We start from the raw sequence: 228997 nt of genomic DNA, 5'->3' as shown, positions 1-228997 counted from the left end.
CCGGGTTGTTGTAGGTCAGGTCGGGGCTGATCCGTTCCCAGGTCTCGCCCCTGTTCATGGACCGGAAGAGGTACTGGAAGCCGTGGTAGACGACCAGCGGGTTGTGGGGCGAGAGCATGGTCGCCGCCAGCCACTGGCCGCGGTAGGCGGGCTCGCCCTCGGCCGGCTTGGGGAAGATCTCCCGGCTCGTCCATTCGCCGTCCTTGAGGACGGAGCGCTCGAGGCGGCCGTAGAAGGGCGAGGAATAGACCGTGGCCGGGTCCTCCGGATCGACGGCGATGAGCGTGCCCTCGCCGCCCGGGGCGGTTTCCCACCTGGGCTCGGCCCGGAAGAACCTCGGCCGGCCGGGCGCGCCGCCGGCCCCGGGCCGGCGCACCGGGATCAGGCCGCGGTAGGTGCCCTGGTCCTGGACCGAGCCATAGGCCCAGAACGGCGTCGAGGCGTCGAGGGTGACATTGTAGAACTGGACGGAGGGGATGCCGTCGTGGAAATCCCGCCAGGTCTTGCCGCCGTCATAGGAGATGTTGACGCCGCCGTCGTTGTTGTTGATCAGGTGGTCGCTGTCATGGGGATCGATCCAGAGGCCGTGGTGGTCGCCGTGAAGCCCGGCATAGCCGAGGTTCCTGTAGGTCTTGCCGCCGTCGGTCGATTTCGACAGGCCCAGGCCCATGATGTAAACGGTCTCCGGCGAGTTGGGGTCGACCCGGATCTGGCCGAAGACCCAGCCGTAGGTGCCGCCGAAGCGGTCCATGCCCGGCGGGCTGACCTTGCGCCAGCTCGCGCCGGCGTCGTCCGAGCGGTAGACCTCGGCCCCGACGATGCCCCGCCCGAGCGGCCGGCCGTAGGCGTCGCGGGCGCCGGCCGGCGGCTCGGTCCCGGGGGTGTGGTTGTCGACGTAGGCGTAGAGCGTCGAGGGCCTGGTCCGGCAGAGGTCGATGCCGATGCGCCCGGTGAAGGCCGTGTCGGGCAGGCCGTTGTTGATCGGCTTCCAGGTCCGGCCGCCGTCGGTCGTCTTGAACAGGCCGTCCCCGCCGCCGGGCACGGGGTCGCTCCAGCGCCGGCGGACGCGGTTCCAGGTCGCGGCGTAGAGCGTATCGGGCGCCTGGGGGTCCATGACCAGGTCGTTGGCCCCGATCTCGTCGCTGACGAAAAGGACCTTCGTCCAGGTGGCCCCGCCGTCGCTCGTCTTGAAAACGCCCCGGTCGGGATTGGCCGTCCACTCGTGGCCGGTGGCCGCGACGTAGACGATGTCGGGGTTGGCCGGATGGATGACGACGCGGGCGATGGTGTAGGTCCCCTCGAGGCCCATGCGCCTCCAGGTCTTGCCGGCGTCCGCCGACTTGAAGACGCCGAGCCCGGCTTCGGAGGCGCGGAAGATGTTGGCTTCGCCCGTGCCGGCCCAGACGATGTCCGGGTTGGACTCGGCCACGGCCAGGTCGCCGATGGACATCGTCGGCTGGTCGTCGAAGATGGGCTCCCAGGTCGTGCCGGCGTTCACCGTCTTGAAAACGCCTCCGCTGGCGGCGGCGGCGTAGAAGACCGTCCGGCTGCCGGACGGAACGGCGACGTCGGTGCACCGCCCGCCGAGATCGAAGGGGCCGATGAAGCGCCAGCGGACGTCCTTGAAGGGCGAGGCCTGCTTCATCGCCAGGTGCTGCTCGAAGGCCTTGACCCTCAGGGCCGGGTCCGTGTTCTCGACTTTCTTGTTAAGCCCCTTGGCGGCCGGCTTGCCCTGCGGAAGGGCGGCCAGCGCGCCGGCGACGAGGATAACCAGGACGAGACCGAGGAAGGAGTGGGACAGATGACGCAACGGGCACCTCCCGATCGTGATCATGCCGTGAGCAGTATACGACAAAAAATGGGGGACATGATACCCGTTTCCCATTTTTCTACCTGGAAAAAAGTTGTGCCATGATGCCCTTGTCGGGAATTCGCGGGACACGATCCCTTTTCCGGAGAATAGAGTCATGTCCCGGCGCTCCCGAAGATGGTCAGGTCCCGGGATTCCCCAAACGGGGCAAGGGCAAGATCGGAAACGGGTGTCGCGTCCCCGCTCTACGAGAGGACCTTGAGGAGGTGATAGTCGTGTTCGATATCGGTGACCTTGACCTCGCCGGCCGCGCCGAACGGCAGGAATTCGACCGTTTCGTCGACCAGGTGGACGAGACCTCCCGTGCGGCCACCGGCCAGGGCCTCGACGGCGGCGTGCCCGAGCCTGGCGGCCATGATACGGTCGGTGGCCGTGGGACGCCCGCCCCTCTGGACGTGGCCGAGGACGGCGATGCGCGTTTCGAGTCCCGTTCCCGCCGTCACGGCTTCGGCCACGGCCGCGGCCGTGGAGCGTCCCTCGGCGACGACGATGATCCAGCTGGCCTTGCCCAGGGCGCGGCCGACCATGATCTCGTCGCAGAGGGCGTCGACGGACACGTCCTTCTCGGGGAGCAGCACTTCCTCGCAGCCGCCCGACAGGGCGACCTGCATGGCCAGCCAGCCGCATTTGCGGCCCATGACCTCGACGACGAAGATGCGCTCGAGCGACGTGGCCGTGTCCCGGATCTTGTCCAGGGCGTCGAGGGCGACGTTGAGGGCGGTATCCGTGCCGATGGCGTAGCGGACCCCCGGCACGTCGTTGTCGATCGTGGCCGGGATGCCGACGACCGGGAAGCCGTGGCGCTCGGCCAGGACCCGGGCGCCCGTGAGCGAGCCGTTCCCGCCGATGACGATGAGCCCGTCGATGCGGCGCTCGCGGAGATGGGCCAGGCCCGCCCTCTGCCCCTCCTCCCCGCAGAAGCCCTCGGCCCGGGCCGTCTTGAGGATGGTCCCGCCCAGGCCGATGATATTGGAGACCGAGCGGCGGTCGAGCGGGACGAAATCGCCGTTCATGAGGCCGTCGTAGCCGCGCACGACGCCCTCGACCTCCAGGCCGGCGGCCACGGCCGTGCGCACAACGGCCCTGATCGCGGCGTTGACGCCGCCGCAGTCCCTGGTCAGAAGGGCGATCTTTTTCATGGGCCGATTATATCAGAAAAACCGGCCCTCCCGCCGCTTCGTATGATAGAATATCGCTGACACAAGGAGAGTGACCGCAATGGGCATCAAAAAACCTATCGCCTTCGGTTGTCTCGTCATCGTCCTCCTGGTCGTCCTGGTGGGCGTCTTCTACGTCACCGGCGTGTACAACGCGCTCGTCGGCCTCGACCAGAAAGTCCAGTCGCAGTGGGCCCAGGTCGAGAACACCTACCAGCGCCGGTCCGACCTCATCCCCAACCTGGTCGAAACCGTCAAGGGCGCGGCCGCCTTCGAGAAGGACACCTACACGGCCGTGACCGAGGCCAGGGCCAAGGTCGGCCAGGTCCAGGTCAACCCCGGCCAGCTGACCCCCGACGCGTTCGCCAAGTTCCAGGCGGCCCAGGACGGCCTCTCGTCGGCCCTGTCGCGGCTCCTCGTCGTCGTCGAGAAGTACCCCGACCTCAAGGCCACCGAGAACTTCCGGGAGCTCCAGGCCCAGCTCGAGGGCACCGAGAACCGGATCACCGTCGAGCGCCAGCGCTTCAACGAGGCGGCCCAGGCCTTCAACACCCGGCGCAACCGCTTCCCCGCGGTGCTGGTGGCCAGCCTCTTCGGCGCCAAGTTCGCCGAGAAGCCCTACTTCAAGGCCCAGGCGGGCGCCGAGAAGGCCCCCCAGGTCAAGTTCTAGGCGACCCGGCCCGACCCAAACGATCCGATCGTGAGAACCCGACGGCTTCGGCTCCCGCTCGTCATCCTGGCCCTGGCGCTGGCCTTCGCCCTGGCCGGGACGCTTGGGCCGGCGCGCGCCGCGGCGGTGGCCGGCCAGAACCGGGGCGGCATCCCGCCGGCCCCCGGCCGTTGGGCCACCGACGAGGCCGCGTTCCTGTCGCCGCAGGCCGTCGAGGCCCTGGACGCGCGCCTGGAAAATTACGAGCGCCAGACCGGCCATCAGCTGCTCGTCTGGATCGGCCGGACCATCGGGCCAAACGAGGTCCTCGAGGACTGGGCGGTCCGGACGTTCGCTGCCTGGAAGGTCGGCCGCAAGGGCCTCGATGACGGGCTCGTCCTGTTCATCCTGGCCGGCGACCGCAAGATCCGCATCGAGGTCGGCTACGGCCTCGAGGACAAGGTCCCCGACGTCTACGCCTACCGGGTCATCAACAACATCCTCGCGCCGGGCATCCGGGCCGGCCGGCCCGACGAGGCCGTGGACGCGGCCGTCACCGCGCTGATCGGCTACATCGGCGGCGACGAGAACGCCGCGGGCGGGGAGCCGCGCAGCCGCATAGAATCGAAGGCCAAGACCGTCTTCGGCCTCATCATCTTCATCATCGTCGCCATCATATTCATCACCAACCCGTCGCTCGCGTTCTGGCTGCTCCTCAGCTTCTTGGGCGGGGGAGGCCGGGGCGGCCGCGGCGGCGGGGGCTGGGGCGGAGGCGGGGGAGGCGGCTTCGGCGGCGGCGGCGGACGGTCGGGCGGCGGCGGCGCCTCGGGCGGCTGGTAGCCGGAAAGCGGGAGGAGAACTCGCGATGACCGTGAACAGCCGGCGCAAGCTCATGAAAACGATCGATGCCGAACGGATCAAGGCGGCCATCGCCGCGGCCGAGCGCCAGACCTCTGGCGAGATCCGGGTCTCCGTGGCCTGGTTCTTCTGGGGCTCCGTCCGGCACGCGGCCGAGCAGGCCTTCGCCCGCCTGGGCATGACCGCCACCAAGGACCGCAACGGCGTCATGTTCTTCATCGTCCCGGCCCGGAAGAAGTTCGTCGTCCTCGGCGACGAGGGCATCCACGCCAAGGCCGGCCAGGACTTCTGGGACAGCCTGGCCGGGGTGATGTCGGCCCGCTTCCGCAAGGGCGAGTTCACCGAGGGCCTGGTCGAGGCCATCGGCGAGGCGGGCCGGCTGTTGGCCTCGCATTTTCCCTACGAAGGCGCCGCTGACGTCAACGAGCTCCCCGACGACGTCGATTTCGGCAAGAGCTGACGTCCATAAAATGGGGGACACGATACCTATTTCCTATTTTCCCGCCTGTAGAAAAAGCGGGACATGAGGAATTCGCGGGACACGATCCCTTTTCAAGAGAAAAGGGTCATGTCCCGGAATTCCCGAGCGCTTTTTCCCCGTGCCGGAGGCGATAGCCCGGGCTCAGCCGAAGCACGGGGCCTCCCGGAAACCCTTTATATTCCCGGCCCCGATATGGTATAAGCGGACGTGTAATCTCCGGGGAGGGAAAATGAAAAAAGCCATGCTGATGCTAATCATGTTCGCCATGATCCTGGCCTTCGCGGCGTGTCAGAAAGAAGCGTCCAGGCTGACCTACCCGGCCACGAGGAAGGTCGACCAGGTCGACGATTACTTCGGGACCAAGGTGGCCGACCCCTACCGCTGGCTCGAGGATGACAACGCCGAGGAGGTCAAGGCCTGGGTCCAGGACCAGAACGCGGTGACCTTCGGCTACCTCGACGGCATCCCCTACCGGCCCAAGATCAAGGCCAGGCTGACCGAGATCTTCAACTACCCGCGCTACTCGTCGCCGTTCCGGGTCGGCGATTACTACTTCTACACCAAGAACGACGGGCTGCAGAACCAGTCGGTCTATTACATCCAGAAGGGCCTGGACGGCGCGCCCGAGGTCTTCATCGACCCCAACGCGCTCTCGCCCGACGGCACGGTCCGCGTCGGCATCCTCGGGCCCTCGATGAACGACAAGTACGTCGCCATCAGCCGGGGCGAGGCCGGCTCCGACTGGTCCGAGATCCGGGTCATGGAGGTCGCCACCAGGCGGGAGCTGCCCGACCGGATCCTGTGGAACAAGTTCTCGGGCGCCGCCTGGCAGGGCGACGGCTTCTACTACAGCGGGTACGACAAGCCCGCCCCGGGCCAGGAGCTGGTGGCCAAGAACGAGTTCCAGAAGGTCTTCTACCACAAGCTCGGCGACCCGCAGGAGAAGGACGTCCTCGTCTGGGAGGACAAGGAACATCCCCTGCGCTACGTCGGCGCCGGGACGACCGAGGACGAGAAGTGGCTGTTCCTGTCGCTTTCGGAGGGCACGAGCGGCTCCGAGATCTGGGTCCGCGACCTGGCCGGGAAGAACGCGCCGTTCACGCTGCTGGTCAAGGGCTTCGCCTACGACAGCGCGCCCATCGAGGTCGTCGACGGCCGGATCCTGGTCTACACCAACGAGGACGCGCCGAACTTCCGCGTCGTGTCCATCGATCCGGCCCGCCCGGCCAAGGAGGACTGGCGGACGGTCATCCCCGAGAAGCCCGAGGTCCTGAGCGGGGCCGGGACGGCCGGCGGCTACATGTTCTGCGACTACCTCAAGGACGCCAACACCAGGATCTTCCAGCACAAGCTCGACGGGACGCTCGTCCGCGAGATCGCGCTCCCGGCCCTGGGCACGGCGGGCGGCTTCGGCGGCAAGCGCGACGAGAAGGTCCTGTTCTACGCCTTCACCTCGTTCACCTATCCGCCCGCGATCTACAGGTTCGACCCGGCCACGGGCGCCTCGGAGGTCTTCCGCACGAGCGAGGTCAAGTTCGACCCGGCGGCCTACGAGACCAAGCAGGTCTTCTACCCCAGCAAGGACGGGACGAAGGTGCCCATGTTCATCGTCCACAAGAAGGGCCTGAAGCTCGACGGCCGGAACCCGACCTTTCTCTACGCCTACGGCGGGTTCAACATCAGCCTGACGCCGACCTTCAGCGCCGGCAACATCATCCTGCTCGAGAACGGCGGCGTCTACGCCATGGCCAACCTGCGCGGCGGCGGCGAATACGGCGAGGCCTGGCACAAGGCCGGCATGTTCGGCAAGAAGCAGAACGTCTTCGACGACTTCATCGCCGCGGCCGAGTACCTGGTCAAGGAGAAGTACACGAGCAGGGACCGGCTGGCCATCGCCGGCGGCTCGAACGGCGGGCTGCTCGTCGGGGCCGTCATGGCCCAGCGGCCGGATCTCTTCGGGGTCGCCTTCCCGGCCGTCGGGGTCATGGACATGCTCCGCTACCACAAGTTCACGGTCGGCTGGGGCTGGGCCGTCGAGTACGGCTCGAGCGACAACGCCGGGGACTTCCCCTATCTCTACGCCTACTCGCCGCTCCACAACCTCAAGCCCGGCGCCTGCTACCCGGCCACCATGGTGACGACGGCCGACCACGACGACCGGGTCGTGCCGGCGCACTCGTTCAAGTTCGCGGCCACGCTGCAGGCGGACCAGTCCTGCGCCAAGCCGGTGGTGATCCGCATCGAGACGCGCTCCGGCCACGGTTCGAGCAACCTGAGCAAGGCCATCGACGACCTGACCGACCAGTGGTCCTTCATGTTCTACAACATGGGCCTCACACCGGATTATCAATAATTTATAAAATGGGGACGTTTCTGGTTTTTTAAATGATCATTTTTTAAAAAATAGAAACGTCCCCGTTTTTCCGGCCTCGAGCGGACGGCCGCGATCCGGCGGGTTGACCCTGTCCGGCCCTATTTCGCGAAAGCCTTTTCCAGCAGGACGCGGTACCGGTCCATCAGTTCCTTGTTGAGGTCGTTGGGCGGGACGGCGTCGGCCGGCAGGAACGGCTTGTAGGGATGCGTCCTGGCGTAGTCCTCGAACTCTTTCCGCAGCTTGGCCAGCTCGTCCGGCTCGGTCAACAGATCGACGGCCGAGGCGGCGATGGCCTTGGCCCCGGCGTTCAGGCCCTTCCAGGCCGTCGAGCCGTGCCAGCCGGCGACGTTGGACCAATGGTGGCCGATGGCCCCCGGCACCCCGCCGGGGAAGGCAACGGTGGCCGTTGGCGCGATGAGCGTGACGTCGCCGACGTCGGACGAGCCGCCGCCGACGAACTCGCGGCCTGTCACTGGGGCCTCCAGCTTGTCCACCTTGACCGGCAGGCCCGCCTGCTTGGCCCCGATCTCCTTCTGCAGGGCCTTGGCGAAGGCCTGCTCCTCGTCGCTCCAGACCGGCATGCCGACGAGCTCGATGTTCTTCTGGAAGAGCTCGGCCGCGGCCTTGTTGGCGTGGCGCTGGTGGACGGCACTGACGACCCGCATCGAGTCGATCTCGGTGCCGCTGGCCAGGGCCCCGGCCTTGGCGCAGTCGACGACCCGCTTGTACATGTCCTCGAGCCGCTCGTCGGTGTTGCGGACGTAGTACCAGACGCTGGCCCGGTCGGGGACGACGTTCGGCGCCTGGCCGCCCTCCAGGATGACGTAGTGCAGGCGCTCGGTCAGCGGCAGGTGCTCGCGGAGGTAGTTCGCGGCGACGTTCATGATCTCGACGGCGTCCAGGGCGCTGCGCCCGACCCAGGGGGCGCCGGCGGCGTGGGCCGTCTTGCCCTTGAAACTGAAGATGGTCGAGAACAGGGCGTTGCCGTCGACGCCGTACCCGGTGCCGAAGCCGCTCGAGCTGTGGTTGTCGATGACGGCGTCGACGCCCTCGAACAGCCCGGCCCGGATCATGTACGGCCGGCTGGCTACGATCTCCTCGGCCGGCGAGCCGAAGACCTTGATCGTGCCCTTGAGCCCGTAAGCGGCCATGACCTCCCTGACGGCGATGGCCGCCGCGGCCGCCGCCGTGCCCATGGCGTTGTGGCCGCAGCCGTGGCCGGGCGCGCCCTCGACGACCGGGGCCTTGTTCGGGACGCGGGCCTGCTGCGAGAGCCCCGGCAGGGCGTCGAACTCGCCGAGAAGGCCGATGACCGGATGGCCCGAGCCGTACGTGGCCACGAAGCAGGTCGGCATCCCGGCCAGGCCGCGCTCGACCGTGAAGCCGGCCGCCTCGAGCGTGTCGGCCAGGAGCTTGGCCGAGTCGAACTCCTGCAGGCCGAGCTCGGCGTACCGCCAGATGGCGTCCGAGATGCGGCCGAACTTCTCGACCGCCTCGGGCCGGGCCAGCCAGTCGAGGACGGCCTGCTTCTCCCTGGCGATCCTGGGTTTGGCGGGCGCGCCGGGGGCCGGGCCGGCGGCCAGGCCCAGGATGACGAGCGCCGCCAGGAATGACGCCGTGCGCCGGTTTCTCATGGCTGCCCCCTATCTCCTGAACTTGTCCAGAAGCTCCGTGTAGCGGTTGGAGAGATCGACCTCCCGGCCGTCGATGTAGACCTTTCGGACGTTGGTCCGCATCTCCAGGATGTCGTCGTCGGCCAGGACGATGTTGGCCGCCTTGCCTTTCTCCAGGCTGCCCATCGTGTCCGCGACGCCCAGGATCTCGGCTGTGTTGATGGTCACGGCCCTCAGGGCCTCGGCCCGGTCCAGGCCGAAGGCGGCCGCCTTGGCGGCGTGGTAGGGCAGGTCCTTGGCCAGGCTGGCGCTCGACGACGAAAAGGCGATCTTGACCCCGGCCGCGGCCAGGATCCCGGGATTGCGGTACAGGGCGTCGTAGCCGTCCTCCCAGACGGGCGGCAGGTCGTAGAGCGAGCCCAGGATGACCGGGATCCCGGCCTTGGCGATCTCGCGGGCGACCTTGAAGCCCTGTTCGGCGCCGTAGAAGACGGCCCTGATGTTCTCGTCGCGGACGAAGGCGATGGCCGCCCGGATGTCCCGCTCGCCGTGGACGGCGATCATGGCCGGCATCCGGCCCTTGAGCAGGGGCAGGAGGGCCTCGCAGGTCTCGTTGAACTCGGGCAGGGCCAGCAGCCCGTTTCCGGCCGCCGCGTCCCGGCGCTTCTCGTAGGCCCGGGCCTCCCCGAAGAGCCGCCGGAGCTCCTTCAGGAGCGCGGGGCCGTCGGCCGGAGGCTGGCCGCCCCGCCGCCCGGCGAACGCGCCGCGGGCGGCGCGCAGCTCCGGCAGCTCGATCTGCATGGCCGCGGCCGGCTCGACGGCCATCTGGCGATGGGTCCAGCCGTCCAGCCGCAGCAGGCAGCTCACGCCGGCGATGAGCCCGCCCGAGGGGGCCACGACGGCGGCCGTGATGCCGTTGGACCGGGCGATGGGGATGTGCATCGAGTCGTAGCGGACGGCCTCGAGCGCCCGGACCTGCGGGTTGATCCGGCCGGTCTCCCGGTTGTCCACCGTGGCCGCGACGCCGCTGATCTCGACCAGCCCGAGGGACGAACAGCCGTCGATCATCCCGGGGTAGGCCCGCAGGCCCGCCGCGTCGACGACCTCGGCCCCGGCGGGCACGGCGGCTTCGGCACCGACCGCCTCGATGCGCCCGTTCCGGACGACGATCGCGCCTTTCGGGATCTCGGGCCCGACGACGGGCACGATCCGGGCGTTGACGATGGCCAGGACCTTGTCGGGCGCGGCCTGCGCCCGGGCCGGCCCCGGTTCCCGGGCCGCGAGGAGCGGCCCGGCCATGGCGACGATGACGGCGGCGACGATAGCCCGGCGGGTCATTGGAGGCCTCCCGCTTCACGGGGCGCCGCGGTCGGCGGGGCCGCCGCTTCCCGCTCCCGGACCAGGGCTTCCCGGTCGAAATAGACCCGGCCCTCGATGATGGTCATGTCGCAGCGGGCGTAGGCGCTCAGCGGGTGCCCGGAGAAGACCGCGACGTCGCCCTGCTTGCCGACCTCGAGGCTGCCGACGATCCGGTCGACGCCGAGCTGGACGGCCGGGTTGATGGTCACCAGCTTCAAGGCCTCGTCCTCGGACAGGCCGCCGTACTTCATGGTCTTGGCGGCGTCGTTGAAGAGCCGGCGGATGCGCTCGCCACTGTCGGAGTTGATCGAGACGAGGACGCCCTTTTTGGCGCAGTAGCCGGCCATCTCGGCGATGCCCTCGGCGGCCTCCATCTTGTAGGCCCAGCTGTCGGCGAAGCCCGAAATGCCGATCCCGGCGGCCGCGATCTCGCCGGCGATCTTGTAGCCCTCCCAGCAGTGCTCGAAGCACTGGATCTTGAACCCGAATTCCCGGGCCAGCCCCATGAACTCGAGCGTCTCGGTGGCCTGGTAGCTGTGGCAGCGGGCCACCCGCTCGCCGCGGAGCAGCTCGGCCAGGACCTCCAGGCGCAGGTCCTTTTTCGGCGGGACGAGCGTCCGCGGCGGGTTCTTGGCCGCCGCAGCCTTTTTGTACCGGTCCCACCGGGCCATGTAGTTCCGGGCCTTCTCGAGCTCGCGCCGGATGACGGCGTTGGCGCCCATGCGGGTGGCCGGATAGCGCCGCTCCTGGCCCGCCGCGACGGCGCGGTTGGCCTGCTTGACGTTCTCGCCCAGGGCGAATTTGAGCGTCGGCAGCGCCTCCGCGACCACGAGCTCCTCGGACGGACGCCCCCATTTCATCTTTAGGACGACGTTCGGCCCGCCGATGGGGTTGGCGCTGCCGTGCATCGTGTGGACCATGGTGACGCCGCCGCTCAGGGCCGTCAGGATGGACGCGTCGTCGGCGTTGACGACCGCGCCGACGTCGGCCTCGGGGGTGATGGCCTCGGACCCTTCGTTCGTGCCGGCCACGGCGATGTGGGTGTGCGAGTCGATCAGGCCGGGGACGACGAACCGTCCGGCCGCGTCGACGATGCGGACGCCGGGCGGGGCGGCCAGGTCCGCGCCGATCGCCTTGATGACGCCGCCGACGACGAGGATGTCGCCCCTGGCGATGGCGCCCTTGGTCACGGTCAGGATGGTGCCGTTCTTGATCAGAATGTCGCCGCCGTCGGCCGCGGCCGGACGGGGCCCGAGGGCGACGACGAACCCGGCCAGGGACAGGAGCGCGGCGATGCGGGGGAGGGTGAGGGCGAGGTTCTTCACTTGGAGGCCTCCTCGGTTTCGTACTCGAACCGGACGCCGTCCACGAAGACCCGAACGACGCGCGCCTTCTCGTCGAAGAGGCCGCCCCGGACCAGGACGACATTGGCGATCTTGCCCGGCTCGAGCGTGCCCAGGGCCTGGTCGAGGCCGAGGAAGCGGGCCGGCTGGACCGTCAGAGCCCGCAGGGCGGCGTCCTCCGCGAGGCCCGCCCCGATCGCGGCGCGGACGGCCTTGAGGACGGCCGCCCCGTCGGGGTTCGCGCCAGAGACGAGGGCGAAGAGGAGGCCGGCCTTGGCCAGCTCGGCGGCGTTGGCGGGGTAGATCCCGGACTCGGCTTTTTTCCGCAGCTCCTCGCCCTGGGTCGCGTACCGGCTCGTCGCCGGCGGCCGGAAATCGAGCCCGACGAGGAGCGGAACGGGACACTTCCTAAGGACGTCGGCGGCGCGCCAGGCCTCGTTGGCCCCGGCCAGCAGGGCGTTGAGCTTGAACTCGGCGATGATCTTCAGGGCTCGCTTGATGTCCTCGACGTTGTTGCACTGGAAGACGACGGGCCGGCGGTCGCGGACGAAGGGGACCAGGGCCTCGAGCCTGGGGTCGTAGGCCGGTCTTTTGAGCCCAGCGGCGCCCTTGGCATACTGGGCCTGCCGGGCGGCGTAATACTCGGCGTCGATGAAGCTCTGGCGGATGTGGGCGATCGTGCCCATGAGGCTCGACGGGTAGCCGCCCCGCTCGGTCGTGAAGTTGATGTGCAGGGCCGCCCCGTTGCGGATGACCATCGGCGGGAGCGCCTCGCCGTTGAGGTCGAGGATGACGCTCTGGCCCTCGAAGATGCCCCGTTCCGGGGCGACGAGGGCGGTCGTGAAGCCGGCCCGGTGGAAACTCTCGACGGCGGCCCTGGCCGGCTTGAGCTGGTCGAGGACGAAGAGCCCCGGACCCGGCGGGAACCCGTCCTCCCGGGTCCCCTGTGGGCCCGCCGGGGGCGCGCCCTCGACGGGGATCTCCGGGTCTGAGCTCCGGGCCGGGCGCTCCAGGAACAGGCTCGAGAAGGCCGAGATCAGGCCCGGATAGGCCTTGAGCCCTTCGGCCTCGATGATCTCGGCGTCATCCGGGATGCGGACCTTCCCGGCGGGGCCGAGCGATTCGATCAGGCCGTCGCGGATGACGATCACGCCCTTGTCGATCGTCGGACCGGCGACCGGAACGATCTGGCAGCCGCGGATGGCGTAGGTCGGTCCGACGTCGGCTGCCGGCGCGGGCGCGGCGGTGAGGGCCAGCGCGGCGAGAACGACGATGACGGCGGGGGACATTCGCGGGACGGGCCGGGCGACGATCCTGATCCTCATGGGAGCCACCTCCGAAGGAAGGGGTATACATCAATTCCGCCGAGGCGGTCAACAGCCGGGGGCGGGGGCGGCTTGCCGGTCCACCCCCTATGTGCTATAAAATACGCATGGTTAGAGTACGCTTTGCCCCCAGCCCGACGGGCTTCCTCCACATCGGCAGCGCCCGGACGGCCCTCTTCAACTGGCTCTACGCCCGCCACACCGGCGGCCAGTTCCTCCTGCGCATCGAGGACACCGACCTCAAGCGCTCCGAGGCCCGCTTCCTCGACGAGATCCTCGAGGACCTGCGCTGGCTCGGCCTCGACTGGGACGAGAAGCCCCTCTTCCAGAGCCAGCGCTTCGACGTCTACCGGGCCAAGGCCGAGGAGCTCGTCGCCGCCGGAAAAGCTTACCGGGACGGCGAGGCCGTCCTCTTCAAGGTCGTCCCCGGCCGGACCATCGCCTACGACGACCTCATCCACGGCCGCATCTCCGTCGAGTCGGAGACGATCAAGGACCAGGTCATCATCAAGTCCGACGGCTCGCCGACCTACAACTTCTGCTGCGTCATCGACGACGCCCACCTGGGCATCACCCACATCCTGCGCGGCGACGACCACATCAGCAACACGCCCAAGCAGATCATCTTCTACGAGGCCTTCGGCCTGACCCCGCCCCGCTTCGGCCACATGCCGCTCATCCTCGGCACCGACGGGGCCAAGCTCTCCAAGCGCCACGGCGGCGTCTCGGTCGAGGAGTACAAGCGCGAGGGCTTCCTGCCCGAGGCCCTGGCCAACTACCTCATCTTCCTCGGCTGGACGCCCCCGGACGGCCGCGAGATCATGCCCCCGGCCGAGGCCGTCAAGCTCTTCGAGATCTCGGCCATGAACGATGTCCAGGCCAAGTTCGACATCCAGAAGCTGCGCTGGCTCAACGCCGAGTACATAATGAAGTCCCCGGACGAGCGCCTCCTCCCGCTGGTCAAGCCCTGCCTCGAGGCCGCCGGCATCCCGTCCGCCGGCGTCTCCGACGCTTACCTGGCCAAGGTCCTCGGCCTCTACAAGGTCCGCCTGAAGACCCTGAGCGAGTTCCCGGCCCAGACCGACTGCTTCTTCCGCGAGGACTTCGCCGTCGACGAGGAGGGCCGCAAGCACCTGGCCTCGCCCGAGAGCCGCGAGTACCTGACGACCCTGGCCGACCGCCTGGCCGGCCTGACCGATTTTTCCCACGCCGCGATCGAGGAGGTCTTCCGCCGCTTCGCCGAGGAGCGCGGCATCAAGGCCGGCCAGGTCATCCACCCGGCCCGCATGGCCGTCAGCGGCAAGACCAAGGGCGCCGGCCTGTTCGAGATGATGGAAGTCCTCGGCCGAGAGCGCGTCGTCGCCCGCATGAGGAGAGCCGCGAATGCCTGAAGAAACCCCGAACCCGAACCCGAAGCTGGAACCGGCCCCGGCCGCGAATCCCGCCCCCAGGCCCAAGTCCAACTTCGTCCGGGACATCATCGACAGCCAGCTGCGCTCCGGCCGCTTCGCCACGGTCCACACTCGCTTCCCGCCGGAGCCCAACGGCTACCTCCACATCGGCCATGCCAAGTCCATCCACCTGAACTTCGGCCTGGCCCGCGACTACAAGGGCCTCTGCAACCTGCGCATGGACGACACCAACCCCGAGACCGAGGACATGGAGTACGTCAACTCCATCAAGGACGACGTCCGCTGGCTCGGCTTCGACTGGCAGGACCGCGAATACTACGCCTCCGGCTACTATGAGCAGCTCTACCAGTGGGCCGTCGAGCTCATAAAGAAGGGCGTCGCCTACGTCTGCGACCTGACCGTCGAACAGGTCCGCGAGTACCGCGGCACGGTCAACCGCCCCGGCAGGCCGTCGCCCTGCCGCGACCGCGGCGTCGCCGAGAACCTCGACCTCTTCGCCCGGATGCGGGCCGGCGAGTTCCCCGACGGCTCGCGCACCCTCAGGGCCAAGATCGACATGGCCTCGCCGAACATGCTCCTGCGCGACCCGCTCATGTACCGCATCCGCCGCGAGCACCATTACCGCACCGGCGACAACTGGTGCATCTACCCGACCTACGACTGGGCCCACGGCCAGAGCGACTCGATCGAGGGCATCACCCACTCCATCTGCACCCTCGAATTCGAGGTCCACCGGCCGCTCTACGACTGGTTCCTCGACCAGCTCGGCGTCCACCATCCCCAGCAGATCGAGTTCGCCCGGCTGAACCTCAGCCACACCGTCCTGAGCAAGCGCCGCCTGCTCGAGCTCGTCGAGTCGCGCCTCGTCAGCGGCTGGGACGACCCGCGCATGCCGACCATCTCCGGCTTCCGCCGCCGCGGCTTCTCGCCCGAGGCCATCGCCGCCTTCTGCGAGACGATCGGCGTGGCCAAGGACAACAGCATCGTCGACCTGCCTCTCCTCGAGATGTGCGTCCGCGAGCACCTGAACAAGACCGTCCCCCGGGCCATGGCCGTCCTCCGGCCCCTCAAGGTCGTCATCACCAACTACCCCGAGGACCAGGTCGAGGAGTTCGAGGCCGTCAACAACCCCGAGGACCCGGCCGCCGGCGCGCGCCAGGTCCCGTTCTGCCGGGAGCTCTGGATCGAGCGGGACGACTTCATGGAGAACCCGCCCTCCAAGTTCTTCCGCCTCTCGCCCGGCAAGGAGGTCCGCCTCCGCTACGCCTACTTCGTCAGGTGCCAGGAGGCGGTCAAGGACGCCGCCGGCAACGTGGTCGAGCTCCGCTGCACCTACGACCCGGCCACCCGCGGCGGCGACAATCCCCCCGACGGCCGCAAGGTCAAGGCCACGCTCCACTGGGTCTCGGCCCGCCACGCCGTCGACGCCGAAGTCCGCCTCTACGACACGCTGTTCACGGTCCGCGACCCGGCCTCGGTCCCCGAGGGGGTCGACTGGAAGTCCACGCTCAACCCCGCGTCGCTCGAGGTCCTCAAGGAGGCCAAGCTCGAGCCCGGCCTGGCCGCGGCTGGGCCCGAGAGCCGCTGGCAGTTCGAGCGCCTGGGCTACTTCTGCGCCGACCGGCGCGACTCCAGGCCCGGCGCCCCGGTCTTCAACCGGACGGTGACCCTGCGCGACGAGTGGGCCAAGATCGTCAAGGCGGGCAGGGAAGGCGCCTGAGCCCGCGGCGTCCCGTGAGCGCGAGCGCCCCGCGGAGGAACGAGTGAGCGGAGAGGCGAACATGGACATCGTCCACGGCCCGTCGCTTCTCACCGACGCCGACATCTATCTCTTCAAGGAAGGCAACCACTTCAAGCTCTACGACAAGCTCGGCGCCCACACCCTGGTCGTCGACGGCCGCGAAGGCACGCTCTTTTCCGTCTGGGCCCCCAACGCCGGCGGCGTCTCGGTCATCGGCGACTTCAACGGCTGGGACCCGGCCAGCCACCCGCTCGCCGGCCGCTGGGACGGCTCCGGCATCTGGGAGGGCTTCATCCCCGGCCTCGGCCGCGGCTCACTCTACAAGTACGCCATCACCTCCAAGGCCGGCGGCGCCCGGGCCGAAAAGGCCGACCCCCTGGGCTTCTTCTCCGAGGCCCCGCCGCGCTCGGCCTCGATCGTCTGGGACCTCGATTACCTCTGGTCCGACCAGGACTGGATGGCCAGCCGGGCCAAGGCTGACGCTCTGGACGCCCCGGTCTCGATCTACGAGGTCCATCTCGGCTCGTGGCGGCGCGTCCCGGAGGAGGGCAACCGCTTCCTGACCTACCGGGAGCTGGCCCCGCTCCTGGCCGACTACGTCCGGGAGATGGGCTTCACCCACGTCGAGATCATGCCGATCATGGAGCACCCCTTCTACGGCTCGTGGGGCTACCAGACGATCGGCTACTTCGCGCCGACCAGCCGCTACGGCACGCCGCAGGACTTCATGTTCCTCGTCGATACGCTCCACGGCCGCGGCATCGGCGTCATCCTCGACTGGGTGCCCTCGCACTTCGCCATCGACGGGCACGGCCTGGCCCGCTTCGACGGCACCTGCCTCTACGAGCACCAGGACCCGCGCCGGGGCTTCCATCCCGACTGGAAGAGCGCCATCTTCAACTACGGCCGCAACGAGGTCCGCGACTTCCTCATCAGCTCGGCCCTCTTCTGGCTCGACCGCTACCACGCCGACGGGCTGCGCATCGACGCCGTGGCTTCGATGCTCTACCTCGACTACTCGCGGAAGCCGGGGGAGTGGGTCCCCAACCGCTACGGCGGCCGGGAGAACCTCGAGGCCGTGAGCTTCATCAAGCGCCTCAACGAGGCCGCCTACGGCGCCTTCCCCGGCATCCAGACGACCGCCGAGGAATCGACGGCCTGGCCCATGGTCACCAAGCCGGTCGGCCTCGGCGGCCTGGGCTTCGGCCTCAAGTGGAAGATGGGCTGGATGCACGACATGCTTGGTTACTTCTCCCAGGACCCGCTCTTCCGCAAGTACAACCACAAGGACCTGACCTTCAGCATGTGGTACGCCTACACGGAGAACTTCGTCCTGCCCCTGTCGCACGACGAGGTCGTCCACGGCAAGGGCTCGCTCGTCGGCAAGATGCCCGGCCTGGAGATGGAGAGGTACGACAACCTCCGGGCCCTCTTCGGCTACATGTACACCCACCCCGGCAAGAAGCTCCTGTTCATGGGCGGCGAGTTCGCCCAGTGGCGGGAATGGACGCATGACGGCAGCCTGGAGTGGAACGCCCTCGACTTCGAGACGCACCGCCACGTCCAGCGCTGGGTCAGGGACCTCAACGAGGCCTACCGCCGCGAGCCGGCCCTGCACGAGCTCGACGTCGATCCGGCCGGGTTCGAGTGGGTCGATTTCAACGACGTCGCCCACAGCGTCGTCAGCTACCTGCGCAAGGGCCGGACGACCTCCGACGTCATCCTGGTCGTCTGCAACTTCACGCCCGTGGCCCGCGGCGGCTACCGCGTCGGCGTCCCCTCCGGCGGCACGTGGCGGGAGATCCTGAACAGCGACGCCAGGGATTACGGCGGGACGGGCCTGGGCAACCTCGGCGCCGTCGAGGCCGAGCCCAAGCCGGCCCACGGCCGGCCCTATTCCCTGCGCCTGACCCTGCCGCCGCTCGGCGTGATCCTGTTCAAGAAGGCCGGGCCATGAACCGCTTCATCTGCATCCACGGGCACTTCTACCAGCCGCCGCGGGAGAACGCCTGGCTCGAGGAGATCGAGGTCCAGGACTCGGCGGCGCCCTACCACGATTGGAACGAGCGGGTGGCGGCCGAGTGCTACGCCCCGAACACGGCCTCGCGCATCCTCGACGACAAGGACCGCATCGTCGACATCGTCAACAACTTCGCCTCGATCAGCTTCGACGCCGGCCCGACCCTGCTGGCCTGGCTGGAGCGCTCGGCGCCCGACGTCTACGGGGCCATCCTCGAGGCCGACCGGCAGGCCGCGGCCCGCTTCCGCGGCCACGGCACGGCCCTGGCCCAGGCCTACAACCACCTGATCATGCCCCTGGCCTCGAGCCGCGACAAGCGGACCCAGGTCCTCTGGGGCATCCGGGACTTCGAGTCCCGCTTCGGCCGCCGGCCCGAGGGGATGTGGCTGCCCGAGACGGCGGTGGACCTCGAGTCGCTCGACATCATGGCCGGGGAGGGCATCCTGTTCACGATCCTGGCGCCGCGCCAGGCCGCCGCGGTCCGGCCCCTCGCGCCCGGGCCGGCGCCGGCCCAGGCCGGCGGCGGCTGGATCGACGTCCGGGGCGACCGCGTCGACACGAAGAAGCCCTACCTCTGCCGCCTGCCCTCGGGGCGGACGATCGCCCTGTTCTTCTACGACGGGCCGATCTCCCACGACCTGGCCTTCGGCGACCTGCTCCGCAACGGCGAGAGCTTCGCCCGGCGCCTGGCCGGCGGCTTCTCGGCCCCCGGCCCCGAGCGCCCCGAGCTCGTCCACATCGCCACCGACGGCGAGAGCTACGGCCACCACCACCGCTTCGGCGACATGGCCCTGGCCTACGCCCTGAGGTCCATCGAGCGGAACAAGCTGGCCGAGATCACCGTTTACGGGGACTACCTGGAGCGCTTCCCGCCGGCCGACGAGGTCAAGATCGCCGAGAACACGTCCTGGAGCTGCGCCCATGGCGTCGAGCGCTGGCGGAGCGACTGCGGCTGCAGCACCGGCGCCCATCCCGCCTGGAACCAGAAGTGGCGGAGGCCGCTCCGCGAGGCCATGGACTGGCTCGGGGGCAAGGCCGCGGCGGCCTTCGGCCCCGGCCTGGGCGCCTACGCCGCGGACCCCTGGGCCGTCCGGGACGACTATATCGAAGTCGTCCTCGACCGGTCGCCCGCGTCCGTCGAATCCTTCCTGGCCCGCCACATCGCCCGCCCCCTATCCGCCGAGGACAAGGTCCGGGTCCTCAAGCTCCTGGAGATGGAACGGGGGGCCATGCTCATCTTCACCAGCGACGCCTGGTTCTTCGACGACATCTCCAACGTCGAGACCGTCCAGGTGGTCCAGTACGCCGCCCGGACGCTCCAGCTCCTGCGCGACGTCACCGGCGAGGACGTCGAGCCGGAGTTCCTGGCCGTCCTGACCGAGGCCAAGAGCAACGTGCCGCGGCTCCGGAACGGCGCGACCGTTTACGAGAAGCTCGTCCGGCCGGCCATCGTCGATTTCCTGCGCCTGGCCGCGCACCTGGCCATGTCCGCGGTCTTCGAGACCGACCCCGGCCGCGTCGACGTCGGCCTGTACGCCGCGGTCACCGAGGACCACGAGAGGAAGGACGCCGGGGAGAAGGCCCTGGCCGTCGGCCGCTTCCGGCTGCGCTCCCATGTCACCTGGGAGGAGCGGGTCATCGAGTACGCCGTTTTCCATTTCGGCGACCAGAACATCACGGCCGGCGTCCGCGACCACGCCGGCGACGCCGCCTACCGGACCATGTGCCGGGCGGTCGAGGCGGCCTTCGCCAGGAGCGACATGGCCGCCGTCGTCCGCCTGATCGACCAGGACTTCGGACCTAACATCTACTCGCTCTGGCACCTGTTCACGGAGCAGAAGCGGAAGATCCTGGCCCGCATCCTGCAGGGCAAGCTCCATGACCTCGAGGCCGACTTCCGGCACATCTTCGAGAGCAACTACACGGTCATGAAAGCCATGCGGGAGATGTCGATCCCGCTGCCGGAGGCCCTGCGGACCCCGGCCGAGTTCGTTCTCAACACCGACCTCGGCCGCCTGATGGGGGAGGGGCCGGACCTCGACCTCGACGAGCTGCGGCGGCTGCAGGAGGAATACGAGTCCTGGGACTTCAAGCCGGACGGCGAGGCCCTGAGCTATGCCATCAGCCGGAAGGCCCGGGCGATGATGTCGGCCTGGGCCGGGAAGCCGGACGACGCCGAGGGCCTCCGGAAGATCGCGGACGCCCTGGTCCTGATGAAGAAGCTGGCCATCGGCCTGGACCTCTGGGAAAGCCAGAACATCTATTTTTCTACCGGCCGGCTGATCTGCCCCCTGACCTCAGAGCGGGCGGGCAAGGGCGACCCGGCCGCGGCAGCGTGGATCAAGGCCTTCGACGCGGTCGGGGAACTGCTGCGGGTCGACCCCACGGTGTTCTGCCCGATGGCCTGAGCTGGCCGACGGCCTGAGGCCCGGCGGCGGCGCGGGGCGCGCCCGCGTCGCGCGCCGCCCGGATTACAGGATCTCCAGCGCGCCCGACGCCTGCGGCCGGAACGAGCCGGCCAGCTTGACGCGGGTCCAGACCTTGATGCCGCCGCCCTTCTGGACGTCGGGATTCATGTCGGGGCGCATGCCGCCCATCCCGCCGGGGCCGGCGCCGCCCGGCATCCCGCCCATGCCCCCGGGAATGCCGCCGCCAGCGCCGGGCATCCCCCCGCCTCCGCCGGGCCCGCCTTCAGGCGGCCCGTTCCGCCGCTCGCCCCGCGAGGGCCCGGTCGAGATGAACCCGATCCCGACGGCGGCGTCCGGCTCCGCTCCGACCGCGTAGGGATGGCCGGCGTCGGCCCGCAGGGGGATGCCGATCTCGACGGCGAACGAGCCGGACGAGAGGCCGGTCTTGACCTCCAGGCCCGCGGCGGCCGCCTCCTCGGCGGACAGCTTCTGGAGGGTCCGGCCGTTCGGGCCGAGGATCTCGATCGCGCCGCCAGGCGGCATCGCCGGCTTGTCCTGGCCGGGACCCTGTTCGGCGTTCTCGTCGCCGGTCTTCCGGCCGGGCCGGCCCTCCGGCCTCCGGCCGCCCTGTCCGGGCCCGCCTTCGGGTACTTCGCCGGCGGGGGGGCCTCCGGCCTGGGCCAGCCGGATGCCGAGGGTCTTCTGGTCGCCGCCCTTGGGGTCGATCCAGACGGTCAGGCCGCCGATCGGCGCGCCGGCTCCCCGTCCCTCGGCCTCCTCCTGGGTCAGACAGATATAGAGGGTGTCGCGGTCGTTGACGAAGCCGACGAAGAGATGGCTCTTCTCGACGTAGGACAGCGCGCCGTTCCAGTCCCCCGTCTCGCCGTCGATCGTGATCGTGTGCGGCGGGCCGAGGCTGGACACGACATAGACGCGGCCGCCGCACGCCGCCGAGGCGAGGACGACCGCCAGGAGAGGGAAAAAGATCAGGCCGGGTTTCCCCGGCCCGATCACAGGAGAAAGAAAGGAAAGGGGCCTCATCTAGAAGTCACCTCAATAGACACCGGGAAAGCGATCGGCATTCCCGGGCCCGTGTTTTTTCTCGTCGGGCTTGGCCGGCGGGGGAGGAGGCGTCTGGCCGGGTCCGCCGGCTGGTCCGCCGGGCCCGTCCGGGCCCATCCGGCCGGGTTCTCCGGGTCCGCCGGGACCCATCTCGCCCGGATTGCCGGGTCCGCCTGGTCCGCCCGGTCCTCTGCGGTCGGGCCCGATCCCGCCGGGCCCGATCCTGCCGGGTCCCATGCCGGGCGGCGGGGGCGGGAACCGGGGCATGTCCTCCTTGAGCTTGGCCAGCACGTCGGCCGGCACGACCGCGGCGATATCCTTCCAGAGCGCTTCGAAATCGGCGTCGATCTCCTGGCGGGTGCGGTCGTGGATGGCGGCCAGGTTCTTGCCGTGGGCCCGGAAGATCTTCTCGAGCTCAGCCCGCTTCTCGCCGGAGACCTGGTCGAGCACGGGCCGGCGCCAGGGCACGAGCAGCCCTTCGTCCCTCTGGCTGATGATGTGCCGGATGCGCCCCTGGACGATGGCGTGATCGCAGAGGGCGCCGGCGGCCACGCCGGCGACGAAGATGCCTATGAAAACGAAAATGGCTTTGGTCTTGGTGTTCATGTGCGCTTCCTAGAAGATCGTCAGGTCGAGGATCCGGTCGAGCGACAGGCTGGAGACGTAATAGACCGAGTCCCGGGGGATGAGGTCGCCGCTGATCAGGAGATACGAGGCCGCGGCGATGACCATGATGAGCCCCACGACGGCCAACCGCCGGGCCAGGCCGGCGAACACCGGAAGCAGGCCAGGTTCGGCGCAGCCGATCAGCCCTTCCGAGCGGGCCCGGGCCAGGGTCCGCTCCGCGAACCCGGGCCGGAACGCGCCGGTCCGGGCGGCGGCGGCGTCCCGCCGGAGGGCCAGCAGCTCCTCCCGGGTCCGCCGCAGCTCCGGGTCGGCGGCCAAGCTCCGTTCCAGCCGCTCGCGGGCCTTCCGCCCTAGCGGCGCGTCGAACGACCGGTACAACAGCTTCAAGATCTTCTTGCGCATGACCCCTGCTCCAACGTCATAAAGTGCTCAGGCCGGGCCCTTGCCCTCCAGGAGGGCCTTGAGCCTGCCCTGGCCCCGGGCCAGCCGAGACAGGACCGTGCCCTGCGGCAGGCCCAGGATCTTGGCCGTTTCCCTGGTCGAGAAGCCTTCGACGAGCCGCAGGACGATGACCGCCCTGTACCTCGGCTCCAGCTTCTCCAATCCCTGCCGGACGTCGAACCGGGCTTCCTCCGCGCCGGACCGGTCGGGCGCCGGGAGGACGTCGGCTTCGCCTTGGTCCGGTTCGACCCTTTGGAAGCGGTCGAATTTCCGCCGCCTCCGGAGCTCGTTCAGGGAGAGGTTGATGGCGATGCGGGTCAGGTAGGTCCGGATCGTCGACTCGCCCCGGAAGCGGGGCAGAGACCTGAAGAACTGGATGAAGGTCTCCTGGCCGATATCGTCGATGTCCGGCCCTCGTCCCAGGATGCCCGTCACCGTCGCCGCCACTTGGCCCTCGTATCTCCGGATGAGCTCGCGGCAGGCGGCCTCGTCCCCGTCCCTGAGGCGGGCGAGCAGGCCGCTTTCTTCCGCGGCGTCTTGGGCCAGGGCCGGCCGGGGAACGGCGATTTCCATTGTCCTTCGACTTTCGGAGTCGGCCTCGTGTCGGATCGGCCTTTTTCCCCGGCCTGCCCCGACACTCATTAGATGCGCCACCCCTGCCTTCTATTCCCGTTGGAGGCCATTATTCCACATTTCATCCCGGAAAGGTAAACCCGGCGCGGCGAGGGGCCGTTGCGCGCGGCGTGCGGTTTGCGTTTTCGGCCGGTTTCGGCTATAACTGAGAGGCTTTTTTCCGGCCTGCGTGCCTGTAGCTCAGCTGGATAGAGCGTTGGACTCCGGATCCAAAGGTCGGAGGTTCGAATCCTCTCAGGCACGCCACATTCCTTTTTCCTCGGATTTCTTCATCCAGCCGAGCATCATGTCCTCGGTCACGGCCTCATCTGCCAACCGGCCAAGTTCCCGGATGGACTTGCCCTCAAAGAGCCAGTCAAACGGTTCATTCCACTCGATGTCCAGAGGATATTCGCCGAGAAGCAATGCTCGCTTCGGGTCGGCCAGAAGCTCCTTCCTTGACTGCTTCAACGGGTGGACGGCGACCTTCCTAAATAGAAGAACGTGCATTCGCCGCCTTTTTTCAGGGTCTGCGCTAAGATATTGATTCTTAAAGTCCTTGAGGATTCCTAATGTATCCAGCGAGTTTTGAATGATCATGTCCTCGCCGGCGTCAAGCTCCTTCAGGCGAGCCTCAATCCTGGCCTTCCTGTCGGTTAGGCGGTTGATCTCCTCCCGGACAAGGCCCTCGTCGGTAGTGATGCCCTTCGTGAAGGCCTGGAGAGCCCTGGACCGTTCTTCCTCTATGGAATCCTTTTCGGCAGTGAGGCGCTTCTTCTCGACGGCCTCCGTCTCCCGGTTCAGCCGGTATGTCTCCTCGACCTCGCCCTTGAGCCATTCGTAGACGCTCTGCTCAAAGTCGATCATGCCAATGGCCGTCTCCAAGAGCAGATCGAGTTCAGAGCCTTTGAGCCGAGGCGAGCCGAGCTTGTTACACGCCTGCCTCTGGTAAGTGCACCGGAAGTAGTGGCGCTCGTGGTCCTCCTCTATGTAGGGAGAGCCGCAGAGTCCGCAGGTTATCAGTCCTTTGAGAGGATAGTCATGACCGCCCCGGCATCTCGGGCGGCTCTTGGCTTCAAAGACGGCCTGGACTTCATTGAATAGCGCCGTGCTGATCAAGGGCGGGCAGTCGTCATGCCACTCCTGAGCCTCACCGCCCTTCCACCGGAACTGTTGGCCGGTGTATTTTACGTCCTTCAGGTACTTCTCGATCTGTGAGACGGCGATGATGTTCCCTTTCCTGGACCGCAGGCCCAGGTCCCTTATCTTCGCCGCGATTGTCTTCCTGGTGTAGGTGCCCGTGGCAAAGAGCCGGAACATCTGCTGAATCAGCGGTCCTCGGACCGGGTCAATGACGATTCGCTTCACCAGCTTGCCATTGACGTATTTCCAGTCAGGGTCATAGCCAAGAGGGACGGCATGCGGGAACTTGCCCTTCTCCACGATCTTGGCATAGCCGTCGCGGACGCCCTTGCTGATCTGATGAGATCGTTTCTTGGAATCCACCTGATCATACTCGAAGGCGGCAATCTGCTCGAAGTCGTCAGGGTTATTAGGGGAGAAGGAGATGCCTGTGTTGGCGTTATGTAACTTGACGTTGGTCGCCTTCAGCTTGACGTAATCCTCTGTATTGCGCGAGAGCCTGTCGGGGTAGGCATAGATCAGATTCGGAATCTTCTCCTGCTCTATGAACTCCAACATCTTGTAGAACTCGACTCGGGCGTTGGCCTTCCAGCCCGAACGGGCTTCCTCAAACGGCTTAACGATCTTGAGATTGACCTCAAGACGATCAGCATAGGCCCGACACTTGTCCTTTTGGACCTCAGGGGAATACTGATCCTGGGGCTTGGTCGAAACGCGGATATACGCGACTGCCCGCCTGTCCTCAGCCATCTTGTTCATAGGCCTGAGTACTCCTCATGATCATTATAAGGCATAACCAGTCCTAAAGGCAAAGAGTATTATTAGGAACCCAATCTTTACAAATAAGCGTGATTTCCGCTCCCGCAGGTGCCATGAGCTTGCACTCGCGCTGGCAATCGGCGCAGGCCGGCAGGATCAGCCTGGCGTTGTGGCGCAGGAACTCCTGAGCCTTTCTATGGACCTCCGCAACCGGCTCGTGGGGCGTGACGGGAGGTAGTTCAACCTCGGAATAAATCTCGTTATCAAGGCCTTTCTCAAGCTCACGCAAAAGCTCCGAAGCCGAGAAACCATCCTCTAGCCCATGGACAGGGAGTTCTCCCCCTGAGCGCCCGTTGCTGGGCGTTTTCCTCCCATGTGCTCGGCGTCCTGGTTGAGGCTTTCTCATTACTGCCACCACTTCCTGGGAATGCCCTGGCCGACTCGGGTCGCGTGGCCGTCCTGGTGCATGAAGTCGTCCATCTCGTCTTCACAGTTCCTCTGGACCTCCTCCCGCCTGCGGGCATCTTTGATCGGCTTGCTGAGGTAGCGATCGGCCTGATGATGCCCAATGACGGGCAGAGCCGGGACCCGGACGACTTCCAATGACGCCGTAACCACAGCGCCGCAGATCGCGTTCACGAGGTCCACATGACTGCCGGGCACCTTCTGCACCACGTCAACACCGCCCGGTCCAGGTCTCCTGTCCAAGCACATGAATTGTGACAAGACCCTTTCCGAGAACACCAGGGCCACCTTTCCACTCCTGATCAACTGGGCCGCGTTCAGGAAGATGTTTGAGGCGGGCATCAGGCTCTTGATCAAGGGAACACCGGCTCGACGGAACGGTTCACTCGCCCATTCCGCGCCGAACGCATCCGCAGAGATCTCTCGGACACCGAAAACCTTTGCCAATTTGCTGAACTCCGTTACAACGGCATCCACAGTGCCACGTCCCGGCTCGATCTCTAGGAACGTGTCCAACACGACCAGGTCCTTTTCCTTGTGGCAAATCGCTAAGGCATGACTGTCCGATTTGTTGCCGCTGAGGTCCAGGAACGCGGTATAGCGCAAACCAGGCACCGGGGGCATCTCCTCCTTCATCATACAGGCCCGCACGAGCGACGATTCGATGAGCGTCTGCAGGTCCTCGCGCCATTGTGAATAGTATTCCGACAGGGCGTTGGCTCGATCTTCCTCCATCTCCTCGTCGATCTTGGCTTGATTAAAGGTTGGGTTCATGTCCGGCGTTGTGGCCAGCCAGACCAACGTCTTGCTGTCTCGGCCCCAGTTCTTCTTCCACGCCGCATAAAGTGGGCCTCGGGCGGCATAAACGGTGCTGATCGCCAGCAACTTTCCGTGCTTCACAATCGCCGGGCGAATCGCTCGCAATAATTCCTCAGCGGGATTCGCGGTCCATCGCTCCTCATCTGAGCGGAGGAATGCCAGCTCGTCTACGAGACAGCCCAGGACAGTCGCGCCACGGACACCACGCCAAGTGCCAGCGGTCACTTTGATCGCCGTCCCGTTGGCGAACCAGACCTCATCGGCGTTCTCTTTTATGATGTCCTTCTTGAACTTCTGCGCGAGCGCCTTAACATAGCCGAAGATGGCCTGCGCTTGTTCTTTCTTTCCAGCGATGATCAGGACCCAGCCCGTCTCACCCGGTGACAGTTTTTCGTGGAGGCCAGAGAAGAGGGCCAAGTAGACAGCCACAACGCTGGCAATCCTCGACTTCCCTGATCTTCTGCCGGAAATGACGTAGGCGGTATCGAACGGAGAGCCCGGCTCATACTTGGTCCGCCCGGTGAATTTCTGATAGGCCTCCAACTGGGCAGGGGTCAGGTCCTGGCCCTCAAACACGTCGAGAAAGGCCATCCAGTTGACCCAGGTCTCCGGCTCCGGGAAGTAAGAGCCGAACAGGTCCTGGTCCAGCATCACCTCAACGATGGACACGACTAGGCTCCGAGCAGGTCTTGTTCGAGCTTCTTCGTCAGGGCCTCACGCTCCTCTTCCATCTTCTCCTGGCGCTCCTTCAGAGCATCGACCTCTAGTCGCTGGCGCTCTTTCAGGACGTTCTTCAGGTCCGACTTATCTCTCGGGACGCATTCTTTGATCGGGCGATCCTCAGTTCGGACGTAGTTGGTGCCCGTGATGCGGATTTTGACAGGAGCTATCTTCCAAATGATCTTCTTGTACCGGATCAATTCGTCCCAGATGTTCAGCGGGATGATGCGGGGCACATCAAGCAGGACATCGACATAGTCAGCCGCTGAGGTGCGGATGGGCGTTGGCTGATAGACCCGGATGGATTCCACAGGTGCCCCGGCCCAGTTCTCCAGTTCCAAGCAGTAATGCTGGTTCAGCCAAGGATTCGTCCAAGCCGGGTTTTCGGTCAACGTCAACCTCAGGTCCTTTCCACGGACGACTTTGGACCACCTGGCCCAGTTGGTCGTCGGCTTCCAGGATTCCAAACGAGCGATCTTGCCCGGCTGGACCTGGAACAACGCGTCGCCGTCCTCGCAAATCTGCCATGGCAGTTCGCTATTGTTCTCAAACGTGGTCATGAACAATACCGGACTGTTTTCGTCAAAATGTTCATTCATCTTCTTTCTCCCTTTGATCAAGCCCCTTGTCCGTCGTATAAAGGCGGCCCGGACTTTACCTTTGACCCGCATCGCGGGCCTCCTCTACGACTAACCTTCGGCCCATGTAAAGCCGCTTGTTCAGGTCGTCAATGGCGCGGGCGGCGTCCACCTCATCTTCGTAGGTGCAAAACGCAATACCACGCGTCGGCACTAGATTGAACCGGACGATGGGGCCGATCTCACGGCAGAGCTTCCGCAGATCGTCCTCATTGGCTTCGTAAGACACATTGCCGATGAATAGTTTTCTTACCTTGTTTCTCCTTCCAAGCGCCGGTGTCCTTGTCATGTCAAACTCCTATCCTGAGTTCCATGTTCAGGAGCTTGAAGAACGCTTTCTTCTCGGCGTCTTCGTCAAAGCTGGCCGGGAACGTCTCACCGGGACCGACCCAACCCACGACGTCATACTCGTCGCCGTTCTCATCGTTCCAAATAAAGAAGCGCCACTCTCCCATCGGCATCTCAGCCGTTTCAAGATCGTCCAGAACCTCACCGCAGGCGCGGGGGTCCTCCGGTCCGCTCCAAGCATATTGAAGCATGATTACTTCTTAATGAGGGTGGTGCTGGCCTGCAAATTGCCCAGGCTCATCTCGCCAGCAGCTTTGATCTGCTCGATCACCTTGGTGCTCAGCTCGGCGGCTTTCTCGGGAGTGCCTTCGCCATTGACTTTAATAATGAGTTCGTAATGTTGTTCCATCTTAGTTTCCTTTCTTCTCAAAGAGTTTCCGGTACGACTCAAAGTCGCCCCGGAAGCCAGCCACCAACGCGCCCAAATAACGGTTGGCGAGTTGTTCCTTAGTAAGCATCAGCTCCTCAGGCATGGGGCCGTCTTCCTCAAGCTCGCGGGACTCGAACATCAGGGCTTCCTTGCCGACGTGAAAGTTGAACGAGGGGTCGGTCACGAAATCGAGGCCGAGCAATTTGTAGCCCGGCTTAACATTGCCTGACTCATCCACATCGCCGGCGCCCCGGGCGCTGACGCCCAGCGAGCCACCACCTCGGATGATCGCCGACAGGTTCTTGCCCCGGGCAGTGTTGAAGATTCTGATGACCGCCGAGGCCAGGCCTTTCTCATCGAGTTCAACGTCTTCGATGATGTGACTGACCTGATCAATCTCAAGGTTCTTCTCATGGCGGGTGGAACCGTAAGCAATCCGCTTCTGGAGTTTTGATCGGAGTTCTTCGACGGCGGCCTTAACGACGGCGAGTGGATATCGGCGCTTGTTGGAATTGAAGATGTCTGACTGAAGGACAGGCACCTTCATGCGGAAGGAATCGCCGTCAGCAGTCAATGAGGTCTGACGGATCTCAGATTTTTCAGTTAAGAGCATCTTATTGTCCTATCTAAAGAGCGAACCGTCCCGGCCTTGATCGGTGGGACAGTAGATTCTCGCCCAGGCGGGGCCGACCGACGCGGGCCTGCACCCGCCCGGACGAAGGACGCAAGGACGCGCCCTGATACCACAGAAAGGAAGAGGAGGGGCGAGACGGCTTCCAGAGGCCTTGTCCGGATTCCGCCTCGGCCGATGCTGGCACCGGGACAGCATGTCAAGATTCCCGGCCCCCTCACTCATCGGTCGCTCGATTCAGCGCACTGACGGCGGCCCGTTCGAGCGTGGCCTTAGCCTCCAGCGCCTCTAGTTCGCGCTGGATGGCTTCGAGTTCCTCAATGGGCCGCGAGGAGCATCGTTCCTCAAAGTCCCAGCGGACCATCACGAGGCCGTCATGCTGTTCCGAGGCAAAGCGCTTCATGACCGGGACACCAAGCTCGACGCGATTGAACATGATGTATTGATCATCCAGAGACAGGTCCACTGTCACCGGGACGCCACGCATGAGAGTCAGGGGTCCCAAGCGCTCGACCCAGCCGCGGCCCTTGGTGAGAAGAAAGAGACAGGGCCTCTTCCGATGCGGTGGCTGGAAGTCGGGACGGGGAGTGCAGTTGGCATAAGGCGCTTCATCCAGAAATCTCACTTCGGAGAACGGGGCAAGCACAGCATACGGGTCCTCTGTCGCAACTTCATCACGCCCGCCCGGTCCCAGGGTCACAATGGGAGTGGAGTCCGCTTCGCGGACCAGCACGTCGTCTCGCCGTCGGTCATTGATCAGCTTTGTAATGAGCATAGTTCAACTCCTTCAATAAATGGGTGTAGTTTTAGAAAATCGGGAGAGGGACTAAAACCGGGCCAGCCGTCGGGCCTTGGCCGAGGCCCGGAGTGCACGATTCAGGGAGGCGATTAAGGCTCGTTCCAATGCCTCATCGTCTCGACGGAGCGCCCGTTGGCGGCTGACGATCTGGGACACTCTACCCGGGGACTTGAGCCCGTGTTGGGCGGCCAGGTCCTCGACCTTAGCGCCCCGGTTACGGGACTCTACGATCTCTCGGTCCCTGGCGAAGTCGCCCAGGGCCTTATCGGACGGGAACGAGATCGTCTCCCCGGCGAACTCAGCGACCAGGGCCTCGAACGTGTCAGGGTCAAGCACAACAAATAAGGCCAGCAACGCCTGATGCTTCTCGGGGTCGCTGAGTATCATCTGATAGAGCGGTGAGGAGCACTTCTCGGCCCTATCGAAGAGCAGACGGCGGGTCTCAAGGAAGTCATGCACCGTGGCCTTGGCTACTTCCTCATCTATGGCCTCAAGGTCCGGCTCGTGGTAAGGCGCTTGATCATAGCGACCGCCCAGGGCCTCGTCGAGGCCAACGGCGTCCAGGGGCTCATCCTTCGCGTTCTCGATGGAGAACAATGCAAACTGAGTGAAATGATCCCACCAGTCATCCTTCGGATGATCGGCCAGCCAGGCCGGGAGCAGGCGCTCGCGCATATCTCTAACCTTTTCCTCGGTCCGTTGGGGCTTGAGTTCGAGCCGATGGCAGTATTGCCGGGTAAACGTCTCGGCGGCCTTGATCAAGCCGGGCAGGTCCGTGCCTGTCCTGATGTAGGCCTCAAGCTCGCCTTTCAGGAATCGTCCGCGTGTGTTTATCCATTCAGCGTCGTTAGTCATTCGTCGGCTCCTTCGATCCGTTCCAGTGAGGCCAGGTCCATCTTCAATCGGGCAGGGCCAGCCATGGTCACGTAATGTTCACTGGACAATACGCTAACATGACCCAAGGCCTCTTTTATTGCGAAGGCTGACGCGCCTTCGCGGGCAAGCCTGATTGCCGCCGTGTGCCTGAACTGGTGCGGGTAGAGCCCTTCAATCCCGGCCTTCGCGCCATAGCGGGCCGTGATGTGATAGATGTAATTCGCGGTGATCGGCTCGCCGTGGATGGTTATGAAGAGAGGCCCGTCCTTGGCCTTTGTGAACTTGCGTCGGACCGAGAGCCATGCCTTCAGGCGCTCGACGTTTCGGCGGGTGAGGGGATACCAGTGCCCTCGACGGTCTTTCTTTATGTAGCGCTTCTCGCCGGTCTTGGGATCGGTGCGCCAGTGCTTCTCCTTCACTCGCGTGACCCAGAGTCGCGGCGGATCGGAGGCAAGGTCAACGTCGTGCGGGATGGTGAGGATCTCCGCTTCTTTACAGCGCAAGCCATACGACAACATCAAGCGGAAAAGGGCCGTGTCCCGGACCCGCAGGGCAGGGTCCGTGTTGGCCTCTACCGCCTTAAAGAAAGCGTCGACTTGATCATCGATCAGGTAGCGGACATGCTGGCCGGTATCACCTTGCCAGCCTTCGGGATTAGTCATGTTCGATTCCTTTACGCTTTAGCACTTATATGCTGGACTCGTTCACTAGAATGTTGCGCTTCGCACACTCGATAATGAACGGGAGATCCGTGTCCCCGTTCGGTTCGCCCCGTTGCCAGAGGAGTCCATGAAGAAGCTCATGTCGGACGATCTGCTCCAATTGCTCATCCGACGCCTGAAGGAACCACTCCCGCCCACCTAATGTGTTGAACTCAATCGCTCCTTCGATGCGCCAGAACGCAAGATAGTCGGAGTCAGGGGTTGTGATGCCGGGCGGTGCACCGGTGATGATCGGAGTTGGCCCCATTTCCTCGAACTCGGCTTTGGCGATTCGGTCAACTATCGCCTTAAGGCGCTGGGGGAGGCCCCTCAGATTCTTCCTTCTCGTGTTATCCATTCTGTTCACCTTCACCATCAATTATAAAATCCAAAAATCTCAGTGTCAATACTCTATAAAGACTATTGACTGTCTTAACTAGACCTTAAATCGCATCAGGAGAAGCAGGCCCCGCTCAGCAAGATTCCGAGACAGGCGCTCAATAGTTATTGCCTGGATTCAGGGCTTGATCAGGCCCCCGACCGGGCACCCGATAGATCACTAAGGGGCCATTTTGAGCTTAGACCCCGCGCTGGTGCGCTTGTCGTGGTGGGGGGCAGGAGTTTGTAGCCCTGCCCGCTGGGCAACCGGCCCACTCGGCCTACGATTCTTGCTATAGCCCACACATCCCAGGTGTTATAAACTTGCTGGCCCAGGATTCCCACGACAGGCCGCAAGAGCATCAACATAATTCATTGATGCTCTTGATGCTCTTGAAGATGTTCTATATAAATCAACTATTTAGACAGGCCCACCATTACCCCTAAATGATTATCATATATATTAATCAATAATTTATATTTGACGTTCTTATAAGGCCTGCAAGGCCTTCAAGATGGTCAAGAGCATCAAGAAGGTCAAGAGCATCAAGAAAGTCATGGTAGGGAGTTGATGCTCTTGGTCTGCTAGATCCCATCATGAGGAAGTTGGATAATGACTGTCACCGGCTGGCTCGGCAGGGGGCGCTCCTGACGCAGAAGTCCGATCAATGTCACGAGCAGCGCCAAGATAGAAATGAACAGCGTCCAGAACGCATACCGCTCTGCCCGCGTCCGCTGTCGCTGGTATCTCTTTTTCACGGCTCAGAGGGTAACTCCTTTTGGGGGACAACGAATCACCCCTAGAGGTGATACCGACGGCCAATTCTCGCGTTTTTAGGCTAGCTGATTTTACGGGGGGGGGTGAAAGACCTAAGTCGTTTGAAAGAGGATTAGGGGACTCGGAGCACCAGCGAGAGATTGGGTCACCGTGCTTTGTCAGGAAATTGCTGAACCCACAAATGGACTTGGTGCTCCGGCTTGTTCAGCAAGTCAGTGATCCATGCCTTATTTCCAGAGGCAAAGGCGAAGCGTAACGCGTTGAACGCCGTCCTCCTGTTCAACTCCCTTATCTGCTGGGGACACGCTTCACGATACCGGAGGTTGCTCCCCTTCCTCCAGGTAGCCAGAAGGGCTACCTCTTTCGTTACCGGGAATGACATGTCCGAGTGTGGCTTGCCTATGCCGATCGCGTGAATGAAAACTGGATTGTCACTGGTTATAAAGATGTCCGGGTACGTGCAAGTGTAGAAAACCCACGTCATCTTGCTCATCACTTCCGGCATCTGCTCATTACTATATTGGATGGACTTGCCCCAAATCTGCTTCGTTGGGTTCTGCGCTAGATCGTTATATATCCTCTGCCCGTCCTTTCTGATCTCCTCACAACGCTCGGCTTTGTCGGGATTTTGTTTCTCAAGCTCACGAAGGCAGGCTTCTAGCTTCTGCATCTCGTCATGGGCGACCTTCGGGCTCTTTTCTTTGAATCTCTCGAATGCGGCCTCAACGCGTTTCCAAAATACGAATACGTACCTGCTGAAGGCCAGTTTCTCGGAGTCTGAGATCGCTTCGCGATTCTCGATCTTCTTTAATATGGCGTTCGCAGGTCCCTCGATTTCCTGAGCGAGGTAGGCTTCGACCTTGCCATAGAGTTGCTTCCGTTGGGCGGCGCTTTTGATTTGGAGGGAGAGGGGATTGGGCTTCCCCTTCTCATACCTCCAGATTGCTTTCGTCCCCGTCGGCGCAAAGCCACGCAGATAGTACTGTGGCAGACTATGTTGCCCCATTCTTTAGAGAAAGAATAGCACGGCCGAGGCAAGCATTCAATTGTGAGAATCCTCCCCGCTTCCGAGCGTCTTTATATAACGAGGCGCGATATTCGCCCTAACCGGCGTCCTCTTTGATCATTGGGGCTATGCCGATCACTTGGCCTCTGGCCCCTCGGCGCCTCATTTCTTTGACGCGTCTCGGATCTTCTCGCAGTGCTCAAGGCCCCGTGGCAGGATGGAAACATACTCACCCATGTAGGTCTTAGTGAAGTCCACAAATTTAAGTTGATGTAATTTGTTCAGTACTATATTAAAGTCAAGATCATTCTTTCCCTTAAGTTTTTCCATAAATAGTTTCCGCAGACTATCCCTCATAATATTCCGATCCTTATTAAGTGATAATGCAACGATTACAAAACATTCATCTTCGTTGAGGCTTATCTCGGGTTCCTTAGGTTTCTTGACAGTTCCGACTTTGGGACTATGAGCAACGAAGTACGCGGTGAAACCCACCACTGCCAAAGTAAAGGCAAGGATTACAAGGATTATCCAATCAGGAATCACCCACGTTGCTACTTTAAGTTTTACTCCCCATTGAAATACGCCAAGGATAACCAGCATTCCAGCAAGCGTTTTCCATAAGAATTTTCCTAGCGACTTCCAATAATTCACGGAGCTTATCCTCCTACCAGCATCTCATTCGAGCCAGAGCCAGAATACGCCCTTGAACCACGTCAGTATCCGGCGGGGTGTAAGTCCCTCAAGCGGAGTGGAGCCGGTATCGATCACATTGAGGTTCCCCATGTGGAAGTTGAAGACCACAACCGGAAATGGCATTGTGTCCTCCGCCGTCTTCCATCGGTTTTCGGCACCTACGCTGAATACGCAACCATCTCCGTTTGGCGCGGTAAACCTAATCTTATGCCTCTCGGGCTCCTTGACCCACTCAGGTTTCAGGTTCTTGTCAAGGAGGTATTCGTTGATAAGTTCGAAGGACGGGATGATCAGGTCGGTCATGGTCTTAGCATTGAGGCCCTTGTCAATCTCTCTCATCATGTTCTTTCTTTCACCCTTTTATTCATTAGTATGCCAGCATCGCCCGCCAGCTTGTCAAGTCTGACCTTCGACGTTGCTTGTTTGGCCCACTTGTTACATAATCTGAGTAATGAAGATTACCGGGCGCTACGACATTCTTGCTAAGGGTCCATTCCCCCGATCAGCGGAATGGCGACGGGCCTGCGCCGACGTCGAAAAGGCCATCCGCAAGACCGATTGGCCCCACGGCTCCGGCAAGTTCACCATCTATCCCGAAAGCGGGAAGAAGAGGAATCAGGGTAACGGCGTCTGCCCGATCAAAAAGCCCTGCCTGGGCAAGTTAAGAGAGCTTGGCTGGAAGACGGAGAAACTGCCAAAGATCGAGGGTGGTGTCCTGAGAACCGGTGATCTAGACGCCCTGTATCAGTTTGATCGGTGCTATATTGGCTTCGAGTGGGAGACAGGGAACATCTCCTCGAGTCACCGCGCCATCAACAAGCTCCTCCTCACCCTGCAGTTGGGCGGCATCAAAGGCGGCATCCTCGTCGTTCCTAGTGACAAGCTTGGAGAGTTCTTGACTGATCGGATTGGGAATGTTAGCGAGCTTCAGCCCTATTTCCCTCTCTGGGGCACCACACACGTCAAGGATGGAGTTCTAAGGATCTATGAAGTCGAGTACGATGCTACCAGCTTCGACGTGCCCAAGATTCCGAAAGGGAAGGACGGACGGGCGCTAGGCTAAGGGGTCAGGCTCCACGTAGTCGTGATTCGGATGGTGGTAAAGGTCCTTATTCTCTAACCGCTCGACGATCACGTCACAGTTCTCCAATTCGATACCTATCCAATGCCGACCTTCATGTTCGCATACGTCATAGGTCGTGCCACTCCCGCCGAAGGGGTCAAGCACTACGTCCCCCCTATTCGTCGACATATTAACAACTCGGGACAGGAGCTTCGTCGAAAGCTGGTTGGCCTTGCGGCGCTTGCTCTTAAATTTCCAATGCCTGACCGGAGGAATGTCATTCCAGACATCTGTCAGATTGACCCCGAGCGGATTCATGGCGTCCCTGTGCCCGCCGTAGTCCTTGATCTCTTCCCCACAGTGTCGGCACAGCTCGATAGGAGTTCGGATTCTGCGGAAGACGTTGGCCTTGCCCTTCGTGAAATAGAGGAGCCCATAGTGGGACGGATAGAGCCGCCCCGGAATCGGAAGGCCCGCCTTGATGTTGATGGCTATCCAATGCCTGAACGTCAATCCCAGTTCGAGTAGATAGGCCCCGACGACGATATTCCACCGGGGCAGGTTGTAGACGAAAATCGCCCCGCCGTCTTTAAGGACTCTGACCGACTCCTTGAGCCATTTCTTAGTGAACTCGATGTATTCTTGATCAGGCAGATTGTCGTTGACCTTCTTGCCATAGACCTTGCCCAGATTGAACGGCGGGTCGGCGAAGATCATGTCCACCGATTGGTCCTTTATCTTCGGGAAGATGTCTAGGCAGTCGCCCTCGAACAGAATCCCGAGAGGCGTCTTGAGGGCGCTTTTAGGAACGCGGGAGAAGAGCCGGTTCGGGTTCCAGGACTTTTCGAGTGGCATCCGTTTTTGAATCATGATCGGGCAAAATTATATAGTAATGACCACTAAGAGACAAACCTTGCTTTGCTTATGGAGCCTAGCCCTGCCAGCCCGGTTCCAGCCTGGGATTAAACGGCTCGAAGATGATGAGGTAATCGCCATCCGTCCATCTGCGCCAGCTATAAACGACATGGCTCTTCTGCAGATGATCAAGGAGACGATGAAGCTCGTCGACCGTGGCGACGTTGAAGAATTCCAGCATTTCGGAATCTGAAGTCTCGTCGATCATATTATTCTCAAATCTCATGTCCATGCTCCTTTCCCCGCCCACCAGGGCGGAAAACCTATCTTTGATCAGCCCCGAGGGCCGATCGGCCCTTATACGCGTTTCTAGGGACTTTTTTCGGGTTCATTTTGGGGCCTCTGTCGGCCTAATTCTCGAGCGCCGGCCTCGGCAGGACCCAGGCCCAGGGCGACGATCCGCCGGGCATCTTTTCAGACTTAACCCCGAGTTTCTTCTTGGCCCTGTCGATGGTGGACCTGGAAATGCCTTCGGCAGAAGCCAAGTCGATGATCTCTGCCTGGGCCTTGGGCTGACCGTCCTCAAGGAGGTCATGGAGCCAGCGCATGGCTTCGTCCAGCTTCGAGGCCCGCTCCGGCTGACGCGGCCCCAACTGTTCTTGGACAGGGGGCGGCTGGATGCCGGGGTCAAAGAATTCGAGGCCTCCTCCGTCCTGGACCCGCCATACGAGGCCTTCCTTAACGGGGGAAAGGTTTGCCTTGACCGGCGAGAAATACCGGAGCGTCCTGTCTTCGCCCTCGCGGTCCTCTTGTGTCATTAGCCAGACCGAACGCGCCTGAGCAACAAAGGCCATCGAACCGGAGACCCGATAGATAGCGCCGAGGTCTTGGCTCTTATTCAGATGCATGACCCCGATGATCGTCACGTCGAAATCCTTTGCCAGCTTGACGACCGGCGAAAGGATGCCCCTTACGTCCGTGTCCTTGTGCGAGTTGACCTTGTTGCCGGTCCCTATATAGGCCGAGATCGGGTCAATTATGATCAGCCGAACGCCGCCTTTGGCTTGGAGGTAGGAACGCAACCGGTCCAGGTCCTCGGCCAAGTTAAACATCTTGCCCTGCTTCGTGCCTTGGATAAGGTGGGCCATGGACTTGTCGCCGCCGCAGTCCTCCAACCGGGGCACGATGGTATCCTCGGGGTCATCCTCAGCCGATAGGATTACCACCCGGCCCTTTTCCGTTTGATGGGCCGAATGGGGGAGGGATGCCCCTGTCGTAACGCACGCGGCCAGGAACATCGTGAACCAGGACTTGCCCGTCGCCGGATCGCCGACGATCAACGAGAGCTTGGCCCTAGGGATCTTATGGTGCCAGAACCATTCGATCTCTTTGCGCTCGACATCGGCCAGGTCGACGATATCCAACCCGCCTTCTTGTGGACTAAAGGAAGCCGCCTCCTTCCATTCTTTCAAGATGCCGTCGTAATCCTCTTTCTTCAGAAGATCGACCGACTTGATGATGGCCTCTCTCATCCCTCTTTGCCGGGCGAATTCGATTGCCCGGTCACGCACATATTCGAAGTCGGGCGACAATCCCTCGTCAATGATCGCCCACAGGTGATCCTTAATGATCTTGCGAATATCACCCTCTAAATTCGCGTCCGGATGGTCTGGCGGTCTCCGGATATTGGTCAGTGCATAATCAAGAAATGTATCCAACTCCTGAAACAGCGTCTCAATCTCTGGGGGCTTTTTATACCTTTCGTAGAACTCTAGTAGGATTTGAACCAGGTCCTGGTAGGCCTTGAGATCAAAGTATTCAGGTTTGACGATGCTCACAATTTCGGGCCAAGCTTCCGGAAAGAAGATCATCCAAGCGATTACCTGTCGCTCCATATTCTCGGGCAAACCATAGGTTGCTTTCTTAGATTTTGTCTCGGTTGTCGCTTCCATGATATTCCTCCATTTTGTCGACACGTTTCAGCTTCATGCCCGCAAAGTTCTCTTCTCGAAAAACCTGCGTGGCAACATCGGTGACGTAGAACTGCCTGATGCAGAGGAACGTCTCACCGTCGTCCGTGTAAAGGACGCACTTGAGTTTCAGGGGTTTCATGTCTTTCTCCTTATATGATTAGCAGGCCCCCGCCTGTAGACAGACTTCTCCCCGATACCGGTCAATGAAGGTTCGGGCCTCTGGGCGGGAGCAGAAATTCCTAATATCGACTAACCAAGCACGCCACGTTTTCCCCCCATATGGCCAGCGAAATCATCGGTTAATGTCCGATTCGGGCCGGAGCCGAAATTGCCTGCGCTTGTCCGGGACGGCGTGGATATCCCCCCAGAAAATTCTTGACAAGCCATTGTTTTTAACACGATATGTAAAGATATCTTGCAGGTTAGCCTGTCCGACCTGGGGCGAACATGGCCTGAAAGTTGCTGCAAACTAACTATAAAGGATGAGACGGCGCATATCCATTCTATTAGAAGGGGAGGCTTCCCATGAAGAGATCATGCTTGGTATTCTGTTCGTTCCTCATTCTGTCAGCCTGGGCCCAGTCGCCGGAAAAGCTTACAGGTCCCTATCTTGGCCAGAAGCTTCCGGGAACGACCCCTGAGCTTTTCGCGCCGGGGATCGTCGCATCCAAGCATGCATCGGTGACGATCTCCCGGGCCGGCGATGAGATCTACTGGTCCGACGATCACATCTACGTGACGATCTGTAAGAACGGCGTCTGGACGAAGCCCGATGCGCTGCCCTTTACTCGGGAGGAGGGCGGGGATGGTCCGAAACTGTCTCCCGATGACCGGAAGCTCTACTTCAACTCTGATCGTCCGCGTTGGCCCGGCGACCCGAGACGAGAACGGGTCTGGTGCGCCGAGCGGACGGCTGTCGGGTGGGGAGAACCCGTCCCGCTCGGCTCCGAGATCAATGACGAGCACCTCCACTGGCAGGTGTCTGTCGACGCCGAGGGGATCCTGTATTTCGGCTCCGAGCGGCGCGGCTCAAAGGGCCGGGACGATGTGTTTGCGGCCGAACCCCGGGACGGAGGGGGGTTCGCGAAGCCGTTGAGTATCGATGCGGCGGTCAACTCCGAGGCCCATGAGGGCAGCCCCTTCGTCGCTCCGGACGGCCGATACCTGATCTTCCTGCGCGATTCCGACTTGTGGGTTAGTTTCCGGGGTAAGGACGGCCGCTGGGAGTCTGCTAGGCGCTTGGAGACTCCGGCCAGCGCGGTTTGCCCTTACGTTTCCCCGGACGAAAGATTCTTCTTCTTCCTGAAGCTCGAAAGGGACACCGTCGGGCTTTATTGGATGGACGCATCCGGGCTGGGATTAAAGGGGGACTCGAAAAAATGACCCCCCTGCTCATGGATTATCCTCGACCTCGGGCTCTCGGATGAGCCCGGCCTTGACCTTCTCCCTGAGGCGACCGGCATTCGGGTGGGGAGGGGCTTGACAAGCTTGTTAAATTAGCCTGGTATGTCGATAAATAGACGACATACCGGGGTGAAAAGTGAATGTCGTAGCTATCCGCGGCCGTATTCGAGGGGAGATCTTTGATTATCAAACCCTGACCGGGGTTATGACGGGGCTGATGTATGGTGATGTTCGCAACCTGGCATAGGAGGTAGGCCATCGTAAACTCTCTTCGAATGCGTATTCCGACGATTCCGGCCACCCAGTCCTTGGCGCTGGAAAGGGTCAAGATAGGCATAAACGCGACCCGCTTTAATGATTGTCTGCTAGCATTCGCAACTCGGTCAGCAGTATGGAAACCCGCTCCTTCGGCCGGGGTATCCAAAGATCTAGAACTGCGCCCCGGTCCGGAGTTCTAAAAGGGGCTTGACAACCCTGCTGAATAAGCATAGTATGTTGACAAATAGTCAACTTACTATGCAGGAATGACAGGAAAACTCCATGCCCGTCGATGTCCGCGATCAAATTCAGGTTGAGGTCTTCGACTATCAGACCCTGATCGACGCTTTGAAGGGGTTGGCCTACCCCAGGAACAGGATCAACGACCTGCTGCGCCAGGGCGTCATCGTGAGGGTGAAGAAGGGGCTTTACGTTTTCGGCAATCGTTATCGCAGGCGTCCCTTCTCGAAGGAGCTCTTGGCCAATCTCATCTACGGCCCTTCCTATGTCTCGCTGGATTACGCGCTCGCCTATCACGGGCTGATCCCCGAAAGGGCCGAAGCCCTGACGTCGGTCACGCCGAACCGCTCGCGCCGGTTCGCCACCCCCGTGGGCCTTTTCGTTTACCGGCAGGTCCCGGCGCGCGCCTACGAGGTGGGCGTGGTCCGGGTGGAGGCGGAGAACCGACAGGCGTTCCTGATCGCCTCGCCCGAGAAGGCGTTAGCCGACAAGGTCGTCTCGGTGCGGGGCGGACGCATCGCGTCGATCGCGGAGATGGGCCGGTTCCTCGAGGCAGACCTGAGGGTCGACGCCGGCGCCCTCCGGTCGTTGTCCGCCGAGAGGATCGACGATTTCGCCACACGCTACCGTTCGTTGAAGCTAAGGCACCTCAGCGGGCTCGTGAGGCGAATCCAGAGATCTGAAAAGGGGGAGAGCCAATGAACGAGGCCGTCCGTCAGATACTGGCGACTTACGAGATCCGCTCGGTGCGGGACTCGCTGTGGGCCTTGAGGGAGGTCATGCAGGAGATCGCGCTTCTCGGCCTCTGGAGAAGCAAGTTCTTCGAAAATGCCGCCTTCTATGGCGGCACAGCGCTCCGGGTGCTTTACGGGCTCGACCGTTTCTCTGAGGATTTGGACTTTTCACTCCTCGAGAAGCGCAAGAACTTCGACCTGGGCGACTACAGCGAAGCCCTGAAGAGAGAGCTTGCGTCCTTCGGGTTCGTTGTCGAGATCGAGAGCCGGGCCAAGCCGGCCTCTGCGGCCATCCAGTCCGCTTTCCTCAAGGCCGACACTCGGACCCAGATGATCACGGTTGAGTTTGACAAGGGTCTCGTCCAGCAGGTCCCCCGGAACCAGGTGCTGAAGATCAAGCTCGAGGTCGACACCGACCCGCCCCCGGGCTTCTCGACCGAAGTCCGCTATCTCCTGCGGCCAGTCCCGTTCGCGGTCAGGACGTTCAGCCTGCCCGATCTCTTCGCCGGCAAGATGCACGCCGTTCTCTGCCGTGAGTGGAAGAGCCGGGTCAAGGGTCGTGACTGGTACGATCTTGTTTGGTTCACGGCCTATCATCCCGAGCTGCATCTTGCCCACCTCGAGCAGAGGATGCGGCAGACCGGGCATTGGCAGGGCGTGGCGCCGTTGACGGCAGGGGACCTGCGCGACTTATTAGCGAAGAGGATCGACAAGGTCGACATCGACCAGATCCGTCGCGAGGTCGAGCCTTTCGTGAGGGACGCGACCGCTTTGGCGATCTGGTCGAAGGAGTTCTTCCTGGACGTCGCCTCCCGGATCAAGATCGTCTAAAAAGCCCAAAGGTCGGGAAACCGATGGCTCAAATGTGGCACAGGCCCACTATTTTGGGGCCGTATTAGCCTTTATACCAACTACATAAATCGGGACTCGCTCGTTCTCCGGATCCAAAGGCCGGAGGTTCGAATCCTCTCAGGCACGCCATATCTAATTCACTGATAACTATGAAGTTGCGGACTCTCCCCGGTCCCTTGCCGGGCTCGACGGCCGCGCAGGCCATGGGGGAAGCCGGTCCCAGTAGATGGTATGAACCGGATCGAGAAACCTCCAGCACGGCTAAGCGCGCTGGGGTGTTCGGCTTGACATCAGCGGGTTTCGGGTCGATAGTGGAGGTAGAAAGGGGAAAGCCATGACAGCGCTATTCAAAAAGATGTTTGGATCTCAAGAAGATTTCCAAAACAAAATGCGCAGCCATGCGCTTCGCGCGGAGGGTATGGCCTGCGGCAAGAAGGGGGATTACACCGACGGACCGGCTTCTTCCCTCACGCTAGCGAGCCTCGAAAACCCCGATCTCGTGATGTTTCCAAGCGCTGAGTTCATGAAGGAGAGGTTCATGAAAACTGCCTCTCCCCACGAACTTGAGCTTGCCAACAGGAAAGGGATCAACATGTATTTCCCTCAAGATGAGAGGGAACAAGTGAGGGACCTTTTCTACTATGCGAGGTGGTGGAACCAAAAGGTTTGGAACTGGAAGACCGAGGAGTGGGATGAGGTTTGAGGATGATGGCGCCGCATAGAGATAGACGCTGGGTTCTCGCTATGGGGGTGAAGGGTTAGATTGGCAGGAGCTCATCCCTGAGAATCAGCATCAGGAAAACTTAACCCGTAATATTATACAGGGAGGCCCTGCAGTTTCTGCAAGGAGAAATAATGGTCACTTATCCAATCATCGTCGTCGGGCTAATCGTCCTTTATATCCTGAGTTCGATCAAGATCCTCAGGGAATATGAGCGGGGGGTCATTTTCCGGCTCGGCCGCGTTCTCGCCAAGCCCAAGGGGCCTGGCATCATCCTGGTCTTTTCGCCTATCGACAGGATCGTGAGGATCAGCCTGCGGCTCATCACGATGAACATCCCGCCGCAGGACGTCATCACCAAGGACAACGTCACGGTCAAGGTCAACGCCGTCCTGTACTTCAGGGTCATCGACCCGCTCAAGTGCGTGATCGAAGTCCAGGATTATGTCAACGCTACCTCCCAGCTGGCCCAGACGACCCTGCGAAGTCTTCTCGGCCAAGTGCCGCTCGACGACCTTCTTTCTGAGCGGGACAAGCTCAACGCGCGCCTCCAGGAGATCATCGAACAGCACACCAATCCCTGGGGCATCAAGGTTCAGCTCGTCGAGATGAAACAGGTCGACCTGCCGGAGAACATGATCCGGGCCATCGCCAGGCAGGCCGAGGCCGAACGGGAACGGCGGGCCAAGGTCATCCACGCCGAAGGCGAATTCCAGGCCGCCGACAAGCTCACCCAGGCCGCCGACATCATTTCCCGAAACCCCCAGGCCCTCCAGCTCCGCTTCCTCAGTACCCTGGCCGAAATCGCCACAGAGAAGAACTCCACGATCGTCTTCCCGCTGCCCATCGAGCTCCTCAAGGCCTTCTCTTACGAAAAACCGCAGGAGAAAAGATAGCATCGAGGATAACGACAGTCTTCACCCCCACCTGCATTTCCTGGTGACCGACGGATGAGTTGAGGGCGGGGGCGGGTCATATCTCCAATAAGTACTTGTTCGGGGATATGGGTATATCTTTGTCTTTGGGCATGTGGCCGCCCCCACGCCTCAATCACTACGGCGGCGAACTAAGCGCTTAATCGAACGAAAACCTTTTTTCTAAGGCTTTCTAAGAACTCATCTATCATCTTTATCCGGGGCCTCGGGCCCAATAAGCTCCGTGGCTTTGCCCTGGCTTAGACTCTCGGGGTCCTTCGCCCCTGGGGTTACTTTATTGCGCTTTTTCGATTCCAGGCGTCTCTTCGTCGCTAATTTCGCCGTCTTCTGCCATTTTTCCTCTCTCGCGATCTCCGCCCTCCCCTTCGCCACCCTGTATACTGAGGCCTTTAAGCTTATCTTCGCCATGATTCGGATATCTCCTTCCTGGAGATCATAATGCCCTTGCCGCCTTTGTTTCAATCCCTTTCTCTGCTCCGGCTGGGAGGGAGGTGACAACGAACTTCATCCGGGAACTGAGAGGTTGGTCAAGCCTCGACCCCTATTCCCAAGGCAAGATTGGTATAATGGCCGGCATGAAGAAGGATGTGGTTATCATCGGTGCGGGCGCGGCGGGCCTTTTTTGCGCCGTCGAGTGCGGAAAGCGGGGTCGGTCGGTCGTCCTCCTCGAACACACCGGGGCCATCGGGAACAAGATCCGGATCTCTGGGGGCGGCGCCTGCAATTTTACGAACCGTTTTTTGGACGAGACTCATTTTCTCTCGTCAAACCCGCACTTCGCGAGATCCGCTCTTTCCCGTTTTACACCGCAGGACATGATGGCGCTCCTCGAGCGCCACAAGATCCGGACCGTTGAAAGGAAATGGGGCCAGCTCTTCACCCGTGATGGGGCAGCCTGGATCGTGAAGATGTTTCAGGACGAATGCGTCCGGGCGAACGTCGCGATCGAGCTCCATTGCCGGATCGTGGCGGCGTCAAAAAGAGAGTTGTTTGAAGTTGTTACCAGCCGGGGCCATTTTGAGTCCGAATCGCTCGTGATCGCGACCGGAGGCCTCGCGATGCCGAAGATCGGGGCCACCCCCTTGGGTTACCAGATCGTTCGGCAATTCGGGATTAATGTGATCGAACCTGTCCCCGCTCTGGTCCCGCTTTTGTGGAACAAAAACGATCTCAAGAATTTCAAGGACTTGTCGGGACTGGCCCTCGATACGGTCGTGAAATGCGGAAGCCATCGTTTCCGGGAAAATATCCTTTTCACGCACCGAGGCTTGAGCGGACCTGCCGTTCTGCAGATTTCTTCGCATTGGAAAGACGGCCAGGCGATCTCGATCGACCTGTTTCCCGAAAAAGATATTTTTCAGGAAATGATGATTCATCGGAAAGACAAAACGGAGATGAGTACTTTTCTCTCCTCGTTTATGCCGAAACGGTTCGCTAAAAGATGGTGCGGGCTCTATTCCCCTTCCAAACCCTTGAACCGGACCTCTGAAAAAGAATTCAGATCGGTCGCGGAACGATTGCACGATTGGCAAGTGACGCCCCAAAAAAGAGACGGTTACGACGCCGCCGAAGTGACGGGCGGAGGCGTGGATACGGCCGAGATCTCTTCCAAAACAATGGAATCCAAAAAGATACCCGGCTTGTTTGTCGCCGGGGAAGTGTTGGACGTGACGGGCGAGCTGGGAGGATACAATTTGCAGTGGGCGTGGTCTTCGGGCTGGGCCGCCGGCCAATTTGCCTGATTTCATTTGTTATTTCGAATCCTCTCGGGCCGTCGCCTTCGACTGTAGCGGCAACGTGATAACTTCCGCTTTTAGCAACGTGAAAACTTCCGGTTCTTGAGGGCCGGAGGTAAGGTTCTCCTGTTGTTAAGGAGGACCGGATGGCAGAGGAGACGGTCACGTTGACGAAGCGGAACGCGGAACGGCTGAGGGTTCTTCACCAGGTCATGGACGGACTGATCACCCAGGTGTACGCTAGCCAGCTTCTGAGCATATCGGACCGCCAGGTCCGGACCTTGCTGGGTCGGGTCAGGGAGGAAGGGGTCAAGGGCTTGATCCATCGGGGTCGCGGCCGCCCGTCGCCGCGGAAGATGTCGGAGGCGATGGCGGACCGGATCGCCGCGATCATCCGGACGAGGTATCCGGACTTCAGTCCGCTGCTGGCCTCGGAGAAGCTACGGGAACGTCATCGGATCGAGGTCAGCCGGGAGAAGCTCCGGCAGGTGATGATGGCCAAGGGGCTGTGGAAGCGCCGCCGGTTCCGTAAGGCGGCCCACTTCTGGCGGGAGCGGCGGCACCGGTTGGGCGAGATGGTCCAGATGGATGGGTCCCATCACGACTGGCTGGAGGGCCGGGGCCCGCGGCTGGTGCTGATGGGTTATGTGGACGATGCGACAGGGCGCTTCTACGGGCGTTTTTATGACCACGAGGGCGTCTATCCGGCCATGGACAGCCTGAGGTGCTATATCGAGCTCTACGGGCTTCCCCTGGCCATATATCTAGACAAGCACAGCACCTATAAGACGACGCGCCAGGCCGACATGGACGAGCTGCTGAAGGACAAGCAGCAGGCCGAGACGCAGTTCGAGCGAGCCCTGGGGGAGTTGGGGATCCAGACGATCCACGCCCACTCGCCCCAGGCCAAGGGCCGGGTCGAACGGGTCTTCCGCACGCTCCAGGACCGGCTGGTCAAGGAGATGAGGCTAGCGGGCATCAAGACCCTGGATGGGGCCAACCGATTCCTCCAGCGATACTGTGACGTCCACAACCGGCGCCGCACGACGGAGGCCCGGGAGCCGGGAGATCTCCATCGCCCCTTGCCGAAGTCGGTCGTTTTGAACGACGTTCTCTGTATCAAGGGCTTCCGGACGGTCAACGAGGGGTATTTGGTGAAGTGGCGAGGCCGAACGTTCGTCCTGGACAAGCCCTCGTTGACCCTGCGGCAGCAGAAGCTCGTGGTCCTCGAGCGGTTCGATGGCAGGCTCGCGCTGCGGCACAAGGGCCGGGATCTGGCTTACCGAGAGGTCTGGGAGCCCAAACGGCCGGCTCCGAAGCCGGTCGTGGTGAAGATCAGACCCAAGCCGCCCAAGTACAACCCCCCGGCAGCTCATCCGTGGCGGCATCAGCTCTTCGGGAACGGACAGCCCCTATGAGACCGGAAGTTTTCACTTTGCTAAGAACCGGAAGTTTTTACTTTGCCTTTACAGCCGTCGCCTTCGACTTGACAGCGTGGCCCCATAACTGGTAGACTAAGCGACAAATAACTGCCTTGCGCGGATAAGAACCCCGTCACTGTAATCCTCGAATACACTTGGTTTCTTCCCCCCGATCGCAGAATAAGAAAAATTAGGAGACTTTATGGAATTCAGTAATTTTGGTCTTCACGCCAATGTCGCGGCCGGGGTCAAGGCCGTCGGTTATCTCGAGCCGACGCCCATCCAAGAGCGGGCGATCCCGCCGGTCCTCGAGGGACACGACGTCATGGGGCTGGCCCAGACGGGAACCGGGAAGACGGCGGCCTTTGCCCTGCCGATCCTCGACCGTCTGATGCGGGGACCTCGCGGTCATGTCCGCGCCCTCATCGTCGCGCCCACGCGGGAGCTGGCGGAGCAGATCCACGAGGTGATCGTCAGCTTGGGCAAGCTGACGCGCCTTCGGAGCGTGGCGATCTACGGCGGAGTGGGCGCAAGCCCGCAGGTCCGGAGCCTTCGCAACGGCGTCGAGATCGTGGTCGCGTGTCCGGGGCGTTTGCTCGACCATATCAAGCAGCGTACGATCGACCTGTCGCACGTGGAAGTGCTCGTCCTCGACGAGGCGGACCGGATGTTCGACATGGGCTTCCTGCCCGATGTCAGGAGGATCATCAAACACCTGCCCGCGCAACGTCAGACGCTCCTGTTCGCGGCGACCATGCCCGGGGACGTCCGCAAGCTGGCGCAGGAGATCCTCCGCGCCCCGGTGACGGTTCAGGTCAATTACGCGGCGCCCGTCAGCACGGTCGCGCACGCGCTCTATCCTATCGAACAGCATCTGAAAACCGCGCTCCTCCTGGAGCTGCTGCGTCATACCGATACGGAATCGGTCCTGATATTCACGCGCACGAAGCACCGCGCCAAGCGCTTGGGAGAACAATTGGAAAAAGCCGGCTACCGGGCCGCATCCCTGCAGGGCAACCTCTCGCAGAAAAGACGGCAATCGGCGCTGGACGGCTTCCGTGCCGGCTCTTATCAGATACTCGTCGCCACAGACATCGCCGCCCGCGGCATCGATGTCTCGAGCATATCCCACGTCATCAACTACGACATGCCTGACACCGCCGATGCGTACACGCACCGGATAGGGCGCACCGGACGTGCCGCCAAGACCGGCGACGCCTTCACCTTCACGACTCGAGAAGACGGGGAGATGGTCCGCAATATCGAGCGCGTCCTCGGCAATCGGGTGGAGCGCCGCACGCTGGACGGTTTTGATTATACGAAGCCCATGCCGGGCCGCGATCTCGAATTCGCCCGTCTTCCGCGCAAACCTCAGGAACGAAGGGAACAGAAGACCGCGAAACCGTCCGGGAACCAGCGCGCGACAGCCGCCCCGCAGAATAATTACCGAGGCGGAAGAGAGGACAGGCGAACGGCCGGAGGAGGAAAGGCGCGGCGGTCCCAAGCCCGTTCGGCCTTTCGCCGGGGCAACTTTTCTCATTCCTCATGAACGCTGCCGGCCAGGAACAGGGGATTTGAATCCGGATCCAACGGTCGGAGGGCCGGATCCTCTCGGGCACGCCACGCTAGGGGATGGGCTCGCCACCAGATCTTTCCTCATTATACCCGGATAGATTATCAAGGGGCAGGTCATCCGCTCTTCGCCTGTTCGAGTCGGCCAGGGGGCACTTCACTAGATTCCCTTGACTCGGTCGGCACCGGCGACTAATATGGAAAATAGATCTGAGTTTGGCCTGATTAGGGGGGGTAGAAAATGAACCGTTATAGGACTCTGGGCGCGTTTCTATTATGTGGATTCGTTGTGTTCTTGGCGCTGCCGACCGCGGCGCAGCAAGGCCCGACACAGGCCGAGCTTGACGCCGCTGCAGGGCAGGGGGCGAACTGGCTCCACGCCACACACGATTATACCGGCCAGCGATTCGTCAACCTAGATCAGATCACCACGAAAAATGTTCGCGGACTTCGTGCCGTGGCCATCTTCCAGACAAGGGAATGCGGCCCGTCACAGACCAATCCGCTTGTCTACAACGGCGTCATGTACATCACGACGACGCACACGACCGTGGCCCTGGATGCCGCGACGGGCCGGAGGCTCTGGGAATACGTTTGGAAGCCCAAAGACAAGGAGAATTACTTCACCAGCCGCGGGGCGGCGATCAAGGATGGCTTGGTCGTCCGCGGCATGCCCGACGGCTACCTGGTCGCCCTGGACGCGGCGACGGGGGCGCTGCGATGGGAACGTCCGATCGCTTCCCCGAAGGACGGCGAATTCCTCAGCGCTCCCCCTCTCATCGCCGGAAACCGTATCATCATGGGGCCGGCCGGATCGGATTGGGGGGCCAAGGGCTGGGTCGGAGCTTTTAGCCTCTCCGACGGAACGCCGCTTTGGAAGTTCAACACCGTTCCCGATCCCGGCGAACCCGGCGCGGAGACATGGGGCAAGGACCCGGACGTTCTGGCCCACGGCGGCGGTAACGTCTGGACCCCTCTCTCCCTTGACAGCGCCAGGGGATTGGTTTACGTGCCGATCGGCAATCCGGCGCCGGACCTCTATGACAACTTGCGCCCGGGGGACAACCTTTACACATGTTCCATGGTCGCCCTGGACGTGAACACCGGCAAGCTGAGCTGGTACTACCAGGCCGTCCCGCACGATACCCACGATTGGGACCTCACCCAGGTGAGCCCTCTCTTTACGACCAAGGTCCGGGGCGTCCAGCGGGAGCTCGTCGCGGTCGCCGGCAAGGACGGACTGCTTCGCGTCATCGACCGCGTCAGCCACGCCCTGCTCTATTCGGTCCCGTTTACCCGGCGCGAGAACGTCGACGTCCCCGTCACCGCCAATCCCGTGCATGTCTTTCCCGGCGCGGTGGGCGGCGAGGAATGGAGCGGCCCCGCGTATAACCATATCACGGACATGCTCTACGTCCCCTCGGTGGAGTACGGTTGTACTTACGTAAAGGCCCAGGACGCCCCCGTTCTTGGAGGCCAGAATCCCTTCTATCTAGGGGGGACGTTCACCCTTGACCCTTGGGAACAATCCCGCGGCTCACTCACGGCCTTTGACGCCGCAACCGGAAAGGAGCGCTGGACCTATCATTCCGGCGCGCCCATGCTGGCCGGGGTCTGCACGACCTCGGGCGGGCTGGTCTTCACGGGCGAGCACGGGCAGGATTTCATGGCACTCGACGCGCGCACGGGCGAAGTCCTTTTCCGGTTCAACACGGGCGGCCCGGTCGGCGGCGGCGTCGTCAGCTATTCGGTCAAGGGCAAACAGTATGTGGCCGCGATCTCCGGTTTTGTCTCGGGGAATTTCGGGAACCTTGGGGGCGGCACGACGACGGTGATCATCTTCACCCTTTGACCGTGACGCCCAATGCCCAGGCCGTCGTTTGTCTTCTGGCTGAGCTTGTCTGCGTATCCTTGGGGTTCGCCGGTCCGGCCGCTCAAGATCAGGGATGGCGCGTAGAGGGGATCGTCCTCGACGCCGACGGCGCGGCGATTCCCGGCGCTGAGATCACGGTGCGGACCGAAGACTGGTCTGCCGAGAGCGTGAGCGATCTCAAGGGGAAGTTCCGCTTCGAGGGAGTCCCGCGGAATAAGGGGACAGTTTCGGTCCGGGCGGCCGGATTCGACGATTTTGGGCAAAGCTGGATCGCCGGTCGGAACGGCCGGGCGCACATCGAGGTCGTCCTGACCGTCAAGGCCGTCAGGCGTGAGGTCACGGTGACGGCCACCCGGACCGAGGTCCGAGTGGGCGACACGCCGGCGAGCGTCGTGGTGTTGACGACGGAGGAATTGTCCACGACGGCGGCGTTCGGCATCGATGACGTCCTCCGCCAGGTCCCCGGGTTCAGCTTATTCCGCCGTTCGGGAAGCCGCACCGCGAACCCGAGCTCCCAGGGAGCATCCTTGCGAGGCATCGGGGCCAGCGGGCCGAGTCGGGCCGTCGTTCTGAGGGACGGGATCCCGCTGAACGATCCATTCGGCGGCTGGGTCTACTGGGACCGTGTCCCGCGCGCCTCCATCAACTCCATCGAGGTGTTGCGCGGCGGCTCATCCCACCTGTACGGAACGGGGGCTCTCAGCGGCGTGATCAACATCCTCACCCGCCCCACGGCCTATTCGGGAGCTTGGATCGAGCCGGCCTTCGGGAACGAACTAACGCCCAGCGTTTCCCTGACGTCGGGCCTGATCTCGGGGAAATGGGCCGTGACCGCCTCCGGGGAAGCTTTCGGTACGGCCGGATATGTCCTCACTGCCCCTGAAGACCGAGGTTCTGTGGACACGAGGGCGTCCTCCCGGCACCAGGCCCTGGATCTCACCGTTCGAAGATCGTTTTCGCCGGAGGCGGGCCTCTTCGCCCGGGTCTCGCTCTTTGGCGAATCGCGGAAGAACGGCACTCCGCAGCAGAACAATGATACCGGGATCGGAGAGCTCGCCCTGGGCGGAGATTGGCCGACACCTGGCGGAGGAAAGATGTCCTGGCGGCTCTTCGGGGGCCGGCAGGTCTTCAACCAGACGTTTTCGGCGGTAGCGGCGGATCGGAATAGCGAGGAATTGACGCGCCGTGATCGTATCCCCTCCCGGCAGGCCGGCGCCAGCGGACAATGGACGCGTCCTGTAGGAACCACACAGACCCTCGTGCTTGGCATCGAAACCCGGCTGATCAATGGCCGCAGCGATCAAACCGGGTTCTCCGCGGGTTCTCCCGTCGATGTCGTCGACGTAGGAGGAAGCCAGTGGACGGTCGGTCTTTACGCGGAACATCTCCTTCTCCTCGGCTCCCGATGGATCCTTACGACAGGGTTGCGCGCGGACGAGTGGAGGAACTACCGGGGATCTTCGACAGAGCGCTCCCTGGCCCTCATCGAGGAGTCTACCCTCACGCTTTTCGGCAGCCGATCGGAGAAGGCTCTGAGTCCCCGTGTGGCCCTGCAGTTCAAGGCGGGGGAAAACCTGAGGATCAACGCCTCCGCTTACGCCGCGTTCCGGGCCCCGACGCTCTACGAACTGTACCGCTCGTTCCGGGTCGGGAATATCGTCACCCTTCCCAACAGCGAGTTGAGGGCGGAGCGGCTGGCGGGAGGCGAGCTCGGGACGAACCTGACCGGGTTTCGGGGCCGGGCCGCGTTGCGGGCAACCCTTTTCTGGAGCGAGATCTCGCGCCCGATCGCCAATATCACCCTGACCGTCGCACCCGATCTGATCACCCGAAAGCGGATGAACTTGGGGATGACGCGCTCCCGGGGGGTGGAACTGGAAGGAGAGGCGCGGCTGTCAAGAACCCTCGATCTTTCCGTTGGCTTGCAGCTGGTCGACGCCCGGGTTGTCAGCTTTTCCGCCAACCCGCTCCTGGAAGGCTTGCGCGTCCCGCAGGTCCCCCGGCGACAGCTCACCTTTCAGGCTCGCTATACGACTCAGGGAGGATGGATCGTCAGTGCGCAGGGACGCGCGATCGGCGCTCAGTTTGAAGACGATCGAAACCTGCTTCCTCTGGCCGGATTCTTGACCCTGGACCTTTATTTTGCGAGAAGGGTCCAGGCCGGGCTGGAGTTCTTCGCTTCGGCCGAGAACCTGTTCAACCGGAGGTATGAGGTAGCCCTGACCCCCTTTCGTGTTCTGGGCCCGCCGCTCCTCTGGCGCGTCGGGGCCAAGCTGGGTTTAGGGCGGCCGCTTTAGCGACCTGGTCATCGGAAGATCCGATTATGCCTACAAGGGGCGCCTGATATTGCCCGGAAGCGGCGAGCCAATGCGAGATATCTTCCGCCGTCAGGGGCCTACTGGGCAATCCGGATAACGACTACTGACCACGGGGCATCGCCCGCCGCGAAAGGCGAGCCCGTTGCCGCCGTCAACGCGCCCGTCGCGGCATTGACGGCAAAGACCGAAACATCGTCCGAACCGTAATTCGCCACGTAAATGAACTTGCCCGAAGGGTCGCAGGCGACGGCTATGGACCCGCTCCCGGCGTTGAACGGCGAGCCGGCCACTTCGGTCAGCGCTCCCGAGGTAGCATTGATGCTGAAAGCGGCGACGCCTGAGCTGACGGGCAAGATCGATTCCGTCACGTAGGCGAATTTCCCGGAAGGATCGACCGTGATAGAGCTCGGCGGCCCGCCCACGGCAAAGGGCGAGCCGGGCACAGCGGTCAGTCCGCCCGTGCCCGTGTCGATCGAAAAGGCGGATATGCTCCCCGACAATCCATTATCCGCGATGTAGAGGAACTTGCCGGAGGGGTCGACCGCGATGGAGATAGGCACATTTCCCGCGGCAAAGGGCGAGCCGCTGATCTCCGTCAGCGCGCCGGTATTCGTATCGACGGCTGAAGCCGAGATATTCCCCCCGCTGAGTACGTAAGCGAACGTTCCGGAGGGGAGGATAGCGATAGAGCCCCCTCCGACGCCAAAGGGCGAGCCGCTGATTTCCGTCAATGCGCCGGTACCCGCCTGGATCGCGAAGGCGGTAACGTTGTTGGAATAGACATTGCCCACATAGACGAACTTGCCGGAGGGAGCGACCGCCACGGAGCGAGGGCTGGTGCCTGCGGCAAAAGGCGAGCCGGCCACAGCGGTCAGGCCGCCCGTGGCGGCATCGATGGCGAAGGCCGAGACGTTGTTGGGATAATCATTCGCGACAAAAGCGAACTTGCCGGCGGGGTCGATCCCGATCGAACGCGGCACGGGCCCCACGGCAAACGGAGAACCGGCCACCTCCGTCAACGCGCCCGTGCCCGTGTTGACCGCAAAGGCGGTGACATTGTTCGACCAACTATTCGACACATAGGCGTAATACTTGTAGACCGTTGCCGGAGGGGGTTCCTCGTCGTTCCCTGCCGATCCGCAGGCCGCGAAGGAGCACGCCAGCAATCCCAGGCCAAGAGCGCAGATCAGCGGATATTTCATGGATTTTCTCCCCCTCAAACCATCATGGGCAAGATCTTGGGCATTATCAGGAAGTCCTCCGGCCCAGATCTCTCCCCTCCGGCCCGGACCCTGAAGCAGATCATCCGGCCGGTCAGGCTGCCAGGACGATGCGTTCGATGCAGACGCTGTCGCCCTTCATCATGTTCTTCAGGAAGGACGAGGACATCCTGGGATCGAAGGCTTTGACCATGGGGTCGGAGGAAGAGCATTCGAGGGCATAGCCGATATCCGCCTCGCTCATTTCCCGAAGGAGCTTGGCCGGCAGGCAGACCGTATACTTCGTCTCGCACACCGTGTCCGTGAGCTCGGTGACCTCGTAGGCAAAGGCCTTCCGATAGATGGGCACGGCGGCCATCATCGCGTCCATCATCTTCACGAACGACTTCAGGTCGCGGCTCGGGTAGCCCTTGGCCATGGCGGTGACCATCCGAGAATAGCGCTCGGCCGCCCCCTTTTTCAGGAGCTCCAGGAGTTTTTCCCTCCCGACGTCTTTCCCCATGGACTCCAGGACGGGCACGAGGTACTCGTAAGAGAACCTGAATACGGCCTCCGCGGTCATGCCGGAGTCCTCCAAGTACCCGGGCTTCTGGACAGCCGCCGTGAGGCCCCTGCAGCCCAGGCAGAACAACGCCCCCGCCGGCAGCGCCTCGGTCAGAAAACGCCGCCGGCCGTCACCGGGATTGGCATGCGACATGCGACCCCCCTTTCTCGATCTTATCTTCGAAGCGCGAATGCTTGCCGACCCGGAAACCCCTCTCTCTCAATATCGGTCGAGAGGGCCGAATGTCAAGTCATAGGGGAGGGCTTGATGAGCCTCCAGGTCCAAGCTTATTGGCCAAACTGGGGGGCATAGCGCCGAGGATTGCCTGGGCACCCGGGCGGCGTATAATTGTGGCCGGATGACCGAACACGGCAAAGGGGGAGTGCGATGAACATGCGTCGATACGGACCGGTTCTTCTCTTGTTCCTGGGGCTGGCGGCCCCGGCCGCGGTTCTACCCTTCTCCTCCATTGCCTTTCCCAACAGGGGGTCGGTCTTTTTCGGCACGAATTACGACAACCGGTTCGCGCCGGGCCAGCTGTTCGTCAACAAGCGGGGCGTCCGCAAATCCGGCTGGGAGGCGGGGACGACGGGCCGGACGGCTCAATGGGTCTCCCGCTACGGCAGCGTGACCATCACCTGCGTCGGCTACCAGCTCGCCTGGGGTGGGATGAACGAGGCCGGGCTCGTTTTCAGCATGATGCAGCTGGACGGGACCAGGCCGCCGGTCCCGGACGAACGGCCGGCCCTGGCCGGCGCCCTCTGGTGGCAGTACATGCTCGACACTTGCGCCACGATCGACGAGGTCCGCGAAGCGGCGAAAGGCCTCCGCATCAGCGACACCGGGGACCACTATCTGGCCTGCGACCGGACCGGCGCCGTGGCCGTTGTCGAATGCCTGGGCGGCCGGCTGACCATCCGGAGCGGAAGCGCGCTGCCCGTCCATGCGCTGGCCAACGCCCCGTACCGGGAATGCCTCGACCACTGGACCAAAAAGACGCCCGGACCGGCCGATCCCTACGATTCCCTCAACAGGTTCGCCCGGCTGGCCGCGGGCCTGGCCCGGTTCAGGGAGGGGAGCGCGACGCAAGCCGTCGATCACGCCTTCGGGCTTCTGGCCGGCGTCGCTTCTTCGAACACCCGCTGGAGCCTCGTCTGCGACACGGGCAACGGGATCTTCTATCTCAAGTCCTATTTGAATCCCAGGCTCAGGTTCATCGACCTGAAGAAGATCGATTTCGACTGCGGCCGGCCGGCCCTCATGATGGACGCTCACGCGCCTTTGGCGGGCGATATCGCCTCGGCCTTTCACCCTTACTCCCATGACGAGGCCTTGGAGCAGGTCGTCAAAAGCCTGGCCTACTTCCGGCCCGGGATGTCGGCGGACAGGGTCCGTCAGGTCCTGGCCCTCTTCGAAGGCTTCCCCTGCGAAACGCAGAAGCGCTGAGCGCCGCCGCGATCGTTGACTTGGGCCGCCGGCGGCAATAACATGAGGGTGCCGTGTGAGGGTGATGCCGGGTTAATGGAAGGGCAGCGAAAAGAGGTCACATGATGAAACGAGCATGGCCGGCGCTGACGGCTCTGGCCACGGTGTCCGTCCTCTTCCTCTTTCGGCCGGCCTGGCCGGGCGCGTCCCCGGCCGACGACGGCAAGCCGCGGATCATCTGCATCGGCGCCCACCCCGACGACGCCGAATCCGGGGCGGCCGGGACCGCGGCCCTCTGGATCGCCAGGGGCTGTCACGTCAAGTTCGTGTCCGTGACCAACGGCGACATCGGCCACTGGCGGGACTCGGGCCCGGAGCTGGCCCGGCGCCGCAAAGCCGAGGTCGAGCACGGCGCCAAGATCGTCGGCTACGAGTTCGAGGTCCTCGACAACCACGACGGCGAGCTGCAGCCGACGCTCGAGAACCGCAGGGCGATCACCCGGCTGATCCGGGAGTGGAGGGCCGACGTCGTCATCACCCACCGGCCGAACGACTATCACCCCGACCACCGCTACACCAGCGTCCTCGTCCAGGACTCGGCCTACATGGTGACCGTGCCCAAGTTCTGCCCCGAGGTCCCGGCCCTGAAGACCAACCCCGTCTTTCTCTATTTCTCGGACGACTTCCGGAAGCCCTACTCGTTCCAGGCCGACATCGCGGTCGGCATCGACGCGGTCATGGACAAGAAGCTGGAGGTCATGCTCGGCATGGTCTCGCAGTTCTACGAGGGGGGCGTCAGCGGCTCGCCCGAGCTCCTGACGAACGATCCCGCGAAGCAGAAGGAGCGCTGGCAGGCCCTCCGCAAGCACTTCATCGACGGGGACATGGAGGTCGCTGACAGGTTCCGGCGCAGCCTCGAGGCCTGGTACGGCCGCGAACAGGCGGCCAAGATCCGCTGCGCGGAGGCCTTCGAGATCTCCGAGTACGGCCGCACGCCCGACAAGGCCGAGATCATGCGGCTCTTCCCGTTCTATTGACGGCCGGGGCTCGCCTCCGCGCCTCGGCGTCAGCGGTCGTGCAATATTGGCCCCCCGGGGTCATTGAAAAATTGCCCTTGGGCCTGAAGCGGGTATAGACTTGCCCTAAGCCCCGTCCTCCAGAAAGACGATAGGAGATAGACATGAAGCGGAAGGACTTTCTCAAGACCTGCGCCGTCGGCGCCTGCGGGTGCGGCATCCTGGGACTCCTGTCCCGAGCCGAAGCCCGGACCGAACTCCCGGCCGGCCAAACGCCGGCCGACGCGGACGAAACGGCCCAACTGAGATTCCAGCTGAGCGGCGCCCGAGAACGCTTCGCCCTGCTGTGCGGAGTCTTGGGGGAGGAGCTCGACGAAGCCGCCCGCGACCGGATCTTGCGGAAGCTGGGCGCGGCCTGCTCCCATAAGCTAGCCCCGCTCCTCGACAAGCACAAGGGCGATCTCAAGGGATTCCTGGCCCTGGCCCAGACCACCTGGCTGGAGAAGGCGGAGCTCGACGAGAAGGCGGGGACCCTGCGCGTCATCGGCAAACCCGCCCCCTGCGCCTGCCCTTTGGTCAAGCCGGGCCGGACCCCGGCCTCGTTCTGCCGCTGTACGCTCGGCTGGCAGGAGGCCGTTTTTGCGACCCTTATGGGCAAGCCCGTCACGGCGGAGATCGAGGAGACGGTCCTCGGCGGAGGGTCCCGCTGCAGCTTCCGGATCCGCTTCTGACGGATCCGCTCCGGCCGCGGCCCACCCCCGCGCGCTTCAGAGCCAGGGGAGCTTCACGGTCCTGCGGTGCTTGTCCCGCGCCGAGCCGAAGGTCTTCGATGGGAATGGCTGTGGCAATCCCGCTTCTGCCGGGTTATAATCCGAAACTCATGCTGAGTCTGACCGAAAATTCCCTCCCGAGGTGAGGCCCATGACCGACAAGCTCTTTTCCGTCGAAGACATCCCCCGGCGCAGGTTCCTGGAGCTCGGCCTGAAGGGCGGCATCGCCCTGGCCGCGGCGCCGTCGCTGCTGCGCGGCGCCCTGGCCGGGCAGGCGCCGTCGCGCCCGCAGTTCGCGTTCGAGGACCTGAACCGGGTCATCCGGCGCGCCCTGGCCAAGGGCGGCGAGTTCGGCGAGATCTACATCGAGAACCGCGTCTCGCGCTCGATCCTCCTCGAGGAGGGCAAGTTCAAGAGCGCCGTCTTCGGCATCAGCCAGGGCGCGGGCGTCCGGGTCATATCCGGGGACAAGACGGGCTACGCCTACACCGACGACCTGACCCTGGACGCCTTCCTGCGCGCGGCCGACGTCGCCTCGTACGTCGCCCGCGGGGCCAAGGCCGTCAAGCCGGTCGACGTCAGGGAAGGCAAGCGGCCGTCGTACATCACGGTCAAGGTCCCGCTCCAGGCGGTGGCCGACGAGAAGCGCCTCGAGATCATGAAGCGGGCCCACGACGCGGCCCTGGCCTACGACCCCCGGATCAAGATGGCCTCGATCGACTACTACGACGAGGTCCGCGGCCGGACGATCGCCAACAGCGAAGGCCTCTACTTGAGGGACGAGCTGCCGCTCCTGTTCTTCATCGTCCAGGCCCTGGCCGCGGGCGACGGCACGTCCCACATGGGGCGCGAGCGCCTGAGCCGGCACGCCGGGATCGAGATGTTCGACGAGCTCCGGCCCGAGGACGCGGCCCGGAACTGCGCCCGCGAGTCCATCGTCATGCTCGGGGCCAAGGACGCGCCGGCGGGCAAGATGGACGTCGTCATGCAGAACGGCTGGGGCGGGGTCCTTGCCCACGAGGCCGTCGGGCACCCGCTCGAGGGCGACAACATCGCCCGCGAGACCGGCGTCTTCGTCGGCAAGCTCGGACAGCAGGTGGCCGGCCCGAAATTCACGATGGTGGACGACGGCACCCTGCCCTGCTTCCGCGGCACGACCAACTGGGACGACGAGGGCACGCCCATGAAGCGCAATGTCCTCATCCAGGACGGCAAGCTGGTCAAGTACATGACCGACATCCTCTCGGCCAAGCAGATCAGGGCGGAGCGCACCGGCAACGGCCGGCGCGAGTCGTTCCGCTACATGCCGATCGTCCGCATGACCAACACCTTCATCGAGAAGGGGACGGACAAGCCGGCCGACATCCTGGCCTCGACGAAGAGCGGCATCTACGTCCAGAGCCTGAGCGGCGGCAGCGTCAACCCCACGGACGGCGTCTTCAACTTCACCTGCCGCGAGGCCTACCTGATCGAGAACGGGAAGAAGACGACCCCGGTCAAGGGGGCGACGCTCATCGGCAGCTGCCTCGACGTCATCCGGGGCGTGGACGCGGTCGGTGACGACCTGGACTTCGGGCCGGGCATCTGCGGCAAGGGACAGGCGGCCGAGGTCACGGCCGGGCAGCCCACGGTCAGGATCCGGGGCATCAACGTCGGCGGCTCGCGGGCCAGATAAGCGCGGGACGAAGAAAGGACAAGGACGATGGACATCAAGGGAACAGCCGAACAGCTGGTCAAGCGGTGCCTGAAGAAAGGCGCCGACGCGGCCGAGGTCTATATCGAAACGGGCCGGAACCTGAGCCTCGACGTGCGCAAGGGCGACATCGAGACCGTCCAGGAGGCGGTTGCCGCCGGGGCCGGCATCCGGGTCTTCGTCAAGGGCCGGATGGCCTTCGCCTGCTCCAACGACCTCGGGGAGAAAGCGCTCGAGGACGCCGCCGGCCGGGCCGTCGAGTTCGCCCGGATCACGACGGCGGACCCGAACAACGTCCTGCCCGACGACAAAGGCGAGACGGCGGTGGCCGGGCTCTACGACCCGCGCATCGCCCAGGCGCCGATGGAGGAGAAGATCGAGCTGGCCAAGCGCCTGGAGAAGCTGGCCATGAAGGACCCCCGGGTCACCAAGAGCGACGGCGCCGGCTACCGCGAGTCGGAGGGCGAGGTGGCCATCGCCAACTCTAACGGGCTCCTCAAGGGCTACAGGTTCTCGGGCTGCGGCTTCGGCGTCTCGGTCGTGGCCGAGAAGGGCGAACAGAAGTCGTCGGGGTCGGATTCCTGCAGCCGGCGGTTCTACGGCGACCTCAAGCCGGCCGAGGACGTCGCCGCCAAGGCGGCCCGGACGGCCTGCGAGGCGCTCGATCCGCGGCCGGTCAAGACGCAGAAGGCCGCCGTCATCTTCCACGCCGACGTCGCCGGCGCGCTGCTGGGCGGCATCCTCGGGGCGGTCAACGGCGAGCGCGTCCTGCAGGGCGCGAGCTTCCTGGCCGGGAAGATGGACCAGAGGATCGGCTCGGAGCTCCTGACGCTCGTCGACGACGGCACCCGCGAGAAGGGCATGGCCAGCGCGCCGTTCGACGGCGAGGGCGTGCCGACCCGGAAGCGGGTCATCGTCGACAAGGGCGTGCTCAAGGGGTTTATGTACAACACCGCCGTGGCCAGGCGGGCCGGGGTCCGGAGCACGGGCAACGCCTCGCGCGGCGGCTTCGACGGCCTGCCCGGGATCGGGCCGCACAACTTCTTCATGCTGGCCGGAACGGCCAAGTACGACGACGTCATCGCGGCGACCGAGACCGGGCTCCTGGTCAAGGAGGTCACCGGCTACGGCATCAACCCGGTCAACGGCAACTTCAGCGGCGGCGCGTCCGGCTTCTGGATCGAGAACGGGCGGATCGCCTTCCCGGTGCGGGGCCTGACCATCGCCGGGACGGCCGACGAGATCCTCAACGGCATCGACCTGGTCGCCGGCGACCTCGACCAGAACGAAACCGTCGCCGCTCCGACCGTGCGGATCAAGCTGCTGCAGATCGGCGGCGAATGAAGGTGCGGCAACGGCGGCCCCCGACGGGGTCAAACCTACACCCGCGCGCTTTTTGGCTGGACCCCGTCTTTATGCCCGGGCCAGGGCGCGGGCCAGGTCGGCGATGAGGTCCTTGGGGGTGGTCCGTCGTGTCGCAGAGCCGAGTCGGCGGTCAGCGCTCGAGCGTGTCAAAGAGCGGCGCCGCCGGACGGACCATCGGGCCTTCATCCGAGACTGTGACGGCCAGGACCCGGATCCGCTCGTCGCTCGGCAGCGTCAGCGTCGCCGCCCCGCCCGGCGCGTCGATGGCGTAGGCGAACAGGTAGGCGTAGGCGTAGGGGTCGTTCGTGCCGTCCTGAAGGTGCCGGTGCGAGGCGAACCAGGCCACCGGCGCCGGCTTGACGAAGCCGGGGACGAGGGCCGCGTACTCCTCGATCGTCCGCAAGCGCGGCGCGCCCGCCGGCGCGCCGGGCCTGGCCGGGGCGATCTCCTGCCGGGTGGTCCAGACGCGGTTGTCCCATTGGCCGATGTAGCCGCCCCAATCCTGGATCGTGAGCTCGACCGGCTCGCCGCCGATCCTGAACACGGCCTTCTGGTCGCCGGCCGCCGAGGCGGCCAGGATGTAGATCCGGCCCTTCGTCCCGGCCGGGAGGGTCAGGACTTGGCCGCGGGCCGTCATGGCGTTGCGCCGGCCGGAAGGCCCGAGCGCGAACTCGACGCCGCCGCAGCTGATCCGGGCCGGCAGCATCTCGGCCGGAAGCGACCGGCCCTCGCCGTCGAAGCCGCCGACCGGGATCTCGCCGTCACGGGTCGAGGCGTAGACGTCATGGTCGAGGGGAACGGTCTCGAACTTCGGCGCGGCCAGGCGCGCCGGGGCCGGCCCCAGCTTGACGGCGAAGGAGCGGACAGCGAAAGGCCCGAAGTCGGCGACGAGCGCGCCGCCGGCGAGCTTGGCCGGGCCGGCCTCGTCCTCGACGCCGTTGACCTCCCGGGCGGCCAGCAGTGGAGCCGCGAACGAAACCTTGACGCCCTTGGCCGGCCGGCCGCTCATCTCGACCAGGCGGACGACGACTTCGTCGCTCCGCTCGGCCTTCTTCAGGGCCAAAGCCCGGACGCGGCCGTTCGAGATCGACATCAGGGACAGCGACCTGCCCAGCGCCCCGGCGTGGGCCGGGGCCAGGAACGCGGCCTGCGGCTGGTCGAGCCGCAGTGCCTGCCAGTCGGCGCCGCCCTTGCGGAAGTCGCCGGCGTGGCCGGCGATCCCGTAGACGAACTCGTGCCGGCCCCAGTCCTGCGAGGTCTGGTCGGTGTAGCCGCGGTTGCCTTCGATGCCCGGCGTGCGGATCAGGGTCAGGCGCAGGGTGTGGTCGTCCGGCTTGTCCGAGCCGAACTTGGCCCCGGTCAGGATGGCGGCCCCGAACGCGCCCGAGGCGTCGGTCAGGTCGACCCACTGGTGCGAGGGCATCTCGAACTGCTTCTCGCTGTTCGTCGGCCGCTCGATCGTGCCGATGTCCCAGTTGTAGGTCGCGACCTTGTTCTTCGCGGCGAGCGGGAAGACGGCCTTGAGGTGCGCGGCCGGGGTCTTCCAGTCCACGACCGTGGCGAACTCGACCCGGTCGGCCGCGCCGCCGGCCGCCAGGCGCACGGTCTGGACGAAGACCGAGCCCTCGGCCTCGCGGCGGACCTCGACGGCCACGCGGGCCGGCCCGTTCTCGACGACCCGGACCTTGGCCGGGCCGCCGACGTAGGCCCGGGGCGCGCGGCTCTGGTCGGCCCAGTCCATGTTCCAGGCCGGCCACTGGGCCGGCCGGTCGGTCTTGATCTCCAGGCGCGCCGGCGCGGCCAGGAGCTCCCGGCCGACGGACTTGTCGAAGATGGACGAGACGTCGCCGGCGGCGTTCAGGGCGACGCGGTAGCGGGCGTTCTCGAGGGACGAGGGCGAGACCTTGAGGGCCGAGGCCGCCGGCGTCTCGGCCGGCCGGACGTCGTAAACGGCGAACCCGACCGACGGCGACTTGGCCGCGAAGACGGCCCGGCCGTTCTCGAGCTGAGCCGGCGTCTCCCGGCCGTCGGGCCCGAAGACGCGCACGGCCTTGGGCGTCCCGCCCGGGAACTCCACGGCCGCCTCGACGATGTCCTCGCGCGGGACGGACAGGCCGTTGGTGACGACGACGGCCGCGCCCCGGACCCGCGTGTCGAGGGCCGCGGCGACCGATCCGACGGCGCTCGTGAGCACGCCGCCGAACTGGTTGAGGGCCAGGACTTCGTCGTTCCAGGAATATTCGTAAGCCTTGGGGATGCTTGTCCCGGGGATGATGTCGTGGAACTGGCCGCCCATGACCAGCGTCCAGGCGTCGTTGAGCCGGCGCCGCGGATAGGCGCGGCCGCCGAGCCATTCGGCGGCGACCGAGGCCCGCTCGGCGTCGTCGGCCAGGACCTCGTTGCGGCGGTTCCAGCGCTTCATGTAGGCCTGGGAGGTGATGGAGCCGGCCGAGTGGTTGGTCAGCTCCAGGTCGCCCTTGTAGCGGGGGAGCCTCGACTTAACGTCGGGGCCGATGTCGCGGAAAAGCTGGTCGGAGGCGGCCGAGAGGACGCGGACCGGGCCGTCGCCCACCTTGGCCGCGGCGGCGCCGGGCTCGAGGACGGCCTCGCCCCGGGTGACGATAGCCTCCATGAGCTTGACCGAGCGCTCGTTGGGCGAGCCGCCGGTGTCGCCGGTGCCGTAGTAGAGGTAATCGGCGAAGAGCCCGGAGGCGGCTCCGTCAAGGGCGATCCGGGCGGGCCAGTCGGCCAGGGCCCGGCCCGGCTGGCGGCCGTCCTTGGCCGGGGCCGGCGGAGGCGGGGTCTTGGTCAGGTCATAGGTCACCGATCCCGTGTAATCGCCGGCGTTGAGGGCGGCGACGACGCTCCGGCCGTCCAGGCCCTCCCAGACGCCGACGTTGAAGGGAATGCCGGCCGGCGTCTTTTCGGGCGAATCCGGGCCGCCGACCGGGGCGAACGAGCCCCAGGACAGCTTCTGGGTCGAGAAGCCGAGGATGCCGCAGTGGGCCAGGATGCTGGGCAGCGAGGCCGGGAAGCCGAAGCAGTCGGGCAGCATGTATTCGGCGCTGGTCTTGCCGAACTCGGCCCGGAACCACTGCGTGCCGTAGAGGATCTGGCGGATGGTCGATTCGGCCGAGGGCGAGTTGACGTCGTTCTCTTCCATCGAGGAGCCGGCCGGATGCCAGCGGCCGGCGGCGACGTACTTGCGGACCTTCTCGAACGCCTCCGGGTAGTACTCCTTCATCATCCGGTAGCGGTTGGCGCCGCTGAAATTGAAGACGTAGTGCGGGTACTTCTCGAAGAGATCGAAGTTGGTCCGCATGGTCTTGGGCAGGTACTCGCGGATGGTCGTCGGGTAGTCCCAGCGCCATTGGGTGTCCAGGTGGGCGTAGCCGACGACGTAGAGCGTCGGCGTCTTTGGATCGAGCTTTGCCGGCTGATCGGATCTCGCGGACTGGCCGGCGGCCGGAGCGGAGAGGGCGGCCAGGACGGCCAGGGCGACGGAGGCGGCGTGAAGGGATCGGCGGAACGAGCTGAGCATATTGACCTCGCATTCCTGTCCCGACGGCGGGACATCAGCAGTCTAGGATAATCCAACCCGGGTCAAAAAGGAACCCGCGCCGGCATTGAGATCGCCGGTCCGGAGGTGTATAGAGAGGGGACAGGAGGTCCGACATGAAACGGGAGATCATCTTCGCCGCGGCCGCGCTGACCCTCGCGCCGACGGCCCCGGGCCGGGGAGCGGCGGTCGCGCCGGTCAAGGAACCCGTCGACTACGTCAATACGGCCATCGGGACGATCAGCCACATGCTGGTGCCGACCTTCCCGACGATCCACCTCCCGAACGGCATGCTTCGGGTGACCGCGCCTAACGAGAGCTTCACGGCCGACCGCATCGACGGCTTCGGCCTGGCCGTCCCGTCGCACCGCTGGGCCCCGGCCTTCCGGATGATGCCCGCGAGCGGCCCGGCCTCGGAGCTCCGTCCCGGCTGGAGCTCCCGCTACGACCAGGCGAAGGCCCGGCCCTATCGCTATTCCGTCTTCCTCGACGATCCCGAGGCCGCGGTGGAGATGGCGCCGGCCGGCAAGGCCGCCGTTTTCGCGGTGACCTTCGAGGGCGGGGCCGGCCAGCCGCGCTTCATCATGCTCCGGCCGAACGGGACGGGCTCGCTTGCGATCGAAGGGTCGACGATCAGCGGCTTCGAGGACATCAAGGGCTTCAAGGTCTATGTCCACCTCGAGTTCGACACGCCTCCGGCGAGGGTCGGCGCCTTCGCGGCGGGGGACACGGTCGGCTTCGGCCGCGCCGCGACCGCGGGCTCCGGCAAGCCGGTCGTGGCCGAGTTCGCCCCGTCGACGAAGACCGTGCGCCTGCGCTACGGCATCTCTTTTATCAGCGCCGAACAGGCCGCGAAGAACCTGCGCGCCGAGATCCGGGACTTCGACCTCGACCGGCTGGCGGACCGGGCCCGGGCGGCCTGGAACGAGGTCCTCGGCCGGATCGCGGTGGAGGGCGGGACGGAGGACGAGAAGACGGTCTTCTACACGGCGCTCTACCGCTCGCACGAGCGCATGGTCCCGATCTCGGAGGACGGCCGCTATTTCAGCGCCTGGGACGGCCGGGTCCACGAGGACCAGGGCGTGCCCTTCTGGACCGACGACTGGACCTGGGACACCTACCGGGCCCTGCACCCGCTGATGACCCTGCTCCATCCGGCGGCCGAGGGGGAAAAGCTCGCGTCTTATATCCGCATGGCCGGGCAGTCGGGCTGGCTGCCGACCTTCCCGACGGTCTTCGGCGACGACCACTGCATGAACGGCCAGCACGCCGTGGCCCTCTTCCTCGATGCCTGGCGCAAGGGCGTCCGCGGCTTCGACCTGGCCAAGGCCTTCGACTTCGCCGTCAAGACCCTCCGGGAAGAGAGCCTGATCCCCTGGTACCGCGGCCCGGCCACCGAGCTCGACCGCTTCCTGCGGGACAAGGGCTATTTCCCCGCCCTCAGGCCGGGCGAGGCCGAGACGGTCCGGGAGGTCAGCCGGGGCGAGAAGCGGCAGGCCGTGGCCGTGACCCTGGCGGCCTCCTACGACGCCTGGTGCCTGTCGCAGATCGCGGCCGAGCTCGGCCGCCGCGAGGAGGCCGCCTATTTCCGGGGCCGGTCCCTCGATTACCGGAACCTCTGGAAGGCGGACACGGGCTTCTTCCATCCGAAGGACGCCCGCGGCGACTGGATCCTGCCCTTCGACTACAAGTCCTCGGGCGGCCAGGGCGGGCGCGACTATTACGACGAGAACAACGCCTGGACCTACCTCTGGGACGTGCCCCACAACGTCGCCGACCTCGTCGCCCTCCTGGGCGGCCGCCGGGCCTTCGTCGACAAGCTCGACCGGATGTTCGCGGAAGGCTATGACCGGCCGCGCTGGGAGTTCATGAGCCAGTTCCCCGACTCGACCGGCAACGTCGGCATGTTCGTGATGGGCAACGAGCCGAGCTTCCACATCCCCTATCTCTACGATTACGCCGGCGAGCCCTGGAAGGCGCAGAAGCGAGTCCGCATGCTGCTCGAGGCCTGGTTCCGCAACGACCTCATGGGCGTTCCCGGCGACGAGGACGGCGGCGGCATGTCGGCCTTCGTCGTGTTCTCGGCGATGGGCTTCTATCCGGCCACGGCCGGGCTGCCGGTTTACGCGTTCGGGAGCCCGGTGTTCACCAGGGTGGCCATCCGTCTCGAGAACGGCCGGACGTTCGTCCTTTCGGCGCCCCGGGCCGGCCGCGAGAACAAGTACATCCGGTCGGTCAGGATCAACGGCCGGCCATGGGACAAGGCCTGGCTCGGCCATGACGTCGTGGCCGGCGGCGGGACGGTCGAGATCGAGATGGGCGACCGTCCGAACAAGAGCTGGGGCGCGGCCGAAGGCTCCGCCCCGCCGAACGGCTACTGAATGATCCGGACCGGCGTCCAGCGGTCCGTGGTCGTGCCGTCGCCCAGCTGATAATCGGCGTTGTGGCCCCAGGCCCAGACCGACCCGTCGCCCAGGATCGCGATCGTGTCGTCGACGCCGCCATCCGCGGCGACGACGGCGGAGACGCCCGGAACGGCGACCGCGGTCGAGGAGTTGGAGTTCGTTCCGTCGCCCAGCTGCCCGTAGAGGTTCCAGCCGAAGGCGCGGAGGGTCCGGTCGGCGAGGATGACGGCGGTGTGACCGACGCCCGCCCCGGCCGCCGCGCCGGTCGTCAGCCCCGTCGCCAGGACCGGCGTCGTCTGGGACATCGGCTGGGCGCCGTTCCCGAGCTCGCCATAGGAACCCGAGCCCCAGCACCAGACGGTCCCGTCGCCCTTGACCGCGGCGGCGTGATAGCCGCTCGCGGCGATGGCCGTCACGCCCGCGAGGCCCGGCACCTGCACGGGGACGAGGCGCGGGTTGGTCGTGCCGTCGCCGAGCTGGCCGTAGAGGTTGTTGCCCCAGGCCCAGACCGTGCCGTCGGACTTGAGGGCCAGGCCGAAGATGTTCCCGGCCGCGATGGCCGTCACCGACGTCAATCCCTGGACCCGGACCGGCAGATAGCGGTTGTTGGTCGTGCCGTCGCCGAGCTGGCCGTCGCCGTTGCCGCCCCAGGCCCAGACCGTGCCGTCGCTCTTCAGCGCGTAGGTGCTGTTCTCGCCGCCGGCGGCGGCCGTGACGCCGGTGATGGCCGTGATCTCGACCGGCGACAGCCGTTCGGTCGTCGAATTGTCGCCGATCTGGCCGTACTGGTTCCGCCCCCAGGCCCAGACCGCGCCGTCGCTGGTCAACGCGACCGAGTGATAGAACCCGGCGGCCACGGCGACGATGTTCGAGAGGCCCTCGACCCGGGCCGGCGCGGGCCGGGGCGTGGTCGTCCCGTCGCCGATCTGTCCCTCGTAGTTCCCGCCCCATGTCCAGCAGGTCCCGTCGCTCTTGGCCAGCATGGTGTGGAACCGGCCGGCCGCGATGCCGGCCCGCTTGTATTCGCCCGTGGCCACGGAGGAGGTCGTCCAGCCGGAGCGGTAGGCCACGGCCTTGAGCGTCAGCGTCCGGGCGACGTGGACCGGCGCCGTATAGAGGGTCCCGGCTGCTTCCGTAGGCGTCGAGCCGTCCGTCGTGTAGCGGATGGAGGCGCCCGCGGTCGTCGTCGTGATGGCGACGTCCCTGGCCGTCGCGTAGTAGCCGGGCGTGACGCCGAACTGGGGCGCCGCGACGGTCTCGCCGATCACGTAGTCGCCGGACGTGACCGGCGAGGTCGCCCAGCCGGTCCGGTAGGCGACGGCCCTGAGGGTCGCCGACGCGGACAGGCGCACGGGGGCCGTGTACAGGGCGCCGGCGGCTTCGGTCGGCGTCGAGCCGTCGGTCGTATAGCGGATCGCCGCGTTGGCCGTCGTGGTCGAGATGGCGACGTCCTGGGCTTCCTGATAGGTGCCGGGGGCCGGGCTGAAGGCCGGGGCGACGACGTTGAAGCCGATCACGTAGGCCCCGGACGTGACCGCCGAGGCCCGGTAGCCCGTCCCGAAGGCGACGGCCTTGAGCGTCAGCGATGCGGCGACAGGCACAGGGCCCGTGTACAGCGTGCCGGACGCTTCGGTCGGCGTCGAGCCGTCGGTCGTGTAGCGGATGGACGCGCCCGAGCTCGCTGTCGTGATCGTGACGTCCTGGGCGTCGGCGTATTCCCCGGCCGGCGGGCTGAAGACCGGGGCCTCGGCCGGCGGGCCGATCAGGTACTCGCCGGACCTGACCGGAGAGGTCGTCCAGCCGGACTGATAGGCGACGGCCTTGAGGGTCAGGCTGTGGGAGACCGCCACCGGGCCCGCGTACGGGGCGCCGTTCGTCTCGGTCGGCGTCGAGCCGTCGGTCGTGTAGCGGATGGAGGCGCCGACCGTCGCCGTCGTGATCGTGACGTCCTGGGCGGCCAGGTATTCGCCCGGCGCCGGGTTGAAGGCCGGCGTCGAGACCAGGGGGGCGATCGTGTAATCCCCCGAGGTCAGCTGCGAGGTCGTCCAGCCCGAGCGGTAAGCGACGGCCTTGAGCGTCAGCGAAGCGGCGATGTGAACGGGGGCCGTGTAGACCGTGCCGTTCGTCTCGGCCGGCGTCGAGCCGTCGGTCGTGTAGCGGATGGTCGCGCCCGACGTGGCCGTCGAGATCGCGACATCGATCTCCGCCGAGTAGGTCGCGGCCTGGGGACTGAACGCCGGCGCCGCGACCGTGGTCGGCTCGGGCTCTTCCTTCTTGACGGTGCAGGCCGCGGCGATAAGGACCAGGGCGAGGGCGGCGGCCGCGACAGCCCGGATTCCGTTCTTCATGAGACCCCCGGACGATCAAGGATCGCTAGAATGGTTCGGCACCATCATAACGTCCCGTCCGGAGGCCTGTCAACGCGAGAAAACGATCTACTTTTTGACCCTCTTGGCCGTCCACTCCATCTCGCCCATGTCGCCCATGGCGATGGTGCCCTTCATCGTGTCGCCGTCGACCTTGCCCTTGTGGACGATGGCCATGTCGCCCATGGGGCCGCCGGTCATGGTGAAGGTGAACTCGATGTCGTTGCCGACGATCTTGCCTGTGCCCTTGACCTCGCCGCCTTCGGGGCCGGGGCCTCCCTGCATCGAGACCTCGAGGGCCTCGCCGTTCTGGACGAAGGTGATGATCATCGCGGGACGGTCGCCGCCGCCGGGAGGCTCGCCGCCCGGCCCTTCCGGGCCGCCGACCATGGCCATCTCCCAGGATCCGCCGACGTTCGCGGGCTTCGACTGGGCCGCGGCCCCGAGCGCAAGGCAGCCGATGGCCAGGATGATGAGTGCCGGTTTGGGGGACATCAGAACTCCTTTTTAAGCATGAGATCGGGCCGCGGAACGAACCGCCGCCTAGCGTATTAGACACGCCGGCGGGCCGGATCATTCCACTTGAAATAATATTTAAAGCATTGTATATTATCGACTTGCGAGCAGGAAGAAAACCTCTGTGGCCACGTCATAAGTTCCGATTAAGAGCACGGTCATGAAGAAAAATGCTTGGCTGATCATCCTCTTGTCCGGGCTGGCGCTGGCCTCGTGCGCCGTCGGGCCGAAGTACCGGGCCCGGACGCCCGAACAGATGAACGTCCCGGCGGCCTGGCACGCCGCCCTGCCCGAGGGGGCGCACGCCGGCGAGCTGGCGGCCTGGTGGACGACGCTCGACGATCCGGTCCTGACCGGGCTTGTCGACGAGGCCGTCAAGAACAGCCCGACCATGGATCTGGCCCGGGCCCGGCTGCGCGAATCGCGGGCCCAGCGCAAGGTGGCCGCGGCCGCCCTCTACCCGACGGTCAGCGGCCGGGGAAGCGCGACGACCTCCAGGACGGGGGACGCGGGGGCGAACACGATGTACCAGGCCGGCTTCGACGCCAGCTGGGAGCCGGACGTCTTCGGCGCGACGCGGCGCTCCCTCCAGGCCTCGACCGCCGAGCTCCAGGCCGCCTCCGCCAACCTGCACGATACCCAGGTCTCGCTGGCCGCCGAGGTGGCGACCAATTATATCCAGGTCAGATCGCTGCAGTCCCGGATCGCGAACGCCACGGAGAATCTGGCCCTCCAGGCGGAAACCCGCGAGATCGCCGGCTGGCGCTACCAGGCCGGACTCGTCAGCGAGCAGGATTACGAGCAGGCCAAGTCGTCGGAAGCCCAGACGCGGGCCCAGATCCCGTCGCTCGAGACGAGCCTGGCCGAAGCCCGGAACCGGATCGCCGTCCTGCTCGGCCGGCCGCCCGGCGCGGCCGACGAGCGCCTGGCCGCCCCGGCCCCCGTTCCGGCCCTCCCCGAGGCCGTCATCGTCGGCATCCCGGCCGACGTCCTGCGGCAGCGGCCCGATGTCCGGGCCGCCGAGCGCACGCTGGCCGCCCAGACGGCCCGGCTCGGCGCGGCCGTGGCGGCGCAGTTCCCCAGCTTCAGCCTCAGCGGCTCGCTGGGGATCGAAGGCGTGACCCTGGCCGCCCTGACCGGCGGCGCCCCCCTGATCCGCTCGCTGGCCGCCTCGGTCGCCCAGACGATCTTCGCCGGCGGCCGCATCCGCCAGCAGATCAAGGTCCAGAGTGCGGTCCAGGAGCAGGCCCTGGCCAGCTACGAGTCGACCGTGCTCACCGCCCTCGAGGACGTGGAGAACGCCCTCGTTTCCCTGGCCCGCAACCGCGAGCGGTACGGGCACCTGAAGACGGCCGACGAGGCCGCCCGCAGCGCGGCTCTCTACGCGCGGCAGCGCTACCAGGCCGGCCTCGTCGACTATACCAGCGTCGTCAGCACGCTGCAGAACCTGATATCCGCCTCCGACAGCCTGAAGACCTGCGAGGCCGACATCACGACGTCGCTCGTTCAGCTCTACAAGGCGTTCGGCGGCGGCTGGACATCCGACGAAGGAAAGACCCGATGAGCAATGCCAAGACGAATTCCGACGAATTGATGGCCAAGGTCCTGGGGACGGACGAACAGTCCGGCCGCGTCCGCCGGCTGAAACGCTGGCTTATCCCCGCGGCCGTGATCGTTATCCTGGCGCTGGCCGTGCTGGTCGCCGGCTGGCTTCGCCGCAGCGGCGCCAAGGTCGAATACGTCACCGCCGACGTCGTCCGGGGCAACCTGACGGTCACGGTCCAGGCGACGGGCAACCTGGCCCCGACCAAGGAGATCACGGTCGGCAGCGAGGTCTCCGGGCAGATCATCGAGGTCAACGTCGACGACAACGACAAGGTCACCAAGGGCCAGGTCCTGGCCCAGATCGACCTGTCGAAGCTCAACGACGAAGTGGCCCGGTCGAAGGCCAGCCTGACCTCGGCCGAGGCGACGCTGACCCAGACCCGGGCGACCGTGGCCGAGGCCAAGGCCACCCTCGACCGGATGAAGGATGTCCAGACCCTGTCCGGCGGCAAGGTGCCGGCCAAGACGGAGATGGACTCGGCCGAGGCGAGCTACCAGCGGGCCGTGGCCGACGAGGCCAGCGCCCGGGCCAACGTCGAGAACGCCCGGGCCACGCTGAACTACAACCAGACGAACGTCAAGAAGGCGACCATCACCTCGCCCGTGGACGGCGTCGTCCTGGAGCGCAAGGTCGAGCCCGGCCAGACGGTCCAGGCCTCGTTCTCGGCCCCGGAGCTATTCACCATCGCCGAGAACCTGGCCCAGATGAAGCTCGAGGTCGATGTCGACGAAGCCGACGTGGGCGACGTCCGGGCCGGCCAGACCGCGACCTTCAAGGTAGACACCTACCCGAATCGGACCTACCAGGCGGTCGTCCAGCGGGTCCGCCTGGGCTCGACGACGACGTCGGGCATCGTCTCCTACGAGGCCGTCCTGACCTTCAGCAACGACGACCTGAGCCTCCGTCCCGGCATGACCGCCAATGCCGAGATCGTCACCCTCAACCGTGAGAACGTCGTCCTGGCGCCGGCCGCGGCCTTCCGCTGGTCCCCGCCGGCGGCCGCCGCCGGGGCGCCGGCCCGCAAGAACGGCGGCCTGGTCGGCAGCCTGATGCCGGGCCCTCCCGACCGGGACCGCCAGCAGAAGGTCGCCGGCGCGGTCACCTCGACGGACAAGGAGCAGACGCTCTGGGCCCTCAAGGACGGCCGGCCGGAAGCGGTCCGCGTCACGGTCGGCGCCTCCAACGGCCGCCTGACCGAGATCACCTCGGGCGGCATAGAGCCGGGCGCCAAGGTCATCACCGAAACGGCCGTGGCCGTGAAGTAACGGGGCCCCCGATGGCGAACAACGGCACGCCGCTGATCGAGCTCGCGGGACTGACCAAGTCCTACGGCGAGGGCGCGGCCCAGATCATGGCCCTCAACGGGGTCGACCTGCGGGTCGAAGAGGGCGACTTCGTGGCCATCATGGGACCGAGCGGCTCGGGCAAGTCGACGGTCATGAACATCCTGGGCTGCCTCGACACGCCGACCGGCGGGGCCTACCTCTTCCGCGGCGTCCATGTCGAACGGATGACAGGCCGCCAGCGGACGCTGCTCCGGCGCTATTTCCTGGGCTTCGTCTTTCAGGGGTTCAACCTCCTGGCGCGGACGTCGGCCATCGAGAACGTCGAGCTGCCCCTGCTCTACCGGGGCGTGCCCAAGGCCGAGCGTCATCGGGCCGCCTCGGCCGCCCTGGCCCAGGTCGGCCTGACGGGCTGGGAAAAGCACACGCCGGCGGAGCTCTCGGGCGGTCAGCAGCAGCGCGTGGCCATCGCCCGGGCCCTGGTGACGGACCCGGAGATCCTGCTGGCCGACGAGCCCACCGGCAATCTCGATTCCAAGCGCGGCCGCGAGATCATGGACCTGCTGGTGTCGCTCAACAAGGACCGCGGCCTGACCATCCTGATGGTCACGCACGACCATGACATGGCCCGCTACGCGCACCGCGTCATCCGCTTCGTCGACGGGGTCGTCGAACGCGACGATACCAACGGGAGGGCCCTCTGATGCTTCTAAAATCCATCCTGCTGGCCCTCCAGTCGATCAAGCGCAACGTCATGCGGTCCTTCCTGACGATGCTCGGCATCGTCATCGGCGTCGCCGCGGTCATCACCATGGTCACGCTGGGCAATGGCGCGACCAAGGCCATCTCCAACCAGATCGCCAGCCTGGGCAGCAACCTGCTCATGGTCATGCCCCGGATGGAGTTCCGCCCCGGCTCGAGCGCGACGGCCCAGCCGTTCGAGAACCGCGACGTCGAGGCCATCCGGGAGCAGATCAGCTCGCTCAAGGCCGTGGCGCCCATGGTCGAGAGCAGCGCCACCGTCGTCTACGGCGCCAACAACTGGTCCACGTCGGCCACAGGCACGACCAACGACTATTTCACGGCCTCGAACTGGACGTTCGCCGCCGGCCGGCCGTTCAGCGAGGCCGAGATCCAGAGCGGCAAGGCCGTCTGCGTCATCGGCGAGACCATCCGCAAGGAGCTCTTCGCCGGCAAGGACCCGGTCGGCGCCTCGCTGCGGGTCAAGGGCTTCGGCGCCGAGGTCATCGGCGTGCTGAAGAGCAAGGGCCAGGGCGGCATGGGCCGCGACCAGGACGACATGATCGTCATGCCGCTGCGCACGGTCCAGCGGCGGATCGCCGGCAACCAGAAGATCAACATGATGATGCTCTCGGTCAAGGACGGCGTCCTGTCCGACGACGTCGTCAATCAGCTCAAGCTCCTGCTGCGGGAGCGGCGCCGGATCACGGCCGGCGAGGAGGACGACTTCGAGGTCATGGACACCAAGGAGATCGCCCAGACCCTGTCAGGCACGACCAAGACGCTGACCGGGCTCCTCGGCGCCGTGGCGGCGGTCAGCCTGCTCGTCGGCGGCATCGGCATCATGAACATCATGCTGGTCTCGGTCACCGAGCGGACCCGCGAGATCGGCATCCGCCTGGCCGTCGGGGCCCTGGAGAACGAGGTCCTGCTCCAGTTCATGGTCGAGGCCATCACCCTGGCCTGCGTCGGCGGGCTGGTCGGGATCGCCGGGGCGACCGGCACATCCATGATCCTGGCCCATGCCATGGACGTGCCCTACGTCTTCAACCCCGGCATCAACATCCTGTCGTTCTTCTTCTCGGCCGCGATCGGGATCCTCTTCGGGTTCATGCCGGCCCGGCGCGCGGCCAAGCTCAATCCCATCGTCGCCCTGCGCCACGAGTGAGGCCCGGCCGGCCTCCGGCCCGCGGCGCCGCCGCCGGCCGCGTCAGTTCGGCCGGGGCTTGATCCCGAGGCAATAGGCCAGGTTGGCGTTCGGATCGATCTTGACCCTGATCCGGCCGGGCATCGCGCTGAGGATGGGGTTGACGCCGGGGCCGTGCCCGGCCATGGCGCTGAAGCCGTGGATGATCGTGCCGATGGTCACCGCGCCCGCGTACCGGCCGGGTGAGTAGACGTCCGAGTGGTCCCGGATGGCCACGACGTCCCCGATCCGGAGCTTCTTCAGGCCGAACTGCTCGACGACCTCCGGGCAGGTCGTCTGGATGTCGTAATCGACCATCTCGACCGGCTGGGCGCCGAACCCGGAGCCCATGATGTATCCGGGCACCTCCATGACCACGGGCACGACGATCTCGCCGTTCTCGACGGTCAGGCCGAGCTTCTCGAAAACCTCGGGGCAGAGCTTGTTGACCTTGACGTCCTCGAAGCCCTCGATCCTGAGGCCGACGCCCTTGGCCTTGACCCGGACGCGGTCGTTCAGGGCCAGCTTCTCGACGGCTTCCCTGGGGAACCAGACCTTGTCGTCGGCGCCGGCGTGACGGCCGATGTAGATCCCCTTCGCGCCGCGCGCCTCGCCGCTCAGGACCTCGGCCTCGTTGCCGATGCAGGCCAGCAGGGCCAGGGCGCACTCGCTCGGCGACGGCCGGTCCCGGCCCTGGATCGTGACGTCGGGCTCGACGTGGTCGCCCTGGGCCCAGCCATAGACCGAGTCGCCGATGGAGACCCGGTAGTTGATCGAAGCCATGCCGATGAGGAGCGACGGCTGGCCGTCGTAGGTCACGGTGTAGTCGCGCGACGAGGCGGGCTGGACCACGCCTTCTACCGCGGTGACGATCAGGCTGTCCTTGTTGATCCTCAGGCTCGTGACCGGCTTGCGGGCCGCGGCCCTGGCCGGGGCTGGGGCCGGCGGCGCGGCCGACCCGCCGTTCGAGAGCGGCAGGCCGAGGAACTTCCCGATGTTGGCCTCCGGGTCGAGCCGGCCGGCGAGCTTGCCGAACCGGCTGGACAGGATGGCCGTCACGCCTATCCCCAGCCCCGACTGGTCGCTGGGCCCGGCGCAGACGACGCCGACCGTGGCGCCGCCCTTGTAGTAACCCCGGCCGTAGTCCGACTGGGTGTCCTCGAGAAGGACCAAGTCGCCGAAGCGCAGCTCGTCGAGGCCGTACTTCCTGATGTCTGGCGGGAAGCAGGTCTGGATGTGCCAGTTGCCGGACAGGGCCAGGGAGCCCGAGCCCTGGCCGACGATCTCGGCCGGGATCTTCTTGACGACCGGGGCCTCGATCCTGTCGCCGACGATGCGCAGGCCAAGCTTGTCCAGCAGATCGGGCGACAGGCCGTGGATGAAGACGTCCTTGAAGCCCTCGATCTCCAGGCCCATCGAGTCGGCCTTGACCTGGAGGCGATCGCCGACAGCCAGGCGGTCCAGGACGTCCTCGGGGAATTGGGTCAGGACGTAGCTCCCGAACTTGCCGACGACGACGCCCTTGCCGCCGCGGGCCTCCCCGCCGACGACGCGGACCTCGTTGCCGATGCCGGCGTGGGACAGCCAGGCGTCCGAGCCCGAACGGTTCTCGCCGACGCTTTCGGCCGCGACGCCCACGGTCGCCCGGTCGCCTCCGGCCCAGCCGAAGACGCGGTCGCCGAGCCGCAGGTTGTAGTTGATGCCGCCCGTGCCGACGGCCATCTTGGGCTTGCCGTCCCAGGTCGCCAAATACCCGCGCGAGGGCTGGGCCGGCGCGACCTGGCCCTGGACGGCCACGGCCAGGACCCTGTCCCGGTTCGTGGCGACCGTCCGGGCCGCCGGGTCCGGGCCCGCGGCCAGGGCCGCGGCCGCGATGATGCCGACGAGGAATGCGGCGATGCCGAGCGTCCGCTTCGTTCTCATGATGCCTCCCGAGCAATTTCTTCGAGCCATGGGCGGCATTATAGCCGATTCCGCGCCCGTTCCGCGACCGGCGGCCCGAGGCGGGCCCATTGACAGGACAAAAAGACCGGCCGTATAGTTAGACCGCAGCAAAAGCCCCGGAAAAGGACAGGGGGACCACTCTTTCTTTCAAAGGAGGAACCATGAAGGTCACTCTCAGCGTCATCAAGGCGGACATCGGCGGCTGGGTCGGCCATTCGGCCATGCACCCGGCCCTCGAGGAATCGGCCCGCCGCAGCCTCGAAACGGCCCGGTCCCAGGGCCAGATCCTCGATTTCTTCGTGACCTCGTGCGGCGACGACCTGCAGCTGATCATGACCCACACCAGGGGCGTGGATTCCGAACCCATCCACCATCTGGCCTGGGACACCTTCATGACGGGGACCGAGGTGGCCCGGAAGCTCAAGCTCTACGGCGCGGGCCAGGACCTCCTGGCCGACGCCTTCTCGGGCAACGTCAAGGGCCAGGGGCCGGGGGTCGCGGAGATGGAGTTCGAGGAGAGGACGTCGGAGCCGGTCCTCATCTTCATGGCCGACAAGACGTCCGCGGGGTCCTGGAACCTGCCGCTCTACAAGATCTTCGTCGATCCCTTCAACACGGCCGGCCTGGTCATCGCGCCGCCGCTACATGCCGGCTTCCGCTTCGAGATCCATGACATCCGCGAGCACCGGAAGATCTTCTTCGACACGCCCGAGGAGATCTACGACCTCCTGATGTTCATCGGCACGCCGAGCAGGTTCACGATCAAGCACGTCTTTTCCCGCCACGACGGGACGATCGCCGCGGTCTCCTCGACCGAGCGGCTGTCGCTCATCGCCGGCAAGTACGTCGGCAAGGACGACCCGGTGATGATCGTCCGCTCCCAGCACTACTTCCCGGCCGTCGGCGAGGTCCTGGAGCCTTTCCGCTATCCCTGGATCATCGAGGGCTGGATGAGGGGCTCGCATTACGGCCCCCTCATGGCCGTCGCCCAGAAGCAGGCGACTCCGGCCCGTTTCGACGGCCCGCCTCGGGTCATCTGCCTGGGCTTCCAGGTCTCGGACGCCCGGCTGGTCGGCCCGCGCGACATGTTCGACGATCCGTCCTGGGACGAGGCGCGCCGCGAGGCCAACCTGCTGGCCGATCATCTCCGCCGGCACGGGCCGTTCGAGCCGCACCGGCTGCCGCTCGAGGAGATGGAATACACGACCCTGCCACAGACGATGGACAAGCTCAAGGGCCGCTGGCAGCCGCTCTAGCCGGTCCCGGCAGGCCCCGCGGCCGGCCGCTACTTCCGCGGGAAGACGTACTCCCCGGACGGGTCCCTCTGCTTGAGCGCCTTGACCACGCCGTCCTCGACCACGAACTCGAAAACGACGTCGGCGAAGAGCTTGATCCGGAACTGCAGACCCTTGTAGGGGATGAGCGGCTCGGGCGTCTGGCCCGGAACGTTCAGGACGAGGGTTCCGTTCTCCCCGGCGACGACCTGGAGCTTCACCCCGGTCGGCAGCTCGTAGGCTCCGGCCAGCTTGGCCAGGAGCTCGGGGGCCGGGGTCGCGGGCTTGCGGGTGAAGACGACCTCGGCCTCGTCGAGCGAGATAACGGCCTTGTCGACGTCGCCCTGGGGATTGGTCTGGAAGTTGATGGACGTCCGGCCGTAGGTCTCGTCGTCGGGCGTGACGAAGCGGTCGTAGTGGAAATGGCTAAGCGGCAGCCGGATCTTGTGGAAGTCCATGGCCAGGGCGCCGTCCTTCATTCCGACCTCGAGGACGCCGTAGGCCGGGTGCTCGAATTCGCCGGCGTAGTCGGCCAGGGCGTGGGACGGCCGGGTGTTCGGCACGCGGTCCGCTCCGGCATTGGCCCGGGCCTCGGTTCCGGCCTTCTTGCTCTTGAGCCGGCTGTCGAGCAGGCGCTCGCTCCACGGCGTCTGGTCCAGGCCCAGCAGCCGCTCGTAGACGTTGTAGCTCACGGTGTTGTAGAGGCTGGCGCAGTGGTCGCCGATGACCAGGACGATGACGCCCAGCTTCTCGCGGGGCATGAACGAGATCTGGGAATGGAAGCCGGGCAGGTCGCCGCCGTGGAAGGTCAGGAGGCGGCCGCGGTAGGACACGGTCTCGCGGCCCATGCCGTAGGCGGCGTTGAGGGCCTCCCAGAAGCCCCGCGCCTCGGCCGCCGTGTTAGGCAGGGCGATGGCCGGCTCCAGGGTCGCCTTGAGCACGTCCGGGGGCAGGACCTGTTTGCCGGCGTACCGGCCGTCGTTCATCAGGGCGATGAGCCAGTGCGAGAGGTCCTGGACGTTGGAGATGATCGCGCCGCAGGGGGCGACGCCGCCGATGTCCTCGTAGTAGGGGATCTGGTAGAGCTCGAAGGAGTCGCGCTTCTCGGTGAAGGGCACCCCGTATTCGGGCGCCTTGGTCATGTCGGCGATGGAATAGACCGTCGCGGCCATGTCCAGCGGCCTGAGGATGCGCTCGCGGACGAACTCCTCCCACGGCTTCCCCGACTGGAGCTCGATGATGTAGCCGGCGGCGGCGTACATGAGGTTGTTGTAGAGGAAGGTCTGGCGCAGCGGCTCCTGCGGCTCGAGGTAACGGAGCTTGTCGAAGAGCTGCTTGCGGCTGTCGTCGGACTGGTACCAGATCGTGTCGTGGCGGGTGACGCCGGTTCGGTGGGCCAGCATGTCGCGGAGCGTGACCGTGTTGTCGAGCTCGTTGTCGTAGAAGCGGATGGAGGGGACCGATCCCTTGACCGGCTTGTCCCAGGTCAGCCTGCCTTCGTCGACGAGCAGGCCCGAAGCGACGGCCGTGAACAGCTTGGTGTTGGAGGCGATCTGGCACAGGGTCGCGGGCGTGAAAGGCAGCTTCTTCCCGTAGTCGCGGTAGCCGTAGCCCTTGGCGAAGACGAGCTTGTCGCCGGCTACGACGCCGACGCCGACGCCCGGCGCGTTCCAGTCCTTGAGGACCTTGGCCATGTAGGCGTCGACGCCGCGGAGCTTCTTGGCCGCGTCCTGGTCGGGCGTCTGGGCCCCGAGCCGCGGCAGGGCGGTCAACGCCAACAGGGCGGCCAGGGCGGGGGCCAGGGATCGGAAGGACCGGGCGGATGTCTTGCGGGAATGCATGTCGGAACCTCCTTGCCGCGGGCGGCGGCGTCGTTTCGCGTCGAGGCGATAGTAGGCGCATCCGGGAGCCCCTGTCAAGGCGATGCGGGCCGGCCGCGCCGGCCGGGGAGGGGTTGCCAAAAGGCCCGGAAAAACGTAACATCCGGGCCCGATGGACAAGCCCACGCCCTCGGGCCGGCCGCTCCGGGAGATCTTCGGCGAGATCGCCGGGAGCTACGAGCGGGTGAACCGCGTCCTGACGCTCGGCCTGGACCGCGGCTGGCGGAGCCGGGCGGCCCGGCTGGCGGCCGGCGGCGGCGGGACGCGCTGGCTCGATGTCTGCTCGGGAACGGGGGAGATGGCCCAGGACCTGGCCCGCCGGGCGCCGGAGGGGACGGAGCTCGTGGCCGTCGACTTCTCCCTGCCGATGCTGGCCCGGGCCCGGGCCAAGCCGGGGCTGGAGCGGGCCGGCTTCGTCCTGGCCGACGTCAAGCGGCTGCCGTTCCCCGACGCGGCGTTCGACCTGGTCACGATCTCGTTCGCGACGAGGAACATCAACCTGTCGCGGGAGATCCTGGAATCGACGTTCCGCGAGTTCCGGCGCGTGCTCAGGCCGGGCGGCCGGTTCGTCAACCTGGAGACGAGCCAGCCGGCGGTCCGGGTCATCCGGGCCCTCTTCCGCGGGTACGTCGGGCTCGTCGTCCGGCGCGTCGGCCTGCGGATGTCCGGGGCCCAGGCCGGCTACGCTTATCTGGCCTCGTCGATCCGCGGCTTCTACGGGGCCGGGGAGCTTGCGGACATCCTTCGCGCAGCGGGATTCTACGATGTTTCTTTCGAGCGCCTCATGTTCGGCGCCGCGGCGGTCCACGTTTCGAAAAAGGCCTGAGCGGGCCTGTCGCCAACCCGGTTGCCCGCGGCGGGTTCCCTTCGAGAACCGGCGGCGGAGAGGCGCGTCAATGCGGCACGGCGCTGTCCTCCGGATGGGACATTCCCCCCGTCGCCGGCCTGTCCTGGGGCCCATTGGGGAGATCGGATCCGGAGCTTCGGCGCAGCCTATATCATAAAGATAGCAAATCGAATACAGGATGGATCTCGGCGCCCGCCGCCCCCTTGGCACGCTTCTCGCACTTTAAGCGCGCGGAAAGGAAAGGAGAAGAGCGATGAACGCGAAAAAGATCTCGGTCCTGGTCCTGGCCCTGCTCGCGACCGGGACGATCTCCTGCTACCGCCCCTACGGCTACCGGCTCTATCCCGACCGGCCCCGCTTCCAGCCGACCGACCCGGCCCGGGTCGATCTGCTCCGGCGCGAGCCGCGGCGCGATCATATCCAGCTGGGCGAGGTCTGGATCCGGCCGACCTGGCGCATGGACCGCTTCTATGTCGAGGGCATCCTCCGCGAAAAGGCGGCCGCGATGGGCGCGGACGCCCTGGTCATCGTGGCCGACCGCTTCTTCCGTGAAGGCGTCGTCTTCAGCTACTGGCACGGCCCGCGGGCCGTCTACGAGCGGCAGATCGTCGGCATCGCCATCAGCTACCGGCGTTGAGCCCGCCGGTGCGGCCGCCCGCGCCGCCTTAACATCCGAGGCTCCCGGGACGTAGAATGGTCATCATGAAAAAGACCGCCCCGGTCCTCCTCCTGGCCCTGGCCCTGTCCGCCCAAACCCGGTCCGGCCGCGTCTTGGCCTTGGGCATCATCGGCGCCCGCGGCAATAACGGCGTCGGCGTCGCCGGGATCAACTGGGACGTGTCGCTGATGCTGCTCAAGATCGGCGCCCGGGGGATCGGCCGGAACGAGAAAGAGGCGCTTCGGCCCGGACGGGCGGCCCGGGCCATCCGCTACGCCGCCGACAACAGCGCCCGGGTCATCAACTGGAGCGGCTTCGTCAGCGGCGCGACGCCCGAGGACCTGGCCGAGCTGCGGATCGCCATCGCCTGTGCCGGGTCCAAGGAAGCCCCGGGCGTGGCCGCCCTGGCGCTTTCCGTCGAGCCTCGGCTGGGCGCCGCGGCCCTCGAGAAGATCCCGATGGATACGGCCCGCCGCCTTCCCGGACTCGAGGCCCGGGTGGGTTGCGGCGGGATCGTCGACGCCTGCCGCGCCGTGCTCGCGGCGCGGTCCGGCCGCTGAGGGCCGGGAACTTCAGCGCGAGATCTGCACGGCGGCCGTCGCGGCCCGCGACGGGTCGCTTTCAGATACGGCCCGCAGGCTGACCGTCGCCGTCTTCGAGGCGCCCGCTTCGCCGGAGACGTAAACGGTCACATCCTGCGAGGCGCCGGCCCTCACCGCGGCCAGGGCATTGAGCAGCCGCGCGCTCCAGCCCGCGCCTTCGACGGAGACGGCGAGCCGGTAGACGTCGGCATCGAAGGCCTGGCCGGCTCCCGCGGACGAGGGAGCGCCCGTATTGGCCAGCTTGAACGTCACGGGGGTCGCATCCTCTTTTGCCTTCAGACGGCCCGCCGCCGGCTCGAGGGAAGCGCCGCGCGCCTGCGGCCCGGAGCCGTCGAGCGAGCGGACGGCCAGCTTGTAGACGAGGATGCCGTCCGCGTCGCGCCGCAGGTCGACGACATAGAAGTGAAGGCGGTTGGGCTCGTCGACCCACTCGCACTGGCTGCCGGAGTCGAGGCCGGCGTGGAAGAGGGCGTCGTTGAGCTGGCGGAAATCGGCGATCGTCCGCATCACCTTCTCGCCGCCGGGCTTGACGTAGTCGACCATGCCGATGTCTTCGGGGTGGGCGTCGATGACCCAGATGTAGCTGTTGAAGGCGTTGGGGCCGCCGTTCATGCCGCGCAGGGTGGCCTTGTTCTTGGCGATGAGGACGCCGTTGTCGGGCGTGAAGGAATCGTAGCCGACGCGCTGGACGACCTCGACCGTGTAGTAGGCGTAGTTAGGCTTCCCCGGGGAGAGGGGATCCAGGGCCGGGTCGTCGGGCGGCGTCAGGTCACCGGGCCGGGCCCCGTCGAACTTGACGACGAGGCCTGTGTAGGTCCCGGGCAGGGGATCGACGGCCCGGGCCGTGACCTCGGCCACGGCCAGGCCCGCCCGGGCCAGGACGTCCCGGCCGAGCGTCAGGAGCGAGGCCTGGTCGATGAACTTGTTCTCGAGGCGGTTGCGGACCATCAGGCCGGCCGGCATGAAGGCTCCCTGCGCCGGAGGCACCACCCAGCGCTTGTGCGGGCCGCCCGGCCCGTTGAAGCAGCCGCGGTCCATCATGTCCCAGGGCCCGGCGGCGACCCGGCGGTAGGGCTTGACGTAGGGATTGTTGTTGAGGTCGGGAAGATCGAAGGCGAAGTGCCCCAGCTCGTGGGTGATAGTGCCCGAGTTCTCGCCCTGGCGCATGGAGGACAGGCCCCACTGCTGGGAGCCGGCCAGCCAGCTAGTCCACGGGACGTAGCGGGTCGGGACCCAGCGGGGCCTGGCCGGGTTCGGATTGCCCCAGGCGGCCGGGATGTCGTCTTTCGAGGCGAACTTCATCTCTCCGAATTCCTGCCAGACGCCCGTCTCGTCGTAGCTGGCGTAGAGGCGGAGGACGGCGTCGAAGTCCTTGCGCATGTCCTTGCCGACGGCGGCCGTCCAGAGCGCGTCGCAGTCCTTCTCCATCCAGCCGTTGGCCCGGCTGCCGTCAGGCGTCTGGTCGTTCTGGCCGTACTCATTGAGGCCGTAGTGCCAGATGGGGCTGGGCATGAGGTACGGCCCGTAGACCGCGACCTCGGTGATGCCGAAGCGGCCGCGCGACTGCTCCATCCAGTAGCCGTTGATGGTCTGGCCGTGATTGTATCCGCTCGGCTTCATCCAGAAATCGGCGAAGAACTGCGGGACCCGGTCGCGAGGGACGGGGTCGATCTGGGGGTTGCCGAAGGGATCCGAGCCCTTGGGCAGGGTCATGACGAAGGGCTGGCCCGGGAAATCGATGCCGACGACGGCCAGCTTGAAGCCACGGGCGGGCCTGAGGGACGGGTCGGCCCAGTCGCGGCCGGGGATCGGACGATAATCGGCCCAGGTCATCGTGTCCTGGTCCTGGACCCGCTGGGGGTCGATGGGGCCGGGCCGGCCGCCGGCGGTCTTGGCGGCCTGGGGCGCGGTCGCGCCCGGCAGCAGGAGGAGTGACAGGCCGGCGACGCAGAAGCCCGCCGCGGCCGCAAGACGAGATTTTCCGTGCGTGCGCATGATCCCTCCGATCGTCCGGCGCCGAGTTTCCCGGAACGGGCGCCGGATCAGACTTTAAGCTCTTCGATCGCCAGCTTGTCGATATCCATCCGGCCGAGGCCCCATTCGACCGACTTGGCGATCATCAGGACGTCGGCGGCCTTCAGGTTGACCAGGGGGGCGCCATAGGCGTCCACGGCCACGGGGTCGGCGCCGAGGATGACCTTGTCGAGGCGGCGCAGCTCGCCCGGGCCGGCCGGGCCGTTCGTCAACAGGAACTCGGTGGCGTCGGCGAGGCACAGGTTGGGCTTGCGCAGGGTGTTGAGATCGGCGATGCACTGGGACAGGAAGGGGATATCGTCGTATTCGCCCTTGGCCCCCGAACCGGCGTGGAAGAACTGGTTCGAGGCGCCGGAGTTGGCGCCCATCATGTTCTTGAGGCAGCCCGACATGCCGACGCCGACATGGTGCTTGATGATCGGCAGGTTGACGAGGACGTCGCAGTCGAGGAATTCCTTGATCACGCTGGTCTTCTTGACGGTTTTGTTCCGGGCGACGGGCGTCTCGACGTAGTTGCCGGACGACTTCTTGACCGAGCCGATCTCGGCCCCGTACTTGGGGGCGAGCGCGGCACGATCGAAGTAGCCCGGCAGGGGATCGACGAGGTAGCGGATCTCCCGGGCCCCGGCTTCGAGCGAGGCCAGGATGACGGCCAGGGTGAGGTCGGGGTGGGTATGGCTGCCGGGCCTCTTCCACCAGGCCGGCGCGTTGATGAGCAGTCCGACCGACGAGCCCTTGGGAACGAAGTTGCTCATGCCGCCGAGGGCGGCCAGGCCCGCGTTCACGGCGGCGACGCGGTCGGCTCCCGTGACGACGGCCAGGTCGGGCCTGGCCCGCCTCGGCGGGGCGCCGGCGGAGGGCTTGGCCTGGCCCCGGAGGCCTCCGGCCAGCGCGGCGGCGCCGGCGACCGCGCCGACCCGGATGAAGTCCCGTCTCTTGATCATCCTGCTCATGATTTCCTCCTTGTCTGCTGCCTGCCAACAATGGGATTATTACACCAGATCGCCGCGGGAGGAAAGAAAAAACTGGGGCGTTTAAATAATGGGGAAGTCCCTGTTCATCACGGTTCCGCCAGCCGGACGACGGTCGCGCCCCAGCCGCCGGCTCCCATGTCCGCGTCCTCGAAGCCGGCGACGCGCGGGTCCTTCTTAAGGATCGAATGAACGGTCGCCTTGAGCGTGCCGGTGCCCTTGCCGTGGATGATGCGGATCTCGACTATGCCGCGCCGCAGGCATTCGCCGATGTATTCGGGGACCAGGTCTTTGACGTCCTTGGGGCTGAAGGTGTGGAGATCGAGGACGCCGTCGATGGGCAGCTCGAAGGGATCATGGCCGGCCGTCGGGGCTCTGTCGACGCAAGAGGCCTCGCCGGGAGCATCCTGCGGGCGGTCCTTCCGCTTCCCGGCCATGATGCGATTCTAGCCCAAACCGGCCCCGAAAAACACAGTTTCCCGTTTGACAAGCGAGCCCGACTTCACTAAACTAGAGGCGTTTTTTTGGCCCGCTAGTCCAATTCTGGCATATCTGATAAGCTTTCCTAAGTGTCGTTTTACCCATAAGATATCGTCTGCTCACGTTGACCATATTATATCCTGCGAGGGAATTGTTGGGCAAGATTTGGTCAAGATGAAGCGGGCCGTTCTGTTGTCTTTTTCCCGAGCACCCGCATCGCCTTTTTCATGCGTTCAAGGTCGGCGTGCTGGTATCGGAGTGTCGTCTGGACCTGGGAATGGCCGAGGATCCTCATGATGTCCGCCAGGCCGACTCCCTTTCCCAGGGCCTCAGAGACCATGATCGTCGAGGCGGTGTGGCGCAGGCCGTGGAGGATGAAGTCCGAGATCCCCGTCTTCTCTCGGATCGCCCGGATGAGACCGTAGGCATATGCCGGCTCCATGATTCCCCTGCGCCGGCGAAGAGGGAGCACGTAATCGTCCTTCCGCTCGAGTCCGTCCAGGATCGTACGTATCGCCGGAGTGACGGGGATCGTCTTCTCCCGGCGTTGCTTGGTCTCGGTCCGCTCGAGGACGATCCTGTCGCCGCGGATCGCGGACCACTTGAGGTTCAGGAGCTCGCCGGCGCGCATGCCCGTCAGGAGCAGCAGCCGGACAATTCGTTCGGCGTGCCGCATGATCCCGTCCTGGGGCCTGGCCCCGGCCTCGATCGCGCGGGCGGCCGCCAGGATGCGCTCGACCTCCTCGGCCGAATAGGCCCGGCGCCGCTGGTCGATGACGTAAGGCCGGACCGCCCGGGCAGGGTTCGGCCCCGGGTGATAGCCCTTGTCGATGGCCCATGTGAAGAAGCTCTTGAGAAGCTTCATGTAGTGGTTCACTGTCCCGGGCTCGCGGCCATCCTTCCGGAGCGACGCATCGAGCGCCGCAAAGTCCTTGTCGCCGATCGTCCCGAGGCGGCGGGCCGGGCCGAAGATTCCGGACGCGACGCCCAGCCGCATTTCAATCGTTCCCCAGCCCTTGACCCTGCGGACGTCGCGCTCGTACCGGACGTATTCTTCGGCGGCCTTCTCGAAGTCCGGGAGCTCCCCTGGCCGGCGGTTAGGGCGGGCCCCGTAATACTCGGCCCAAAGCCTCTTGTATTCCCGCTCAAAAAGGATGACTGCGCGGGCGCGATCTCGCGTGTGGAGGGAAAAACGAACTCGTTGGCGGTTCGGCGGGAACCCTATTCGCAGGCTCAGAAAATAGTAGCCCGTCTGTTTATTGAGAACAGGGCCTTCAGAGCGGCGGGGCACGGTTCAGACTCAGGTCAGCACACGGAGTCGGCGGCCGTGCCGGGCATCTGGCTCCACGTCTGACTGTTCCTTGGTATCTTTCATTCCTAAGCCTGAATCAGCCTTCTTTGTGGGAGCTAGAACCAGGATGAGCTCCTTGGCAGTCTGCCTGGATTGACGTCCGCCATTCTTATCCGGTTCGGCAGAGTTCCCGCCCAGCGTACTGAATCTGGTTTTCACTGATTTTCGATGAACCTCGAAGAATGGCGCCGCGGCCCTCCTGATAATTCCCCCGGATAGGCCATTTGAACAGACATGATCGGGAAAGGTCAGTATTACAGTTGCTTCGTGATTTGCCAATATCTTGAGCAGCTCCTTTATTGCGCCGCGTGATTGCGTTTTATTACTATATTTCGATTGGGGACGTTCATCTCGAGCTGGGTACCTGCCTGTCCCGAAGACGTCGCTCGAAGTTCCTCTCGCGATAGTCTCAAGGACATGGTAAAAGCGGCTATATTGGACGCCAGAATAGGGCGGATCGACAAAAACAAGATCGCCTTTCTCTATTGACTGTGCGGCGTCGTTCGCGTTCGCAATTTGCGCCGATCCCTTTGCGTTGGCATGCTGGGAGGCAATGCTAATCAGGGCTCGTTTTAGGTAGTTCGTAATATCCTTTTCCCATGCTTCCTGAAGAAAGCGTTTTGCCGTCTGAGTCGGCTGGAATGGCTGAGCTGTATGCCCCGGCGCAGCAGCGCACCGGCTCGCAGCATCGATTAGGGCGGCAAGAGCTACGCTACTCTCGGGGTCAGTCTTGGGGAGGGCCTTTCGAAAGGAATCAATCCAGATAGCCTGCAAGGGGCTATAATAATACCCCCCGTATGCCTTGGTTATCGGTTGACCCTGTCGGGCTGCACTCCAAGCCCGACACTTTGCTACTTCCGAGCGGGTCAGTTTTTCTGCTCTGGGGATTCTATGCTCTTTTCGAAACCTTTGGGCCGAATCGAACCAGTCCGCCCATATTTGATTCGCGTCGCACGCCTTGTCGCGGCCGATCACAGCCTCAGCTAGGACAACCGCAAATCCCTGTAGGTCATAGGCTTTCACCGGCAAAGAAGTCCGCTGAGCTGCAAAACAGGCTACAGCTCCCGATCCGGTAAAAAGATCGATGAAACGCGTTGCACTCTTCGCTTGTGCGCAAATAAGATCACCAAGTCCATTCTTCAGCATCCAGCGCTTGGACCCCATATATTTCATGGGAGATGTTCTCTATATGAGGATACGAAACTGGGCTCTACTACCTGGAAATCAAGATATTTATGGCTCCAACTCGGATTTCTATATATTTCCCAAAACCGATTCCCAGCTACCCGATTATCTAAGTAGCTCCTAAAACCGACCATTCTATGATAGGCAATGAGCTGAACATTTGCGATATCGGGGTATGAGTCTACTCTGGGAATGGGAGGATCTGAATAGTGCATATTCGCGATCCTCTGGACCCTTTGAATTAGAGCTGCCTCGTCAAGAACGGCAAAGACCGGAAACTTGTCGATATGATCCAGATAATTAGCCCTACATCTGTGTCCCGAATCCGATCCGTTTCCCTGATCCTCGTCATTTCTGTTATAGAGCGGATCGCTATCGAACGGACTGTGTTCCTTTACAGATCTCCAATAGAACTTATGTTCGGCATCTCCCGACTTCTTTGGCCGCATATGGCAGAGGAATTGCCTCCCGTCCACTTCAACGCGAAGAGCCATCTTTCTTGTCTTAGCCAACAAGAAGTAGCCGAGCAGATGTGCAAAAGCCCGGACGGAATAGTGACTGGAATAGTATCCAGCCACGGACGCCCAAATAGGACTTGCGTCAGTTAGGGAAGCAGATATTAAAAAACTATGAACTGCGCGGAGCCACATCTCGACCGAGGCGGTAGCAAAAAGGCCGAGTACGTCCGAACCGACCGCTGCGGAATCTCCCGTTGTTATATCAGCGAGATTGGCCAGCTTTTCAGACAAAGCTCCTGCGGCGGGGAGAGAACCTGAAGCATTCCTCTTCTGAAGAATGCTGAACATCGCGGCGATTTGAAGGTCTGAACTACTTGGTGGCATCAGTCGGCTGCGTGTGAAGTTCGGACATTATGAGTGCTCGGTTCTTCTCGGCAATTTTGGCGATCCGTTCAGACTTGGTAACAGCCGTAATCCTGTGTGTTCCTTCGACGGCCGCCCACAGGGTATTCCGAAAGCGCCCTATGCCTCCACTTCCATAATAACCACGGGCCTTGAACTTCTTCTTCCCTATAAACATGCCATCTTCGATTAGGCCCGCGCGCTTGGTGACATTTCTTAGCCACTTTATCAGGACGTCCAGAGCGCTATCGGAGACCAAGTGCGGAACGCTTGCCTTCTTGAGTCTCCAGATCATTGCGGGAACTAAGGCAAGCACCGACACCAATATGCGGCCTTGATATGCCACATTTTCCGGAGTGAGCTCGGTGCCACATGCTCCCTGCTTGCTTTCGAATCTTCCTGACGCCTCAAGCCACGCGGTGAGGCACTGTGCAAGAAATTCGGTCTGGCCGTCCAAGCTATGAATTCCCTGTGCATCTAGCTCCGGGAGGACATCCCGAATGGCGCTATTCAGCGTGGCCAGCGTAATTACATCCTTAACTCCATAACGAATGCCAGGGATTTGAATCATTCCGACGAGTGGGCCGGTCTCGAGCATTAGTCTGCGGCCGATGTCTTGCGCGCGCTCTATCCGAAACAAATCATCGTCTTTCCTTTCGCCTTCAAGCGGTATCCGGGCTGTCGGGAATAGATCTGCCACAAGCGAGCGGTCGACCTTCTTCTGATAGAAATTCACGTCAATGAAAATCTGCGCTTGAATACGTGGGGCGCTTCCTGGAGGATCTAAGTCCAAAAACACCTCTGCGGGAATCTCCCAACTAGCGGCGGGATCCATTTCTCGTCTTATGTTTACTGCAAAATAAGCGCCATTAATGCGATGCTGACCATCTATTACGGTGAAGTTCAGGTTCTTGTCCTTCTCATTGAAGACCAGATTTGCGGCTTTTGGTTCGTTAGGATTGCTGTCTATCTTGGCCCCGGTGACGTGAAGCAATACATTTGAGAAAGTAGGAAAGGAACTGCGCTGATATCCAATCACTGAACTAATTCTCGGAGGCCATTGTCTTCCCGGTTCATTTTCCTTCGGCTGATAAATCTTCTTGAAATACTTGTTGATTCGATTTTGAGCGTCGGTGATTTCCTGTTGCAGCAAATATGCAGCTATCTCTGCAACACGCTTCCAATCTAGCGATCTCTGGATAGCCCTGACCTTATCGGCTTTACGGTGAGGTGAGTGCGGTTCTCCGGGCCACCACCGCATCAGATCGATGACGTCCAGAGCACATAAGCATTGGGATTTGCCTTGCAGGTTTGGTGGTGCAAAGGGATTCTTGGGAACGATTACCGAAATTTTTGTAATCCCTGCAACTGAACTGAGTTTGTCCGTTACTGTTTCGTCTGGAGACATTCTCGCCACATCGTTCCTTTCGCCGAGGACCGAAACACTCAGCTTAGCTCATTATATCGTCATCTGAGGCATATTCAATCAGGAATTTGAATATAGCATTGGGCCCGTTAGACGGCCCTTCTCTACTTATCAGCTTAATCCCATTTTCTCTCTGAAATTTCAAAGTCCCCAGGGCTCCACAGACGGCCGGCATGCGGCCGACAAGGCGCATCTTCTCATGAAGATCTCCGGCCCGGATAGTCACCTCCTTTCTAGAGCGGGCCCGGGCTGGCTCGATAAACTCTCTGCAGGCTATCGCCCTGATCAGATCAGATAACTCCGCATCTCCCATATGGCCTCCCAAAATGAGAAAAAACAGTGCTTACCCACGTCTCTCATAATGAGGCGCGAAATCGCTTCCCATCGAGGAGCGCAATTCCCTTTCTCCTAAATCCCATCCCAGGTTTCACTCATCACCTTCGTTCTGTTTAGGCCAACAACCGACCCTGATATTGACCTCGAGTTCTGGCGGCACAAGAAGCATCCCTACCTTCTTCCCGCCGAGCAATAGGTCGACGGACTTGAATCCCTGGCCCGGAAGTTGCTTATTCTTCTCCGGCATGGATTCCTCGCCTTCGGCCACAAGGGACGTCACCGGGACCTCGAGGAGCTTGGCGATCCTTTTCAGCAGGGAGAGAGTGATGACGATCTCGTTCTTCATGAATGAATAGCCCCACGGCCGTGTGTAACCCAGGGCCTTGGCGAATGAGGATGGGTTGAACCGCTTTTCGTGAGCAAGGCGTTCGATCAGATCAATAGTCTCCTGCGGGTTCCTAGCCTCTTTCTCTCTCATCCCCTCTTCCCTTCCCCCCTGAGTAATGTGTCCTCGCTTACCTCGAGGGCCCGAGCGAACTCGGATACGTCATCGACCCTGAGCTTAATCCGGCCGGCCATGATCTTGCTTACCCAGGCCCCTTTTTTCCCCATCCGGGCCGCGAGGTCGATTTGCTTCCAGTTCTTGATAGCCATCTGGACGCGGATGTGCCGGAGGATGCGGCCGGATAGACTTTCGGCTGCCATGCCCCCTCACCTAATCAGAACGGCCAGGATCCCTCCGACCAGGCCCGCGGAGATCCGGTCCTTGATCTCGGGCGAGAACTTATTGTCCGGGTTGAGGATGTTCCTAACGAAGCGGTAGAGGCTGAGCAGCAGAACGCCGAAGAGGATCCCGGCGACGGCGAAGACGCCGAGGGCGTATCCGATTCCCGAAAGGAGATTGCCCTGCCTCCACGTTGCTACGCCGATTAGGCCGAGCATGAGGGCTACGTTAAGTCCGCTAAATACGCGCTTCATCTTACCACCCGACTTTTCCGGTGCTCGTGAGCTCGACCGGGAAGGCCATCCTCATGATACAGGTATTGTCCCTCATGACGATGCCCTTACACCCCGGGCCGATCCGGATCCCGCTGCCGGTCTCCCCGATGTTGGCTCGGTAGTACCGCTCGACCAAGGGCCTGAGAATCCCATAGCCGAGGATGCCGTTGAGCTCCTCCGGGTAGGAAACCTCGAGCGGGTCTTGGCTGAAATCCGCCCCCGGCGTCAGCTTGACGTCGGAGAAGAGTCCGGCGAGAGTCCCCGTAGGGGTTTCGAGGTCGTAGAACACACGGGAGACGAGGTGGTCGTCGTCCGTCCCGAGATCCTGGGAGTTCTGAAAGACCTTGACGAAGACGAGAGTGCCTTTGGCCATGCTGCCCTCCTTTGAGAAAAAATGGCGGGACCGCCCGTCTTTATCAATGAGGCGCAAAATTCGCTTCCCGTCGAGGAGCGGCTATCTGAAACAAGGCCCTGGGCTTCGGCCCTGGCCCTGGCGCCTCAACTACCCCTTCGGCGGGTACGGATCGTCCCCGTACGTGTGTTCTGTCTGGATAACTCCGTCCTTCCGGTGGATGATCAGTTGGCCTTTATCCTGCTTCCCAGCGATGTCCCGGCCGAAGTCGACGGCATCATCCTTGTTGTCGAAAGTTCTGGCCGGACGATCAGCGCCTTCTCGTTTGACGTTCCAGTGGTCATCCTGGTGAGTGATGTGATACTTGGTTCTTCCTGACATAGTGCGCCTCCCTTTCTTACTATTTAGTCAGCCGGCCGTCCTTATCGTTGAAGGAAAGGGTGTTGGATTCATCAGTTCATAAAAAGCTTCCACTCGCCCCCCCGCCAGTTGTAGGTCCTCCCGGTTATCCGGCTGGTTTTGATCAGTCCCTCCCCGCCATAATGCCATTGGCTCATCCACAGGAAGAGGAATAGCCATACAACGAGGACACTTACGATAAACTTCCAGAACAAATCCCTTTTCATATGTCAGTTTCTCCTCTGAGAAAATCCGCCTCTGCCATGCGTCTCCTCTTATGAGGCGCGATTCCGCTTCCCATCGTGGAGCGTCCTTATCATCTGGGGGCCCGCGGCCGCCGGCCCGGGCCCAGGCGCCTCACTCCCGTATGTTGCCAATTCTAAAATCCAGGGATAGCAATGACGTGCTATGAACCTCCTCAAAAAAGATGGGCATCTTCTCAACTCGCCCAAAATCCTCGATGATGGCTGCGGGATCGAAGATTAAGTAGAACTGCTTTCCCACGATTTCCGTGAAGAGGAATGGTAGAGCATTGAGCAATTGTAGACGGCCGGATCCTCCCCTTGCTCCCCCCAGAAGCGAGGCCTTCTGAATCTCGTAAATCGTACAGACAGCATTTCCGTCAATAATCTCATCACCGTAGGCGAGTTTACAGATCCGAGTGGCGGTCATTGGCATTCTCTCCTCTTAAAGAAAAGTCGTTTCGGACCTCCCATGTTCCGTTACGGGCAGAAGTTAGTCGCGCTGCGGCCACCGGCCCGGACCCAGTCGCCTCATTTCTAAAAGGGAATATCGTTGTCTGCCGGAGGTTCATCTTGTTTTGGACGAGATTCGATCCAGCGCTTAATGATGAAAAGATTAATTACGCCAGCGAGATGCACTGCGAATTCCGCAAGGCTGCGGTCCACGCTAGTAGGCTCGGCCCCCTGGCCGTGCGCCCGAGCTGGTTGATTTCGTTCCTTGACAGCGCCCAAGGCGAGCTTTTCAAAATGAATTAAAAAATCTTGGTAATATTCTGGAATAATGCCCGACTTTATAAGGTGCGTGAGCAGCGTCCCGAATTTTGCCCTCTCAATCCCTAAGCATTTCTTCATAACGCTTTCAACAGACTTGTGAGCGTTGATAATCGCTTCTTTTGGCTGGCCGCCTGTTAGGCAGGAAATTGCCTCTCCGAACTCCTCCAGCGCCCCGGAAGCCGAAGCTTCCTTTAGAAGATAGTGTGTCTTGGCGATTATCTCCTCTCGCACATATTGCGAATCAAGGAGAATCATCGTTTTATTCAGGAGTCTCCACGGTGAACCGTGGATATCTAAAATCGAATTGAGTTCGTGTTCGAACGATGCTGCTCTCGGCTCATCCACACTATCGCACCAGGCTTCGATGAAGTCGAAGACATGTTCAGGTAGCCCGCTCAAGATAACATCATGAATAGGAGACGAAACGAGTAGACCCTTATTGTCGAAAGCAACAAGGTAATCTCTCCCGTAATATTTCTTAAGTTTGTCTTCGGCCTTTATAAAGGACCAGTTATCTGAGCAATCAGGGGGGCCATCATAATCCGAAAAATCGCGCAGCACACGGAGGATGGCATTACGAAGAGGGATGTGTATGCTAGGTGTGAGCCTTTTATCCTTCAATGCGGCGGCTTGCCGCTTAGTGAAGTAGTATCGCATTCGATAGTCCCATAGACTACGCTGCTGAGTGGTCGGCGTAGTAAAGAATATTATCCATGATCAGCTCGGCTTGGGCTTCCCGGAACCCTCTACCTCAGGCCCCGGCACTCCGCCGTCCTTGGCTTCATCCGGCTTCTCTGGGTCCACGATCGGCGGGACATGGCCGTCGTCTGTGTAGATGAACGAGGTGATCCGGTCAGAACCCTTTTTCTTCCCGTCGATGATGGCAACGAACTTCAAGGGTGTTTCGTCTCCGGCGGCAAGACAAAGATCGCCACGGCCTTCCCTTTTCTGTCTGCTCCGCCGACGCCCAGGAATGCCGCCGCCACTTTCGCGCCGGCGCCCGGCTCGGACATAGCGTCGAGGATGATAGCGTTGGCCCCCATCTTCCCAGCCCGTTTCTTCATCGAATTCCACATCGCGGCCTCATTCGTCCAGAGGGCGTCTCCCGTCGAAACCAGCATGGCAACTTCCTCGTACTTGCCCGGCACCTGGTCTGCCGTCCTATAGACCGCGACTTGGGTCCACGGCACGGCTGCCCGACGCGGGGCTGTCCCGATCTGGACGGCATTCGTAGATACACAAGAGACACACAGCACAAGGAGCGCAAAGATCGCGAGTTGGCGTTTCACTAAAACCTCCTCCTGCCATTAATACAATCAATTCGCGTTATCAATTTTTACGGAAACAGCTTTTTGCTTGCCCTCTTGCGCACTCAATCGGTATCTTCACCGTTCCCTCGAAGCCCGGTTTGATGGGTGCATATTCGTGCGCGAAAAGAGACCGGGTATTCGTGTCCACCATCCTTTTTTGGGAATCATAGACGCTTGCCCGTATCGTGACATTCTTAGTGAATGTCCTTGGGTCGTATTTCTGTAGGTTACGATCGTATAGGAGCATGTGTAGTCGCCCACCGTTTTCTCCCAGAATCGTTCGATCTTGAAAGATCCGGCTTCCGTCTTCGTCCACTCCGCGTCTTGCCCCATCGCCAGGCCGCACACCACCAGCGTGACCGCAGCCGCTACGAGACGTTTCACCACTATTGCTCTGGCTCATTTTCCGGTTTCGTCTCTTCTCCGGGAGCTGCTAGGCCTGCTGTTTCTTTTGGCCTTCTGGGACCCCTCTTTACTTTTCGTTTCTTCCTGAGCTTGAGGTCAGCCAGTTCAGCGAGAATACTTTTATCCAGCACGTTCTTCAGTTCTCGCTCAATTTCCTGGATCCCGACCCGAACCTTCGCTCCCCTGTTTAATTCCCTAGCTATGGTCCTGCAAACGGACTCGGTGAATATGGCCTGAAGAAGGGACTGGGGAGTTAAGAGATTCAGCTTTTGCCAGTATTCATCAAGGGCGCCTTTGGCGTAGTTTTTCCGATGAAGGAGTGCGAACTTGGAAACGACTTCATCCGGGTTTTCCCCGAACTCGGCAACCAGGTCGGCCTGGAAGGCGACCGAGCTCTCTATCCCATCATCGGTCAACTGCATGTGGTAAAGGCGCCATTCACAGCCATTAGTGAGGATCGCCCATTCTGTGCCATTCCTCATAGCGTAGTTCTCAGCTTGTTCTATATGCTTGTCCGAAAGCTTAATCCCAGGCTGTTTTACCTCGATAAGGAATTCGACCTTCCCGTCGAGCTTTACGGCTATGTCGCAGTACTTGTCCTTGATTTGGTACTCTTTGCTGATTTCCTTGAAGACATCGTACTTAAGTGCGTCCTTGAGGAACTCCACGATATACATAACGATGTCTGCTTCCTTTTTCCCGAGCGTCTGGGCCTCCCTGAATATCCCAGCATAGGTAGACAACTTCTTCTTAAGTTCCTTTTCCACCGCGACCTCCTTAGCCTTTTTAGAGTTATTCAGGCAGGAAGATCCTCAATTGTGGCACTTGGCGCATATTGCATAACGGCTGCGATCCCGTTATCGCGTCCCTGCGGAGTGACATAAGCCTCGCTGGTTCCGATGATCTCATTGTTGCGGGCGCGAAGACGAAAACGATACATCCCCGCAGCATCCGTAAAGGACTCGTATTTATCCCGGGCTGGTGCGTTCGCTTTGACAGAAGCAATCCCATTCAGGCAACCCTGTTTTTGAACGTATCCTTCGCTGTGCAGAATCTTCTCATGGTTCGGTGCGCGTAAGTTGAACCTGAATTCGCCAGCACTGTCCTTGAAGATCTGGAAATAAGCTCCCATCTAGACCTCCTCGATCGGGTGATATGCTCAGCCCCTTGGTCCCTTGGGGCGTTGCTAGTCGAGTTTATTCCAGGTCCAGACAACCCTTCCGCAAATCGGGTTGTAGTTCAGTTCCTTTAGGCACAGAGCTCGCGGATATCCCGGGAAATCCCGGTTGTCCGCAAATAGGAGCAGATGGTCGTTATGCTGGAGAATCCGCTTGATCGTGACCCCTTCGTCGGGGATCTCGATCGCGTAGATCCTTTTGTTCCGGATCTCGACCTTGTCCTCGACGTCGATCGCGACGAGGCTCTTATCTTGAATGGTAGGGGACATGGAGTCGCCCGTCGCGAAGAGGCAGACGATTTTCTCGGCCGTCCTCTTCTGCTTGAGAGCCTTCCGCGGAAGGGCGCTGCGGTAGATCAGGGCGTAGCCGCCGGTGCGTTCCTGGGAGACGATCGCGCCGTGTCCGAGCGATGCGGCGTCCGCCAGGATCCGGATCGGAAGGAAATCGTCACGGCTGCTGAACTTAGCGAACTCGGATTGAGTCTCCTGGTCGGGGAAGATCTCGACGATTGCCGGCTCTTTATCAGCCTGGGATTTCGGGACGACGGGCTCGTCGATGAAGAGCTGGTAGATTGGAATGCCCAGGGCTTTTGCGATCTTGTTGAGCAGGTCTTCGTTGTACCGACGCTTCCCGTTTAGGAGCTGGTTCAGGTAGACGGTGGAAAGCCCTTTTTCCCGACAGAACTTGGTCAGATTTGTCCCATAGCCAAGTCTGGCGATTTCATTCCGGATGTTCTCTCGAATCCCCATATTCAGAGACATCCTAAATTAACAAATCGTTAAAAAACAAGGGGGATAGAAAAAAAATAGCAAATTGTATATGTTTTGCTTGACAGGACAATAGCAAATTGTTAATATCATGCCGGAGCACGAAAATGCGAATAGCTAACCTGGCTGAGTACAAAGAGAAGCGCGGACTCTCTGGGGCAGACCTGGCCAAGGAGTTCGGCATAACAACCGCCCATCTTTCGATGCTGATGTCGGGCAAGAGATCGCCTTCCAAGAAACTGGCGCAGCGCATCAGCGAGAAGACGGGCATCCCGGTCCTCAACCTGCTTTATCCCCAGGAGACGCACGATGGACGCCAGCAAGTCTGACCGCCTCACGATTCGCGAAGCGGCGGCCGAGCTCCGCCTCTCGAGGGATGTCGTCTATTCGATGGCGGCGGCTGGGGAGATCGATCACTACCGCATCCGCGGCAGGATCTTCATCTCGCGCGAGGGGATTGCCAAGCTTCTGAAGGCCAACTTTTACCCGGCGCATCGGAGCTTCTTTCACCGCAAGTCTGCCCTCCGCACTCAGACTAGCGCGAGAGTGTCATGAACCTCAACCTAAATTCCTCTCCGATTTCAGGATTCTCGGCCCTTCTCTACGTCAATTTCATCATCAAGAAGAAGTACCGTGTCGACGCCGTGGCTAAGGACATGCAAATCGCCACGGACACGCTCTACCGCTACGTCCGCGGCGAGAACGTCATCCCGCCGGACCGTGTCGTCGACCTGGTCAAAGCGACGGGGGATGTGGAGCTCCTCGAGTTCTTCTGTGAGCCCTGCGGCTTCATTCCCGTCCAGGCCGTCAACGGCAAGCCCTCCGTGGCGGAACGCGAGAAGGACCAGATCCGGTTGTCCATCCTGACCGGCGAGGCGCTCAAGGAAATCGAGGAAGCGTACGCGGACGGAAAGGTCGACAAGTCGGAGCTCCGCCGGATGGAGCGGGCCCTGGCCCGCCTTCAGCAGAAGTCGGCTGAGCTCCGCGAGAAGATCAAGAAAGAGGTCGGCAGATGACCTCTCAGCATTCATCAAGGGGAGGCCTCGAATGATCAACGTCTCGGTTCTGGCGAAGCTCATCGCCTTCAAGTTTGGTTACAGCCTCAGCGTAGCTCGGGCCGTGGCTGAGGACATGATTCACGACGACTTCCCGAAGAACGGGATCACCACGGCCGGCGGGGTGATCGTCTACCTCGACTACGTGAAGAGCCTTCTCCGGCCGAAGGAGGCTTGAAATGGTCCGCGCCGGCGATAGGGTAAGGGTCCGCGAACACGATGTAACGGGGACCATTGTTCGAGTGTATTCCGCCGTCAAGAGCGTTGTCCTTGACGATCCAGCCATCGTTGTCAGGTTCGATCGTCGCCTCCCAAACGGCGATGGTTACGACGTCGTCACGATGGCAGATATCGAGCCTGTGACTTCGATGGCGTCGATACGAGCCGACCGATGAGCCGCCAACTGCGCTTCGACGAGGACTTCATCGAGGACTGCCGAATGGCCGAGATCCCGGACGACATCCTGGAACTAGGCCGATGCTGCGGTTGCGGCCACCTGGCCGAGTTGAACGGAGGCTACTGCGCGGACTGCGCGGAGCCCATCAAGGAGGACGATGACGAAGATACGACTGTGATGGCAAAGGTTCCCCGCTTCGCGAGAGCGGGGAAGGAAAAAACTCATGACCGGCCTGAAGCCGGCTGACGGTCCAACCGTAGCGCGGACCGCGGTCGCTGTCAAGGCCTGAAAGGAAATCGAATGGCAGACTCCAAGCGCAAGAAAGTGGGAGTCGGGTGGGCCCGAACCTCCCAGGACGGGACGAAGAAGTACGTCTCGATCGTCATCAACGGAGGCCTCTCTCCGGACATCAACCTCGTGATGTTCCAGAACGGCTTCAAGGAGAAGGACGGTCAGCCGGACTTCATCCTCTACCTCAACGCGCCGAAGGAAGCCTCGGCCGAGGGCGCCACCGCAAAGGCCGGCCCGGCTGAGTTCCCCGGCGAAGAAGGGGCTGGGCCCGGGCCCGACGACGACATCCCGTTCTAGGTCCATGAGAAAGGAGCACTAACCATGACCTTTAAAAAGGCAGAACGCACTCAGGCCACGCTGAAGATCGCCCTGACCGGGCCCTCGGGCTCCGGCAAGACCTTCAGCGGGCTCATCCTCGCGGCCGCGCTCGGAAAGAAGATCGCGGTCGTGGACACCGAGAACAAGTCCGCCTCCCTCTATGCCGACATGGACAAGGGCCCGCTGGCCGGCATCGTCTTCGATGTCCTGGACCTCGAGCCGCCCTACACGATCGTCAAGTACGCCGAGGCGATCGAGGCCGCCGAGAAGGCCGGCTATGACGTCCTCCTGATCGATTCAATCTCCCACGCCTGGGCGGGGGAGGGCGGGCTGCTCGACAAGAAAGCGGCCCTCGACCAGCGGGGAGGCAACTCCTACACGAACTGGGCAACGATCACGCCCGAGCAGGAGCGCTTCAAGGCCCGGATCCTCCAGGCGGGCATCCACGTCATCTGCACGATGCGGAGCAAACAGGATTACGTCCTCGAGCAGAACGACAAGGGCAAATCCGTCCCGAAGAAAGTCGGCCTCGCGCCGATCCAGCGCGACGGCATGGAGTACGAGTTCACGACGGTATTCGACATCGCGATGGATCACAACGCCGCCGCCTCCAAGGACCGGACTTCGCTCTTCGACGGCCAGATCTTCAAAATCTCGAAGGATACAGGAGCGAAGCTCATGAAGTGGCTGAAGGGCGCGAAGGCCCCGGCGCCGAAGCCGGCCGCCGCTCTGAAGCCGCAGCCCCAGGCGCCCGCGCCGGCCGAGGAGTTCCCCGAGGCCGCGACGACGTCGCCGCAGCCCGGGCCGCAGATGATCACCGCGACGCAGCGGGAGAAGGTCCTGCGCGGCATCAAGGCCCTCCACGACCTCGGCCGCAAGGACGAGACGATCTGGCAGGGCATCACGGCCCACGTCATGAAAGCCAAGAACCGCGAGGTCACCGAGCTTGACGATCTGACCTCGGACGAGGCCGACCTGGTCGTCTCCTACCTCGATGCTTGGGCCGAACATCTGAAGGCCAAGCCCGCCCAGGATGCCGGCAACGGGAGGGCCTCGTGAGCACGCCTGCCTCCAACATGATATTCCCCGAGGAGTCCCCGGCGCCCGCGGCCGGGGCTCCTTTCCCGGCGAAGCCCGAGCCTAAGGCGATCACGGCGATCGTCGCCCGCTCGAGCTCGGCGCTCGATAAGGCCCGGGCCCTGGTCATCAAGACCCAGGAGGATCTGACGGCGGCCGACCTGTTCCGGCAGGACATTATGGGCCTCCTGAAGTCGATCGACGAAACGTTCGACCCTCAGATCTCCCGGGCCCACGCACTCCACAAGTCGCTCCTCGAGGAGAAGAAGAAGTTCGCCGATCTGCCGAACCAGGCCCTCGACATCATCAAGCCGAAGATCGCGGACTACCTCCAGGAGCAGGACCGGCTCAGATTCCAGGCCGAACGCGAGGCCGAGCTCAAGCGGCAGGAGGCGAAGCGGCTCACGGAGAAGGCGGTGGACAAGGCCTGGGAACTCGTCGACCAGGATAAGGCCGGCGAGGCCGAAGACATCGTCCAGAAGGCCGGCAAGGAGGCCGAGGCGATCCAGGCCACGGCGCCGGCCATCCCGGAGAAGCCGATGGCCAACGTCTCACTCCGGGAGCTCTGGGACTTCGAGATCGTGGACGTGGACAAGATCCCGCGGAAATACATGGTTCCGGATCTCGTCACGATCGGCAAGGTCGTCCGGGCAATGAAGCACCAGACTGACATCCCCGGGATCCGGGCCATCAAGAAGACCGCGATCGCGGACAAGGGATCGAGGAAGTAAGCATGAACGGCCAGGCCGGGGAGTCCATGATGCGGCGCGGTTCTCCTTTGCCGCGCGACTCCTTTCGCCGTATTCGAGGCGACTCTCGCATCGGGTCGGCGGGCTGGTCACCTGCGGACCCCGCCCCGGCCTGTCATCTATCCCAGGAGTTCATATGGCACGAGGCAGATTGATCGACAAGCGGATATCGAAGTCGGATAAGCTCGCGTCGCTGAAGCGGGACCGATCCCGCGTTCTCTATTTCATGATCTACCCGCACACCGATGTCGCCGGCAGGTACTCTGCCGATCCGCGCGACATCAAAGAGGACTGCTGCCCTCGGCTGAAGTATTCGGTCGCCCAGGTCGAGGAGTCGCTACGGGATCTCAATGAAGCTGGCCTGCTTATCCTCTACGAAGTCGAAGGCCAGAGATATCTGGAGATCACCAGGTTCGAGGACTTTCAGACCGGAATCCGCGCCGACAGGGAGGCTGAATCAAAAATCCCGGCGTACTCCGGACCTACTCCGGAGCACTCCGGGAGTACTCCCTCTTTAAGTTTAAGTCTAAGTTCAAGTCTAAGTTTAAAGAACAAGGGGCACTCTCCTGCCCAAATCCCGCCCCAAGTCGCCGAAGAGCTGACCGAAATCTGGAAGCGGGTTAAGAAGGGCGAGTCGCCGCCGGCGAGGCCCGTCGAGATCATCGCCGGTATCTGGAACGTGTTCGCTAAAGGACACAAGCTCTCGACGATCGAAAAGATTGAACCAGGGAGCGCCAGGGAAAAATCCCTCATCGCGCGATTGTGCACGCCTGACTTCGATATCGAAAACGTTCTGCGGGCCATCCACGAACAACCCTTTTTGTGCGGCGACAATGACCGGGGATGGTTGGTGACATTCGATTGGATTCTCAGCCCGAAGAACCTCACCAAGATCATGGAGCGGGCGTACGTCAAAAACCGGATCGGGGACGCTGCCCGACGGGCCCCCGAGGATCCGTACGTCGGGGGAAGGAGGGGTTGATGAGAAGGAGCAAGCGGGAGCCTGCCCTGGTCCTCGTCGGACTGGGCATCATCCTGGTCTTCGCCCTGGGCCTGGTCCTCGGGGCGAAGGTCGAGCGTGCGGCCGCGAATCTCAACGCGCGCCAGATCGCCGGGGAAAGGATCGTGCGATGAAGAACTACACGAGCCAGGTTCCCGTATCGCTGACGGTCAGCCGGATTGAGCAGATCCTGGCCAAGGCCGGGATCCGGAATATCCTCAAGGACTACAGCGATGGGGAAGTGGCTGCTCTCTATTTCACGCTCCCTCATCCGACGCTCCAAGGCTCATCCATCCCGGTCCGGCTGCCGGCCAATATCGGCGCCGTCATGCGGGTCCTATCGTCGGGCGTGAAGAGGAATTCCGCAGAACGGAACAAGCGTCTCTGGGAGCAATCTCGCCGGACGGCGTGGAAGTTAATGCAGGACTGGGTAGAAGTCCAACTGAGCCTCATCGAGCTTCAGCAGGTCGAAGCCCTGCAAGTCTTCCTGCCCTACGTTTGGACGGGGCAGGAAACCCTCTATGCCCGCATGAAGAGCAACGGCTTCAAGGCCCTCCCGGTCCACGAGATTCAGGTCCTCGGGACTGGCGCCGGCCAAAAGGAGAAACCATGAAAAAGTGCAGAGCGAACTACAGCTTTGAATACGCCGGCCCGGCCCGGGTCGTAATCCGCGACATCGGGCCCTGGGACGAACATCCGAGCGTGACCAATGACGTCGAGGCCGTCGTCCAGGAACTCGTCGCCGAGGGCCATCTGCGTGAGGGGCAGCAGCTCTACTACTTCGACTCGGACGGTCAGCTCGACGAGATCCTGGTCAAGGACGGGCGGTTCCTAGGCTTCGCGCCAGGGCCGGCCGATGGGAGGTTCGAACGATGAACGCTGACCTTCTCCGCACGCGCTTCATGGAGATCATGCAGCGGCACCGCGGCCGGGCCAATGCGATCGACCGCAAGCGGCTCCTCTACGAGCTCCAGTGCTACGAGCCTACGCTCGATGATCGCCGTTTCCGGGACCTCTACGCGAACCTCCCAGTCTGCACGTGCCAGGGCGGGATGTTCCTTCCGAGGACGCCGGCTGAGGTCCAGGAGTTCCGGGAATACATCACCAGGGGATGGGGCCACGAGCTCGCGCACAAGAGGGTGAAGATCGTGCTGGCGTATTACCCGCATCTGACCCCGGCAAGCATGACGCAGCAGAACCTCTTCGAGAGGCGGAAGGAGGAATCAGCGGCCGCGATAGGGGGAGGAGACAGATGAGCCCGATGCTTCCGTTCTCCGATGTCATCATCAGCCGGGATGCCGACCCAGAGCTCCGCCCATTGGCCGATCGCCACTATTCGCGCAAGACGCCGGGAGCCCCGAAGTTCTCAGGCCCCGGCAAGATCATCGTTCTCCGGAATCCTGAGGGAACATGGCTCTTCGTCTGGCGCAATGCTAAGTACAGGCTCGACGGACAGGAGGGCTGGGAGTGTTCGATCTTCAGAAACGAGTCGGTCGAACTTTCATCGAAAATCATCCTCCGTTGCGAGGGGTTCGTGACGGGCCGGAAATTTACCTATGTAGACGCAAAGAAGATCCGCTCGACGAATCCGGGCTGCTGCTTTCTTCAGGCCGGCTGGGAGCGGGCCGGTAAGAGCAGGGACCGAGGCCTAGTGCTTCTAGTGAAGGACAGCGAATGAGCAGCCACTACCGCCGCGGCGCCGACTTCGAGCGGGCCGTCTGCGCCTACCTCGCCGGCAAGGGCGCGCTCTGCATCCGGTCCGCCGGCTCTCACGGCATCGTGGACATCATCGCGCTCTGGCCGGCCGGCCGGGCCTGGCTGGTCCAGGCTAAATCGAACGGGCGCATGGATCCGGCAGAGCGCCGGGCCCTGGCTGCGGCCGCGCACAGATACAGCAGCGTCCCCATCAAAGCATCCAGGCCGAAGCGCGGGGTCATTCTTTGCGAGAGGTATTACCCGACGAGCGGGATCTTCGGGGAGATCGAACTATGAAGACGCTCATCCTCATCACGCTCGTCGTCATGCTCATCGTCGCGCTCGGCCGCTACTGCCTGTGGCAGATCCGGCGGACACAGCGGAACAAGATGTACGTGAGCGAGGCTTATAGACGATGGCTTATCGAGCACGAGGAGCCGTGCTTTCCGGATATCGAAAGCAGTCTGGAATCTGAGCACCCGGATCGACGGGCCGCCGTGAGCCCTGACGCGGCGATCGACGGAGCGGAGGGCGGCGGTACAGGATCCAAGCAGCTCGCCGACGAACTCGTGACGGCCGAGGCCCAGGCGAAGCGGACGGCCAACGAAGTCTGGGCCCGGAAGCCCTGGCCGGTGCGCCTGTTTGTAAAAAAGCCGTTCCCGGACGTCGTATGAGGGAGGATTAATGAGCGACGCGGCACTCAAGAGGAGGCTGGCCCGGGCCGTGAAACGCGCAGCCGATGTCCTCATCAATAGCAATTACAGGATCACGCTGCTCCAAGGCGAGGTCTTCAACCTTGAAGCTCTCCGTGAACGAGAGATCCGGAAGATCCGCGTGGTCATAGATGCCGTCAAGCCAGAAGATGAGCAGAAGGTCCGTGTTTGCCGTCTGCCCGGAATCTGCACGAAGGAGATTTGGTGTAAGCGGCCGAATGAATCTGGGTTCAGAATTACTGAGGTCAGATAATCTATGCACGATGAATTGGGAAACGAATTCCTGAATTATGATCCCGTAAACAGGTCCTCAAGGCGTAGCATCGTCACTATAGAAAAACCTTGACAACACACCTTAGAATTCCTAATTTATTCCTATAAGGGGAAACAATATCACTGTTGGTACTGTTTTCCTTGGGGGGAGGAAAAATATGAAAGCTGATGATGAGATCGTTGTCGACATAGAGGAGTTGAACGCTGTAGAGCGAAATCTCAAGTTTGTTCTTCCAGCGAGCCATCCTTTTGCGACGGGCCTTTCGGGACTATTGGGCGGGAAGAAGGGAATTCCGCAAGATCTCAAAGATGACTTCTGGACCCTTTATGAAAAACACAAGTCTGTAATCTTATACAAGCCTAAGATTCTTTTTATTACGGTGAAGGTCTACGTTCATACGCTAAGACCATTATTTGTACTGATCTTCGGCAAACCGAAATAGAAACGCAAGCATCCCTGATATGTAATTAGCCCCCCTATCTAGATTTCTGTCAATAGCGCAATTTGCCCAGGTTTCCTGTCCCGTTAGGACAGGTTTCTTGTCCATTTTGGACAGGTTTCCTGGTTCGGCCAAAATCCTACCCCTTATCCTCCTAGGTGACATGTCGCCAGTCTATAGGAGGTCTCCATGAAAAAGTTCTTCGCCGCCCTGGCGGTCGTCTTCATCGCGGCCGCACTCGTTTTCTTCATGCCTCTGGCCGCCCTGGCCCAGGAGACGACCACCGTCTCTATCTTCGGCGTCGAAATCGATGTCTCGGTCGTCGATGCCGTCGTCTCGATCCTGGCCGGTGGAATCGTCACCCTGATCGTGCAGTTCCTGAAGAAGAAGATCAAGTTCATCGGCGAGGGAGTCGGTGCCTTCTTCTTCACGATCTTCACGACCGGTGCAGTGACCGCAATCTACTTCCTCCTACTCCACCCGATGCATCCTTGGGAGTGGCTGAAGTACGCCGTCTACGCCGGCGCGATCCTCGGCGAGTCGACCGGCTGGTTCCACCTCTACAAGAAGGCCACGGGGACGCCCAGCACGCCGGCGGTCTAGCCGCCGGCTCATGACAGCGATAGAGGCGCGCCAGTGACGCCCGCTAGCCTGGGGATGGCCCCGCTTATCAATCCCCGCCGGATCATCATCCATCATACCGGCTCAACGGACGGACCCGACTGCTCTGTCCCCGGGATTCGGCACTGGCACATGGGGACGCCGCCCAACGGGCCGGCCGACGGGCCCTATGCGGACATCGCCTATCACCTCCTTGTCGAGCGACTGGGCGATTCCTGCGAGCTCGTCCTCGGCCGGCCGTGGATCTTCCAGGGCGCGCACTGCAAGGGCCATAACCAGGATTCGCTCGGCTTCGCCTTCGTCGGTGACTTCAACCAGGGCGAGCCGCCTCTGAGCCAGCTAATCATCGGGGCCCGCGGCGTCGCGATGCTCGCGGACATCTTCCGGATCCCGCTCGAGAGCATCTGCCCGCACCGGAAATTCAACGATACCGATTGCCCGGGCAAGCTTTTCCCGTGGGAGAAGTTCCTCCAGGCCGTGAGAGTGGCGCTATGAAAAAGGTCCTGGCCTTCCTCATCACCCTGGCCGTCGGAATCCTCGCCGGCTACTTCCTGGCCAGGAAGACATCCGAGCCAGACCCGGCCTTCTGGGTCGCCAAGGCCGAATATGACAAGCTGGCCGCGGCCACCGAGGCGAGTCATGCCCAGGATCAGGCCGCGATGGCCATGCAGAACGAGGTGATCGCCGCGCAGACGGCCGAGATCTCCGGGCTCCTCGCTGCGGCCGGCAAGCCCAGCCCCGCCGAGCTCGAGAAGGACAAGCAGATCGCCACCCTCGAGGATCATCTCGCCGCCTATGAGGCTCAGGGCGATCTCGCAAGCGCGTTAACCGCGGCCAAAACGGAGAATTCAGCCTGGGCCGAGAAGTTCAGCCTCGCCGAGGATCGGCACAAAGCAGCCATCGCAGAGCTCGATAGCTCATGGCAGGTGAAGTTCGACGCCCAGGTTGACATATCCGAATCCTGGCAGCGGCAGTATGAGAACGAACGCGTCCTTCGGATCGCCGCCGAGGGCCTGGCCGAGGATGCCCTCCGGGTCGTCAGGGCCGCAAAGTTCGAACGCACCGCCCATGACGTCGAAGGTCTCGGCGTTGGCGTCTGGTCAGCCGTCAAGCACAAGGACCCCCTGCCGCTGGCCCTCTATGCGGCCGAGAAGCTGGCGGGGAAGGTCAAATCCCTATTCCACAGGTAGGAGACGCGGGCATGACGAACGGCAACTCCAAGTTCAACGTCGAGGCCCTAAAGACAATCGGCCTCATCGTCGCGCTGCTCACGATCATCGCCCAGGGCCTGTTCAGCGGCGGGGCGGGGAAGTCGAAGCTCGAGGAGAAGATCAACGCCCAGGGTGAGAAGATCGCCCGCCTTGAGGAGTGCGTCCTGTCGCTCAGGCCGTTGCCGGCCCAGGTCGCAGGGATCGAGGCCACGGTCAAGGCCATCGAACGGACCATTAATGCCCGCCAGGGAGAGAAGTAAGCAGGACATGGATATCCGCAAAGTCCCGATCTCCAAGGTCGTCCCCTGGGACAAGAATCCCCGGGGCATCAAGACCTTGGACTTTGAGCGCTTGAAACGCCAGATTCTGAAGCTCGGCGTCTACAAGCCGCTGGTCTGTTTCCGCGAGAAGGACAATTACATCGTCCTAGGCGGCAACATACGGATCCGGGCGCTCCAGGAGCTCGGGGTCAAAGAGGTCGAGATCTCGATCGTCCGGCCAAGGGACGAGGCGGAGAGGATCGAATTCGCCCTCTCCGACAACGATCGGGCCGGCTACTACGAGGACGAGAAACTCGCCGAGCTCCTGCAGCCCTATATGGCCAAGATCGAGCTCGGGGACTTCCGGGTCGATCTCGGGCCGGCCTTGGACCTGACTTCCCTCCTCGAGCGCTTCGGGCCTGATCTCGACGCGAAGGCCGACGCGGTTCCTCCTGTCGACGACTCGCCGGCGAAGTCCCGCCGCGGCCAGATCTTCCAGCTCGGCCGACATCGGCTCATGTGCGGTGATAGCCTTAATCCTGACGACGTCGCCCGGCTCATGGACGGGAAGAAGGCCGATCTCGTTTTCACGGATCCGCCCTACAACGTCGACTACGGAGCCTCGAAGAACCATCCGACCTGGAAGGTCCGCTCCATCGCCAACGATAGCATGGATGACGCCAGCTGGGCGAAGTTCAACCAGGCCCTGATCGAGGCCATCAAGGCTTACCTCCGGGGTGGCGACGTCTACATCTGGGGCGCCTCCGGGCCTGCCGGCATGCGGCAGCGTCTGGCCCTCGTCGAGGCCGGTCTCCACTGGTCCGCGACGATCATCTGGAAGAAGCAGCAACTTGTCCTCTCTCCGGCCCGCTATCAGCGGATCTATGAGCCTTGCTTCTATGGCTGGCTCAAGAAGAGCAGCTTCCGGGGCGATCGCAAGCAGACCGAGATCTGGGAGGTCAACCGGCCCACGGCCTCCGATCAGCACCCGACGATGAAGCCGGTCGAGCTCTGCGCCAAGGGCATCGTCAACTCGAGTAAACCCGGCCAGGTCGTCCTCGACCTCTTCCTCGGCTCTGGCTCCACCCTCATCGCAGCGGAGATCTCCGACCGCGCCTGCTACGGGATGGAGCTCGATCCCAAGTACTGCGACGTCATCATCCAGCGCTTCGCCAAGTACACCGGCGTCTCCGAGCGCGAGATCCGGAGGAGCGCGAAGTGAAGGTCCCCCTCGCAAAGCTCGGCCGGCCCACAAAGGCCGACCACGTGAGCCTCGACCAGGTCGAGGTTATCGCCAGCATGGGCCTCACCGACGAGGAGATAGCCGTCATCCTGGGGATTTCCGAGCGGACCCTCAATTACTGGAAGAAAACGAGCCCCGACTTTTTGCAGTCCCTAAAAAGGGGAAAGCTCAAAGCCGACTTCCAAGTCACGCAGAGCCTCTATAAGCGGGCCCTTGCCGGAAGCGACGCGGCAGCCATCTTCTGGCTCAAGAATCGCCGCCCGGATCTCTGGCGAGACCGGCAGCAGATAGACGGCAGTTTGACCCTCACAGGCAAGCTCTCGCTCGAAGCTATGAAGAAGTCCATGAAAGAAGCCGAGGATGCAGGCGCAGACGCTTGACCCGGAGACCCGCCAGGTGATGGCCGCCCTGCTGGTCAATTATCGGCGGGACCCGGTCTTCTTCGTCGAGCATGCCCTGGGGCACCTGACCTGGTCAAAGCAGCGCGCGATCCTGCACTCGGTCGCCGTGCACGAGAGGACGGCCGTCCGGGCCTCCCATAGCGTCTCGAAGACCTACACGGCCGCCGAGGTCGCGGTCTGGTTCCTGAACTGCTTCCCGAACTCCAGAGTCGTCACGACGGCCCCGACGTGGACGCAGATGGCCAAGCTCCTGTGGGCCGAGATCCGGTCCATCTATGTCCGCAGCCGGCTTACCCTCGAGGGCGAGTGCCTGATCACCGAGATCAAGACCGACGACCCGGACCACTACGCGATCGGCTTCTCGACAGACAGGCCGACCAGGGCCGAGGGCTGGCACGCGCCGGCCATCCTGTTCATCCTGGACGAGGCCAAGGGGATCCCGCAGTGGCTCTGGGACTCGGTCCGCGGCTCGATGACGGGCGGCTTCTGCCGCGAGCTCGTGATCTCGACGACGGACGGGGTCCAGGTCGGCGAGCAGTACTGGAAGATCTTTCAGTCCGAGCAGAAGCAGTGGAACAGGATCCACATCTCAGCCTTCGACTCGCCCTACGTGACGGGGGAGAAGTTCCGCGGGCTCGCCATGCCGGACCCTGCGCGGCCGGACCGCTTCAGCCGGCACCTGGTCGACCCGAAGGACCTCCAGGTCCAGATGGCCGGGCCGGCCTGGATCGCTGAGTGCCGGGACGAGTGGGGCGAGGAGTCGCCTCTCTTCCAGACCAAGGTCAAGGGCGAGATCGTGGACGCCGGCGCCGACTCGATCATCAAGCTCTCCCAGGTCGAGCAGATGGTCAAGAACGCCGCGGACGAGGCCTTCAATGCCGAGGGCCAGGAGGAGGGCGGCATCGACGTGGCCAGGGGCGGGACTGACGACACAGTCATGTACCGCCGCAAGGGCCTCAAGTTCCTTGAGGAGAAGGTCCTGGCCTCGCCCCAGCTGCCCGAGAAGGCGAAGCTCGTCTTCATCGCCACCGAGGTTGAGCGGTTCTTTGCCTTCAACAAGAAGACCCGGATCAAGGTCGACGACACGGGCGTCGGCGGCGGCCTGACCGACATCCTCCAGGCCCGCGGCTACAACATCGTCCCCGTTTGCTTCGGCGGCGAACCCTCGGAGCCGGACAAGTATCCGAGCGTCGCGGCCGAGATGTGGTTCGGGGCCGGGAAGATCCTCCACGAGGTCGCCTGGCCGGCGGACGATCGGCTCAAGGCCGAGCTCGTCAATCGGAAGTCCAAGTCTCTCGATAAGAAGGGGAGGCGGTGCGTCGAGTCCAAGGACGACTACAAGGCCCGCGGCTTCAGAAGCCCGGACAAGGCCGACGCTTTCCTGCTCACGCTTTACAACCCGAAAGAGAACGGTCCGAACATAAGGAGCCTCAAGTCGTGAACCTTATCGCCAGACTCAGGAAGGCGGTCTCGGGTATCGACAACCCTCTCGCCCGGATCATCCTCTTCGGCCTCGGGAAGACCGCGCTCTGGACCCCCGCGGATTACACTGCTCTCAGCAAAGCTGGGTACGAGAACTGCGTCACCCTCTATGCCTGCGTGAACTACATCTGCCGGGCTGCGGCCGGGATCGAGTGGACGGCCACCGTCGGCAAGAAGGACGCCCCGGATCACGCCATCCTCAAGCTCCTGGGCCGTCCGAACGACGCCGAGGGCCGGCGGGCCTTCATCTTCAGGAGCTTCGCCTCCCTCCTCATCAGCGGGAACCGCTACATCCTGGCCGGCCGGATCGGCAAGCAGCCGCCCCTGGCCCTGTGGTGCCCCAGGCCGGACCTCATGACGATCGTCCCGGGCGGGGGCCGCGGGCAGATCGTCGACCATTATGAGTTCGGGAAGACGAGCGACCCTCTGAAGATCGACCCGTCGCTCGTCCTGCACTCGAAGCTCTTCCATCCGACGGAGAACTTCTATGGCCTGTCGCCCCTGAGCGTCGCGAGCCACGCGGTCGACATCTCGAACATGGCGAACGAGTGGAATATGCGCCTCCTCCAGAACGACATGAGGCCGCCGGGGGCGCTGTCCACGGACGGCAAGCTGGACGACGCGCAGTTCATCCGCCTCAAGGACATGATGAAGTCGGAGTGGCAGGGTTACGAGAACGCCGGCCAGCCTATGCTCCTCGAGGGCGGGCTCAAGTGGGTCAACTTCATGCTGACCGCCAAGGAGATGGACTGGCTCAACACCACGAAGGTCACGAAGCGGGACATCTGCACTGTCTACAACCTGGACCCCTGCCTCGTCGGCGACTCGGAATACGCGACCTACTCGAACAAGATCGAGGCCCGGAAGGGCGCCTATGAGGACGTCATCATCCCTCTCATGGAAGAGTTCTGTGACGACCTCAATGCCTGGCTTGCGCCGATGTACTCGGACGGCCTGGTCCTCGGCATCAACAAGGACAAGATCGCGGCCCTCCAGGAAAGCCGGGAGAAGTTGTTCTCGTACCTCAACGGCGCCTGGTGGTTGAGGGTCGACGAGCTGCGCAAGCTCACCGGCCAGGATCCCGTCGGCGGGGTGGAGGGCGAGACGATCTTCGTCCCCCTCGGCAAGATCCCGCTCGAGCAGGCCGCGGCCGAGCCCGAGCCGGATCCCGAGCCGGCCCCTGCGGCCGAGCCGCCCGCGGACGACCCTAACGCCCAGGGCGATCCAGACGAGGATCCCGAGGACGTCGACGAGCCGGAAGCCGGCGACGAGGGCAAGGATTCCAAGGTCGGCGCCGGCAAGGCGGCCCCCCAGGTCAAGTCCTTCTGGGCGGCCCCGGAGCGCAAGGAGCGGCTCTGGAAGTCGTTCGAGGGCCGGGTCAAGACGAGGGAGAAGAGCTTCGAGCAGATCGCCAAGGCCTACATCAAGGCCCAGGCCGAGGCCGTGAGCCAGCGGGCCGGCCGCCTGGGGTCCCTTTCCGGGCTCTACGGTACGGACATCTTCAGCGTCAAGGACGAGGCCAAGCGGTACTCGAAGGCCTTCTCCGCCTGGTACGTCGACCACTTCATCCGGGCCGGGAACGCCGGCATGCGGGCATCGAAGGGCGAACTCTTCGACGACGCCGAGTTCAAGGCGCTCGCGTGGAAGGACGATCCCAAGAAGCCGACGTCTTGGGTCTTCACCATGACCCCTGAGCAGGACGCCGAGCTCAAGGACATGATCTTCAACTCGGGGACGAAGGTCGGGGAGACCACCCTCGAGGTCATCAACAAGCTCATCCGGAAGGCGAACGTCGAGAACTGGAGCGTCGGCAAGTTCGCCCAGGAGATCGGCGACAAGGTCGCGGACTTCGCGCCCTGGCGCTCCCGCCTGTGGGCCCGGACCGAGAGCGCGAAGGTCGACAACTACGGCCAGACCGAGGGTTACAAGCAGACCGAGTTCGTCGAGAAGAAGGCCTGGATGTGCTCGTTCGTCCCGGACAGCCGGGAGACCCACAAGGAAGCCGACGGCCAGGAGGTCGCGCTCGACGAGGACTTCATCGTCGGCGGCGAGGCGCTGGCCTATCCCGGGGATCCGAAGGGGTCGCCGGAGAACGTCTGCAACGAGCTCTGCACGACCTATCCCGTCGTGCCGGAGAGCTAAAGGAGACCGAACATGGCCGACAAGAAAGAGATCCCGATGGAGCATAAGCAGATCGAGTTCAAGTTCACGATGGCCGAAGGCGACGCGGAGCCCGGGTCGTTCACCGGTTACGGGTCGGTCTTCGATGCCATCGACTCCTACGGCGACGCCGTTCAGAAGGGGGCGTTCAAGAAGACCCTCCGGGAGAAGAAGAAGTTCCCGCTGCTGTGGTCGCACGATTCCTTCCTCGTCCCGATCGGCATCATCACGGGGGAGGAAGACGACCACGGCCTGAAGATCGCGGGGAGCCTGAACCTCGACATCGAGCTGGCGCGGGACGTCCGCTCGGCCATGAAGCAGGGCAGCGTCAACGGCCTGTCGATCGGCTACAACGTCGTCAAGGAGCTCATCGACCGCGAGACGGGGATCCGCACGCTCAAGGAGATCAACCTCTGGGAGATCTCGGCATGCGTCTTCCAGGCCTGCCCTGGGGCCGTCGTCGCTGAGATCAAGAGCAGACAGCCGGGCACGGAGCCGGGCGGAGAGCCCACTCCCGAGATCAAGCCGGAGCACATCCACTTGGTCGACGAATCGATCGCCCGGATCAAGTCATATCTCGATTCATAAGGAGACACACACATGGAAGAGAAGCTCAAAGCGCTTAACGAGCAGATCAACGGGCTCGTCGCGCAGCTCCAGCAGAAGGACCGGGAGGTCAAGGAGAACCTGATCTCCAAGGCGGCCTTCGAGGAGTACAAGACGAACCTCGAGGCGAAGTACGCGGAGCTGTCCGCGGAAGTCGTCAAGCTCAAGGCCCCCGGCCCCGGCGTCCCCGCCGAACCGGACAAGAAGGCCGCCTTCCACAAGAAAGCCTTCGAGAACTTCGTTCGCAAGGGCGCGGGCGCCCTCACGGCGGACGAGGTCAAGGTGATGACGATCTCCGATCTGACCACGGGCGGCTACCTGGCCACCCCCAACGAGATGGTCCGGGAGATCCTGGCCAACGTCACCGAGTACTCGCCGATCCGGTCCCTCGCCCGGGTCATCCCCACGGGCGCCCCCGGCCTCGATTGGCCGAAGAAGACCGGGACGTTCGCGGCCTACCGCACGTCCGAGATCGGCACGCGGACCGAGACCACGGGCCTGGCCTTCGGGCTCGAGAAGATCCCGGCGGACGAGATGTACGCCCTGGTCAAGGTCTCGAAGCAGAACATCGAGGACTCCGCGTTCCCGCTCGAGTCGTTCATCGTTTCCGAGGCGGCCGAGCAGTTCGGCGTCAAGGAAGGCACCGAAGGTATTTCGGGCACCGGCGCGGCCGGCCAGATGGAGGGCATCCTCATGAACAGCTCCATCACCGGCTTCACCGGCGTGACCACGAGCGGCAAGATCCTGGCCGACGACCTCAAGCAGCTCTTCTACTCGCTCAAGGACTTCTACGCCAAGAACGCCTCGTGGATCTGGCGGCGTTCCTCGACCCTGGCCATCTCCCTTCTCAAGAACACGACCACGACCGAGTACCTGTGGCAGCCCGGCCTCAAGGACGGATCCGCCGCGACGGTGCTGGGCCGCCCCTACACCGAGTGCCCGGACATGCCGGCCGAGGCCGCGAGCGCCAAGGCTGTCGCGTTCGGCGACTTCAAGAAGGGCTACGTCATCGTCGACCGCCTGGGCATGGAGACGCAGCGGCTCATCGAGAAGTACGCCGAGGTCGGCCAGGTGGGGCTGCTCTTCCGGCGCCGGGTCGGCGGCCAGGTGGTTTTGGCCGAAGCTATCAAGGTCCTCACGCTGAAGGCGTAGAGGCGAGTCTCTGAACTGAAAGGAAAGCGAGAGACACCATGAAAGATCTTTACCACGACCTCAAGGCCGAGTACTCCATCTACCCGGCCGCCCTCGGCGCGGCCGCCAAGACCGGGGACGCCATCATCGACCTCAAGGGTTTCGACGGCGCTCTCATCGTCTGCGGCTCAGGGGCCCTCACCGTGGACATGCCCTTCCAGCTCATGGAGGGGGACACGGCCAACCTGGCGGACGCCGCGGCGGTCGCCGACGCCGACCTCATCGGGACGGAGCCCACGCTCCTCCAGGCCACGGACAACGAGATCAAGACCTTCGGGTACAAGGGCTCCAAGCGGTACCTCCGGGTCGACACCACGGGCGGCACGGGCATCGGCTGGGCCGCCGTCATCAAGGGCGCTCCCCGGCACGCGCCGGCCGTCTAGCGCAGAGGGCAGGCAGCGGCATGAACGATTGGAGGGGGCTCGGAACCCGGGCCCCCTCCTCTTTTCAGTGAAACATGAGAAAGACAGCGCCGGCCGAAAAGGACTTCGATCCGTTCGACGGGAAGCCGCTGACGGTCCCCACGAGGGTCCGCCGCACGACCCTGGACGGGAGGGAGATCCCGGCCGAGCCGCAGGAGGAGACCATGAAGGTCAAGCTCAACATTGATTACACGGTCTGCCGGGACGGCATCCATCCGGAGTCGTTCAAGGCAAAGGAAACCGTGGAGCTGCCCGCCCACATCGCCACGGTCCTGGTCAAGGACAAGAGGGCCGTCCCCGTGGCCGAGGGAAAGATGGAGGGCGGAGCTCCGGCCAACAAGATGGACCCGGGCGCCCCCGAGAACAAAGGCGCCAAGGGCCAGGGGAAGTAGCATGTCCGTTGCCGCGTCCTCCCTGATCACAGCCGCCCAGTTCAAGACGTACCTGGGGCCGGAGTATTCCGGCACCGGGAACGACAGCCTCTTCGAGCTGCTCATCGATTCCGTCTCGGAGATGTTCAACAGCCGCATCGGGCGGACGCTGGCGAAGACGACCTACACGGACCAGTACTTCGACGGGAACGGGAAGACGGATCTCTTCCTACCGAATTACCCGGTCATCTCGATCACCTCGATCTACGAGGACGGGGTCCTGCTCACCGAGGGCGCGGCGGCCGACTACGTCGTCGACCACGCCTCGGGGATCGTCCACCGGGTCGGAGGGGTCTGGCTCCGCGGCAGGCAGACCGTCAAGATCACCTACGCGGCCGGCTACGTCGTCCAGGGCGCGAGCCCGGGGACGGGGGAGACGGCCCTGCCGGCCGACCTGAAGCTCGGCTGCATGATCCAGGTCGCCCGCGAGTGGAAGAAGTCCCAGGGCAGCGAGTGGGGCGAGACATCGCGCAGCTTCCCGGACGGGTCGACGAGCCACGTCGAGCGAGGCCTCCTCAAGGAGGTCGAAGAGATCCTCCAGAAGTACCGGAGGTACCGCGTATGACCCAGATCACCGCGGACTTCTCCGGGGCCATCCGGCAGACGGCGACCCTTCTCAAGCTCAACCGGGCTCACAAGTTCGTCGCGACGGAGTGGGCGTCCGACACCGTCCGGATCCTGAAGATGCGGGCCCGGGCGATGCAGAAGTCCATCAGCCCCTGGAAGAAGAAGACCGGCCAGCTCGCCCGGAACATCGACAAGCTCGTCGGTGCCGAGGAGGACCGCTGGACCGTCGTCGTCGGCACAGGGATCGGGGGGACGCAGAGCGTCCGGTACGCGAAGATCCAGGACGAGGGCGGGACGACGCACCCCCGGGTCACCAAGCGCATGAGGCGTTGGGCCTGGTTCATGTTCAAGGAGACCGGGAACGAGATGTACAGGGGGATCGCCCTGACCTCGAAGAAGAAGCTCGACGTCAAGATCCCGGAGACGAAGTGGTTTTCCGGGGTGCTCGAGTACCGGGAGCGGGACCTGAGCGAGATGATGGACCCGGACCACGTCCTCAAGGTGGCCCAGGGAATGGCCGGGGTGAAGTGACATGGCGCCCGTGAAGCCGCTCCGCCTCCAGGTCATCGACCGCATCATCGTCGTCCTCCAGGCGATCGTCGAAGGCGACTCGTTCTGGAAGACGACCGGCCAGGTCGCGAGGCGATGGATCGCCCCGAATGAGGCCATCGCCTTCCCGGTCTACGGCGTCCACGCGAGCGACGGCCAGGCCCCCGAAGAGGACGCCGGCGAGTACCGGGAAGAGTTCGCCGTGGTCGTCGAGGGCGTCGTCAAGTCCGCGACCGACACCGTGACGGAGATGGAGCATGCCCTGGCGGACGTCCGCAGGGCCGTCGACACGGACTCGAGGGACGGGGCCACGGCCGGCGCGCTCGGGACCCTGACCGTCTACGTGCGCGTCGGGCGCAGCTGGACGGACGAGGGCGAGAACGTTGCGAGCGGGCTCGGCTACTTCTGGCAGGAGTTCCTGGTCCAGATCGCCGGCGACCCCTTCGGAGCATAAAGGACAGGAGGCAACATGGTCATCAAGTGGAAGGGCCCGGCACAGCACCTGGACCGGGTTCTCGCGAAGCCGGGAGACGTGATCGACACGGCCGAGCTCGGGATTCCCGACGAAGCCGCGAAGGTCTGGGTCCGCGACGGCGACGCCGCGGAAGTCAAGCAGAAGAAGGCCGCGCACAGCGGCGAGGAGGTCTGACATGGGCGATATCGAAGCCAGGCTGAACAAGACAGCCATCAAGAAGGGCGTGACCTGGGACACCGAGGTCGACGTCAACGCCGCCGGCAACGGTATCTATGTCCTGAACCCGGGCGCCCCTAAGCTCGGGGTGGCCATGCTCGAGGACGAGTCGGCCACGGCGCACGCGAAGAACCTGGATGTCGGCAACATCAACCCCTCAGACTTTCAGCTCGACTTCGACGATCGCTATGACGGCCTGGAGAATGTCCTCCTCGCGCTTCTCATGGGGACCACCGCGGCCCCGGCGCAGCAGGCCGCGACGTCGGCCTATCTCCACGCGCTGTCCCTGAAGGACTCGGTCGCCGGCCTGTTCGCGACCTACGCGACGGAGAAGGGGACGAAGATCCACGTCGTGCCGTCGATCAAGGTCATGAAGGCCGCCTTCTCGTTCAACAACGGACTCATCCGGTCGAGCTATTCGGTCCGGGGCTCGCGGGTCATCGACAACTCCTCCGTGATCACGTCCATGTCCTCGGTCACGGTCCCGGCCAACGCCCACCATCGGGCGAAGGCCTACCAGGCCGTCTTTCGCATGAATGCCCAGGCGGGCGCCGGCCTCGCGACGCCGACTGACGTGCTCAAACCCAAGGCGTTCAATCTGGAGATCGAGCGCTCCTTCGACGGGGAGCATGTTGCCGGGAGCCAGGCCATCATCGAATCCCTCGAGAACGCGAAGCCGAAGGTGAAGCTCATGCTAGAGTTCGCCCGGATGGACGCGGTCAACGCCGCGTGGTTCGCCGCCTGGACCGCCGCGAGCGAGTACAAGGCCGACGTGGTCATCACCGGTCCCCTGATCGCCTCGACCTATTACTACTACAAGAAGTTCCAGCTGCCGCGGCTCGTCATCGAGGACGTCGAATTCGCCGACTCGAAGATCATTCCGGCCAAGGTCATCCTCCGCGGTCTCGAGGCGGACGCCGCTCCCACGGGCATGACCGGCCTGACGCTCCCCGTCTATGCCGACCTGATGAACACCCGGGCGACGTCCCTGCTGGCGTAAGGAGGAGCCGTGGAACTGAAAGAGATCAAACCCACGGCGGAGGTCACGTTCGAGACCGACGACGGGGAACTCCGGTTTGAGGTCGAGTACGTGGCCAAGGACCGGATCGCCCTCGACCACCGCTGGATGAAGCTGAGCGACAAGGTCCGTGTCTTTCTGGCCGAAGCGATCGTAGCCTGGAACCTTGCCCATGACGACGGGACGCCCTGGGAGTGCGACGCCGCGACGAAGGGCAAGCTCCTGCCGCAGCTCGTCGCACTCCCGATCAAGGCGAAGCGCGATGCGGCCGGCAAGGAGATTATCCCGGACGGCGTCTTGCTCGGGATCGCGCTCTTCGAGTTCGTCCAGAACGAGGGGAACTTCCTAAAAAACTGATCCGCTACCTCGAGCTCTACGAGGGATCCTGGCCGCGGCTCCTCCGGCCGGAGGATCACCGGCACGAGGTAGGGGAGGACACAGGGGGATGCGATAACTGCCGGATGGAGGCGGCTGGGGAGAAGATGAGCGCGTTCGAGATCGCATGCTGGAACTGGTACCAGGAGAACGTCAACGGCTTCACCCTGGCCGCCGGCGCGCTCGGCCCGTTCCTCCTCGAGGAAGGGCTGAAGGGGGCGGCCCGGGCGTTCTTTGTCCGGGCCGCGGGGCTCATCTATGAGACGTTCGAGCGCGTAGGCCTGGAGAAGGCCAAGGCAGCAAAGGGATCGTGACATGGCGGATATCAAGTATGTCATCACCGTCGACAGCGCCGGCGCGGTCAAGAACGTCGAGAACTTTGACAAGGCGGTCGAGGCCCTGGGGAAGCAGACGGAGGGCGCGCGGGGCAAGGGCCAGTCCTTCGGCCAGGAACTCTCCGGGCATCTGATTCCGTCCTTCACCGCGGCGAGCCTAGCTGCCGACGCCATCAAGAAGAGCCTCGCGTTCGTCAAGGATCAGATCGTCAGCGTGGCCGAGGCCGGGATGGAGGCCGAACGGGTTGACAGCGCGCTCAACTCCGCGCTCGCGATCACGGGCCGGACCGTCCCGGGCTTGGCCGAAGATCTCTCTGCCTATGCCTCGGAGCTTCAGCGGAAGACCATATACGACGACGAGGCAATCAAGAAGACTGAGACGCTCCTGGCGCAGATGACCGACCTCGATGAGGAGGGCATTAAAAAGGCGACCCGGAGCACGGTCGGGCTTGCCTCGGCCCTGGGGATCGATCTCGACTCCGCGGCGATGATGGTCACGAAAGCGATGGAGGGGAACTTCCAGGCCCTTCAGCGCTATGGCATCAAGGTCGATGAGACCCTGCCGCTCGAGGAGAAGCGGGCCGCGTTGATGGAGAAGCTCGAAGGGCTCTTCCAACGGGCCACGGCCCAGACCAATACGGCCGAGGGAAGCCTGGCCCAGATGAGGAACACGATCTCTGATGCCAAGGAGAAGCTCGGGAATGCCTTCCTTCCGGCGATCTCGGCCGGGGCACAGGCCGTCGGCAATCTGGTCGCCAAACTGGCCGGTCTCAACCAGCAGCTTGAGGACGTCGACGGACGGGCTGCCCGAAACGCGAAGACAAATGAAGTCTACGCGGACACTTTCTTCCTAATCACGGCCCGGGCCGGCCGGACACAGGAGTACGTCCGGAACCTGGCGACCCTCTACAACTACAACTACGAGACGCTCATTAAGCTTATCGGGGAGGGTGCCTACGGCAAGGAGCTCGAGGCGGAATGGAACAAGGAGCGGGCGGGGACCATCGCGAAACTGAAGGCCCTTAAGGATGGCTGGGCGGCGGCCGAGAAAGGGACACGATCGCACACGGAGGCAACCAAGGATCTGAACGCCAAGCTCTCCGAGTCAGACGAGGCCCTCGAGCGGGAGATCCGCTGGCTCCGGATGCTCGGCTCTGTGTCGATATCTGCCCCCGTCAACGACAACCTGGGCTCCCTCGGCGACATGATCGGCGGGATGACCGGCCAGGTCGTGAACTTCACCGAGAAGGTCCCGGGCCTCTTTGAAGGTATCAAGACTGGGACGGCCGACGCGAAGACCGAGGCAGAGGGGATGGCCTCGGTCTGGGACGCGGCCATGCAATCGATGACGGCCGGCCTTGTTTCTTTCGGGGACGCCAATGCGACGGTCGTGGACAACGTCGGTAAGGTCTTCTCCAACTTCGTTAAATCGGCCATCAGCGGGATCGAGGCGATGGTCCTCAAGTACATATGGGAATCGAAGGTCGTCAAGACAGCCAAGCAGGGCGAGGCCCAGTCGGGCGCCTTGGCTAGCATCTTCGGCTCGATGCCCTGGTTCGTAGCTTTGCCCGTCGCGGCTGGATCGTTCGCCATCATCAACGCCCTGTTCTCGAAGATCCTGAAGTTCGAGCAGGGCGGCGTCTTCACCAAGCCTACGATTGCCGAGATCGGCCACGGGACCGAGTATGTGCTGCCGGAGAAGAAGCTTATTCAGATCGTACAGATGGCCCAGCTGACGGCGCCGGCCGCGGCTAGGGAAGGCGTGGCGGCCAGGAGCGCGGAGGCGGCAACCCTCCCGGCCATCATCAACCTTTATATGGACGGCAAGCAGGTCGGCCGGGCCCTGCTCCCGAGCATCAACAAGCTCTCGAGCCGCGGCCGCGGCGGGATGAACGTCCGGACGCTCGTGAGGAGTGAGGCATGATCCGCTTCTGCTACACCAACCATTCGGATGCCGGCATTGTTTCGGCCTCCTCGGCGGTCGCGACCCTGCCGGCCGCGAACGTCCAGAGTGCCTGGCGCTCAAAGCCCTGGCGCGCGACTGGCTGCACGTCGGAGTGGCTGAAGTTCGACCTGGGCTCGGCCAAGGCGATCCTGGCTGTCATCATCACCGGCCACAACCTGACGTCGGGCGCGACGGTCCATGTCCAGGCCAATGCGACCGACGTCTGGACGGCGCCGAGCGTAGATGTCACGATGACCTGGAACGCCAGGGATATCCTCTATCTCTGGGCCGCGAACCAGTCCTACCGCTGGTGGAGGTTCACGTTTGCTGACCCCGCGAACCCGGACGGCTATGTCTCAATCGGCCGGGTCTACATCGGCACCGCCCCGTCTCCGGAACGGAACTTCTCCTCCCACACCCGACGCCTCGTCGACCCGACCGTCATCTCGGAATCGACAGACGGCGCCGAAGCCTTCGAGGATAAGTCCTCCTATCACATCTACACGTTCGGTTGGTCGAACGTACTCCCAGACGAGATCGAGAATTTGGTCAAGGCCGTGGGCCTCAAGGAATTCTTCTGGGTTATCGCAGACTACGGCAACGAGATCGAGACGGATGGCGCGCACGACCTCACCGCGTATGTCCGGCTCGAGGAGCTCCCCGAGTATGGCTATATCTACATGAAGCGGCGGAGTGCGGCCCTCACCATGAGGGAGGTCCTGTAGATGCCCGGGCCGAACCTTCTTGTCGACGGCGGCTTCGAAGTCTGGTCGTCGGCGACGAATCCTACCAACTGGACCAAGCTTCTTACCGGCGCGTCGTCCCTTAACCGCGAGGCGACCGTTGTCCATTCCGGGGTATATTGCATTCGCGGCGACGTCGACGCGTCGAATGGGTGGGCCGAGTTCTATCAGACCCGGGTCGTGAAGCCCTCGACCTGGTACCGGGCTACGATGTGGTATCGGACGGCCGCCGGCAAGACCGTCGCCGGCTTCGCGAGGATCATGATCGGCGGGTACAACAAGTACCTGCAGGACGATGGGACCTGGCAGCCAAACGGCGGCTCCTATGACTACGACTACTCGGGCGGCCTGGATAGCGCCGGGGCCTGGGCCCGGCACTCCTTCATCTTCAAGACGCCGGCCGCTCCCGACAATCTCAACATGCTCTGGGGCGCCTTCAATAGGGCAGCCGCCTCCTCGTCGTTCTATGTCGATGACGTCTACCTGGAGGAACTCGGCCCGGCGACGTATGAGGACCTGGTCGCCTCGCCGGCGTGCCAGCGCGACCTCCTCCTCCGGATTACCCCGAAAGAGCAGCTGCGGGGCTGGACGAAGACCTCGGGCCTCGTCTACACCTACGAAATCGACTGGAATGATCTGCCCTTGATGGGCTCCTATGGGGCGACCTACCGGGCGCTCACGGCCGTCGAGCACAACGGGACGGCGCTCACCCTCAAGACCTCGAGCGCGGCCGTCGACGGGGCGGCCGGCAGTTACTATTACGACGCGACGTCCAAGAAGCTCTACGTCCGCTGTACAGACGACCTCGCGGCCGACCGGGAGTCGGTCTACATTGTGGCCTTCTTCAGGCTTCACTTCGCCTCGGGCCTTGGGAAGAATGCCAAGGGGAAGATCTTCGACAACATCTACTACGAGCCGCTCCTGAACGCCTCCGCGCTCGGAGCCATCGAATCGGAGGAATCGGACTTCCTCACCGGCGGGGGGCTTGCCTGCGGAGACCTCGCGCTCGAGATCCTGAACTCAAAGAGGTTCTTCGATTACATCTGGACGACCTGGTCGTGGAAGAACGCAGCCGTCGAGATCCTCCACGGTGGAGAGGATCTGCCGCTCACGGAGTACGCCACGATCTACTCCGGCTATGTCAAGGACGAGAAATGGGCCGCATCCGCGGTCCGGTTCGACACCGTCAACTGGCTCGAGCTCCTGTCACGCCAGGTCCCGGTCAATCCCTGCTTCGGGGACGGGGTCTCTGAGAACGCGCGGGGGAAGCCGCTGCCGCTTCTCTTCGGCCGCGTGACGGGGATCCGGCCGCTTTGCACGAACACGGCGCCGGCCGACGGCACCGAGTGGACGATCGCCGATGCAGACTATCAGACGCTCAAGGCCGTGGAGGCCGTCTACGACGCCGGGATCCTGGTGAGTCCGTCGAGCTACATCGTGGACCTGGCTAACTGCAAGTTCACATTCGTATCCTATACGCCGACGGGCGAGATCTCCTGCACGGCCCAGGGTGCGGTTCTCTCCGATATTACTGGCGAGACATCGACCGACCTCATGACCAATGCCTCGGATATCATCCGGTTCCTTCTCCTCGAGGTCCTGGGCCTCGCCGCGACGCAGATCAACACAACGGCCTTCGCGGCGGCCAAGGCCTCGCTTGGAGAGTACGTCCTCGGCAAGTACATCCGGAACAGGAAGAACCTCTCGATCTACATCAACGAGATCGAGCGGTCGGTCCTCGGCATCGTCTATCAGGAGCTCGACGGGCGGATCTCGTTTGACGCGTTCTCTCCGCTCTACACCGAGGATGCCGTGATCGAGACGCAGGAGATCGCGGAGTTCGAGCAGAGGGCGCCGGCCGAGAAGCTTTTCGCCGGCGTCCAGGTCTACTTCAATCCCACGCCGGCGACGGCCGACCAGCAGGGCCTTGATACCGTAGGGGATGACGATGCCTTCGAGGTCGTCGAGGGCACGAATTCCCGGGCCCGCTATGTAGATGGCGAGGAAACCGCCTATAAGCGGCTCTATACGTGGCTGACTGACGAGGCCTCGGCGACCTACCTCAAGCAGCGCATCTTGTATCTTACGAATATCCCGATGGTCGAGCTGGGCCTGACAGTGAACGGGCTCAAGCTATTCGACCGGAAGCCCTCGGACATCCTCAAGATCAGCAAGGCCATCGCACCCGGCGCTGCGGGCTCAATCGTCGACCAGTTCTTCCAGATTATATCGATCTCGAAGGAGCTCGGGGCGGCCCGCTGTGCGATCGTCGTCGACAACTTCAAGGGCGGGGCGGCACAGGTTGGGATTTGGTGCTCTGACACGGCGGCGGCCTGGGCCTCCGCGACGGACGCGGAGAAGGGATCCCAGGGCTTCTGGTGCGATGACGACGGCCTGGTCGTCGCCGGCGACTGGACGACCGCGAATCGAAGCGTGTGGTGGTAGGAGAATATCATGGCGAAACCCGATGTCACGATCGGCAACGCGACCAAGCGATCCGATTTCCTTAACCTGGTCAAGTACGTCTCCCAGGGCGACTATCTCGATGGCTCGGCGGCCGACACGACGCTCACGACGGCGGACTTCGGCCGGACCGTCATCATCAACTCGGCGTCGGCCCGAACCGTCTACCTGCCGTCTGTCGATACCCCGCAGATCGGCGGCTGGTTCCGGATCGTAAAGCTCGGCGCCGGCAACGTCACGATCGACGCCGCCGACTCCGACACGATCAACGGCGGGGCGGCCGGCGGCACTCTCGTCAACAACGTGGCGGGGGAGACCTTCGCCTATGTCACCATGAGGCTCGTCAGCGCGACGGCCTGGATCATCGAGAGCGGCGTGGGGACCTGGGCGACATCCGCCAGGACGCACTTCCTGAGCCTCGAGTCCGACCGGACGAACCTCGTCCTGGCCGGCCAGGAGCTCACCGGGGCCTTGACGCTCCCAGAGATCGCGACGCCGGCGACCCCCGCGAGCGGCAAGGGGAAGGTCTATTTCAAGTCCGACAACCGCCTCTACGCACTCAACGACAACGGCCAGGAAGGGCGGCTCGTTCAGCTGATGGAGGTCCTCCCGGTCATGGCCGATAGGAGGTGGGCGGCGGCCCGGGCCACGGGTTCGGCCCTGCTCCAGACGCTCATTGATCTCCTGGCGTCGGGAACGGGCTCTATGACCTTCTCCTCGACCATCCCGCATTATGCCCGCTTGGTCACGAACACCACGGCCGGCAACACCGAGCAGCTTCTTTCCCAGAACTCCTCGCTCCTCGTGACCCCGGCGCAGCTCTTCGACATCACCTGCCGGATTCAGTTCGAGACGCTGACTAACGTCCGGACGTGGATCGGCCTCACCGACGCCGCGTTCACGACCGATACCGAGGATCCCGCGAGCCGGCACTTGGCCATGTTCCGTCATTCCTCGGCCGTAGGGTCGAACATCTATGCCCTGGTCAAGGATGGAACGACGCTCTCGGCATCCGACACCGGGATCGCCGCGGCGGCCTCCTGGTTCACCCTTCGGATCGTCGCCGTCTCGAGCGGCCAGGTCGACTTCTACATCAACGGGACGAAGGTCGTCTCGAAGACGGCGAACCTGCCGACGTCGAACCTCCTGCTGATGATCATGGTCATGACAACGTTGGATATGGTGGCTTATCTCCGGGTCGGATCGATCTCGGCTGCCTTCAACGGATAGCCGGCCCAGGCGATGGCTGATCAGGGAAACGAAGATTGACATCTTTTTCGTGCCCGGCTATAATGCCTCCAATCCTCCGGCCCGGTGGGCGCGGAGGAGAGAGCCTCTGGTCAAGATTTGGACAATGGTACCTGAGGCGATTAGCGTAAGCTACAGATAGAAAATCTGATAGCCGAACAGATACATGGCCCGCTAGCTCAATTGGTAGAGCAGCAGACTCTTAATCTGCGGGTTGTAGGTTCGAGTCCTACGCGGGTCATTTTTCATGCCTTGGCTAACGCAAACCCATCATACTAAAAGCAATGGATCTGATTTCGTGTTCCCGGCAAACTGAAGCATCGCCCTTTTTGCCGCCAATTTCTGCGATCTTAGCTTTGCGCTTTTCCCCCGCGAAAACCGCCGATTATAGCCCTTTTTAATCCCTTTTATTCTATCAATTTGTTTGTTATCATTCAATTGCGTTAGCCAAGGCGCAACGACAACGAGGAGAATCTCATGAGCCCAGAGCAGGTCCGCCGGCGGGAATTCCTCAAGAAGATGGCCGCCGCGGCGGCGGCCGGGACGGCGGCCACGACATTGATAGGGGCGGTTCCGTCCGGTGATACTCCCGTTCCTGACCCCCGAGGGACGACCCGCTCCGGAGCCGGTCCTGCTGCCGCCGGCTTCGATCCGAAAGGCCTGCCGACCGTGGCGCTCGGCAAGAGCGGGGCCCTCGTGCCGCGCATCGGCATCGGGCTCGGCAGCCGCTTCTGCGCCGTCCTCGACGAGGACAAGGCCGCCGGGATCCTCGAGGCGGCGCTCGACCACGGCTTCTATTACTGGGACACGGCCGGCGACTACACGAACAAGGCGATCGTCAGCGAGGAGCGGATCGGCCGGGTCCTGGAGCGCCGCCGCAAAGAGGTCTTCCTGGCCACCAAGTTCGAGGAGCGCTCCTACGACGGCGTCATGCGCCAGCTCGAGACGAGCCTGAAGCGCCTGCGGACCGACCACATCGACCTCTACCAGGTCCACCTGATCGAATCCATGGCCGACCTGGACACGCTCGGCCTCGCCGGCGGCGCCCTCGACGCCCTGTGCAAGATCAGGGACCAGAAGATCGCCCGGTTCATCGGCTTCAGCGGCCACGTCGACGCCGCGGCCATGGCCGAGGCGGCCCGCCGCCACGACTTCGACACCATGCTCATCGCCCTCAATCACTACGAGGAGCGGCACGGCGACTTCGAGAGCGGGGCCATCCCGGCCGCGGCCGCCCGGAAGATGGGCATCATGATCATAAAGTCCGTCCGGCCCCGCGAAACGGTCCCGGGGCTGGCCGCCACGGACCTCATCCGCTACGCGCTGACCCTGCCGCACGTGCACGCGGCGGTCATCGGCACGGACAGCGTTGACGTCGTCCGCAAGAACGCCGCGCTTCTGCGCGACTTCCAGCCCCTGTCGCCCGAGGAGATGAGCCGCCTGACGGTCAAGCTCGAGCCGTTCTTCGCCGGCGCGGCCCTGCCCTGGATGAAGCCGGGCTACCGAGACGGGGAGGCCTGTTGAACGGCCGGGCGGTCCCGGTCCTGGAGGCCGCGGCGGCCCTGGCGCTGCTCGCGGCCGTCGCGGTCGTCGCGGCCGGCTGCCGCGCGGCCGGAACGGGGCCGCGGCCCGTAGCCTCGAGCGACTTCGAGGACGGCCGCGCCGACGGCTGGGCCCCGAACGACCCCTCGCATTGGCGCGTCGCGGACGAAAAAGGCTCAAAGGTCTACGAGCTGACCGCCCCGGGAAGCCCGGGTCTGATCCGGGCGCCGACCTCGGTTTCCGTGCTCTCGGGACACGACGCCGGGTCCTTCGAGTTCAGCGGCCGGCTGCGCTGCTCGACAGACCCCGCCGTCGCCGTCCGCGACATGGACGTCATCTTTCACTACCAGGATCTGGCCCATTTCTATTATGTCCATTTCGCCGGGACGAGCGACGCCGTCCACAACATCATCGGCCTGGTCAACGGCGCCGACCGGATCAAGATCAACCTCGAACCGGCGGGGAAGTCGGTCTTCCGGCTGACCGACCTGGCCTGGCACGCCTTCAAGGTGGTTTGCGACGCGCGGACCGGGGAGATCCGGGCCTATCTCGACGATATGACGGCTCCCATCCTGACCGCCCGAGACCGGACCCTGACCCACGGCCTCGTCGGCGTCGGCTCGTTCGACGACACCGGCGCCTTCGACGACCTGATGCTGTTCACGCCTGCCTTGGCTAACGCAACCATCTCATATTAAATCAATTAGCGAAGATATCTGGTTTCCGCCAAACTGATGCCTCGCCCTTTTTGCCGCCAATATCGGCGATCCGGGTTATGAGCTTTTCCCTGGAAAAAATCGCCTGAAAGAGCCCTTTTGGACCCCGTGATTGACTTAAATATTTTTATATCAGATATATACGTTAGCCAAGGCACAAGACGCCAAGACGCGATGGTGGGTTTTACCGATCCGGCCGTTCCTGATAAGATGGAGGCCGGAGCCGCCCGGATGATCTCGCCTCGAACGGAGCCCGACCCATGTCCATCCGCAACATCTTGAAAAAGCCGGACGACCATCCTCGGCCGGCCGCCGCGGAAGACGCCTGCGTCTTGCTCGAGAGCCCCGAGGATTTCGACGCCGCCGTCGCCTCCCGCGACCGGCTCATGATCATGCTCTACGCCTCCTGGTGCCCGTTCTCGCAGGAGTTCCTGCCGATCTACCTGGCCCACGCGGCCACCGGCGACCCCTGTTACGCGCGGATCATCGTCGACGACGACGACCCGCTCGTCGAGAGATACGGCGTCTCCGTCTTTCCAACCCTCCTTTTCTTCGAGAAGGGACAGCTCGTCCGCCGCCTGGACGGGACCTATCACCGCGGCCTGACCCACGGCCAGCTCCGGGATTTCGCCCGCCGCTGCGCCGTCCGCTGAGCCCGGCCCCGGCGCTCTCCCGCCCGGGCCGGGGAGCCAGCCGCGGATCCGGCCGGGACGGTCTCCCGGGTGGGGGCCGCCCGCGGCGCCGCCAGCCTCCGGATTGACAGGCAACGCGGATTCTGTAATTGTAGTTCGGTATCCCGGAAGCGACAAAAGGCTGAAAGGCTGGACCCATGAAGAACCATCCCGCCCTGACCGTCCTCCTGGCCGCGGCGATCGCCTTGGCCCTCAACGGCTGCTCCGCGAACGACGACGGCGGAGGCGACGACAACGTCCAGACCTACAAGCAGATCCTGAAGCTTGCGGCCAGCAATATCGCCGACAGCGACAGCTTCGGCTACTCGGTGGCCATGGACAGCAACTTCGCCATCGTCGGCGCTCCGGGCGCCAACGGGAACGGCACGGACCGCGGCAAGGCCTATATCTTCTCCAAGTCCTCCGACGCCTGGACCGAGGTCAAGATCCTCTCCGCCTCGGACGACAGCGACTACGATTATTTCGGCGTCTCGGTCGACATCTCCGGCGATTACGCCGTTGTCGGCGCCGGCGGCGAGAACGGTACCGGGACCGACATGGGCGCCGCCTACGTCTTTTACCGCAACCAGGGCGGCACGGATAACTGGGGCCAGGTCAAGAAGCTGACCGCCAGCGACCGGGCGGACGACGACAACTTCGGGTACGGCGTGGCCATCAGCGGGGACACCGTCCTCGTCGGCGCCGACGCCGAGGACGGGGCCGGCACCGACCGGGGCGCGGCCTACGTCTTCCTCAAGGACGAGGGCGGGGCGGACAACTGGGGCCAGGCCAACAAGATCACGGCCAGCGACGGCGTGGACGTCGATCAATTCGGCTACTCCGTCGCCCTCGACGGGGACCTGGCCTTCGTCGGCGCGCCCCGGGTGAACGGTGACGGCACGGCCCGCGGCGCCGTCTACATCTTCTCCCGCGACCTCGGCGGCGCCGGGGTATGGGGCCAGGTCAGGAAGCTCACGCCGGCGAGCCCCACCGACAACTCCTGGTTCGGCAACTCCGTGTCCATCCGGGGGGCCCTGGCGGTCGTCGGCGAAGCTTGGTACGACGGCGACGGCACCAACCGTGGCGCGGCCTACGTCTTCGGCAAGGACAGCGGCGGGACGGATAACTGGGGCCAGATCAAGAAGCTGACGGCGAAAGACAAGCACGACAACGACTTTTTCGGCTACAGCGTCGCCGTGAACGGCACGAACGTCGCCATCGGCGCGCCCTGGGCCCCGGGCGGCGGCACGGAGCGCGGCCAGGTCTATGTCTTTTCCGAGGACGAAGGCGGCACCGACAACTGGGGCCAGGTCCAGTATCTGAGGTCGAGCGACGCCTCCAACCAGGATTGGCTCGGATTCTCGGTCGACATCTACGGCCTGTATATCCTGAGCGGCTCCGTCGGCGAGGACGGGGCCGGCACCGACCGGGGCGCGGCCTACGTCTTCAAGAAATCCTAGTCCCGCCCGCGTCCGGGCCGGCCGGGGCCGAGACCGAAAGCGATGCCGATGCCGAGATACGATCTGGCCGTCGCCTACGATTGGGAATACGACGCGGACTTCGTCCGTCTCGTCGCCTCGGCGGCCCGCAACCGCGGACTGAGCGTCCTTATCGTCCGGCCGGCCGAGGCCGGCCGGGCCCTCGCGGACTTCCGTTCCGGGGCCCTGGACTTCAGCCTCCTGGTCGACCGCGCTTCCGGGTCCTCGCCGGAGTTCATCGAGCTGCAAGCCCTGGCCCTGGCCCGCGGCCGGGACGTCCTGGAGGGGTTGGACAAGCTGCGCTGGGCCTCGGACAAGGCGACCATGCACCTGGAGTTCCTTTCGGCGGGCATCCCGGCGCCCTATACGGTCATCCTGCCGTCGTACGCCGCCCGGCCCCATATCGCCCTGGCGCCCGGCGACCTTGCGCCTCTCGGCCTGCCGTTCGTAATCAAGCCGGCCAACACGACCGGCGGCAGCCTCGGCGTCGTCATCGACGCTTCCGGCCCGGCCGAGGTCCTGGCGGCGCGCCGGACCTACCCGGCCGACAAGTACCTGCTCCAGGAACGGATCGTGCCCGAGGTGCGGGACGGGCGCCGGTTCTGGTTCCGCGGCTTCTACGTCCTGGGCCAGGTGCATCTGGCCTGGTGGGACGACCGGACCCATGTTTACGCCGAACTCGGCTACGACCAGGCCGCGGCCGCGGGCCTCGAGGCGATGTACGCCATGGTCCGGTCGATCGCCCGCGTCTCGAGGCTGCGGTTCTTCTCGACCGAGCTGGCCCGCGACGTCCGCGGCCGCCTCGTCGCCGTCGATTACGTCAACGAGATCTGCGACATGAGGCTCCGTTCGGCCCACGCCGACGGAGTGCCGGACGCCGTCGTCGAGCGGATCGCCGACCGCATCGCCGCCCACGCCGCCGAGGTCGCGGCCCGGCGGGACGAGGCCGGCGAAGAGGGGGAGGCCTGACATGAAGATGCGGGGACTCATTCTCGGCCTGCTGCTGGCGACGGTCGCCGTCGCCTTCATATTCTTCGCCAAGGTCGGGAAGGACGGCCAGGGCGGGCTTCAGACCATGACCGGCAAATACGCCGAGTCAAGGATCAGCCTGACCAAGGTCAACCTGGAGACCCTGTCGCGGGAGATCCAGTCTTATGCGGCCGAGTCGGACGGCCGCCTGCCGGAGACGCTCGAGGAGATGCGGCGCCTGCACCCGGCGGCCGCCGCCGTGACCGACGCCTGGGGCAGGAAGATCCGCTATGAGCGGCTCTCGGATTCGGGCTTCCGGCTCCGTTCGGCCGGCCCGGACGGCGCCTTCGGCACCGGCGACGATATCACCGGCGATTTCTGACGAACAGCCGCCTCAGCCGCTCCCTGAGCGTCGGCTTGGCCGGCGCCTCGCCGATCTCGAGCTTGCCGATCGACTTGCGGAAGGCGGCCTTGGGCGGGAAATAGGGGGCCTGCCGGAGCAGGGCCAGGTCGTATTCCCGCCGCCGGGCCGGGTCGCGCAGGGTTCGGAAAGCCTCCTGGACGCGCTCGAGGACGAGCTGCCGCTCGGCTTCCGATACCAGGCCGTAAAGGGCCAGCGATCCATCCTTATAGGTGGCCAGGGCGGCCTGGTAGCCCTCCCAGATCTCGTCCTGGGAGGCCGTCCGCTCCACGGAGAGGAGCTCGTAGTAGTTCCAGTCCTCGATTCTCTTCAGCATCATGCTTCGGGCAGGCGGATCTCGGGCGGCGTCCGCAGGGTGAATTCGATCGAATAGGCCAGCTCCTCGGACATCCGCCGGATGGCCCTGGCCGCGGCCGAGTCCCGGTGGTCGGGGTAGTACGGCCGGAGGCCGCGGAGCGACTTCTGGACGTCCTCGTCGTAGGGCACGGCGCCGAGGTACTTCATGTCGATGAGCAGGTAGCGGCGGGCCACGTCGGCCACGGACCGGCCCAGCAGCACGTCGCGCTCGTCGCGTGCCTTGTTCATGACCAGGCAGGGCCGGAAGCCTCGCAGGGCCCGGTAGAGGATGGTCCCGTAGGACCGGTCGCTCTCCATGAGCGACTTGAAGAACCCGTAGAGCGACTGGGAATTCTTCTCGATCTGGTCGAGCATCTTCTGGTGCAGGTCCCGGATCTTGTAGTGGTCCATGTAGAGCTTGAGGACCCGCATGATGCAGGACTTCAGGAACAGGTAGGTGTTCTCGATGGCCGTCGGCTCGGGCGTGGCCACCACCACGCCGGGATTGGCGCTGAGGAAGAAATCGAGCGTGTTGTAGCTGCTGCCGGTGCCCAGGTCGAGGATGACGTTCTTCGTCGGGAGCTGCCGGATCTGGCGGAGCAGCCGGAGTTTCCGGAAGTGGGCCAGGTTGGCGATGAACAGGATGTTCTCGGAGCCCTTGATCAGGCGCAGGTTCCTGTAGGGGGTCTCGACGGCCGCCTCCTCGAGGTTGGCCGCGGCGCCCGTCAGGAAGTCCCCTAGATCCGGATGGGAGGGCTTCATCCCCAGGAGGGTGTGCAGGTTGGGGGCGCCTAGATCGGCGTCGATCAGGACGACCTCGCGGTCGAGGGAAGCCAGGTGCAGGCCGAGATTCGCGGCGACGAAGCTCTTGCCAGTGCCGCCCTTGCCGCCTCCGATGGCCCAGATCCGCTTATCCATGCTCCATCAAGCCTTAGCCCCGACGGTCATTTCTACCATAGATGCCGTCACATTTCAACGCGGCCAGGGCGAGCGGGCCCGGGCCGGGACTCCCGCGGACGCCTCCCCGGCCCGCTATGGTCCACGGTCCTGAAGCGGCGGACAAGGCACGGCATCCGATCGACCGCCCCGAACGTCAGGCGGGCCGGGCCTCTTCGCCCTCGGCCGCAGGTCCCTTCTTTTTCTGCCAGGCCTTGCGGATGAGGATCAAAACGGCCAGAAGGATGAGCGCGATCATGGCCCGGGCGCCCCAGAGATAGGGGCGGTTGGCCGGGTCCTTGCCCGTCATCAGGAACTCCTTGACCGCGTCCTGCCAGGTCCAGACGCCCAGCATGATCAGCAAGTAGAGGGGCGTGATCCAGGTCAGGACGAACTTGAAGAACCCGGGGACCTTGAGGTCGGCGCCCTTATGCATCTCGGTCCAGCCCTTCTTGAGCCCGAAGACCCAGGAGAAGAGGATGATCTCGATGGCCGCGAAGACGACCAGGCCGAACGTGCCGGCCCAGAAGTCGAGCTCGTCGAGGAAGCCGAACCGGAAGAAGGCTATTACGATCGCCGACATGACGACGAGCACGGAGAAGACGGCGATGACCGCCTTCTCCCGCTTCCACTTGAACTCGTCCTCGAGGAAGGCGATGGCCGGCTGGGTCAGGGCCACCGACGAGGTGATGCCGGCGATGAAGAGGAGGAAGAACCACATGCCGCCGAAGATCTGGCCGAACGGGATCTTCTGGAAGATGACCGGCAGGGCCTGGAAGCCGAGGTTGAAGGCCCCGCCCTGGGCGATGACCTGCGTCTCCGCCCGCCCGAAGAAGGCCACGGCGATGGGGATGGCCACCGTGCCGCCGAGGATGACCTCGGCGAACTCGTTGGTGGAGGCCGTTGTCACGCCGTTCAGGGTGATGTCCTGGTTCTCCCGGACGTAGGAGGCGTAGGTGTTGATGATGCCCTGGCCCAGGCTCAGGGTGAAGAAGATCTGGCCCGCGGCGACGAGCCAGACCGAGGCCGAACCCAGGCGGCTGAAGTCAGGGTTCCACATGTAGCCCATGCCGCTCGCGATGTTCATCTCCGGATGCGTCGGGTCGGGCGTGCCCATGGTCAGGACCCGGACGACCAGGACGATGCCGAAGATGAAGAGCAGCGGCATGCCGTACTTGGCCAGGACCTCGATGCCCTTGGAGATGCCCTTGTAGAGGAAGTAGAAATTCAGGGCGATGGTGATGCCCCAGAAGATCAGGACCGGCGCCAGGCCCTGGAAGAACTGGTTCGATTCGATCCCCTGGAAGCCGCGCAGGAACTGGCCCATGGCCTCGCGGTTGGCGTGCCCGAAGTACCGCCCCGTCACCGAGAACCAGGAATAGCCCAGGCACCACGATTCGATGAAGTTGTAGTAGATGACGATGATGAAGGGGATGACGATGCCCAGGGCCCCGAGGTACTTCGACGGCGCCTTCTTCCAGAGCAGGGCGAGCATGCCCGGGGTCGTGCCGTGGCCGTGGGCGCCGCCCATGCGGCCGATCGTCCACTCGACCCACATCATCGGGATGCCGAGGAGGAGGAAAGCCACGAAATAGGGGACCATGAAGGCGCCGCCGCCGTTGGCCGCGGCCTTGACCGGGAAGCGGAGGAAGTTGCCCAGGCCGATGGCGTTGCCGGCCACGGCCAGGATGAGGCCGATGCGCGAACCCCACTGCTCGCGGCCCCCGGCCTCGACGACAACATCGGGCTTCTTGGCGAACAGGACCCGGGAGAAGCAATAGACGGTCAGGGTCAGGATGAAACCCCAGCCGAAGACCAGGAACGACCAGCCGCTGGCGCTAATGCCTTGAGTCATGGGACCTCCTCGAGGGATCGCGAAGGGGTTTGATACCACAGGAAGCCGCGCCTGTCAAAACAATTGCCCCGGCCTTGCGTTTCCGGGCGCTTTCTGCTATCCTTAACGTCCGTATCTGCCTAATTATCCACAGGAGCCGACCGACTTTGGACGCATTCGGGAATATCGACAGCAAGTACCGTTTCATCATCCTGGCGGCCAAGCGCGCCAAGCAGCTCCTCAAGGGCGCCAAGCCCAAGATCGAGACCAGGTCCAAGAACCCGATCCGCATCGCCCAGGCCGAGGTCCGGAACGGTCTCGTCGAATACGAGATCATCCCGACCAGGATGGACGACGTCCCCGAGCGCGAAGACCGCATTTTCGTGGGCGGCGGCGTCCCCGAGGAGGCCGTTGAATCCGACGGCCTGGCCGGCAAGGATGTCGCCGATGAAGCGACCGATCTCGGAGGCGAAGAAGAAACGCCGGAAGCCGGGGAAGAGTCCGAGGACGAGAACGAGGACGTCGAGGGCGAGGAAGACCTCGGCAAGGAAGACAAGGAAGAGTAGCGCCGGTCCGCCGGCGGCTTAGTCCGCTCCGGCCGGTTCCACCCGGCCGCTCAGCAGATCCACATAGCTCCGGGTGATGAAGTCCGCCCGGCCGAACCCCAGGGAACGGGCGAAGCGGGTGATCTCGTGGCGCTCCCCCTCGAGCTCGATGAAGTCGCCCGCCGCCGTCTCGTCGATGCAGACGGTCAGCCGGCTGGTCCGGAGCACGGTCCGGCGCTTCCGGTAGGAAAACGTCTCGCGCAGTCCCAGGGCCCGGAGGATCCGCCGCGTCTCCTTCGGATCGCGGACCTGGGTCTCGAACTCCTCCCGGACCTTGAAGGACCGGGACCCCCGCCTTTCCCCCTTGAAGGTCAGGGCGGCCCGCCGTCCCGCCGTCCGCAGCCGCAGCGCCCGGCCCGCCTGCCGGAGCGCTCCGGAGGCGAAATCGAACAGGATGTTGGTCTCGAGGTGCCGGTCCCGGGCCACCACGGCGCCCAGGGCCAGGACCTTCGCCCGCCAAACCTTCGGATCGTCGATCCGGATCTTGACTTCTATCTCGGTCATGGGCCCCTCGCGTCACCTCATCGCTTGCGCAGGAGGCCGAAAACGGCCAGCCGGACCAGCGTCTCCTTGGGCGTGGTGTCCGGGAAGGGCGCCATGGCCTCGAGCGACTTTTCGGCGAACTCCCGGGCCCGGCCGGCGGCGTAGTCGAAGGCGCCGGCGGCGGCCAGGCCGTCGAGGAGCCCGCGCCGGTCCCCGGCGGAGATGTCCTTCCGTCCCGCGAGGGCCTCGATGCGCTGCCGCCCGGCCCGGTCCCCGGACGAGAGCGCCCTGATCAGGGGCAGGGTGATCCGGCCCTCGCCAAGGTCGGACAGGACCGGCTTGCCGAGGATCCCGGGATCGCCCCTGAGATCGAGCAGGTCGTCGACGATCTGGAAGGTCATGCCCAGGTTCAGGCCGTAGCCGGCGACGGCCTCCTCCTCTTCGGGCGAAGCCAGCCCGAGGATGGCGCCGATGCGGCAGCAGACGCCGAACAGGGCCGCCGTCTTGTTCCGGATGATCTCCAGGTATTGCCCTTCCGTGATATCCAGGTCGCACGACCGGGAGTACTCGTCGAGCTCGCCCTCGATCATCCGGGCCGAGACGTCGGCGATGAGGCGGATGACCCGCTCGTGGCGGGACTGCAGCGACAGGCCGATGGACTTGATGTAGAGGTAGTCCCCTAGCAGGACGGTGATGTTCGGGCCCCACTTGGCGTGGACGGACTCTTTGCCGCGGCGGACCCCGGCGTTGTCGACGATGTCGTCGTGGATGAGGCTGGCCGTATGCAGGAGCTCGACGAGAGAGGCCAGGAAGACGGACTCCTCGCTGCCCGGGCTGAACAGGCGGGAGGTCAGCAGGACGACGGCCGGGCGCAGGCGCTTGCCCTTCTTGCGCAGGACGTAGCGGCTGATCTCGGCCGTCAGGGGGTTGGCCGACCGGGACCAGGACTCGAGACGGTCCTCGACCCGGTCGAGGTCCGGCCGGATCTCCTGGTAGAGCGAGGACATGTCCTTCCACTCGGGGACGGCGGACCAGCGGTCGACGAGCGGGGTGGCGGACGTCATCGGTAGTTCGTGAACTGCATGTGAATGCCGAGGTCCCGGCCGCGGAGGAAGGCCAGGACCTCCTGGAGGACGTCGATCTTGGCCGAGGAGACCCGGACCTCGTCGCCCTGGATGGCGACCTGGGCCTTGAACTTCTCCGCCTTGACCAGCCTGACGATCTCGCGTGCCTTCTCGATCGGGATGCCGGCCTGGAAGAGGACCTCCTGCTTGACCGTGCGGTTGGCGCCGTCCTCGACGCGGCCGTACTGGAGGGCCTTCAGGGAGACCTTGCGCTTGACCAGCTTCTCCTCGAGGGCCGTCCGCAGAGCCTTGATCTTGAAATCGTCCTCGGCGACGAGGCTCATCTTCTCCTTGTCGAGGACGATGTCGACCCGGCTGTTCCGGAAGTCGAAGCGGTTCCGGATCTCCTTCAGGGTGATGTTGACGGCGTTCGCCACTTCCTGCATGTCGAGGCGGGAGACGATGTCGAACGAATGGTCCAGGCCCATGGCGGGGCTATCTTAGCATCGGCCTCAGGCTTTTTCAAACGGGAACAGGCGGGCGAAATTCCTGGTCGTGGCCTCGGCCAGGTCCTCGAGGGCGAGGCCCCGGAGCCCGGCCAGGACCCGGGCCGTCTCGACGACGAAGGCCGGCTCGTTGCGCCGCCCCGCGCCGCGGTAGGGGACGGGCGCGAGGTAGGGCGAATCGGTCTCGACGAGCAGGCGGTCGAGCGGGACCCGGGCGGCGACCTCGCGGAGAGCGCCGGCCTTGGGGAAGGTCAGGATGCCGGAGAACGAGATGAGGAAGCCGCGGTCGAGCATGGCCGAGGCGACCGTCCAGTCCTCCGTGAAGCAGTGGAGGATGCCGCCGCGCCCGAAGCGCTCGCCGTCGACGGAGGCGATGATGTCCGCCCCGGCCAGGCGGCTGTGGAGGATGACCGGCAGACCGGCCGAACCGGCGAAGGCCAGCTGGGTCCGGAGGGCCTGGAGCTGCGACTCCCGCGGCGAGAAGTCGTAGTGATAATCGAGCCCGATCTCGCCGATCGCCCGGATGGCCGAGCGGCCGGCCAGGGCCCCGAGCTCCCGGACATGGTCTGAGGTCAGGTCCTTGGCCTGGTGGGGATGGACGCCGGCCGCGGCCAGGATGGGGCCGAACTCGGCGGCCAGGGCCTCGATCGCGGCCAGGCTGGCCGGGCGGGTCAGGTCGGCCGGGCAGAGGATGGCCGCCAGGCCGGCCGCGAAGGCCCGGCGGACGACTTCGGGCCGGTCGGCGTCGAACTCGGGCATGTCGAGGTGGGCGTGGGAATCGACGAGACGGGGCGGATCGGCCATGGGAGGAAAGAAAAAGGGGGCGCGCGCCTAGGCGGCGCGCGCCCCCCAGGAGCTTACTGGGCTATCTTGGTTTTCAGCTTGGTGAGCGGGATCGCGCCGTAGCTGACCAGCTTCTGCAGGAACTCCTTGGCGTTGAAGGACTGGCCCTTGAGCTTGCGATAGTCCTTCTCCATGTCCAGGATCTCCTGGTAGCCGATGTAGGACTGGGCGCCCACGCCGGGGTTGAGCACGATCTGGTTCCAGCGGCGCTCGGCCTCGGTCCTGGTCATGAAGCCGCGGACGGTCATGTAATCGAGGACCTTGTCCTTGGTCCAGGTGCCCTCGTTGACGTTGATGTCCATCTGGAAGTCGATGACGGTCTTGAGCATGAGCTTGAGCTGGTTGAGGCGCATCCGGAGGTCATAGTTGCCGTAGCCGGATTCCATGAACACGTCCTCGAGGAAGATCGGCCAGCCCTTGAGCAGGCCCTGGTTGGCGGCTATCCGTCGGATGACGGAGGGGTCCTTCCGGGTCATGGCCAGCGGCACGAACTGACCGGGGAAGATGTTCTGGACGATCATGAAGTCGACGTAGTAGTTGTTGTGCTCCTCCAGGAACGACGTCGCCGCGTCCGCCGGCCAGTCGGCGGGAACGGGCCTGACGTAGAGGGTGTAGGGCCCGGAGGCTTCGAAGGCGCCGGGGTGCGACAGGACGGTCCATCTGCCCGGCAGGCCATAGGCCGGCATGGGCTCGATGGCCAGCGCGTCGGCCGGCAGCTCGATCACGTTCTGCTGCTGGATGAAGGTCTTGAGGCTGGCCGCGCCGGCGTTGATGCGGCCGACGAACTCGTCGCGGCCGACGTGATCGCCCTTGATCTTGTCGAGCACGCCCTGGATGACGATGTTCTTGGTCTGCTCCTCGCCCTTGGTCCGGCCGAGCTGCTCGATGTCGACGTTGGGGTACATGATCTTGTAGAAGGGGATGCAGACGAGGAACATCTCCCGGCGGATGTTGTTGAAGTCGGCCAGAGAGCGCTGGACCACTTCCTCGAGGATGGGCAGGTTGCCCTGGGTCGTCCGGCGCAGCAGGCGGAGGTGAGGATCGGGCATGCGGAAGTTGCCGGTCGACTTGGCCAGGAGCTCGCCCTTCAGCCAGCGCTGGTAGTCCTCGAGGGCCGCGACGGCCTTGCCGGCCTCGGCCTGGAGGGCCGCGGCGCCGCCGGAGAGCTTGGGGATATCCACGCGGTAGAAGTCGAGGATGGCCGGCATCTGGTCGATGGCCGCCTGGGTGTATTCCTGGGGCGGGTTCTTCAGGCTGTCCTTGGCCCGCTTGACCAGGCCGGGGATGAGCTTGGCCCGGGCCGTGGCCGCGGCGACGTTGGCGCCGCCGTTCCTGACGAGCAGGCTCTGCAGGCTCTGGACGAACAGGTCGTTGTAAAGGAGCGGATTGTCCTGCCAGGGGAGGGTGTACTGGAGCTTGAGGAACTCGAGGTCGAGGAAGTCGAGGAACATCCCGTGGTCGATCTGGTTCTCGGCGGAGAGCTTGGTCATGTCGATCTTGGTGACCAGCTCCTGGTTGAAGCCGTCCAGGATCTCGTTGAACTTGTCGAGGGCCCCTTCGCTCGGGTCTTCGAGCTTATCGTTGTACTTCGCGTAGCCCTGGATGGTCCCGGCGGTCGGGTAGAACTTGAAATAGGCGTCCCAGAACGTGTCCTGGAACTTCTTGAACTTGGCGTCCTCGGCCGACTGGGCCAGCAGGGCGCCGGTCGCGCAGGCGAACAGGGCCAGCGCGGCGACGACGACGGCTGTCTTTTTCATGCGCTCCTCCTCAAAAGGTCTGGCAAATCCTAGCACAGTTGTCCTTTGCCTGACAAACCCTTTTATAACCCTGTATATGAATGGGAGCCAGGCCTACCAGCGGAGGAAGGCCGACGCCCACGTATACCCGGAGCCGAACGAGGCCATGGCGACCAGGTCCCCCCGCTTGATCCGGCCGCCCCGGACGGCCTCGTCGAGGGCGATGGGGATGGACGCGGCGGTCGTGTTGCCGTAACGGTCGATGTTCCGGATGACCTTCTCGAGAGGGATCTTGAGGGCCTTGGCGACCTGGAGAGAGATCCGGTCGTTGGCCTGGTGGGGGATGAGGGCGTCGATGTCCTCGATGGCCAGGCCGTTGCGCTCCAGGCCGGTCCGCACCGCCTCGGGCATGCGCTGGCAGGCGTTGACGAAGACGTTGCGGCCCTCCATCTTGGGGAAGAACCGGCCCTCGTCGAAGAGCCGCTGCTGGAACGTCGGATGGTCCGAGGAGCTGGGCTTCTCCATCCAGAGGTGGTTGGCGAAGTTGCCGTCGGCGTAGAGGTGGGTGGACAGGAGGCCCCGGCCGTCGTCGCCGGGGTTGGGCTCGAGAATGATCGCTCCGGCCCCGTCGCCGAACAGGACCGACATGTCGCGGCCCTTGTCCGAGTAGTCGAGGACGCCGGACTGGACCTCGGCGGCGACGAGGAGGATGCGCTTGTAGGTCCCCGTCCGGATGAACTGGTCGGCGACCGACAGGGCGTAGATGAAGCCGCTGCACTGGTTGCGGACGTCCAGGGCGCCGGTCGTGCCCAGGCCCAGCTTGGCCTGGACGAGGACGCCGATGCCGGGGAAATAGTGGTCGGGGGACAGGGTCGCGGCGACGACGAAATCGATGGTCGCCGGATCGATCCCGGCGTTCTCGATGGCCCGGCGGGCGGCCTCGACGGCCAGGTCGGACGTGTTGACCCCGGGTTCGACGTGGTGGCGCTCGACGATGCCGCTCCGTTCGCGGATCCACTCGTCGGACGTATCCATCAGCTTTTCGAGGTCGTGATTGGTGACCACGCGGGGCGGCACGTAGTGGCCGGTGCCGGTGACGATGGTCCGCGGTGCGCTCATTCTAATTTTCATTATAAAGGATGCCTCCCGAAAAATAAACTCCGGACCGCGGCGGCCCGGGTCACAACAGGCCTTTCCAGAGGTACCAGGCGATCGTCTCGCCCAGGCCCTGCTCCAGCGTGAAGATCGTCTCGAAGCCCAGCTCGCGGCGGGCCAGGGCCGCGTCGGCCACCCAGCCGTCGGGCTTCATCTGCCTGATCTTGCTGACGTTGATCAGGCTCTGGTCGACACCGATGAGGCGCCCGATGCCTTCCGAGGCGACCGAAGCCAGGTAGGCCGACCAGAACGGCACGTAGACCGGCACCGTCCTCTTTCCGAGGAGGCGGGCGGCGATCCGTCCGACGTCCTCCCAGCCGCAGGGCCGGGGATCGGCCAGGTTGAAGGTCCGCCCGCTCGGCAGCCTGTCCCTTCCCGCCAGGAGGCAGGCCCGGACGGCGTCCCTGACGTAGATCAGGCTCATGACCTTGCGGCCGCCCAGGATGGGCCGGATGCCGCGCCTGATCCAGCGGAAGAACTCGAGGAAGTCCTCGTCCCGGGGGCCATAGATGGCCGCCGCCCGGAGCAGGACCACGGAGAAGCGGTCCCTGCGCTTCAGGACCTCCTCCTCGGCCTGGAGCTTGCTCTCGCCGTAAGGGGAGATCGGGTGAGGCGGCTCGTCCTCTGTCACCCCACGGCCGGGGGAGGAGGGGCCGACGGCGGCCAGGCTGCTCAAGTGGACGAAGCGCAGGCGCTCCGACTGACCCTCGAGGGCCCGGAGGAGATTTGCCGTGCCGTCGCGGTTTACGGTATAATAATTGGCCGGTCTGAGGGTTTTGGTCACTCCGGCCAGGTGGTAGACGCAGGTCAGCCCGGCCGGCAGGCGGGGCGGGCTCCCGAGATCGCCGGCGATGAAGCGGACCCCCTCGACCCCCTGGAGCCAGCGCGGCTTCGACGGGTCGCGGACGAGGGCATAGACCTCGGCGCCGGGTTCTTCGAGGAGGGCCTCGACGAGATGACTCCCGAGGAAACCTGTTCCTCCGGTGACCAGCACTCGCATCGGCGGCATTCTATGAGATTCGGCCGCCGCGGTCAACGGGGCCGCGGCGGGCCGGCCCGGAAGGGAGGAGTTGCGGTGGAACATCTGAAAGCCCGGCGCGCTCCGCTCATCGTCCTGGCCTTGCTCGCCGCCGTCCTGGCGGCCGAGGCGGCCACCATCACCATGCCGCTGTCCCAGGTCAAACCGGGCATGAAGGGGCGCGGCAAGAGCGTCTTCCAGGGCCGGACGATCGAGGATTTCGACGTCGAGATCCTCGGCGTCCTGCAGAACTCGTCGCCCAAGCGCAGCATCATCCTGGCCCGGCTCAAGGGCCGTGGCCTGGAGACGACCGGCATCATCGCCGGCATGAGCGGCAGCCCCGTTTACATCGACGGCAAGCTCATCGGCGCCGTGGCCTCGGGCTTCACCTTCTCCAAGGATTCGATCGCCGGGATCACGCCGATCGAGGAGATGCTGGCCCTCGGGCAGCCGGCCCCGGCCTCCGCGCCCGGCGCCGCTCCGTCCCTCGCCTTGCGCGAGGACCTGAGCCAGGACGAGCTGGCCGGGCAATATCTGAAGACCCTGGCCGCGAAGCCCGCGGCGGGGGACCGCGCCGCCCAGACCTTCGCCCCCCTCGAGCTGCCGCTCGTCCTGAGCGGCTTCTCCGCCGGGGCCTTCGCCCGGGCCCGGTCGTACTTCGCGCCCCTGGGCTTCATGGCCGTCCGCGGCGGGACCTCCGGCCAGGCGGCGCAGCCCCTGGGGAGCCCGGCCGGGCCGGCAATCCAGGAAGGGGACGCCGTGGGCGTCCAGCTCATCGGGGGCGACCTCGACGTCTCGGCGGTCGGGACGGTGACCTACGTCGACGGCGACAGGATACTGGCCTTCGGCCACCCGGTTTACAACCTCGGCCCCGTCGACTACGCCATGACCCGGGCCGACGTCATCACGGTCATGCCCAGCCTGGAGAGCTCTTTCAAGCTGTCCTCGACGGGCCCCGTCATCGGCCGCTTCAGCCAGGACCGGACCGCCGGCGCCGCGGGCCAGGTCGGGGCCCTGCCCCATCTCATCCCGCTCAACGTCGGGCTGCAGACCGGGCCCGGCGTCCGCAAGGACTTCAAGCTCCGGCTCGTCGCCGACAGGTTCCTGACCCCCGCCCTCGTCAACATGGCCGTGTCCGGCCTGGTGACGGGCGAGGAGCGGAGCTACGGCGACCTGGCCCTTGAGTTCAGCGCCGACGTCTTCCTCGACCAGGGCGGCCTTTCGGTCCACCTCGAGGACCTCTACTCCGGCGCCTACGACACCTCGTCGACGAGCCTGTCCGGGCTCCTGGCCGCGGTCACCTATGTCCTTATGAACAACGAGTTCAGGGATGTCGGCATCTACCGCATCGACCTGTCGGTCAAGGCCGCCGAGGAGGCCCGGACGGCGACCCTGGAGAAGGTCCTGTTGGACAAGTACGAGGTCTCGCCGGGCGAGGCCATCAAGCTGCAGGCCTTTTTCCGGACCCAGAAGGACGATAGGCGGATGGAGGAGGTCAGCGTCCTCGCCCCGGCCCTGCCGGCGGGCACCGAGTTCCAGATCCTCGTCGGCGACGCCGCGACCATGCAGCAGATCGAGCGGACCCAGTACCGCATCCAGGAGTTCGTGCCCCGGAGCCTCGACCAGCTCGTCCGGCTGCTCAGCAACCTCCGCAAGAACAACCGGATCTATTTCCGCCTGATGGCCACCAAACCGGGGCTGTTCCTGAAGGGCGAGGAGCTGCCCAACCTGCCGCCGACCCTGAAGATGATGTTCGCCTCGCCCCGGTCCTCGGCCGCCGGCCCGACCGAGATCACCCGGTCCACGCTGGGCGAATACCAGCTGCCCGTTCCCTATGTTTTCAAGGGCGGGGCGACCATCCCCGTCCGCATCCGGAAGTAGGAGCCCCCGCCATGCGCAAATACGCTTTGCCCGCCGTGTTCGGCCTGCTCGTCCTGGCCTCGTCCCTCCAGGCGGTCGTGCCCCAGAAGTGGGAGCTTCGGACCCGGGACGACTATCTGCGGGGCAAGTTCGAAGGCGTTTCGGTTTCGTACGACGGCGCCCTGGCCCTGGCCCCCAAGGAAGAGAAGATCGCCGCCCCCCAGGAGGAATTCTACCTCTCGGTCCTGGCGACCGCGGACGGCCTCACTTACCTGGGCACCGGCCACGGCGGCCGGGTCTACCGCATCGACAAGGCGGGCAAGGCCGATCTCTGGTTCCAGGCGGCGGAGATGGACGTGACGGCGCTCGCCCAGGACCGCAAGGGGACCCTTTACGCCGCGACCTCGCCGAACGGCAAGATCTACAAGATCACGGACAAGGGCAAGGGCGAGGAGTTCTTCAACCCGGCCGAAAAGTACATCTGGGACCTGCTCTTCTTCGACTCCGGCGAGCTCTGGGCGGCCGTCGGCGAGAGCGGCGGCATCTACCGGATCTCGCCGCTCGGCGAGGGCGGGATGTTCTTCAAGGCCGCGGAGAACCACATCCTCTGCCTGGAGCGGACGGCCCGCGGCGATGTCGTCGCCGGCAGCGGCGGCAACGGGCTCGTCTACCGGATCTCGGCCGAGGGCCGCGCCTCGGTCCTGTTCGAGACGCCTTACGAGGAGGTGCGGAGCCTGGCCGTCGACCGCGACGGCCAGATCTACGCCGGGGCCTCGGGCACGCCGGCCCGGGCCAGGAAGGACGAGTCCTCCGACGAGCCCGTGCGCCTGGGTTCCGAGGTCGTCCTGACCGTCAGCGCCGGCGGGGCCGTGAGCGCCGGGAGCGGAGGGGCGGCGGTCCGCCCGGCCGCGACGCCGGCCGCGGCCGCGGGGGCCAGGGAGGGCGGCGCGCTCTTCCGGATCACCCCGGACGGGCTGGCCCAGCGGCTGTGGAGCTCGGATGACGAGATGATCTACACCCTGCTCTGGCGCGAGGACGAGAAGAAGGTCATCTTCGGCACGGGCGGCCAGGGCCGGATCTATTCCGCGGACCGGAACGGTCAGGTCGCCCTGCTTCTGCAGCAGAGCTCCGAGCAGGTCTACCAGCTCGCGCCGCTCGATTCCAAGATCTATGTCCTCTCGAACAATCCCTGCTACTTCGGGCTCCTGCTGCCCGAGCAGAGGTTCTCCGGCGAGTACACCAGCCCGGTTCTCGACGCCCGCACGCAGGCGTCGTGGGGGCGGATCGCCTGGGACGCGGCCGCGGCGGCCGGGGCCTCGGTCCAGCTCCAGAGCCGGAGCGGCAACACCGGCGAGCCCAACGCCACCTGGACGGATTGGTCGCCGTTCTACGGCAAGGGCGACGAGCAGCTGCTCAGCCCCAAGGCGCGCTATCTCCAGGTCAAGGTCCTGCTGCGGACCCAGACCGGGAAGGTTTCGCCGGCCTTCAACCGTTTGAGAGTGTTTTACCTGCAGGCCAACATCGCCCCCGCCGTGACCCGTCTCGAGCTCTTGAAGCCCAACGAGGTCTATCTCAAGCTGCCCGAACAGGACGACGCCATTCTCGGCCTCGAGCGGAACCCGGCCGACGATCCTGCCAAGAAGGACGACGCGCTCCGCATCGGGATGCCGGCGCGGAAGAGCGAGCGCAAGGGCTACCAGACGATCACCTGGGACGCTTCCGACGAGAACGGCGACACGCTGCGCTACGCCCTGGCCCTCAAGAAGGACGGCGAGCAGGCCTGGCGGGTCCTGGCCGCGGACCTGACCGAGACGATCTACGCCTTCGACACGATGGCCTATCCGGACGGGACGTACCAGGTCCGGCTGACGGCCTCCGACGACCCGTCGAACCCGGACGGCCTGGAGCTCCGGACCGACAAGACCGGGCCGCCGCTGGTCATCGACAATTCCCTGCCGGTCGTCAAGGGCCTGACGGCGGCCCGCAACGGCGCCGCGCTCGACGTCGCCTTCCAGGCCGAGGACGCCTACTCCTACATCGAGGAGGCCAAGGTGCTCGTCCGGCCGGGGGAGTGGCGGGTCGTCTTCCCCCTCGACGGCATCGCGGATTCCCGCAGCGAATCGTTCAAGGTCTCGCTGAAGCTCCCCGCGGGCGCGGAGAATCAGGTCACGGTCAGGGTCCGGGACAGCTACGGGAACGTCGGGGTGGCCCGGCTGGACTTCTGAACGGGGGGGCCGGCTCAGGCCCGGCCGAGGTACTTGTCGTCCTGCGTGTCGATGCGGATGACGTCGCCTTCCTTGATGAACTCCGGCACCTGGACGGTCGCGCCGGTCTCGATGACGGCCGGCTTGTAGAGGGCCGTCTTGGTCGCGCCCTGCAACCGGGGCTCGGTGCTGAGGACCTTGAAGTCCATGGTCCGGGGCAGGTTGAGTCCGACCGGCTTGCCCTCGTACATCTCGACCTCGATGACCGTGTTCGCCTTGAGGTACTTGACGGCCTCGCCGATGGTCTCGGCGCCGAGCGAGACCTGCTCGTAGTTCTCCAGGTTCATGAAGACGTACTCGCCGCCCTGCTCGTAGAGGAACTCCATCTCCAGCTCGTCGAGGCGGGCCTGTTCGAGCCGCTCCTCGGAGCGGAAGCGGTGCTCGGTCTGGGAGCCGTTGAGGATGTTGCGCAGCTTCGTCTGGACCATGGCCTTCCACCGGCCGGGCGTGATGAGCTGCATCTCCATCACCCGCCAGAGGGTGCCGTCCATGATGATGATCATTCCTTTGCGGATCTGGGTCGCATCGATCATTGAATCCTCCGAAGGATCGGGCGAAGGATCGCCCGTCGAATCCGTTATTTTACCACAGTCGTCAAAGTCATGCATGGCCGCCGCCGGCGGGCCGTATCGCTTCCCATCTTCACGAATAATATCGACGAGGGACTGAAGAGGGAGTTGCTTTCGACGGGGGATTCTTTTATATAAGGTGAACGAGAGAAGAACATGAAGAGAACGAGCTGCGTGGCAGCGATGATCCTGGCCCTGGCGGCCGCGACGGCCTGCGCCAAGGCACCGGAGGCGAACATGGTGGACCTGGTTCTGATCAACGGCAAGGTCTGGACCGGCGAGGCGTCCCGGCCCTGGGCCCAGGCCGTGGCCGTCCGCGGCGGTACGATCGTCGACGTCGGCACGACGGCGGCATTGAAGGGCCTGGCTGCCGGGGCCAAGGTCGTCGATCTCGGCGGGGCGCTGGTCCTGCCCGGCTTCATCGACAGCCATACCCACTTCCTGGAGGGCGGCTTCGCCCTGCGGCGCATCCAGCTCCGCGAAGCCCGGAGCCGCGAGGACTTCGTCGCCCGCATCGCCGCCAAGGCGAAGGAGCTCGGGCCGGGCCGCTGGATCCTGAACGGCGACTGGGACCATCAGCAGTTCAGCCCGGTGGAGCTGCCGCGCAGGGACTGGATCGACGCCGTGACCCCCGACAACCCCGTCTGCGTCTGCCGCCTCGACGAGCACATGATCCTGGCCAACAGCCTGGCCCTCAAGCTGGCTGGCGTCACGAAGGACACGCCGGCGCCGCCGGGCGGGGAGATCCTCAAGGACCCGGCGACCGGCGAGCCGACCGGCATCCTCAAGGACACGGCCATGGACCTGGTTTACGCCAAGGTGCCCGAGCCGACCCCGGACGAGCGGCTCGAGGCCGCCGAGACCGCCGTGCGCCACGCGGCCCAAAACGGCGTCACCTCGGTCTGCGAGATGGCCGACGCGCGGAGCTTCGAGACCTTCCGGGAGCTGGAGCGGCGCGGGCGTCTCTCGACCCGCGTCAGCGTCTATATCCCCATCACCGAGGTCGACGTCCTGGCCCGGCTGAAGATCAAGCCGCCGCTCGGCGACGCCTATCTCCAGCTGGCCGGGCTCAAGGGTTTCGTGGACGGCTCCCTGGGCTCGTCCACGGCCTATTTCTTCGAGCCCTATGCGGACGACCCGAAGACCTCGGGCCTGCTCAACGGCCAGATGTTCCCGCCGGGCGTCATGGAGCGGCGCATCCTCGAGGCCGACCGCGCCGGGCTGCAGCTGGCCGTCCACGCCATCGGCGACCGGGCCGTCAGCATGCTCCTCGACATGGTCGAGAAGGCGGTTGCCGTCAATGGCCCGCGGGACCGGCGCTGGCGGGTCGAGCACGCCCAGCACCAGCGGCCGGCCGATATCGCCCGGTTCGGGCGGCTCGGGCTCGCGGCCTCCGTGCAGCCCTATCACGCCATCGACGACGGCCGCTGGGCCGAGAGCAAGATCGGGCCCGAACGGGTCAAGACGGCCTACCCCTTCGAGTCCCTGCGCCGGGCCGGGGCGGTCCTGGCCTTCGGCTCCGACTGGACGGTCGCGCCGCTGAGCCCCATCCTGGGCATCTACGCCGCGGCGACGCGCCGCACGCTCGACGGCAAGAACCCGGGCGGCTGGGTCCCGGCCGAGAAGGTCTCCGTCGAGGAGGCCGTCCGGGCCTACACCGTGAACGGCGCCTGGGCCCAGTTCGCCGAGGCGGCGAAGGGCACGATCGCGCCGGGGAAGGCCGCCGACCTGGTCGTCCTCGACCGCGACATCTTCACCATCCCGGCCGAGGAGATCGAGCGGACCTCGGTCCGGATGACCATTTTCGACGGCCGCGTCGTCTACGGGAAGGACTGATGGGCGCCGGGCTCTTCTCTCCCGAGCCCGGGCGCGTCGGTTCGGACGAATCGGGCAAGGGCGACTTCTTCGGGCCGCTGGTCATCGCCGCCTTCTTCCTGCCCGAAGGCCAGGACGGGGTCCTGCGCGAGCTCGGGGTCAAGGACTCCAAGCGGACCTCGGACGCCCGCTGCCGCGAGATCGCCGCGGAGCTCAAGCGGGGCTACCCCTTCCATTCGGTCGTGACCGTCGGTCCGGAGAAATACAACGAGCTCTGGGGCAAGATGCATAACCTCAACCGGCTGCTGGCCTGGGGCCATGCCCGGGCCATCGAGAACGTCCTCGAGCGCGTGCCGGCGGGCAAGGCCATCACCGACCAGTTCGGCGACGAGCGCTTCGTCCGCAACGCCCTGCTCCAGAAGGGCCGCGAGATCGAGCTCGTCCAGATGCCGCGGGCCGAGGAGGACCTGGCCGTCGCGGCCGCCTCCATCCTGGCCCGGGCCGAGTTCCTGGCCCGGCTCGGCGCCCTGTCGCGGGAGGCCGGGATCGAGCTGCCGAAGGGCGCGTCCGACCAGGTCGAGGCCGCGGCCGTGAAGCTCGTTCGGGCGAAAGGGCCGGACATCCTGGCCAGGTTCGCCAAGACCCATTTCAAGACGACCGTCCGCGTCCTGGCCGCGGCAGGCGCCGACCGGCTCGTCTGACCCGAAGGAGCGCATCATGAGCGAAACGAGAAGGCTGTACTTCGACGACGCCTGTCTTCTGGAGTTCGACGCCGAGGTCGTCGAGCGGCGCGAGCACGAGGGCCGGCCGGCCGTCGTGCTCGACCGGACCGCCTTCTACCCCGAGTCCGGCGGCCAGCCCTGGGACCGCGGCACGCTCGGCGGCGTCCCCGTCCTCCAGGTCCTCGATCTCGAGGGCGCCATCCTTCATGTCCTCGACGGCCCCGCTCCCGAGGGCCGCGTCCACGGCGCCGTCGACCGGGCCGTCCGCTTCGACCACATGCAGCAGCACACCGGCCAGCACGTCCTGTCCCAGGCCTTCTGGGAGCTGCTCAAGGGCGAAACGCGCTCCTTCCATATGGGCCCCGACCTCTCCACGCTGGAGATCGGCCTGCCGAAGATCGGCGACGCCGACTGCGACCGGGTCGAGGACCGGGCCAACGCCGTCGTCTGGGAGGACCGCCAGGTCAAGACCTATTTCGTCCCGGAGGAGCGGATCGGCGAGGTGCCCCTGCGGCGGCCCCCGAAGAAGCAGGGCCTTCTCCGGGTCGTCGAGGTCGACGGCTTCGATTATTCGGCCTGCGGCGGCACCCACGTCCGGCGGACGGGCGAGATCGGCCTGATCAGGCTCGGCGGCGTCGAGAAGATCCGGGGCAACCTCCGCTTCGAGTTCCTCTGCGGCGGCCGGGCCCTCTGCGACTACCGGGCCAAGGACCGGACGGTCCGGAAGCTGGCGGCGTCGTTCTCCTGCGCCGCGGCGGACGTCGGCGGGCAGGTCGAGAGGAACTCCGCCGAGAGCAAGGCCCTCAAGAAACGGGCCCGCCGGCTGGAGGAGCGCCTGGCGGCTTTCGAGGCCGCCGAGATCGTCCGGGCCGCTCCGGGGCGCGTCGTCGCCGGGGTCCTCGAGGACAAGACCCCCGAGGAAGCCCGCTTCCTGGCCCTCAACATCGTCAGGAGGGGCGATTTCGCCGTGGCCTACGGCGCCTCGGGCGAGAGCCAGGGGCATGTCATCCTGGCCCGGGCCGAGTCCCTGAAGGCGGACCTGCGCCAGGCCGTGCCGGCCGTGGCCGCCGTCGTCCCGGTCAAAGGCGGGGGAGGCCCGTCGCTCGTCGAGCTCGTCACCGCGGACAAGAGCCGGCTCGGCGCGGCCGTCGAGGCCGCGGCCCGCTGGCTGGCGGAAAACGCCTGATCCGGGAGGCGGCCGCCGGCCATCCCGACGAGACTATCTTTCTTTGTCTCGTGCTTTAATTCTTTCGATCGCTTTCCTGGCCGCATTTCTGACGGGATACCTGATGATCTTGGCGCCGGGAGGCATCTCTTCGTCGATCCCGAGCACAGCTTCGGTCCTGAAGTGATAGGGGTCGTCTGCGGCGATCCTCTCCAAAAGAGGCAGAACGCTTCGGTCTCCTACGTCCCCGAGAAACTCAACGGCGCCTGACCGATTGGGCCCATCCTTGTCATGTCCCGCGAATTTAATTGCGGCCGCCACGATGCGTGCTTTCGCCTCTGGGTTTGGGGCATAGGCCTCGCCCTTATATGTGTAGAATTGCCGGAGAGTTACAAAAGCAACCAGTCGCCTGAACTCGTTGCCGGAGCTTTCCATCTCCCGTATCACGGGGTCAATGGCCAGATCTCCATAGGGGATCAGGACATCGGTTTCCAACATGGTTCTTATTAGCAGCGGCAGGATCGCAGGGTCTCTTGTCTGAGCGATTAGCCTGGCCAACATGCCTAAATACTCATGGAATTCCTCCGTATTCGTGTATTGAATTTCTTTAGGGACTTTATCTTCGAACATGCCCGGCTTATCGGCATATTCCATCCTTTTCGCGTCTCGTTCGACCTCCATCTTATAGAGCAGGATGAGCTCACGATTGAGGAATTCGGAACGATCTTCCTTCCTGAGCGTGCCGATGGATCGGACCGCCTCCTCGCGGTCGTTGAAGGCTTCGCTTTTCAGCTTCAGCCGAAATTCCTCGAGTTTGGCCGCCTGCGCATTTTGCTCTTTTGTCCGGGCACCGGCCACAGAAGTCAGGAGCATCATGACGCAGAGAAAGGCAAGTGCCTGTTTCATTTCGTCCCTCGTTCGGAAACCGGCGGGGATCATTCCCATTGTGCATGGCCCCGATCATATACGACGGTTGCGCTCGGAAACGGTATTGGGTTGGTTGTGCCGAAAACTACAATTCCATCACTTCTGTGCAAATAGCTGCTTCCCGTCATACACCCTGTATACATGGTGGCGAAAAAGGAATAAAAGCAAGTTATGCTCGAGCCCGCGAAATCAAGTGCCTTGCCGTACTGATGACTTGACTCAGGCTCAGCGCCTGCTACCAACTGATTCCCCGATGGACAACGATAGCCGCTGGAAAAGGGAATAGCAACAGGGGGGCTATGCCCATCGATTGCTCTCGAAGGATTTTCGGGTGGTCTTTCTCGGATATACGACGTTGACAATCCCTTTCCCCGACAGAAACGCCAAGGGAATTAAGAACCTACCCCTTTGCTAACCTTCTTTAGTTTATCCTTCTCTCCGCGGATATCAATCGATTTATAGACCAGGATTCGCCCATTTTATTTCTGCGGATAGGGGAGCCTCGTCCGTAATAGCGGCCAATCTTGAAGCCTGAAGGAGCGCTTCAGCTCCTGGGCCCGATCGCCGGAATGCCGCTCCCGGACGGGGGCTACTCGTAGCGGAGGGAAACTATCGGGTCCATGCGGGCGGCCTTGCGGGCCGGGACCAGGCCGAAGAACAGGCCGATCGCGGCCGAGACCGAGAGGCCGAGCGCGACCGACCAGGGCGAGACCGTCGCCGGCAGCGGCGTCGCGGCCTTGACCGTCAGGGCGATCGCGAACCCGGCCAGGACGCCGATCAGGCCGCCGGCCCCGGTCAGGACGATGGCCTCGATCAGGAACTGCTTCAGGATGTCGCCCGAGCGGGCCCCGATGGCCTTGCGGATGCCGATCTCGCGGGTCCGCTCCTTGACCGAGACGAGCATGATATTCATGACCCCGATGCCGCCGACGAGCAGGCCGATCGAGGAGATGACGATCATGACCAGGTAGGCCGCGCCGGTCAGCTGGTTGTAGAGATCGACCATCGAATCCTGGGTCATGACGGAGAAGTCGTTGGGCTTGCCGTAGGGCACCTTGCGCCGCTGGCGGAGGACCCCGCTGATCTGCTCGATCGTCTCCTGGAGGGTGTCCGGCTGGCGCGGCGCGGCGATGATCTCGAGGGCCTCCTTGTCGTAGCTGAAATGCTTCATCAGCGTCGTGATGGGCAGCCCGACGAAGTTGTCCCGGCTCTGGCCGAACATCTGGCCCCGCTTGGCCAGGACGCCGACGACGGTGAAGGCCGCCGGCCCGACCCGGATCTCCTTGCCGACCGGGTTCGTCGTCGGGAACAGGACGTCGGCCAGCTCGGAGCCCAGGACGCAGACCGGGGCGCTGCGGGCGACCTCGCCCTCGGTGATGAACCGGCCCAGGCGCGGCAGGTAGAGCGACATGACCGCGGGCCACTTGTCGTTCATGCCGATGACGATGGCCGAGTCGCTCTTGGCGTTCCGGTACTTGATCTCGACCTGGTCGAACGGGCTGACGTTGACGCTGACCGCGACGGCCCTGGCCAGCGTCGCGTCCTGCTGGAGGGCCCGGACGTCGTCGAAGGTCAGGTCCTTGCGCGTCCGCTCCTCCTCGGAGCGGCGGCCCATCTGGACGGCCTCGTTCTTGGTGATGATGATGATATCCGAGCCGGCCGACTGGAGCTCCGAGAGGAAGCTCTTGTTGAGCCCCTGGATGACGGAGACCATGCCGATGACGGTCATGACCCCGATGACTATGCCGAGGATGGTCAGGAGCGAGCGGAGCTTGTTGGTCCGCAGGGAGTCCAGGGCCATGCGGAAGGTCTCGCGGACGATCTGGAGCTTCATAGCTCGGCCCTCAGGGCCTCGACCGGGTCGAGCTTAGCCGCCCGGTTGGCCGGATAGATGCCGAAGAACAGGCCGATCGACCAGGACATAATCATGGCCAGGACGATCGAGACGGGCTCGACGCTCGAGGGCATCGAGGTCGCCGCGGAGACGATCCTGGCGACCAGGAAGCCGAGGACGATGCCGATGAAGCCGCCGACGCCGGAGATGACCGCCGATTCGATGAGGAACTGGAACAGGATATCACGCCGCCGCGCCCCCACGGCCATGCGCACGCCGATCTCCTTCTTCCGCTCGGACACGGAGACGAACATGATGTTCATGATGACGATGCCGCCGACGATGAGGGCGATCGAGGAGACGGCGATCATGGCGAAGTAGATGCCCGAGGTGGCCGTCTTGTAGAACTGGATGAAGGTCTCCGAGGTGGCGAAGGAGAAGTCGTCCGGGTCGTTGTAGCCGCGCTTGCGCCAGGAGCGGAGCACGGTCCGGACCTCTTCCTGGGCCCGGGCCATCGCCTCCTGCGAATCCGTGTGGATGTTGATGCTGATGGAGCGCCGCGATCCGTAGACCTTCATGAAGGTCGTGATCGGGACGCGGACGAAGTTGTCCTGGCTGTAGCCCAGGATCTTGCCCTTCTTCTTGGCCACGCCGATGACCTGGAAATCGCGGCTGCCGACCTTGAGCCAGCGGCCGAGGGGATCGAGCCCGCCGAAGACCTTCTCGGCGATGTCGGCGCCGATGACGCAGACGGACCGGGAGTTGGTCTCGTCCATGCTCTGCAGGTGGCGGCCCGAGGTGAGCTCGACGACCGAGCCGATCTCGTGGTCCAGGTAGGTCACGCCGCGGACCTCGGTCCCCTTGAGGGACTGGCTGCCGTACTTGACCGTCGCGCTCGAAGAGTCCGAGGCGCCGACGAGCCCGCAGGACGGGCAGTTGGCCCGGATGAGGTCGCGCTCGACCAGGGTTATGTCCTTCCGCTTCAGCTGCTCCTTGAATTCCTTGAGCGATGTCCCGATCATCGAGAACTTCTGGACGGAGAAGTCGTTGGCCCCGTAGAAGGACATCTTCGTGTAGACGTAGTTGTTGAGGCCCTGGATGACCGAGACGACGGCGATGATGGTCAGGACGCCGATGATGATGCCGAGCAGGGTCAGGAAGCTGCGCAGCTTGTTGGCCCACAGGGAATCGAGGGCCATCCCGAGCGATTCGCCGACCTGCAGCTTGGCCATGGATGTTCCTTCTATATTCTACCCTATGTATACGAATCCCCGGCGCATTCGTTCTTCTCGAGGCCTCCTCATGCCGGATTCGCCCCGCCGCCCGGCCTGTCTTGACACTTCCCGACCCGGCCAGGATAATGGGGCCGGATCAACATGGAGACGCGTCTCAACAAGTTCCTGGCCCACGCCGGGGTCTGCTCGCGGCGCGAGGCCGACCGCTGGATCGCCGAGGGGCGGGTCCGCGTCAACGGACGGGTCGTCCAGGAGCTCGGGGAGAAGATCGATCCGGCCCGGGACCGGGTCGTGGCCGGCGGGAAGCCGGTCCGGGCCGAGGAGGAGAAGCTCGTCTATATCCTGCTCAACAAGCCGGCCGGCCGGGTCGTCAGCGTCAAGGACCCGTTCGGGCGGCCGACGGTCCTCGATCTCCTCGGCCGCCTGGCGGTCCGGGTCTATCCCGTCGGCCGGCTCGACCTCGACACCGAGGGGGCCCTGCTTCTGACCAACGACGGCGACCTGGCCCTGAAGCTGACCCATCCCCGCTACGGCGTGACGAAGACCTACGAGGCGCGGGTCGAAGGCGAGCCCCGCGAGGAGGACCTCGACAAGGTCCGGCACGGTCTCTTCCTGGAAGGGCGGCGGACGGCCCCGGCGCGGGTGACGCTCCTCCGGCGCGGCCACCGCGCCGCGACGCTGAAGGTCGACATCCATGAGGGCCGGAAGCGGGAGATCCGGAAGCTGTTCGAGGCCGTCGGCTATCCCGTCGAAAGCCTGGTGCGCGTCGATTTCGCCGGCCTGACCCTTGATGGGCTCAAGACCGGCGAGTGGCGCTATCTGCGCGCCGCCGAGGTCCAGCGGCTGAAACGGCTCGCCGGGACGGCGCCGGCCCGCTAGCTACTTCCTGGCCTCCGGGCCGCTTTCCCCCTTCTCGGCCGGGGCCGCGAATTCCTTCATTCCCCTGGCCAGCCTCTGCAGCTCCAGGTCGACCAGGCCGTGGACCGTCCCGTCCGGATAGTTCCCGTCCGCGTCGGCCGCGCCCGCCTCGACGCCGGTCAGGATCTCGATCCCCTCGTCGATCGTCCCGACCGCGTGGACGTGGAACTTGCCCTCGCGGACCGCGGCGACGACGTCGGACCGGAGCATCAGGTTCTCGACGTTCTGGCGGGGGATGACGACCCCCTGGGTCCCGGTCAGGCCCTTGGCCCGGCAGACGTCGAAGAAGCCCTCGATCTTCTCGTTGACCCCGCCGATCGGCTGGATCTCGCCCCGCTGGTTGAGCGAGCCGGTGACGGCGATGTCCTGGCGCAGGGGCAGGCCCGAGAGGCTCGAGAGGATGGCGTAGACCTCGGTCGAAGATGCGCTGTCGCCGTCGACGCCGCCGTAGGACTGCTCGAAGGCCAAGGAGGCCGTCAGCGACATCGGCCGCTTGCGGGCGTACTTGCCCCGCAGGTATCCGCCCAGGATGAGGACGCCCTTGTTGTGCGTCGGGCCGCTCAGGTCGGCCTCCCGATCGATGTTGATGACGCCGCCGCGGCCCATGCCCGTCCGGGCCGTGATGCGGGCCGGCTTGCCGAACATGAACTGGCCCATGTCGTAGACCGACAGGCCGTTGACCTGGCCGACCACGGCGCCCCCGGTGTCGATGAGGATCGTGCCCTCCTCGATCATCTCCTGGATCTTGTCCTCGATCAGGCTGACCCGTTCGAAGCGCTCGTCGACGGCCTGCTCGATGTCCTCCCGCCCGACGGAGTCCTTCTTCCGCCGGCGGGCCCAGTAGCTCGACTCCCGGACGACGTCGGCGATGACATGGAACCGCGTCGACAGCTTCTTCTGGCGGCCGGCGATGCGGGTGGAGTACTCGATGAGGGCCGCGAGGCCGTCCTGGTCGATGGGCAGAAGGCCGTCCTCGTCGCAGATCTTCTTGACGAAGCGGACGTAATCGGCGAAGGACCTCTCGTCCTTGGGCATCTCCGAGTCGAACTCGGCCTTGATCTTGAAGATCTTCTTGAAGTCCTCGTCCTGGGCGTAGAGAAGGTTGTAGATATAGGAGTCGCCGATCATGATCACCTTGACGTCGGCCCGGATGGGCTCCGGCTTCAGGCGGGGGCTGGAGAACAGGTACATCTGGAGGTAGTTCTGGATCTCGAAGACCTGGTTGCGCAGGGTCCGCTTGAGGGTCGTCCAGACGCCGGACTCGACCAGGGCGTCGAGGGCGTTGACGACGAGGTAGCCGCCGTTGGCCTTGAGAAAGGAGCCGGCCTTGATCATGGTGAAGTCGGTCTGGCTCAGGCCGATGCGGGTCATGGCCGATTCGATCGAGCCGAAGAGGTTGACGTAGCTCGGGTTGGTCTCGATGACCACCGGAGCGCCCTTCTGGTCCGAGTTGTCGACCAGCAGGTTGACCCGGTATTCGGTGAAGCCGTCCACGGGCTCCTTGTCGTCGTCGCCCTTCTTCTGGGCCTTGAGGGACTCCAGGGACTTGACCAGGGCCTTCTCGACCTCCTCGAGGTAGGCCGAGATCTTCGGCCCGTCGAACTTGGCCCGGATGTCGTCGATGGCGCCGCGGACGACCGGCGAGATGCATTCCTCGTCCCAGCTCCGGAGCAGGTCCCGGGTCTCCTCGTCGATCTCCTTGAGGCGCTCGAAGACGGCCTCGAGCTCGGACGTCAGCTCCTGGTACTTCGCCCGCAGCGTCTCGAGGGTCTCCTTGGGGAGCTTCTTCTCCTTGACCAGGCTCTCGATCTTGGCGAAGGGGATGGGCTGGCCCTCGATGACGGGGATGAGGTCGGGCCGGGTGAACAGGCCCATCTGGACCTGGATGACGGAGAAGCCCTGCGCGGCGACCTTCTCCTCGAACCCCTGCAGCAGGTCCCGCTGCTTCTTCTGCTGGGACTCGATGATGGCGTCCCGCTTCTCGGAATAGTAGGGGCTCTTCAGGAGGTGGGGGATGTTCGTCCGCAGCATGTCGATGAGCTTGGTCATGGCCTCGCCGAAGGCCTTGCCCCGGCCGGCCGGCAGCGTGACGAGGACGGGCTCGTCGGGGTACTTGAAATTGTTGACGTAGAGGATGTCCTCGGGCGTCCGGTCGCCCTTCTCGAGCTGGTCGAGCAGCTGCTTGACCGTGGTCGTCCGGCCGGTGCCGACCATGCCGGTGATGAAGATGTTGTAGCCGAGGCTCTTAATGTCGAGGCCCGTCTGGATGGCCCGCAGGGCCCGCTCCTGGCCGATGATCTTCTTGCAGGCCAGGGCCTCGTCGCTCGATCGGACCGGGACGAGATCGGGGCAGCAGGTCCAGCGCAGCTGGTCGGCGGCGAGCTCGGGGAATCCGTTCTTGGTTCTCATCGCTTTCTCCTGATGCCAAGGTAGCACAATCTCTTCACCCGCTCAAGGCGGCCCGGGCCCGGCTGCCGGGCGGCATTTTTGGTGAAAAACCGCCGGACATCTGCTAGAATAGGGCCGCTCCCGGTTCCCCGGGAAGCGATTCGTGTCGGAGGGCGTGACACCATGAAGATCCATCAAGGCAAGCTCCAGGCCAAGGGGTTCCGGATCGCGATCGTGGTCAGCCGCTTCAACAGCTTCATCTCCGAGCGCCTGCTCGAAGGGGCCCTGGAGGCCCTCCAGAAGACGGGGGCCCAGGAGGCCGACCTGACGGTCTACAAGGTGCCGGGCTCGTTCGAGGTCCCGCTCCTGGCCAAGAAGATCGCCAAGGCCAAGGCCGCCGACGGCATCCTCTGCATCGGCGCCCTCATCCGCGGCGACACGCCCCACTTCGACTTCCTCAGCGCCGAGGTGACCAAGGGCCTGGCCCAGATCGCCATGGACGACGGCGTGCCCGTCGCCTTCGGCATCCTGACGGTCGACACGGTCGAGCAGGGCATCGAGCGGGCCGGGACCAAGGCCGGCAACAAGGGCTATGACGCGGCCTTCTCGCTCGTCGAGACCCTGAACGTGATCAAGGAGGCGGGCCTCCGCTGAGCGGTCGGCCGGTCCACGCCATGGGAGAACGCCGCAAGGCCCGGGAGTGCGCCCTCCAGATCCTGTTCCAGCTTGAATTCAACGCCGGCGACGAGCCGGCCCTCATCCGGGCCTACTGGCAGCGCCAGAAAGCCTCCAAGCCCGTCCGGGAATACGGCGCCTGGCTCGTCCAGAAGATCCTCGATAACGGCGCCGCGATCGACGACGCCATCCAGGCGGCCTCGACGAACTGGCGCCTGGCCCGCATGGCCGTGGTCGACAGGAACATCCTGAGGATCGCCGTCTGCGAGCTCCTCTACGAGCCGGCGCTCGTCCCGGCCATCGTCATGAACGAGGCCATCGAGATCGCCAAGCGCTTCAGCGGCGAGGAATCGGCCGTGTTCGTCAACGGCGTCCTCGACGCGGTCGTCCGGCGCCTCGGGGCCGCCGCGGCCCCGGCCGGGGAGGCGGACAAAAAAGAAGGTGAGCATGAGCCCAAAGAACGAGCCCGCTGAGCTCGACCAGGACGTCGCCCGGCGCGACAAGTACCGCAAGCTGGCCGAGGCGGGCGTGCCGCTCTTCCCCTACACGGCGGCCCTGACGCACGAGGTCTCCCAGGCCGTCGAAGCCTTCGCCGGCCTGCCGGCCGGGGAGCTCGAGGCGCGGCAGGCGGCCGTCGTCGTGCCCGGCCGGATCATGTCCGTCCGCAAGATGGGCAAGGCGACCTTCTTCCATCTCTCCGACGGGCGGCGCCGGCTCCAGGCCTACATCCGCGCCGACAGGGTCGGGCCCGAGGCCTACGAGCGCTTCGGCCTCCTCGACGTGGGGGACATCGTCGCCGTCTCCGGGACGCTGTTCAAGACCAAGACGGGCGAGCTGACCGTCCTCTGCGACGCCGTCACCTTCCTGGCCAAGTGCCTCCACCCGCTGCCGGAGAAGTGGCACGGCCTGCAGGACGTCGAGATGCGCTACCGCCAGCGCTACCTCGACCTGATCATGAACCCCGAGGTCGGCGAGGTCTTCCGCCTGCGCGGGGCCGTCATCGCCTACATCCGGAAGTTCTTCGACGGCCGCGGCTACCTCGAGGTCGAGACGCCGATGATGCACCCGATCCCCGGCGGCGCCCTGGCCCGGCCGTTCGTGACCCATCACAACGCCCTCAACGTCGACCTCTACCTCCGCATCGCCCCCGAGCTCTATCTCAAGCGGCTCGTCGTCGGCGGCCTGGACAAGGTCTACGAGATCAACCGGAGCTTCCGCAACGAGGGCATCGACGCCCAGCACAACCCCGAGTTCACCATGCTCGAGTTCTACGAGGCCTACAAGGACTACTTCGACATGATGAACATGACCGAAGAGCTCCTGAGCGGCCTGGCCGTCGACCTCCTCGGCAAGGAGGAGATCCCCTTCGGCGAGCGGACGATCTCCCTCAAGCGGCCCTTCCGGCGGCTCAAGTTCCACGAGGCCTGCATCGAGTACAGCGGCCTGCCGGCCAGCCGCTTCGAGGACCGCCCGGGCCTCATCGCCTATGCCGCCGAGCTGGCCCCGGACAAGAAGCCCGAGACCTACGGCAAGGCCCTCGACGTCATCTTCGACCGCTTCGTCAAGGACCACATCGTCCAGCCGACCTTCATCACCAACCCGCCCCGCGAGATCTCGCCCCTGGCCAAGACCTCGCGCGACAACCCCGAGGAGTCCGAGCGCTTCGAGCTTGTCGTCGCCGGCATGGAGATCGCCAACGCCTTCTCCGAGCTGACCGATCCGGCCGAGCAGCGGGCCCGCTTCGAGGAGCAGGCCCGGGAGCGGAAGCGCGGCGACGAGGAGACCATGGGCGTCGACCTGGACTACGTCGAGGCCCTGGAATACGGCCTGCCGCCGGCCGGCGGGGAAGGCATCGGCATCGACCGGCTGACCATGCTCCTGGCCAACCGGAGGACGATCCGGGAGGTCGTGCTCTTCCCCCTCCTGAAGCCGAAAACAGCGCCATGAGCTTCGAGCTGTTCGTCGCCCGGCGTTACCTCACGGCGCGGAGGAAAGAGGCCTTCGTCTCGGTCATCACCCTGATCTCCGTCATCGGCGTGGCCATCGGCGTGGCCGCCCTGGTCATCGCCATCGCCCTCATCACCGGCTTCCAGGGCGACGTCCAGGCCAAGATCCTCGGCGCGACCTCGCACGTCATGGTCTCCGACCTCAGCGGCCGGGGCCTCGAGAGCTACGAGGACATGGCCCGCAAGATCCGGGCCCTGCCCGGCGTCGAATCGGCCTCGGCCGTCGTCTACAACACCGTCCTCATCACCGGGCGGGGCGAGAACTCGGGGGCCCTGGTCAAGGGCATCGACTTCGAGCGCGAGCGGCCGGGCTCGGCCTGGCTCCAGAAGCTCGAGGCGGGCCGGATCCCGGAGGCCCGCAGCGGCGGCCGGGAGGGGCTCCTGCTCGGGCGCGAGCTGGCCCTGCGCATAGGCGCCCAGGTGGGCGACGTCGTCAGTGTCATCTCGGCCTCGTCGACCCTGTCGCCCATGGGCCTCCTGCCGAAGCGGAAGACCTTCGAGGTGACCGGCATCTTCAACACCGGCCTCTACGAGTTCGACAGCTCGACGGCCCTGACGGCCATGGCCACGGCCCAGCGGCTCTTCGGCCTCGAGGGGCGGGCCAGCTACATCCAGGTCAAGCTCCGGGACATCTTCGCCGCGCCCGAGATCGGCCGGAAGATCATGGCCGTCCTGCCGCCGGTCGTTTACATCACGACCTGGATGGAGCTCAACAAGTCGCTGTTCTCGGCCCTGAAGCTCGAGAAGAACATCCTCTTCCTGACGATCACCCTGATCGTCGTCGTGGCCGCCCTGAACATCATCGCCACGCTCATCCTCATGGTCATGGAGAAAACACGCGACATCGGCATCCTCATGGCCATCGGGGCCACCCCGGCGATGATCAACCGCATCTTCTTCTTCCAGGGCGCGCTCATCGGCGTCGTCGGAACGGCCCTCGGCGCCGGGCTCGGCCTGGGCTGGTGCGCCCTGGCCAACGCCTTCAAGCTCATCCGCATCCCCGTCGACATCTACCAGATCTCCTACGTCCCTTTCCGGATGCATCCGCTCGACCTGGCCGCGATCGTCGGCGTCACCCTGCTCATCAGCTTCGTCTCGACCCTCTTCCCGGCCCGCCGCGCGGCCAAGGTGGACCCCGTGGTGGCGTTGAAGTATGAGTGACCCGGTCCTTGTCGCCGAAGGCCTGGGCAAGACCTACCCCCTGCCGAAGGGGGACCTGCGCGTCTTCGAGGGCCTCGATTTCGCGCTCGGCCGCGGCGAGCTCGTGGCCGTCATGGGCGCGTCGGGCGTGGGCAAGACGACCCTTCTCAACCTGCTCGGCGGGCTCGACCGGCCGACCGAGGGCCGGGTCCGGCTCGACGGCGAGGACCTCTTCGCCGGCGCCGAGCGGGACGTGGCCTCGATCCGCAACCGCAAGATCGGGTTCGTCTTCCAGGTCTACCACCTCCTGCCCGAGTTCAGCGCCCTGGAGAACGTCGCCTTCCCGCCCATGATCGGCGGGATGCCGCGCCGGGAGGCCTTCGGGCGGGCCCTGGAGATGCTCCGGGAGGTCGGGCTCGAGGACAAGACCGAGGCCCGGCCGGGCCAGCTCTCGGGCGGCGAACAACAGCGGGTGGCCATCGCCCGCTCCCTCGTCAACGGCCCCTGCCTGCTGCTGGCCGACGAGCCGACGGGCAATCTCGACTGGAAGACGGGGGAGAAGGTCCTCCGCCTCATCCTCGACCTCCATGCCGGCAAGGGACTGTCCTCGATCCTGGTCACGCACAACGAGAAGATCGCCCGCTTCTGCGACAAGGTCTATGTCATGGAAGCCGGGGCGATGAAACTACAGGCCGGGATCCCGAGTTAAGTGAAGGGAGCGTCGTGCCCCCGCGGCCGGGCCGGGGTTTTTGACCATTCCGGGCCGATATGGTATATGAGAGAAGGATTTTCGACATGAGAAAGCGCGTCACCGTCCTCCTCGGACTCCTGGCCCTGCTCGTCCTCCCCGCCGTCCTGGCCGCCCAGGACGTCATCGAGAAGATCGAGATCTCCGGCAACGACCGGGTCGGGCAGGAGACCATCGAGTATTACCTGTCTTTCCGGGCGGGGGACGTCTACAGCGCCGACCAGCTCCGCCGCGATTTCCGCGTCCTCTGGTCGACGGGCTTTTTCGCCAACGTCCGCTTCGAGGAGGCGGCCGGCGCCCGGGGCCGGATCGTCCGGATCATCGTCGAGGAGAACCCGGTCGTCCGGGCCGTCACCTACAAGACGGGCAAGAAGGTCAAGGAAAAGGACATCACCGACAAGCTCAAGGAGAAGGACCAGGCCATCCTGCCGTATTCCTATTACAGCCCCTATAAGCTCCAGCGCATCAAGGACACCATCACCGACCTCCTCTACGAGAAGGGCCTGCTGGCCTCGAAGATCGAAGTCGAGTCCGTCCGGCAGGGCAAGAACGAGGTCGACGTCCTGTTCAAGATCGACGAGGGCCCCAAGCTCCGCGTCGGGGCGGTCGTCTTCGAGGGCGGCACCAAGATCCCGGCCAGCACCCTCGAGTGGTCGATGAAGAACAACCGGCCCCACTCGCTGTTCAACTGGGTCGCCGGCAAGGACGTCTACAAGCAGAACAAGATCGAGGAAGAGATCGAGGCCATCAAGACGAAATACCAGGAGCTCGGCTACATGGAGGCCTCGGTCGGCCAGCCCCGGACCGAGGAGTTCGTCCGGCGCTCGGTCTTGTTCAAGAAGCAGAAGATGATGCGGCTGGTCTTCCCGATCAACCCCGGCTACCGCTACCGCACCGGCGAGATCAAGATCGAGGGCAGCAAGGCCCTCAACCCCAAGTACCTGCGCAGCCTGGTCAAGCTCCAGCCCGGGGAGGTTTACAGCACCAAGGTCCGGGAGAAGACCGTCACCGACATCGGCGAGACCTACCGCGACGGCGGCTACGTTTACGCCCAGACCATCCCGGTCGAGAACCTCGACCCCAAGAACAAGATCGTCAACGTGACGTTCAACATCGTCGAGGGGGAGGTGGCCTACCTCAACCGGCTCGAGTTCCGGGGCAACACCTTCACCAAGGACAAGGTCATCCGCCGGGAGATGATCATCCGCGAGGGGGACCGCTTCAGCTTCGGCCTGTTCAAGAACAGCATTCTGCGGATCAAGCAGCTCGGCATCGTCGACCTGGAGAAAGACCCCGACATCAAGCCGGACCCCGAAGACCCGACCAAGATGAACGTCCAGGTCAACGTCAAGGAGATGCAGCGCAACAACATCCAGTTCACGGCCGGCTACAGCGGCTACGAGGGGACCTTCCTGGCGTTCAGCTACTCGACGGTCAACTTCCTCGGCGCCGGCGAGACCCTGGACTTGGGCCTCCAGCAGGGCAAGCTGGTCAAGAACTATTCGTTCGGCTTCTCCGAGCCGTACGTGTTCGACAAGCCCATCACCGCCGGCTTCAACGTCTACAGCCGGAAGATCGACTACACGACCTACTCCCTCTACAAGCAGAACACCCAGGGCGTCGACTTCACCCTGGGCACGCGGCTCTTCGGCATGTGGCGGGCGAACCTGACCTACACCGTCCAGAGGATCGAGATCTCCTATCCGTCCGGGTCCTACTACGCGTCCTATTACGGGGCGACCTCCGGCAAGTACTGGGAGAACTCGATCACGCCCCAGATCTGGCGGTCGACCATCGACAGCCCCCTGACGCCGACGCGCGGCACCTCGTATTCGGCCAGCGTCAAGTACGCGGGCAGCTTCCTCGGCGGCGCGGTCGACATGATCCGGCCCACGTTCTCGTTCACCTACTATCACCCGGTCCTGGGGGGCGGGCCCAAGGCCCACGTCTTCGGCTTCCACGCCGAATACCAGTTCATGCATACCCTCCACGGCACGAAGGTGCCGTACTGGGAGAAATTCTTCCTCGGCGGCGAGCGGTCCATCCGCGGCTACGAGGTCTACTCGATCGGCCCCCGCGACGACAACGGCTACATGGTCGGCGGCGACAAGGCCTTGACCATCAACGCGGAGTACATCATCCCCGTCGGCGGCCCGCTCTACGCGATCTTCTTCTACGACCGGGGCTCCGCCGTCGCCTGGGGGAATCCCATCACCTGGAAGGGCATGTATTCCTCGGCCGGCCTCGAAGCCCGGCTCTTCATCCCCGCCCTGCGCGTCCCCTTCCGGCTCATCTTCGCCTACAACAACAAGAAGATCTACGCGGACGACTCCAACTTCGCCTTCCGCTTCGCCGTCGGCACGACGTTCTAGGAGGTTTTCGACCATGAAACGACCCATTCGAATCTGCGCTCTCATCACCGCGGCCCTGGCCGGCCTGGCCGGGCTTGCTCTGGCCCAGACCAAGCTGGCGACCATCAACTCGCAGGAGGTCCTGGAGCGGTCCGCCGAGGGCAAGAAGGCGATCGCCGCGCTCCAGGCGGCCGATAAGAGGTACACCGACCAGATCGCCGGCCTGGACGACCAGATCAAGCAGCTGCAGAACCGCCTGCAGACCCAGCGCCTGACCCTGACCGCCGAGGCGGCCGCGGGCATCCAGGCCGACATCCAGAACAAGCAGACCTTGCGTCAGCGGGCCGCCGAGGACGCTACCAAGGCCATGCAGGAACTCCAGGCCTCCACGCTCTCGAAGATCCAGGACGCGCTCATCCCCCTCATCGAGCAGCTCCGCAAGGACAAGGGCCTCGACATCATCTTCGACCTGGCCAAGAGCGGGACGGTCTATTTCAACCCGGCCGTCGACCTGACCGGCGAGGTCATCAGCCGCTACGACGCGATGAAGGCGGCCCCGCCCGTCAAGAAGTAGCCTCCCGGGAGCCGGACCATGATCCCGACCGAACAGATCATGCGCATCCTGCCGCACCGGTTCCCGCTCCTGCTCGTCGACCGCGTTCTCGAGATGGTGCCCCACAAGACCATCGTCGCCATCAAGAACGTCACCTGCAACGAGCAGTTCTTCCAGGGCCACTTCCCGGACTGGAAGATCATGCCCGGCGTGCTGATCATCGAGGCCATGGCCCAGGCCGGGGCCGTGCTCCTCTTCAGCTCCATCCCCGACCCGGAGACCAAGGTCGTCGTCCTGAGCAAGGTCGACAAGGCCAAGTTCAAGAGGATGGTCGTCCCCGGCGACCAACTCCGGATGGAAGTCGAATGGACCAGGGAGAAGGGCCGGATCTGCCAGATGAAGGGCCGGGCCCTCGTCGGGAGCGACCTGGCCGCCGAGGCGGAGATCTTCGCCAGCGTCCTCGACGTCGCCGACGTCCGGTCGCCGCTTACCTGACGGTCTTGATCAGCTTGCCGGCCGCCGGCACGGCCGAGAGCTCGAGGCCGTTCATGACCGCGAACTGAGGCCCCAGCTTCTCCGTCAGCCCCGCCTTTTTCAGGATGGCCTGGAGCGTGTCCGCCCCGTTGGCCCTGACCAGGGCCAGGCGCCTGGGCGAGCGGTTGATCTTCGCGGCGTCGACGAGGTCCCGGAACGAGGCGACGACCCTCCTGAATTCCGCATCGTACCCGGGGTAGGCGCTGGCGGCGCTCATGGCCTGGAAGGCGTAGACCCAGTCCCCCTTCTTCAGGCAGGACAGCCTCATCTGGACCGGGGCCTCGTTCTGCTCGGTGATCGTGTAGGCCTGCTCGTAGCAGGCCAGGCCGTTGACCGTCGTCCGGTTCTCGTTCAGGAGCTTGCCCCCGGAACTCGTGATCTGGGCGGCCTGCTTCTTGAGGAACTCCTCGGCGCTGTCGGCCGACTTCCCGCCCTGCAGGATCAGGCCGGCGTTCCGGTCGGACGACACCAGCGTGACCTGGGTCGGCATGTTCTCGACGGTCCAGCCCGAAGGAACGGCGAACTGGAAGCGGAGGGCCGGATGATAGAACACGCCGTTCTCGACGTAACCCTGCCGGGGGTCCTCGCCGTAGACGACGCTCTCGACCCTCCTGAGGTAGGCGTCCGGGTTGCGGGCCAGCGGCTTGTCGGCCGGCCGCAGGAGGCTCTGGACGTGGGTGACGCGGTCGGCCGTCAGCGGGTGCGTCGAAAGGAACCCGGGCAGGGAGCTGCCGCCGCCCGAAAGGTCGCCCATCTTCTGCAGTGCGGCGAAGGTGACGGCCATGTCGGCCGGGTTGTAGCCGGCGGCCCGCGCGTAGTCGACGCCCAGTCCGTCGGCCTGGTTCTCGTTGTCGCGGCTGAATTTCAGGAAGAGGACCTGGAGTCCGGCGCCGGCCAGGCCGGCGTACTTGGCGAACTGCCTGCTGACGACGCTGCCGACGGCCAACCCGATCTGGGCCGCCTGGGCCTTGCTCATCTGGCTCATGGAGTGGCGGGCGTTGACATGGCCGATCTCATGGCCGAGGACCGCGGCCAGCTCCGCCTCCGAGCCCATCAGGGCCAGGATGCCCCGGGTGACGTAGACCGAGCCTCCCGGAACGGCGAAGGCGTTGATGACCGGGCTGTCGAGCACGGTGAAGCGCCAGGGCAGGCCCGGCCGCTGTCCCCTGGCCGCCAGGGACTTGCCCACCTGGTCGATGTAGGCCGCAAGGGCCGGATCGTCGTAGACCCCGTAAGTGGCCGCGACCTCGGTGTCCGTCTGCCGTCCGAGCTGGATCTCCTGGCTCTCGGAATAGAGCATGAACTCCTTCTGGCCGGTGACGGGGTTGACCGCGCAGGCGGCCGCCGCGAGAAGAAGAAGGACGAGGGCCGCTGATCTGGTTCTGGTCATCGGGACCTCCTTGTCATTTCAAAGTGAAGAGGCCGTCGTCGAGATTCGTGTTGCGGGTGACGGCCGTGATGGTGATGCGCTGGGCCTCGGCGCCGTTGTGGAGCGCGCGCAGGGCGTAGGGGATCATGATGCCGCCGGTCCTCTCGTAGCGGGTCGAATACGTCTCGGTCTCCACCTCGATCCCGCTCTGGTCGAAGGCCCGCGTCCGGGTCAGGTAGGGGAGATAGGTCTCGGGATCGAGGTAATAGACGGTCTTGTGCCCGTCCGCCTCCGTCTGCTCGAGGACGACGTAGTCCTTGCCCTCGAGGGCCGCCTTGGGCTTGAGGGCGTACTTGACCCCGGCGCGCCGCGGATCGAGCCAGGCCAGGGTCCCGGCCGCCTGCCGGGCGAGTTGCCTGGCCATGAAATCGGGCAGCTCTTCGACCGCGCCGGACCGCGGGTCCGTGACCCAGGCCTTGCGGCCGTCGTAGGCCCTGACGACGGTCATGTTCGCTTCGGGGATGGTCAGCTCCACGCGCAGCTTGTCCGTCCCTTTCTGGTAGACCGTGATGGGCACGGTGATGCCGTACTGGACCATCTCGGCCGTGCCGGAGACGGTCGTGTCCTTGATCGAAGCGAGGGCCTTGCGCCCGCCCATGGCCGAGACGAGCTTTTCGACCACGGCCAGGGCTTCCTTGCTGCCCGCCGCGGCCGGGCCGCTTTGGGCCCGGAGGGGCCGCGCGGCCGTTATGGCCGACAGGACGGCGGCCAGGATCCAGATCGTCGATTTCTTCATCGGTCCCTCCGTGATGGGGTCAAAGCGATTTTAAACCAAAGAGCAGTGACTTGCCAGCCCGGAGGCCGGACCGGAGCGGCGAGGCGGCTGAGCCGGCGCGCGGGCGGCAGAGAGCCGAAGAGCCCGGGATTAGCCATCCAAGCTCGCTCAGTTTAGCCAATATCTCAAAATTTCGGCTAATCACGTAATATGAAGATATATAAGCAAATACACGATGCAACGCTAATAAATGTGTTCATAATTAGAACGTTGAAATGTGCTCAACTTGATTATAATGCTTGACTTACGAAATATTTATGTGCTATTATTATAATGTACCGAAATAGGACATACTATGTCTCCCAGGCTGGAACTGATCACTTGTGCGAGCTTCGGCCGCGAGATCCAGGCCGTCCAATCTTGTCCCGACCTCGCCTCTGTCCGGTTCCTTCCCCAGCCCGTCAGCTGCGACCTGGCCGAAGCCGAATGGTCCGGTCTCGGCGCGGCCGCGGCGTCCTGCGCCAAGAAGGGCTGCTCGTTCGGCGTTATCGGCGGATACTGCCTGACCAGGCCGGCCCGGGAGCTGGGGCTCGACGGGGCCTGCCGCCTCTACCAGGAAAGCCAGTGCTTCGAGTGGGTCGCCGACAAGGGCCTCCTGGACCGGGTGCTTCAGGACGGGGCGCTCCCCGTGCTGCCTGGCTGGCTCAAGGATTGGGAAGCCCATGTCGAGGCCCGCTGGGCCTCCGACCGCAGGGCGGCCCAGGCCTTTTTCCGCGACGTGGCCCGCAAGGTCGTCCTGGTCGACACGGGCGCCTATCCGGGCATCGACCGCGAGCTCCGGTCCTTCGGCCGTTTCCTCCGGCTGCCGTGCGAGGTCCATCCGGCCGGGCTGGAACATTTCCGCCTGGCCTTGAGCCGGATCGGCCTGGCCTGGCGCGTGGACGGGCTCGAAACGGAGATCGCCGACCGCCTGTCCCGGGGCGGGGAGAGCGGCATCGATCATGCCCGGGCCGGACGGCTCCTCGATGCCGTGACCTCCGCCGGGAGCATGGACGAGGCCCAGGCCGGCGTCCTCGAGCTCGTCCGGACCGTCCTGGCCCCCCGGGAAGCGGCCTATTATCCGTTGGAGTCGTTCGCCGGCCGGCCCCTGGTCGAAGGGACGCCCGTGGACCGGATCATCGCCCTCAACGCGGACTGCGTCCGGTCGGAGGACGGCACGAAGGCTTTTTTCAAGATCGCCCACGGCCGCGAGATCCTCGGCGTTCTCGAGCTCTCCGGGTCCGGGCCGGCCGGACGTGACGGCCGCGAGGCCGACCTGGCCCTGACCCTGGCCAAGCTCGCCGGCGTGGCCCTGGCCAACGTCCGGGCCGGCCTGGCCGCCGAGGACGCGCGCGAACGGGCCGACGCCGCCGAGGCCATCCTGGCCTCCGGCGAAGAGATGATGGCCCGGACCTTCCATTATCCCCTGGGCACCTACCGCACGACGCCGCAGGGCAAGATCGTCGAGGCGGCGCCGCAGCTGGCCCGCATGCTCGGCTATCCCGACGTCGCCGCCCTCAAGGCCGTCGGTTTCTGGGACCTTCATAAGGACCCCCGGGACCGGGACAACAAGCAGGCCTACCTCGACTCGACCTCCATGATCGGCCTGTTCGAATGCCAGCTCAAGCGGGCCAACGGGACCACGATCTGGGTCGAGGACTCCTGCCGCGCGGCCAAGGACCCCCAGGGCCGCGTCCTGTTCTATGACGGCGTCATCGAGGACATCAGCGAAAAGAAGAGGATCAAGGAAGAGCACGCCTGGGTCGTGCATCTGCAGGCGGCGGTCGGAGAGGTGTCCGAGCGGCTCCTGTCCCCGACGCCGATCGAGGAGGTCTCCGCGCTCGTCCTCGACCAGGCCCGCCGGCTGACCGCCAGCCTGTCCGGGTTCGTCGGCCACGTCGACCAGAAGACGGGCGCCCTGGTGCCGGCGGCCATGACCGCCGACGCCCGGGAGATGCTGGACGGGCACCCCGACGCCGCCGACCGCTTCCACGAGAACTCGGGCATGTGGCGCTGGGTGCTCGAGGAGCAGCGGGCCATCGTGACCTCGATGCCGAGCCTGGACCCGCGCTATCGCGGCCTGCCGGACTGGCACCTGCCGGTCGGCCCGTTCCTGGCCGTCCCGGCCATCATGTCGGGGGACATCGTCGGGCTCATCGTCATCGCCAACGCGGAGAACCCCTACCTCGAACGCGATCTGAAGGCCGTCGAGCGGCTGGCCCAGCTCTACGCGATCGCCGTCCAGCGGACGCGCACGGAGAACGCCCTGCGCGAGCTCTCCCTCGTCGACGAGCTGACCAAGGTCTACAACCGCCGCGGCTTCTGGACCCTGGCCGAGCAGCAGGTCAAGGTCGCCCACCGGACGCGCAAGGAGATGACCCTCTTCTACGCCGACCTCGACGATCTCAAGAGGATCAACGACACGCTCGGCCACGACGCGGGCGACCGGGCCCTGGTCGAGGCGGCCGACCTGCTCCGGGAAGTCTTCCGCGATTCCGATATCATCGCCCGGATCGGCGGGGACGAATTCGTCGTCCTGGCCATCGATATCGCCGAGGGCAAGGCGTCCGCCCTGGCCCGCCGCCTCGGCGAGCGGATCGGGGCCCGCAACGCCCAGGCCGAGCGGGCCTTCGAGCTGACCTTCAGCGTCGGGATCTGCCGCTACAATCCCGACCGGCCCTGCTCCCTCCAGGAGCTTTTAACGCAGGCCGACCGGAGGATGTACCAGGACAAGACGTCGAAGAAGGCCGCGGCCGCGCGGGCCTGAGGGCGGCCCCGCCCGTCAGTGGCGGATCCCGTACTTGGCCAGCTTGTTGTAGAGCGTCGTCCGCGAGATCGCCAGGATCTTGGCCGTCTGGCGCAGGTTCCCCTTGGTCACCTTCAGGAGATAGGCGATGTAGTCCCGCTCGAGGTCGCTCAGGGTCGACAGCCGGCCGTGGCCGGTCAGGGCCAGCGTCCCCTCGGGCGGCACGTAATCGCGGAGATACTTGGGCAGGTTGGCGACGTCGACGAAATCCTTCTTGCAGAGCATGGCCGCGCTCTCCAGGACGTTGGCCAGCTCGCGGACGTTGCCCGGCCAGGCGTACTTGAGGAAGAGCTTCTGGACCTCGCGCGAAACGCCGTGCACGTCCTTGGCGAAGCTCCGGCTGGCCGCCTGCAGGAAGTGGCGGACGAGGAGCGGGATGTCCTCGGGCCGCTCCCGCAGCGGGGGCAGCTCGAGGACGACCTTGTTCAGGCGGTGGAGAAGGTCCTCGCGGAAGGAGCCGGCCCGGACCATCTCGCCCAGGTCGCGGTTCGTCGCCGCCAGGACCCGGACATCGACCGCGGTGCTGTCGTTGCTCCCGAGCGGGCGGAACTCGCGGTTCTCGAGGACGCGCAGGAGCTTGGCCTGGACGGCGACCGGGATCTCGGCGATCTCGTCGAGGAAGATCGTCCCGCCGTCGGCCTCTTCGAACAGGCCGCGCTTGTCCTTGTCGGCCCCGGTGAAGGCCCCCTTCTTGTAGCCGAAGAGCTCGGATTCGAAGAGGTTCTCGGGGACCGAAGCGCAGTCGCAGACGACGAGGGGCTGGTCCTTGAGCGGGCTCAGGCCATGGATGGCCCGGGCCACGACCTCCTTGCCGGTGCCGGTCTCGCCGACGATGAGGACGCTCGAGAAGTACCGGGCGATGTTCTCGATCAGGCCGAAGATCTCGAGCATGGTCGGGTTGCGGCTGATCAGGCCCTCGAAGGCGTATTTCCGCTCCAGCCGCTTCTCGAGGTGCAGGGTCTCGCGCCGGAGGTCGCGCTTGCGGGAGATGCGCCGCAGGATGTCGCCGAGGATGTCGCGCTCATAGGGCTTGGGCACGAAGTCGGTCGCCCCGGCGTGGACGAGGTCGAGGACGGCCTCGCGGCCGAGGGGCTCGCCGCCGACGAGCACGTCGACGAGGGCGTCGGCCTTCTTGATCTTCTTCATGATCAGGACCGCGGCGGCGGGCGAGTCGCCGGCGTCGACCAGGACGACCCGGATGCCGTTCTCCCGGATGATATCCAGGCAGGCGTCGCCCGTCTGGGCGAAGAAGACGTTGAAGTCGGCGGCGACCGGGGCCTTCTTGACGGTCTCGTAGAGCGAGAAATCGTCGGAGATGATCAGCAGGTTGGTCTGCGCTTCCATCTGGCCCCGCCCCGCTTCCGCGGCGGTGGGCTTATATTATCAAGTCTTCGGGACGGGGTCAAACCCAAACTCCGGCGTTTTTCGGCCTCGACAGCGATCAGGTCCGGCTCCTTCCCGGCCGCTCGCGGACCAGCGTGACGCGGGTCCGGCCGCGGATCTCCTCCTCGATGCGAACGACCGGGGCCGCCGCCTGCGCGAGGTACTTCACATGGGCCCGGAGGTAGGCCAGGCCCTGGGAGCAGAGGAACTCGAGCCAATCGCCGGTCGCCGTCTCGTCCATGAGCTCGGGGTTCTGCTCGTTGAAGGTCGTCCTGGCCCGGGGGGTCATCCGGCCCTCGACCGGGCCCCGGCGCCTGGCGTAGATGTTGACCCCGTCGGCGACCTCGAGCGCATCCATGTGCGGCTCCCAGCGGGCCGCCCAGCGCTCGTAGCGGTCGTAGAGCCTCCGGTTCGAGGCGGCGATGGCCGGGTCGGCGTTGAGCTCGGCCGCGATGAGCTTCCTCAGCGCCCCGGCCTCCTCCCGCTGCCTTTCGTAGATCGGCAGGCGCAGCGACTCGAAGTAGGTGAACCAGCCCCTGGGGATCCAGTAATCGCGGAAGAGATAGGGCGTGTAGTTCGAGAAGGGCTGGACCCATTCGTGGGAAGGATAGCCGTGGAGGTTCAGGACCAGGTCCGGCGCCCAGCGGTCGTAGAGGCGGGCCCGGACGGCGGCCTCGGGCAGGATCGGCTTCGTCCCGGTCTGGTAGCCCATGTCGACGCCGAGGGCCCCGTAGCGGCCGGCGTGGAGGCTATGCCCGGGCTCGTTCTTTTCCATGACCCAGGCCAGCGCCGCCCCGTCCGGATTCTCCACGGGCTCGAAGACGAAGCTCATGGTCTTGAGGGCCTCGCGCGCGGCCGCGTCCCGGGCCAGGATCTCGGCGAAGCGGAGCAGGTAGTTCGTCGACGAGACTTCGTTGGCGTGCTGCCGGGCGACGGCCTGCAGGGTCGGCTTGGCCGTGACCAGCCGAGGCATCGAGACGTAAGGCCCAAGCGGCAGGAAGAGCTCGAGGACCGGGACCTCGCGGCCTTCGTAGGACCGGCCCCCGGTGTAGCCGCGCACGCCCGGCAGCGCGGCCAGGCGGCGGACGAGGTCCGCGGCCTGGTCCGGCGGGATGATCTCGCGCGTGGTGACGATGGCCCGGCCGTCCTGCGCCGGGGCCGGGACGGCCACGGCCCCGGACGGCGCCGGGCCGGGCAGGACCGGCAGCCGCTCGTCCTTCTTCAGGGCCTGCCAGCGGGCCCGCAGGGTGACGCCGTCGAGCCCGGGGAAGCGGAACGGGTCGGCCACGAGCCCGGCCCCGGAGATCCGGCGCCAGGACCCGGCGATGTCGACGAAGGCCAGGTAGTCGGCCTCCTTCTCCCATTCGGATTCGAAGAAGACGTTGGCGACGCGCCCCGCCCGGCCATCGTAGACGAGCGTCGAGGCCCGGGTCTCCTTCGGCTTGAGTGCGGGGAAGACCGACTTGCGCGAGACCTCCTCGCGGCCCTTCTCCTTCCAGCGGAGGACGAGCTGGGGCGAGGGGGCCGGCCAATCCTCGAGGACGATGCGGACCGCGGCCGGGCCGCCTTCGAGCGAAGGGTGGAGGGACGGGAAGACGTTGCCCGGCGCCGAGGACCGGGAGGTGTCGTCCGCCGCGTCGCTCGCCTCGGGATCGAAGCGGGTGATGCCCCGCAGCAGGTCGAGCGTGTCGAAGTAGACCTCGTCGTGGATGGCCTCGAGCGACGAGATCATCTCCTGGTCCAGCCCGATCCGATAATCCGGCTCGCTCGCCCGGAGGTCGACGAGCAGGCGCTTGAAGTAGGGCTGTTTCGAGAACGTCGGCTGGCCGCCGGTCTTCTTCCGGATGTGGGCGACGACGGCCGTCAGGACGTCCGCCTGGTAGAAATCCCAGAACTTCTCGAGGTCGGTGGCCAGCGGCTGGTCGCAGACCACCGTGCCGCCGGCGACGACGCGCAGCCAGCCCGTCGTCGCTTCGGCCGTTCCCCATTCCGGCAGGACCGCCGACAGCGGGATCGCCCGCGTCCGCGGCGTGAAGCTGTCGGCGAATACGACCCGGCCCCCGGCGTCCGCCGCCTCGACGGCGTAGACCGGGCCGCCGGGGCCGGCCTTCTCGAAGACGATGCGGTCGACCGGCAGGCCCAGGTCCCGGGCCAGGATCTCGTCAACGGGATAGAGCTCCTGGAGCCAGCGGTTCGGCTCGGCATAGGCGCGCCGGGGCCGGGCGAAATCCGGCCGGACTCCGGCGAAGCGAACGGTCAGGCGATCGACGCCCCGGCCCCGGAGGGCCGGGAGGACCTTTTCGACCAGCCAGGAATAGCCGGGCTTGTAGGCGGACAGGACCTCGACCCGGGCCGCCGGGAAGCCTGAGGCGGCGAGGAACGCCAGGACCTCGCCCCGGACCTTCTCCCGCACGGCGGGGGATTCGCTGACGCCGATGCTGACCTCGACCGCGCCGCCCTTGCCGGCCGCGTTGACCAGAGCCTTGAGCCGGTCCTTGAGCGCGGCCTTGGCGTCATCGACCTCCCAGGTGAACGACCGCTCCTTTTCGAAGACCGTCCGGCCGGTCCGGAGCGGCGAGACGGCGACCGAGACCGGCGCGCCGCCGGCCGCGCCGCGCAGGGCGGCCCTGACGGCCTCCTCGAACGGGGCGTTGGCCGCCGGCAGGACGAGCTCGGCGTCGACCGACTCGAGGTCGCGTCCCTTGATCTCGGCGGCGGCCTGGTCCACGGCGTTCATCAGGAAGGCCTCGGCCGCGCCTTTCTCGCCGGCCAGGAACCGCTCCAGATCGGCGGCCAGGTCGGCGAGCTGCGGGTTCCCTTCGCCGTAGGCTGCGAAATAGGGAAACGTCCGGGCAAGATAGGACAGCGTCCCGTCGAGACCGGCCGGATCGGCGCCGCTGACCACGGCGGCCGACGACTTGCCGAAGGCCTTGGGCACGATCTGGACCGCGCCTGCCCCGGCGGCGAGATCCGGCCGCTCGAGCTTGCCGCTCCGGGCCAGATCGTCCGTCATCGCGTTGGCGCCGACGAGGATAGGGCAGGGCAGGGCCTTGCGGCTTTCGATCTCCGCCTCCGATTGGACGATCGGAAAGGAGGCGCCGGCCGTGCCCAGGACGAGGCGGCTGGCCAGCTCGGCCAGGCCCGGGCCCGCCGCGTCCCTGGGCGCGACGATCACGGCGTCGAGGGCGTCCGGGATGCCGTCCTTGTCCTGGTCGCCGTAGGCGGCCCTGGTGGAATAGAGGCTGAGCAGGTCGAACTCCTTGCCGGCCGGGTCCACGGGCGGGCGTTCCTTGAACCGGGGCGTGAGGAGCCGCTTCGTGGCTCCTGTCCGGGGCAGGACGGCCTTGGAGCCGGCGGCGCCGCCGCGAAGCTCGACGGTCAGGGCGGCGCAGCCGGGGTAGGACAGGACGGACGTCCGCTCTCCCCGCCGCTGGGCGGCGGCCAGGGCCAGGAAGGCGTCCTCGGCTTTCCGGCAGTCCGCCGCGGCGGCGAAGCGGACCTCGACCGCGAGATCGATGATCTGGCCCTGGTCGAAGGACAGGGCCTCGAGGCCGTCCGCGACGGGCGCGGCCGCGGGGAATTCGTAGAGGGCCTCGCGGACGACCGTCGACCGGCTTTCCAGTCCGGCAGCGGCCAGGAAGGCGGCCAGGTCCTTTTCGAGCGCTTCGTAGGTCGCCCCGGCCTCGCGCCCCCAGATCTCCCAGAAATACGGCCAGCGGAGGAAGAAGGCGCGGCCGGTCCGGAGCAGCGCCTCTTCGGACCCGCCCAGACAGGCGATGCCCTTCCGGCCTTCGCGGCCGAACAGGACGACCCGCCCCTGGTTCGGCGCGAGCGGCGCGGGCGCGATCGACCCGTCCTTCAGGGCCTCGCGGACCGAGGCGAGGTTGCCGCCGACGAAAACGGAGAAGGCCGGGGCCGGAGCCCCGGCGAGATCGGATTCGCGCCGGACCAGGCCGAGATCGACGGCCAGGCTCTCGAAGTTCGTCCGGGCGGCGATATCGGCGGCCAGGGCCAGCTCGGCCGCCGACGGCCTGTCGGGCACGACGATGGTCAGGGCCGGCTTTTCGGGGAAACCGTCGCCGTCGAGATCGAGAACGGCCTGGCCCGGCCGGAAGAGGCGGGACAGGCTGTCCGTCCCGGCCAGGACGCCGGGAACGAGGGCGAGGGCGGCGCAGGCGGCGAGCAGGGCTTTCTTCATGGAACGGCTCCTCCGTGGGCGATTCGTCGAAATTCTATCATACTCCGCGTCCCCCGGCGTTGCGGCCGGCCGTCAATAAAATTAGAATAGGGCGGATATCGAACCGACGCGCGAGGAGCCGCCGATGGACAAGTTGAGGAGACAGCGACGCAGGATCCTGGCATCGGTCGCCGCGGCCGTGATGGCGGCCGCCGTCGCGGTCTCGTGCGGCCGGAAGGGGCCGGCCCCGGCGGCGCCGGAGAACGGTCCGGCCCGGATCAGGATCAGGAAAGAACGCCTGACCGTCGAGTACGACGGCCGGACCGTCTTCGACGGCAGGATCACGTCCGGGGCGACGGGCTTCGAGGCCCAGGTCAACGTCTTCACGAAAGGCGGCGCGGTCAGCCAGACCGTTTGCCTGGCGCCGCGGGACCGACGGGGCCGGGTCGGGCTCGCGGGGACGCTGGCGGCCGGACCGGAGTCCTTCCCCTGCCAGGCCGACCGCCCGGACCGGGGCCTGGCCATGGTCCGCCACGTCTCGGGGACGAGCCGGAGCCTCCTCAACCGGGCCGTCTACGACCGCGGCCGGGACTGGGCCCTCTCGGTCGACGAGGGGCCCCGGGCCGGCGTCCGTCCGCTCGCGGCCGGCCCGGACGGCAAGTCCTACGAGCTCAGCGCCGAGGGCGGCGAGATCGTCCTGCGCTTCCGGCCCCGCTTCTACCAGGTCCACCGCGGGCTCGAGTTCTTCGAGCCCTGGACGTACAAGGTCTGGCCCGATCCGGTCTCCGGCTGGATCTCCTGGTTCGCCTTCGGCGACGCGGTCACCGAGCGGGACATCATCGAGGCGGCCGACGCGCTGGCCGGGACGCTCCTGCCCTTCGGCTATGACCACCTGCAGATCGACGACGGCTATCAGAGCGGGGAGGGGCGCCCCGACCTCTGGCTGACGGCCAACGCCAAGTTCCCGGGCGGCCTGGATTTCCTGCCGCGCTACATCAAGAGCAAGGGCCTGAAGCCGGGCATCTGGACCAACGTCGCCTTCAAGCAGCCCGAATACGCCGCGGCCCATAAGGATTGGTTCGTGACCGACGAGGCGGGCCGGCCGGCCCGCGGCAACTGGGTCGGGTTCAGCCTCGACGCGTCCGTGGCCGCCGCCGTCGACGCGGTCGTCCGGCCGGTTTACCGGGAGCTCGTCGGCCAGGGCTGGGAGTATTTCAAGGTCGACGCCCTCCGCCACCTGCGCTACGAGGGCTACAACGCCCATGCGTCCTACTTCCGGAAAAAGAGGAAGAGCCTCGTCGCCGCCTATCGCGCCTATGTCGAGGCCGTCCGGAACGAGGTCGGCCGGGACCATTTCGTCCTCGGCTGCTGGGGGATCAGGCCCGAGCTAATCGGCCTCATCGACGGCTGCCGCATCGGCAACGACGGCTTCTCCTATGCCGGGCTGGCCCAGTTCAACTCCTGGAACAACGTTGTCTGGCGGAACGATCCCGACCACATCGAGCTCAACGAGGACCGCTTCCGGTCGACGCTGGTGACCTCGCTCACCGGCTCGATCCTGCTGCTCACGGACAAGCCGGCGGTCTACCGGACGGCGGAGGCCGAGGCGGCCCGCCGGGCCGCCCCCGTGCTCTGGACCGTGCCGGGGCAGCTCTTTGACGTCGATCCGTCGCGCTCCTCCGAGCTCGGCCGGGTCGGGGCCGAGGTCAGCGGCTCGGGGCCGCGCGTCTTCGACGCGTCGCTGCGGCCGGCCTGCGATCTGTTCCTGCTCGAGATCGAGCGGCCCTTCGGATCGTGGTCCGTCCTCGGCCGGACGGGAGAGTCCGCGGCCGAGATCGCCTTCGCCGACCTGGGCCTGGACCCGGCCAGGGAGTACTACGTCTTCGAGTTCTGGACGAAACGGCTGCTCGGCAGCTTCTCCGGCGGGTTCGCCCCGGGACCGTTCGACCCGCTCTACCGGTCCCAGGCCCTGGCCATCCGGGAAAGGCTGTCCCGCCCCCAGGTGCTGGCGACGAGCCGGCATGTCACCTGCGGCGGCCCCGATCTCGAGGACGTCCGCTGGTCCGGCGGGACCCTGTCCGGGACGAGCCGGGTGGTGGCCGGCGATCCCTACGAGATCTACCTGACCGAGCCCCAGGGCTGGCGGCTGGTCCGCTTCGAAGCCCCCGGCGCGGCCGCCGCGACGGTCGGGAGGACCGGGGCCCTGGTCAAGGCCGGCTGGGTGCCGGCGGCCGGGGGGACGGCCGGCTGGCTGGCCGTCTACGAAAAACGATAGCCCCTTAAGCACTACATCTTGTGCGGGTTAGACTGGCCATGCCCCATGGCTAGAATCCCCGCTTGACAAGTCCGGCTCCATCCGCTAGCATGAATCCGCAGCCAAGCGGGTTCCTCTCATGAAGTTCGATAGATTTAAGTACGTCTTTATTCTGTTCGTCGGGTTCTTTTTCTTCGGGGGGATCCCTGTCGAATTCGGCACCGAGGGGGCCTTCTTCCACGGCTTCATGATCCCCAAGCCGGTCATCAGGGTCGGGCTGGGCACCAATCTCAAGGACATCCGCATCCGGTCCTCCTCGGGCATGAAGATCTACGAGGTCAACACCGGCTACCGGGTCATCCACGACGACGCCGACGAGGCCGAGATCAAGGGCGCCGGCGAGAAGCTGACCGAGAAATACGTCATCCTGCTGGCCCACGCCAAAGAACGCGAGGAGGCCGACCAGCTGGCCGCCAGCGCCCGGTCCAGGATCGGGGCCGAGGTCACCGTGGCCCAGGACATCGAGGCCGACGCCGCCGGCGTCTTCGAGGTCAAGCTCGGCGAGTTCCTGACCCGCGGCGACGCCCTGGCCAAGGTCGCCGAGCTCAACGCGGCCGGATTCAAGGACGTCTGGATCGAGCGCGAGGAGATCGTCGAGGAGCCGTCGCGGCCGATCTGGATGCTGGTCGCGAGCGAGCTCAAATCGCTCGACCGCGACTCCGAGCTCTACTTCATCCCGGCCAACCCGCAGAGCTTCCTGATGCTCAACGGCAGGGGTTACCGCGGCTTCCTGGTGATGAAGGGCACCCCGCGCGGGCTGGTGATCGTCAATTACGTCAACCTCGAGGACTACCTGAAGAGCGTCGTCCCCGGCGAGCTCTCGCCCGGCCAGTTCAACGCCATCGAGGCCCTCAAGGCCCAGGCCGTGGCCGCCCGGACCTACGCGCTCAAGAACATCGGCCAGTTCGATCATTTCGGCTACGACCTCGTCGACACGCCGCGCTCCCAGCTCTACACGGGCATGGCCTCCGAGAACCCTCTGAGCACGCGGGCGGTCGAGGAGACCAAGGGCGAGGTCGTGCTCTACCGGGGCGAGCTGATCAACGCCCTCTACACCAGCACCTGCGGCGGCCGGACCGAGGACGCCGATAAGGTTTTCTTCGGCCGGCCCGTGCCGTATCTCAAGAGCGTCGAGTGCGCCTCGGAGAAGCAGAAGGAGTGGCAGATCGAGGCCCGCACCCACGTCGCCCCGATCGTCATCGACGGCCGGGACGCCAGCCTCGACGTCGCCCTGCTCGTCGGGCTGGGCATCGTCCCGATGGGCGCCGAGCCCCTGGACTTCCGCAAGGAGGCGACCTTCGACGAGGCCGTCGACTGGGTCCGCGACGCGCGGCGGCTGGTCGGGATCCGGGACCAGGGGTTCGTGCCCGATTCCGCGGCCCTCGATTTCGTCAGCCTGGCCCGGCTCCTGGTCGAGGCCTTCGGCTGGCAGGACCGGACCGGGGAGCTGCTCCTCGACGGGGAAGTGGACTTCCTGCTCAGGGACCTGCCCGAGGTCCAGGGCCCGGACCGCCGGCCTCTCGCGTACTGTTTCCAGTCCGGGCTCTTCCCGGCCTCGGTCCGGACGGGCGACCCGCGGCGGCCGGTCAGCCGGGCCGAGCTGGCCCTGGCCCTGGCCCGCATCGTCAAGGATCAGAAGGACTTCTTCAAGACCGGGACGTTCCGCGCCGCGGGCAAGGGGACGATCGAGGTCGGCCAGGATTTCGACCGCCGCACCCTCTCCCTGTCCAATCACGTCCGCCTGCTGCGGACGGTCGAGGGCGAGACGAGCTTCGCCACCAAGCTCGTCCTGCTCGGCGGCGAGAACATCCGCTGGCTCGAGCGGGAGGGCCAGATCGCCTACCTCGAGGTGTTCTACCCGCCGAATTCGAACGTCCTCGACCGGTCCTCGCGCTTCAACCGCTGGCAGGTCCGGAAATCGCGGCTGGAGCTCGACAGGCTGCTCAACCAGTCCTATGCCATCGGCCCCCTGGCCGACATCGAGATCAAACACCGCGGCGAGTCGGGCCGGGTGGTCGACCTGACCCTGACGGGGGAGAGCTCGGCCGCCGAGGTGCGCGGCTTCCAGATCCGGGCCGCCCTGGGCCTGCGGGACACCCTGTTCGTCATCGACCGGACCTACGACGAGCAGGGGCGCGTCGACCAGTTCACCTTCTCCGGGCGGGGCTGGGGACACGGCGTCGGGCTGTGCCAGGTCGGGGCCTACGGCATGGCCGTGGCCGGCGGCAAATACAAGGACATCCTCAAGAAGTATTACAGCGGCGTCAAGATCGATAAGATCTACTGAATTGCCTTGGCTAAGGCATCGTTCTGATAATAAATCAACAAGCTGAAAATCCGGGGAAAGCCTTCAGGGCACGGCACCCGGTTTTGGAGGCAAAAAACGCTCGTCCGGGCCTGTCGCCCGGCGGCGAATGTGCTATGATTGGCGGGCCGTCTGCCGGCCGAGCCGTTCGGAAGAAGGCCGGGAGGCAGCCGGGGAGGACAACATGAAGACGGCCAAATCGCTCAATGCCAGGAAAACCGAGGCCCGGGAATACCAGACCGGCGCCTCCGGCATCTTCTTCACCGTGAAGGACGTCCTTTACGAGGGCCGGTCCAAGTTCCAGCGGATCGAGATCATCCGCAACAAGGATTACGGCCGGATCCTGTTCCTCGACGGCCTTGTCCAGACGACCGAGCGCGACGAGTTCTACTACCACGAGATGCTCGTCCACCCGGCCCTGGCCTCCCATCCCCGGCCGGCCCAGGTGCTCATCATCGGGGGCGGCGACGGCGGGGCCCTGCGCGAGGTCCTCAAGCACCCGGTGAAGAAGGCCTGGCTCGTCGAGATCGACGGCAAGGTCATCGAGGCCTGCCGCGAGCACTTCCCCTGGCTCCGGTCGACTTTCCGCGACCCGCGGGCCGAGCTCGTCGTCGCGGACGGCAACGTCTTCATCGACGAGGTGCGGCAGAAGTTCGACGTCATCCTCGTCGATTCCTCGGACCCCGTCGGGCCGTCGACGGTCCTCCATCAGGAGGCCTTCTACCGCAAGCTCAAGGCCAAGCTCAATCCCGGCGGCATCATCGCCGCCCAGGCCGGCTCGCTCATGCTGCACCTGGAGTCCCACGCCCGGAAGAGCGTCTTCCTGAAAAAGATCTTCCGCCACTCGCCGCTTTACCTCGGGCCGGTCCCGACCTACCCGGTCGGCACGTGGTGCTACAACTTCCTTTCGGACGCGGTCGACCCGGGCAAGGTCCGGACGCTCTACATCCCCGACGGTTTGAGATATTTCAATCCCGACGTGTACCGGGCGGCCTTCGCCCTGCCGAATTTCCTGGCCGAACGGCTGAAGAAGGGGAAATAGGGGCTCGGGACCCGAGGTGGAGTTCGCCGACGGGGTCCCGGAGCGCACCCGGTGCCCGGCCGCGGAAAGGACGCCGCATCATGACCACGAGATGGCTCATCCTGGCCGGGCTCGGACTGATGATCGCGGGGAGCGCGGCCGTCCTGATCGCCAAATTCGTCCTGATCGACACGAAAGCGTCCGCGGTGGATCCCCAGCGCTACCTGGGGCATCGTGCCAGCGGGGCGGACCTCTACGAGCGGCCCTTTCTGGCTCTTGAGCGGGGCTCGAGCGGATGGACTGCGCGGAGTTCATCAATTTCGACACTACGTGGAAAGCTTCTCTTGTAAAACCAGGCGCATCTTCGACCCATGAGGAAATGCATGATCAGACGAATTGTCGACCTGCCCGCCGTCTCACCCGGGCGTGCCACCCGCTTTATCCGCGTCCGGGGCAAGATGGAAACCAAGGCCATCAGGGGCTGGATCGGTGGTAAACAATGACCCCCCGGGAACGAGTCCTCGCCGCCCTGGACCACAGGATCCCCGACCGGGTGCCCCGGTTCGAAGTCTGGATCGACGCCCTTTTCGACGAGTTGGGGCAGGGCGATCAGACCGAAGCATACGTCAACATGGGCCAGGATTGCCTGATGATGCCGAGTTCGGTCCAGCTCGGCGCGAGCGCCGGCAAGGACGGCGTGGACGAGTGGGGACGCGTCTGGCAGGGAGGCGTTTACGTGGACGGTGCCGTCGAAACGGAGGCCGATCTCGAGCGCTTCAGCCCGCCCGCGGCCCTGGCCGGACGCCTTTTCGACGGGGGGCGCATCTCGGCCCTCAGGGCGCGCCATCCCGACCATTGCCTCATCTACGGCTCCCATATCGGCCCGTTCATGGCGGCCTACATGGCCATGGGATTCGGGCGATTCTTCCTGCGCCTGGCGGACGAACCGGGATTCGTCGCCGCGCTGCTCGAGGCCCGCACGGAATGGTGCCTGGCCGTCTTCCGCGAAGCCGTGAGGCTGGGGGCGGAAGTCCTTGTCCTCGGCGACGACGCCGCGCACAAGAACGGGCCGATGATCTCCCCGCGCCTGTGGCGGGAAATGGTCCTGCCCTGCCATCGCCGCATCGTCCGGGAAGCGAAGGCGCCGGTCGTCTGGCACAGCGACGGGAATATCGAGCCGTTGCTGCCGATGGCGATCGAGGCCGGGTTTGCCGGCATACACGGGCTCGAGCCGGCGGCGGGAATGGATCTGGCGCGGATCAAGCGGGAGTACGGCCGCGATCTCGTCCTTGTGGGCAATATCGATGTCCGCGTCCTCTGCGGCCGGGATCTGGCCGCCGTGCGGGACGAGGTCGTGCGATGCCTCGGCCAGGGCTCGCCCGGCGGCGGGTACATGATCTCGACCTGCAACAGCATCTTCGCCGGCATCAATCCCGCGGCCGCGGCGGAGATGTTCCGCTGCGAGGCGGACCTCGGCGCAGACGTCATCACCCGGATCTGACACGGCCGGCCGCCCGCGAGCGCTGCGGCTTCTTCTCCTGCGGCGACGGCAGGCCGATCCCGTGACGGCGCGGTCCTTTCAGGCCATGGTGACCGCCGGTTTGCCGCTGCTCCGGTCGATCGTCAGCGCGGCGCAGTTCGCCGCCGGGCTCGGGCTCCCGGCGAGTCGGCGGAAGCCAGGTAGTCCCGCAGGATGACGGCGCTGTTGCGTTGTTCGTCCTTGGCCGCGTAAACGAACGTTGCCGGACCTTTTCCGATCCGCGCCCTCAGCCGGTTGACCTCCTCGGCATTGGCCCGAAGCTCGCCCCGATAGCGCCGGCGGAACTCCCTCCACTTCGCGGGGTCGTGGCCGTACCACGTTCGGAGCTCCGGGCTGGGGGCGACCTCCTTGAACCACTCGTCGATCGCCGCTTTCTCCTTGGTCAGGCCTCGGGGCCACAGGCGTTCGACGAGGAGCCGCAAGCCGTCTGACTTGTCCGGCGGTTCATAGGCGCGTTTCAGCTTGACGTCCATGACGATCCCCTCCTCTGCGGTCCGCCTTCATTATATGCCGCCGGGCCTGGGAAGCCCTCGAACTATTTATCGCGGCTCGACCTAAGCGGAAGCCCGCGAAGCCGCAAGAGGCGATTCAGGCGCCCAGCAAGCCCGCCGCCTGGCGGGCCCCCAGCGCGGCGAGCATGTCCACGGTCATCGCCGCCATGTCGTAGCCCGGCCTCCAGCCCCACTCGGCCCGGGCCGCGCTGTCGTCGATGGACTCGGGCCAGGAGTCGGCTATGGCCTGCCGGAAATCCGGCGCGTAGCGGATCTCGAACGACGGCATGTGCTTGCGGATCTCGGCGGCCAGCTCGCCGGCCGAGAAGCTCATGGCCGTCACGTTGAAATTCGAATGGTGCTTGAGCCGGGCGAAGTCCGCGTCCATGAGGTCGAGCGTGCACTTAAGGCAGTCGGGCATGTACATCATCGGCAGCCGCGTGTCCTCGCGGAGGAAGCAGGTGTAGCGGCCGGTCCTGACGGCGTCGTAGAAGATGGCCACGGCGTAGTCGGTCGTCCCGCCGCCGGGCAGGGTCAGGTGGCTGATGATGCCGGGGTAGCGGCAGCCGCGGACGTCGAGGCCGTACTTCCGGACATAATAATCGCAGAGATGCTCGCCGGCGACCTTGGTGACGCCGTACATGGTCGTGGGGCTGAGGATGGTGTCCTGCGGCGTCATGACCCGGGGGGTCGCGGGCCCGAAGGCGGCGATGGAGCTCGGCGTATACACGCGGACGAGGTTGCGGGCCCGGGCGGCCTCGAGGACGTTGTAGAGGCCGGCCATGTTGACGTGCCAGGCCTTCTGGGGGTTCTTCTCGCCGGTCGCCGAGAGGAGGGCGGCCAGGTGGTAGACCGTGTCGATCCGGTGCCTGCCGAGAGCGGCGTCGAGGGCCCCGGCGTCCGTGACGTCGAGGAGCTCGAAGGGGCCGGCCTCGGCCAGCTCGCCCTTGGGGCGGAACAGGTCGGTGACGACGACGTTGGCGTCGCCGTGTCTGGCCCGCAGGGCCCTGGCCAGCTCGGACCCTATCTGTCCGGCCGCGCCCGTGATAAGAATGCGCTTGGTCTCTTTGGTCATCGGCGTATCTCCGCTCGCGATCGATCGAATACAGAATGCTATTAATAGCACAGCGGCCGCCGGACGGCAACACGGCCGGGCCGGGCCAGCCGGCCCCCGGGTTTGACCCCTTCCCGGACTTCGGTTAAAGTGATAGGGCTCACCATGAGTCGCGATCCTGACCATCACTCCGAGGAGGCTCTCCCCATGGCTATCAACCTGACCGGCACGGGTCTGACCGTCGAGAGGGTCGTCGAGGTGGCGCGCGGCCGCGTCCCCGTCGCCCTGGACCCGGAGGCCAAGAAGCGCATCGAGAAATGCCGGGCCCTGCTCGAGGACAAGATCCAGAAGAAAGAGATCATGTACGGCGTCAATACGGGCATCGGCGAGCTGGCCAACGTCGTCCTGACCCAGGAGCAGGTCGAGAAGTTCCAGCGCTACCTCATCTACAGCCATGCCGCGGGCTACGGCCAGCCCATGCCCGAAGACATCGTCCGGGCGGCCATCCTCGGCCGCATCAACTGCCACTGCCACGGCCACTCCGGGCTCCGGCCGGTCGTCACCGAGACCCTGGCTGAGCTCCTCAACAAGGGCGTCACCCCGGTCATGTGCGAGAAGGGCTCGGTCGGCGCCTGCGGTGACCTCTCGCCGATGGCCCAGATGGCCCTGGTCCCGATGGGCGAGGGCGAGGCTTTCTACAAGGGCGAGCGCCTGCCCGGGGCCGAGGCCCTCAAGCGGGCCGGCATCACGCCGCTCGTCCTCCACGCCCGGGACGGCCTGGCCATGATCAACGGCTCGAACGTCATCGCCGGCATGGCCGCGCTGACCGTTTACGACGTCCACCGCTGGCTCAAGGCTTCCGAGATCGCCGCGGCCATGACCCTCGAGGCCCTCAACGCCAACATGAAGGCCTACGACGAGCGCCTCCACAAGACCCGCGGCTATCCCGGCGCGCTGGAATCGGCGGCCAACGTCCGCCGCATCACCGAGGGAAGCGAGCTCCTGGCCCAGCCGGGCAAGAAGGTCCAGGACGCCTACAGCCTTCGCAGCACACCCCAGGTCGTCGGCGCCGGCCGCGACGCCCTCAAGTGGGCCCGCTACATGATCGAGATCGAGATCAACGGCGCGGCCGACAACCCGGTCTTCTTCCCCGACGAGCAGCTCGTCCTGACCGGGGCCAATTTCCAGGGCGTGCCCATGGCCTTCCCGCTCGAGCTCCTCGGCACCGCCGTGACCACGATCGCGGTCCTGTCCGAGCGCCGCCACAACCGGCTGATGAACCCGCATCTCAGCGCCGGCCTGCCGGCCTTCCTGACCAAGGGCGCGGGCATGTTCTCGGGCCTGATGCTGAGCCAGTACACGGCCGGGGCCCTCGTCTGCGAGAACCGCGTCCTGTCCCATCCGGCCGCCACCGGCTCCATCCCGGCCGCCGCGGACCAGGAGGACTTCGTCAGCATGGGCATGACCACGGCCCTCAAGACCCGCCAGATCCTCGACAACGCCCAGGCCGTCCTGGCCATCGAGTTCATGGCCGGGGCCCAGGCCCTCGATTTCCGCAAGCCGGTCCGGCCCGGGAAGGGCACCCAGGCCGCCTACGACGTCATCCGCAAGCACGTCGCGCGCCTCGAAGAGGACCGGCCCCTTTACAACGACATCAACGCGCTCAAGGAGGTCGTGGCGTCCGGGGAGATCCTGGACGCGGTCGAGAAGGCCGTCGGGACCCTGGCGTGACGCCATGAGCCTGCGCATCGCCCTCGTCACCGGGGCCAGCCGCGGCATCGGCCGAGCCATCGCCCTGCGGCTGGCCGAGGACGTCTCCGGCGTGGCCGTCCACTATTTCAGCAGGCGCGAGGAGGCCCAGGAGCTGGCCGCGGCCATCCGCGAGAAGGGCAAGCTCTCGGCCGTCTTCCGGGCCGACCTGACCAAGAAGGCCCAGGCCGCCGGCCTGATCAAGAAGGTCGAGGAGCGGTTCGCCCGGGTCGACATCCTGGTCAACAACGTCGGGCCCTTCCTGGTCAAGCCCTGGGACCAGCTGGAGGTCGCCGATTGGGACAAGGCCCTCCGGGGCAACCTGCTCGGGCCTTACTTCTGCCTGAAGGCGGCCCTGCCCGGCATGCGCAGGCGGAAGTGGGGGAGGATCGTCAACATCGGCTACAGCCGGGCCGAGCATCTCGGCGCCTTCCCCACCATCGCCGCCTACGCCGTGGCCAAGACCGGCCTGCTCACCCTGACGCGGACCGCCGCAGCGGCCGAGATCGTGAACGGGATCACGATCAACATGGTCTCGCCCGGGCTCATCCGGGGCGGCGCCATGCCTTCCCTGAAGAACGTCTCGGAGTCCCAGATCGGAACCTTCGAGGACGTCGCCGGGGCTGTGGCCTACTGCGCCTCGGACAAGGCGGCGGCGATGACCGGGGCGAACCTCATCGTCGCCGGCACCTGGAAGATGTAGCCGACCCCCTCTTGGTTGACTTTCCGGAAGGGCGGCGATAAAGTCTGAAAAGCGCGTCATCGCAGGGAGGAGACAAATGCAAATGGCTGTTTATCTTTGGATCGCCGGCCTGGTCGTCTTCATCTTTCTTCTTGGCATCCGCATCGTCCGGCCGACCCACCGCGGCCTGGTCGAGCGGCTGGGCAAGTACCAACGTTTCGCGACGCCCGGATTCAACTGGGTCATCCCGGTCGTCGAACAGCTGCGCCAGATCAACATCACCGAGATGATGGTCGACGCCGCGCCCCAGGAGATCATCACCAACGACAACCTCAACGCCCGCGTCGACGCCCAGGTCTACTTCCGGGTCAAGGAGGACGAGGCCAGCGTCAAGGCCTCCCAGTACCACGTCAACAACTTCCAGTGGCAGATCGTCAACCTGGCCCGGACGACCCTGCGCAACATCATCGGCACCCTGACCCTGAAATCGGCCAACAGCGAGCGGGGCAAGATCAACGAGGAGCTGCTCAAGACCCTGTCCACAGAGACGGCGCGCTGGGGCATCGACATCGTCCGGACCGAGCTCAAGGAGATCGACCCGCCCAAGGACGTCCAGGAGACGATGAACAAGGTCGTCAAGGCCGAGAACGAGAAGATCGCCGCCATCGACTTCGCCACGGCCAAGGAAACGTCGGCCGACGGCGACCGCCGGGCCGAGATCAAGAAGGCCGAGGGCGTCCGCCAGGCCAAGATCCTCGAGGCTCAGGGCGAGGCCGAGGCCATCCGGCTGGTCAACGAGGCGGCCGAGAAGTACTTCGTCGGAAACGCCCAGATCCTGCGCCGCCTCCAGGCCCTGGAGACCGCGCTTCAAGCCAACGCCAAGATCATCGTGCCTTCGGACAAGGATCTGGTCAACGTCATCGGCGAGATGGCCGGGATCGTCCCGCTGAAGAAATAGGGGGTTCGATGGAACGCCGCCCCGTTCGCCTCTCCGTCCTCCTGGCCCTGGCGCTCGGCCTGGCCGCCGGCGCCCCGAACCGGCTGGCCGCCGCCGGCCCGGACTTCGACATCCTCATCAAGAACGGCCTCGTCCTCGACGGGTCGCTGAAGCCGGCCTTCCGGGCCGACATCGCGGTCAAGGACGGCCGCATCGTCCGGGTCGCGCCGTCCCTACGTGGCCCGGCCGCCCGGACGATCGATGCCCGCGGCCTCTACGTCGCGCCGGGCTTCATCGACCTCCACACCCACGTCGACCGGGCCCTGGTCTTTCCCGAGCACCGGGCCCCGCTGGGCTACCTGACCCAGGGCGTGACGACGCTCGTCGCCGGGCAGTGCGGCTCGAGCGCCTGGCCCATCTTCGAGAAGGCCTCCGACCAGATCCGGCGCTTCACGGACGAGGGCGTCGGCCTGAACATCGCCCTGCTCGTCGGCCATGGCCAGGTCCGCCAGCTCGTCATGGGCATGGAGGACCGGGCGCCGACGCCGGACGAGCTCGGGCGGATGAAAGCCCTGGTCAAAGAGGCCATGGAGCAGGGCGCCGTCGGCCTCTCGACCGGGCTCATCTACCGGCCCGGCCTTTACGCCAAGACCGACGAGATCCTCGAGCTGGTCAAGGTCATCGCCCCATACGGCGGCATCTACCACTCCCACGTCCGCAACGAGCGTGGCCGTTTGCTCGAGGCCGTCGGGGAGTGCATCGCCATAGCCGAAGGGGCCGGCGTGCGGGCCAACATCTCCCACTTCAAGGTCATGCGCCGGGCCAACTGGGGCCTGGTCGGGGAGGCCATGCGCCTGATCGAGGCGGCCCGGGCCCGCGGGCTCAAGATCACGGCCGACCAATACCCCTACCGCTTCTCCAACACCGAGCCGTACTCGCCGCTCGTTCCGGCCGAGGCCTGGCGCGGCGGCGAGCCGGGCCTCGGGACGGCCGATCTGAGCCGGGCCTTCGCCCATATCCGCGACGCCGAGCTGCTCGAGCTTTACGCCAAGTGCACGCCCTGGGTCCCGCTGTCGCCGCCACACCTCGCTTTCCTGAACGGCCTGCCGCGGGACCGCTTCGTCGACCTCGTCGCGGCGGCCGTACTCGAGGGACGGACGCGGGGAGCCGCGAACGAGAGGGAACGGGCCCTCTTCGTCCGGCGCCTGGGCCAGCCGGAGGAGGCCCGGGCCATCCGCGCCGCCATCCAGGCCTATTACGACGATGTCGGCGCGGAGAACATGATCATCGCCATCGCGGCCGACGAGTCGATCGAAGGGAAGTCCCTGGCGGCCGTCGCCGCCCTGCGGAACAAGACGGTCGTCGACACGGCCATCGAGCTGGAGCTGGCCGGGACGCTGGCCGTCCCCTTCAACATGTGCGAGCCGGACATCGAGGCCGTCATGAAGAAGGACTACGTGGCCACGGGCAGCGACGGCATCCTGCCCGTCTACGGGGTCGACCGGCCGCATCCCCGCTCCTACTCGACGTTCCTCTACAAGATCCAGAGATACGCCCTGGAACGCAAGGTCCTGACGCTGGCCCAGGCCATCCGCTCCCAGACGTCGCTCCCGGCCGATATCATGAACTGGCCAGACCGGGGGCGGATCGCCGAGGGCGCGGCGGCCGACATCGTCGTCCTCGACCTCAAGGGGATCGCCGTGCCGTCCTCGATCTCGGCCCCGCACCGGCTCAGCCGGGGGGTCCGCCATCTCCTCATCAACGGCCGGATGGTCCTCGACGGCGGGAATTTCACCGGGACGCTGGCCGGGAAGGTCCTCGGCCGCTGACCGGCGCCCGGAGTCCTATTTCTTCTTCGGCCGCTCGAAGGCGACCTCGAAGAGCTTCGGGTCGAGGGTGTAGTTCCGGAAGGCCGCGGCCACGGCCGGGGAGACCGCTTCGAGGAGCGGCCCGATGGCCCCGCGTTCCTGCTCGGTGATCTCCAGCTTGGAGACGACCTCGACGGCCACCTCAGTCCGCGGATGCCTGTGGAGATAGGCCGGCCGGAAGAGGACGTCGCCCATGAGCGGGTTGGGATCGAGGAGCTCGATCCCCGGGCGCCCGGCCGCGGCGAAGGCCTCGGCGAACTGCTGCCGGGCGTAGCCGTAGTGGGTGCAGTTGAAGCTGGCGAACAGGGGCCCGGCGGCGGGGCCGGTCTTGGCCAGGGCCTCGTCCACGAACCGGCGGATGTAACCCACCGTCTCCTCCGTCGCGATGCCCCGCTCGATCGCCCCGGCCAGCTTGTGGCAGGCCTGGCCGACGATCCGTTCGGCCGGGAACCCCCGGGCCACGAGGGCCTTCTTGTGCGCTTCGTTCTCGATCGTGGTCTTCGTCCCGAAGAGGATGGCCGTGGCCCCGGGGGTCTTTTCGAATTGCCGGGCGATGAGGTCGACGCCCGTATCGACGATGCCGACCACCGGGAAGGGCGCTTTTCGGGAGAAGGCCGTCCGGTCGTAGACGACCGACAGGGTGTTGCAGGCGATGAGCAGGATGTCGGGCCGGTAGCGCTTTTTCATGGCCCGGAGAACGACGTCGAAGATGCGGTCCTTCTCGGCTTCGGAGGCCAAGCCGTTGTAGCCGAGGTTGTCGAAGAGGGCGTTGTAGAAAACGATGCGGGCCCGGCGAAAGACGCCGCTGCCCGGCAGCCGGGCGGCGATGTCGGCCGCGACCGACAACCCGCCCAGTCCCGAGTCCGTGACCACGATGGTGACGTCCTGCTTCTTTAACAGGACCTCCTCGATCAGGGCCTCGCGGCTTTTCGCCGGTTTGGCGCAGGAGAACGCGGCCAGGGCCGCGAAAAGCGTCAGGATCGAAGCCGTCGATCTTTTCATGATATCAGCCTCCGTTCGTTTCGAGATCTCAATAGCCCGCGGCCGCGCCGTCCCGGCGGGAGTCGGCCGCGCCGCAGATCCTCCCGGCCCGGGCGTCGAGAAAGATCCCCTGGGCTCCCCCGAAATAGTTGTCCCAGTCCGGATAGACCTTGACCTTGTGCCCCCAGGACTCGAGCGTCTTGACGACCTCGCCGGGGATGCGCCCCTCGACGGCCAGGGTTTTTGTCAGGCAGTGCACCCGCGGCGCCTCGATGGCTTCGTCCAGGCCCATGCCGAAATCGACGAAGTTGATGACGATCTGGGCCAGGGCCGAAACGATCCGGGCCGCGCCGGGCGAGCCCAGGACCAGGACCGGCTTCCCGGACCGGCAGACCACCGTCGGGGCGATGCTGCTGGCCGGGCGCCGGCCCGGGCCGATGGCGTTCGGGCCGCCGGCCTGGCTGTCGAAATCAGCCAGGTGATTGTTGAGGATGATGCCCGTGCCGGGGACGACGACGCCCGAGCCGAAGAAGCTGTTGATGCTCTGGGTCAGGGCGACGACGTTGCCCTTCTCGTCGGCGACGGACAGGTGGGAGGTGCTCTCGCTCTCCCTGCCGACGAGCGAAGGCGGGGCGTAATCGAAGCGGGCCTTCGCCTCGACGATCCGGTCCCGCAGCCTGGCGGCGTAGGCCTTGTCGGTCAGTGCGGCCACGGGGATGTCGAAAACGTCGGGGTCGCCGGAATTGACGGCCTTGTCGGCGTAGATCATCTTCATGGCCTCGGCCAGGACGTGGATGAGCCGGGCGCTCCCCGGACCCATGCTTTTCACGTCGAAGCCCTCGATGATGTTCAGGAGCTCGACGAGGTGGGTGCCGCCGCCCGTCGGCGGCGCCGCCGACAGGATCTCGTAGCCGCGGTAGGTCCCGGTGACGGGTGTCCGGAGCTTGGCCCGGTAGCCGGCTAGGTCCGCGGCCTCCATGACCCCGCCCAGCCGCCGGAGCTCGGCGGCGACAGCCTCGGCCGTCGGGCCTTCGTAGAAGACGCGCGGCCCGCCGGCCGCGATCCTCTCCAGCGTCACGGCCAGGTCCTCGTTGCGAAGCACGGCCCCTGGCTCGGCCGGCAGGCCGTCCGGCAGGTAGATGGCCGCCGCGGCCGGGTATTTCTGGATCTTTTCCATGTTCTCGACGATCATCCCGTTGAGCTTCGGGCTGACCGTGACGCCCTCCCGGCAGAGCCGGATGGCCGGTTCGAGGACCCGGGCCAGGCTCATCGTGCCGTACTTGTCCAGGGCCAGGGCGGCGCCGGCGACCAGCCCGGGCACGCCGACCGCGTCCGGCCCCTCGGCCGTCCGGGCGTCGAAGGACGGGCCCGCCCCGTAGTAATATTCCGGCGTCGCGTTGCGGGGGGCCGTCTCCCGGTAATCGATCATGACCGCCCCGGGCTGGCCGGCCATCTTGATGATCATGAAGCCGCCGCCCCCGACGCCCGAGGCGTTCGGCTCGGCCATGCTCAGGGCGAAAGCCGTGGCCACGGCGGCATCGACGGCGTTGCCGCCCTTCTTGAGGATCTCGAGGCCGACGGCCGTGGCGGCGGGGTGGGCCGAGGCGACCATGGCCCGGCCGGCCACGACGTCGCCCGGACCGACCGGCCGGCTCCCGGCGCAGGCGGCCGACAGGCCGAGGAGGAGGACGGCGGCCGGACCGGCCGCCCGGCGGACAAAGGATCCCCCGGCGATCATCGGGGCTCTCCGGACTTTTTCATCTTGGCAATGGCCTCCATGACGTTCTTGACGGCGGGCGCCTCCGGGCCCTCGGGGTCGAGCTCGAGGAACTTACGGAAGAACTCGAGGGCCTGGTCGTATTCGCCCTTGTTGAGATGGACGAACCCGAGCTTGTGATAGGGCCGGGGCCAATCCTTGTTGATCCGGATGGCCATTTCAAAGTAGCTGATGGCCTCGTCGATCCTCTGGTTCGAGAACAGGATCTCGCCGACGTTGTAGGCCGCGGCCTCGTCGTCGGGCGAGAGGGCCAGGGCGTCGCTGAAGGACCGGACCGCGGTCCCGAGGTCGTCCTTCTTGAGCGCGACCTCGCCCAGGCCGGTCAAGGCGCGGGCGGCCGAGGCCTTGTCCTTGGGCAGCTGGCCCGCCGCCCCGGCGGTCGCGTCCAGGACGGCCCGGAACTCGGCTTCGGCGCCGGCCAGGTCGCCCTTCTCGAGGCGGATGGCGCCGAGGTTGGTCCGGACCTGGAAGATGTCCGGGTACTTCCGAAGGAAGCCCTCGAGCTCGGCCAGGGCCTCGTCGAGCCGGCCCTCCTTTTCGAGGGCGGTGGCCCGGTCGAGGGCGGCCAGGCTCTCGGGGTCGGCCTGGAACCCCCGGCCGCCGGCGCTCTTCAGCGTCAGCGTGACGGCCGGATTGGGCCGGACCTGGCTGATGGACATCTCGACGAACGAGTCGGCATGGCCTTCGAGGGTCGCCGTGACGCGCCACCGTCCCGTGCCCATGCCGGCCACGGCGAAGCGGCCCTTCTTGTCCGACATCCCTTCGAGCCGGGTCGTCCCGTCGACGATCTGGACCACGATCTTCGCCCCGGCCAGTGGCTGGCCCGTCTCGTCGACGACCTGGCCGGTGATCCGGCCGCGGCCGATGTTCTCCTGGGCCGCGAGCGGCGGGGCGGCCGTCAGGGCGCAGGCGAAGGCCAGAGCGACAGCCGCCGCGAGGACGGCCGCGCGGCGTGAGCAGCAACGCATGTCAACCTCCATGTTTCATTTCCGGGCTCGGCATTCCGCGATTATCCCGTCGAGCTTCCTCAGGTCGGCGGCGTCGAGATCGCTCCCGGCCTTCTCCCGGTAGGCTACGAGCGGGCCGAGGGCCTCGGCGAAGCGCTTCTGCCGGTAAAGGGCCAGGCCCAGATAGAACTTGGCGTCCAGAAGCCCGGGATCGAGGGCGGCGGCCGCCGTCATGGCGGCGATGGCCTCGTCGAGGCGTCCGGCCCGGTAGCGCGCCTGGCCCAGCCCGTAATAGGCGGCGGCGTAGCCGGGATCGAGGGCGATGGCCTTCTCGAAGTGGGCCGCGGCCTTCCCGGCCGCGCCGGGATCGCGGCCTTCCTCGAGGAGGGCGAGCTCGAGCGTCCCCAGGTTGTTATAGACGACGGGATACGTCGGGTCGACGGCCAGGGCCGCTTCATAGGCGGTCCTGGCCTTGGCATAATCCTTCAGGTTCCTGCAGCAGAGCCCGAGGTCGACCCAGATCTTCGGGTCGCTCTCCATCTGCGGCAGGGAACGGGATTCGATGAGCGAGGCGGCCTCACGGAACTCGCCGGCCGCGATGAGAAAGCTCGCGGCGTGGGCGAAAACGTCGTAGCTTTCAGGCAGGGCGCGGAGGCTTTCCATGAGCACCTGCCGGGCCTCGCCGGTCCGGCCCGCGGCTTCGTAGACGAGGGCCAGGTTGACCCGGGCGACATCGAGATCCGGCCGGGCCGCGATGACCTCCTGGAGCATCCTGACGGCCTCACCGGCCCGGCCATCGCGGCTCAGGACGAGGGCCCGCATGGCCTTGGTGTGATGGGGGAGGAGCGCCTTGACGTCATCGGCCGGTCCGAAGGCGGCCTTCTTCGGCGCGGCCGGCCCGGCCGCGTAGCCCAGGCTGCGCAGCCGCTCGACGGCCGCCGCGTCGAGCTTGGCCCCCGTCCCGGAACCGCCGACCGGCATATCCTCCCGGGCCAGCCGCGCCAGGGCCTTGCGGTAGGCCGACAGGTCCCGGCCGGCGGCCAGGTTGCGGGCCTCGCCGAAGTCGCCGCGGAGATCGTAGAGCTCGGGCACGGGCGAATCGACGAACTTCATGCGCCCGTCGAGAAAACCGCGCAGGGGCGCCCAGCCCCGGCCGTAGTAGGGCGAGAGGCACTCGAAGTAGACCGGCGCGGGCGCCAGCTTCCGGCCGGCCAGGGCGGGAGCTAGCGACCGTCCTTCGAGCCCGGCGGGCTTGGGGATGGCCAGGAGATCGCAGACGGTCGGGAAGACGTCGATGTGGGAGACGACTTCGCCGGTCCGGCCGGGCCGGACGGCCGGCGCGGCGATGACAAGCGGCACCCACAGCGTCGAGTTGCAGGCCAGGAAGCCGTGCGTCAGCTCGCCGTGGTCGCCGAGGGATTCGCCATGGTCCCCGGTCAGAACGATCACCGTCCTTCCCTGCAGGCCGAGGTCCCGGAGGCGGGCCAGGAGGCGGCCGATCGTCGCGTCGACGTAGGCCACCTCGCCGTCGTAGGGGGCGTCCTTGAACCGCGACCGGTACGGCTCCGGCGGGTCGTAGGGATCGTGCGGATCGTAGAAGTGGGCCCAGAGGAACCAGGGCTCGCGCCGGCCCTCGAGCCAGGCCAGGGCCTTGTCGGCGACGGCGCCGGCCGGGGCCTCGGCGAATTCCCGGCCCAGGCCCGGGGCCGCGGCGAACCGGTCGTCGTAGACCTCGAAGCCCTGGGCCAGGCCGAAGCGGGAGTGCAGGGGATAGCCGCCGACGAAAGCCGCCGTGGCGTAGCCGTGCGACTTCAGCAGCTCGGCCAGCGTCAAGGACCCTTCGGCGGCGACGAAGCGGCCGTTGTCGCGGACGCCGTGGGCCGGCGGCGTCATGCCGAGGAGAAGGCTGGCGTGCGCCGGCAGGGTCAGCGGGACGTGCGAGAAGGCGCGGTCGAAGATCAGGCCCGAGGCCGCGAGCCCGTCCATGGCAGGCGTGGCGACATGGGCCGGATCGTAGCAGCTCAGCCGGTCGGCCCGCAGTGTGTCCACGGTGATGAGCAGCAGGTTCGCTCGCCGGCCCTCGGCCCGGCCCGGCCGGACGGCCCCGGCGAGAAGGGCCAGCGCGGCGGCGATGAGCAACGTCCGCGGCGGTCTGTGCGCTTTCATGCGTCCGGTCCGAAGGGCCTTATTGTATGACAAGGATGCGGCCTTGCCAAACGGCGTCTCATCACGCGAGGGGAGCGGCGTCGTCAAGCGCCGGCCTGGCCGAGCTTGCGGAGGGCCGTCGACGTCCCCTGCAGCGCTTTGCGCGGGCGGACGGAGCGCGAGGCCGGTCCCGCGACCGTCGCGGCCGCGGCGCCGGGCCCGAGGCAGGCCGGGCTGCCCTCGGCTCCCGTCGCGTCCACGGCCAGGACGGCGTAGGCCGTTCCCGCAGTCCGGTCCACTCGCCGCCGGAGATACGAAAGGGTCCCGGCGGGGACCTCGGCCAAGAGCGTCCGGCCGCCTGCGGTGACGTCGTAGATCCTGTAGGCGGCCGGCGATCCCGCGACCGGGGCGAGCCAGGTCAGGACGTGGACGTATTCGCGGAGGATGAGCGAGCGGTTCTCGCGCACGCGGCAGGCCAGCTCCCGCGGCGCCGGAAGAGTGTCGTTGGGGACGGACGAGGCCAGGAAGCACCAATAAGCCTGCCGGGCCAGCTCGTCCTGGAATCCGGCGGCCGCCTGAGGCGTTGGCGGGGCTTCGCGCCATCCGGACAGGGCCGCTTCCGCCCGGGCCAGCGCCCAGTCTTCGATCGCCGCCGTCCAGGCGAAGATGCCGCCGCCGAGGCCGTCGTCGAGAGCCTTCGTGTCGATGTAATCCGGGCTGGTCGGCAGGGTGTAGCAGAGGCCCTTCCGGACGATGGCCGCGTCGCAGAGGGGGGCCCGCGACGTCCCGCCGAGGCCGGCCGGCACGGCGCCGGCCAGCGGCCAGACGGGAAGGGCGACCGAGCAGACGGGTTCGCCGAGGATCGTCCACATGGTCGTCAGCCCGGGCTCTTCGCCGCTCCGGACGCCGCGGAAGACCGCGGCGGCGGCCGTCGAGGTCCGGTTGATCGAATAGACGGTCCGGATGAAGCCCGCCGGGCGGCCATCCTGCCCGGACTCGTAGGGCAGGGGATAGGGATCGACGGCGTCGTTCTTGAGGTCGCGGGCCGCGCGCCGGAGCAGGAAGTCGTGCGTCAGGCCGCCCGCCAGGGCCGCCCCGTTGAGGAGCTCGACGCCCCGGTCATAGCGGACCTGGCCCGTTCCGGAGCCGTCGCCGGTGAAGGCGAAGTTCGTCCGGACGATGAACCCCATGGGCGCATCCTCCGGATCGGCCGCGTCGTACTTGCGGTAGGTGTGATTGCCGACCTCGAATATCGCCGCGGCCCCGGAGGCGTCGATGACGCCGTAATTGGCCTGGGTCGAGCGCCCGGTCGCGTTCGTCTGGACGAGCAGGGCCTCGAAGGCGTCCACGGTCGCGCAGGTGAGCAGGGCCTGCCTCATGAACGATCCGTTCCCGCCGTTCGAGGTCCCCTCGAGATCCTCGGAATTCGAGTTCTCGACGGCGAATCCGGCCTCGTTGACCCCCATCCAGACGGAGGCGGAGCCGCCCACGTCGACCAGGGCGACGGCCGCCAGGGGGCCGTCGGAGATGTAGGCCAGCTTGACGTCCTGGTTGTCGACGTCCCTGTTCTTCCAGAGCAGGGGGCGGCCGTCCGGCGTCGCGGCGCCGGAGACGACGGCCGTCGTGCAGTCCTCGGCCCGCGCCGGGGCCGGAAGGGCGAGAAGGAGGAGGAGCGCGGCCAGGAGCGCCGCTGTCCGCTTGACGATGGCAGCCGGCTGGATCATGGAGAACTCATCCTCAGGAAAGATGGGAGGGGGGACCCGCTGGTCCCCCCTCCGGAATGAACGGTCAGAACGTGACTCGGGCGCCCAGCCGGACGGAACGGACGCCGTAGACGCTGGTGATCTGCTTGTAGGTCGTGCTCAATGTCTGGTAGGGCGTGGTCGCCGCCGAGTACAGGCGGGCGTAAGGGTTTTCGTTGATGTTGATGCCGCTGCGCCCGGCCAGGTTGAAGACGTCGGCGTAGACGCTGAGCTTCACCTTCTTGGCGAAGACGAATTCCTTCTCCAGACGGAGGTCGAGGTTGGTGTAGGACGGCGTCCAGCGCGAGCCGTCGGGCTCGGTCCGGATGCTGCTGGCGTACGTCGACTGGGCTCCGAAGCCGCTCGGGAAGTAGACGCGGTCGAAGGTCCGTCCCCAGCCGGAGCCGCTCCGGGCCTGGAGGTAGGCGCTGATGATGATGTCGTAGGGCAGGACGTAGGTGCCCATTAGCTTGAGCTGGAAGGGCCGGTCGAAGGAGACCGAGCCGTAGGCGTAGGTCAGCGTGTTGGGATCGTCGAACATCGTCGATTCGCCCTCGGTGGCGGAGTAGCCGGGGTCGCAGTTGCCCTTGAACCGGCCGTAGAGGATGGAGCCCTTGAACTGCCAGCGGTGGCTCATCCGCTTGTCGAAGGTCAAGATGCCGGCCCAGTATTGCCGCTTGGCCCCGGCCGGATTGACGCCGTACATGGTCGGCACGGGGCGGTCATCGCGGAGGCCGTAGACCGTGATGGTCTTGTCGTCGCCGGTGCCGAAGACGCCGTCCCAGCCGGGATCGGTCGCGTCGTAGGGCAGCCAGACGAGCCCGTTCTCGTCGGTCAGCGTCGGGTCGTAGCCGTTGTACATGTCGACGTCGTCGACGATGTTCTTGCTGATCTTGTAGAGGAACTGCCCGCCGATCCGGAAGTCCTTGGCCAGCTCCTGGTCGACGCCGAGCGACAGCTCCATCGTGTAGGGGGTCTTGAGGTTCTCGGCGTAGTAGTTGAATGTCGGATCCTGTTCCTGGTAGGAGCTCAGGACATAGGTGTCGCCGTCGGCCGGCAGGTCCATCAGACCGTTGGCGTTGCGGTCGTTCCAACGGAAATCGAAGGTGGTGGCGCCGAAGATCTGGCCGCCGTTGTACTTGGACGCCCAGACCGGCTCGTAGTAGCGGCCGAAGGAGGCCTTGATCGCGGTCTTGCCGTTCCCGAACACGTCGTAGACGACGCCGAGCCGGGGCGAAAGGGTGGTGAAGGAGACGACCGTCTTGGTCTGGGTCAGGGCCAGGGCGTCCCAGGGCGAGATGCCCATCGCCGGGTCGGTCTGGATCTGATCGATGAGAGCCTCGAGCAGGATGTTCGGATTCTCGGAGCCGTAAACCGGGTTGAGCAGCTCGGGGCCGTAGTTATAGCGGAGCTCCGGCCGGGACTGCGGCGGCTCGTACTGATAGGAATAATCGAGCCGCAGCCCGACGTTGATGGTCCAGCGGCCCGTCCGGGCGCTGTCCTGAAGATAGCCCGAGAAGCGGCGGATGTGGTCCTGGACGTCCCACTGGCCGGCGCTGTCCGGGCAGGTCCGGATGCGCAGGCGCCCCTGGCGTGTGCTCGTGTTGTAATAGTAGGGGTTGCCGGTCGCGTAGTTGGCCCAGTAGGAGTAGTAGGGGTTGGCCCTGTACCAGTCCCGGTGATACTCGGATTGCTCGAACTCGAAGCCCGCCTTGAACTCGTGGCTGGCCCCGAGGAAGTCGTCCTGGAAGCGGGTCGCCGAGACCGAGGCCAGGGTCTTTTTCCGGATGTAATCGTCGTTGTAGCCGGCCGTCCCCCAATAGACCTTCTGGGTGTTGTCGTAGTAGGTGTACTCGCCTTCGTTGCGCGAGTGGAGGGGGAAGTTGCGCCAGACATAGGTGCCGCGGATGTCGAGGAACGTGTCCTGGTTGATGATCCAGTTGAACTGGTGCGTCGTCGTGTAGGTGTTCTCGTGGTCCCAGATGCGCGTGTAGGAGAAGTCGGCGTCCGAGCCGAAGCTGTTGTTGTAGACCGGCTCGTAGAGGTGGTTGTAGTGGAGCATGCCGAAGTACTTGAGCTTGGGCGTGATCTGGAAGGTCAGCTTGCCGAAGCCAAGCCATTCCTGGTGGTTCATGTCGTAGTGGGTGCTGGCGATGCCGAGATTAGCCATGCGGTTCTCGGGCGTCAGCGGGTTGGCCTGCTCGTACGTCAGCCGGCGGCCGTTGACGAAGAACCAGAGCCGGTCCTTGATGACCGGTCCCCCGAGGTTCAGGGACAAGTCCTTGTAATCCGTGAACTTCTCGGGCGGATTGACCCCCAGGGCCAGGACCTGCTCGTCGGAGATCAGGTTCTCGGCCAGGTTCTTGTTCGCGTAGTAGAAGGTCACGCCGCCGCTGAACTTGTTGCCGCCGCTCTTGGTGACGATGTTGACGTAGGTCGAGTCGGTCTGACCGACCTCGGCCGGGTGGCCGCCGGTCTCGAACTCGATCTCCTCGTAGACGTCGACGTTGATGTTGGCCATCGAGTAGTTCGTGGCCGGGTCGTTGAGGGGCACGCCGTCGAGGGCGTAGAGCTGGCTGCGGACCGTGCCGCCGAGGATCGACGACGTCCGGCGGTACTCGACGCCCTCGGAGATGGCCCCGGGGATCGAGTTCTGGATGTCATAGAGGTCCCGGTTCATGGGCAGGCTGGCCAGGAACTGGGCGCTGTAGTTGACGTTGGTCTTGGTCGCCTGGACGTCGACGACGGGCGAGGGGGCCGTCACCGTGACCTCCTCGGAGACCGTGGACATCTCCATGACGATGTCGACCTCGGTCGTCCGCCCGACGCCGACGATGAGTCCGGGCCGGATGACCGTCTTGAAGCCCGGCAGGGCGACCTTGAGCTCGAAGTCCCTGCCCGGCGACAGGGCGGCGAAGCGGAAGGCGCCGGTTTCGGAGGAAACGAAGTCTTGCGTCCCCATCATGGCCGGGCCCGACAGGCTGACGGTCGCGCCGGGAAGCGGGTTGTTCTCCGCATCCAGGACGCGGCCCGAGATCGAGCCGGTCTGCCGCTGGGCGTAGCCCGCGGTCGTGACGAGGAGTGCTGCTAGCAGAACGAGCAGAGGACGGGACAAGGATACCTTCATGAAGCTCCTCCCTGAGAATTTGGTAATAAATCGCGCAGAACGCACATAATCGATTGTTTATGTCTGATATATCCGATAATAAACAGCCAACAAAAACGAATTGCAAGCGAAATTTTGAATCTGGACCTCGCCTGTTCTTTCCGCGGATCCAAGGCGCCGGGCGGATCGGGAGGCCGCTCCCGGGATTCGAAGGGCCCTGGATCGGACGATCCGCCCCCAGGGTTTTCGGGCGGTTTCGATAAGGTCCGGAGGCCGGGCGTTTAAGGCGCGACGTCTGCGGGCGGATCAATCCGCTTCGGAGAGAGATGAGCTTGCCGCTCCCGCCCAGGCTCGGCGGAGGGATCAGACTGATGCGGAAGAAGGACCGGCGCCATCAAAACATCATTATCATGATCCCGCTGCGCGAACAGGCAGGATGGATCGATCATCACAATAGTTGACGCATCAATATCAATATAGTATATAAGTATTACTTTATGAAAAAATTCTTCTGGACGCACCTCCTTGTGGCGGGCTTTCTTATCGCTTCGCCGCTTCCCCGGATCGAGGACTTGCCTCCGAAGTACCGCGCCTGGCTGAACGAAGAGGTCGTCTATATCATTACCGCGAAAGAAAAGGATGTCTTCCTGAAACTGGCTTCCGACAGGGAGAGGGACATCTTCATCGAGGCCTTCTGGAACCAGCGCGACCCCATCCCGGAAACCCCGCAGAACGAATTCAAGATCGAGCACTACAACCGGATCCGCTATGCCAACGAGAAGTTCGGCAAGGGGACCTCGAAGCCGGGCTGGAAGACGGATCGAGGACGCGTGCACATCATCCTGGGCAAACCCAGGAGCTCGAACTCTTACGGCGGGGAGAGCCTGAACCTGGTCCCCATCGACCTCTGGTTCTATCAAGGGGAGTATGGCCACGGGCTTCCCCAGGCCTTTTACGTCCTCTTCTTTCAAGAGGACGGCATCGGGGACTACATCCTCTACAGCCCCATCAGGCACGGCGCCAAGGAGCTCATCGAATCCTACGACGGCGACCCCTCTCAGGCGGTGAATGTCCTGCTCCGCGTCGACCGGGAGCTGGCCAACGTCTCGTTGTCCCTCATCCCGGGAGAGCAGAATGCATATGGGGGCATGCCCGAGATGCGGTCCGAGACGCTCCTGGCCTCGATCCAGAGTTACCCGCAGAAACTGGTCAATGACATCTATGCCGAGAAGCTCTTCAAGTACAAGTCCATCGTCGAGGTCGACCGGTCCGTGAACTATGTCCCGAACGACGCTCTCCTGAAGGTCGTCGCGGAGAAGGATGGCCGCCGGTTCGTTCATTATGCCGTGGAGCCCAACCGGCTTTCCATCGGTCGGGTTGGGGACCGCTATGTTGTTCATCTCGAGGTCTTCGGCCGGGTCTCCGATCCCGCCGACAGGACCGTCTATCAATTCCAGAAGGACGTCTCGCTGGATTTCGGCGCGGACGAAGTCGCCGACATGAAGACCAAGAGGTTGTCGTTCCAGGACGCCTTCCCCCTGATCGAGGGGCGTTTCAAGTTCAGCGTCCTGATCAAGAACCCCATCTCCAAGGAATTCACCTCCTACGAGGACGAGATCGTAGTTCCGCCGCGCGCGGAAGCCCGCGGACTCGGCCCCGTCTTCCTGTCCCGGGCCCTGGAGCCCGGGGACTCCCCGGACGGGGACTTCCGGCCGTTCCGCCTGGGTCATCTCCAGATCCAGCCTGTCGCCAGCCGGATCTTCGACCAGGACGCCCCGCTGGTCATAAGCGTCGGCATCCCGCCGATGAGCCCGGAGTCGAGGGCCGCGGCGACCCTCGATCTATCCTTCTTTAGAGAGGACCAGAAGGTCCGCTTCGTCAGCCGCTCGCTCCGGGATCTGGGGGATCCCGCCTGTTTCTCCGAGGAGCTGGCGCCCAAGGAGTTCGAGCCGGGGATCTATCGCCTCGTCGCGACGCTCCTGGACGGGGACCAGAAGGAGCTGGGCGCCGCCCGGGAGGACTTCATCGTCAACGCCGGGCGCGTGCCCCGGCCCCTCTGGCGCCTGGCCCAGGCGCTTCCGCCGCTCGATGATCCCGGCTATTCCCATATTCTGGGGACGCAACTGCTGAACAGCGGCCGGCCCGAGGAGGCCAAAATCCTCCTGGAGGAGGCTTGCCGCAAGGACCCGGCTTCCCTCGAGTTCAGCCTGGGCCTGAGCCAGGCCCTTTTCGAGTTGAAGGCCTATCCGGCGGTCCAGGACGTCCTGGTCCGGTTCCTGTCCAGAGCCGCGGAGCGGCCGGAGATCTACGAGATGCTGGGGAAATCCGCCTATTTCCAGAAGGGCTTCGGTTCGGCCGTTTATTATTTCAAGAAATACCTTTCCCGTTTCGGGGCGAAGATCGAGATCCTCAACCTGCTCGGTGAAAGCTATTACGGGGCGGGAGAGCTCGAATCGGCCCGCTCAGCCTGGAAGAAATCGATCGAGATCGAGCCGGGACAGCCGGAGATCGTCAAGAAGCTCGACGGCCTCCGGTGATCCCCGGACGCATCTCGGATAGGGAGTGGAAGACGATGGCGAAATTTATCCGTCCGGTCACGCTGCTCGTTCTGCTGGCCCCGGCACTTCTCTTCCCGCAAGGCCTGGCCCGCCGCGTTCTCGTCGAAGTGAAGGATTCCTCTCAGCAGCCGGTCGGGGGCGTCAAAGTCACCGTCTCGAGCTCCGACCAGGGCGCCTTACGCAAGGATTATGTCACCAACAAGCGGGGGCAATCCTCTTTCCTCCTCGCTTCGGAGATCAAGACGGCCGTGTTCAGGCTCGAGAAGGAGGGCTTTCAAACCCACGAGGAATCGCTGGCGATCGCCGGGCTGGCGAAAACACGGGACGAAGGCAGGCTGGCGGCGTTCTCCCTTTACCGGACCGGCGAGCGGACGCCGGGGCAGCAGCTGGCGAAGAACCAGAACAACCAGAAAGCCTGGGCCCGCGTCGACCAGGGGATCGAGCTCTTCAACCAGGGGAACTTCGCGGCGGCCATCGTCGAGTTCACCGAGGCCGTGAAGATAGACCCGGAGATCCCCGAGGCCCATCAGAACCTCGCCTCCGCTCATTATCGGGCCGGGTCGTACGCCCAGGCCGTCGAGGCGGCCCAGAAGGCCCTGGCGCTCAACCCCGGCTCGTCCCAGATGGTCAAGCTGCTCGCGGTCGCGTACTCACATCTGGGTCAGGAAGACAAGGCGCTCGAATACCAGGAGCGGCTGAAGGACTTTCCCGATTCGGAGTTCTCGGCCGAAGAGCTTTATAACCTGGGCGTTGTCGAAGCCAACAAGAAGAACGACGCCGAAGCGGCCCGCTATTTCGAAAAATCGGCCCGCGCCAAGCCCTCGTTCGCCCTGGTCCATTATCAGCTGGGCCTGTGCTATTTCCGGCTCGGGAAAAACGAGGGCGCCAAGACCGAGCTGACGGCCTATTTAACCCTGGCGCCGGAGGGGGAGGGCTGCGAAACGGCCAAGACCATCCTGGCCGGCATCAAGTAAGGAGCCCCGGGTTTACGGGGAGAGGGAGGTTCGAAGCATGGTCCGAACGCGGCTCGCGAAGCGAACCAGCGGCCCCGGCGAAGCCGCACGGCGCGCCCGGGCCTTCGCCCAGCCGTCGGCCATCCTGGCCCTGGCCGTCCTCATCGGACTTTCCGCCGCGTGCGGCGGCCGCGGGTTCCCGAAACTGGTGAGGAGATACTCCGGGTCCGGCCGTCTGCTGAGGATGAATCTGGTCTCCGCGCCCTTTCCCCACCCGCAACGGCAAAACGGCTATTCCCACGAGGGGGATCATTATCCCCGGCGCGGCCATTACGACGACGACTCCGTGGCCGTGTTCGTGCCGAATGGCTATCGGCCGGGCGAGCGGGTCGACCTGGTCTTCTATTTCCACGGCTGGGATCGGGACCTGGCCGGGGTCCTCCGATCCTATCAGGTCATCGAACAGTTCGCGCGCAGCGGCAAGAACGCGATCCTCGTTCTGCCGCAGGGGCCCAAGCGCGCCCGGGACTCGTTCGGCGGGAAGCTGGAGGACGCGGACGGGTTCAGGAACCTGGTCGGCGACGTCCTGGCCGAGTTGAGACGGACCGGAGCGATCATGACCGAAACCCCCGGCGATCTCATCCTGGCCGGGCACAGCGGCGGCTACCATGCCATCGCCTCGATCCTGGCACGCGGCGGCCTCTCCGAGAACGTCAAAGAGGTCTTCCTGTTCGATGCGCTCTACGGGGAGATCCCCGCCTTCACCGATTGGCAGGCCCGTCAACAGGGGAAGATCATCGATATCTATACCGAGGACGGCGGCACCCGGGAGGAAAGCCGGGGCCTAATGGAGGAATTCGACCGTGGCCGGGTTCCGTACCTGGCCGCGATGGATGCCGAGGTCACTCACCAGGACCTCCGGGATCACCGCCTCATTTTCCTCTTCTCCCGGTCGGGACATGACGAGGTAGTTTATGAGACGGACGGCTTCGCCAGATTCCTGAGCGCGAGCGTTCTCGATGATCTGCCCGGCCGGGCCACGGCCCCCCCGGCGGAAGTCAGGGTGGCCTACTGGGCGGAGGTCCGCTCGGCCGATCCGGCCCTGGCCGACTTTCCGGGCGCCGTGCACGACATCCTGACCGACCCGCGCGGCTGGGCCCGGGCCGGGTTCGCGTTCGAGCGGGACCCTGAGGCGACGTACCGCGTCATCATCGCCGAAGGCGGCGAAGCCGATCGCCTCTGCGCTCCCTATAACACCCGGAGCCTGTATTCCTGCCAGAACGGTCCGCTCGTGGTCATCAACGCCGACCGCTGGCGCCGGGCCACGCCGGAGTGGACGGGCGATCTCCCGGCCTATCGCATCATGGTCATCAATCACGAGGTGGGGCACCTCCTGCATATGCACCATCCCTTACCCCAGTGCCCCGGGCCCGGCCTGCCGGCTCCGATCATGGCTCAGCAGAGCACAGAGCTCGGGGAGTGCCGGCCGAATCCCTGGCCGCTCGAATGGGAGATCGAGCTGGCGGCGCGGCGGCTCGAGCCGCTCGCGCCGGGATACGACCATGACCCCGCCGGCCACCGGCCCAAGCCGCCGCTGGCGGTCCGTTGAGAAGGATGGCTTGCCGCGGCGGCCGCCGAGACCGGAAAACCGCCGGCCCCGCGAGGCTGGCCGGGAGATGAGGCGGGCAGAACCCGTCCTTGGGAGAGAGAGATGGTCAAATTGTATCTCGACAAGACCAACAAGATCCCCATGTATCTTCAGCTCAAGGACCTGATCAAGTATTACATTTCGACGGGCGTCATCAAGCACAACGAGCTGCTCCCGGGCGTCGTACGCCTGGCCAAGGAGCTGGGGATCAATTTCGAGACGGTCCGCAACGCCTATAAAGAGCTCGAAAAAGAAGGGCTCGTCTCCATGAAGCGCGGCAAGGGGACTTACGCCCTGCTCCCCGGGACCGTGCCGCCGAACGCCGGGGCGCCGCCCGAGAGCGCCGCGGCGCACGGTGTCGATCCGGAAGCCGAATTGAGGCAGGCCGTCACGAGAATGATGCAGGGCGGCCGGACCAAGGCGGAGGTCCGGGCCCTGATCGACGCGGCCCTCCAGGACATCCCGGCCGCCGGCTCCAGCCCGTTCGTCATCTTCACCGAGTGCAGCGGCTACCAGGTCCGCGAGATCTCGAAGACCCTCCAAAAGGAGCTGAAGGTCGAGGTCAGGCCGGTCGTCGTCGGCGATCTGCAGGCGGAGATCGCGGGTCTTCAGGGCCGGGAGGGGGATCTGCTGGCGATCGTCACGACCGGCTTCCATCTCAACGAAGTGCGCGAGATCGTCGGGTCCCGTCCCATCGATATCCAGATCCTGATCACCAACATGTCTCCCGAAACCCGGAATCGCCTGAGCTCGTTCAACCGCGGCACGAAGTTCGGATTCATCTGCCGGGACGTCGATTCCAATTCGGTCTTTGTGGACGTGCTTAAAACGGAGCTGGGAAAGGGCATCCGGCTCTTGTCCTGTCTCGTCACCGACGACGCCGAGGTGGACAGGATCCTGGGCACGGTCGATGTGCTCCTGCTCACGCCGACGGTGTACGAGGATATCCGGCAACGGACACCCAAGAGTCTTCCCGTCTTCAATGTCTTCGACTGTATCGACCCGGTGTCCCTCATGATCGTCCAGACATATATCAGCCAGAAAGTCGGGGCCGCGCGACGCTAGGGTGATCAGGCCGCCGATCGAGAGCCCCGCAACGCCAAGGAGGATATGCCGTGACCGAACGAATACCGTTCATTTCGCTCCTCGCCCTGGCCGTCATGCTCGCCGGCCCGGCCTGCCAGCGGGCCGGATCCGATCATTGGTTCAGGGGGAACCTTCATACCCACACGACGAACTCCGATGACGGCGACGCGTCCCCCGAGACGGCCGTCAACTGGTACCGGTCGCATGGCTACCAGTTCCTGGCCATCACCGATCATAACGTCCTGACGGCTGTGGAGGACTTGCGGGGCCTGTCGGACGGGACCTTCCTTCTCATCCCCGGCATGGAGGTCACCGACAGGGCTAATGATATCCCCATCCATGTGCTGGCCCTGGGCCTGCGCGATGGGACCTTGAAGCCGGCCGGAGGCTCCGACGCCCTCGGCTGCCTCCAGAACAACGTGACGGCCGTCCGTGCGGCCGGCGCCGTGCCGATCATGTGCCATCCCAACTGGGGCTGGGCCTACGGCTCCGAGGAACTCCTCCGCGTCCGGGACTGCGTCTTTTTCGAGGTCCTGAACGCCCACCCCGGGGTCAACAACGCCGGCGGGAACGGGAGACCCGGCACGGAGCAGATCTGGGACGACGTCCTGAGCCGGGGAAAGAAGCTGTATGGGTTCGGCACCGATGACATGCACGCCATCGCCACCTATCCGGGGAAATCCTGGGTCATGGTACGGGCTCCGGAGTTGAGCGAAAAGGCCATCTTGGCCGCTTTCGAAAAGGGCGATTTCTATGTCAGCACAGGCGTCGTTCTCGAGTCCATCCGGGTCCGCCGGGCAAAGGTCCGCCTCCGGATCCGGGCCGAGAAGGGGGCGACGCTGACCACCCTGTTCATCGGTTCGGGCGGGCGCATCCTGGGCCGCGTTACGGGCCCGTCGCCCGCCTTCAAGCTTCCGCAGGGCGAACGTTACGTCCGGGCCAAGGTCACGGACGGCCAGGGCCGGGTCGCGCTGACCCAGCCCCTCATCTACCGCGAGAACCCATAGCCGTTTTAAGCGAAGATAGTCCGGAGGAGCGGCCCCGGCTCTCCTCCGCGCCTCAGCGGGGCTCTTCCAAGGCCTCTGCGGAGGTCGCCTCCTAGATGGCTTCGGGCTCGTTCCTCCGAGACAGGCCCGCCGGCCGCTTTCGATCTTGATGTCCACCTGCCGTCGCCGCCGGGACCGTTTCCGGGTCCCGGGAAGCGCCGGGGGAAGCGGCGACTGCCGCCGCAACAGCAGCTATCGAGGGGCGGATTCCGGGCCGGGGGCGAATGTCACGACCGCCCTCGAGCCGGCCCCCGCAGCCGCGGCGCGGGAGGAAGACCCGGAAAGAGGGGAGGGCCGGAAAGAGAAGAGGGCTCCGTCCCCGGAAGGACGGAGCCCTCTTCTGGAGGAATGTTGCAGAAATCAGAATGAGAGGCTTGCCTGGAGCTGAACCCAGCGAGGGAACTGCCGGCCCCAGACTTGACGGAAGAACGTGCTTCCCTCGCCGCTGCCGTAGGAAACGGCACGCTGCGAGTTGAAGAGGTTGGAGACGTTGAGGCGCAGTCCGGCGACCATCCTCGACGCGATCTTGAAGCTCTTTTCGAGCGTCAGATCGACGTAAGTATGGGCCGGGACAGTCTCCGTCCCCCGTCCGTACGGGAAGTAGCAATAGGATCCGTATCCCGTCTGGAAGCCCCAGATCGACCAGTGATAGCCGGCATAGAGCTGGGCGCTGGCGCTGACCATGATGCCGTAGGGCGCGAGGTAGGTGCCGAAGACCTTGACCACATGGTCGCAGCTGTAGGGCAGGTAGCCGTACCAGCCCTCGTCGCCGTAATCCAGGCCGCCGAACCCGTAGGACCAGTTGTAGCGTCCGGCCAGGGGGGAATCGTCGGGTCCGGAGTAATGGTCCCCGAAGCAGCCGTTGGTCTGGTACATCGACCAGCCGTAATTCCCGACATATTCCGAGTTGCCGGGGGTCGAGCCCTTGGCCGACGACCAGACGTAGGAGCTGTTCAGGATGAACTTGTCGCCGATCCGGCCGTTGATCTCCAGCTCGAGGCCCAAGTAATCCCGTTTCTTCTGATCCCAATTGATAAGCTCGTACCAGGCGGTCGTGTAGTCGAACAGAGCCACGTCCTCGAGCATGTCGCGGTGGGTCGAAAGGACGCCCCTGATCTTGGCCGCCCAATTTGCCCCGATGCGGCGGTCGTATTCCAGGATGAACTTGTTCATGAAATCCGGGCCCGTGCCCTCACGGACGCGCTTGTAGGCCCGGACCGTATCCGTTCCTCCCTGCTGGGACCTGTAGGTCCAGTTGGCGAAGTTCTTCAGGGCTTCCGTATCCGTATCATAGGTCGGCGTCGGGCCGTTCCAAACATACTTGACGAAGGTCGTCTGTCCGCCCTGGGTGAAGTAGCCCATGATGTCCCAGATCATGGTGTCGGAGAAGCGGCCGAAACCGAACTTGATGACGTTGGCCCCGTCGCCGGTCACATCCCAGCTCAGCGAGGCCCGCGGGGACAGGAACTTGTCCAGCCCCCAGCTGATCTCATGAACGACGGCGCCCTGGTCGTCGTAGATCCTCTGGGACTCCGAGCGGAGGCCCAGCATCAGGGTCAACCGTCCGAACGTGACCTTATCCTTCACATACGCCGAGTACATGCGGCCTTTGTTGAAATAGGCCTGGTCCCGGTACTGGGTCAGCATGTAAGGAACGCCCTGCTCCGTGAAGGTGATGGTCGAGCCGCCGGTCCAGTAGTCGCTGGGCACGATGAGCCAGTCCCTTCCGGTATAGTGGTTGTAGGCCTTCCGGAAGATGTACGAATAGGCCGCGCCCAGGCCGATCTCGTGGTTCCCGAGTTTTTCCGTGTTCAGGTATTGGGTGAATCTCGTCGTGAAATCCGTCCTCTGGTCGATGACCCCGGACGCCGAAGAGACGTTGCCCATGGCCTGGTTGATGTCGGAGTAGGAGAACCGGATGCTGTCGTAATCGTCGTCGAGGGGGGCGTCCGCGCTGTCTTGACTGCTCCTCCCGACGGCCGCCTCGATCAGGGTGTTGGCGCCGAGGATGCCCTTGTAGTTCAGGCGCAGGGCATAATCCTCGTAGTCCACCTTGGTATAGAGGTCCGGCAGCCCGAAGCCGCCGGATTGGCTGAGGAACGAATCATAGGATCCGCTGAAGGACAGGGTGTGGTTGTCCGCCAGGGCATAGGTCAGCTTGCCGAGCACGTTGTTGCTGTTGACCCGCCGCTGGCCCGCCGGGATCTCCAGCCAGCCGACCGAGCTGGCTTCGTTGTCGTCGGCCTTGCGCCAGAGGTTGTCGGACAGGAAGAACCAGAGCTTGTCCTTGATGATGGGGCCGCCGATGTTGCCGAAGAAATCGTACTGGGACGTGACCGGCTCGACGGCGATCGCGATCTGGGGCTTCCGCGAAGCCCGGAGGTTATGGTCCCAGATCAGGGAGCCGATCTCGCCGTGGAACTGGTTGCTGCCGGATTTGGTCACGATATTGATGATCCCGCCGTACGTGGCTCCCAGCTCGGGGGAGAACCCGTCGGAGATGATCTGGACCTCTTCCCAGGCGTCGAAGTTGATCTTGGTGCCGAAACCATTGTTGGCCGAGGCCCTCTTGGACAGCCCGTCCACGAGCCAGTTGTTCCCGTTCGGCCCCTCGCCGCGGATGCTGCCGCCGCCGTAGTCGGTTCCGCCGCTGCCCGTTCCCTTGATGGTGTCGTGGCGCACGCCCGTCACGCCGGGCGTGTAGCTGAGGACCTCATTGATGGTCCGGCCCTGGATGGGCATCTGGGCCAGCTCCCTGGAATCGACGTTGAACGACGTGTCCGATTTCGTCTTGTCGATTAAAGGGGCCTCGGCGATGACGGTGAGCTGGGCGTCGACGGTCGCCGGCTTCATGACCGCTATCGGGCTCGTCACCAGGCCGAGCTTCACGCCGACATTCTCCAGCATCAGGGACGAGAACCCCTTCAACTCGAGCGTCAGCGTGTAGGTCCCCATGGGAAGCAAGGGGAACCTGAAGGTTCCGTTCGCGTCGCTGACGGCGGCCCTCTTGCCCTGGAGATTCGGGCTGGTCGCGGTGATCGAGACCCCCGGCAGGCCCACGCTTTCGTCATCCGTGACCTTGCCTAAGATCTCGCCGGTCTCCTGGGCTACAAGAGCCTGAGTGAGAAGAATCAACAAACCTACGAGAAGCAATGTGCTGAACTTCTTTTGCATCGTTCTTCTCCCACTTCCTTTTTTGTCCTTTTGGATGTCCTAACCTATCTCCCTTAAGATCGCACTTTTTCCCCAATCACCAGACTTCGGTACGGTCTCACCTCCTTTCGAATAATAAGGATGAGGTAATCTTATATAACGCAGGATTTTTGAAGTTTCAGGTCTAGGAAAACGTTTGTTCAACCTAAATTGCACAAACATGGTTGGTGCTGTTTCTGTGTCAGGTTCTTTATATTTATATTTATATAATTGTCAAGTTTTTTGTTGACACAGAATTTTAGCTGGGGTACAAAGCAACTGATTTGGAGCGAACAGAGATGAAGAAACCGCTGGCCATCCTTATATGCCTCCTCATCGGCTTCGTCGCGTCCTGCCGGAAGGAAGAGCCGGCCGCTTCCGGACCGGTTCAGATCCGGACGGCCCGGGGCGAGCTCAACTGGCAGGCCTGCAAAGGCCAGGTCCTCTATATCAGCCTCAACAAGCATCCCTTTACCGAATCCCTGCTCCCCGAGCTCGCGGCCTTCGAGAGATTGACCGGCATCAAGGTCGATTACGGCATCCTGGGAGAGGAAGAATACTTCGAGAAACTGATCGTCAGCTTGTCCACGAAGAGCAAGACGCTCGACGTCTTCATGACCGGTCCCCAGCTCAATTGGGGGTACGTCGATTCGGGCTGGGTGGAGCCTTTGAATACGTTCCTGGACGACCCGGCCTGCGTGCCGGACGACTATGCCGTCGACGATTTCTATCCCTCGCTCCTGGCGGCCAACCGATGGAACAGGAAGTTCGGCAAGGCCAACCTCGGCCAGGGCAGCCTCTGGGCCATTCCGATCCAGGTCGAGACGTACATACTCGCCTACCGGAAGGACTGGGCCGAGAAGGCCGGCGCCAGGCCGCCCCGGACCTATGACGAGTTCCCGGGCTTCGCCCGGAAGCTGGGCCAAGCGGGGGGGGCCTACGGCATCATCTCCCGCGGGCTCGGCACCTGGCCGACGATCAACACCGGGTTCCTCACCGGATATGCCTCCTATGGCTGCGTCGATTTCGACGAGAGCGGCAAGTGCCGCATCAATGCCCCGCGGGCGGTGGAATTCAGCCGGCTCTGGATCAAGGCCATCAAGGAATCCGGCCCGCCGGACTGGCCGAACACCACCTGGTACGACGGCAAGCAGAAGTTCTGCGCCGGGACGTTCGGCATGTACCCCGACTGCGACTTTTTCGCGGCCAGCTACGAGAACCCTGCCGGCTCGAGCGTCGTCGGCAAGGTCGGATACGCGCCGCCTCCCGCCGGACCCGACGGGATCGTCAAGTCCAACCTCTGGTCCTGGGGCCTGGCCGTCAACGCGGCCAGCCCGAGGAAGCTGGCCTCCTGGCTTTTCATGCTCTGGGCGACGAGCCGGGAACAGCTGCTGTCCACGGCCCTTCATGGCAACATGAACCCGACGCGCCGGTCGGTCTGGGAGCATCCCGAGGTGCGGCGGATCACCGACCGCTGGGCCGGATACCGGGAGGTCGTTGACGAGAACATCACGGAGAACGCGGCCATCCAATGGACGCCCCAGAGGGCCTTCATCGCCACGGGCGACCGGTGGGCCCTGGCCCTTCAGGAGATCTGGGGCGGCAAGGACGCCCAGAAGGCCCTCGACGAAGCCGCTTCCGATATCGACCGGCTGGTGGCAGATGCCTACAAAAAATAGGTTCCTGGCGAGATCGGAGGTTTATCTCTTCATCCTTCCGGCGGCGCTTCTGACCGTCGGGATCCTGTATCCTTTTTTCCTGTCGGTCTATTACAGCCTGACCGATTACCGGTTGGGCGGCGCGAGCGTCGGCTTTGTCGGGATCAAGAATTATCTCGACCTGTGCCGCGACGCCTCGTTCTGGAAGGCTCTCGAGTTGACCATCGGCTATACGGCCGCGGCCCTGGTCGTTCAGATCGGGCTGGGGCTCAGCGGGGCCCTCCTTCTCAACAATGACGTCAAAGGCGTCCAGGTGGCCCGCTCGTTGATCATCCTGCCGTTGATGATGCCGCCGGTCATCGCGGCGCTGATGTGGAAGATCATTATGGCCCCCAACGGCATCCTGAACGCGCTCGCCGGCCTGAAAGCCTTCAGCTGGCTGGGCACGAACGGCTCCGCCCTGCCTTCCATCCTCATCATTGACAGTTGGATCTATACGCCCTTTGTCATCGTCATCCTGCTGGCTGGTCTGCGATCCCTGCCTCAAGAGCCCTACGAGGCAGCCCGGCTCGACGGCGGGTCCGCCTGGTTCATCTTCCGGAAGCTGACCCTGCCCATGCTGAAGCCGTTCATTTTCGTGGCCGCGCTGTTCCGAACAATCGATTCTCTGAAGACCTTCGATATCATTTATGCGACGACCAAGGGCGGTCCGGGAAGCTCGACCATGCTGCTCCAAGTCAAGGCCTATTTCGCCTCCTTCCGCCACTACAACATGGGATCGGCCCTGGCCATGATGCTTGTCCTCTGGGCCGTCGTCTACGCGATGAGCCAGATCTTCGTCAAACTCTGGATGAAGTCCTCCAAGAGCGCGATGGGACGATAGCCATGAACAGCCGACACGAGCGTCTGGGTTTGGTGATCAGGAAGGCCCTGATCTATGCCGGCTTGGCCGTCATGCTGGCGCTGGCCCTGGCCCCGATCCTCTGGATCTTCCTGATCTCCCTCAAAACGGACAAGGAGATCATCGCCAGCGTTCCCCGGATCGTCTTTACCCCGACCCTGGAGAACTACAAGGCCATATTGATCGGGGTCAAGGCCGCCGGAGCGGAAACGGCCCGGCCCGAGTTCGTCCACTACTTCCTGAACAGCCTGATCATCACGAGCGGGGCCGTGCTGGTGTCCCTCCTGGCCGGCGTTCCGGCGGCCTACGCCCTGGCCCGGTTCAAGATCAAGCTCAAGGAGAACATCGCTTTCACGTTCCTGAGCTTCAGGTTCGCGCCCGAGATCGCCGTCATCATCCCCATCTTCGTGATCTACCGGAGCCTGGGGCTGTACAACACCTATGTCGGCATGATCCTCGTCTACCAGCTCGTCACCCTGCCGCTGATCATCTGGCTCATGCGCGGCTATTTCGAGGACATTCCCGAGTCGATCGAACAGGCGGCCCGCCTGGACGGCTATTCACGGTTCGCCATATTCCGCAAGATCTGCCTGCCGCTGGTCAAGCCGGGCCTGGCCTCGACCGCCATCCTGGCCTTCATCTTCGCCTGGAACAATTTCATCTTCGGGCTCGTCCTGGGCGCGAAAGAGACTTTCCCGGTCACCGTGGGCATGCTCGGCTTCATTTCGTACGAGTCGGTCCTCTGGGGGCAGATGGCGGCGGCCTCGATGGTGACCATCCTGCCCGAGATCGTCATCGCGCTGTTCATCCAAAAATACCTGGTCCGGGGCCTCAGTTTCGGGGCGGTGAGGGGTTAGGCCATGGCCGCCGTTACGTTCGCTGGCGTGACCAAGAGATACGGCAAGCTGGTCGCCGTTGACCGGATGGACCTGGAGATCGGGCCGGCCGAGTTCTTCGTCATCCTCGGTCCGGCGGGGGCGGGCAAGACCACGACGCTCAAGATGATCGCCCGGATCGAGGACGTTTCGGAAGGGGAGATCCGGATCGACGGGGAGCGGATCACGGGCCCGGGCTCGCCGGAGCCAGATGCGGCCATGATCTTCGAGAACTACGCCCTTTATCCCCACCTGACGGTCTTCGACAATATCGCTTTCCCCTTGAGGTCCAAGCGCCGCAAGGCGAGCCCCGCCGAGATCTCGGCCCGGGTAGAAGAAGTCGCCCGCATGCTGGAGATCGAGGGCCTGCTCGAGAGACGCCCGGCCGAGCTCAGCGGCGGTCAGCGGCAGAGGGTCTCGCTCGGACGGGCTCTCGTCCGGAAGCCCAAGGTCTTCCTGATGGACGAGCCTCTGTCCCATCTCGACGCCAAGCTGAGGCACCAGATGCGCCGGGAGCTCAAGAAGCTCAAGGGCCGGCTCGAATCGGCGGTTGTTTTCGTCACCCATGATTATATGGAAGCGCTCTCCCTGGCCGACCGGATCGCCGTCCTCGACAAAGGCCGGATCCATCAGGTGGGCACCCCCGAGGAGGTTTACGCGGCGCCGGAGGACATCTTCGTGGCTTCCCAGCTCGGCTATCCGCGGATCAACCTGGTCGAAGGGCGGGTCCTCGTTCAGGGAGACGGCCTCATCTTCGCCTCCCTGGACGGAGCCCTGGCTTTTCCCGTCCCCGCGAAGCAGCGGGGGCGCCTGGAGGAGCTGAGCCCGGGACGGATCACCGCGGGGATCCGGCCGGCCGCGATCGGGATCGTGGCGGCAGAGGCGCCCGGCGCGGTCCCAGCCGTCCGCCTGATGACCGAGCGGCTGGGGAACAGGCACATTCAGTTCGTTGCGGTCGGCGGGACGTCGCTGGCCGTCACCGCGGACCGGGCCGGCCTGCCTGAGGCGGACGAGGGGCTGTTCCTTTCCGTCCAGCCCGAAGACGTCCTCTATTTCGGCCCCTCGGGACAGAGGATCAAAGAAGGTTAACATGGCCGAGGTCAGGCTCGAAGGGGTTCGCAAGGAGTTCTTCTCCGGAGGGAAGAAGGTCGCCGCCGTCCAGGGCGTCGACCTCCGCTGCCGCGACGGCGAGATCATGGTCTTCCTGGGCCCTTCGGGGTGCGGCAAAACCACGACCATGCGCCTGATCGCCGGGCTCGAGTCCGCCACGGCGGGGGAGATCCATATCGGCGCGAGGCGGGTCGACGGTCTCGAGCCGGGCAAGCGGCGGGTGGCCCTGGCCTTCGAGAACTACGCGCTGTACCCGCCGCTGACCGTCAAGGAGAATATCGTCTTTCCCCTGCGGGCCTCGATGTGCAGCCCGGCCGAGATCGAATCTCGCCTGAGCGAGATCGCCTCGCTGCTCGAGATCGACCAGGTCCTGGAACGCAAGCCGGGGCAGCTCGGCGGCGGGCAGCAGCAGATGGTGTCGCTGGCCCGCTGCCTCATCCGGGACGCGGACGTCTATTTGATGGACGAGCCCCTGTCCCACCTGGACTCCGACCAGCGCGTCAAGGTCCGGGCCCGTCTCAAGGCCCTGCATGACAGGACGCGTCGGACGATGATCTATGTGACGCACGATCAGCTGGAGGGCATGGCCCTGGCCGACCGGATCGCGGTCATGAACGCGGGCCAGGTGCAGCAGATCGACACTCCCGACGGCGTCTATGCCCGGCCGGCGAACACGTTCGTCGCCGGCTTCGTCGGCGAGCCGCCCATGAATTTCATGGCCGGCCGGCTGGAGGGCGACGGGGCCGCCCCGTCGTTCCTGTCTGAGGACGGGAGCCTCCGCCTCCCGGTCGGACCGTCCCCGTTCTCCAGGCCCCGGACGATCCTTCCAGGCCAGCCGGTCACGCTCGGCATCAGGCCCGAGCATATCCGCCTGGCCGGCGGTCCGCTCGGGGACGTTCTGGAGGCTTCCGTCGAGGTCTATGAATCGCTCGGCGAGGAAGGCGTCCTCGAGGTCCGCCGCGGCCGGAACGCCCTCACCCTCCTGACCAAACCCGGCCTGTCCTTGAAGCGCGGCCAGCCGGTGCAGATAGGCCCCGACGTCGAAAAGATCATACTGTTCGACCCCCGAACGGGGGAACGCTTATAATCCGGCCGGGCGGCGCGCTGTCAGCCCGGCCCCGCGAGACAAGGAGGAATTATGAAGGCGGCGGTTTTCACGGGTCCAAAGCAGGTTGAGGTGCGGGACGTGCCAGTCCCCGAGATCAAGGATGACGAGGTGCTGATCAAGGTCAAGGCGGTCGGCCTCTGCGGCACGGATATCCATATCTTCAAGGGGGAATACTTCACCGAATTCCCGGTCATCCCTGGCCATGAGTTTTCCGGCGTCGTCGACCGGGTCGGCCGGGGCGTCCGCTATTTCAAGGAAGGGGACCGGGTGACGGCTGACCCCAACGTCTTTTGCGAAGCCTGTTATTTCTGCAAACGGAACCTCCAGAACCATTGCGAGGACCTGCGGGTCATCGGGGTCTCCGGCCGTCATGCCAACGGGGCCTTTGCGGAATACGTGGCGGTGCCGTTCAAGAACGTTTTCCCGCTCGACGACGCGATCAGCTTCACCCAAGGCGCCTTCGTCGAGCCGCTCGCCTGCGTGGCCCATGGCCTGGATCTGGCCGAGATCCGGTTCGGGAGCGATGTGCTCGTCGTCGGCGCCGGTCCGATCGGCCTGCTGCTTCTTCAGAGCCTCAAGGCCGGCGGCGCGGCCCGCGTCGCCGTCCTGGACCTGGACGCCGAAAAGCTGAGGATGGCCCGCGAGCTGGGCGCCGACCTCACCTTCGCGGCCGACGGCCGCGAGCCGGAAGCCATCAAGGCCGTCGCACCCCGCGGCTTCGACTACGTCGTCGACGCGACGGGGATCCCCGCTATCATCGAGAGGTCCTTCGCCTATCTGAAGAAGGCGGGGACCTTCCTGGTTTTCGGCGTTTGCCCGAAGGATTCGAAGATCAGTGTTAATCCCTATGAGATCTTCCTCAACGATTGGAAGATCGTCGGCTCGTTCGCGATCCGCAAGAACTTCCATCAGTCCATCCAGATGCTGTCCAGCGGCAAGGTCCGGACGGATCCGCTCCTGTCCTTACAGTACCCTCTGGAGAAGTTCCCGGAGCTCCTGAGCCGGAAGATGAGCCGGCTCGATCTCATGAAGGTCCAGATCGCTTTCGAGTGAGCGGCGCGCCGGCGGCCGGGAAGGAATCCTTTGCATTGCTCCGTCCGATTTGGCAAGATAGGGCTTCGGAGGTGTGAGGCCATGAAGTTCTTACGGTTCATCGCCGGAGCCGCGGCCGCCGCGGCGGCCCTGGCTCTTCTCCCGGTCGCCGCGGCGCAAACCGGCGCCGGCCAGGGCCCCGTCTTCGACCCGCCGATGCTCATCACCTCGGCCGGCCAGAGCCCGGACGTCCAGCTGGCCGTCGTCCTGGCCAAGCGGGCCGGCATCGAGACTACATTGGCTAAACTGGCCACCGCCAGGGACCTTGGCGGGGCCGGGACGCTCGGCCTCGTCGTCGGGGCCAGCTTGAAAGGCCTCGGCGCGGCGGGCCTCGACACCGCCAAGGAAAAGGCGCGGGTCAAGGCCCTTCTGGCCGAGGCGGCCAGGAGAAAGATCCCCGTTCTCTTCCTCCATCTCGGCGGGGAGCAGCGCCGCGGCGAGCTGACCGACGCCATGGTCGCCGAGTACCTGCCGGCCGCCCGGATGGCCGTCATCGTCAAGTCGGCTGACGCGGACGGCCTGTTCTCGAAGATCTGCCGGGCCCGCGGCATCCCGCTCGTGGCTGTCGAGAAAACGGCCGAAGCCGCCGAGGTCCTGAAGAGCGCGTTCAAGCCCAAGGCCTGACGGCCGGGACGGAAAGGCGGAGGGCTTGCCGGAATACGCCGTTTTCCTGATCATGGTGGCCGTCTTCGTGCTGGCGGCCGCCGTCCTGAAATGGCCCATCGGCCTCTGCCTCATGGGCGCCGCCGTGGCCGGCGCCCTGGCCGGGGGCGAGGGCCTTCCGCTGCGCCATCTCGTCGAGGGCAGCTTTGGCTTCTTCGACGTCATGCTGATCATCCTGACGGCCGTCCTGTTCATGAAGGTCCTCCAGGCCTCGGGCGCGCTCGACAGCCTGGCCGCCGTCTTGCTCCGGCTGTTCCACCGGAGGAAGGCGCTCCTCCTCCTGACGGCCAATCTCCTGGTCATGTTCCCGGGGATGATCACCGGCTCCTCGACGGCCAGCGTCCTGACCTCGGGACCGCTCGTCGCCCCGGTCCTCATGAAGCTCGGGCTCACGCCGCTCCGGACGGGGGCCTTCATCGCCATGGCCGCGGTGCTGGGGATGATCGCCCCGCCCATCAACATTCTGGTCATGATCATGGGCGGGGGCGTCGACATGCCCTACGTCGGCGTGACGCTGCCGCTCCTCATCATCGTCGCGCCGCTGGCGGTCGTCATCCCGCTCTGGATCGGCCTCCGGCACGTCAAGGTCGTCGACGCGGAAGAGATGAAGGCCATCCTGCCTCCCTCGGCCTATGGGCGCTACGGGCCGAAGCTCTACCTGCCGCTCCTGGCCGTCATCGGCCTGATGATCGGCGAGCGGGCCCTGGTCCGGATCATGCCCAATCCCGGCATCCCCGGCATCTTCCTGGCCGGCAGCCTCCTCGGCACGGTCTGCGGCCGCCGCTTCAACTTCTGGAAGGTCAGCCGCCGGGCCGTCGAGGAGGCCATGCCTATCCTGACCATCCTGGCCGGCGTGGGCATGTTCATCCAGGTCATGACCCTGACCGGGGCGCGGGGCTGGATCGTCATGACCTTCCTGGCCCTGCCCGGCGCCCTACTCTACGTGGCCATCGCCCTGGGCATGCCCGTCTTCGGCGGCATCTCGGCCTTCGGGGCCAGCTCCATCCTCGGGGTGCCGTTCATCCTGGCCCTCATAAGCAAGAACGCCCTGATCACCTCGACCGCCCTGTCGGCCGTCGTCGGCCTCGGCGATCTCATCCCGCCGGCGGCCCTGGCCGGCCGGTTCGCCGGCCAGGTCGTCGGCGAGCGAAGCTTCACCCGCATCCTCAGGTACTGCTTCGTCCCGGCCCTGGCCATCCTGGCCTGGGCCATCACCATCCTGCTTAACGCCTCGTTCCTGGACCGGTTCATCTAGAGGAGAGCATGGACATAGTTTACCGCCTCATCGTCCTTTATTTCGCCGGGCTCATCGTCCTCGGCGTCTTCGGGCGGACGAGGCTCCGGGACCGGATCGGCCCGGTCGTCGTCCTGGTGCTCTTTGCTCTCCGCCTGTTCCTGATCAAGTGAAGCGATGAAGACGAGCCAGACCTCTCTCCTGACGGCCGCCGGGCTCCTGGCCCTGGGCGCCGCCGCGGCGTTCCTGGCCGGCCGCTCGTTCCTGAGCATGAGGGCGGCCGAGGCCATCCATCCCGGCCCTGGCCTGACGCGGCAGGCGCTTCTCAGCGACTACTTTCCGGCCCTGGCCGGCACGCCGGGCGACACCGACGTCTATATCTTCGAGGGTCCGGAGGCCGGGGGGACGGTGCTTGTCACGGGCGGCGCCCATCCCAACGAGCCGGCCGGCTTCGTCGCCGCCGTCGTCCTGGTCGAGAACCTGCGCGCGCTCCGGGGCAAGGTCATCGTCATCCCCCGGGCCAACGCCAGCGGCTTCACCTGCAACGATCCCCAGGAGGCCAACCCGCAGAGATTCACGGTCCCGTCGCGGAGCGGGCCGCGGCAGTTCCGCCTTGGTTCGCGGCTGTCCAACCCCGTCCACCAATGGCCGGACCCGACGCTGTACGAGAACCCGGCCGGGCAGATGCTCTCGGCCTCCGAGGTGCGCAACCTCAACCGCTGCTATCCCGGACGGCCGCGGGGCTACCTGACGGAGCGGACAGCCTTCGGGATCATGGAGGTCATCCGCCGGGAGCGGGTCGATCTCGGCGTCGACCTTCACGAGTCGGCGCCCGAGTACCCGGTCATCAACGCCATCGTCTTCCACGACGACAGCGCCGAGCTGGCCGCCCTGGCCCAGATGTCGCTCCAGGCAGAAGGGCTCGAGTTCCGGCTCGAGGCTTCGCCGCAGAAACTGCGGGGCTTGAGCCACCGGGAGTGGGGCGACGCGGCGGGGATCAAGGCCCTCCTGATCGAGACGCCGAATCCCGTTCAGGGCCGGCTGAAGGGACGGACGACCGCCGCCCTGGTCGTCGAGGGCAAGGACAAGGCCTACCTCAGGGCCTCGCGGCTGGGGCGGCTGTTCGTCCCCTATGACGAGAAGGGCATTCCCCTCGACGAGCGGGTGGCCCGTCACCTGGCCGCCATATCGGCCATCCTCCAGAGCCAGGCCGAGATCGACCCGGCGAAGGCGGTCGCGGTCGAGGGCCTGCCCGACCGGGCCAGGGTCCTGGAGGACGGGCTCGGGCCCTTCCTGCGCTAATCGTTGCTGACGAGCTGCATGGTCACGGTCCGCGTCTTGCCTTCCCGCAGGACCGTCAGCGCGACCGAGTCGCCGATCTTGTGAATGTCCAGGGCGGCGAAGAGGTCGTCGAAGGACTTGACCTTGGTCCCGTCGATGCCGGTGATGACGTCCCGGATGAGCAGCCGGCCGAAGCTGTCCCGATAGACGCCGCGCAGCCCGAGATCGTAGGCCCGGCTGGACCGGGCCACCTCGAGGACGACGGCCCCCTCGATCCCGGCCCGCTGGGCCACCTCATCCCGGACGAAGGACACGCCGCCGATGTCCGGCCGGGTGACCCTGCCGGACTCGATGAGCTGGGGCACGATCTTGCGGATGGCGTCCACGGGAACGGCGAAGCCGACCCCGCTCGACGTCCCCGAGGGGCTGGCGATCATCGTGTTCATCCCGATGATCTCGCCGGCCGAATCGAGCAGGGGGCCGCCCGAATTGCCGGGGTTGATCGAGGCGTCGGTCTGGATCATGTCGCGGATCGTGACCCCGCCCGCGCCCGGCATGGCCCGGCCCAGGGCGCTGACGATCCCCGTCGTGACCGTGTGGTCGAAGCCGAAGGGGTTGCCGATGGCGATGACCTTCTGGCCGACCTGGAGGTCCCGCGACGTCCCGATGGCCAGCGGCTCGAGGCCGGTGACCCGCTGGCCGAGCTTAAGCACGGCGATGTCCTTCATCTCGTCGCGGCCGACGAGCGTGGCCTCGACCTGCCTCTGGTCGGGCAGGCTGACCATGTACTTGACGCCGTCATTGATGACGTGGAAGTTCGTGACGATGTGCCCCTGGCCGTCCCAGACGAAGCCCGAGCCGCTGCCCTGAGGCACCAGCTCGTCGGTCGTGAAGAAGAAATCCCGGGCGTACTGGAGGTTGGTGATATAGACGACGGAGTTCTTGGTCCGGCGGACGATGTCGATCGTGTTCCGCTCGTCCTCGGTCAGCCGGGCGTTCGCCGGGGCCTGGCTCGCCTGCTCGCCCCAGGTCGGGCTGCCGGCGGGCACGGCCGCGGCGGCGCCCGCGGCGGGCGTCCCGGGCGACGCTGGCGGCGCGCCGCCGGTCTCCGGACCGGCGGTCGTCGCCCCGGCGGCCGGACGACCGGCTTCGCGGGAGCCCGCATCGGCGCAGGCGAAAAGGGCCAGGCTCAGCGCGACGAGGCCCAGGAAGAACGTTCTTGGAATCCGCGATGTCATGGTGATCTCTCCAGTTGTCACTTGACCTTGACGAAGGGCCTGGTCTCGAGCGGCCTGGCGGCGTCCTCGAAGAAGCGCTTCTGGAGCTCGGCCGTGACCGCGTCCTTCTTGACCGACCGGACCATCTCGACGAGGGCGCCCGCCTCGGCGTCGAAGAGGGCCTTCCCGAACTCGGCGTTGCCGGCGCGGCCGTCGCCGCGGTAGTGGTTGGGCTGTCCGGCGTACCACCAAATGCCCGTGTAGGCGTGCTTGAGCCCGGCCTGGCGCTTCTGGTCCTCGCCGGTCTCGTCCCCGGCCCGGTCGAGCTTGACCAGTCCCGGATGGTGGAACAGGATGACCGAGGTCTCCTCCTCGCCGGCGTGGCCGTCGACCGTCGTTTTGCGCATCTTGTCCAGCCGGGCCTGGGTCGCCTCGTCGTAGGCCGGTTCGAACAGGTAGACGACATAGTCGCGCTGCGTCTCGAGCTGCGATTGGCAGAAGAAGTGGAGGAAGGCGTCGTTGCCGCCGTGGCCGTTGACGAGGATGATCTTCTTGAACCCGTTCCGCGCCAGCTCGTCGCACGTCTTCTGGAGGACGTCCAGCATCATCCGGCTGCCGTAGGCGATCGCGCCGGGCTGGTGGCGGGCCTCGAAGATCTGGCCGACGAAGTAGGGCGGGAAGACGACCGTGAACTCGGCTGCGGCGGCGCGCAGGGCGACCTCGCGGACGTCGATGAGGTCGGTCCCGACCGGCAGGTGGGGACCATGCTTCTCCAGGATGCCGAGCGGCACGAGGCATGTCCCTCCCGACCTGGCCACGGCCCGGACGAAGTCCGGCGCGGTCAGCTCTTCATAGCGGACGGACAGCGCGGCCGCGGCCGGCGGCGCCGCCTGCGGCGCGGCCAGGGCCGGCAGCGCGATCGCGGCGGCCAGGGCCGCGGCCAGGGCGAGGGCGTGTTCTCTCATGGGAAGGACCTCCTCGGTGGAGTGGTCGCTCCCGAACTATAGCCCGGCCCGGGGACCCTGTCAACGGGAGCCGAGAAGGCCCGCATCCCCGGCCTCGCGGGTTTGGCGAAACGAACCGGACGTGGTATATTTTCCTCTGGAGATCGGCGATATGAACATCCAACTGACGAAAGAGCAGCTGGCCTCCCTGGTCAAGCTCCTCTACCTGGGCAACCGCATGGCCAACGACTGGCGGACCGACGACATCATCGAGGAATACGACGAGGTCGAGAGCCTCGTCCTCGAGGCCGCGCAGAAGCACGGCCTGGGGGACTACGTCGAATACGACGAGGAAACCAAGAAGGCCATCCCCTCGGGGGAGCTGGAGGAGAAGATGGCCGAGACCGTCGATTTCTACAACGACAATTCCTTCTGGGACCAGCTCATCTACCGCATGGCCGACCGCGATTATGTCCGCAAGTTCGGCGACCAGTCGCTCGACGAGATCTATACCGAGAGGGGCATGGAGCGGGAGCGGCCGCTCATCGAGAAGTACGAGAAGGAATTCAACGAGAACGGCCTCGACCGCGTCGAGATCCGCCGCGACAACTGAACCGGCTGTTCTTTCCCCGCGCCGTCCTTCCTAACGCTTCGGCTCATCATTGACGGCCGTTCCGCGGCCGCCCGCCCGGGGAGCCGGAGAACCGTCGCCCCTGCGGTCCGCCGACGATCCCTGGCGCCTGGAAATCCGCGAGCCTTGCCGATAGTCGTGGCAATGTGTAATATATCAGGCAGATCAGAAGCAGAGAGGAGGATCTGCCTCATGAAGCGAGGTTCGCCCACAGTCATCGCCGCCCTGCTCGGCCTGATATCCCTGGCGTCCTTCCCGATCCCGGCATCCGCCCAGCAGCCCCAGGCCATGTGCCGGGAGACGCTCGAGGCCTGGGTCCGGGACAGGAGCCTGAACGCGAGATGGAACAGCGATCGCACCGCGGTCATCATGGTCCGGGGCGGCGTCGAATACATATGCACCTGCCCTGACCAGAACAGGCCGCCCGTCTGCAAGCCCGTCGTCTCCGCCGCCAAAGACAAGGGGAAGGCCTCCCCGTCGCAGCCCCGCCCGGCTTCCCCCTCGTCCCGTCCCTCCCGCGCCTCCGCCCCGTCGGACTTCGAGAACGAGAAACAGGAGCTCATCCGCGAGCTCAAGGCCTCCGGCTTCCTCGAGCCCGGCTTCGAGAGCGGGAGGGCGGCGCTCCTGGCGAGCGTCGGCGACCGTCTGCCGGCCGTCCGGGCCGAGGTCGAGGCGGCCGCCGGTGAGCTGGCCGCCGGAGCGCCGGCCACCAAGAACGGGATCCTGCAAGCCATCCAGGGGGGCATCGACGCGCAGGGCGCCGACGCGGCCGCGATCGCCCGGACCCTCAAGGTCAAGGCCGGCAAGGTGCCGCCGCTCGGCAAGAGGTTCGACAACCTCAGGGTCGGCGACGTGCTGCTCTGCCGGCAGCCGGACGATATGGGGTCCCTCGGATTCTACACGTCCGGGTGGATCATCATCGCCGACAAGGCCGTAACGGGGTCCTCCCGCGCCCGGGCCTCCCACACGTTCATGCTCGTCCGCGACGTCAGGGGCGTCAAGCTCTTCCTGGACAACATGCCCGGCCAGGGGACGCGCATCAAGACCGAGGCCCAGGTCACGGCCGAATACGCCAACGTCGGCATGGACGTCGCCCGGCCGCTCTCGCGCTTCGACGCCGACCTGCTCTGGGCGGCAGCCCGGCAGTACGGGATCAAGAGCCAGAAGGAGTTCGCCGCGAGGGCCGGCAACCCGATCGACACCACGGACTACGGGGTCTGGGGCGATGGGGAAAAGGTCTGTTCCGAGACCATGCGCTGGGCCCTGGTGAAGGCCGGCCTGTTCATCCCGGAAACGAGATCGATCCTCAAGAATTTCGTGGGCGATGTCAATTATGGGCCGAGCGACTTTTACGTCGACACGGATCATTTCCTGGTCATGCCGCTCGAGCTGCTGCCGCGCCGGGACGCCAAGTGAGGCAGCGATGATGTCTTCCGGCAGGGATCGGGCCCCAGGATCATACCGGCGAAGGATGCGCAATATGAAAAGAACCGCCCCGGCGCTCGGCGCCGTCTTCGCTCTTGTGTTCGGGATCGCCGTTTCGTTCGGACAGGAGGTGCCGGCCGAGGCCCGGCGGCACTTCGAGGCCGGCGTGGCCGCCGTCGAGGCGGCCGCGTCGCCGGCCGATTATCCGTCGGCTCTCCGGGAGTTCGAGCAGGCCGCGCGGCTCGGGCCGGACTGGCCGGGCGCCTTCCGCGGCCTCGGGATGGTCGAGCGGGCGGCCAAAAAGTATGCCGAGGCGGAGAAGAGCTTCCGGCGTTACCTCGAATTGGCCCCGAACGCCGCCGACGCCGACAAGATCAGGGGACTCCTCGATGAGATGAGCGGCCAACAGGGCCAGGAAGCGGAAGTCCGTAAGATCCTCGAAATGATGGCTTCGGGCCGTTTCCGCAGAAAACAGGTCGGACAGACGGTCCTGAGCGGCCCATCGGATCTCGGTATGGGCCCGCTCGAGTCGTTCCGGATGGTCGCGGGCGAGCTGCAGGCCGAGAATGGATGGGTGCGTTACCCGGACGCCTACCATCCGAAGCAGCATCCTCCGATACCGAGGCAGTGGGAGCCCGTCAAGGTCGACGGCAGGCTCTATTCCTACACGTATTCGCACTATATGGACATGTCGACGAGCTACGTCGTCCGGTACGATTATGACGTGACGGGCGAGGTCGTCTCCCTGGCGCCGCCCAGGCTCAAAGAGACGGTCTATTGGTCCTTCACCTGGGGGGCCCCCATCGAAGGGAACAAGGAGCCGTGGCTCGGCGATTATGATCGGGAAGGCGCCGGAGAATATCTCTACGAGCTCATCGCCGTGGACCCGAAGCCCTCCCTCGGCGATATCGACGCGCGTGCCGACGCCGACGCGTCGATGCCCAAGCCCGTTGACCTCGAGCAGAAGCGGGAGATCGAGAGCCTGATCGCGTCCGGCGGAGATGTCAACGCTCCGGACCGTTCGGGCAAGCCGCCGCTGTTCAAAGCGGTCGAGTCGTCCCAGGCCCAGATCATCGAGCTGCTGCTCGCGCACGGAGCGGACATCAATGCCAGGGATGGGTCCGGTCAAACGCCGCTCTTCGGCCCCGCCGCCCTGGGCGATGCGGAGATCATCGAGCTCCTGGTCGACAAGGGGGCCGATATCAACGCCAAGAACGACACGGGCTGGACGGCCCTGCATCTCGCGAGCGAGAAGGTCGCCGCCCTGATGGTCGCCAAGGGCGCGGATATCAATGCGAGAAACAACATGGGTTGGACGCCCCTTTTCAATGCCGTCCAGTACCGTCCGGATCTGGCCCTGGTCCTAATAGCCAATGGCGCCGACGTCAACGCCGTGGACAAATTCGGCCAAGCCCCGCTCCATATGGCGGTTCGGACCGGCCGAATCGACGTGGTGGAGCTTCTGGTCTCCCGGGGCGCCGACATCAACGCCAAGGACGGCAACGGAGAAACGCCGCTCCAAAGGGCGAAGTCCGCCTATCAGGCCGTCAAACGCGACGCCGACAAGAAGATGATCGACCTCCTGAAAAAACACGGGGCGAAATAAAGCGCCCTTAGATCCCGAGATGACATAAAAAAGGAGTTCCCCTCGATGAAGATATCGACCGCACTTAAGGGGGCTATCGTACTCGCCGCCGGCCTGGCTCTGGCCGGATCTGTCCTTTCAGCCCGGGCCGCCGGGACCGCCTACGAAGGGTTCCGCATCATCAACGAGGACGGGGCCTGTAGCGTCGACAGGACCCAGACCGTCCGTTTCGTCATCGACGGGGACAAGGTCACCGGCTTGGCCGTCCATCTCGGCGACGCCACCAAGGACCTGACCTTCAAGGTCACCAGGGACGTCCCGAAGGACGGGAGCAGCTTCGCCGGCTGGTTCGTCAAGGAGTTCCGCGATCTGGCCGGCTTCGACGGGACGCCGGTGACCTACGAGGCCTACCTGATCGGGGCCTACGCCGGCCTGTCGCCGGCCGTGACGGCGGACTACGGCATGGCCGCGGAGCTCAGGAAGATCGCCGAGGACCTCGGCCTGCCCGTGCCCGAGCGGACGTTCGTGATCTACGGCGCCGAGCGCAGCCCGATCTTCGAGTTCTTCTGCTATCCGGCCGAGCCGAAAAAGGCCCTCTAGCCCGCCCTATTTGACGATCACTTTCTCGGGCCGGACCGGATCGACGCGGCCATCGCCGTCCACGTCGAACAGGATGGGGTTGGTCAGGGCATAGGGATAGGCCGCCTCCGCGGCCGACCCGTCGCCCGAACGCTGCTGGACGACCGGGAAGAGCGAGCCCCGTCCCCGGACCTCGACGGCGATCCAGGCGTCCCGGTCGAGCTTGACCTTCACCCGGTCCCGGAACCGGACGGCCCGGCCGTCCCCGCCTTCGAGCGGCAGGGGATCGCGGCGTGCCCCGTTGACGACCAGGCGGACCTCCGCCACGTCGATCCATGGCGCGGCCTGGACCTCGATGTCGAGCGCGACCCGTCCGCCCCTGGCCCTGAGCCTATCGCCGAGCCGGCCGTGGCCGTTGGCCCGGACCGAGATGATCGGGCCGTTGCTGACGAAGGACCGTCCTTCCTTCAGGCCGCGCACGAGCGCCGCCTGGTCGAGCGAGGCGCCTTTCTGCCCGTCATAGAGGACGTAGGTCCGGGCATAGCCCGTCTCGCCGCCGTCGATGCCGTGCGCGTCGGAGGAGCCGACGGCCCTGATCGGGTAGCCGCGGTCGAGAAGATGGAAGAAATCCTCGATCGATCCCCGGTTGGCGTCGTCGATCCGGCCGCCGTTCATGATCTCCATGACGTCGAATTCCAGGCTGAAGGGGGCCTTGGCTGCGGCCGCCGCCGCGGGATCGAGATCATAGGTGACGAAGTAGCCGAGGCTGCCTAAGCGGGGGTGGTTGGCCTGGACGAGAGCCGCCGGGTCCTTGGCCCGGCTGAGGACGAAGAGCGTCGCCGGCGTCTCGTCCTTGATATCTATCACCCCGCCGCCCGGCTGGCCGGGACGGCGCGTGACCGGATAGACGTTGTAATGGATGCTCCCCGTCTTGGCGGTCACCTCGGTCCCGAGGATCACGGCCAGGTCTCCGGCCAGGCCGAGTCGGGCGAGGTCGGGGCCGTAATCGGAGACGAAGTTGTGGTCGGCCGCGACGGCGACGTCGAGGCCCTCGCCGGCGACGCCCCGCAGGCGCTCGGCGACGCTGACCGAGCCGTCCGAGTTCTGCGTGTGCATGTGGGGGTCGATCGAGACCAGGCCCGCGGTATCGACGGCTTTCTCGAGGACGAAATTCAGGGCCGGATTGTCCCCCTTGAAGATTTCGACGACCCGGGTCTCCCGCGCGTACTCGGGGCCGCGGGACGCGGTCACCAGATAGGTCCCGGCCGGCAGGACGACCGGGACCGGCTTCCTCAGAACGAAGATCGAGTTCTTGGCCGCCTCCCAGTTCCGCCCGGAGGCGACGGGGTCGTCGGGCGCGAAGCAGGGCGAGGGCGTCGGTGCCAGGCCGATGAACGAGACCTTGCCGATGCCCGGCCGGCCCCGCTTGTCCGCGACCGCGACCTCGACCAGGGCGGGCTTCGGCGCCTCGAGGGACGTCGGCCTGGCCTTGGGGTCCCCGCCGACGGCGATCGTCTTTTCGACGACGGCGGGGAAGAGGTTGGCCCGGACGCTGTAGGTCCCCTTCGGCAGGGGCGCCGCGAGCGGGGCGGGCCTGGCCATGAAGGCCCGGTAGAAGACGGCGCCCGAGACGGGCTCCTTGACGATGATCTCGGCCAGGCCTTCGAAGCCCGGGAACTCGAAGGCCGCCGTCTCCGGCCTGACCTGGGCCAGTGCGTAGAGCTTTTTCAGGACCTCGACCGGGTCCCGGCCGGCGACCAGCGAGTATGAGACGCGATGGACCTGGCCCGGCATCAGGCGGCCGGGCAGGAACTGCTTTACCTTTTCGACGGGATTGGGATTGTACCAGCCCAGGGCGTGATCGGGCCGCTGCCAGACCATGAAGTTGAGCCTGGGAAAGGCCTGGGCGCTGTAGGGACTGAAGCTGAGATTCTGTTGGGCGTTGGCGCCGAGCCCGAAGCTGAGCCCCGTGATCTCCGACGGGCCGGCGTTCCTGATCTCGGAAACGATGTCTATCCGGCCCGCCCCGAAGGCGAAGGCGTAACGGGTCCGGACCTCGAGCTTGACGCCGTTCTTTTCGAACGACGACCGGACGACCACGGATTGTCCTTCCGGCCGCGCCGTCGCGGCACCGAAGGACACGGCCTTGCCGTCGATCCGCACCGACGGCGCGCCGATCTGGACCTCGGCCCGCTTCGAAGCCCCTTCGGGAAGGAAGGCAAGAAGGAAGCCGGACACGGCCGGGTAGCCGCAGTTGATTTTGGAAAAGGCGACGCGGGGGGAAACGGCGATCGCCGCGACGAACTTGCCGTCGGAAACGAGGATGTCCCCCGGCCGGGCCGCGCCGGAGATGGCCGCGGGCGCCTCGCCGGCGTCCTTGATGGCCTTGATGGACAGGGCCGCCGCGGGCGCCGCGACGGCCGCGCCCAGAATGATGAGCGTGAGCGCAATGGCCTTTTTCATAATCGAGGGCACCTTTCTTAGGGAATAAAGCGGAAATCATATGGTCGGCGCGAGGGAATGTCAATCCGCGGCGGCCGCGGTCCGGGATCCTCGGCGCCTTGACCGCCGTCGCGGAAGGTGTTTAAATCGAAACGGGTTCGCGAAGGCGGA

Annotated in this window: 212 protein-coding genes and 2 tRNA genes (1 of these 214 cut by a window edge); 127 read left to right on the top strand and 87 right to left on the bottom strand. The window is 65.0% G+C overall.

The genetic code is table 11. The features are described 5' to 3' along the window. Positions 1-1810, bottom strand: partial view of a hypothetical protein gene (locus ABFD52_09455; GenBank protein ID MEN6560987.1) — the 5' portion only. 569 nt of this gene lie to the left of the window's left edge; only the first 1810 of its 2379 coding nucleotides appear in the window; the start codon lies at positions 1808-1810; its stop codon lies off the left edge, out of view. 245 nt (positions 1811-2055) lie between these two features. Next, complete coding sequence (locus ABFD52_09450) at positions 2056-3009, bottom strand: ATP-dependent 6-phosphofructokinase (GenBank protein ID MEN6560986.1); 954 nt, start codon at positions 3007-3009, stop codon at positions 2056-2058. Between the two features lie 79 nt (positions 3010-3088). On the opposite strand from ABFD52_09450, the gene ABFD52_09445 reads away from it, so the two are divergent. From ABFD52_09445 to ABFD52_09430, 4 genes are all read left to right on the top strand, one after another. Further along, the gene (locus ABFD52_09445) at positions 3089-3697 is read left to right on the top strand and encodes a LemA family protein (protein MEN6560985.1); all 609 of its coding nucleotides are present in this window, start codon (positions 3089-3091) and stop codon (positions 3695-3697) included. Positions 3698-3727: 30 nt separating this feature from the next. After that, positions 3728-4516, top strand: coding sequence for a TPM domain-containing protein (locus ABFD52_09440; protein ID MEN6560984.1), 789 nt, complete (start codon positions 3728-3730; stop codon positions 4514-4516). A gap of 25 nt (positions 4517-4541) precedes the next feature. Continuing rightward, on the top strand, positions 4542-4994 hold the full coding sequence (locus tag ABFD52_09435; protein ID MEN6560983.1) for a TPM domain-containing protein: 453 nt from the start codon (positions 4542-4544) through the stop codon (positions 4992-4994). Between the two features lie 250 nt (positions 4995-5244). Next, positions 5245-7368, top strand: a complete 2124-nt coding sequence (locus tag ABFD52_09430; GenBank protein ID MEN6560982.1) for a prolyl oligopeptidase family serine peptidase — start codon at positions 5245-5247, stop codon at positions 7366-7368. A gap of 119 nt (positions 7369-7487) precedes the next feature. Here the strand turns inward: ABFD52_09430 and ABFD52_09425 are convergent, their stop codons facing one another. Genes ABFD52_09425 through ABFD52_09410 form a run of 4 tightly spaced genes read right to left on the bottom strand, consistent with a single transcriptional unit; the run spans position 7488 to position 13029 of the window. After that, on the bottom strand, positions 7488-9023 hold the full coding sequence (locus ABFD52_09425; protein MEN6560981.1) for an amidohydrolase: 1536 nt from the start codon (positions 9021-9023) through the stop codon (positions 7488-7490). Positions 9024-9032: 9 nt separating this feature from the next. Further along, a complete protein-coding gene (locus ABFD52_09420) occupies positions 9033-10340 on the bottom strand; it encodes an amidohydrolase family protein (protein MEN6560980.1) in 1308 nt (435 codons plus the stop codon). Continuing rightward, a complete protein-coding gene (locus ABFD52_09415) occupies positions 10337-11686 on the bottom strand; it encodes an amidohydrolase family protein (GenBank protein ID MEN6560979.1) in 1350 nt (449 codons plus the stop codon). The genes ABFD52_09420 and ABFD52_09415 overlap by 4 nt, the downstream gene beginning before the upstream one ends. Then, positions 11683-13029, bottom strand: coding sequence for an amidohydrolase family protein (locus ABFD52_09410; GenBank protein ID MEN6560978.1), 1347 nt, complete (start codon positions 13027-13029; stop codon positions 11683-11685). Before ABFD52_09410 ends, ABFD52_09415 begins: the two co-directional genes overlap by 4 nt. A 107-nt stretch (positions 13030-13136) precedes the next feature. On the opposite strand from ABFD52_09410, the gene gltX reads away from it, so the two are divergent. From gltX to ABFD52_09390, 4 genes are all read left to right on the top strand, one after another. After that, positions 13137-14420, top strand: coding sequence for a glutamate--tRNA ligase (gene gltX, locus ABFD52_09405; protein ID MEN6560977.1), 1284 nt, complete (start codon positions 13137-13139; stop codon positions 14418-14420). Continuing rightward, positions 14413-16161: a glutamine--tRNA ligase/YqeY domain fusion protein gene (locus ABFD52_09400; GenBank protein MEN6560976.1), complete on the top strand. Its 1749-nt coding sequence runs from the start codon at positions 14413-14415 to the stop codon at positions 16159-16161. The genes gltX and ABFD52_09400 overlap by 8 nt, the downstream gene beginning before the upstream one ends. 61 nt (positions 16162-16222) lie before the next feature. Then, positions 16223-18139, top strand: a complete 1917-nt coding sequence (gene glgB / locus ABFD52_09395; protein MEN6560975.1) for a 1,4-alpha-glucan branching protein GlgB — start codon at positions 16223-16225, stop codon at positions 18137-18139. Next, a complete protein-coding gene (locus ABFD52_09390; GenBank protein MEN6560974.1) occupies positions 18136-20610 on the top strand; it encodes a DUF3536 domain-containing protein in 2475 nt (824 codons plus the stop codon). The genes glgB and ABFD52_09390 overlap by 4 nt, the downstream gene beginning before the upstream one ends. A 63-nt stretch (positions 20611-20673) precedes the next feature. On the opposite strand, the gene ABFD52_09385 is transcribed toward ABFD52_09390, so the two are convergent. The 4 genes from ABFD52_09385 to ABFD52_09370 are packed head-to-tail and all read right to left on the bottom strand — an operon-like array spanning position 20674 to position 23313. Then, positions 20674-21651 (bottom strand): hypothetical protein, encoded by a 978-nt coding sequence (locus ABFD52_09385; protein ID MEN6560973.1) that lies wholly within the window; start codon positions 21649-21651, stop codon positions 20674-20676. A gap of 12 nt (positions 21652-21663) precedes the next feature. Further along, positions 21664-22278, bottom strand: a complete 615-nt coding sequence (locus ABFD52_09380) for a hypothetical protein (protein MEN6560972.1) — start codon at positions 22276-22278, stop codon at positions 21664-21666. 9 nt (positions 22279-22287) lie between these two features. Beyond that, complete coding sequence (locus ABFD52_09375; protein ID MEN6560971.1) at positions 22288-22701, bottom strand: hypothetical protein; 414 nt, start codon at positions 22699-22701, stop codon at positions 22288-22290. A gap of 27 nt (positions 22702-22728) precedes the next feature. Beyond that, on the bottom strand, positions 22729-23313 hold the full coding sequence (locus tag ABFD52_09370) for a sigma-70 family RNA polymerase sigma factor (GenBank protein MEN6560970.1): 585 nt from the start codon (positions 23311-23313) through the stop codon (positions 22729-22731). Positions 23314-23542: 229 nt separating this feature from the next. Here ABFD52_09370 and ABFD52_09365 point away from each other — a divergent pair. Then, positions 23543-23619: transfer RNA gene (locus ABFD52_09365), tRNA-Arg, on the top strand. On the opposite strand, the gene ABFD52_09360 is transcribed toward ABFD52_09365, so the two are convergent. The 14 genes from ABFD52_09360 to ABFD52_09295 form a co-directional block, all read right to left on the bottom strand. Continuing rightward, positions 23608-25254, bottom strand: a complete 1647-nt coding sequence (locus tag ABFD52_09360) for a recombinase family protein (GenBank protein ID MEN6560969.1) — start codon at positions 25252-25254, stop codon at positions 23608-23610. The genes ABFD52_09365 and ABFD52_09360 overlap by 12 nt on opposite strands. A gap of 405 nt (positions 25255-25659) precedes the next feature. After that, entirely contained in the window at positions 25660-27207 is a 1548-nt protein-coding gene (locus ABFD52_09355) for a terminase large subunit (protein MEN6560968.1), read from the bottom strand. Between the two features lie 2 nt (positions 27208-27209). Then, positions 27210-27929, bottom strand: a complete 720-nt coding sequence (locus ABFD52_09350; GenBank protein MEN6560967.1) for a hypothetical protein — start codon at positions 27927-27929, stop codon at positions 27210-27212. Continuing rightward, positions 27913-28185 carry an RNA-binding protein gene (locus tag ABFD52_09345; protein MEN6560966.1) on the bottom strand — a complete coding sequence of 91 codons (273 nt, stop codon included), beginning with the start codon at positions 28183-28185 and terminating at the stop codon, positions 27913-27915. Before ABFD52_09345 ends, ABFD52_09350 begins: the two co-directional genes overlap by 17 nt. A gap of 1 nt (position 28186) precedes the next feature. Further along, positions 28187-28435, bottom strand: coding sequence for a hypothetical protein (locus ABFD52_09340; protein MEN6560965.1), 249 nt, complete (start codon positions 28433-28435; stop codon positions 28187-28189). 2 nt (positions 28436-28437) lie between these two features. Continuing rightward, complete coding sequence (locus tag ABFD52_09335) at positions 28438-28593, bottom strand: hypothetical protein (GenBank protein ID MEN6560964.1); 156 nt, start codon at positions 28591-28593, stop codon at positions 28438-28440. Between the two features lies 1 nt (position 28594). Then, positions 28595-29227: a hypothetical protein gene (locus ABFD52_09330; GenBank protein MEN6560963.1), complete on the bottom strand. Its 633-nt coding sequence runs from the start codon at positions 29225-29227 to the stop codon at positions 28595-28597. Positions 29228-29462: 235 nt separating this feature from the next. Continuing rightward, positions 29463-30020 (bottom strand): hypothetical protein, encoded by a 558-nt coding sequence (locus ABFD52_09325; protein ID MEN6560962.1) that lies wholly within the window; start codon positions 30018-30020, stop codon positions 29463-29465. Positions 30021-30071: 51 nt separating this feature from the next. Continuing rightward, positions 30072-30899 carry a Mor transcription activator family protein gene (locus ABFD52_09320; GenBank protein ID MEN6560961.1) on the bottom strand — a complete coding sequence of 276 codons (828 nt, stop codon included), beginning with the start codon at positions 30897-30899 and terminating at the stop codon, positions 30072-30074. Further along, the gene (locus tag ABFD52_09315) at positions 30896-31582 is read right to left on the bottom strand and encodes a tyrosine-type recombinase/integrase (protein MEN6560960.1); all 687 of its coding nucleotides are present in this window, start codon (positions 31580-31582) and stop codon (positions 30896-30898) included. The genes ABFD52_09320 and ABFD52_09315 overlap by 4 nt, the downstream gene beginning before the upstream one ends. Before the next feature lie 25 nt (positions 31583-31607). Beyond that, complete coding sequence (locus ABFD52_09310; GenBank protein MEN6560959.1) at positions 31608-31979, bottom strand: hypothetical protein; 372 nt, start codon at positions 31977-31979, stop codon at positions 31608-31610. Positions 31980-32922: 943 nt separating this feature from the next. Beyond that, on the bottom strand, positions 32923-33783 hold the full coding sequence (locus tag ABFD52_09305) for a DUF4238 domain-containing protein (protein ID MEN6560958.1): 861 nt from the start codon (positions 33781-33783) through the stop codon (positions 32923-32925). 162 nt (positions 33784-33945) lie between these two features. After that, positions 33946-34437: a hypothetical protein gene (locus tag ABFD52_09300; protein ID MEN6560957.1), complete on the bottom strand. Its 492-nt coding sequence runs from the start codon at positions 34435-34437 to the stop codon at positions 33946-33948. Between the two features lie 24 nt (positions 34438-34461). After that, entirely contained in the window at positions 34462-34818 is a 357-nt protein-coding gene (locus tag ABFD52_09295) for a hypothetical protein (protein MEN6560956.1), read from the bottom strand. A gap of 112 nt (positions 34819-34930) precedes the next feature. Between ABFD52_09295 and ABFD52_09290 the strand changes: the two genes are divergently transcribed. Then, entirely contained in the window at positions 34931-35542 is a 612-nt protein-coding gene (locus ABFD52_09290; GenBank protein MEN6560955.1) for a hypothetical protein, read from the top strand. On the opposite strand, the gene ABFD52_09285 is transcribed toward ABFD52_09290, so the two are convergent. The 4 genes from ABFD52_09285 to ABFD52_09270 form a co-directional block, all read right to left on the bottom strand. Further along, positions 35534-36397, bottom strand: coding sequence for a site-specific DNA-methyltransferase (locus ABFD52_09285; protein ID MEN6560954.1), 864 nt, complete (start codon positions 36395-36397; stop codon positions 35534-35536). The two genes, ABFD52_09290 and ABFD52_09285, sit on opposite strands and share 9 nt — an antisense overlap. 76 nt (positions 36398-36473) lie before the next feature. After that, positions 36474-36665 carry a hypothetical protein gene (locus ABFD52_09280; GenBank protein MEN6560953.1) on the bottom strand — a complete coding sequence of 64 codons (192 nt, stop codon included), beginning with the start codon at positions 36663-36665 and terminating at the stop codon, positions 36474-36476. A gap of 142 nt (positions 36666-36807) precedes the next feature. Continuing rightward, on the bottom strand, positions 36808-38349 hold the full coding sequence (locus tag ABFD52_09275) for an AAA family ATPase (GenBank protein ID MEN6560952.1): 1542 nt from the start codon (positions 38347-38349) through the stop codon (positions 36808-36810). After that, positions 38321-38509: a hypothetical protein gene (locus tag ABFD52_09270; GenBank protein ID MEN6560951.1), complete on the bottom strand. Its 189-nt coding sequence runs from the start codon at positions 38507-38509 to the stop codon at positions 38321-38323. Before ABFD52_09270 ends, ABFD52_09275 begins: the two co-directional genes overlap by 29 nt. Before the next feature lie 386 nt (positions 38510-38895). Here ABFD52_09270 and ABFD52_09265 point away from each other — a divergent pair, with 386 nt between their 5' ends. The 5 genes from ABFD52_09265 (at position 38896) to ABFD52_09245 (ending at position 43475) form a co-directional block, all read left to right on the top strand. Next, on the top strand, positions 38896-39753 hold the full coding sequence (locus ABFD52_09265; protein ID MEN6560950.1) for a hypothetical protein: 858 nt from the start codon (positions 38896-38898) through the stop codon (positions 39751-39753). A gap of 561 nt (positions 39754-40314) precedes the next feature. After that, positions 40315-40974, top strand: coding sequence for a hypothetical protein (locus ABFD52_09260; protein MEN6560949.1), 660 nt, complete (start codon positions 40315-40317; stop codon positions 40972-40974). Further along, on the top strand, positions 40971-41837 hold the full coding sequence (locus ABFD52_09255) for a nucleotidyl transferase AbiEii/AbiGii toxin family protein (protein MEN6560948.1): 867 nt from the start codon (positions 40971-40973) through the stop codon (positions 41835-41837). The genes ABFD52_09260 and ABFD52_09255 overlap by 4 nt, the downstream gene beginning before the upstream one ends. A gap of 355 nt (positions 41838-42192) precedes the next feature. Beyond that, positions 42193-42561, top strand: coding sequence for a hypothetical protein (locus ABFD52_09250; protein ID MEN6560947.1), 369 nt, complete (start codon positions 42193-42195; stop codon positions 42559-42561). A 152-nt stretch (positions 42562-42713) separates the two neighbouring features. Then, the gene (locus ABFD52_09245; GenBank protein ID MEN6560946.1) at positions 42714-43475 is read left to right on the top strand and encodes a slipin family protein; all 762 of its coding nucleotides are present in this window, start codon (positions 42714-42716) and stop codon (positions 43473-43475) included. A 219-nt stretch (positions 43476-43694) separates the two neighbouring features. On the opposite strand, the gene ABFD52_09240 is transcribed toward ABFD52_09245, so the two are convergent. Further along, complete coding sequence (locus ABFD52_09240) at positions 43695-43922, bottom strand: hypothetical protein (protein MEN6560945.1); 228 nt, start codon at positions 43920-43922, stop codon at positions 43695-43697. A 167-nt stretch (positions 43923-44089) separates the two neighbouring features. Between ABFD52_09240 and ABFD52_09235 the strand changes: the two genes are divergently transcribed. From ABFD52_09235 to ABFD52_09215, 5 genes are all read left to right on the top strand, one after another. Next, positions 44090-45256: an NAD(P)/FAD-dependent oxidoreductase gene (locus tag ABFD52_09235; GenBank protein MEN6560944.1), complete on the top strand. Its 1167-nt coding sequence runs from the start codon at positions 44090-44092 to the stop codon at positions 45254-45256. Positions 45257-45396: 140 nt separating this feature from the next. Further along, a complete protein-coding gene (locus ABFD52_09230) occupies positions 45397-46668 on the top strand; it encodes an ISNCY family transposase (protein ID MEN6560943.1) in 1272 nt (423 codons plus the stop codon). A 205-nt stretch (positions 46669-46873) separates the two neighbouring features. After that, positions 46874-48220 carry a DEAD/DEAH box helicase gene (locus tag ABFD52_09225; protein MEN6560942.1) on the top strand — a complete coding sequence of 449 codons (1347 nt, stop codon included), beginning with the start codon at positions 46874-46876 and terminating at the stop codon, positions 48218-48220. A gap of 480 nt (positions 48221-48700) precedes the next feature. After that, positions 48701-50095, top strand: a complete 1395-nt coding sequence (locus ABFD52_09220) for a PQQ-binding-like beta-propeller repeat protein (GenBank protein ID MEN6560941.1) — start codon at positions 48701-48703, stop codon at positions 50093-50095. A 2-nt stretch (positions 50096-50097) separates the two neighbouring features. Further along, entirely contained in the window at positions 50098-52413 is a 2316-nt protein-coding gene (locus tag ABFD52_09215; GenBank protein ID MEN6560940.1) for a TonB-dependent receptor, read from the top strand. A gap of 98 nt (positions 52414-52511) precedes the next feature. Here ABFD52_09215 and ABFD52_09210 read toward each other — a convergent pair whose 3' ends face one another. Both ABFD52_09210 and ABFD52_09205 read right to left on the bottom strand, forming a co-directional pair. Further along, entirely contained in the window at positions 52512-53636 is a 1125-nt protein-coding gene (locus ABFD52_09210) for a beta-propeller fold lactonase family protein (protein ID MEN6560939.1), read from the bottom strand. A gap of 112 nt (positions 53637-53748) precedes the next feature. Further along, on the bottom strand, positions 53749-54351 hold the full coding sequence (locus ABFD52_09205; GenBank protein MEN6560938.1) for an L-2-amino-thiazoline-4-carboxylic acid hydrolase: 603 nt from the start codon (positions 54349-54351) through the stop codon (positions 53749-53751). Positions 54352-54585: 234 nt separating this feature from the next. On the opposite strand from ABFD52_09205, the gene ABFD52_09200 reads away from it, so the two are divergent. From ABFD52_09200 to ABFD52_09180, 5 genes are all read left to right on the top strand, one after another. Continuing rightward, positions 54586-55644, top strand: coding sequence for a hypothetical protein (locus tag ABFD52_09200; protein MEN6560937.1), 1059 nt, complete (start codon positions 54586-54588; stop codon positions 55642-55644). A 101-nt stretch (positions 55645-55745) separates the two neighbouring features. Further along, complete coding sequence (locus ABFD52_09195) at positions 55746-56660, top strand: PIG-L family deacetylase (GenBank protein ID MEN6560936.1); 915 nt, start codon at positions 55746-55748, stop codon at positions 56658-56660. Between the two features lie 143 nt (positions 56661-56803). Further along, entirely contained in the window at positions 56804-57370 is a 567-nt protein-coding gene (locus tag ABFD52_09190) for a hypothetical protein (protein ID MEN6560935.1), read from the top strand. Between the two features lie 190 nt (positions 57371-57560). Then, positions 57561-59084, top strand: a complete 1524-nt coding sequence (locus ABFD52_09185) for a TldD/PmbA family protein (protein ID MEN6560934.1) — start codon at positions 57561-57563, stop codon at positions 59082-59084. Between the two features lie 27 nt (positions 59085-59111). Beyond that, positions 59112-60446 (top strand): TldD/PmbA family protein, encoded by a 1335-nt coding sequence (locus ABFD52_09180; protein MEN6560933.1) that lies wholly within the window; start codon positions 59112-59114, stop codon positions 60444-60446. Between the two features lie 151 nt (positions 60447-60597). Here ABFD52_09180 and ABFD52_09175 read toward each other — a convergent pair whose 3' ends face one another. Next, a complete protein-coding gene (locus ABFD52_09175) occupies positions 60598-64008 on the bottom strand; it encodes a glycoside hydrolase family 38 C-terminal domain-containing protein (protein ID MEN6560932.1) in 3411 nt (1136 codons plus the stop codon). Positions 64009-64142: 134 nt separating this feature from the next. Between ABFD52_09175 and ABFD52_09170 the strand changes: the two genes are divergently transcribed. After that, the gene (locus ABFD52_09170; protein MEN6560931.1) at positions 64143-66407 is read left to right on the top strand and encodes a GH92 family glycosyl hydrolase; all 2265 of its coding nucleotides are present in this window, start codon (positions 64143-64145) and stop codon (positions 66405-66407) included. On the opposite strand, the gene ABFD52_09165 is transcribed toward ABFD52_09170, so the two are convergent. Both ABFD52_09165 and ABFD52_09160 read right to left on the bottom strand, forming a co-directional pair. Beyond that, a complete protein-coding gene (locus ABFD52_09165; GenBank protein ID MEN6560930.1) occupies positions 66401-68779 on the bottom strand; it encodes a chitobiase/beta-hexosaminidase C-terminal domain-containing protein in 2379 nt (792 codons plus the stop codon). The two genes, ABFD52_09170 and ABFD52_09165, sit on opposite strands and share 7 nt — an antisense overlap. Positions 68780-68866: 87 nt before the next feature. Continuing rightward, positions 68867-69292: a hypothetical protein gene (locus ABFD52_09160; GenBank protein MEN6560929.1), complete on the bottom strand. Its 426-nt coding sequence runs from the start codon at positions 69290-69292 to the stop codon at positions 68867-68869. Positions 69293-69473: 181 nt separating this feature from the next. Between ABFD52_09160 and ABFD52_09155 the strand changes: the two genes are divergently transcribed. The 4 genes from ABFD52_09155 to ABFD52_09140 are packed head-to-tail and all read left to right on the top strand — an operon-like array spanning position 69474 to position 74111. Continuing rightward, entirely contained in the window at positions 69474-70877 is a 1404-nt protein-coding gene (locus ABFD52_09155; GenBank protein MEN6560928.1) for an efflux transporter outer membrane subunit, read from the top strand. Then, the gene (locus ABFD52_09150) at positions 70874-72184 is read left to right on the top strand and encodes an efflux RND transporter periplasmic adaptor subunit (protein ID MEN6560927.1); all 1311 of its coding nucleotides are present in this window, start codon (positions 70874-70876) and stop codon (positions 72182-72184) included. The genes ABFD52_09155 and ABFD52_09150 overlap by 4 nt, the downstream gene beginning before the upstream one ends. Positions 72185-72195: 11 nt before the next feature. After that, positions 72196-72906: an ABC transporter ATP-binding protein gene (locus ABFD52_09145; GenBank protein MEN6560926.1), complete on the top strand. Its 711-nt coding sequence runs from the start codon at positions 72196-72198 to the stop codon at positions 72904-72906. Continuing rightward, positions 72906-74111 carry an ABC transporter permease gene (locus ABFD52_09140; protein ID MEN6560925.1) on the top strand — a complete coding sequence of 402 codons (1206 nt, stop codon included), beginning with the start codon at positions 72906-72908 and terminating at the stop codon, positions 74109-74111. Before ABFD52_09145 ends, ABFD52_09140 begins: the two co-directional genes overlap by 1 nt. A 42-nt stretch (positions 74112-74153) precedes the next feature. Here ABFD52_09140 and ABFD52_09135 read toward each other — a convergent pair whose 3' ends face one another. Beyond that, on the bottom strand, positions 74154-76052 hold the full coding sequence (locus ABFD52_09135; GenBank protein MEN6560924.1) for a DUF4438 domain-containing protein: 1899 nt from the start codon (positions 76050-76052) through the stop codon (positions 74154-74156). 182 nt (positions 76053-76234) lie between these two features. On the opposite strand from ABFD52_09135, the gene fbp reads away from it, so the two are divergent. Next, a complete protein-coding gene (gene fbp / locus ABFD52_09130) occupies positions 76235-77329 on the top strand; it encodes a fructose-1,6-bisphosphate aldolase/phosphatase (protein ID MEN6560923.1) in 1095 nt (364 codons plus the stop codon). Between the two features lie 29 nt (positions 77330-77358). On the opposite strand, the gene ABFD52_09125 is transcribed toward fbp, so the two are convergent. Continuing rightward, on the bottom strand, positions 77359-79188 hold the full coding sequence (locus tag ABFD52_09125) for a serine hydrolase (GenBank protein MEN6560922.1): 1830 nt from the start codon (positions 79186-79188) through the stop codon (positions 77359-77361). A gap of 151 nt (positions 79189-79339) precedes the next feature. Here ABFD52_09125 and ABFD52_09120 point away from each other — a divergent pair, with 151 nt between their 5' ends. The 3 genes from ABFD52_09120 (at position 79340) to ABFD52_09110 (ending at position 81292) form a co-directional block, all read left to right on the top strand. Further along, the gene (locus ABFD52_09120) at positions 79340-80053 is read left to right on the top strand and encodes a ubiquinone/menaquinone biosynthesis methyltransferase (protein ID MEN6560921.1); all 714 of its coding nucleotides are present in this window, start codon (positions 79340-79342) and stop codon (positions 80051-80053) included. Between the two features lie 274 nt (positions 80054-80327). Further along, a complete protein-coding gene (locus ABFD52_09115; protein MEN6560920.1) occupies positions 80328-80711 on the top strand; it encodes a hypothetical protein in 384 nt (127 codons plus the stop codon). A 65-nt stretch (positions 80712-80776) separates the two neighbouring features. Then, complete coding sequence (locus tag ABFD52_09110) at positions 80777-81292, top strand: hypothetical protein (protein MEN6560919.1); 516 nt, start codon at positions 80777-80779, stop codon at positions 81290-81292. Positions 81293-81304: 12 nt separating this feature from the next. On the opposite strand, the gene ABFD52_09105 is transcribed toward ABFD52_09110, so the two are convergent. From ABFD52_09105 to ABFD52_09010, 20 genes are all read right to left on the bottom strand, one after another. Further along, positions 81305-83329: a peptidase M6 gene (locus ABFD52_09105; protein ID MEN6560918.1), complete on the bottom strand. Its 2025-nt coding sequence runs from the start codon at positions 83327-83329 to the stop codon at positions 81305-81307. A gap of 47 nt (positions 83330-83376) precedes the next feature. After that, positions 83377-84321, bottom strand: coding sequence for a DUF362 domain-containing protein (locus ABFD52_09100; GenBank protein ID MEN6560917.1), 945 nt, complete (start codon positions 84319-84321; stop codon positions 83377-83379). 107 nt (positions 84322-84428) lie between these two features. Further along, the gene (locus tag ABFD52_09095) at positions 84429-84776 is read right to left on the bottom strand and encodes a Smr/MutS family protein (protein MEN6560916.1); all 348 of its coding nucleotides are present in this window, start codon (positions 84774-84776) and stop codon (positions 84429-84431) included. A gap of 212 nt (positions 84777-84988) precedes the next feature. Further along, complete coding sequence (locus ABFD52_09090) at positions 84989-85816, bottom strand: site-specific integrase (protein ID MEN6560915.1); 828 nt, start codon at positions 85814-85816, stop codon at positions 84989-84991. Between the two features lie 303 nt (positions 85817-86119). After that, positions 86120-87343, bottom strand: a complete 1224-nt coding sequence (locus tag ABFD52_09085; GenBank protein ID MEN6560914.1) for a DNA adenine methylase — start codon at positions 87341-87343, stop codon at positions 86120-86122. Beyond that, positions 87340-88161, bottom strand: coding sequence for a hypothetical protein (locus ABFD52_09080; protein ID MEN6560913.1), 822 nt, complete (start codon positions 88159-88161; stop codon positions 87340-87342). Before ABFD52_09080 ends, ABFD52_09085 begins: the two co-directional genes overlap by 4 nt. A 22-nt stretch (positions 88162-88183) precedes the next feature. After that, positions 88184-89623, bottom strand: a complete 1440-nt coding sequence (locus ABFD52_09075; GenBank protein MEN6560912.1) for a DNA sulfur modification protein DndB — start codon at positions 89621-89623, stop codon at positions 88184-88186. 43 nt (positions 89624-89666) lie between these two features. After that, on the bottom strand, positions 89667-89954 hold the full coding sequence (locus ABFD52_09070) for a hypothetical protein (protein MEN6560911.1): 288 nt from the start codon (positions 89952-89954) through the stop codon (positions 89667-89669). 114 nt (positions 89955-90068) lie between these two features. Further along, positions 90069-90455 (bottom strand): hypothetical protein, encoded by a 387-nt coding sequence (locus tag ABFD52_09065; GenBank protein ID MEN6560910.1) that lies wholly within the window; start codon positions 90453-90455, stop codon positions 90069-90071. Beyond that, a complete protein-coding gene (locus ABFD52_09060) occupies positions 90452-90682 on the bottom strand; it encodes a helix-turn-helix transcriptional regulator (protein MEN6560909.1) in 231 nt (76 codons plus the stop codon). Before ABFD52_09060 ends, ABFD52_09065 begins: the two co-directional genes overlap by 4 nt. A 6-nt stretch (positions 90683-90688) precedes the next feature. Continuing rightward, complete coding sequence (locus ABFD52_09055; GenBank protein ID MEN6560908.1) at positions 90689-90955, bottom strand: hypothetical protein; 267 nt, start codon at positions 90953-90955, stop codon at positions 90689-90691. Between the two features lies 1 nt (position 90956). Beyond that, positions 90957-91349: a hypothetical protein gene (locus ABFD52_09050; protein ID MEN6560907.1), complete on the bottom strand. Its 393-nt coding sequence runs from the start codon at positions 91347-91349 to the stop codon at positions 90957-90959. Between the two features lie 129 nt (positions 91350-91478). Further along, the gene (locus ABFD52_09045; protein MEN6560906.1) at positions 91479-91709 is read right to left on the bottom strand and encodes a DUF2188 domain-containing protein; all 231 of its coding nucleotides are present in this window, start codon (positions 91707-91709) and stop codon (positions 91479-91481) included. 375 nt (positions 91710-92084) lie between these two features. After that, positions 92085-92399 (bottom strand): hypothetical protein, encoded by a 315-nt coding sequence (locus tag ABFD52_09040; protein MEN6560905.1) that lies wholly within the window; start codon positions 92397-92399, stop codon positions 92085-92087. 107 nt (positions 92400-92506) lie between these two features. Next, positions 92507-93400: a hypothetical protein gene (locus tag ABFD52_09035; GenBank protein MEN6560904.1), complete on the bottom strand. Its 894-nt coding sequence runs from the start codon at positions 93398-93400 to the stop codon at positions 92507-92509. 60 nt (positions 93401-93460) lie between these two features. Beyond that, positions 93461-93640: a hypothetical protein gene (locus tag ABFD52_09030; protein ID MEN6560903.1), complete on the bottom strand. Its 180-nt coding sequence runs from the start codon at positions 93638-93640 to the stop codon at positions 93461-93463. Continuing rightward, positions 93637-94032: a hypothetical protein gene (locus tag ABFD52_09025; GenBank protein MEN6560902.1), complete on the bottom strand. Its 396-nt coding sequence runs from the start codon at positions 94030-94032 to the stop codon at positions 93637-93639. The genes ABFD52_09030 and ABFD52_09025 overlap by 4 nt, the downstream gene beginning before the upstream one ends. 407 nt (positions 94033-94439) lie before the next feature. Beyond that, positions 94440-95225 carry a type I restriction enzyme HsdR N-terminal domain-containing protein gene (locus tag ABFD52_09020; protein ID MEN6560901.1) on the bottom strand — a complete coding sequence of 262 codons (786 nt, stop codon included), beginning with the start codon at positions 95223-95225 and terminating at the stop codon, positions 94440-94442. A gap of 29 nt (positions 95226-95254) precedes the next feature. Continuing rightward, positions 95255-95590, bottom strand: a complete 336-nt coding sequence (locus tag ABFD52_09015; GenBank protein ID MEN6560900.1) for a YegP family protein — start codon at positions 95588-95590, stop codon at positions 95255-95257. 54 nt (positions 95591-95644) lie between these two features. Further along, positions 95645-96385 carry an XRE family transcriptional regulator gene (locus ABFD52_09010; GenBank protein MEN6560899.1) on the bottom strand — a complete coding sequence of 247 codons (741 nt, stop codon included), beginning with the start codon at positions 96383-96385 and terminating at the stop codon, positions 95645-95647. A gap of 125 nt (positions 96386-96510) precedes the next feature. Between ABFD52_09010 and ABFD52_09005 the strand changes: the two genes are divergently transcribed. From ABFD52_09005 to ABFD52_08765, 49 genes are all read left to right on the top strand, one after another. After that, entirely contained in the window at positions 96511-96732 is a 222-nt protein-coding gene (locus tag ABFD52_09005) for a helix-turn-helix transcriptional regulator (protein ID MEN6560898.1), read from the top strand. Beyond that, positions 96713-96958, top strand: coding sequence for a helix-turn-helix domain-containing protein (locus ABFD52_09000; protein MEN6560897.1), 246 nt, complete (start codon positions 96713-96715; stop codon positions 96956-96958). The genes ABFD52_09005 and ABFD52_09000 overlap by 20 nt, the downstream gene beginning before the upstream one ends. Beyond that, complete coding sequence (locus ABFD52_08995; protein ID MEN6560896.1) at positions 96955-97419, top strand: phage regulatory CII family protein; 465 nt, start codon at positions 96955-96957, stop codon at positions 97417-97419. The genes ABFD52_09000 and ABFD52_08995 overlap by 4 nt, the downstream gene beginning before the upstream one ends. A 31-nt stretch (positions 97420-97450) precedes the next feature. Next, a complete protein-coding gene (locus ABFD52_08990; GenBank protein MEN6560895.1) occupies positions 97451-97636 on the top strand; it encodes a hypothetical protein in 186 nt (61 codons plus the stop codon). Position 97637: 1 nt separating this feature from the next. Further along, positions 97638-97853, top strand: a complete 216-nt coding sequence (locus ABFD52_08985; protein ID MEN6560894.1) for a hypothetical protein — start codon at positions 97638-97640, stop codon at positions 97851-97853. Beyond that, complete coding sequence (locus ABFD52_08980) at positions 97850-98101, top strand: hypothetical protein (protein MEN6560893.1); 252 nt, start codon at positions 97850-97852, stop codon at positions 98099-98101. Before ABFD52_08985 ends, ABFD52_08980 begins: the two co-directional genes overlap by 4 nt. A gap of 54 nt (positions 98102-98155) precedes the next feature. Next, positions 98156-98443 carry a hypothetical protein gene (locus ABFD52_08975; GenBank protein ID MEN6560892.1) on the top strand — a complete coding sequence of 96 codons (288 nt, stop codon included), beginning with the start codon at positions 98156-98158 and terminating at the stop codon, positions 98441-98443. A gap of 24 nt (positions 98444-98467) precedes the next feature. Further along, entirely contained in the window at positions 98468-99523 is a 1056-nt protein-coding gene (locus tag ABFD52_08970; GenBank protein MEN6560891.1) for an AAA family ATPase, read from the top strand. Continuing rightward, complete coding sequence (locus tag ABFD52_08965) at positions 99520-100272, top strand: hypothetical protein (protein ID MEN6560890.1); 753 nt, start codon at positions 99520-99522, stop codon at positions 100270-100272. The genes ABFD52_08970 and ABFD52_08965 overlap by 4 nt, the downstream gene beginning before the upstream one ends. Positions 100273-100441: 169 nt before the next feature. Then, on the top strand, positions 100442-101272 hold the full coding sequence (locus tag ABFD52_08960) for a hypothetical protein (GenBank protein MEN6560889.1): 831 nt from the start codon (positions 100442-100444) through the stop codon (positions 101270-101272). Then, the gene (locus tag ABFD52_08955) at positions 101272-101424 is read left to right on the top strand and encodes a hypothetical protein (GenBank protein ID MEN6560888.1); all 153 of its coding nucleotides are present in this window, start codon (positions 101272-101274) and stop codon (positions 101422-101424) included. The genes ABFD52_08960 and ABFD52_08955 overlap by 1 nt, the downstream gene beginning before the upstream one ends. Further along, on the top strand, positions 101421-101903 hold the full coding sequence (locus tag ABFD52_08950) for a hypothetical protein (protein ID MEN6560887.1): 483 nt from the start codon (positions 101421-101423) through the stop codon (positions 101901-101903). Before ABFD52_08955 ends, ABFD52_08950 begins: the two co-directional genes overlap by 4 nt. Then, a complete protein-coding gene (locus tag ABFD52_08945; GenBank protein MEN6560886.1) occupies positions 101900-102166 on the top strand; it encodes a hypothetical protein in 267 nt (88 codons plus the stop codon). The genes ABFD52_08950 and ABFD52_08945 overlap by 4 nt, the downstream gene beginning before the upstream one ends. Then, positions 102163-102546 carry a hypothetical protein gene (locus ABFD52_08940; GenBank protein MEN6560885.1) on the top strand — a complete coding sequence of 128 codons (384 nt, stop codon included), beginning with the start codon at positions 102163-102165 and terminating at the stop codon, positions 102544-102546. Before ABFD52_08945 ends, ABFD52_08940 begins: the two co-directional genes overlap by 4 nt. Further along, positions 102543-102968, top strand: a complete 426-nt coding sequence (locus ABFD52_08935) for a hypothetical protein (protein ID MEN6560884.1) — start codon at positions 102543-102545, stop codon at positions 102966-102968. Before ABFD52_08940 ends, ABFD52_08935 begins: the two co-directional genes overlap by 4 nt. Continuing rightward, complete coding sequence (locus ABFD52_08930; protein ID MEN6560883.1) at positions 102965-103282, top strand: hypothetical protein; 318 nt, start codon at positions 102965-102967, stop codon at positions 103280-103282. The genes ABFD52_08935 and ABFD52_08930 overlap by 4 nt, the downstream gene beginning before the upstream one ends. Next, a complete protein-coding gene (locus ABFD52_08925; GenBank protein MEN6560882.1) occupies positions 103279-103659 on the top strand; it encodes a hypothetical protein in 381 nt (126 codons plus the stop codon). Before ABFD52_08930 ends, ABFD52_08925 begins: the two co-directional genes overlap by 4 nt. A gap of 10 nt (positions 103660-103669) precedes the next feature. Beyond that, entirely contained in the window at positions 103670-103951 is a 282-nt protein-coding gene (locus ABFD52_08920; GenBank protein ID MEN6560881.1) for a hypothetical protein, read from the top strand. A gap of 178 nt (positions 103952-104129) precedes the next feature. Continuing rightward, positions 104130-104414, top strand: coding sequence for a hypothetical protein (locus tag ABFD52_08915; GenBank protein MEN6560880.1), 285 nt, complete (start codon positions 104130-104132; stop codon positions 104412-104414). A gap of 186 nt (positions 104415-104600) precedes the next feature. Continuing rightward, positions 104601-105014 carry a hypothetical protein gene (locus ABFD52_08910; GenBank protein ID MEN6560879.1) on the top strand — a complete coding sequence of 138 codons (414 nt, stop codon included), beginning with the start codon at positions 104601-104603 and terminating at the stop codon, positions 105012-105014. A 54-nt stretch (positions 105015-105068) separates the two neighbouring features. Continuing rightward, positions 105069-105527 carry a peptidoglycan recognition family protein gene (locus tag ABFD52_08905; protein MEN6560878.1) on the top strand — a complete coding sequence of 153 codons (459 nt, stop codon included), beginning with the start codon at positions 105069-105071 and terminating at the stop codon, positions 105525-105527. Then, positions 105524-106222, top strand: coding sequence for a hypothetical protein (locus tag ABFD52_08900; GenBank protein MEN6560877.1), 699 nt, complete (start codon positions 105524-105526; stop codon positions 106220-106222). The genes ABFD52_08905 and ABFD52_08900 overlap by 4 nt, the downstream gene beginning before the upstream one ends. A gap of 11 nt (positions 106223-106233) precedes the next feature. Further along, positions 106234-106503 (top strand): hypothetical protein, encoded by a 270-nt coding sequence (locus tag ABFD52_08895; protein MEN6560876.1) that lies wholly within the window; start codon positions 106234-106236, stop codon positions 106501-106503. Between the two features lie 7 nt (positions 106504-106510). Next, positions 106511-107725 carry a DNA methyltransferase gene (locus ABFD52_08890; protein ID MEN6560875.1) on the top strand — a complete coding sequence of 405 codons (1215 nt, stop codon included), beginning with the start codon at positions 106511-106513 and terminating at the stop codon, positions 107723-107725. Beyond that, a complete protein-coding gene (locus ABFD52_08885) occupies positions 107722-108126 on the top strand; it encodes a helix-turn-helix domain-containing protein (GenBank protein ID MEN6560874.1) in 405 nt (134 codons plus the stop codon). The genes ABFD52_08890 and ABFD52_08885 overlap by 4 nt, the downstream gene beginning before the upstream one ends. Continuing rightward, on the top strand, positions 108107-109588 hold the full coding sequence (locus ABFD52_08880; GenBank protein ID MEN6560873.1) for a hypothetical protein: 1482 nt from the start codon (positions 108107-108109) through the stop codon (positions 109586-109588). Before ABFD52_08885 ends, ABFD52_08880 begins: the two co-directional genes overlap by 20 nt. Next, complete coding sequence (locus tag ABFD52_08875; protein ID MEN6560872.1) at positions 109585-111771, top strand: phage portal protein; 2187 nt, start codon at positions 109585-109587, stop codon at positions 111769-111771. Before ABFD52_08880 ends, ABFD52_08875 begins: the two co-directional genes overlap by 4 nt. Before the next feature lie 12 nt (positions 111772-111783). Continuing rightward, complete coding sequence (locus tag ABFD52_08870) at positions 111784-112377, top strand: HK97 family phage prohead protease (GenBank protein ID MEN6560871.1); 594 nt, start codon at positions 111784-111786, stop codon at positions 112375-112377. Positions 112378-112389: 12 nt separating this feature from the next. Further along, positions 112390-113547 (top strand): phage major capsid protein, encoded by a 1158-nt coding sequence (locus ABFD52_08865; protein MEN6560870.1) that lies wholly within the window; start codon positions 112390-112392, stop codon positions 113545-113547. Positions 113548-113585: 38 nt separating this feature from the next. Beyond that, positions 113586-113969, top strand: a complete 384-nt coding sequence (locus ABFD52_08860; GenBank protein ID MEN6560869.1) for a hypothetical protein — start codon at positions 113586-113588, stop codon at positions 113967-113969. Positions 113970-114043: 74 nt separating this feature from the next. After that, positions 114044-114400 (top strand): hypothetical protein, encoded by a 357-nt coding sequence (locus ABFD52_08855; GenBank protein ID MEN6560868.1) that lies wholly within the window; start codon positions 114044-114046, stop codon positions 114398-114400. A 1-nt stretch (position 114401) separates the two neighbouring features. Continuing rightward, the gene (locus ABFD52_08850) at positions 114402-115004 is read left to right on the top strand and encodes a hypothetical protein (GenBank protein ID MEN6560867.1); all 603 of its coding nucleotides are present in this window, start codon (positions 114402-114404) and stop codon (positions 115002-115004) included. Then, on the top strand, positions 115001-115537 hold the full coding sequence (locus ABFD52_08845) for a hypothetical protein (protein ID MEN6560866.1): 537 nt from the start codon (positions 115001-115003) through the stop codon (positions 115535-115537). The genes ABFD52_08850 and ABFD52_08845 overlap by 4 nt, the downstream gene beginning before the upstream one ends. A gap of 1 nt (position 115538) precedes the next feature. Further along, positions 115539-116009 carry a hypothetical protein gene (locus ABFD52_08840; GenBank protein MEN6560865.1) on the top strand — a complete coding sequence of 157 codons (471 nt, stop codon included), beginning with the start codon at positions 115539-115541 and terminating at the stop codon, positions 116007-116009. A 15-nt stretch (positions 116010-116024) separates the two neighbouring features. Further along, entirely contained in the window at positions 116025-116204 is a 180-nt protein-coding gene (locus tag ABFD52_08835; protein ID MEN6560864.1) for a hypothetical protein, read from the top strand. Between the two features lies 1 nt (position 116205). Further along, positions 116206-117246, top strand: a complete 1041-nt coding sequence (locus ABFD52_08830) for a hypothetical protein (protein ID MEN6560863.1) — start codon at positions 116206-116208, stop codon at positions 117244-117246. Between the two features lie 9 nt (positions 117247-117255). Then, positions 117256-117621 carry a hypothetical protein gene (locus ABFD52_08825; GenBank protein MEN6560862.1) on the top strand — a complete coding sequence of 122 codons (366 nt, stop codon included), beginning with the start codon at positions 117256-117258 and terminating at the stop codon, positions 117619-117621. A 125-nt stretch (positions 117622-117746) separates the two neighbouring features. Next, a complete protein-coding gene (locus ABFD52_08820; protein MEN6560861.1) occupies positions 117747-117953 on the top strand; it encodes a hypothetical protein in 207 nt (68 codons plus the stop codon). A gap of 1 nt (position 117954) precedes the next feature. Beyond that, entirely contained in the window at positions 117955-119898 is a 1944-nt protein-coding gene (locus tag ABFD52_08815) for a hypothetical protein (protein MEN6560860.1), read from the top strand. Then, positions 119895-120644: a hypothetical protein gene (locus ABFD52_08810; GenBank protein MEN6560859.1), complete on the top strand. Its 750-nt coding sequence runs from the start codon at positions 119895-119897 to the stop codon at positions 120642-120644. The genes ABFD52_08815 and ABFD52_08810 overlap by 4 nt, the downstream gene beginning before the upstream one ends. Next, positions 120645-123107, top strand: a complete 2463-nt coding sequence (locus tag ABFD52_08805; protein MEN6560858.1) for a hypothetical protein — start codon at positions 120645-120647, stop codon at positions 123105-123107. A 9-nt stretch (positions 123108-123116) separates the two neighbouring features. Then, positions 123117-124355 (top strand): hypothetical protein, encoded by a 1239-nt coding sequence (locus ABFD52_08800; GenBank protein ID MEN6560857.1) that lies wholly within the window; start codon positions 123117-123119, stop codon positions 124353-124355. Positions 124356-124541: 186 nt separating this feature from the next. Beyond that, positions 124542-124614: transfer RNA gene (locus ABFD52_08795), tRNA-Lys, on the top strand. A gap of 236 nt (positions 124615-124850) precedes the next feature. Next, complete coding sequence (locus ABFD52_08790) at positions 124851-125897, top strand: aldo/keto reductase (protein MEN6560856.1); 1047 nt, start codon at positions 124851-124853, stop codon at positions 125895-125897. Next, entirely contained in the window at positions 125894-126613 is a 720-nt protein-coding gene (locus ABFD52_08785; GenBank protein MEN6560855.1) for a hypothetical protein, read from the top strand. The genes ABFD52_08790 and ABFD52_08785 overlap by 4 nt, the downstream gene beginning before the upstream one ends. Positions 126614-126891: 278 nt before the next feature. Next, positions 126892-127284 (top strand): protein disulfide isomerase family protein, encoded by a 393-nt coding sequence (locus tag ABFD52_08780; protein MEN6560854.1) that lies wholly within the window; start codon positions 126892-126894, stop codon positions 127282-127284. Positions 127285-127460: 176 nt separating this feature from the next. Next, a complete protein-coding gene (locus ABFD52_08775) occupies positions 127461-128762 on the top strand; it encodes an FG-GAP repeat protein (GenBank protein MEN6560853.1) in 1302 nt (433 codons plus the stop codon). Positions 128763-128810: 48 nt separating this feature from the next. Next, positions 128811-129749, top strand: coding sequence for a hypothetical protein (locus tag ABFD52_08770; protein MEN6560852.1), 939 nt, complete (start codon positions 128811-128813; stop codon positions 129747-129749). Position 129750: 1 nt separating this feature from the next. Then, the gene (locus ABFD52_08765) at positions 129751-130131 is read left to right on the top strand and encodes a hypothetical protein (GenBank protein MEN6560851.1); all 381 of its coding nucleotides are present in this window, start codon (positions 129751-129753) and stop codon (positions 130129-130131) included. On the opposite strand, the gene ABFD52_08760 is transcribed toward ABFD52_08765, so the two are convergent. The 3 genes from ABFD52_08760 to ABFD52_08750 all read right to left on the bottom strand — a co-directional run bounded on the left by ABFD52_08760 (position 130115) and on the right by ABFD52_08750 (position 133297). Further along, positions 130115-130489, bottom strand: a complete 375-nt coding sequence (locus ABFD52_08760; protein MEN6560850.1) for a DnaJ domain-containing protein — start codon at positions 130487-130489, stop codon at positions 130115-130117. The genes ABFD52_08765 and ABFD52_08760 overlap by 17 nt on opposite strands. Then, on the bottom strand, positions 130486-131424 hold the full coding sequence (locus tag ABFD52_08755; GenBank protein ID MEN6560849.1) for a P-loop NTPase: 939 nt from the start codon (positions 131422-131424) through the stop codon (positions 130486-130488). The genes ABFD52_08760 and ABFD52_08755 overlap by 4 nt, the downstream gene beginning before the upstream one ends. A gap of 175 nt (positions 131425-131599) precedes the next feature. After that, positions 131600-133297, bottom strand: coding sequence for a sodium-dependent transporter (locus ABFD52_08750; protein MEN6560848.1), 1698 nt, complete (start codon positions 133295-133297; stop codon positions 131600-131602). A 146-nt stretch (positions 133298-133443) separates the two neighbouring features. On the opposite strand from ABFD52_08750, the gene rpoZ reads away from it, so the two are divergent. Beyond that, positions 133444-133842, top strand: coding sequence for a DNA-directed RNA polymerase subunit omega (rpoZ, locus tag ABFD52_08745; protein ID MEN6560847.1), 399 nt, complete (start codon positions 133444-133446; stop codon positions 133840-133842). A gap of 18 nt (positions 133843-133860) precedes the next feature. On the opposite strand, the gene cyaB is transcribed toward rpoZ, so the two are convergent. The 7 genes from cyaB to ABFD52_08710 all read right to left on the bottom strand — a co-directional run bounded on the left by cyaB (position 133861) and on the right by ABFD52_08710 (position 140668). Further along, positions 133861-134385 carry a class IV adenylate cyclase gene (cyaB, locus tag ABFD52_08740; protein MEN6560846.1) on the bottom strand — a complete coding sequence of 175 codons (525 nt, stop codon included), beginning with the start codon at positions 134383-134385 and terminating at the stop codon, positions 133861-133863. Positions 134386-134402: 17 nt separating this feature from the next. Further along, the gene (locus tag ABFD52_08735) at positions 134403-135428 is read right to left on the bottom strand and encodes a polyprenyl synthetase family protein (protein MEN6560845.1); all 1026 of its coding nucleotides are present in this window, start codon (positions 135426-135428) and stop codon (positions 134403-134405) included. After that, positions 135425-135916 carry a YajQ family cyclic di-GMP-binding protein gene (locus tag ABFD52_08730; protein MEN6560844.1) on the bottom strand — a complete coding sequence of 164 codons (492 nt, stop codon included), beginning with the start codon at positions 135914-135916 and terminating at the stop codon, positions 135425-135427. Before ABFD52_08730 ends, ABFD52_08735 begins: the two co-directional genes overlap by 4 nt. Before the next feature lie 24 nt (positions 135917-135940). After that, positions 135941-136738, bottom strand: a complete 798-nt coding sequence (locus tag ABFD52_08725; GenBank protein MEN6560843.1) for a TatD family hydrolase — start codon at positions 136736-136738, stop codon at positions 135941-135943. 53 nt (positions 136739-136791) lie between these two features. Then, positions 136792-138534: a DUF885 family protein gene (locus ABFD52_08720; protein MEN6560842.1), complete on the bottom strand. Its 1743-nt coding sequence runs from the start codon at positions 138532-138534 to the stop codon at positions 136792-136794. A 93-nt stretch (positions 138535-138627) separates the two neighbouring features. Next, entirely contained in the window at positions 138628-139632 is a 1005-nt protein-coding gene (locus ABFD52_08715; protein MEN6560841.1) for a beta-ketoacyl-ACP synthase III, read from the bottom strand. Positions 139633-139693: 61 nt separating this feature from the next. After that, complete coding sequence (locus tag ABFD52_08710) at positions 139694-140668, bottom strand: NAD-dependent epimerase/dehydratase family protein (GenBank protein ID MEN6560840.1); 975 nt, start codon at positions 140666-140668, stop codon at positions 139694-139696. A gap of 75 nt (positions 140669-140743) precedes the next feature. Here ABFD52_08710 and ABFD52_08705 point away from each other — a divergent pair, with 75 nt between their 5' ends. Both ABFD52_08705 and ABFD52_08700 read left to right on the top strand, forming a co-directional pair. After that, positions 140744-142567, top strand: coding sequence for a SpoIVB peptidase S55 domain-containing protein (locus tag ABFD52_08705; protein MEN6560839.1), 1824 nt, complete (start codon positions 140744-140746; stop codon positions 142565-142567). A gap of 11 nt (positions 142568-142578) precedes the next feature. Continuing rightward, the gene (locus ABFD52_08700; GenBank protein ID MEN6560838.1) at positions 142579-144771 is read left to right on the top strand and encodes a hypothetical protein; all 2193 of its coding nucleotides are present in this window, start codon (positions 142579-142581) and stop codon (positions 144769-144771) included. Positions 144772-144785: 14 nt separating this feature from the next. On the opposite strand, the gene efp is transcribed toward ABFD52_08700, so the two are convergent. Next, the gene (gene efp / locus ABFD52_08695) at positions 144786-145343 is read right to left on the bottom strand and encodes an elongation factor P (protein MEN6560837.1); all 558 of its coding nucleotides are present in this window, start codon (positions 145341-145343) and stop codon (positions 144786-144788) included. Positions 145344-145535: 192 nt separating this feature from the next. Between efp and ABFD52_08690 the strand changes: the two genes are divergently transcribed. From ABFD52_08690 to ABFD52_08680, 3 genes are read left to right on the top strand one after another with little or no spacing between them, the layout of a single operon-like run. Next, a complete protein-coding gene (locus tag ABFD52_08690; protein ID MEN6560836.1) occupies positions 145536-147215 on the top strand; it encodes an amidohydrolase in 1680 nt (559 codons plus the stop codon). Further along, positions 147215-147895 carry a ribonuclease HIII gene (rnhC, locus tag ABFD52_08685; GenBank protein ID MEN6560835.1) on the top strand — a complete coding sequence of 227 codons (681 nt, stop codon included), beginning with the start codon at positions 147215-147217 and terminating at the stop codon, positions 147893-147895. The genes ABFD52_08690 and rnhC overlap by 1 nt, the downstream gene beginning before the upstream one ends. A gap of 16 nt (positions 147896-147911) precedes the next feature. Next, positions 147912-149102 (top strand): alanyl-tRNA editing protein, encoded by a 1191-nt coding sequence (locus tag ABFD52_08680; GenBank protein MEN6560834.1) that lies wholly within the window; start codon positions 147912-147914, stop codon positions 149100-149102. 33 nt (positions 149103-149135) lie between these two features. Here the strand turns inward: ABFD52_08680 and ABFD52_08675 are convergent, their stop codons facing one another. The 3 genes from ABFD52_08675 to ABFD52_08665 form a co-directional block, all read right to left on the bottom strand. After that, a complete protein-coding gene (locus ABFD52_08675) occupies positions 149136-149987 on the bottom strand; it encodes a hypothetical protein (protein MEN6560833.1) in 852 nt (283 codons plus the stop codon). A 610-nt stretch (positions 149988-150597) separates the two neighbouring features. Further along, positions 150598-151842, bottom strand: coding sequence for an ABC transporter permease (locus ABFD52_08670; GenBank protein MEN6560832.1), 1245 nt, complete (start codon positions 151840-151842; stop codon positions 150598-150600). Next, entirely contained in the window at positions 151839-153074 is a 1236-nt protein-coding gene (locus tag ABFD52_08665) for an ABC transporter permease (protein MEN6560831.1), read from the bottom strand. The genes ABFD52_08670 and ABFD52_08665 overlap by 4 nt, the downstream gene beginning before the upstream one ends. 144 nt (positions 153075-153218) lie before the next feature. Between ABFD52_08665 and ABFD52_08660 the strand changes: the two genes are divergently transcribed. After that, a complete protein-coding gene (locus ABFD52_08660) occupies positions 153219-153956 on the top strand; it encodes a pseudouridine synthase (GenBank protein MEN6560830.1) in 738 nt (245 codons plus the stop codon). Here ABFD52_08660 and ABFD52_08655 read toward each other — a convergent pair whose 3' ends face one another. Continuing rightward, positions 153957-156404: an ATP-binding protein gene (locus ABFD52_08655; GenBank protein MEN6560829.1), complete on the bottom strand. Its 2448-nt coding sequence runs from the start codon at positions 156402-156404 to the stop codon at positions 153957-153959. It lies immediately after the preceding gene. 162 nt (positions 156405-156566) lie between these two features. On the opposite strand from ABFD52_08655, the gene ribE reads away from it, so the two are divergent. The 8 genes from ribE to fabZ all read left to right on the top strand — a co-directional run bounded on the left by ribE (position 156567) and on the right by fabZ (position 164351). After that, entirely contained in the window at positions 156567-157037 is a 471-nt protein-coding gene (ribE, locus tag ABFD52_08650; GenBank protein ID MEN6560828.1) for a 6,7-dimethyl-8-ribityllumazine synthase, read from the top strand. Between the two features lie 20 nt (positions 157038-157057). Further along, positions 157058-157531 (top strand): transcription antitermination factor NusB, encoded by a 474-nt coding sequence (gene nusB / locus ABFD52_08645; GenBank protein ID MEN6560827.1) that lies wholly within the window; start codon positions 157058-157060, stop codon positions 157529-157531. After that, on the top strand, positions 157506-159005 hold the full coding sequence (gene lysS, locus ABFD52_08640) for a lysine--tRNA ligase (protein ID MEN6560826.1): 1500 nt from the start codon (positions 157506-157508) through the stop codon (positions 159003-159005). Before nusB ends, lysS begins: the two co-directional genes overlap by 26 nt. Further along, positions 159002-160225 carry an ABC transporter permease gene (locus ABFD52_08635; protein ID MEN6560825.1) on the top strand — a complete coding sequence of 408 codons (1224 nt, stop codon included), beginning with the start codon at positions 159002-159004 and terminating at the stop codon, positions 160223-160225. Before lysS ends, ABFD52_08635 begins: the two co-directional genes overlap by 4 nt. Next, positions 160218-160913: an ABC transporter ATP-binding protein gene (locus tag ABFD52_08630; protein MEN6560824.1), complete on the top strand. Its 696-nt coding sequence runs from the start codon at positions 160218-160220 to the stop codon at positions 160911-160913. The genes ABFD52_08635 and ABFD52_08630 overlap by 8 nt, the downstream gene beginning before the upstream one ends. A gap of 86 nt (positions 160914-160999) precedes the next feature. Beyond that, complete coding sequence (gene bamA / locus ABFD52_08625) at positions 161000-163324, top strand: outer membrane protein assembly factor BamA (protein ID MEN6560823.1); 2325 nt, start codon at positions 161000-161002, stop codon at positions 163322-163324. A 13-nt stretch (positions 163325-163337) separates the two neighbouring features. Continuing rightward, on the top strand, positions 163338-163877 hold the full coding sequence (locus ABFD52_08620; GenBank protein ID MEN6560822.1) for an OmpH family outer membrane protein: 540 nt from the start codon (positions 163338-163340) through the stop codon (positions 163875-163877). 18 nt (positions 163878-163895) lie between these two features. Continuing rightward, positions 163896-164351: a 3-hydroxyacyl-ACP dehydratase FabZ gene (gene fabZ, locus ABFD52_08615; GenBank protein MEN6560821.1), complete on the top strand. Its 456-nt coding sequence runs from the start codon at positions 163896-163898 to the stop codon at positions 164349-164351. Here the strand turns inward: fabZ and ABFD52_08610 are convergent. Then, positions 164344-165780 (bottom strand): M48 family metalloprotease, encoded by a 1437-nt coding sequence (locus ABFD52_08610; protein ID MEN6560820.1) that lies wholly within the window; start codon positions 165778-165780, stop codon positions 164344-164346. The genes fabZ and ABFD52_08610 overlap by 8 nt on opposite strands. Before the next feature lie 13 nt (positions 165781-165793). Further along, entirely contained in the window at positions 165794-166555 is a 762-nt protein-coding gene (locus tag ABFD52_08605) for a hypothetical protein (protein MEN6560819.1), read from the bottom strand. Positions 166556-166889: 334 nt separating this feature from the next. On the opposite strand from ABFD52_08605, the gene ABFD52_08600 reads away from it, so the two are divergent. After that, positions 166890-169340, top strand: coding sequence for a diguanylate cyclase (locus tag ABFD52_08600; protein ID MEN6560818.1), 2451 nt, complete (start codon positions 166890-166892; stop codon positions 169338-169340). A gap of 15 nt (positions 169341-169355) precedes the next feature. Here the strand turns inward: ABFD52_08600 and ABFD52_08595 are convergent, their stop codons facing one another. Both ABFD52_08595 and ABFD52_08590 read right to left on the bottom strand, forming a co-directional pair. Next, positions 169356-170723 carry a sigma-54 dependent transcriptional regulator gene (locus ABFD52_08595; protein ID MEN6560817.1) on the bottom strand — a complete coding sequence of 456 codons (1368 nt, stop codon included), beginning with the start codon at positions 170721-170723 and terminating at the stop codon, positions 169356-169358. Positions 170724-170820: 97 nt separating this feature from the next. Further along, positions 170821-174960, bottom strand: coding sequence for a M14 family metallopeptidase (locus tag ABFD52_08590; protein ID MEN6560816.1), 4140 nt, complete (start codon positions 174958-174960; stop codon positions 170821-170823). 124 nt (positions 174961-175084) lie between these two features. On the opposite strand from ABFD52_08590, the gene ABFD52_08585 reads away from it, so the two are divergent. The 5 genes from ABFD52_08585 (at position 175085) to ABFD52_08565 (ending at position 182080) form a co-directional block, all read left to right on the top strand. Further along, positions 175085-177214: an alpha-galactosidase gene (locus ABFD52_08585; protein MEN6560815.1), complete on the top strand. Its 2130-nt coding sequence runs from the start codon at positions 175085-175087 to the stop codon at positions 177212-177214. 118 nt (positions 177215-177332) lie between these two features. Further along, a complete protein-coding gene (locus ABFD52_08580) occupies positions 177333-179540 on the top strand; it encodes a SpoIID/LytB domain-containing protein (protein ID MEN6560814.1) in 2208 nt (735 codons plus the stop codon). Positions 179541-179742: 202 nt separating this feature from the next. Beyond that, complete coding sequence (gene speE, locus ABFD52_08575; GenBank protein MEN6560813.1) at positions 179743-180600, top strand: polyamine aminopropyltransferase; 858 nt, start codon at positions 179743-179745, stop codon at positions 180598-180600. Positions 180601-180680: 80 nt separating this feature from the next. After that, positions 180681-180929 carry a hypothetical protein gene (locus ABFD52_08570; protein ID MEN6560812.1) on the top strand — a complete coding sequence of 83 codons (249 nt, stop codon included), beginning with the start codon at positions 180681-180683 and terminating at the stop codon, positions 180927-180929. Between the two features lie 149 nt (positions 180930-181078). After that, complete coding sequence (locus ABFD52_08565; GenBank protein ID MEN6560811.1) at positions 181079-182080, top strand: uroporphyrinogen decarboxylase family protein; 1002 nt, start codon at positions 181079-181081, stop codon at positions 182078-182080. A gap of 122 nt (positions 182081-182202) precedes the next feature. On the opposite strand, the gene ABFD52_08560 is transcribed toward ABFD52_08565, so the two are convergent. Next, complete coding sequence (locus tag ABFD52_08560) at positions 182203-182592, bottom strand: DUF488 domain-containing protein (GenBank protein ID MEN6560810.1); 390 nt, start codon at positions 182590-182592, stop codon at positions 182203-182205. Positions 182593-182707: 115 nt separating this feature from the next. Beyond that, complete coding sequence (locus ABFD52_08555) at positions 182708-183685, bottom strand: NAD-dependent epimerase/dehydratase family protein (GenBank protein ID MEN6560809.1); 978 nt, start codon at positions 183683-183685, stop codon at positions 182708-182710. 186 nt (positions 183686-183871) lie between these two features. Here ABFD52_08555 and hutH point away from each other — a divergent pair, with 186 nt between their 5' ends. From hutH to ABFD52_08535, 4 genes are all read left to right on the top strand, one after another. After that, entirely contained in the window at positions 183872-185395 is a 1524-nt protein-coding gene (hutH, locus tag ABFD52_08550; protein ID MEN6560808.1) for a histidine ammonia-lyase, read from the top strand. Between the two features lie 4 nt (positions 185396-185399). Continuing rightward, positions 185400-186116 carry an SDR family oxidoreductase gene (locus tag ABFD52_08545; protein ID MEN6560807.1) on the top strand — a complete coding sequence of 239 codons (717 nt, stop codon included), beginning with the start codon at positions 185400-185402 and terminating at the stop codon, positions 186114-186116. 82 nt (positions 186117-186198) lie between these two features. Further along, on the top strand, positions 186199-187053 hold the full coding sequence (locus ABFD52_08540; GenBank protein MEN6560806.1) for an SPFH domain-containing protein: 855 nt from the start codon (positions 186199-186201) through the stop codon (positions 187051-187053). A gap of 8 nt (positions 187054-187061) precedes the next feature. Next, entirely contained in the window at positions 187062-188861 is a 1800-nt protein-coding gene (locus ABFD52_08535; GenBank protein MEN6560805.1) for an amidohydrolase family protein, read from the top strand. Between the two features lie 15 nt (positions 188862-188876). On the opposite strand, the gene ABFD52_08530 is transcribed toward ABFD52_08535, so the two are convergent. The 6 genes from ABFD52_08530 to ABFD52_08505 form a co-directional block, all read right to left on the bottom strand. Continuing rightward, positions 188877-189902: an aspartate/glutamate racemase family protein gene (locus ABFD52_08530; GenBank protein ID MEN6560804.1), complete on the bottom strand. Its 1026-nt coding sequence runs from the start codon at positions 189900-189902 to the stop codon at positions 188877-188879. A gap of 28 nt (positions 189903-189930) precedes the next feature. After that, positions 189931-191619: a gamma-glutamyltransferase gene (gene ggt, locus ABFD52_08525; protein MEN6560803.1), complete on the bottom strand. Its 1689-nt coding sequence runs from the start codon at positions 191617-191619 to the stop codon at positions 189931-189933. Continuing rightward, complete coding sequence (locus ABFD52_08520) at positions 191616-192626, bottom strand: tetratricopeptide repeat protein (GenBank protein ID MEN6560802.1); 1011 nt, start codon at positions 192624-192626, stop codon at positions 191616-191618. Before ABFD52_08520 ends, ggt begins: the two co-directional genes overlap by 4 nt. A 15-nt stretch (positions 192627-192641) precedes the next feature. Then, positions 192642-194771: a sulfatase-like hydrolase/transferase gene (locus tag ABFD52_08515; GenBank protein MEN6560801.1), complete on the bottom strand. Its 2130-nt coding sequence runs from the start codon at positions 194769-194771 to the stop codon at positions 192642-192644. Positions 194772-194854: 83 nt separating this feature from the next. Beyond that, the gene (locus tag ABFD52_08510) at positions 194855-196474 is read right to left on the bottom strand and encodes a hypothetical protein (protein MEN6560800.1); all 1620 of its coding nucleotides are present in this window, start codon (positions 196472-196474) and stop codon (positions 194855-194857) included. A gap of 64 nt (positions 196475-196538) precedes the next feature. After that, positions 196539-199619 carry a TonB-dependent receptor gene (locus tag ABFD52_08505; protein MEN6560799.1) on the bottom strand — a complete coding sequence of 1027 codons (3081 nt, stop codon included), beginning with the start codon at positions 199617-199619 and terminating at the stop codon, positions 196539-196541. A gap of 476 nt (positions 199620-200095) precedes the next feature. Between ABFD52_08505 and ABFD52_08500 the strand changes: the two genes are divergently transcribed. The 5 genes from ABFD52_08500 (at position 200096) to ABFD52_08480 (ending at position 206850) form a co-directional block, all read left to right on the top strand. Then, entirely contained in the window at positions 200096-202135 is a 2040-nt protein-coding gene (locus ABFD52_08500; GenBank protein ID MEN6560798.1) for a GWxTD domain-containing protein, read from the top strand. Positions 202136-202170: 35 nt separating this feature from the next. Beyond that, the gene (locus ABFD52_08495) at positions 202171-203130 is read left to right on the top strand and encodes a tetratricopeptide repeat protein (GenBank protein MEN6560797.1); all 960 of its coding nucleotides are present in this window, start codon (positions 202171-202173) and stop codon (positions 203128-203130) included. A 37-nt stretch (positions 203131-203167) separates the two neighbouring features. Further along, positions 203168-204718, top strand: coding sequence for a DUF3152 domain-containing protein (locus tag ABFD52_08490; GenBank protein MEN6560796.1), 1551 nt, complete (start codon positions 203168-203170; stop codon positions 204716-204718). Between the two features lie 102 nt (positions 204719-204820). Beyond that, on the top strand, positions 204821-205822 hold the full coding sequence (locus ABFD52_08485) for a GntR family transcriptional regulator (GenBank protein ID MEN6560795.1): 1002 nt from the start codon (positions 204821-204823) through the stop codon (positions 205820-205822). Positions 205823-205872: 50 nt separating this feature from the next. Beyond that, the gene (locus ABFD52_08480) at positions 205873-206850 is read left to right on the top strand and encodes a CehA/McbA family metallohydrolase (protein ID MEN6560794.1); all 978 of its coding nucleotides are present in this window, start codon (positions 205873-205875) and stop codon (positions 206848-206850) included. A 399-nt stretch (positions 206851-207249) separates the two neighbouring features. On the opposite strand, the gene ABFD52_08475 is transcribed toward ABFD52_08480, so the two are convergent. Next, positions 207250-210063 (bottom strand): TonB-dependent receptor, encoded by a 2814-nt coding sequence (locus ABFD52_08475; GenBank protein MEN6560793.1) that lies wholly within the window; start codon positions 210061-210063, stop codon positions 207250-207252. A 317-nt stretch (positions 210064-210380) separates the two neighbouring features. Here ABFD52_08475 and ABFD52_08470 point away from each other — a divergent pair, with 317 nt between their 5' ends. The 10 genes from ABFD52_08470 (at position 210381) to ABFD52_08425 (ending at position 220024) form a co-directional block, all read left to right on the top strand. Continuing rightward, on the top strand, positions 210381-211760 hold the full coding sequence (locus ABFD52_08470) for a sugar ABC transporter substrate-binding protein (GenBank protein MEN6560792.1): 1380 nt from the start codon (positions 210381-210383) through the stop codon (positions 211758-211760). After that, positions 211744-212622: a sugar ABC transporter permease gene (locus ABFD52_08465; protein MEN6560791.1), complete on the top strand. Its 879-nt coding sequence runs from the start codon at positions 211744-211746 to the stop codon at positions 212620-212622. The genes ABFD52_08470 and ABFD52_08465 overlap by 17 nt, the downstream gene beginning before the upstream one ends. 2 nt (positions 212623-212624) lie before the next feature. Then, a complete protein-coding gene (locus tag ABFD52_08460; GenBank protein MEN6560790.1) occupies positions 212625-213497 on the top strand; it encodes a carbohydrate ABC transporter permease in 873 nt (290 codons plus the stop codon). Between the two features lie 3 nt (positions 213498-213500). Continuing rightward, the gene (locus ABFD52_08455) at positions 213501-214604 is read left to right on the top strand and encodes an ABC transporter ATP-binding protein (protein ID MEN6560789.1); all 1104 of its coding nucleotides are present in this window, start codon (positions 213501-213503) and stop codon (positions 214602-214604) included. 1 nt (position 214605) lies between these two features. After that, on the top strand, positions 214606-215712 hold the full coding sequence (locus tag ABFD52_08450; GenBank protein MEN6560788.1) for an ABC transporter ATP-binding protein: 1107 nt from the start codon (positions 214606-214608) through the stop codon (positions 215710-215712). Between the two features lie 51 nt (positions 215713-215763). Next, entirely contained in the window at positions 215764-216786 is a 1023-nt protein-coding gene (locus ABFD52_08445; GenBank protein ID MEN6560787.1) for a zinc-dependent alcohol dehydrogenase family protein, read from the top strand. An 81-nt stretch (positions 216787-216867) separates the two neighbouring features. Then, on the top strand, positions 216868-217449 hold the full coding sequence (locus ABFD52_08440) for a DUF6305 family protein (protein MEN6560786.1): 582 nt from the start codon (positions 216868-216870) through the stop codon (positions 217447-217449). A gap of 25 nt (positions 217450-217474) precedes the next feature. Then, entirely contained in the window at positions 217475-218743 is a 1269-nt protein-coding gene (locus ABFD52_08435; GenBank protein MEN6560785.1) for a Na+/H+ antiporter NhaC family protein, read from the top strand. Positions 218744-218751: 8 nt separating this feature from the next. After that, complete coding sequence (locus ABFD52_08430; protein MEN6560784.1) at positions 218752-218895, top strand: hypothetical protein; 144 nt, start codon at positions 218752-218754, stop codon at positions 218893-218895. A gap of 4 nt (positions 218896-218899) precedes the next feature. Further along, complete coding sequence (locus ABFD52_08425; GenBank protein MEN6560783.1) at positions 218900-220024, top strand: succinylglutamate desuccinylase/aspartoacylase family protein; 1125 nt, start codon at positions 218900-218902, stop codon at positions 220022-220024. Here ABFD52_08425 and ABFD52_08420 read toward each other — a convergent pair. Both ABFD52_08420 and ABFD52_08415 read right to left on the bottom strand, forming a co-directional pair. Further along, on the bottom strand, positions 220021-221241 hold the full coding sequence (locus ABFD52_08420) for a trypsin-like peptidase domain-containing protein (protein MEN6560782.1): 1221 nt from the start codon (positions 221239-221241) through the stop codon (positions 220021-220023). The genes ABFD52_08425 and ABFD52_08420 overlap by 4 nt on opposite strands. A gap of 17 nt (positions 221242-221258) precedes the next feature. After that, complete coding sequence (locus tag ABFD52_08415) at positions 221259-222185, bottom strand: creatininase family protein (protein MEN6560781.1); 927 nt, start codon at positions 222183-222185, stop codon at positions 221259-221261. 151 nt (positions 222186-222336) lie between these two features. Between ABFD52_08415 and ABFD52_08410 the strand changes: the two genes are divergently transcribed. The 4 genes from ABFD52_08410 to ABFD52_08395 all read left to right on the top strand — a co-directional run bounded on the left by ABFD52_08410 (position 222337) and on the right by ABFD52_08395 (position 226405). Continuing rightward, positions 222337-222777 carry a hypothetical protein gene (locus ABFD52_08410; GenBank protein ID MEN6560780.1) on the top strand — a complete coding sequence of 147 codons (441 nt, stop codon included), beginning with the start codon at positions 222337-222339 and terminating at the stop codon, positions 222775-222777. 210 nt (positions 222778-222987) lie between these two features. Continuing rightward, positions 222988-224211, top strand: coding sequence for a hypothetical protein (locus ABFD52_08405; GenBank protein ID MEN6560779.1), 1224 nt, complete (start codon positions 222988-222990; stop codon positions 224209-224211). 64 nt (positions 224212-224275) lie between these two features. Then, positions 224276-225826, top strand: coding sequence for an ankyrin repeat domain-containing protein (locus tag ABFD52_08400; GenBank protein MEN6560778.1), 1551 nt, complete (start codon positions 224276-224278; stop codon positions 225824-225826). 45 nt (positions 225827-225871) lie between these two features. Further along, on the top strand, positions 225872-226405 hold the full coding sequence (locus tag ABFD52_08395; protein MEN6560777.1) for a hypothetical protein: 534 nt from the start codon (positions 225872-225874) through the stop codon (positions 226403-226405). A 6-nt stretch (positions 226406-226411) separates the two neighbouring features. Here the strand turns inward: ABFD52_08395 and ABFD52_08390 are convergent, their stop codons facing one another. Continuing rightward, positions 226412-228847: a CehA/McbA family metallohydrolase gene (locus ABFD52_08390; protein ID MEN6560776.1), complete on the bottom strand. Its 2436-nt coding sequence runs from the start codon at positions 228845-228847 to the stop codon at positions 226412-226414. Between the last annotated feature and the right edge of the window lie 150 nt (positions 228848-228997).

The sequence above is a fragment of the Acidobacteriota bacterium genome (genome assembly GCA_039683095.1).
Lineage (GTDB): Bacteria > Acidobacteriota > Aminicenantia > Aminicenantales > Saccharicenantaceae > RBG-16-66-30.
Note: the sequence above shows the minus strand (reverse complement) of the source record. Positions and strands in the feature narration are given on the sequence as shown.

What these genes read in the sequence shown, in the direction of transcription:
- ABFD52_09150 (MEN6560927.1), top strand. Translation starts at nt 70,874, where the DNA reads ATGAGCAATGCCAAGACGAATTCCGACGAATTGATGGCCAAGGTCCTG.
- ABFD52_09210 (MEN6560939.1), bottom strand. Translation starts at nt 53,636, where the DNA reads ATGAAATATCCGCTGATCTGCGCTCTTGGCCTGGGATTGCTGGCGTGC.
- hutH (MEN6560808.1), top strand. Translation starts at nt 183,872, where the DNA reads ATGGCTATCAACCTGACCGGCACGGGTCTGACCGTCGAGAGGGTCGTC.
- ABFD52_09090 (MEN6560915.1), bottom strand. Translation starts at nt 85,816, where the DNA reads ATGCGGCTGGGCGTCGCGTCCGGAATCTTCGGCCCGGCCCGCCGCCTC.
- ABFD52_08970 (MEN6560891.1), top strand. Translation starts at nt 98,468, where the DNA reads ATGACCTTTAAAAAGGCAGAACGCACTCAGGCCACGCTGAAGATCGCC.
- ABFD52_08565 (MEN6560811.1), top strand. Translation starts at nt 181,079, where the DNA reads ATGACCCCCCGGGAACGAGTCCTCGCCGCCCTGGACCACAGGATCCCC.
- ABFD52_08805 (MEN6560858.1), top strand. Translation starts at nt 120,645, where the DNA reads ATGCCCGGGCCGAACCTTCTTGTCGACGGCGGCTTCGAAGTCTGGTCG.
- ABFD52_08505 (MEN6560799.1), bottom strand. Translation starts at nt 199,619, where the DNA reads ATGAAGGTATCCTTGTCCCGTCCTCTGCTCGTTCTGCTAGCAGCACTC.
- ABFD52_09250 (MEN6560947.1), top strand. Translation starts at nt 42,193, where the DNA reads ATGACAGCGCTATTCAAAAAGATGTTTGGATCTCAAGAAGATTTCCAA.
- ABFD52_08630 (MEN6560824.1), top strand. Translation starts at nt 160,218, where the DNA reads ATGAGTGACCCGGTCCTTGTCGCCGAAGGCCTGGGCAAGACCTACCCC.
- ABFD52_08425 (MEN6560783.1), top strand. Translation starts at nt 218,900, where the DNA reads ATGAAGACGAGCCAGACCTCTCTCCTGACGGCCGCCGGGCTCCTGGCC.
- fabZ (MEN6560821.1), top strand. Translation starts at nt 163,896, where the DNA reads ATGATCCCGACCGAACAGATCATGCGCATCCTGCCGCACCGGTTCCCG.
- ABFD52_08580 (MEN6560814.1), top strand. Translation starts at nt 177,333, where the DNA reads ATGAAGTTCGATAGATTTAAGTACGTCTTTATTCTGTTCGTCGGGTTC.
- ABFD52_08820 (MEN6560861.1), top strand. Translation starts at nt 117,747, where the DNA reads ATGAGCGCGTTCGAGATCGCATGCTGGAACTGGTACCAGGAGAACGTC.
- ABFD52_09400 (MEN6560976.1), top strand. Translation starts at nt 14,413, where the DNA reads ATGCCTGAAGAAACCCCGAACCCGAACCCGAAGCTGGAACCGGCCCCG.
- ABFD52_09005 (MEN6560898.1), top strand. Translation starts at nt 96,511, where the DNA reads ATGCGAATAGCTAACCTGGCTGAGTACAAAGAGAAGCGCGGACTCTCT.
- ABFD52_08660 (MEN6560830.1), top strand. Translation starts at nt 153,219, where the DNA reads ATGGAGACGCGTCTCAACAAGTTCCTGGCCCACGCCGGGGTCTGCTCG.
- ABFD52_09140 (MEN6560925.1), top strand. Translation starts at nt 72,906, where the DNA reads ATGCTTCTAAAATCCATCCTGCTGGCCCTCCAGTCGATCAAGCGCAAC.
- ABFD52_09015 (MEN6560900.1), bottom strand. Translation starts at nt 95,590, where the DNA reads ATGGGAGCTTATTTCCAGATCTTCAAGGACAGTGCTGGCGAATTCAGG.
- ABFD52_09290 (MEN6560955.1), top strand. Translation starts at nt 34,931, where the DNA reads ATGAAGATTACCGGGCGCTACGACATTCTTGCTAAGGGTCCATTCCCC.
- ABFD52_08715 (MEN6560841.1), bottom strand. Translation starts at nt 139,632, where the DNA reads ATGAGCGCACCGCGGACCATCGTCACCGGCACCGGCCACTACGTGCCG.
- ABFD52_08595 (MEN6560817.1), bottom strand. Translation starts at nt 170,723, where the DNA reads ATGGAAGCGCAGACCAACCTGCTGATCATCTCCGACGATTTCTCGCTC.
- ABFD52_08930 (MEN6560883.1), top strand. Translation starts at nt 102,965, where the DNA reads ATGAGCAGCCACTACCGCCGCGGCGCCGACTTCGAGCGGGCCGTCTGC.
- ABFD52_09040 (MEN6560905.1), bottom strand. Translation starts at nt 92,399, where the DNA reads ATGACCGCCACTCGGATCTGTAAACTCGCCTACGGTGATGAGATTATT.
- ABFD52_09180 (MEN6560933.1), top strand. Translation starts at nt 59,112, where the DNA reads ATGGACATCAAGGGAACAGCCGAACAGCTGGTCAAGCGGTGCCTGAAG.
- ABFD52_08775 (MEN6560853.1), top strand. Translation starts at nt 127,461, where the DNA reads ATGAAGAACCATCCCGCCCTGACCGTCCTCCTGGCCGCGGCGATCGCC.
- ABFD52_08845 (MEN6560866.1), top strand. Translation starts at nt 115,001, where the DNA reads ATGACCCAGATCACCGCGGACTTCTCCGGGGCCATCCGGCAGACGGCG.
- ABFD52_09175 (MEN6560932.1), bottom strand. Translation starts at nt 64,008, where the DNA reads ATGCTCAGCTCGTTCCGCCGATCCCTTCACGCCGCCTCCGTCGCCCTG.
- ABFD52_08860 (MEN6560869.1), top strand. Translation starts at nt 113,586, where the DNA reads ATGAAAGATCTTTACCACGACCTCAAGGCCGAGTACTCCATCTACCCG.
- ABFD52_09195 (MEN6560936.1), top strand. Translation starts at nt 55,746, where the DNA reads ATGATGAAACGAGCATGGCCGGCGCTGACGGCTCTGGCCACGGTGTCC.
- ABFD52_08410 (MEN6560780.1), top strand. Translation starts at nt 222,337, where the DNA reads ATGAACATCCAACTGACGAAAGAGCAGCTGGCCTCCCTGGTCAAGCTC.
- ABFD52_08725 (MEN6560843.1), bottom strand. Translation starts at nt 136,738, where the DNA reads ATGGCCGATCCGCCCCGTCTCGTCGATTCCCACGCCCACCTCGACATG.
- ABFD52_08535 (MEN6560805.1), top strand. Translation starts at nt 187,062, where the DNA reads ATGGAACGCCGCCCCGTTCGCCTCTCCGTCCTCCTGGCCCTGGCGCTC.
- ABFD52_08455 (MEN6560789.1), top strand. Translation starts at nt 213,501, where the DNA reads ATGGCCGCCGTTACGTTCGCTGGCGTGACCAAGAGATACGGCAAGCTG.
- ABFD52_09225 (MEN6560942.1), top strand. Translation starts at nt 46,874, where the DNA reads ATGGAATTCAGTAATTTTGGTCTTCACGCCAATGTCGCGGCCGGGGTC.
- ABFD52_08610 (MEN6560820.1), bottom strand. Translation starts at nt 165,780, where the DNA reads ATGACCAGAACCAGATCAGCGGCCCTCGTCCTTCTTCTTCTCGCGGCG.
- ABFD52_09055 (MEN6560908.1), bottom strand. Translation starts at nt 90,955, where the DNA reads ATGAAGCGCGTATTTAGCGGACTTAACGTAGCCCTCATGCTCGGCCTA.
- ABFD52_08895 (MEN6560876.1), top strand. Translation starts at nt 106,234, where the DNA reads ATGACGAACGGCAACTCCAAGTTCAACGTCGAGGCCCTAAAGACAATC.
- speE (MEN6560813.1), top strand. Translation starts at nt 179,743, where the DNA reads ATGAAGACGGCCAAATCGCTCAATGCCAGGAAAACCGAGGCCCGGGAA.
- ABFD52_08945 (MEN6560886.1), top strand. Translation starts at nt 101,900, where the DNA reads ATGAAAAAGTGCAGAGCGAACTACAGCTTTGAATACGCCGGCCCGGCC.
- ABFD52_09135 (MEN6560924.1), bottom strand. Translation starts at nt 76,052, where the DNA reads ATGAGAACGAAGCGGACGCTCGGCATCGCCGCATTCCTCGTCGGCATC.
- ABFD52_08600 (MEN6560818.1), top strand. Translation starts at nt 166,890, where the DNA reads ATGTCTCCCAGGCTGGAACTGATCACTTGTGCGAGCTTCGGCCGCGAG.
- ABFD52_08870 (MEN6560871.1), top strand. Translation starts at nt 111,784, where the DNA reads ATGGCCGACAAGAAAGAGATCCCGATGGAGCATAAGCAGATCGAGTTC.
- bamA (MEN6560823.1), top strand. Translation starts at nt 161,000, where the DNA reads ATGAGAAAGCGCGTCACCGTCCTCCTCGGACTCCTGGCCCTGCTCGTC.
- ABFD52_08985 (MEN6560894.1), top strand. Translation starts at nt 97,638, where the DNA reads ATGGTCCGCGCCGGCGATAGGGTAAGGGTCCGCGAACACGATGTAACG.
- ABFD52_08675 (MEN6560833.1), bottom strand. Translation starts at nt 149,987, where the DNA reads ATGAAACAGGCACTTGCCTTTCTCTGCGTCATGATGCTCCTGACTTCT.
- ABFD52_08405 (MEN6560779.1), top strand. Translation starts at nt 222,988, where the DNA reads ATGAAGCGAGGTTCGCCCACAGTCATCGCCGCCCTGCTCGGCCTGATA.
- ABFD52_09120 (MEN6560921.1), top strand. Translation starts at nt 79,340, where the DNA reads ATGGACAAGCCCACGCCCTCGGGCCGGCCGCTCCGGGAGATCTTCGGC.
- ABFD52_08395 (MEN6560777.1), top strand. Translation starts at nt 225,872, where the DNA reads ATGAAGATATCGACCGCACTTAAGGGGGCTATCGTACTCGCCGCCGGC.
- ABFD52_09350 (MEN6560967.1), bottom strand. Translation starts at nt 27,929, where the DNA reads ATGCGGGTCAAAGGTAAAGTCCGGGCCGCCTTTATACGACGGACAAGG.
- ABFD52_09045 (MEN6560906.1), bottom strand. Translation starts at nt 91,709, where the DNA reads ATGTCAGGAAGAACCAAGTATCACATCACTCACCAGGATGACCACTGG.
- ABFD52_08605 (MEN6560819.1), bottom strand. Translation starts at nt 166,555, where the DNA reads ATGAAGAAATCGACGATCTGGATCCTGGCCGCCGTCCTGTCGGCCATA.
- ABFD52_08390 (MEN6560776.1), bottom strand. Translation starts at nt 228,847, where the DNA reads ATGAAAAAGGCCATTGCGCTCACGCTCATCATTCTGGGCGCGGCCGTC.
- ABFD52_09115 (MEN6560920.1), top strand. Translation starts at nt 80,328, where the DNA reads ATGAACGCGAAAAAGATCTCGGTCCTGGTCCTGGCCCTGCTCGCGACC.
- ABFD52_09375 (MEN6560971.1), bottom strand. Translation starts at nt 22,701, where the DNA reads ATGCGCAAGAAGATCTTGAAGCTGTTGTACCGGTCGTTCGACGCGCCG.
- ABFD52_08730 (MEN6560844.1), bottom strand. Translation starts at nt 135,916, where the DNA reads ATGGGCCTGGACCATTCGTTCGACATCGTCTCCCGCCTCGACATGCAG.
- ABFD52_09235 (MEN6560944.1), top strand. Translation starts at nt 44,090, where the DNA reads ATGAAGAAGGATGTGGTTATCATCGGTGCGGGCGCGGCGGGCCTTTTT.
- ABFD52_08850 (MEN6560867.1), top strand. Translation starts at nt 114,402, where the DNA reads ATGTCCGTTGCCGCGTCCTCCCTGATCACAGCCGCCCAGTTCAAGACG.
- ABFD52_09315 (MEN6560960.1), bottom strand. Translation starts at nt 31,582, where the DNA reads ATGACTAATCCCGAAGGCTGGCAAGGTGATACCGGCCAGCATGTCCGC.
- ABFD52_08815 (MEN6560860.1), top strand. Translation starts at nt 117,955, where the DNA reads ATGGCGGATATCAAGTATGTCATCACCGTCGACAGCGCCGGCGCGGTC.
- ABFD52_09170 (MEN6560931.1), top strand. Translation starts at nt 64,143, where the DNA reads ATGAAACGGGAGATCATCTTCGCCGCGGCCGCGCTGACCCTCGCGCCG.
- ABFD52_08905 (MEN6560878.1), top strand. Translation starts at nt 105,069, where the DNA reads ATGGCCCCGCTTATCAATCCCCGCCGGATCATCATCCATCATACCGGC.
- glgB (MEN6560975.1), top strand. Translation starts at nt 16,223, where the DNA reads ATGGACATCGTCCACGGCCCGTCGCTTCTCACCGACGCCGACATCTAT.
- ABFD52_08445 (MEN6560787.1), top strand. Translation starts at nt 215,764, where the DNA reads ATGAAGGCGGCGGTTTTCACGGGTCCAAAGCAGGTTGAGGTGCGGGAC.
- ABFD52_09370 (MEN6560970.1), bottom strand. Translation starts at nt 23,313, where the DNA reads ATGGAAATCGCCGTTCCCCGGCCGGCCCTGGCCCAAGACGCCGCGGAA.
- ABFD52_08475 (MEN6560793.1), bottom strand. Translation starts at nt 210,063, where the DNA reads ATGCAAAAGAAGTTCAGCACATTGCTTCTCGTAGGTTTGTTGATTCTT.
- ABFD52_08840 (MEN6560865.1), top strand. Translation starts at nt 115,539, where the DNA reads ATGGCGCCCGTGAAGCCGCTCCGCCTCCAGGTCATCGACCGCATCATC.
- ABFD52_09050 (MEN6560907.1), bottom strand. Translation starts at nt 91,349, where the DNA reads ATGGCCAAAGGCACTCTCGTCTTCGTCAAGGTCTTTCAGAACTCCCAG.
- ABFD52_08485 (MEN6560795.1), top strand. Translation starts at nt 204,821, where the DNA reads ATGGTCAAATTGTATCTCGACAAGACCAACAAGATCCCCATGTATCTT.
- gltX (MEN6560977.1), top strand. Translation starts at nt 13,137, where the DNA reads ATGGTTAGAGTACGCTTTGCCCCCAGCCCGACGGGCTTCCTCCACATC.
- ABFD52_09275 (MEN6560952.1), bottom strand. Translation starts at nt 38,349, where the DNA reads ATGGAAGCGACAACCGAGACAAAATCTAAGAAAGCAACCTATGGTTTG.
- ABFD52_08510 (MEN6560800.1), bottom strand. Translation starts at nt 196,474, where the DNA reads ATGATCCAGCCGGCTGCCATCGTCAAGCGGACAGCGGCGCTCCTGGCC.
- ABFD52_09070 (MEN6560911.1), bottom strand. Translation starts at nt 89,954, where the DNA reads ATGGGAGATGCGGAGTTATCTGATCTGATCAGGGCGATAGCCTGCAGA.
- ABFD52_09450 (MEN6560986.1), bottom strand. Translation starts at nt 3,009, where the DNA reads ATGAAAAAGATCGCCCTTCTGACCAGGGACTGCGGCGGCGTCAACGCC.
- ABFD52_09340 (MEN6560965.1), bottom strand. Translation starts at nt 28,435, where the DNA reads ATGCTTCAATATGCTTGGAGCGGACCGGAGGACCCCCGCGCCTGCGGT.
- cyaB (MEN6560846.1), bottom strand. Translation starts at nt 134,385, where the DNA reads ATGACCGAGATAGAAGTCAAGATCCGGATCGACGATCCGAAGGTTTGG.
- ABFD52_08590 (MEN6560816.1), bottom strand. Translation starts at nt 174,960, where the DNA reads ATGAAGAAAGCCCTGCTCGCCGCCTGCGCCGCCCTCGCCCTCGTTCCC.
- ABFD52_09305 (MEN6560958.1), bottom strand. Translation starts at nt 33,783, where the DNA reads ATGGGGCAACATAGTCTGCCACAGTACTATCTGCGTGGCTTTGCGCCG.
- ABFD52_08460 (MEN6560790.1), top strand. Translation starts at nt 212,625, where the DNA reads ATGAACAGCCGACACGAGCGTCTGGGTTTGGTGATCAGGAAGGCCCTG.
- ABFD52_09335 (MEN6560964.1), bottom strand. Translation starts at nt 28,593, where the DNA reads ATGGAACAACATTACGAACTCATTATTAAAGTCAATGGCGAAGGCACT.
- ABFD52_08790 (MEN6560856.1), top strand. Translation starts at nt 124,851, where the DNA reads ATGAGCCCAGAGCAGGTCCGCCGGCGGGAATTCCTCAAGAAGATGGCC.
- ABFD52_09010 (MEN6560899.1), bottom strand. Translation starts at nt 96,385, where the DNA reads ATGGGGATTCGAGAGAACATCCGGAATGAAATCGCCAGACTTGGCTAT.
- ABFD52_09445 (MEN6560985.1), top strand. Translation starts at nt 3,089, where the DNA reads ATGGGCATCAAAAAACCTATCGCCTTCGGTTGTCTCGTCATCGTCCTC.
- ABFD52_09065 (MEN6560910.1), bottom strand. Translation starts at nt 90,455, where the DNA reads ATGAGAGAGAAAGAGGCTAGGAACCCGCAGGAGACTATTGATCTGATC.
- ABFD52_08940 (MEN6560885.1), top strand. Translation starts at nt 102,163, where the DNA reads ATGAACGCTGACCTTCTCCGCACGCGCTTCATGGAGATCATGCAGCGG.
- ABFD52_08880 (MEN6560873.1), top strand. Translation starts at nt 108,107, where the DNA reads ATGCAGGCGCAGACGCTTGACCCGGAGACCCGCCAGGTGATGGCCGCC.
- ABFD52_08810 (MEN6560859.1), top strand. Translation starts at nt 119,895, where the DNA reads ATGATCCGCTTCTGCTACACCAACCATTCGGATGCCGGCATTGTTTCG.
- ABFD52_09155 (MEN6560928.1), top strand. Translation starts at nt 69,474, where the DNA reads ATGAAGAAAAATGCTTGGCTGATCATCCTCTTGTCCGGGCTGGCGCTG.
- ABFD52_08910 (MEN6560879.1), top strand. Translation starts at nt 104,601, where the DNA reads ATGAAAAAGTTCTTCGCCGCCCTGGCGGTCGTCTTCATCGCGGCCGCA.
- ABFD52_08990 (MEN6560895.1), top strand. Translation starts at nt 97,451, where the DNA reads ATGATCAACGTCTCGGTTCTGGCGAAGCTCATCGCCTTCAAGTTTGGT.
- ABFD52_08670 (MEN6560832.1), bottom strand. Translation starts at nt 151,842, where the DNA reads ATGAAGCTCCAGATCGTCCGCGAGACCTTCCGCATGGCCCTGGACTCC.
- ABFD52_09060 (MEN6560909.1), bottom strand. Translation starts at nt 90,682, where the DNA reads ATGGCAGCCGAAAGTCTATCCGGCCGCATCCTCCGGCACATCCGCGTC.
- ABFD52_08560 (MEN6560810.1), bottom strand. Translation starts at nt 182,592, where the DNA reads ATGGACGTCAAGCTGAAACGCGCCTATGAACCGCCGGACAAGTCAGAC.
- ABFD52_08440 (MEN6560786.1), top strand. Translation starts at nt 216,868, where the DNA reads ATGAAGTTCTTACGGTTCATCGCCGGAGCCGCGGCCGCCGCGGCGGCC.
- ABFD52_09200 (MEN6560937.1), top strand. Translation starts at nt 54,586, where the DNA reads ATGAACATGCGTCGATACGGACCGGTTCTTCTCTTGTTCCTGGGGCTG.
- ABFD52_09360 (MEN6560969.1), bottom strand. Translation starts at nt 25,254, where the DNA reads ATGAACAAGATGGCTGAGGACAGGCGGGCAGTCGCGTATATCCGCGTT.
- ABFD52_08665 (MEN6560831.1), bottom strand. Translation starts at nt 153,074, where the DNA reads ATGGCCAAGCTGCAGGTCGGCGAATCGCTCGGGATGGCCCTCGATTCC.
- ABFD52_09390 (MEN6560974.1), top strand. Translation starts at nt 18,136, where the DNA reads ATGAACCGCTTCATCTGCATCCACGGGCACTTCTACCAGCCGCCGCGG.
- efp (MEN6560837.1), bottom strand. Translation starts at nt 145,343, where the DNA reads ATGATCGATGCGACCCAGATCCGCAAAGGAATGATCATCATCATGGAC.
- ABFD52_08920 (MEN6560881.1), top strand. Translation starts at nt 103,670, where the DNA reads ATGAGCGACGCGGCACTCAAGAGGAGGCTGGCCCGGGCCGTGAAACGC.
- ABFD52_08555 (MEN6560809.1), bottom strand. Translation starts at nt 183,685, where the DNA reads ATGACCAAAGAGACCAAGCGCATTCTTATCACGGGCGCGGCCGGACAG.
- ABFD52_08765 (MEN6560851.1), top strand. Translation starts at nt 129,751, where the DNA reads ATGAAGATGCGGGGACTCATTCTCGGCCTGCTGCTGGCGACGGTCGCC.
- ABFD52_08545 (MEN6560807.1), top strand. Translation starts at nt 185,400, where the DNA reads ATGAGCCTGCGCATCGCCCTCGTCACCGGGGCCAGCCGCGGCATCGGC.
- ABFD52_09190 (MEN6560935.1), top strand. Translation starts at nt 56,804, where the DNA reads ATGAAGCGGAAGGACTTTCTCAAGACCTGCGCCGTCGGCGCCTGCGGG.
- ABFD52_08495 (MEN6560797.1), top strand. Translation starts at nt 202,171, where the DNA reads ATGGCGAAATTTATCCGTCCGGTCACGCTGCTCGTTCTGCTGGCCCCG.
- ABFD52_08655 (MEN6560829.1), bottom strand. Translation starts at nt 156,404, where the DNA reads ATGAGAACCAAGAACGGATTCCCCGAGCTCGCCGCCGACCAGCTGCGC.
- ABFD52_08935 (MEN6560884.1), top strand. Translation starts at nt 102,543, where the DNA reads ATGAGCCCGATGCTTCCGTTCTCCGATGTCATCATCAGCCGGGATGCC.
- ABFD52_09095 (MEN6560916.1), bottom strand. Translation starts at nt 84,776, where the DNA reads ATGGCCGGGAAGCGGAAGGACCGCCCGCAGGATGCTCCCGGCGAGGCC.
- ABFD52_09000 (MEN6560897.1), top strand. Translation starts at nt 96,713, where the DNA reads ATGGACGCCAGCAAGTCTGACCGCCTCACGATTCGCGAAGCGGCGGCC.
- ABFD52_08635 (MEN6560825.1), top strand. Translation starts at nt 159,002, where the DNA reads ATGAGCTTCGAGCTGTTCGTCGCCCGGCGTTACCTCACGGCGCGGAGG.
- ABFD52_08450 (MEN6560788.1), top strand. Translation starts at nt 214,606, where the DNA reads ATGGCCGAGGTCAGGCTCGAAGGGGTTCGCAAGGAGTTCTTCTCCGGA.
- lysS (MEN6560826.1), top strand. Translation starts at nt 157,506, where the DNA reads ATGAGCCCAAAGAACGAGCCCGCTGAGCTCGACCAGGACGTCGCCCGG.
- ABFD52_08890 (MEN6560875.1), top strand. Translation starts at nt 106,511, where the DNA reads ATGGATATCCGCAAAGTCCCGATCTCCAAGGTCGTCCCCTGGGACAAG.
- ABFD52_08760 (MEN6560850.1), bottom strand. Translation starts at nt 130,489, where the DNA reads ATGATGCTGAAGAGAATCGAGGACTGGAACTACTACGAGCTCCTCTCC.
- ABFD52_08420 (MEN6560782.1), bottom strand. Translation starts at nt 221,241, where the DNA reads ATGACATCGCGGATTCCAAGAACGTTCTTCCTGGGCCTCGTCGCGCTG.
- ABFD52_09285 (MEN6560954.1), bottom strand. Translation starts at nt 36,397, where the DNA reads ATGCCACTCGAAAAGTCCTGGAACCCGAACCGGCTCTTCTCCCGCGTT.
- ABFD52_08530 (MEN6560804.1), bottom strand. Translation starts at nt 189,902, where the DNA reads ATGAAAAGATCGACGGCTTCGATCCTGACGCTTTTCGCGGCCCTGGCC.
- ABFD52_09265 (MEN6560950.1), top strand. Translation starts at nt 38,896, where the DNA reads ATGAAGAGATCATGCTTGGTATTCTGTTCGTTCCTCATTCTGTCAGCC.
- ABFD52_08430 (MEN6560784.1), top strand. Translation starts at nt 218,752, where the DNA reads ATGGACATAGTTTACCGCCTCATCGTCCTTTATTTCGCCGGGCTCATC.
- ABFD52_09430 (MEN6560982.1), top strand. Translation starts at nt 5,245, where the DNA reads ATGAAAAAAGCCATGCTGATGCTAATCATGTTCGCCATGATCCTGGCC.
- ABFD52_08585 (MEN6560815.1), top strand. Translation starts at nt 175,085, where the DNA reads ATGGACAAGTTGAGGAGACAGCGACGCAGGATCCTGGCATCGGTCGCC.
- ABFD52_09075 (MEN6560912.1), bottom strand. Translation starts at nt 89,623, where the DNA reads ATGTCTCCAGACGAAACAGTAACGGACAAACTCAGTTCAGTTGCAGGG.
- ABFD52_09085 (MEN6560914.1), bottom strand. Translation starts at nt 87,343, where the DNA reads ATGAAATATATGGGGTCCAAGCGCTGGATGCTGAAGAATGGACTTGGT.
- nusB (MEN6560827.1), top strand. Translation starts at nt 157,058, where the DNA reads ATGGGAGAACGCCGCAAGGCCCGGGAGTGCGCCCTCCAGATCCTGTTC.
- ABFD52_09100 (MEN6560917.1), bottom strand. Translation starts at nt 84,321, where the DNA reads ATGAGCAGGATGATCAAGAGACGGGACTTCATCCGGGTCGGCGCGGTC.
- ABFD52_08755 (MEN6560849.1), bottom strand. Translation starts at nt 131,424, where the DNA reads ATGGATAAGCGGATCTGGGCCATCGGAGGCGGCAAGGGCGGCACTGGC.
- ABFD52_09330 (MEN6560963.1), bottom strand. Translation starts at nt 29,227, where the DNA reads ATGCTCTTAACTGAAAAATCTGAGATCCGTCAGACCTCATTGACTGCT.
- ABFD52_08570 (MEN6560812.1), top strand. Translation starts at nt 180,681, where the DNA reads ATGACCACGAGATGGCTCATCCTGGCCGGGCTCGGACTGATGATCGCG.
- ABFD52_08955 (MEN6560888.1), top strand. Translation starts at nt 101,272, where the DNA reads ATGAGAAGGAGCAAGCGGGAGCCTGCCCTGGTCCTCGTCGGACTGGGC.
- ABFD52_09185 (MEN6560934.1), top strand. Translation starts at nt 57,561, where the DNA reads ATGACCGACAAGCTCTTTTCCGTCGAAGACATCCCCCGGCGCAGGTTC.
- ABFD52_08855 (MEN6560868.1), top strand. Translation starts at nt 114,044, where the DNA reads ATGAGAAAGACAGCGCCGGCCGAAAAGGACTTCGATCCGTTCGACGGG.
- ABFD52_09255 (MEN6560948.1), top strand. Translation starts at nt 40,971, where the DNA reads ATGAACGAGGCCGTCCGTCAGATACTGGCGACTTACGAGATCCGCTCG.
- ABFD52_08980 (MEN6560893.1), top strand. Translation starts at nt 97,850, where the DNA reads ATGAGCCGCCAACTGCGCTTCGACGAGGACTTCATCGAGGACTGCCGA.
- ABFD52_08400 (MEN6560778.1), top strand. Translation starts at nt 224,276, where the DNA reads ATGAAAAGAACCGCCCCGGCGCTCGGCGCCGTCTTCGCTCTTGTGTTC.
- ABFD52_09310 (MEN6560959.1), bottom strand. Translation starts at nt 31,979, where the DNA reads ATGGATAACACGAGAAGGAAGAATCTGAGGGGCCTCCCCCAGCGCCTT.
- ABFD52_09105 (MEN6560918.1), bottom strand. Translation starts at nt 83,329, where the DNA reads ATGCGCACGCACGGAAAATCTCGTCTTGCGGCCGCGGCGGGCTTCTGC.
- ribE (MEN6560828.1), top strand. Translation starts at nt 156,567, where the DNA reads ATGAAGATCCATCAAGGCAAGCTCCAGGCCAAGGGGTTCCGGATCGCG.
- ABFD52_08620 (MEN6560822.1), top strand. Translation starts at nt 163,338, where the DNA reads ATGAAACGACCCATTCGAATCTGCGCTCTCATCACCGCGGCCCTGGCC.
- ABFD52_09240 (MEN6560945.1), bottom strand. Translation starts at nt 43,922, where the DNA reads ATGGCGAAGATAAGCTTAAAGGCCTCAGTATACAGGGTGGCGAAGGGG.
- ABFD52_09110 (MEN6560919.1), top strand. Translation starts at nt 80,777, where the DNA reads ATGAAAAAGACCGCCCCGGTCCTCCTCCTGGCCCTGGCCCTGTCCGCC.
- ABFD52_08735 (MEN6560845.1), bottom strand. Translation starts at nt 135,428, where the DNA reads ATGACGTCCGCCACCCCGCTCGTCGACCGCTGGTCCGCCGTCCCCGAG.
- ABFD52_08540 (MEN6560806.1), top strand. Translation starts at nt 186,199, where the DNA reads ATGGCTGTTTATCTTTGGATCGCCGGCCTGGTCGTCTTCATCTTTCTT.
- ABFD52_09420 (MEN6560980.1), bottom strand. Translation starts at nt 10,340, where the DNA reads ATGACCCGCCGGGCTATCGTCGCCGCCGTCATCGTCGCCATGGCCGGG.
- ABFD52_08490 (MEN6560796.1), top strand. Translation starts at nt 203,168, where the DNA reads ATGGTCCGAACGCGGCTCGCGAAGCGAACCAGCGGCCCCGGCGAAGCC.
- ABFD52_08415 (MEN6560781.1), bottom strand. Translation starts at nt 222,185, where the DNA reads ATGAGAGAACACGCCCTCGCCCTGGCCGCGGCCCTGGCCGCCGCGATC.
- ABFD52_09295 (MEN6560956.1), bottom strand. Translation starts at nt 34,818, where the DNA reads ATGAGAGAGATTGACAAGGGCCTCAATGCTAAGACCATGACCGACCTG.
- ABFD52_09125 (MEN6560922.1), bottom strand. Translation starts at nt 79,188, where the DNA reads ATGCATTCCCGCAAGACATCCGCCCGGTCCTTCCGATCCCTGGCCCCC.
- ABFD52_08720 (MEN6560842.1), bottom strand. Translation starts at nt 138,534, where the DNA reads ATGAAAAAGACAGCCGTCGTCGTCGCCGCGCTGGCCCTGTTCGCCTGC.
- ABFD52_09080 (MEN6560913.1), bottom strand. Translation starts at nt 88,161, where the DNA reads ATGTTCAGCATTCTTCAGAAGAGGAATGCTTCAGGTTCTCTCCCCGCC.
- ABFD52_08830 (MEN6560863.1), top strand. Translation starts at nt 116,206, where the DNA reads ATGGGCGATATCGAAGCCAGGCTGAACAAGACAGCCATCAAGAAGGGC.
- ABFD52_09385 (MEN6560973.1), bottom strand. Translation starts at nt 21,651, where the DNA reads ATGAGGCCCCTTTCCTTTCTTTCTCCTGTGATCGGGCCGGGGAAACCC.
- ABFD52_08700 (MEN6560838.1), top strand. Translation starts at nt 142,579, where the DNA reads ATGCGCAAATACGCTTTGCCCGCCGTGTTCGGCCTGCTCGTCCTGGCC.
- ABFD52_09165 (MEN6560930.1), bottom strand. Translation starts at nt 68,779, where the DNA reads ATGAAGAACGGAATCCGGGCTGTCGCGGCCGCCGCCCTCGCCCTGGTC.
- ABFD52_09245 (MEN6560946.1), top strand. Translation starts at nt 42,714, where the DNA reads ATGGTCACTTATCCAATCATCGTCGTCGGGCTAATCGTCCTTTATATC.
- rnhC (MEN6560835.1), top strand. Translation starts at nt 147,215, where the DNA reads ATGGGCGCCGGGCTCTTCTCTCCCGAGCCCGGGCGCGTCGGTTCGGAC.
- ABFD52_08975 (MEN6560892.1), top strand. Translation starts at nt 98,156, where the DNA reads ATGGCAGACTCCAAGCGCAAGAAAGTGGGAGTCGGGTGGGCCCGAACC.
- ABFD52_08470 (MEN6560792.1), top strand. Translation starts at nt 210,381, where the DNA reads ATGAAGAAACCGCTGGCCATCCTTATATGCCTCCTCATCGGCTTCGTC.
- ABFD52_08780 (MEN6560854.1), top strand. Translation starts at nt 126,892, where the DNA reads ATGTCCATCCGCAACATCTTGAAAAAGCCGGACGACCATCCTCGGCCG.
- fbp (MEN6560923.1), top strand. Translation starts at nt 76,235, where the DNA reads ATGAAGGTCACTCTCAGCGTCATCAAGGCGGACATCGGCGGCTGGGTC.
- ABFD52_09035 (MEN6560904.1), bottom strand. Translation starts at nt 93,400, where the DNA reads ATGCGATACTACTTCACTAAGCGGCAAGCCGCCGCATTGAAGGATAAA.
- ABFD52_08995 (MEN6560896.1), top strand. Translation starts at nt 96,955, where the DNA reads ATGAACCTCAACCTAAATTCCTCTCCGATTTCAGGATTCTCGGCCCTT.
- ABFD52_08520 (MEN6560802.1), bottom strand. Translation starts at nt 192,626, where the DNA reads ATGCGTTGCTGCTCACGCCGCGCGGCCGTCCTCGCGGCGGCTGTCGCT.
- ABFD52_09280 (MEN6560953.1), bottom strand. Translation starts at nt 36,665, where the DNA reads ATGATCGACGAGACTTCAGATTCCGAAATGCTGGAATTCTTCAACGTC.
- ABFD52_08915 (MEN6560880.1), top strand. Translation starts at nt 104,130, where the DNA reads ATGAAAGCTGATGATGAGATCGTTGTCGACATAGAGGAGTTGAACGCT.
- ABFD52_09320 (MEN6560961.1), bottom strand. Translation starts at nt 30,899, where the DNA reads ATGACTAACGACGCTGAATGGATAAACACACGCGGACGATTCCTGAAA.
- ABFD52_08515 (MEN6560801.1), bottom strand. Translation starts at nt 194,771, where the DNA reads ATGAAAGCGCACAGACCGCCGCGGACGTTGCTCATCGCCGCCGCGCTG.
- ggt (MEN6560803.1), bottom strand. Translation starts at nt 191,619, where the DNA reads ATGATCGCCGGGGGATCCTTTGTCCGCCGGGCGGCCGGTCCGGCCGCC.
- ABFD52_09230 (MEN6560943.1), top strand. Translation starts at nt 45,397, where the DNA reads ATGGCAGAGGAGACGGTCACGTTGACGAAGCGGAACGCGGAACGGCTG.
- ABFD52_09380 (MEN6560972.1), bottom strand. Translation starts at nt 22,278, where the DNA reads ATGAACACCAAGACCAAAGCCATTTTCGTTTTCATAGGCATCTTCGTC.
- ABFD52_08690 (MEN6560836.1), top strand. Translation starts at nt 145,536, where the DNA reads ATGAAGAGAACGAGCTGCGTGGCAGCGATGATCCTGGCCCTGGCGGCC.
- ABFD52_08500 (MEN6560798.1), top strand. Translation starts at nt 200,096, where the DNA reads ATGAAAAAATTCTTCTGGACGCACCTCCTTGTGGCGGGCTTTCTTATC.
- ABFD52_08925 (MEN6560882.1), top strand. Translation starts at nt 103,279, where the DNA reads ATGAAGACGCTCATCCTCATCACGCTCGTCGTCATGCTCATCGTCGCG.
- ABFD52_09325 (MEN6560962.1), bottom strand. Translation starts at nt 30,020, where the DNA reads ATGCTCATTACAAAGCTGATCAATGACCGACGGCGAGACGACGTGCTG.
- ABFD52_08680 (MEN6560834.1), top strand. Translation starts at nt 147,912, where the DNA reads ATGAGCGAAACGAGAAGGCTGTACTTCGACGACGCCTGTCTTCTGGAG.
- ABFD52_09410 (MEN6560978.1), bottom strand. Translation starts at nt 13,029, where the DNA reads ATGAGGATCAGGATCGTCGCCCGGCCCGTCCCGCGAATGTCCCCCGCC.
- ABFD52_08770 (MEN6560852.1), top strand. Translation starts at nt 128,811, where the DNA reads ATGCCGAGATACGATCTGGCCGTCGCCTACGATTGGGAATACGACGCG.
- ABFD52_08465 (MEN6560791.1), top strand. Translation starts at nt 211,744, where the DNA reads ATGCCTACAAAAAATAGGTTCCTGGCGAGATCGGAGGTTTATCTCTTC.
- ABFD52_08710 (MEN6560840.1), bottom strand. Translation starts at nt 140,668, where the DNA reads ATGCGAGTGCTGGTCACCGGAGGAACAGGTTTCCTCGGGAGTCATCTC.
- ABFD52_08800 (MEN6560857.1), top strand. Translation starts at nt 123,117, where the DNA reads ATGGCGAAACCCGATGTCACGATCGGCAACGCGACCAAGCGATCCGAT.
- ABFD52_09145 (MEN6560926.1), top strand. Translation starts at nt 72,196, where the DNA reads ATGGCGAACAACGGCACGCCGCTGATCGAGCTCGCGGGACTGACCAAG.
- ABFD52_08835 (MEN6560864.1), top strand. Translation starts at nt 116,025, where the DNA reads ATGGTCATCAAGTGGAAGGGCCCGGCACAGCACCTGGACCGGGTTCTC.
- ABFD52_09270 (MEN6560951.1), bottom strand. Translation starts at nt 38,509, where the DNA reads ATGAAACCCCTGAAACTCAAGTGCGTCCTTTACACGGACGACGGTGAG.
- ABFD52_08950 (MEN6560887.1), top strand. Translation starts at nt 101,421, where the DNA reads ATGAAGAACTACACGAGCCAGGTTCCCGTATCGCTGACGGTCAGCCGG.
- ABFD52_09435 (MEN6560983.1), top strand. Translation starts at nt 4,542, where the DNA reads ATGACCGTGAACAGCCGGCGCAAGCTCATGAAAACGATCGATGCCGAA.
- ABFD52_09205 (MEN6560938.1), bottom strand. Translation starts at nt 54,351, where the DNA reads ATGTCGCATGCCAATCCCGGTGACGGCCGGCGGCGTTTTCTGACCGAG.
- ABFD52_09425 (MEN6560981.1), bottom strand. Translation starts at nt 9,023, where the DNA reads ATGAGAAACCGGCGCACGGCGTCATTCCTGGCGGCGCTCGTCATCCTG.
- ABFD52_09260 (MEN6560949.1), top strand. Translation starts at nt 40,315, where the DNA reads ATGCCCGTCGATGTCCGCGATCAAATTCAGGTTGAGGTCTTCGACTAT.
- ABFD52_08900 (MEN6560877.1), top strand. Translation starts at nt 105,524, where the DNA reads ATGAAAAAGGTCCTGGCCTTCCTCATCACCCTGGCCGTCGGAATCCTC.
- ABFD52_08750 (MEN6560848.1), bottom strand. Translation starts at nt 133,297, where the DNA reads ATGACTCAAGGCATTAGCGCCAGCGGCTGGTCGTTCCTGGTCTTCGGC.
- ABFD52_09345 (MEN6560966.1), bottom strand. Translation starts at nt 28,185, where the DNA reads ATGACAAGGACACCGGCGCTTGGAAGGAGAAACAAGGTAAGAAAACTA.
- ABFD52_09160 (MEN6560929.1), bottom strand. Translation starts at nt 69,292, where the DNA reads ATGTCCCCCAAACCGGCACTCATCATCCTGGCCATCGGCTGCCTTGCG.
- ABFD52_08865 (MEN6560870.1), top strand. Translation starts at nt 112,390, where the DNA reads ATGGAAGAGAAGCTCAAAGCGCTTAACGAGCAGATCAACGGGCTCGTC.